Genomic DNA, 193,859 nt, shown 5'->3' with positions numbered 1-193,859 from the left:
AAACCCATACTCTTCAACGTCGTCACAGTCGGCCGAGCCAAACCATGCGACCCATCCCTCTTGTTGTCATACACCCACTCGAGCACCGCGAAATCCCGCCCCGACGACTCGATCAGCCCCAAAATATCGGCCACAAACGCCTGACACGCATCCACAAGCTTCCGCAACGCCCCCGCATCCACATTCAACTTCAACCGGCCGTCCTGCGCACCCTTCAACAACCCAGACCACTCGGTCTGATCGAAACCAGGCCCACCCGACGACATCCCACTCCTACCCGTTCAGCCTCTCCTGGCGGACACCTAACCACGAGGGAGCGGATACGTCCGGCCGTGCGCGATCCGAACCACCGTTCGGACACCTGCGGTTAACCATCGGCTAGACACCCCATCCCTCTGCGACGCAACAAGTCCTGGTTAGTCGCCGAGGAGGAGGCTCTGTCGGCCATGACTCGGCATGATCGGCCGGGGCCTCCGATCGAGCGGACGGTCCTCTCATTCGCCCGCGCCGGCCAGTCGGTGAGTTGGATGTTGAAATCTGCTGGGCCGGCGAAGGTTCGGCCCGGAAGGAACGCGGTCTCGAAGAACCGTTCATCCGCTCGACCATGCCCTTGTATTCCAGATCCTGCGGCGGCGCTAGCTGAATCCTGGGCGCGAAAGTCCCCGCGAATTCCGCGGCGGCCGCAGTCACCTTTCAGTCCCGCGCGGTGGTCTTCCTCGGCCACTTGGCCACCGAGCTGCGCATCCGGCCTTCGAAGCGCCCACCGCCCCTGTGCGACACCTTCGTCAGATCGACAGTCGCGCCACCGCTCAACCGGCGGGTCCAACGAGCCGTGACCGACGTGCTCTACCAAGTGCCACCGAAGTTCCGCGACGACCTCGAGGCATGGGTGACGGCGCTGCGCGCTGGCGGCCCGCAGCCGTCCGGGCAATGTGAGGATGATGCCCGGCCTCGACGGCCGGTCGGTGATGGACCGCCCTTACCTCGAGCGGCGCCACCAGCTCTCCGAGCTCGAGCTGGACGGGCCGCGGCTGCGGACTCCACTGTTCTGGACATCCGACGACGTCGACCCCGAAGCAGCCCGCGAAAGCCGGGCTGAGCTGTTTCAGCAACGCCGCTTCGGGCACCACTCGTTCGATGGGGTTCCGGCGACCGGTGTGAAACCGAGACGGACGTGTGTGAGCGAGGCAAGCCTATGACGACAGACCACGGTGAAGGGAAACGGCACGAGGACCAGCGAGCCGCCACGGCGGATACCCGTGATCACCTCGGGCCGCCGGTCGATGCGACCGATACCGGAGCCCGGCCGGATTTGGACCCCGACGAGCTCGATAGCCCGACCGACCTGTCGAAACCCTCCCTGCTCGCGGTGGTCAAGCGCGCGGGCAAAGAGTTCCAGCGCGACAACCTCACCGATCTGGCCGCCGCCCTCACCTATTACGCGGTGTTGTCGATCGTGCCCGGCCTGATCGTCCTGGTCTCCCTGCTCGGCCTGCTCGGCCCGAACGCCGCCGCCGAACTCGTCGACCAGGCCCAGCAAATCGCGCCCGGTTCGAGCGCGGATTTCGTGCGCACCCTCGTCGACCAAGCGCAGACCGAGAAACACGGCGCAGGCTGGGGCGCGATCCTCGGTCTCGCCGTCGCGCTCTGGTCTGCGTCAGGGTACGTGGCGGCTTTCATGCGCGCCTCCAATGTCGTCTACGGCATCGGCGAGGGCCGGCCGATCTGGAAGACCACACCCATCCGGCTCGGCGTCACGATCGTCTCGATGCTCCTGCTCGTCGCCAGCGCCACCATCGTGGTGGCGAGCGGGCCGGTCGCCCAGCAGATCGGCGACTTCCTCGGCCTGGGTGCCACCACAGTGACCATCTGGAACATCGCCAAATGGCCGGTGCTGTTCGTCCTCGTGTCGGCGCTACTGGCCATCCTGTTTTGGGCCAGCCCGAACGCCCGCCAAGGCGGCATCAAGTGGATCAGCCCCGGCGGGGTGATCGCCGTCCTCATCTGGCTGGTCATCTCGGCACTGTTCTCCGTCTACATCGTCAACTTCTCCTCCTACGACAAGACCTACGGCTCGCTTGCCGGGGTGGTGATCTTCCTGATCTGGCTTTGGCTGACCAATATCGCGCTGCTGCTCGGAGCCGAGATCAACGCCGAACTCGACCACGCCAAAGCCATCGCCCAGGGGCTTCCCGAAGAACTGCAGCCCTTCGCCGTCCCACGCGACACGCGCAAACTCGACGACGCGGACAAGGAAGCGGTCCGAGCCGCCGAATCCGCGCGCACATCGGCTGCTCCTCGGGATCGATGAGTTCAACCAGCGCCCCCAGACGACAGGCCGCAGGTCGGCGGCGACATACGCCCTTTCGCCGAAACGAAAGACAGCCAGCGACGGCGATGAGGCCACCGCTGGTGAGTTCGACCGCCACCTCGAACACCTCGTCTCGCTGGGATTGCGACGCAAAACCAAGCAGCACAAGATCATCCTGCGCGCCATGATGCAGATCGCGGTCCGCCACGGGGTGATCGATACCAACCCGATCGACGGGGTCAGCGGATTCACCCGTCGCCGCGCCACGCCGCGAGGCAAGGTGCAAGACCACAGCGCGCTCCCGGCGTTCCGGGCACAGGTGCGTGCGTGGGCGCGCGGGGAAGCCATCCCCGGCACCCCGCCTACACCAGCGGGCCAGCGCGGGACTGGACGGTGGTGTGGGTGGTCGAAGTGATCACCGGGACCGGAATGCGTCCGCACGAGGTGTTCGCGCTGCTGCTCGACGACATCGATCTCGACGACATCGATCTCGACGCCAGCGATCCCTACCTCGATGTCACCGGCACCCTCGTCGAGGTCAAAGGCGAGGGGTCCGGAAGGTGGGTACGCAAACCAGCTCCCAAGACCACCAACGGTTGGCGGCGCATCCTGCTGCCCGAGCACACCGTCGAGGCGGTCCGGGAGGCGATCAAAGACCTCAAGGTCACCGCACGGCCCAACCCGATGGGTTGTTGTTCCTCGCGCGCAACGGCTCGGTGCGCAACCCGAACAACTTCGGGCGCACTTGGCGGGCGGCGCGGGGGAAGACCACCTTCGCCTGGGTGACTCCGCGAACCTTCCGCAAGGGCGTGGCGACCGCGGTCGATCACGCCTATGACGACCCCGAGCGTGCCGCGCGCCAGCTGGGCAACACCCGGGAGGTGGCCAAGACTCACTACATCGACATCCCCGAGACGGTGCCCGACAACCGGGAGGTCCTCGAACGCTGGGCACGGGGTCGCGAGATGCCGAAAACGTGAGATTCCTGTGAGAAACGCTCGAATCCCAACGTCTGGCCGAGAACGAGAAACCCCTTCCGATGCAGGTCGGAAGGGGTTTTCATTGTCGGGCTGACAGGATTTGAACCTGCGACCACTTGACCCCCAGCTATGCTGGGCTAGCGTTTGCGCACGTCATTCGCCCTGTATATCCGGCAATGAGGCCTCCAAAGTGCTTAACGTGCAAGGCCGCTCATAACGTGTGGCCCCAAATTGGCCCCGATCGCGTGAGGGGCTTTGCTATCGGCAGCAGCGGGCGAGACGTGGGGGTCTATGGGTCTCAGGACCGCTCTAGAACCTGCCTTCGATGCCCCCAGGTAGGGCGACGACGAACCGGTGGAAGCGCGGCGGTTACCGCGCATCAGCCAACATTTAGACGGCACCCGCGCCTTCCTGCTGAGCGTTTATCTCCCATCCCTGACGGAGATCCTCCAACCTGCCGCCGAGGCATTTCCTGATCAGAATATATTCCGGCGCAAATAGCAAGTCTATCTTGGATATGTGGCCCTCTGCAATTGCCTGCACAATGGCACCATTAAGCTCATCGCATCGATTCAGCAATGCATATTTATGAAGGTGAGACGCTCTGTGGTTCCACTGCAGGGCCTCCAGTCCATCCAGCGAGTAATCTATTCCTTCCAGTGCTAAAGATGACCACGTTGCAACATCAACGTCGCGGACAAATTCGTCGCTCAATGGCGGTCGGCATGACCCTATCATGCGGGCAATTCCGTATTGCTTCCGATCAATTAAGTCCCACTGCAAGGTAGCAATCCAGTGCAGTACTTTCGACTCTGTAGTTGATTCGACATGGGAATCAATACTCCATGGTTCCGAGGTGGTTTGATTGACCGATAACCCTATGCACAGACGCGTAGCCGCGTCCAGGCAGGATTCAATGCCTCTACGGATATCCTCCTCGCTTAGCTCAATTAAATCTCCTTCGGATTTTACAGCTGACTTCTGACCGATCTCTGACATACGGTCGACAAGCTTCCGGTCGACTCTGCCACCCGAATGAACTACGCAGTTTCTGATGGCCGAGAGGGCGCATATGTGACGCCACGGATCGTGCCAGTCCCATCGCTTGCGAGGCAGCGAGATACCGCTGTGTCGAGTCAACTTCTCAAGCCAGGCCGTAATCGGCTCCTGCAGCTCACTCTCAGCTTGACGGCTCGCTATCCTCTTTATTATCGATCTGCGATCAGATAGGTTGACTATTTCGTTCAAAGATATCGATGGATTTCCCGAGATCGCCTTCGGCCGTCTGAAGTAGAGAGTTTCTAGAAGTGTGCCCGCGAAGGTCTCAAACGAGGAGTATATGGATACGATGGCAGCCGAAAGCATATAAGCTTGACTCTTCGGTCGCGTAGTCCCAACCGTTACTGTCTGGGTAATCAAAAGAGCGGCCCGCGCTGCATCGCTCTTTGAAAACTGAATCACTCTCGACTTTTTCTTTGAGATTCCACTCTCCGGCTTTTCGGCAACCTCTCGAAGTGCTGACACGATTTCTTCCAAGTAGCCATCCAGTTCATCGTTTTGCTCCGCGTCGAGATATTTCCTGACCTCGGAATGGAATTTGTAATCTTGTCGATCGCTGGCGAATAGTGGTGAGTTCACCCATTCCAGGGATAGCTCAATCGTATAGACAAATCGCATATACGTTTCCCAGATCTCCTGGATGAGTTCTCTATTATCGTGCACGCAGCGATTGTACGAAAACTAGGGCAGTTTCGATACTCATTTTGCCCTGCTAGTGGGTGCTTCCAAAGTGATAACATCTGTGGCCGGATACGGACGAGTCCGCCGCCAGGCGATTCACAAGGTGATCACGAACGGGTGGACCCGTCCGCTCTTGAGGTGTGAGGGCACGGGATCACAATGCAGGCCGCCGCAGTCCAGGCCCAAGCGGCTGAAGGTTGCTCCTACCTGTGAGGTAGGGAGGTTCCGGGCCTATCATCGGTCGAAACGGTCGTAGTTCACCTTAGAGACTGCCACACCGAGTGCGACGGCTGAGCCGACGGCGAGCGCGACGCGGCCAGCCGCCAACCACCTTGTCCGACGGCGGGAACTGGACAGGTCAGGGGCGATGGGTGTCTGCTGTGGAGCGCGGAGGTCAGCCCAGGTGATCGGTGCGGGACCGGACGCCACGGCTCGTTGGTACTCCTCCTCGACGATTCGTTTGAATTCGCGTGTCCGGCGGTTATAGCCCGACTTGTTTTGCCCCCAAAGCGCCGACGTTTTCGCCCAGTAGTCTCGTCCGATCTCGCTACGAAATACAGCATGGAGCAAGTCTGTCCGGAGACTCTGCTCACCGATGACGCCAGACTCATACCCCATTAGGCCGTACCGCATCCACGAAGCGGTGTAATAGAATTGACGTCCCTGATCTCCATGCGGATCAAAGCGTTCGCCGATGCACGGCGCGAAGGTCTTCGGCTCGTCCATCGCGATGCGGGTCAAATCCAGGTGGTAGCGGCGAACCGTCTCGAATCGGCCCGCCTTGAACTGTCGGGCCTGGATGAACAAGGAAGCCGAAACCCCGCATAGCGCGAGTGCTGACACGATCGCTGATGTTGCACCGTAGGTTTGGCTGACTTCGCGTAGCCGTGCCCAGTTCACGCTGTTCTCTGTCGGCAGCAGCAGAAGCAAGAACGGAGACAAGAGGACGGCAGCCATGCTGGCGACGATGACCGCACCCAAGACGACACGTCGAGTGACACGGTGACTGAACCAACCGATAGCCCGGTCCAGCCGGACTTGACGTGAACTGGTGCTCATTCGAATGCCCCCCCTCGAACACCGACGTGCAGTTGCTATGGCATGTCGAATCCTCAGGCTATCGCATGATTCTGACGTGCGCCGACGAACATGCAGCGGGACGGGGTGTCATCGTCGGCTGCTCGAACTTCGAACGGGACCAAGGCCGGTGACCGGGCACACTGCCAGCGCTCCAAGGGATGCACTATTGCGCCCTGCTGGTCAGCGGGGTTGCTGGACTCTGCCGGGATAACGCCGGGATAAGGCCGGGACTGTGCCGGGACCTACTAGGTCCCGGCACAGTCCCGACAACAACGAGCGAAACCCAGCTGCGCTGGGGTGTTTGGCGCTGCCCCTCCCCGCTCGGCTTCCCAACTCTCTCCGGCTTCGCTGATCGAAGAGAGTTGGGAAGCCGAGCGGGGAGGGTCATCACCAAACAAGAGGGGAAGGAAGGATGAGAGGGGATGAGAGAGAGAAGACCACAAGAGGGGACCACAAAGGGGAGGGCTGGCTTGGCAGGGTGCTTGCGCTGAGGAGCGCCCGTTGCGTTCACGACGTACTCGGCATAGTGGTCAAGTCAGGTGGGCGGCTGCGGTCGCGTACGCGACTGATCGGGTGGTTGATCTAGGCAACGCAGCGCGGTCGAGCACGCCGTACGGAGCGTGCCAGTCCGCCGAGGCGGTGCGGTGCCGTCCGCGTTCAGGGACCACAAAGAAGGGTGTCGGCGGTGCGGTGACCGACGACCGCGCGAATACAGGGGGGCATTGCCGCGGTCGTCCAGCGACCAGCTTGGAGAATGCGGGCTGCCTGGTTTCGCCGCGAGAACGGCGGATACCGTAGCCGTATGACCGACGAGCTAGTCGCATGGGCTGAGCGGATCGCACGCGCGAATCTTCGCGACCTGCCGCAGCGGCTACGTCACGTCGAAGGCGTCGTACGCCGCGCTGAGCTTGTCTGCGACGTCGTCGACGACCCTCAAATGTTGCTCGCGGCGGCCTGGCTGCACGATGTCGGCTATTGCCCAGCACTCGCACGGACGGGATTCCACCCGGTTGATGGTGCCGACTATCTCGAGACCCAGGACGCGCCGGCCCGGCTCTGCGCCCTGGTGGCGAATCACTCCTGCGCGCGCGTGGAGGCGCAACGTCGACAACTCACCATCCGGTGGCCGGACGAGCGCACCCTGCTTCGAGATGCACTGTGGTGGGCTGACATGACCACAACGCCGACAGGAGACCCGACGGACATTCGGACCCGAATTGCAGAGGTCCAACAGCGCTATGGGCCTGACCACGTCGTTTCGGCATCGGTGGCCGAGGCGGCGCCTCAGCTGCTCGACGCAGCGGCAAGGACTGAAGCCGCCGCAAACGTACCGCTCAGGTGAAGTATGGATCGGTGCTCGGCTCGAGGCCGCGATCGATGCGCAGCTGGATCGAGGGGTGGACATCGAGGGCCGGTATTGCGTCGGGCTCGACCCATTCGACGCGTTTCGATTCCGAACTGGTGCGGAGCTCGCCGCCGATTGGTTCGGCGCGGAAGCAGATTGAGAACTCCTGGCGGACCTCACCGTCGTCGTAGGCGATGACGTGATCGGGGTTCGAGAATATCCCCACGAGAGTCGTCACCCGAATGTCGATCCCTGTCTCCTCTTTGACCTCACGCACCACGGCGTCGGTCACTGTCTCGCCTGCTTCCAGTCCCCCGCCCGGGATGGAGTACAGGTTATTGTCCGTGCGGTGAATCATCAGGATTCGACCGCGCGCGTCAAGGACGACGGCGCTCACGGCGACTTTGATGCTGTTGGCACTCGGAGCTGTCGGATCGTTCAGATAGTCAGTTCGCCCCATGATCACCACCTTTCGCCGCTGCTTTCGACCATACGTGCTCGAAACTCGTCATATACGTCTCGAAGAGGTCGCCTGCTGGCAGCTGGCGAAGGTGAAGTGCCGGCGCATGCGCGCCGGGCATTCCGTACACGTGTGCGTTGACGATCATCTCGTCGTCGAACCGGAAGATCGAGTTATACAGAGTCGTGTCGTGGTAACGCAGGTCCACGCCGTCGAGGCTCGCGAGCGGCTCTACGAGCGCCAGCGCGTTGTTGATACGCGAGGACACGGTGCCCGCGGCGAGCCGTTCCTCGGCGCTACGTTTGTCGGCTTCCGGCGCCTCCGGACGACCGAACAGCAATCGAACCTTGAGCCCTTCTCGCGTCTTCATGCGTACGGTTCGAGCGAACTCAGGTTCCTCCGCGAGGAATAGACCCGCGAGCACAAGGATGTCGAGTCGCTCGGTGGCGGACGCCAAGAGCCGACGCCACAGCTCTGACGGAATGACGCTTCGGTGCGGATAGACCTTGAGCACCTCTGATTCCGCGACCTCGACCTTGCGGTCCGGGGCAAGGGCATCCGGCCACAGGTAGTTCTCCGTCTCGCGGACCATGGCCGCGAGTGCATGGCGATGGCGCGGATAGGGCGTGCGGCCCTGGGTGATCCACCGCTCGACCGTTTTCGGCTCTACGCCAACGGTTTCGGCTACCTGCGGGATATCGAGACCGTTGCGGAGCAGTGCGTCGCGAAGGCGTTCGTTCGCCATGTCTTCCTCCAGGGACGACTAGGGACGACTTCAAAGTTACAGCAGACGTCTGTCGAAGTCCACCTATGCGGTGCTCGTGCAGCCGGATTTCTCGAAAAGTGGGCAATTGCAAGGAATTTCCCACATTCGAAGGGAGGCGAGACCCATGGAGAAGGCCACAGCGGAGGCGCGGAACCTCATCAGCCTGAAGACCGCGGCTGCGTTGGTCGACGTGGACGCGAAGACGATCCGGAACTGGATCGCCGCAGGCGACATCGCGGCGTACCGCGTGAACGGCAGGCTGCTCCGCGTCGAGCGGGACGAGCTGTTGTCGCTGATCCAGCCGGCGAGTGTTTTTGAAGGCGGTGCGGCGTGAGCATCCCGGTCAAAAGGACGTTGCGGGCACGGACGTCGGACCAGGTCAAAACCCGCGACGCGATGCAGAGCAAGTTCGACCGCTTGGTCGACCCCGACGGGCTGCTGAGCCCGGAGGAGCGCGCATACCGCGCGGCGCATGCGCGTCGAGCGCACAACGCGCGTCGTCTGCGCGGTCGAAACGGGCGCAAGGTCGGTGACCAGTGATGCGGCCCCGGACGTTCTTCCTGGCCGTGGCAGCGGTGGCAGTCGGCTACCTCGTGTTGGCCGCGCCGGAGCTGATCGGGTTCACGGTGATGCTGTTCGGCGCGGTGGCGCTGTGGCGGTCCTCGCGGCGGTGGGGGGTGCGGCGATGAACGCGCCCGAACCGTTCTACGACCCGGCTGAGTTGGCCGACGAGTTGGCCGACATCATCTGTGCCCAGGAGTTGTTGCGGCAGCGGACGATCGCGTTGCAGGCCCGCTACCAGGCGTTGCAGTCGCACGCCGACGAGGGCCGCTACGACAAGCCCGGAAAGCACGAGTACTCGTCGCCGGAGGAGTTCGGCAGCGTCAACGTCAACTCGACAGCGAACCGCCTCGGGTACGTGCACGAGACGTACATGGACGCTCCTTTGTCATTTCTGCGCGCGGCGCGGGAGTCGGCGGTAAAGGTGCGCGAGTACCCGCGCCCGGAGCCCGAGCCGGTTGAGCGGGATCGCCCGGACCGGAGGCGGTCGCGATGATGCGGCGGGAGCAGTTGCCGGAACGTCTTCCGGCGGGGTACGCGGTGACGCGAGGGGACCGCCACGTCGGTCATCACACGCTGGATTCGCTTGCAGGGCCGGAGTTCACGTCGCCGTGGTCGGTGTACGCGCCGTTGAAGGCGTTGCCGTTGACCGCGCAGGCCGCGGTGCTGGGGCTCCTGTTGGCAGTCTCGATGGTGGGGTGCTCGATCGCGTGGGTCGACTACCAGGACTACACGCCGTCGCAGAACGTGTGCCGGTCTGCGGATTCCGGTGTGCCCGCTGAACGTCCGGGTTCGTGCATTCCGCGCGAGCACCTGCCGCAGGAGGTGCGCTGATGGCTGACATGAGCGCCGAGCGGAGGAGCTGGGCGGAGTACAAGCGCCTGGCCACTGTCGAGGACCTGCTGTCGGACATCAACGACTCGGCGTGGGCGTCGATGGAACGCAAGGACTTCGCGGGTGCGTACACCGAGCTGGCGAAACTCGACGCCATCAAGGCCGCGCAGGAGCAGGTGCGTGCGGAAGCCAGCGCCGCTCTCGCGCAGTTTCGTGCCGATCTGGACGAACGGCGGCGGATCGAGCGATCCCGATGAGCAGGTTTCTGGACCCGGAAGGCAAGAAGTTCGGCTTGCCGACGTGGCCGTGGCGGATGGCGCCGCAGCATTTGCGGACCCGTCGTCAGTTGGCGAGTGAGGGTCTGCGGCCAGGCGGTGAGTACGAGGGCCAGGTTCGTGGGCCGGCGCGTCGAGGTCCGTTGCAGGCGTACCTGTACGACGCCGAGACCGCGGTGCCGAAGCGCGAGTCTTCGGCGGCCCAGTTGGAGGCGCTGCGGATCGCGCGCTGGACGCGGTCGGCGGATGCGACCGAGCGCCGCGGGATCGACGCGACCGATATGCGCGAGCTGATCGAGCAGGCCCGCCGCGATCTGGCAGTCCGCCGCGTCGAGCGCGGCCAGCCGAGCGCGGGTCGAGGCCAGGGAAGGGAGCGAAGCAGGTGAACCACAACACGAAGGCCCGCTACGCCGAGCTGGAGTTGCAGCACCGGCCGCAGCTGGTGGACGGGCTGCGCCGTACGGGGATGTCCTACCGGGAGATCGCTCGCACGCTGGAGATCTCGGCGCGCAAGGTCGAAGCCGTTCTCGGTGAGGCCGCCGCGCTGCGCGCCAGCGGGCACAGCCACGCGGAGATCGGCCAGATCGTCGGCCTTCCCCGCACCACCGTGCAGGACATGCTGCGCGAGCCGAAACGGGCGTCGCTGACCGGGCGCAAGACCGCGGCGGTGGCGGCGCTGGTGGAGATGCACGGGATGCAGATCGACGTGCTCGCCCACTTCCTCGACACCGGCCGCAACCACACTTACGTGCTGGTCGCCGAGCTGGAAAGGGCCAAGCTCGTGCGGCCGTTGCAGCAGGTGCAGCCGGGCGCGAAATGGGTTGTGCCGACACGGGATACCGCAGCGCGGTATCTGGGGTGGCGGCCAAAGGATTGGACGCCGCCGCTGATGTACGCCAATCACTACCGGGCGGTCGCGCAGGCGCGGATCATGCTGGTCGGCTCGGACCCGGCCCGCTGGATCTCCGAGCGCCGGTTGCGCCACGACGCCGAGCAGGCAGTCCGGGACGGCGTGGTCAGCACCGGACGCGCACCACTGGCCGGTCGCCCGCACGTGCACGACGGTCGGTTCCTGCGCCACACACGAGACGGCCGCCAGTGGTGGGCCGTCGAGGTCGAACTCACCCGCAAGACCCGCGAGGCCATGGATCTCGCGCTGCGCGGTGCGATCCGCGCGGCGCGCGACGCCGAGCCCGACCCGTGCCTGGGCGTGCTCTACCTCTGCCGATCTGCCGCGGTGATCGACGGCGTCCACGCCGCAGCCGATCGGCTTCCGGCCGAATTCGTCTCGCTGGACATGGATTTGGTGGTCCAGGACTTCGACGACCAATGGACGGAATTCCTGGCCGGACTCAACGCGAAGAAAGCCGCCCAGACCGCACGTCGCGGGCTGCACGTCACCAGGAAAGCATCATGAGCTGCACTCCCATCCTCACCCCAACCGACTGCGGTCCCACCGCCACACCGCAACCCGCGTCGCCCGCGATCACGATCTCGCCGGAACCGCCGCCCGGCTTCCCGGAGCTGCCCGCCCCGCCGCCGGTCACCGAATGGAAGCTGCCGGACGCCTCCGGGCTGGTCGACGCCGCGGGAACGTCCGCGGTGATCGCGGTCGCGACCATCGCGATCCTAATCATGACCGTCGCGGTCGCTGCCGCGTGGCCGCTCGATCCAGGCCGATTGCGGAACTTCGCACTCGCCGCGTTGGCGCTTCCGGCGTGCTCGGTGGCCGCAGGCGGTTCGTGGACCACTCCGCTGTCGCTGCTGTGGTCCGGGGCCGAAACCCTCATTGAGGGCGATTGGTCTGGGCTTGCGCCGATGCTGGCGGTCACCTTGCCCGCGGGCATGCTACTGGCGACCTGCTGGTGGGCGAACTTCCTGATCAAGAACGCCTCAGTGGGTCAGAAGTCGCTCGCCCGCACCGAGCGGGTGAAAGCGGCCATGGCTCAGCGCCGTGCCCGTGCGGCAGCGCGCACCGCGAAGGCCGGCGCCCCTTACGCCGAAGGCGATTCCATCGTTCTCGGTGTGCTCGCCGAGCACGTCTGCGCCGCGCCGCTGGGCATGTGGCGCTCCCTGATCGCCCGGCACATGCAGTGGCTGACGGTTCCGCATTCCGATGTTCGTCGGCACCGCGCGATCGTCGCCACCACCGGCGCGGGCAAGACCACGCTGTTGGAGCGTGACGCGCTGGCGGTGCTGAGCAGCGAGTGGCGGGCCTGGCACCGCTGGCGCGACGTGCCCGGCATGCGCGCCAAGTACCCGCGCCCGCAGCTGGTGCTGATCTCCTGCAAGGGCGGTAAAGACGACCTGGCCCTGGGTGAGACGATCCGCGACGACGCGCTCGCGCTGGGCATCGACCGGGACCGGATCGGCATGGTCGTGCCCGGCGGGGACCGACTCAACGTGTGGGACATGCCCGCCCGCGACCTGCGCGCGGTCCTGACCGACCTGATGGTCGCCGGGGAAGCAAGCACCTCGGAGGGACAGCACTTCGACGAGATGCGCAAACGCATCGTCTCCCTCGTGGTCGACGCCCCGGCCGGGCCGCCTCGCAGCTCGGCGGAGTTCATGGCCCGGCTGACCGAGCAGACTTTGGTCGACGCCTGGGGTGGGGCGCCTGATGTGGTGCGGCAGGTCGCGGCCTTGCAGGCGGAGAAGGTGCCGCAGCTTGACGACGCGCTGATCAAGATGTCGAACCTGTTCGACCAGCTGCGAGACCACGACGGACAGATGGTGTTCGACGGCGGCCGCGACCTCGACGAGCTGGACGTGCTGTTCGTGACCGTGCCCGGCATGGACGCCGACGCCGGGCGTGCGCAGGTCGCCGCGATCATCCGCATGGTCATACAGCGTGCGGGCCGCACCGCCGCCGCGGACCGTCGGTCGGTGTCGCTCTACATCGACGAAGCCTCCGCCGTCGCGACCGCGCGAGGCTCGCTCGGATTGGAGCAGGTCGCCGAACGTGGACGCTCCCAAGGCGTTTCGGTCACCTTCGCCGCCCAATCCCCGGAAGGGCTGGCGCGAGATCAATGGTCGCTGAACCGGTTGCTGAAGGCGTGCGCCGGCGGGGTGATCCTCGGCTACTGCGAGAACGCCGGAGACCTGTGCAAGCACTTCGGGTCCATCCGCAGAGCGCTGCCATCCCGGCACCTGATCAAAGGCCAGCGCCACGGCGACGAAGGCCAGATCAGCTACGGCGAGGAATGGCTGGTCGACCCCGACCGCGTCCGCCAGCTCGCCACCGGCGAAGTCGTCTACGCCAAGGCCGGACACGCCTACTACGGGCGCGTCGTGCCCGTCGACCGCACCCAGCTGCGGCCGCTGCCCGGCACCCGACTTTCCCGCTCCAGCTCCGCCAACGCGCCGGTCACCACCGGTGAAACCGCCGCCGCCTGAACCACTCTCACGAAACGGAGATCTCCGATGCGTATCGCTCGCAACTTCGACAACGACCCCGACGACGACCCCAACGAGAAGGACCAGGTCGAGCAGGCCGTCGAACTGCTCATCGACGAGGCCGAGGACTTCCTCGCCGAACACGCCGCGGCCAGCCCCTACCACCCCGAAAGCGACACCGCCTCGGCCGCCGTGGCGGAGCCGCAGCCGCAGCGTCCGGCGCCGCGGTTGCGGCTGGTCAAGAACCCCGACCCGGCGGTGCCGGTCGAGGACGAGCACCTGCCGCCCGCCCTGCGACCGACCGTCACCGTGACCGCTCCTCCGCGCCGACGGGTGCCGCGCTGGGTGCGGACCACGTTGCCGGGGTCCCTGGTTGTGGTCCTGGCCGCCGCCGCGCTGGCGAACGGGCAGCCGGGCGTGGTGGCCGCACCGCTCGCGGCCTACGCCGCGGGATGGGTGGCGTTCCTGGCGTGGAACGCCGCCTACCGGCCCCCGCTGGCGCAGGTCGCCGCCTCCGCGATCTCGCTGCTCGCCCGCACGATCGCCGCCGTGATCGGCGGCACAGTCCGCACCGCTCGCGCGGTCGTCGGACGGATCGACACCGCCCGCCAGCGCAGCGAAACCACCCGCACCGCCCACTGAGAAAGGAACCGAAACCAACCCCCGAAACCTCCACCAGAAAGGAGCAGCCCCCGTGTCCACCCAAACCGGAATCGACTTGATCAACCGGACATTCCCCATCGACGGCCCGCACAGCGCCGACACCGCCATCGCCGCGGCCGCCGCGATCGCCGAACTGTGGCGCTACCTCGGACACGCCACCATCGACGGCCTCCGCGACCTGCTGGCCGACCCCGCCAACGCCTACACCATCGTCGGTCTGCTCAGCGACGCCGACCGCCGCGCCGACGACGTCCTGCACCGCCTCGCCCACTACGCCATCAGCATGGGCGACGCCTCCACCTACACCGACCACTTCGGCCACGACGACCCCGACGGCAGCCCCGACCAGATCCAGGCCGGAATGCACCAGGCCGCAACGGAACTGCGTACGGCCGCAAACGGCCACGACTGGAGCGCTCTCGGACTCGACCGCGCCGCGGGCTGGCTGTCCCACATCTACCGCAACACCACAACCAGTGACGAGGGCGCCGCCCTCGGAGAGGAGGACTGACTATGTCCGACCGCAGTGTCGAAGACGAGATTGCCGCTGAGGGACGCAAGTTCATGCACGCGATGCAGATCATGCTCGCCCAGCACGCCCACGCGGCGAACTGGCTAGAGCGGCGCCGGGCGCGCAAGCAGATCAAGCAGGCGTGGCGCAAGGAGCTGTATCGCCAGGACGTCGACCGCGCCCACCAGCTGACTTGGACGCAGTCGATGGTCGACCGTTACCGCGCCCACTCGCTGGCGGTCACCGAGCGGGCGAACGACCCGAGCGTCGACCACCTCCGCCGCGCCCGCGATTCCCGCGCGCTGGCCGAGCACGCCGACGAGCTGCGCGGTCGCGTCATCACCAACGGTCGGTTGACCTTGGTCGAGCGAGGTATCGCCCTCGACGGGATCGATGCCGCCACCACCTACCCCGCGTTCGAGCCCGGACGGCTGTTCCACCGCGCTGACCGCATCAAAGGTGTTGACGCGCTGCGGTATCGGGCCCAGGTCGCCCGCACCGCCCGCGAACTCGGCATCGACCGTGGCAGTGTGCGGGCACCGTACACCGATGTGACCCAGCGGCAGGTGGAGACCGGCAACCGCATCGACAAGGGCCGCCCGGACCGAGCCGAGCGTGACCGCCAGCCGCAGACCACCCGGCAGGCCAGCGAGGCGTCGTCGCCGAGTGCGGACCGGCTGGCCGAGTTGGAACGCAAGATCGCGGTGTTGCAGCGCGGCCTGGATGCGGTCACCGCCGACCGGGATGGGTTGCGCGGCAAGCTCGCCGAAGCCGCGGCCCGCGAAGAGCGGTTGAAGAACCGCAACCTCAAGCTCGCCGCCGAGATCGACCAGCGTCCCGCTCGCGGGACGACGCCGACACTGGACGAGCTGTCGAGGGTGGTCGCCGAACGCGACCGCTACAAGCGCCAGCGCGACCAAGCGGTCACCAAGCTGGCCGAACGCACCCCCGAGCAGGACCGCTACGGCAGTCCCGAACGACGGGCAGCCGCCAGCGCCGACGCCACCAAGAACGGCAGGCGGGAACGGGAGCCCCACGTCGGCGACCAGCCGCCTGACACCCCCAGCGCCGACCGGCCGCAGAGATCCGAGGGCGAGCCCACCCAGCCCTGGCCCCGCGAGGCTGTCGACCGCGCTGTCAACGGCACGGCACGAAACGGGCACGGCCGCAACGGAATCGAGAGGAGCCGATAACCCATGGAACGCGAGCACGAAGAGGCCATGCGCGCCGACTACACCGAGCACGACGCGCTCGGTCGGCAGATGTTCGCCGACGGCATCACCGATGCCGACATCGACCGCATCGACGCTCAGCGCGTCGAGATCGAGAAGCGGTGGCGCAACGGTCCGCACGCCGAGCACTGGGCGTATCTGTCCGACGCGCACGAGGACTGGCGGCAGGCGCCGAAGACGATGCAGCGGATGCTGGCCGACGCCGATCACAACGGCCCCGGCTACGGGCTGACCGACATCGAGCGGCGCAGCCAGGAGCAGGCCCGCGCCCTGACCGGTCACGACCGGCCCGCCCGGTCACCGATCGCGCGGGAGCGTTGACATGGACCCGCACACGCACCACCCATCCGGTCGCAGCTGGGAGACGATCATCACCGCGCTCGAGCGCGGCGGGTACGGTCCCGGCAAGGGCAACGGAGTCCCGGAGTCCTGGCAGCGGTACCTCTGCCCGGTGCACGAGGGCGACGGTCGCCCGCACACCCCGAGCCTGGGCGTGCGGTACGACCCGAAGCAGGCCAAGACCATCGTGCGCTGCTTCTCCCGTTGCGACGACGAGCAGGTCCTGACCCGGATCGGGTTGCGGGTGCGGGACATGTTCGACCGCCTGCCCGAACGCGCCAACCAGGGATTCGCCCGCCAGCACAGCGCCGGCGGGCGCCCCGCCCGCCCCGCTGGACGGGTACCTGGCCAGGTCGCCTCACCGGTCGAGCGGGCGATCCTGGGTGCCCGGTTCCCGATCCCCGCCCGTCGTGAACTGGGCGCGCAGACCGGCCGCCCGCAAACGGTGGACTCCTACATCTACCGCTGGCCCAACGGCCGCATCGAGGGCGCCGTCCACCGGGTGCACACCCCGCACGAGAACGGGCACGCCAAAAGCTTCTGGCAGGCCCGCTGGACCGGAACCGATTGGGAGAAGGGCGGTTTCGCCCCGCTGCCGTGGCGCCTGGCCGACATCCGCGAAGCCCTCGACACCGGCCGCGAAATCTATGTGGTCGAGGGGGAAAAGGACGTGCAGCGGGCGAACCAGGCCGGACTGATCGCGACCTGCAACGCCATGGGCGCCGGGAAATGGACCCCCGACCACGCCAAATGGTTGCGCGGCGCAGGCCGGGTGGTCGTGGTCGCCGACCGCGATCAGCCCGGCTACCGGCACGCCGACAAGGTCGCCGCCTCCCTGGCCGGTCGTGTCGGCGAGGTCCGCGTCGTCCAGGCCCGCGGTGGCAAGGACCTCGCCGACCACTTCGACGCCGGATACGACCTGGCCGACCTGGAACCGGTCCCATTCCTGGACCGCCACTACCGCCAGCTCACCCCACACCACCAGCAGGAGCGGTCCTTTCGCCGCCCCGACCGCACCCGAACCCGTTGAACCACAACACGAAGGAGACAGTCCAATGACCAGCACGCTCACCAACCGGTTCCGTCGCGCCGCCCGACCCCCGGCCGCGTTCGGCAAGAACACCCGGCCCGGCACCACCGTCACCGGCCACATCACCGCCATCGCCGAGGAGCCCAAGCTCAAGTTCGGCGGCGCCCCCGACGAGGTCGAGCTCGACGAGAACGGCCAGCCCGTAACCCAACTCGTCATCACCGTCCACACCCCGGCCGGGCCGCGGCTGCTGTTCGTGTCCTGGCGCATGGAACAGGCCATCGGCCAAGCCCTCGAAGCCGCCGGAGACGCCGAGTTCGAGACCGGCGCGACCCTGTCGGTCACTTTCACCGGACCCGACCCGGACTACCCGAAGGCCCGAGTGTTCACCGCCAGCTACACCCCCGCACACCACACCAACCGCGGCCAGTAGCGCCACCACCCACCCGACACGGCCGGGGACACCGCCACCAACAGGTGGTCCCCGGTCTCAGGGACACCCGATTCGACCGGCCCGATTGGAGAGGACCATCCGATGCCCGCGACACCCGCGTCGCCCACGACGACAGCAGGCGACAACTGTGCGACACATCCCGCTCGACCGGCGACACCGGACGACAGCGGGGCGACGGCGGTGTCGCCTCGCCGGTTCGACCCCGCCGAAATCACCGCCCTGCTGATGACGATCGTCATCGGCGCCGGAGCGTTCGCCTGGTCGTTCGCAGCGCTGTCCGATCTATCGGACATGGCCGGAATCACCCCGAAACTCGCCTGGATCGGCCCCGTGTTCGTCGACGGCGCGATCATCCAATCCACCGTCGCGCTGGTCTCGCTGCAACGCCGCCGCAAGACCGGCGTCACCGTCCCCACCACGACCACCGCGTTCTTCTGGACCCAACTGCTGTTCGCCGAACTAGTCTCCATCATCGGAAATGGCCTGCACGCAGCCGAATCCGGCGAGCGCATCCTGCCCGCCACCATCGCCGCCTGCGTCGCCGGCGCCGCGCCCGTCGCCGGACTCGCCGCCACCCACGGCCTGACCGCCCTGCTCGAAGTACCCCGCCACACCGAACCGACGCCGACGAAGCCGACCGAACCAGTCAACACCCTTCCGAAGACGAACGCCGATAGCTCGACGACACAGGGCGACGCCCAGGCGACGGGAAGCGACAGCGACGCGACAGCAGGCGACAGCCAAGCGACAGTCCCCGCCGACACGGCGACAGCAGGCGACAGCGCGGCACCGGTCGACCGCGACACCCGCATCCTCGCCCTCGCCGACGCCGGGCACTCGACCCGCGAAATCGGTGCCGCTGTCGGCCTGCACCACGCCACCGTCGCCAAGATCCTCGCCCGCCACCGCACCAACGACACCGACTCCAACGCTGACGCCGGACTGCGCCTCATCACCGGCAGCCACTGACCAACTTCGAGATAGCGAAGGACTAACCATGCTCACCATGACCGACCTGTTCTGCGGCGCTGGCGGTTCCAGCTCCGGCGCGATCCAGGTTCCCGGCGTTGTGGTCCGCCTCGCGGCCAACCACTGGCCGCTGGCCGTGGAAACCCACAACAGCAACCACCCGAGCACCGACCACGACTGCGCCGACTTGTCCCAGGTCGACCCCCGCCGTTACCCACACACCGATCTGCTGTGGGCCAGTCCGGAATGCACCAACCACTCCGTGGCCCGCGGCCGTCGCCGCAACATCGACGCCACCCCGGACCTGTTCGGCGACGTCCTGCCCAACGAAGCCGCCGAACGCTCCCGGGCGACCATGTGGGACGTCGTCCGTTTCACCGAACACCACCGCTACCGCGCCGTGCTCGTGGAGAACGTCGTCGACGCCGCCCGCTGGGTGCTGTTCCCCGCCTGGCTGACTGCGATGACCGCCCTCGGCTACGCCCACCGCATCGTCTACCTGAATTCGATGCACGCCCACGCCGCCGGCGACCCGGCCCCGCAGTCCCGCGACCGCATGTATGTGGTGTTCTGGCGGCACGGCGACCGCGCCCCCGACCTCGACCGATGGACCCGGCCCACCGCATGGTGCCCTACCTGCGATCGGACGGTGTCCGCGGTGCAGGCGTGGAAGAACCCCACCCTGCGGTGGGGCCGATACCGCGCTCAATACGTGTGGCGGTGCCCGTCGATCCGCTGCCGCAACACTGTGATCGAACCGGACTGGGTACCGGCGTCGGCGATTATCGACTGGAACCTGCGCGGGCAGCGGATCGGCGACCGGTCGAAACCACTGGCCGCCAAGACGATCGCTCGGATCGAGGCCGGGCTGGCGAAGTTCGCTGGCGTCGCGTGCCTTGTCCCGGCGGGCGGAACGTGGCGCACCGCAGGAGTTTCGGTCGACGAGCCTATTCCCACTCGCACCACGCGGGAGACCGATGCCCTCCTGGTGCCGGTCGAAGGCCGCGATGGCAAGACCGCTCAATCGGTCACCGCGCCCGTCCGGACGATGACCACGCGCTCCGAGACCGCCGTACTCGTGCCGTACTACGGCAAAGGCACACCCCGCACCGCCGCCGAGCCGCACGGCACCATGACCACCCGCGACCGATGGGCCATGGTCGTGCCCCTGCGCAACCACAACACCGCGAAATCGACCAGCGAGCCCCTCGACACCATCGCCGCTGCGGGCAATCACCACGGCCTCACCGTTCCCGCACCCCAGATCGAGGACTGCGAGTTCCGCATGCTCGAACCCTACGAGACCAAACAGGCCATGGCTTTCCACCGCGACTACCTCATGCTCGGCAACCGCCGCGAACAAGTCCGCCTCGCCGGAAACGCCGTCACTCCACCCGCCGCCCGCGACCTCGTCGCCGCCGTCGCCGAAGCCCTCGACCGCCAAATTGGCGTCGTCGCCTAACCACAACGAAAGGAGCAGACCCCCGATGCCTCGCTTGATGTCGGTCTCCTTGACCGAAGACCAGGTCCGGGCCAGGACTAAGACCGTCACCCGCCGAACCGGATGGACCATGCTCCGGCCCGGCGACCCTCTCACCCTGTGCCGCAAGGTCATGGGCCGTCGGCCCGGCGACCCTCTCGTCCGCATCGCCGCCGTCGAAGTCGTATCGACCCGCCGCGAACCGCTGTCCGCGATCACTACCGAAGACCTGGCCGCCGAAGGGTTTTCCAAGATGGACGCCGCGGAATTCATCGCATTCTTCTGCGCGACTCATCGCGGATGCCGGCCCGACACCATCGTCACGCGCATCGAATGGCGCTACGTGGATGAGGGCGCAAGCGGAAGAGAGGCGCTGCGATGAGCGACGAGCAGGTTCGTGAGCTGCGCGAAGCCGGGTGGTACACCACTGACGAAGTTGCCGCGGTGCTGCGGGTAGACGCGTCGAGTCTGCGCCGGTGGCGGACGGCGAGCCCGCCGCAGGGGCCGCCGTTCGTGCAGCTGTCCGACCGGGTGACCCGCTACTGCGGTGCCGACGTGATCGCCTACCTCCAGCGTCACCGCATCGATCCGACGGCAGCGTGATGAGCGCACCTATCAATCCCGTGCCGCTCGGTGTGGAAGTTCGCGGCTACGTCGAGCAACGAGGCAAAGCTGGTCGTTACCGGGCGCGAGTCCGGTGGACCGATCCCGCCACCAAGCGGCGAGAGTCGAAGTCCGAGTCGTTCGACTCCGAAGAAGAAGCCCGCGAGTGGCTCGATCGCATCGAGCGTGCCGCTGCCCGCGGCGTCGACCCGAAGACGGCGACGGCGACGCTGAAGGAGTACGGCGAAGCGCACTGGAACACCGCGATGCGTGGTGTCGAGCCCAAGACACTCGATCCGTACCGAGCGGGCTGGCGCCGCCGCATCGTGCCGACGCTGGGGCATCTGCCAGTCACGATGATCACCAACGGTTTGGCCGATCGGGCCGTCACCAGGTGGATCGAGGACGGACATGGCGTTTCCACGATCAAGAACACCTTGGCCGCGCTGGCGCGGGTGCTCGACCAGGCGGTGCGCGATGAGGTCATCTCCCGCAACGTCGTGAAAGTCGTCAAGTGGCAGAGCCAGTTCGACAGGTTCGAGGACGAGCTCGACGACCCGCGGGCGCTTGCTCTGCCGGACTGGGAAACGCTGCAACGCCTCTCGGCCGCATTGGTTGCCGCGTCGGCGGGTGAGTATCAGGGTTGGGGTGATGTGGTGGTGTTTGCCGCGTGCACGGCGACCCGCATCGGTGAGGTATCTGGTTGCCGCGTAGGCGATGTCGACACCGATGGCTGGGTGTGGAGGTTGCGGCGCCAGACAACGCCCGGCCCTGGCGGCTTGAAGGACAAGGGCACCAAAGGAAAGCGGGCGCGGACGATACCGCTCATCGAGGAAATCCGGCCGCTGATCCTGCGGCGATTGAACGCCGCCCGCCTTAGGTTGGACTTTGACCCTGCCCGACGAGATGCCACCGACGAGGAACGGAGGTCGGAGTGGCGGGCCGCGCGGTTGTTCGTCGGACCGCGCGGCGGGCGGATCGCGACCGGCGTGCTGCGGGACGCGACGCACTGGGATGAGGTCGTGACCGAGTTGGGTTACGAGCACCTGCGGCGACACGACCTCCGGCACACCGGACTGACCTGGTTCGCCGACTCCGGGGTGCCGCTGCACCGGTTGCAGCGCATCGCCGGCCACGTCGATCCGCGCATCACCCAGCGCTATCTCCACCCGGACATGGATGCGCTCCGTGAGGACGGCGAGAGGCTCTCCCAGCACCTCAGCGGGGCGGATGGCCCCAAATTGGCCCCAAGTCTCCGGGCGATCCGATAAGCAGAAAACCCCTTCCGACCAGGTCGGAGGGGTTTTCTGTGTGTCGGGCTGACAGGATTTGAACCTGCGACCACTTGACCCCCAGTCAAGTGCGCTACCAAACTGCGCCACAGCCCGTGGTGCGCCCGTTTGGGGCGCTTGAAGAGATTACAACAGTGTGTGTCGTGAGAGCTAATCGCCTGGTCAGATCGGGTGGGCGCCGTGCGGAACCGCGACAGCCGGTTGCCGTACTCGGTCGGCGTCGCCACGTCGGGATGCAGGTTCCGCTGCATGATCCGCGGATCGGTGTACCCCGCGATCCGTGGAGTCGATGCAGCGGGACACCGGCGTCGGCGAAACCACGTCAGCTCGGTATGCCTCACGTCTTGTCGGCACGGGGCGCTCGAATCCCAATTTCGTGACGACCTCGTCTCAACGAGTCGTCTTCCGCAGCACACCGGTCGCGATCCGGCCATCGCGCGGAACGACGAACAGCCGTTCACGCATGAGCGTGGCCCACCGCATCTCTCCTCCCTCCCTCCGCGCAATGCGGGTTCCCTTCGACCCGTGGTCATCGACTGCGGTGACGATCAACTCCTTGCCGTGGAACCGGACCCGAACCCTCATATCGACCAGGGTATGGGTAACCGAATACCGCACTCCCTCAACCGAAACCGTGCATCCCAATGCACTCGCCGTGTCGTTCCGAACGCGACGGTGAACGGATTTTCCGGCAGCGGACGCGATCGGGTCCGTTCCTCGGCCAGCGCTTCGATCGGGCGGCGACGGGGTCTCGCGATGCTCGCGGTCGTTGACCTCGTCGCAGAACGTCCGGCAAGCGGTCTCGAGTTCACCGAAGGTGCGGTAGGCGCCGAGCAGGTTTGTCTCGGTCGGCACCAGATCGGCTTTGGCGACGCGCATGCTCGCTTCTGATCCGCCCTTGCGTTTGTGGGTCCGCGGGCGTGCGGGTGCGGATCGTCATCCCGCAATATCACGCGACTTCGACCATTTCGGGATGCCGGACCGCGATCGTCGCGACATGGTCGACCGAGGCGGTCTTCTCGTTGTCGGTCAACGCATAGGCCGGGACGCCGCCGATGCGGCGCAGCGTGGTATCCAAACAGGCCACCACCGTCGGCGACGTCTTGTCCATCACCGGGATCACGACCTGGGACCGCGACCACGCCAGCCAGGCGCACCACAACTGCGTTTGGCGGCCCCCGACGACCGGGCCGCGTCACCGGTCCCACTGCAACCACGGCCCCGGCTCAGCGATCCAGGGCCGAAAAAACCCTGCGCTGCCCGGCTTCAGCCGCTTCTTCACCTCCGCGACCATCCGGCGAGTGTTGCGTTCCCCGTCTTTGAACCCCATCGTGGTAATCCGCCGGTGCACCGCATCCGCGCGGTTTCGGCCGTTGGAGCGGACCACCAACTCCTGGATCTTCGCCAGACATTCATCGATCGGGCGAGCGCGATGCTCGCGCGCGACCGGACTTTGCGCACCAGAGCTGGCGCCGGATGCCGAGATTCCGCGCCCATAACTCGTAGGCCCGAATCTCGGTGTGCCGTAGTGACTTCGGAGCAAAACCCGGTCCCCCCACAACTGCGGGGGTGGCCCGGTGTGGGGTGATCAGTTCTCGAACAGTGTCGAGCCCCAGTAGTCGGCGGGGCCGAGTCCTGGTGGGACGGCGAAGACGGCGGAACCGACGTGTTTGATGTATTCGTTGAGGGCGTCGTTGCGTGCGAGGTTGTTTTGCATGGGCACGAATTGGGTTTGTGGGTTGCGGCAGTAGGCGATGAAGAACAGTCCCGCGTCGAGGTGGCCGAAGCCGTCGGAGCCGTCGGTGAAGTTGTAACCGCGGCGCAGGATTTGGATGCCACCGAGTTCTTCGGCCGAGGCCAACCGCACATGGGCGTCGGTATCGACCAGCGGACCGGACGGGCCTGCGGACTGCAGATCGAGTTCGTCGAACTCGTCCTTGCCGCCCAACGGGGCGCCGGTGCCTTTGGTACGGCCGATCACTCGTTCCTGCTCGTGCAAGCTGGTGCGGTCCCACGGCTCGATCAGCATTCGAATCCTGCGGGTTACCAGGTACGAGCCGCCCGCCATCCACGCCTGATCGTCGCCTCGATCGACCCAGACGAACTTGTTGACGGTGTCGTGGTCTTCGGCCTTGATGTTGCGGGTTCCGTCTTTGAATCCCAGCAGGTTTCGCGGAGTAGCCTGGCTGGCCGAGGTCGAGGACGTGCGACCGAACCCCAGCTGGGACCAGCGCACCGACACCGCGCCGAAACCGGCGCGCGCCAGGTTGCGGATGGCGTGCACGGCGACCTGCGGGTCGTCCGCGCACGCCTGGATCGCGATATCCCCGCCGCTGCGGGCCGGGTCCAGTGCATCGCCGGTGAATTTCGGGAGATCGACGAGCGCGCCGGGTTTGCGGGACGCGATACCGAACCGGTCGCCGCCGTCGGCGGTGGTGAACAGCGACGGGCCGAATCCGATCGTCAACGTGAGCCGCGCGGGCGCCAGATCCAGCGCTTCACCGGTATCGCTGGGTGGGACGAAGGCGCCCGCGCCGATGGCTCCGTCCGGGGTCGCCTCATGGCCCGCGGTCATCCGTTCGGCCATGACTGTCCAGGTTTTGAGCAGATCGACCAGTTCGGTACGTGAGCGGGTGTGCACGTCGAACGCCGCGAAATGCAGCCGATCCTGGACGGGAGTGACGATGCCCGCCTGGTTGGCGGCGCGGAACGGCACGGTGCCGGATGCGGTAGCCGCCGCGGCCGGGCTCGACATCCGCCCGGCAAGCACACCGGCCCCGGCCGCCGCGACACCGACACCTGCCGCTGACCCGAGCAGCCCACGCCGCGAGATGCCGTCGCGAGTTCGGTTCTTCCTATCGTGCGACAACGCCCTGCACCTGACTCACTACCGCCGACAAGGCGTCGATGTGACGGGCGAGCGCGGCGCGCCCGTCGGCGTTGACGGTGTCGTAGCTGACGTGCCCGTCGCCTTGCCGATATTTGGCCAGTTCGCTGTCCAGTTCAGCGAAGCGCCGGTCGATTTGGGCGCCCAGCTCCGGATTGCGCTCGTCGATGATCGGGCGCAGGCTCGCGATCGCGGCCTGGGAACCGTCGATGTTGGCCTGGAAGTCCCACAGATCGGTATGGGAGAAGGTGTCTTCCTCGCCGGTGATCTTGGTACGCGCGATCTCGTCGAGCAGGGTTTGAGCGCCACCGGCCATCTGGACCGGATCGACCACATAGTCCGCGGCACTGATCCCGGTCACCAACTCGCCCACATCTGCGAGCAACTGGTCGGCGATCTGATCGGTGTCGGGCTGGCGTCCTTGGGCCCAGAGGTCCTTTTCCAGGCGATGGAATCCGGTCCACTTGTCGCCGGCGGCGACATCGGCTTCCCGCAGATCCAGACGCGGATCCAGATCGTTGGGGAAACTCTCGGCCACCGGTTCGATGCGTTCGTAGTAGGTGCGGGTCACCGGATACTGCTTCTTCGCCGTTTCGATATCACCGGCTTTGATCGCTGACACGAACGATTTCGTGGTTTCCTGCAACGCGGTCACCTGACTGATCAGGAAGCGCCTGTAGCCCTCGGTCGCCTCGGCGAGCTTGCCCGAGTCGTCACGTTGCTGGGCTTGGCCCGTAACAGTGAACTCGTGGCGGATCCCGTCACCGACCATGCCGGGTTTACATGCGGTCTGGTACTTGCCAGGGTCGGGCACCGACACGATCAACTGGCGGGTCAGGCCCGGGCCGATGTTCTCGATCTCGCCGATGACGCGCTCACCGGCGCCGTAGACGTAGAACTCGGTGACCTTGGCGCCGTTGTTGGTGATGCGGAAGGTGACCGTGCCGGTCTCGGCCGAATCCTTGGCGACCACACAGGTGGAGTCGTCGGTCGTGACGGCGATATCGTTGCCGGAGGCGTTGTCGGACTTGCTGGTACACGAGGCGAGCAATCCGGGAATCGTCAGTACGGCCGCAACCGAGACGAGAGTGGAACGCACGGAGAATCGGCCTTTCGTTAGTGCGGCGCGGCCGCGGTGTCAGTCGAGAGTTGACGGTCATCGCCGGTCGGCTTCCCTGCTCGCACCGGGCGCACGAACAGTCCGAGCACCACCGCCACGTAGCCCGCCCATGCGGCTACTTGCAGTACGGTCGGATCAGCACGGAAGTTGAAAATGCCTTGGGCGACGGTGCCATACCAGCTCGACATCGAGAACCACGACGAGATGTCGAATGCGCGGTCGGTCAGTCCCGGCAACCAATCCGCCGTCTGCAATGCCCGGATGCCGTAGGCGAGGATTCCGGCGGCGACCACGATCAACAGGGCGCCGGTGTATTTGAAGAAGATCGCGAAGTTGATCCGCACCGCGCCGAAGTACATCGCCACCGTCAGCAGTGCGGCCACCACGATGCCCAGCAGCAGCCCGGTCAGTGGCCACTGGCTACCAGAGGTGTTCTCCGCGTAGCCGACCATCAGCAATGCGGTCTCCACACCCTCACGTCCGACCGCGAGGAACGCCAGAGACGCCACCGCCGTCGGGCCGACCACCAACGCCTGTGACATGCCGGCCTTCAGTTCCCCGGAGATCGAGCGCGACGCGGTCCGCATCCACAGCACCATCCAGGTGACGATCACCACCGCGGCCAGCGACGCGATGCCCGCGATCAGCTCGGCGGCGACACCGGTCACCGTCGAGGTGCCATAGCGGATACCGACGAAGATCGCGGCGACCATCGTGATCGCGGCACCGACACCCGCGGCAACCCATTTCAGCGAGTCGCGGCGCTGGGATTTCACCAGGAATGCCACCAGGATCATCACGACGATGCCGGTTTCGAGGCCCTCACGCACCCCGATCAAGCCGCTACCTAACAATTGGGCGGCCACGGACGGAGCGTCGGAATTGACCAGCGATTCCCTCACAAACACTCCCAAGCCGATACGCCTAGCCTAACCATCATTCGGTAAGGCAAACCTAGTTTGACACAGGGGTGATCATCCTTGGAAGTCGGAGGCCCTAACTGTCCGCCGGCTCACTGCGCGCCGGGCTCTTCAAGCGATCACCGCGTGTCAGATCGTGAGCCGAAGCCGAGGAGACGGTCCACAGTGTCGCGGTAGTGGTGGGCGTCGTCGCTCCCGTGGCGCTGCCGGGCCTCCGCGAAACAATAAGTGACGCGCCTCGTAGGCGGCGAAGGCGACGGCCAACTGATGGCGGCGCGACGGCCCGGCCAAGCGGCGGAAGTCGGTGAGGCCCTCGCGTTCTTCTTCGGCCATGTGATCGTTGTTGGCCGAGTTCGCTACGCCGACGGCGGCGTACCAGTCATCGGTGACAGGCGCGGCGTAGTCGGTGCGTTGGGTGTCGGCACCGACTCCGTGGTGCCCGCCCCACCGCCTGCCTTAGACTCCAGAACCGGTCGCTCGAGGTCGTCGAGGGCACCGCGCAACCCGCGAGCGAACACCTCCACATCCGGGCAGCTGTCCTGGTCAGCGGCGGCAGTGAAGTTGAGCTGGCCGGCGTACGACAGGGCCGCGACGACGAGTGTCAGGTTGCCCATGGGCGGCAGTAGGGGGAACACCTCCAGCAGCGGCGCGCCGGCGAGATGCAGCCGCATCGGCGGACCCGGGAGGTTGCTCACGACCAGGTTCACCGACCGCTGCCGCGGGAACAGCCGGTACCAGATGCGCTGACAGGCAACGAATCTGAAGATCCCGCTGCCCGCTTCGGGGCGAGCCTCGTCCTTCCGTGCCCTTGTCTCTGCGGCGATCGACGTGAGCCGGCGCACCGGGTCCGGCTCACCGACCGGCAGCGGCACCATCATCCACCCGGGCGTGTTGCCTTGCGCTTCCCCTGGCCGGGCTTCGTGGTGGGAAATGGTCACCATCGCGCGCTGAACGAGCCCTCCGACATCCTCGCCGCGGCTTGCCAGCAGCTGGCGCAGGCCGCCGGCGACCGCGGCCAGCACCACGTCGTTGACCGTGGCGTGATGGAGATGGGCGACGTACTTGACGGGGTCGAGGCGGCCGCGGACGATGGTCAGTCGGCGCTCGGACCCTACGGGGTGGTTGAGACTGGTTCGTGGAGCAGGCTTTTCGGTGAGCACCTCCCGCCAGGCCGGCAACGTGCGGCGCGCCAGGCGCAATGTTCTGCTCGGATGGACAAGGCCCGACCACCCGAGCCCTAGTTCCTGTCGGCGACGTCGCAGGTTGTCGCGGAGCAGTTCACCGGTGGACGGGGTGGGTACAGGCGTCCACGGCGGTGCGCCCTCGACGCGCGCGTCGGCGGTCTGGTCGAGCAGCGCCCCGAAGGCGGCCATCGCGGCGGGGCCGTCGGCGAGGACGTGGTGCAGCTTCAAGAACGCGCCGACTCGCCGGTCCGGCAGGCCGGGCAGCAGCCACAGCTCCCACAGCGGCCGGGCGGGATCGAACGGTCGCCCGGCCAGCTGCTGGCATGCCTGCAGCAGCTGGTCCTCGTCGCCGGGCGCGGCAACCGCATGGACGTGGATGTGCTCAGCGAGGTCGAAGGAGGGCGCGTCGATCCACAGCGGCCAGCCCAGCCCGAGGCGAGGCCGGTACAGCAGCTGCCTGAAGCGAGGCACCAACCGCATTCTCGGCTCGAGGTGCCGCCGGACCGCGTCGAGTTGGACGCTGCCGTCCTCGTCGAGCAGGCTTGCGCCATCGAGGATGGCGAGCCCGCCGATGTCGGTGGACCAGCCGTAGTCTTCCCAGAGCAGCAGGAACAGGTCCGAAGCGGTCACCCGTTCCAGGAGACGGGTCGCGGCCATGACCTCACGTCCCTTCCTCGTGGCCTAGACAGCCGCCGCGGTTCCGAGGCCTTGGAGGAACGAGTAAACAGCGATTCCTCCGGCGTGCTTGTCCGCGAGTTCCCTGAGCTCCTGGGAGACCTCGCCGAAGGCCGTCATCCGGTGGTCGTAGGCGTACTTCTCGAAGAGGATCGCCCGCGCGTCCATGATGTGTGAATTGTGCTCGAACAGCCCTTCTCCGCTCCGGTACGTCTCGTGGACCTCGCACTCGGTTCCGTCCTCGCTGATGAACCAGTCGTAGCGAAGAGTCTGCGTGTCCTTCTCCCGGGTCAGCCGCATGAGCTCGGCCGCTTGTGCCTTGAACCCCTCCAGTTGACCTGGACGAACCCTCAGGTGTGCGTGCAGTTCCAGATGTCCCATGGCTCCTCCTTCTCCAAGACCTCGCTGTAGGGCAGCGCGCCCCCTCTCCGTTCTTGCGGCTCGGTCTCGATGTCCGGCTCATAGCCGGACCGCCTCTTTCTTCACATCGTCGTCTTCGAGACCGCCTGAGGGCAGGGCCGAAGGTCCGCCCCGCACCGGCCGACCGGCCTGACCGTCGGGGGCCGAATCGCGCCCCGTCGATCGGTACCGCGCCGAGCATCGACCTCAGGCACCACCACGAGCCGAGCGACCCGGATTCCCAGACGAACCATCAGCAGTGGGCTGCCGCCGCGCCGCCGACCACGACTCGAACGAGGCCCGGCCGCCCGAGTACGACACGGCCGATATCAGCCGAGCCGCCTCGGTGCCCCTGCGCCCTTCGAGGCACCCGCACTCAACGCGTTCACCGTCACCTTCGAAGGCCGAATCACCCGGCTGCTTCGATCGTCCGCTCGAGAAGCGCGCTGGCGTGCCGCGAGGCGACCACCCAGGTTCGCCGGAATCCCTTGGCGCACTGGCCGTTCCGGGCCGTGGGCGACCGGTTCGGGCGCGAGCTACTCGGACCCTCGATCGCGGAGACGACGGTTGGCGGCGTGAAGCGCGGCGTTGGCGTCTTCGAGGTCGAGGATGCGGCCGATCCCGGCGAGGTTGACGCCCTCGGCGACCAACGCGGTGATCCGGTGCAGCCGGGCCAGATCGTCGCCGCTGTAGCGGCGGGTGCCGCCGTCGCTGCGCTGGGGTGTGATCAACCCGTGCCGCTCGTATAGGCGCAGGGTTTGTACGCCGATGCCCGCCAAGTCGGCGGCCACCGAGATCGCATACACCGCGCGCCCTGGATCGGGCTGCGACGCGTGGTGTTGTGGACGAGCCATCCCGCTCCCTGGTACTGCTTCGAACTTCTTAGATTTTCTATGCTAACGCTTGCGGCTCACGGCCGCCGCGTGCTATAAGAAATCTACACCAGATGGCATAGATTCTGGATCCGACTATCGAGAAGACAGTTAGTTGGAGGTGACGATCATGCTCATGCGTACCGATCCGTTCCGCGATCTGGACCGACTGGCGCAGCAGGTGTTCGGCACGGCAGCCCATCCCGCGGCGATGCCCATGGACGCCTGGCGTGAAGGCGACAAGTTCGTCGTCGAGTTCGATCTACCGGGGATGGATCCCGATTCGCTGGACCTGGGTGTGGAGCGCAACGTGGTGACGGTGCGCGCCTCGCGTCCGGAACCTCAGGCGGACCGGGAAATGATCGCCTCGGAACGCGCACGCGGCGTGTTCAGCCGCCAGTTGTTCCTCGGTGAGACCCTCGATACCGATCAGATCAGCGCGGACTACACCGACGGTGTGCTGCGGTTGACGATCCCGGTCGAGGAGAAGGCCAAACCCCGCAGGATCGAGATCGCCCACGGCAACGGGCACAAGGCGATCAACGCCTGAACCGGACGGCCTGGACGCTTCCCACCGGAGGTAGGGCTATGACCGGCATCGATGCCCTCGGCGTCTACGACCGGCTCGACGGTCGGCTGCTGGTGCTCGACCCGGATGTCGAACCACTGTTCGCGGAGGTCGATGACATCCTGTCCGAAGCTCTTGCGCGCGAACCGGTTTCCGGTTGGCCGAAGCTCCGGACGCGAGCACTGCGTCCATCCGCCGACGGAGGCCGCGATCGGCCGACGCCGAGGCTGACAGGGCGAGTGCCGCCGAACGTGCGTGCGACCCAGCGCGGTCCTCCGCACCTCGGGCGGCACCGATCGGCTCCGCAACATCCACGAGATGAAAGCGAGGTGATGACACAGACGAAGACCCCCGGCAGATCCGCGGCGGCGAGGCCTGCGATGTTCCCCGACCGAGCGCAATCGGCCACTGCCCGCGGATCCGTCTTCTCGCAAGTCACGTACTCCTTCCCGGGGCGGGCCCTAGCGACCCTAGGGGCCCGCCCCCTTCATCCGACCCAGTGCACGACGTAGGAGGTGGACCATGACCACGTTCTTCGACCGCGACCAGGCGGATCACGCCGATCAGCGCGCCCTCGTCCACGACGCCGACCGCGACGTCGGACTCGACACCCGCGCGCTGCATCCGGTGGCCGAACGCGTCCGCGCTGCCTTCGACGCCGCCGACATCACCGACCGAATCGAGCAATCCTTCCGCACCCCGCTACCCGATGACGACGAATACCCCCTCGCCTACTGACATTCACCGCCACACCGGCGCCGATCCGATCGGCTGGCGGCACGGCACGGTCGCCTGGTTCAACTCCGAGAAAGGGTTCGGATTCCTCACCCCGGACGACCGCACCGCAGCGGTGTTCGTCGAATACTCGAGCATCGAAACCACCGGGTACAGAACCCTTTCCGCGGGCCAGCCCGTGGTGTTCACCACCGAACACACCCCGCGCGGGCCGGAAGCCGGACGGGTGCGCCCCTACACGCGCCCCCTGCCCGACCCAGGCAACAACCATCGCACCCGTTCGAGGACCACCGAAACCACAAAGCACCTATGGCACTACAGCACCTCCCCCAGCACACCCTCGCCGTGCTCACCGGCCTCGCCCTGCTCGCCGCCCTCGGCGCCCCGCCGATCACGCTGCTCGCGCTGATCATGACACTCGGTTGCGCCATCCTCGCCGCCGTACTGCGAGAACCGTGTCCAGCCAACCCACTGCGGGGACGCAATCAACCGGCCTCGACGCCGCCCACTCGAGGCGCGTCACTCGGCGCCTGATCGTCGGCGGTGCGCTTGCTCGCGGTCAGGGTTCAGGTGTGGCCTCGCCAGCCCTCACCGTGACGAGCGGCCGAAGACATCCCTCGTGTCACAGCCCCGCACGCCAGATCGACCGCCCCGCGTTCGTCCACGAAGAAGTCACGCGGGGCACGATCCTGGCCAACTCACCCGAGACCGCGGGGCGGCGGTTCGAGTTTGCCGTTGAGGCCGTTTCACCTAGTGGTCGTCTCCGGCGGGAGCCCGGATGCTCGACGAGATCCAGTCGCGCCCCTCATGGGTGTCTCGCCGGTGCGTCGCGTGGTCCGGCTCATGCCGAGGAACATCGCACCTAGGCCGAGCAGGACCGCGAGGGCGCCGGTGACGACGTTGTTCCAGATCGTCGATGTCGTGTCCACGTTCCCGCTGACGATCCAGGGGGCAAGTATCGTCCACAAGCCGATCAGTGGAGCAGCCCAGACGATGCCGTGGGTCCGGCCGAACACCGAGGCGAATCCGAGCGCCAGCATCGCGAGGGCGATACCGACGATGAGGTTGTTGCCGGTCAGGGTCGAAAGCCCGTTGAACCCGACCACCCACGGGGAGATCGCGAGATACAGGCCGGTCAGGAACAGCAGCCCGGTGACCGCTTGCGCGTCCGGCGCCTCGGAAGCCCGCTCGTACTTCTCCCGCAACTCCAAGATGTCGGGATGCCGGCTCATCATGGTTTCACTAGTCATGTTTCCCACCACTTTTCGGACATAGTGGCGAATGAAAGCTCTCTCGAGCCGGGGCGGCCTGCTGTCGAACCCGCACGTGACCGTCCTGATCGCCGCTCACTTATATCATATTGTGATAATATCACTCCATGATAGAAGGGTCGATGGATTCGCCTGCCCACCTCACCGACCAGGAATACTCGAGGCTGCTGACCTTGCGGACCGGGCTCCGTCAGCTGTTGCGGTCGAGCGAGCGCCGGGCGGCCGAAGCGGGAGTCACCGACGCTCAGCATCAGCTACTGCTGGCGGTCAGGGGGCATTCCGACCCCGACGGACCCAGCGTCGGGGAAATCGCCGGATATCTGTCCGCCCGGCACCACAGCGTGGTGCAACTGATCGATCGCACCGAGCAACTCGGCCTCGTCGTCCGCAGACGAGGAGAGGGCAAGGACCGCCGTATCGTCCGGCTCATGCTGACCGAGGCAGGCAGGCGAACGCTGGCCCTGCTCGGTGCCGCACATCTGGAAGAACTGCAGCGACTGACCCCGCTGCACAGCGTGCTGGACTCCCCCGCACCGGTGCCGCAGACCGGGTGAGCGTCTCGTTCGTCTGGCACGGCAGGTGACCGTCGACGCCGCAGCAAGGGAACGCGTGTTCGCGACGGTGATGGTGGGGCTACATCCGGCGACTCGATGGTGAGCTAGCGTGCGTTTCCAGAGCCTGCGTTTCGGCTATGGCACGGAGGGATTCGAGTAGATGCGATCGGGTGTCACGAGAACCGCGGTCCCGCGCTTGTCTCGCATCACCTGGTCGTAGGTGTTCCAGTCCTGGGTGACGCCCGCCTTGGCGAAGATTTCGCGGACCAGGAGCCGCTGTTGTTCATCATCGATGTCCGGATGCGGGTCGTCGGGACCGATCAGCTGAGCCGCTCCTTCTGCGGTGGTCCACTGCCAGCCGCCACGGATGGTGAGAGCGACGATCGGGTTAGCGCGTAGATTGCGGAGTTTCGCTGTTGCGCTGGGAGATACGAAGGCGACGGTGTCCGTTCCGGTGACGGGATGCGGTAGGACCCCGGCATTGACGACAGTGGCCTGCGGCGTTCCGTCCGCGCGCAGGGTGACAGCGACACACAGGCCGTAGTCGAGAGGCACCAGGTCGGCGAAGGACTTCAGATCGGTCACGGGCGCTCCTGATCAGGGGTCGGGTCGGTGGGATTCGACAGCCTCGAATGACTTGCCGGGCAAGCGGTCTGCCGCCCCGGCTGGACGGTTCCGCGTAGGTCCACTGCGTGACTCCCATTCCCGCAGGTCATAGCCTGTCGGACGGCCATTCTGCGGCATGACCCCGGCCTTGCCGCAAGCCCCCCGGTCCGCTATACGTTGAAGGGGGCGAACAGTTTTCCCGCCTTCGCCCTATCTCCACCACTCCGGACGGACAGCTTCCTCGCCACTCGGCGCACCCCTCGTTTCGAGACCGGCGGCATGGGTGTGGTCACCGCGCTATTCGGTCGGTTCCGCGTGTGTTGTCGGTGTGTGGATGATGTCGTAGTAGACGGCCTTGTTGGCAGGATCGGGGTAGACGCGGTAGGTGAATCGCTTGTCGTCGAGCGTGACGATGTCGACGACGCGACGGAATTGCTCTTGACCCGCATCGTTTTTCGCGACGATCGTGCGCGTTCTGCCATCCGGGGACACCGACCAGTCGCCGTGCATCTTCGGCGAGTCGTCGAGGTTGAACATGGTGAAGGTGCCGTCGGGACGGAAGTAGGCGAAGCCGACGTAATTCTTGACATTGCCGTCGGCAAGCGCGACCGCCCCACCGCGAGAGTCCTTCGCGGCGGTGGTTTCCCACGGCGTGGAGGCCAGCGTGGCCGACGGCAAGCCTGGTGCCACCGCCGCCGAGGTCTCAGCCGTCGCGGACGAGGTCCCAGCTGACACCGCGGCCGAGTCAGAGCTCGAGTTGTCATTACCGCACGCGGCGAGCACGCCGACCGCGGCGAGCGCCGCGATGACGAGAGCAATCCTGCCGAAGGGACGCCCGCCTTCGACGTTGCGACGGACGGGCGGGTGTTGAGCGAAGTGCATTGCGGTCCTTATGGGTTGGGGGAAGTGATGGTTTCCGGTGTTGCTCGACGGGCAGGCGCCATCGATCGCTGGGCTCGCGCGCCCCGCCGACCAGCCTGCACGACCTGGAGTTATAGCGTCCAATATTTGAATTCGATCGTCATCATTGGTCCTGTCAATAGCAGGCGGCCGCAGCGTTCCCGTATCCAGACGGATCGGCGAGGCTTGTCCTGATCGGAGGCATTTACGGCCGATGGAGAGGGGCGCCGCCGGGCGTGTGCGGCCCAGACTGAGTGGGTAACAGCAGCAGACCGCACCAGAGAGGACTTATCTTGCCCCCATCGACAGTCGTTCTCGTCCACGGCGCCTTCGCCGACTCGTCGAGCTGGCACGGGGTCGCCGAAAGATTGCGTGCCGCAGGCACACCCGTGATCGCGGCCGCCAACCCCTTGCGTGGCCTCGACAGCGACGCGGCCTACATCGGCTCCGTGCTCGACTCGATCGACGGCCCGTGCGTCCTCGTCGGTCATTCCTACGGTGGCAGCGTCATCACCGTGGCCGCCGCGGGCAAACCGAACGTCACCGCCTTGGTCTACATCGCGGCCTTCATCCCCGACATGGGCGAGAGCGCCCTGGAACTCACCGACAAGTTCCCCGGCTCCACCCTCGCACCGACCACCCGCCCCGCCACCTATCCCCTGCCCGACGGCTCGACCGGCACCGAGCTCTACATTCGCCAGGATGCCTTCCACGCCCAGTTCGCCGCCGACACACCCGCCGCGACCGGCGAACTGATGGGCATCACCCAGCGCCCCGTCGCGCTCGCCGCCCTGCAGGAAGGCGCATCGGCCACCGCCTGGCGCGAGCTGCCCACCTACGCGTTGCTCACGACCGAGGACAAGAACATCCCGATCGAGGCGCAGCGGAACATGGCCGAACGGGCGAACGCGACCACGGTCGAGGTCACCGCCTCCCATGCCGTCGCCGTCTCGCGCCCGGCGGACGTGGCCGAACTCGTCCTGCGAGCCACCCGGCACTGAACGCGGCCCGCGGAACGGGCCTGATCGAGGAGTACGGCCGCCACACCGGGCATGCCGATCTGCCCCTGGAGGCGGTGGACGGTCTGGCCGGCGAAGATCCGCCGGCCGGATGGCGCCCCAAAAGCGCTCGGACATAGCAACTTTCCGCCTTGTCCGGGCGAACCCGATGTCCGGCATGGGCGGTTCGCCGCCGAGTGACGCGGAAAGGTTGTGCGGCCGCGCCGCATCTGCCGTGGTAGTCGGAGATCGCGTACGACCTCCGACCATCGCCGGCGTGGATACGCCGGTCGCGAGATGTGGTGTGCATCACTGATTTCGGGTGGGTGTTCACATTTTCGACGCGCGTCCCAATTACGAGAGGGCGCGTCGTGGGGGCGCGCGGTGTGGAGAAGGGATATCCGACGTGCGTTACGAAGATGTGCGCGAGGTTGTGCGGGGCCGGGTGCTGCTGGCCGGGGATGCGGGATTCGAGGCCGCCACCATGCCGTGGAATGTGACGGTCCCGCAGCCGGTCGCCGCGGTGGTCGAGGCCATGGATGCGGCGGATGTAGCGGCGCTGGTCGGCTACGCGAGGCGGGCCGGACTCGCCGTCGCGACCCAACCCACCGGGCATGGCGCCTCCGGCGACGTCGAGGGAGCGATCCTGTTGCGCACCGGGCGCCTCGGCGAGATCGAAATCGACGCCGAACGGCGGGTGGCGCGGGTCGGCGCGGGCGCGAACTGGGCGCAGGTGCAGGCCGCGGCGGGCGCGCACGGACTCACCGGCCTGCCGGGCAGCAGCGCGGTGGTCGGCGTGACGGGATATGTCCTCGGCGGTGGGCTCAGTTGGTTCGGCCGCGCGCACGGCTTGGCCTCGGATGCGGTGCGCGCCTTCGAGATCGTGGATGCGGACGGCAATGCCGCGCGCGTCGACCCCGGCACCGACCCGGAGATGTTCTGGGCGCTGCGTGGCGGCGGCGGCGACTTCGCGATCGTGACCGCGCTGGAGCTCGACCTGTTTGCGGCCCCCGGCCTGTACGGCGGCCGGGTGCTGTGGCCTGGCGACCGGACCCGTGATGTGTTCGATGCCTTCGTCGCTCTCACCGCGGCCGCGCCCGACGCGCTCTCCCTCTGGTTCCAGCGGGTCGAGTTCCCCGACGCGCCGCCCATGGTGGGCATCGACGCCGCCTATCTCGGTGATCCGGCCGAGGGCAAGTCCTTGCTCGCCGCCCTGGACACCCTCGGCGGCGCGATGCTCGACACACGCGGCGTGTTGCCGGTCGCGAGTGTCGGCGATATCTGTGCCGAGCCCACCGACCCCAGCCCGGTGCTGTGTCGCGGCGCCCTGCTCACCGACCTGGGCAGTACGGTCACCGATCTCCTGATCGACGGCCCAATTGCCCCGCTCACAGTCATCCAGATCCGTCACCTGGGCGGTGCTTTCGCCGAACCGGCAGCGGTCACCGGCGCACGTGGCCCGATCGCGGAGCCCTTCGTTCTCAATCTGCTCGGCCTCGGACTTCCACACCTCACCGACGCGGTGCTGGCTCGGCAGCGCGAGATCCTGGGCGCATTGCGCGGCCACATCGGCGCTACCAAGCCACTCACCTTCCTCGCCCCGGGGGAACGGTCGGCCGAGGCGTTCGACGAGACGACTCTGGCCCGCCTCCGTGAGCTCAAGCGAGTTCGCGACCCACACAACGTGTTTCGACCGAACTTCCCGGTCCTCGGTTAGCGCGCGCTGGACGCGGGGTCGGACACCGGTTGGAAGACGTCCCCGGAAGCCTCGATGCCGCCGTCCTTATCCGTACTCGTCAACGGGTCGTCGAATCCCCCTGCATCGACAGGACGATCCGGTCTGGCATGCACGGTGGTCGGCGGTGTCGTTTTCCGCCGAGACGCGGCAGCCGAACCACCGGCACCTATCAGCGCGGATCTGTTTTGAGAGCGCGATCAGTCGACGTTGCGCTCCTGCCCCTCCCAGTAGGGTGCTCGTAGCTTGAACTTCTGTAGCTTGCCGGTTGCGTTGCGAGCCAGCTCCGCTCGGAATTCCACCGAGGTCGGTGATTTGTAGCCTGCCAGCCGCTCCTTGCACCACCCGATCAGCTCGGCCTCGGTGGCCTGTGTGCCAGGCGCGAGAACCACGAGCGCCTTGATGGTCTCGCCCCACTTCTCGCTCGGCACGGCGATCACCGCGACCTCGGCCACGGCGGGGTGGGAGAAGAGGCAGTCCTCGACTTCGATCGAGGAGACGTTCTCGCCGCCGGTGATGATCACGTCCTTCTTGCGGTCGCTGATGGTGAGGTAGCCGTTGTCGTCGATCGTGCCGCCGTCACCGGTGTGGAACCAGCCGCCGTCGAGCGCTTCGGCGGTCTCCTCCGGCTGCTTCCAGTAGCCGTCGAGCACGACGTTGGAACGGGCGAGCACCTCGCCCGTCGCGTCGACATGCAGTTGTACGCCGATCGCCGGGGCGCCGGCCCGGACCAGCTTCGCCGCCCGTTCTTCGGGAGTCAGGTCGTCCCACTCGCTGCGGGAGCGGTTGACGGTGAGCAGCGGCGAGGTCTCGGTGAGTCCGTAGATCTGGATGAACTCCCAGCCCAGTTCCTGCTCCACGCGCACGATGGTCTTGGTCGGCGGAGGCGCGCCTGCCACGACGATCCGTACCCGGTCGCGGCCGGGGATGTCGCCCTCCCAAGTGTTCGCGGCCTCGAGCACGGCGGCCACCACGGCGGGAGCGGCGCACAGGCAGGTGACACGGTACTGTTCGATACGACGCAGGATTTCCGCGCCGTCGATCTTGCGCAGCACGATCTGCGGCACGCCGAGACCGGCCGCGACGAACGGCATGCCCCAGCCGTTGGCGTGGAACATCGGCAGCGTGTGCAGGTAGACGTCGCGGTCGGTGACGCCGAGGTGCAGGCCCATGGTGAGCGCGTTGGTCCAGATGTTGCGGTGGGTGATCTGCACGCCCTTGGGGCGTGCCGTGGTGCCGGAGGTGTAATTGATTGTCGCGGTGGCGTTCTCGTCGGCCTCCCATGGCGCCGGATCGATTCCCTCCGCCGCGTAGACGTCGTCGCCGAGCACGAGCCGGAACTCCGCCTCCACCTCGGCAAGTGCGTCGTCTAGTTCGGGATCGACCAGCAGCATTCTGGCGCCGCTGTGCCGCACGATGTAGGCGACTTCGTCGGGGCGTAGCCGGAAGTTGACGGGCACCAGCACTCGGCCCGACCCGGCGACTCCGAAAAAGCTCACCAGCAGTCGAGCGCTGTTCTGCGAGACGATCGCGACACGGTCTCCGGGTGCGATGCCCAGCTCATCGAGCCTGGCCGCCTGCCTGCGGGCCAGCGCCGCCAGCTCGGCATAGGTGAGCTCCCCCAGCGAGGGTGCCGGTTGGTCCGGCTCGTCGACGACACCGATGCGGCCGCCGTACACCGTCTCGGCGCGGTACAGGAAGTCGGAGACGTTGAATGGCACGAGCAAGGTTCGACTCCTTCACGAACGGGCATGTGCGGCAAACCGGTCGAGCGATCCGGGCGCATCCACCGAGCCGCGGTCGACCGGTCGAGTCGGCCCGGAGCCCCGCGGAAGCCGTTCGATCGGCGCCTCGAGCTTCTTGCCGGTACGAGTGTGCGGGATACCGGGCGCGGCGATGATGAAGTCGGGTCCGTGTCGTGGCGATGCCCCGGCCCGAATCGTAGCCTCGCGGGGACGGGCGGGATCTGTTGTCCCGCAATATCGGCCGCTGATTCACAGGAACGCGCACCGTTCACAGCCGACTCCCAGAGTCGTCGCACCTCGGTCACAGCGCGACCGCCTTCGATGGGGTGTCGTGAGTCAGCGCGACTCACGCTGTGAGAGAAGGGAATTCCGAGTGCATTCCAAGACGAACATGCGCCGAGGAGCCGTCCGGGTCGTCGTAGCGGGCGCACTGGCGGCGATTCCGCTGGCCGCGGTCGCGGCGACGGCGGGCGCGGAAGAGCCTGCGACCGACGCCGTTCAGGTTCAGCAGGCGTCCGATGGCGTCGTGCTCGAGGGCGCCGATGTCAGCCGCCCGCATCCGGGACCCGATGGGTTCCCCGGCCGGCCGGGCCCCGGCGGCCCGCGGGTGGAGTTCCGCGGGCCAGATCACGACTTCCCCGGTCCAGGACCCCGCATCTTCCGGCAGGTGCTGCCGCCCACGGGCTCGTTCGGCAGCAGCTGATCCGGCGACGACGAAGGCCACCTTCCGCGCGGGGACGGTGGCCTTCTTCGTGTCTTCGGCGGTTCAGCCTTGAAAACGGTCGCCGAGCAGTGGTCGCGGGATCTCAGTGGCGGATGAGAGTGCGACTATTCCGAGAGGGTTTCGATGACCTCATGGGCGGCGCGTTCGCCGGACTCGATAGCGCCCTCGATATATCCGGCGTGCTCGCCCGCGGTCTCGGTTCCCGCCCAGTGGAGGTGGCCCACCCGTTCCGAGGACGCGGGGAAGGATCCCTCGTCGTGGCCGATGTCGGGCAGAGCCGTGTAACCGCCACCGACATTCTCGTCCAGGTGCCACGGCTTTTCGTGCCAGCCAGCCGGTTTCAGGACGGCGGGGCCGAGGTGGGCGCTGAGCGGGCCGAGGACCGCCGCGCGCCGTGCGCCGCTGTCGAGCCCGTCGAGGTTGCGCGCTTCGGGGCCCGCGATGAGTACACACAGGTGGCCGGGTCCGCCCGGTGGGGAGGTGTCGAATACCGCCATGCCGGGACTGGTGAGGACCAGCAGTTCGGCGTGTGCGCGTCCGCGCCAGAACGGGCGGTCGTAGACCGCGATCGCTTTGTACACCGAACCCATGTAGGTGTTGTCCTGCAATTGGTTTCGCGCAGTAGGAAGTTCGGGGTGGTGTGCGATTCTCGCCGCCATCGGCGGCGGGACGGCCACGATGACTTCGGCGGCTCGGTAAGTTCCCGATGCCGAGTGAACCGTCACGCCGGTCTCGTCGCGGTGCAACGCCGTGACAACGCTGTCGAACACCACCCTGCCCTCGAGTTCGGCTGCCAGCCTTTCTGTCAGCGTTCCGGCCCCTTCGAGAACCAGGCTTTCCTGAGCGCCGCCCGCGGTGGAGAGCATCGCGGTGAGGCCGCCCTGGTAGCGGATCATCTCTAGGAAAGCGTGCATGGAATAGCGGTCGAGGTCTGCGGTGGTGGACACCGAGACGAGGAGTTCCAGTAAACGTCGCGCTCGGCGTCCCGGCACGTGTCGCAGCCACGACCGCACAGTCTGCGTCTTCCACGCTCGGGGTGCTCCGAGTCGCGCTGCGATCTCCAAGGCCAGAAGTCCAGTGGTGGCGGCCGCTATGGCCAGGCTGGAGTTTCTGATGCGCGAGTCGCCATCGACGATCTCGGGCCGCTTGGGTGTGTGCATCCGGAAGACCGTCGCGCCGAGTTCGGCGGCGAGCGTCTCGAAACGGTGATGCCCGTGGCCGATCCACTGGCCGCCGAGGTCGATTCGTGAACCCAGCGCGGTGGTTTCGGCCAACATCCGCCCGCCGGGCCGCGCTGCGGATTCGAGCACTACGACATCGATGCCCCGCCGATGCAGCTCACGGGCTGCGATCAGCCCGGCCATGCCCGCGCCGATCACGGCAACCGTGATGGCTCGCGGCACGTCCTCGGCGTTGGACATGTCGTTCATCTTCTTCTGGGTCATCGCGTCTCACTCCAGATGGCGAACCGTGGGCCGAACGAGGAGGCGGAACCTGTGGCTCGACCCCGAATGCGTGGGAGCCGGGCGCTTGGTGCAAAGGTCCGTCGTGGCAGACCCGACTCCGTGAGACTTCTCGCTTCGATCCGAGTGAGGAAAAGGCGCATTAAGTCGGACAACCGTACGAATCACGATAAAGCGGATGTGGCCCAAGGCGCAAGAGGCGGCCGAAGCGGGGTTGACGGACGGCTAATGCTCGTCGGTGAGAACTCGGCTCGCGCGGCGCGCCCTGCTCCGCGCGACCGGCTGCGGATCGGCGAACAGGACCAGCATGTCCAGCGCCTGATTCAGGTCTCGCTGGGCGCGGGCAGGATCGGGCTTGGACGCGTACTGCAAGATCAGCCCGTCGATCTGAGCGAGCGCGAGGCGACCGAGCGTGTCGAAACCGACCGCGCATCGCTCCCCCGCGGCCTGGGCGGCCTGCTCGCAGAACTCCGTGACAACCGAGCTGTAGCGTTCGTACTGGAGCTGAGCCAAGCTGCCTTCGGCGTCGCTGCGCAGGGAATACGCCATCAGCTCGTACTGCATGATCTGCAGCCCGACCTGGTTGTCCACCAGCTTCTTCCAGAAGCTCGTTATGCCGTGCCGGAGGGCGTGCTCGACCCCCTTGTCGAGCTCGAGCTCCGCGCGCAGCGCTTCGGAGATGTCGCGGATGAGCGTCGTGATGACCGAACGCAGCAGCTGGTCCTTGGTCGGGAACACGTAGTGCAGCGTGCCGAGCGGGATGCCGGCCTCCCCCGCGACCGCGCGCAGCGTGGTGGCGGGCACGCCGACCACGCTTAGCACCTTGATGGCCGCCGTGACGATCTGCTCCTCACGCTCGGACGCCCTCACGTAAACCACCGGTTCTCCTCGCTCCATCAGCAGACGAACTTCGCCACAACTGTTGCACACGTCAGTGGCGTGACCTATCTTACAGTCGTACAACCGACCGAGTTTTGCGTGAAGGATCCGGATATGACCGATGTCGATGTCGTTGTGGTGGGTGCCGGTCTCGCCGGCTTGACCGCGGCCAGAGCTTTGCAAGCCGCCGGCCGCAGCGTGCGGGTGCTCGAGGCGCGAGACCGGGTCGCCGGCCGCAATCTCGGGGGCACGCTGGCCAACGGGGTTCCCGTCGAGATGGGCGGACAGTGGATCGGGCAGACACAGACCGAGGTATTGAAACTGGTAGGCGAATTCGGCCTGAAGACGTTCCCGACCTACGACGACGGCGAATCGGTGACGCTCTACGACGGCACAGTCACTCGCTACGGCGATGGGACCTTCGGCCTGTCCGACGAGGCGGCCGAAGAAGTCGGTCGCCTCCAGGCCGAACTCGAAGCGATAGCCGAAACCGTTTCGCTGTCTTCGCCGTGGACTTCACCGCGAGCGGCCGAGCTGGATCGCCGAACCGTCGACGAGTGGCTTCGCGCGAACACACAGAACGCGGAAGCGCTCGCGTTCTGGGCCGCGGTGGTACCCGCGCTGTTCTCCGCCGAGTCGTCCGAGATGTCGCTGCTGCACTTCCTCTTCTACATCAGATCCGCAGGCATGCTCGACGTCCTCGTCGGCGTGACCGATGGCGCGCAGGAGTTGCGCGTGGTCGGCGGCACACATCAGATCTCCGAACGGCTGGCCGACGAACTCGGCGACGATGTCGTCTCGCTCGACGTCCCGGTGCATTCGATCGCCTACGACGAAGACGGCGTGAGCGTGTCCTACTCCGGCGGAACGATCACCGCCGGGTATGCGATCGTCGCGATACCGCCGACCCTGGCCGGTCGATTGCGCTACGAGCCGGCCCTTCCCGCCACACGCGACGGACTCACCCAGCAGATCCCGATGGGGTCGGTGATCAAGGTCCAGGTCGCCTATCCAACGCCGTTCTGGCGCGACTCCGGCCTCAATGGGTTCGCCTTCAGCCTCGATGATCCGCTCAGCGTCACGCTCGACAACTCGCCGCCGGACGAATCATGCGGTGTCATCGTCGGATTCTTCGAGGGCGCGCACGCACGGACCGCGGCGCGCTGGAGCGCGGCCGAACGACGGGCTGTCGCCGTGGCGACCCTGACCAAGCTGTTCGGTTCCGAGGCCGCAGAACCGGCCGAGTACCTCGAGCAGAACTGGATGGAAGAGGAATTCACCCGCGGGTGTTACGGCGGCCGACTGGGCGCAGGCGTCTGGACGCAGTACGGAGCGGCGCTGTCCGAACCGGTCGGGCGCATTCACTGGGCGGGCGCGGAAACGTCCGACATCTGGAACGGCTACATGGACGGCGCCGTCAGATCCGGCTACCGCGCGGCAGCCGAAGTCCTCGAACGCTTGGATTCCTGAAATCGAAGGTCATCCCTCACATCGGTGCCCGGTAGCCGAGGGCTCTCAGGCGTCGGGTTGGGCGCGGAGTTCGACGCAGCATTCGCCGGGGGCGGGTGCGAGTTCGGCGTGGATGGTGTCGGCTTCGAGTCCGCGAAGCAAGCCGGTGAGGTAGGTGTGGTTGAGCGCGCACACCAGGTCGGGGGCCTGGGCAGTCAGCGGATGGAAGGGGCAGTTGCGCAGTCGCAGGCACGCCGGTGCGGTTCTGGCTGGTTCGAAGCCTTCTTCGCCGAGCGTGGTGTGCAGGAGCGTGAGGGCGCGTTCGGCGCCGAGTCGTCCCGGCCGCAGCCGTTCACGAAGGTCGCGCCCGGTTCGGGCGCCTCGATCCGCGGCGACGCGAAGGGCGGCATCGCGCGCGGTCTCGCCGGTGGCCTCGGTGAGTACCGCGTTCATCAGGATCTCGGCCAAGACTTCGTGGCGGCGTTCGGGGATGCTGACGCGGATTTCGGTGTCGGCGGGCACGTACACCTTGGGCGTGCGCCCGACCCGCCGGATTCCGCCCGCGTGTTCGTAGCGAGCTTGCAGCAGTCCGGCATCGACGAGTTTGTCGAGGTGGAACGCGGCGAGTTTCCGTGAGATCCCGGCGTGTTCGGCGGCTTCGTCGCGCGTGATGGGACGCCCGGCGCGGCGGATGAACCAGTACATGCTCCGGCGCAGTTCGTCGTCTAGCGCCGCGACGGCGCCGATGGCCGCTTCCTTGGTCACCGGTCCATAATAACGCCGATCATGCTGGACGGAACTGCTCGGGTACGGCGCTGATGTGCGGAGCTTGACGACATCACTCAATTGCACCAAGATTTATTGGTGTAATTAGATGACGGCGGTGCGGAGGTTGTCGTGCTCGATGACATGCGGCAGGCCAAGCGTCCGGTCAGCGTTGCGCTGGCCGGGCCGTACGGTCATCCGTTCCATCCGATCCTGGTCACCGTGCCGATCGGGGCGTGGCTGGCCAGCCTGGTGTTCGACATCGGCTCGCACGTCGTCGGCGAACCCGCGTTCCTCGCACGCGGCGCGCAATGGCTGATCGCCATCGGCGTGCTGGGCGCTCTCGCCGCCGCGACGGTCGGATTCCTGGACCTCTTCGCCATCCCGACCGGGACGCAGGCGTTCCGGATCGGGCTGGTGCACATGGGTCTGAATCTGGCTGTCACCCTGGCGTTCACACTCGATTTCTGGTGGCGTGCGTCCGCAACCGAAGTCGAAGGCGCCGTGCCGACCGGCCCGCTCACGCTGTCGATCATCGCTGTGGCGGTGCTCGCGGTGTCGGGCTATCTGGGCGGCAAGCTCGCCTACCACTACGGCGTGCGGGTCGCCGACGAGACCACACAGGCCGCCGGCTACCGCCGCTGACCCCCTCCCCTTCCGTCCCTTCTCTTTCAGGAGTCATCATGGGCATCGCAGCTCTGATTCTCTGGCTGCTCACCGCGGCCGGCGGGTTCGTTCTGCTGGGCACTTGGATCGCCAAAGGCGGTGCACGCCAACCGAGTTCCAGTCACCTTCCGGTTCCGGTCGTGTTCGGGCACTTCCTGCTCGCCGTGGCCGGGCTGCTGGTATGGATCGTCTACCTCGCCATCGACAACGAAGCGCTGGCCTGGGTCGCGTTCGGACTGCTCGTGCCGGTCGCGCTACTCGGATTCACGATGCTGGCGCGCTGGCTGCCGGTCTACCGGGCCCGCACCGCGAACCGGGTCGCGGCCGAGGCCCCGGCCGAGCGGCATTTCCCGGTCGCGATCGTCGGTGGGCACGGCGTTCTCGCGGTGACCACTGTGGTGCTGGTCCTGCTCACCGCTCTCGGCGTCGGCGGGAACTGAACGAATGTCTCAACCCGCACTGCGCGTCGTCCACAATCCCGGGACCGTCGACCTGGCCGCCGCCGAAGAGGCCGCCCGCACCTTTCTGACCGCACTCGGTGTCGGTCTCGACAACGAACACCTGCAATCCACCCCGGGACGGATGGCCCGCGCCTATGCCGAGTTGTTCACCCCGCGCTCGTTCGACCTGACCACCTTCCCCAACGAGGAGGGCTACGACGAACTCGTGCTGGCGCGCCGCATCCCGCTGCGGTCGGTGTGCGAACACCACCTGCTGCCATTCGTCGGCGTCGCCCACGTCGGCTATCTGCCCGGTGATCGCATTCTCGGCCTGTCCAAACTGGCCCGCATCGTCGAACACTTCTCCCGTCGCCCGCAGGTCCAGGAACGGCTGACCAAGCAGATCGCCGACTGGCTCATCGAACACCTGGACCCCAAGGGGGTCGGAGTGGTCATCGAGGCCGAACACACCTGCATGACCTTGCGCGGAGTCCAAGCGGCCGGAACCACCACCGTCACCTCCACGCTGCTCGGCACCCTGCGGGAAGACGCGCGCTCACGCCAGGAGTTCTTCGCCCTGACCGGCATCGTCCCCTGACGCCGGGGTCCGCGGACGCGCGTCAGCGGTTGATCGCTGACGCGCAGTGCGCCGCTGCGGTGAGTACAACGACCGAGCCGAGGTGAGACATGCCGACACAGACGGGCGTAGACCGCCATTGAGTTCGCGGGCGATGAATTGGTTGAACGTCGACCAGTTCGCGCCGCGCACGGCAGACGGTCACTTGGGATCGGCCGTGGCCAGCGCCTCGGCGATCGGCATACCCGTGCGTTCGGCGAGACTCAGCCGCTCTCGAACCTCGCGCGGCGTGCGGGGCCGGTAGCCGGGACCGGCGCCACAGCAGCCGCCGTAGAAGTTCAGCCCGGAATCGAGCACGGCGTCGAGCGCTCGCCACCCCGCATTGTCGACTTTCCTGGGCACCGCCAAGTGCGGACCGGCGTCGATGAGGTTCCCAGGGCATTGCGGGCAACGGTCCGGCCCACGTCCGATCGAGTGCTTGGAGGAAACCCGGCAGGACAAGCACACCAGATGCGTCCGGCTGGGGTAGATGCACATGTGGGCAGCCTACGTTCGCGGCTCCGTCAGATCGAGCCATTTCGGCTACAGCCGGGCGGTAATCGGGCATGAGGTTTCTGACAGCGAATCATGCTGGGTGGCAATGTGCTTGGGTGCATTCCGGCCGGGCAGGCCACCCTGCCGTCTGGGGTGTGGTCAGTCGGCGCGCCCTCGGGCGAGCGTCCACAGCGGCATATCGTCGACGTCTTCGCCTTCCTCGGCTGCGACCCACCAGCCGGTGTCGTCGAGATAGCGCTCGAACCACTGCGCCAGGCTCGGCGAATCGATGAACCAAGCAGAGTCCGGATCGCCCGGGTTGGGCTCGAACAACAGGACCGTGCCCTCATCGCTGTGGCAGTCGACGCACGCGTACATGCCACAGCCTCGAGTCAGGATGGGCACCACACCTTCCGGCCAAGCCCACTCGGTTCCCGCACCGGCGGCCCGGTTGGTGAGATAGGCCGACACCACGGTTCGGCGTCACCGCTTAGCAGCCGGAGCAACTGGTAGTCGGGGCCGAAACCGCCGTCCGCGACCTGCCGGTATACGCATGCGAGAAGGGGATGGAGGGCGAAGCCTAACCGAGGTTCCGGTCGCGTCTACGCACTCGAAGCCGTGCTGACGTGAAAGTGGTTGCCGAGCAGTCGCTTTGCGCCCTTCCCCGGTTTCGCGCGATGTGCGGAGTCTCTCTGGTTGTGGCAGTCGTCGCCGGACGTGTGACAAGATCGCCCGGTTCGTCGATCCGTGCACAGGGAGGCCCTCGATTGGATCTACGCCTGGGACCCAACAGATCTCACCGGATCCGGCGCGCCGCACTGGCGCTCCTGATCGGAGCCGGTGTGCTCGGCGCCCCCGTGCCCGCGGCGGCGGAGGAAGGCGGCGACCCCTACATCGATCGCCTGGCTCAGGCGGCGGACACCCCAACCATGCAGTGGTCCGACTGCCAGGACGGCTTCCAGTGCGCGTCCGCGAAGGTGCCGCTGGACTACAACCAGCCGCACGGTGACCAGATCGAGTTGGCGGTGATCGAACTGCCCGCCGCCGATCCGAGTCAGCGGATCGGCACACTGTTCGTCAACTTCGGCGGTCCCGGCCCGTCAGGGGTGGATCGCCTGCGCGAACGGGCTCGGTGGCCGTGGCTGTTCTCCGATGAGCTGCGGTCGCGGTTCGACGTGGTCTCCTGGGACACCCGAGCGGTGGCACGCAGTGCGGCGGTGCGCTGTTTTCCGTCCGTGGACGAACAGTTGGCATTTCTCGGCTCGGTGCCCGAGATGCCCACCGCCGCAGGCCAAGAGGCCCCGTACTACGACTGGTCCAAGGAGTTCGCCGACCGCTGCGAGCAGCAGGCCGGTCCGATCCTGAACCACGCCTCGACCGCCAACACCGCGCGGGATCTGGAACTGTTGCGCCGCGCCGTCGGGGATCCGAAGCTCACTTATCACGGTATTTCCTACGGAACCCAGCTCGGCGCGATCTACGCGAACATGTTCCCCAGCCGGGTGCGCGCGATGGTCTTCGATGGCTCGATGGACTTCGAGGGCAACATCAACGGCCACGACGGACAGGGCGCCACGGTTCCGCTGGACACCCGGCAGGGCGTCGCCGACGGCATCGCCGCCACCTTCGAAGCATTTCTGCAACAGTGTTCGGCGGCCGGGCCGCGCTGCGCTTTTTCCTCCGGCGATCCGAGGCTGAAGTGGACGGTGCTCGCGGAGCGGGCTCGGCTGGCACCGATCAAGGTGGATGGTCAGGCGTGGACCTATTCGGCGATCATCAATGCGGCAGCCAGTCTTTCGCAGTCGTCCACCTACCCGGACCTGGCGGTGCTGCTGCAGAAGCTGTTCGACGCGGGCACCACCGTTCCAGGACTGCTGCCGGTCGCGCGCGGCGCGTCCTACCTGGGCAACCGCACCGAGGCGTACCACGCGATTCAGTGCACCGACAGTGTGGTGCCGACCGACACCAGCATCTACAGCCGCGCAGCGGTATCGGAAGATCTGCGGGTGCCGTATTTCGGTCGGGTCGCCGTCTTCGGCACCTCCACCTGCGCGTTCTGGCGAGGCCATGACGCCGACCGGTACACCGGACCGTGGAATCGCCGCACCGCTGCGCCGATCTTGGTGCTCAACAGCAGATTCGACCCCGCGACCCCGTTGCCAGGCGCCTACGCGGGCGCCGCCCAGCTGGCCGACGCCCGGGTGGTGGTGATCGAAGGTGCCGGCCACAGCAGCATGTACGTGCCGAGCAGCTGCGCCGAGCGGACCAAACGGGAGTACCTGTTCACGGGCCTGCTACCACCGGAAGGCACCGGCTGCGCTATTGACAAGTCGCCCTTCGACTGACCAGACGTCTCAGCAATCGGCTGCTTCGCAGACTGCGTAGCCCTGCCGGTGGCGGATGTACCAGAACCACACGGGCGTTGGGTCGTCGGCATCCTGACGGGCTTGCTTGGCATGGCCGTGCCGATCACCTGGGACGCGGAAGTACAGGCAGGTAGTCGAATTCGACTGTCGGAGGTACTGCGCTTCGGCGAGTTGCCACGATCAGTGCCGCAGCGTCGCGGTGGCGATCTCGAGGAAATCGAGCAGTAGCTTCTCGCGCCGGTCCGTGGCGACGGCCAGGCACGTCTCCACCCGTGGCGCGTCGGAGACGGAGAGATGGACGAGGTCGGGGCGGGAGTAGGACCGCGCCACACTCAGCGGGACGAGCGCGATGCCGTGCCCGGAAGCGATGAGCTCGAACTTTTCTTCCAACGAGGACGTCCGCCGAGTCGGCATGTCGAGCATCCGCTCGCTGTCGAGGTCGGCGCGGGTGAGCTGCGTTCGGCACGCCAGCGGGTGAGTCGCGGGCATACAGGCGACCCTGGGCTCGTGGCCGAGGGAGATGGTTTGCAACCCCGAGTCGTCGAACGGCCTTCGTAGATAACCGATCTGGGCTCGGCCGTCGCGCAGCGGCGCGTCCGGATCCCACCAGCGCACCGGGATGATGCCGGTCTCGACATCGGGGTAACGCGAGGCGAAGGCCCGGATCGCTTCCGACACATGCAGTCCCGGCGAAAAGGCGACCACGAGCCGTTGGACGCCTCGGTCGGCGTCCTGCACGCGCCGCACAGCCGCGTCGACGGCCGGGAGGATCCCCTGCGCCTCCTCGTAGAGCCGCTTCCCGGCGGCGGTCAGCTCCACGCTGCGGGTGGTCCGCACGAGCAGAGCGCAGTCCAGCTCCTGTTCGAAAGCCCGGATCTGTCGGCTGAGAACCGGCTGGGCGATGTAGAGCTGTTCCGCCGCCCGGCCGAAGTGCCGGTGCTCGGCCACCGCGACGAAGTAGCGGAGCTTGCGCAGATCCAGATCCATGCCTTCAAGGTATCAATTGGCGCAAAGGGTATTGGACTCGGCAAACAGCCGCGCCGAGACTCGAAGCATGATCGTTATCACCACTCCCACCGGCCAGATCGGCGGCCGACTGCTGGACATCCTGCTCACCGAAATCCACACCGGAGGTGAAGAATTGCGCGTCATCGTGCGCGATCCCGGAAGGCTGCCCGAGGCGGTCCGCGCCCGCGTCGATGTCGTCGCCGGCTCGCACGGCGACGCCGACGTCGTGGAACAGGCCTTCGCCGGCGCGGACGCCGTCTTCTGGCTGGTCCCGCCTGCCGCACGGGCATCGAGCCTGGACGCCGCGTATTCCGAGTTCACTCGCGCCGCCGGGAAGGCGTTGACCACCCACGGAGTCGGGCACGTCGTCGGCGTTTCGGCGCTCGGCCGCGGCACCCCTGTCGCCGACCGCGCCGGGCTGGTGACAGCGTCGCTGGCGATGGACGACCTCCTCGCGAGTACGGGCGTGGCCTACCGGGCACTGGCGAACCCATCCTTCATGGACAACATACTGCGACAGGCTGTTTCGATTCGAGACGACGGTGTGTTCACCGGAACCCTCGGCGCCGACCGCAAAGCGCCGATCGTCGCCACCCGAGACATCGCCGCGGCCGCCGCAGGCCTGCTGCTCGACCGCTCGTGGACAGGCACCGGCGAGGTCGCGGTCCTCGGCCCCGAGGATCTTTCGCCGAACGACATGGCGCACATCATGTCCGAAGTGCTCGGCCGCCCGATCCGCTACCGGCGCCAGTCGCTCGACGAATTCCGAGCCACCCTCGCCGGACTCGGGGACGCGTTCGTGGACGGATTCGTCGACATGATGCGCGCAAAGGACGAGGGTCTCGATGACGGCCGACGCACTCCGGAGACCGCGAGCCCGACGAGCTTCCACGAGTGGTGCGCGCAGGTCCTCGCGCCCGCTGTCCGGGAGTGAGCGCTGGGGCGGCCGAGTTCAGCCGAACGGGCGCAGGGGAATTCGAGCGAGCTCGGTCTGCTCGTCCGGGGTGAGTGGCGCACGTCCGCTCCCTTTGGCCAGCGCGGTCGGCTGATCCCAGCCGAGCCGAGTCGCAGCGGTATCCACGCCGAGGAAGCCGGTGACGAGTGCCGCCGCGGTGGAGGTGGCCCAGATGGGGCGGTCCAGCGCGGCGGCCAGATCCAGTCCGTGCAGGACCAGTTCCACCACGCGGGTGAGCAGGAATTCGTCCAGGGCCATGCCGTCGCCCCAGCGAGTCACGATCAGCCGATCGGGTGGTTGGTGGGCGATGCCGTCCATGCTGCGGCGGCGTTGGTGGTCGAAAGCGGCGACCAAGTCGGCCGGATCCGGCTGGGCCGCCGCGGCGCGCTGGGCCGCGGCCACGCGGTCGGCATTGGCGGTCGAGTCGAAGATGCGCGGATGGTAATAGCCGCTGGCGTCGAGATCCGCGCGCGACGGTGCGGGGGCGGCCAGACCGTCGGGGACGCGGGCGATGGCAGCGGTGACGTGTGCGATCAACTCGGCTACGGTCCACGGCGGGCACGGGGTGGGCCGCGCGAACTCGGGCGGGGTGAGCTCGGCCAGGACCCGCGCACAGGCCAGGCTCTCTTCCTCGAATGCGCGGACCACGTCAGTCATCGGCCCGACCTCCGCGACGCGCGACCAGAACCACGAGCGCGGCTGCGATCGCGAGGGTCGGGTGCACGATGCGGTCCCGCATGTCCACCGGGATGATGCCGAGGATGGCATCGCCGCCCAGCGCTCCCAGTACCGTCTCGGACGCGTAGAGGGCCCCGACCGCCACGACCACCGGGACCGGCCGGGTGCGCAACCCCGCCAGCAACGCCACCGCGACCACCGCTTGCAGCACCGCGCGCCACCCGGACCCGGGCGTGGCGAACACCGGATCACCGAGCAGCGTGGTGACCGAGCGGATCAGCAGGAACAGTCCGACTACGAGGCAATACCACTGCGCCACAGTGGTTCTCGTGGCCGTTGGACGGGAGTGGGTGATCATGCGAACTCCTCGGGCCAGGGCGGCACCAACGCTACGACCTATACTGCCACCGTGGCAATAGCGGAGTCGAAGCGGCGCAGGCGCACGGTCCAGGAGGCGCGGGCCGAGATCCTGGCGGCGGCGAGCGCGCTGCTGCGGGAGCGGCCGTCGGACACGGTGACGGTGAGCGCGATCATGAGCCGGACCACGTTGTCGCGCAAGTCGTTCTACGTCTACTTCCCCGACCGGGTCGCTCTGCTGCGAGAACTCCTCGCCCCGTTGCGCGCCGTGACCGACGCCGCCATCGCGCGCTGGCGCACCGCGACCGATCCTCGACCGGCCGCGCGTGCGGCACTGGAGTCCGCGGCACGGATGTATCAGCGCGACGGCGCGGTACTGCGCACCTTGGCGGAGGCATCACAGCGGGACGCGGAGGCCGCCGGGCTGTGGCGAGAATTCCTCGAGCCGCTCGAACAGGCTGCGGCAGAGACGATCTCCCGCGCCGACGCCCGGCTACCGCACGAATCGATCGCCCGGGCGTTGGTCGCGATGAACGTGCACTACCTGCTCGACGAGGTGGTCGGCGCCGAACCGGAAGTCCTCGACACGGCCGTCGACACGCTCGCCGCGATCTGGGAGCGCACCCTCTACCCACATGACTGAGTGACATTGCGTCAGCGAGAATTCGCTACGGCTCGAGCCTCCCGATTGCCGTAACGCCTCGATCGCGATGAAGACATCCTGCCCGACCGCGGGTAGTTCACAGTTGCGCCTCAGCCGCCCCGGGTGCCTCGGCATCGTTGGCGTTGCCCATTCGGCAACGCCAGACGCCTTGCGACGCAGGTGATCCGAACTTCAGACAGCGCGTACGTGCTTTACCTGTTCTGCGCGGAACGCTGGTGCTCGCGCCACGCCTTCTGCGTGTCGGTCAGTTTCTGGCGCGGCTTCCGGTTCCGGAAGAAGTCCACTACCAGCAGCACCGGCAGGATGAACGCTTGGAAGAAGATCAGGTACGAGCCGCCCTCGAAGATGAAGGCCAGGTAGACGGCATAGCCCAAGTAGATGGGCCCCAAAATACCGTTGATCAGGCGCGAAGCCCTGCTCTGCCCGTTCTCGACCATGGCCATAGCGATCATGACGACGCCACTGATCGCGAGCAGCCCTACATACCAATTGAACACGGGACCCCCCTGTGCAGTTCCAGCCGTACCGAACGGTTCGGCCGCGCCGGAACGATAGCACCAACTACCGCAACCACACACATCGAATATCGGCGCCCTGATTCACCGGCCGCGCTAGCGCCTGAATCCCGAGCCAGTTCGGTTGCGGAGCTCGATCCCAGCGTGCGGTAGCCCGGGTGCACCACTCGCGGTCAGTTCCCTTGCCTTGATCAGTTTGTCCAGCACGGTCGCCAGCTGCTCGTATTCGTCGTCGGTCAACCCGGTGAACATGTCGCGTTCGTGGGCTAGGGCGATGTGGGCGAGCTGCCCGAGGAGCTTGCCGCCCTCGGTGGTCAGGTGCAGTTCGTGGTTGCGGCGCGGTGGGTGTGGCTCACCCCGACCGACACGGACGAGCAGCTGCTCCCCGAGTACCCGCCCTTCAGCGCGGCCGGAATCAGTTGGCGCGCAGTGGATCACGCCGAGACGGCGGCCGCTCTATTGAAGCGGCCGGAGGCGGTGATCGACACACTCTCCGTCACCCGGCCGACGCCGGATCGACGCCTGTTCGAACCGGACGGCGTGCATCTCACCTCGGTCGGTCAGGTGGCGGTGGCGCGGGTCGCGGTAGCCGGGCTGTCCCAGCTGGAGTGACCCGGTGCGGTTTGCGTGACCCGCCTCCTCCGCCGATTGGAACGAGGAGGGGTGGGTCTCGCAGGCCAGATCAAGAAGTATCGGTTCGCGTCGCGGCGACGGCCACGGTGGCGTAGCGCATCACAAAGCTGCCTCCTGCACCGTCGATCGCGGCGCCGACCCCCGCCAGCACTTCCTCGAGCTCGGGCCGCGCGAGCCGCGTGAAGGCGCCCTGGGTCGGTAGCTGATCCAACCACTCGTCGCGCGTGTAGGACCGTTCCCAGTCGAATCGCCACTGCTCGGGGTCGGCGAACGCACCCACCTGCCGTATCCCGTCGGCGGCCTTGGCGCACAGCGCACCGTATCCGTCCACGGCCGACACCGCCTGCTGACGCGCGGCCAGCGAATCGGGTATCACCCGCCGATAGACCTCGGCGAAGGCTTCGGCGACTTCGGGCACGGGTTGCCCGGCGTTCCAGAAGAGGGCCAGTGCACCGCGCGGACGCAGTGCCTGTGCCGCCTTTGCGGCTCCGGCGACCGGGTCCACCCAGTGCCAGGTCTGCCCGGAGACGACGGCGTCGAACCTTCGGCCCGCTGGATCCCAGGCTTCGAACGACGCCACCTCGACGTCGAGTCCACGCTGCCGGGCCAGCTCGGCCATCCGAGGGTCGACGTCGATGCCGAGCACCCGACACCCGGCTGCTTCGAACTGCCGCGCCACGATGCCGGTGCCACACCCGACGTCGAGAACGTCGGGACCGGGGCTGCCCGCCGAGATCAGGTCCACCAGGGCCTGGGGGTAGCGCGGCCGAGCCCGGTCGTAGCGTTCGGCATCGGAGCCGAACGACTCCGCTACCTCTCGATGGTGATGGGACGCGTTTTCGGAGTGTGGATTTCGCTCCGGAGGTAGAGTGGGCACATGCCCACTAATAGTGGGCGTGTGCCCACTCGTCAAGAGAAGCGGGCCTGCCGAGGAAAGAAGGGAGTTGCGGTGCCAACGGGAGTAGCCCTCCGCGACGTGCGTGAGCAACTGTTCGACGCCGCCGAGCGCGTCTTGCTCCGGGACGGACCCAGCTCGCTCACCAGCCGGGCGGTCACCTCGGAGGCGGGCTGCGCCAAAGGCGTTCTGCACCGGCACTTCACCGATTTCGACGCGTTCCTCGCCGAGCTCGTGCTCGACCGCATCGCCCGGATCGACGGCCAGGCGGCCGCGCTACGCGAGTCGGCCGGAACCGGCTTCGTCGCCGACAACCTCACCCGGGCACTGACGACCCTCTTCGAGTCCGTCGCGGTGGCGATCGTCAGCCTCGTCACCTCCCGCGACGAGCTACGCGCCCGGCTGCGCGAGGCGAGACCGACCGGCGTGCCGATCCTGACGGACGCCGCGCTCGCGCTCGCCCCCTACCTGACCGCCGAACGACGACTCGGCCGCATCGCCGCGGACGCCGACGTCGATACGCTCGCTCCCACCCTGATCGGAGCCGTGCACATGCTCTTCGCCGACCGCCAAGGCATCCCACCCGAGACCGCGGACGTCCACAAAGTAGTCACCGCGGTCATCGCCGGGCGTTGAGCACGTCATCAGTCCCCGGTGGCCTTGTCGCCGTTGCTGGTTCGGCGTCGGTGAGCTCGCACCAGTGCGAGATATTCACGGGCCAATCGGTGGCAGTCGCCGGGCCATCGTGCGGAGAGGTAATTGCCGTCGTGCACAGTGAATCCGCGCTGAAGTCGGGTGGGGCTGTCGCGCCACGGCAGGAGAGGGCCTGGCTCGAAGTCGGTGGGTGCGGCCAGGACCGCGGTGACCTCTTGCTGCACGGTTTGCGGGTACGTGCGGTAGTAGTCGCCGAGCCATGCTCGGGTCGCTGTCCACGCCGATAGTTCCAGCAGCGAGGTCAGCGCGGTGGTGCGCCGCCCGTACAGAACCGAGCGCCCGGTTGCCGGGTCGGTGGCGCGCGCGGCGACGAGGACACCGTGACAGACCGCTCCGACCGGCAGGTCTCGCAGCATCGCGCGGGCCATCACCGCATGGGCGTCCGGAGACTCGAGCAGGGTGCGCACTCGGCCGGCGTGTCCGCCGGGGACGAAAAGCCCGTCGAGCTGGTCGACGTCGATGTCTTGGTAGCGCAACGGTTTTGCGAAGTTCGGATCTTGGGTCATGTGCCGGTAGCCGTCGAGGGCACCGGGGCGGGTCATCATCATTGGCGACAGGATCGAAAAGCCGTGTTGGACCAAACGTTCGTCGGCGAATGCCTGCACACCCTCCGGGGTGGCGAAGCGCACCTCGATCCCGGCAGCGGTGAGTTCGCGCCAGGCGAGAGCGGATTCGGTCGGGTCGTAGTCGGCGGCGGGGAGCAGCATCACGATCACGAGGCGGTCCTTTCTGCGCGGGAGCGGGCCGGTTCCGAGCTCGCGGAGATTCCTTTGTCCCGCACCGCCTTCAGGGCGAGGCGAGTGGCGGTAGGCTCCTCAACGATGTTGCGGCGCAGCACAACCGTAGGTTCGAGCAGCCGAGCAGGTCATTGGCGCTGGTGGCCATGCCGTTGACGCGGTAGGCCAGCGTGGTTCACTGGGGCGGTGCACCATCCGGCTCCGCTCACCGTCTCCGCCAGTTACGCGCTTGCGGTGACGCGCGCGGCGGCGAGCGGACTCGTCGAGGACACGGATCTGGCGCTGACGCCGACGCGCGGGCGGGTCGGATTCGAGCAGCTGCGCACCGTGTGGGCACAGATCCTCGCACGCAGCTCGGATCCGTACTTCGGGCTGCACATGGGCGAACATGTGCAGCCGACAGCACTCAATGTGCTCGGCCACGCCCTGCTGACCGCATCCACCCTCGCCGAGGCCGCGGACCTGGCGGTGCGGTACACCCCCTTGGTCAGCCAGGCAGGCGCCTTCACCCTGCAACACGATGGCAGGCGAGCCAACCTGTACTACCGGCCCCGTCCGGTCACGACGCCGATGGACGTGCAGCAAATCGAGGCGGTTCTCGCCACGGTGGTGACCGCGTGCCGGTGGTTGGCCGGGCGGTCGTGGACCCCTGTCCGGGTGTCGTTCGCCCATCCGCAGCGACACGATGTCGACGAATACACAAGGGTGCTGGGATGTCCGGTGACCTTCGACGCCCAGCACTACGCGGTCACCGTGCAATCGACACACCTGAACCGGCCGCTACCGCACGCCGACCGCGACCTGGCCGTGCTGCACCGCGGGCACGCCGACCGCATGATGGCCGAGCTGATGCCGGCCGTCTCGGTGCGCGAACAGGTCGCCGCCTACCTCGCGCACACCACACCGGCGCTGGCCCGACCCGACGATGTAGCGCGCGGCCTGCACATGAGCACTCGGAGTCTGCGGCGCGCGCTGCACGACGACGGCACCACGTGGAGCCAACTCGTCGGTCACGCCAGCCACCAACGCGCTCTCACGCTGCTCCGCACCGACAATCGGCCGCTGGACCAGATCGCCCACGACATCGGGCTCAGCGACGCCGCCAGCCTCGTACGCGCATTCAAACGCTGGCAAGGCACCACGCCCGGCGCCTACCGCGCCGATGCACACACATCCCCTGCCGATACCACCGGACAGTGACCGGAGGTCTACGCCGCCCGGATCCTTCACTCGTCATCGCGACTTGGTCGCCCACAGAATGACGTTCGTGCCGAAGAACTTCTTACTCCACCCGATGTCCTGGAAACCGAGACCATGGAGAACGTCGGCGACATGTTCCGGTGACGCGAAAGCGAGCGTGCTGGATTCGAGGTAGCTGTAGGACGATCGGTCGCGAGCCACCACCTGACCGAGCAGCGGAACGATGATGCGCATCCCCCACTCGACCACCGGCTTCACCCACCCGCTCGGCGGGCAGGTCTCGAGAATCACGATCCGGCCGCCCGGCTTCAGTACCCGGCGCTGTTCGCGAAGCACTCCGTCCAGGTCTTCGACGTTCCTGAGCAGATAGCCTTCGGTGATCCCGTCGAAAGACTCGTCGTCGAAAGGCAAGTGGGCCGCGTCCGCGTGTTGCCACCGCACCGCCTGCGCCCAGGGCTTGGCCCGCGCACGGGTCAGCATTTCCTCCGAGAAGTCGACGCCTGTCACGGTCACGGCGGGGTACCTCCGCGCCGCCTCCAACGCGATCACACCGGTCCCGGTGGCGATGTCCAGCAGCTGCCCGCCCGCGGGCGGTGCGACACGCTCGGCCACTTCCCGGCACCATCGGCCATGACGGCCGAGCGTCATGAGAAAGTTCATCCGGTCGTAGTAGCCTGCGATCTTCTCGAAAATCCCGTGCACTTCGGAGCGTTTGCTCTTGTCGATGGTCACTCGGTCTCCACTTGTGACGGACTCCTGTTTCGACCTTCAAACGTAGTCGAGACCCGACCACCGACCCACACCGCCGCTTGGAATTGCGCTGCCGCGCCTAACTACTCGCCCCGCGCGTGCGGCCGACGGTTCGGCCGGCGCGCGGGGCATGGTGCGGCGGCGGGCGGGTCAGCTGGATCGGGGCGTGAGGCGAATGACCGGGATCTCGCGGTCGGTCTTTTCCTGATATCCGGCGAATCGCGGTGCGGTAGTCGTGATCTGGTGCCACGCGTGGTCGCGATCGGCGCCGTGGAGCTGTTCGGCGGTCACTTCGAGGGTGCGGCCGCCGACGTCGATGCGGACCCTGTCGGGATTCGCGGCGATGTTGTGGTACCAGGCGGGGTTGCTCGCGGCGCCGGCCGCCGAGGCCACGATGAGGTAGGTACCGTCTCCGCCGGGGAACCAGGCCACCGGCGTCGAGCGCTCGGCGCCGGTTTTGCGGCCGAGTGTGGTGAGGACCAGGGCGTCCATGCCCATGAATTTGCCGCCGCCTTTGCGGCGCAGGCGTTTTGCCATCAGCTTGTTCATCCAGACGGCGAACCGGCCGGAGGGCTGGCGGCCGCCGCGGGTGCCCGCAGGGGTGCCGAAGCTCATCGGGTTCTCACTTTCGTTGTGGTCGGCCAGCGGTCAGGCGCTCGCGGTGCCGGTGTGCACCGTGCGTTGTACCTGCACGTCCTCGTAGGTGAAGGGTCGGCCCGCGAGGTTGAAGCTCCACGAAACGGTGGGGGTGATCCGCATATAGGGTCCGAGGCCGAACTGTCCTTGGCGCTGAACGAGTTCAGCGGTTCCGTAGACGCGCAGGTAGCGCGGGATCCAGGGATTCGTCGACACCAGGTCGTCGATGACGATGGCGACCTTCGGATTGCCGCGTTCGACATTGCGGTATTTGCGAGTCCGCACCGGGTCGTGGCCGCCGACGTAGATGTGCGTGCCGTCGAACTCGTAGCCCACCGGGACCACGTCGGGCTGCCCGCCGGGGTCGACGGTGGCAACCCGGGCGAGCCGCTGGCTGCGCAGGTAGTCGATCTCTTCTTCGGTGAATGACATCGCTGGCCTCCTGCCGATCATCGCTCGGTGCCGTGCTGACCTGCACAGTAATCCTTCGACACTCCCGCAGCCACGATGTGGGCGCGCTGATGGGCGCGGCAGCTGGCGTCGCGCCAGCTGCGCCGTCGGGGAGAGCGCCGGGTGGCAGCACAGGAACAGCAGGACGAGCGTGTCGTCGGAATCGGCCGGGCGGCGATCGGCGGGCGGCGCGACCCATTCGCGCGAACGGCGACCAGCGCGCGACGGTTTCCTCCCTGCGCCTGCGGGCCTGCTCGTTGCGCAATATGTCGGTCAGCCTGCGCGAGGCCACCGTGATCAGCCAGGCCCGCGGATCGTCGGGCACGCCGTCGGTCGGCCACTCGGTCGCCGCCGCGAGCATGGCCTCCTGCACGGCGTCCTCCGCGGTGTCGAAGTGACCGTAGCGGCGGATCAGCGCGGCGAGAACCTGCGGCGCCGACCGGCGCAGCAGGTCCACCACTTGGTGATCGGTCATCGGATCAGCCGAAGTCGAACGCGGACTCCATGATCGGCCGCACGTCGGCGTAGGCCGAGGCCAGCACCTGCGGCGGGGCCGGGCAGTTGTTCAGCTGCGCGGCGATCTCGGTCGCCCGGTCGAAACTCTCGCACTCCACGACCCAGTAACCGGCCAGCACCTCCTGAGTTTCCGCGTACGGGCCGTCGGTCACGAACGGCGCGCCGTCCTTCGCCGAGACGCGCCGGGTGTGCACCGGCTCCGCCAGCCCGCGGGTCTCCACGAGTTCTCCTGACTCGTGCCGGTCTGCCGGCGACGAGTTCATCGACGATTCGATTCACCGGTGGCGGGTATGGCGTGTGCATGTCTTGCACCGGACAAAGCCGCACCGCGGCGCTGGTTTCCGTTCGGGAGGGGTGCGGCCGGTGAAGGTTGTCGTCACCGGGGCCAGTGGCAATGTGGGGACCGCGTTGTTGCGGGCGTTGCGCGAGGACGAGTGGGAGGTGGTCGGCGTCGTTCGACGTCCGCCCATGCAGCGAGGGCCGTACGCGCGGGTCCGCTGGGTCCGATGCGATGTCGGCGCGCCGGGAGCCGTGACGGTGTTGCGCGAGGCGTTCGCCGGCGCGGACGCGGTGGTGCATCTGGCGTGGGCGATTCACCCGCGCAGCGCAGAGCCGCTGATGGAGCGGACGAATCTGGCGGGCAGCGCGAACGTGCTGCGCGCGGCGGCGGACTGCGGCGTACCGCACCTGACGTGCGCGTCCTCGGTCGCGGCGTACGCGCCCGCCCCGCGCTGGCGGCGAGTCGCGGAGGACTGGCCGGTGAGCGGAGTCCCCGGCAGCGCCTACAGCCGGGGCAAAGCCGTGCTCGAAGCGCTGATCGACGGTTTTGCCGCGGAGCATCCCGGCGTTCGGGTCGCGTGGATCCGGCCGTGCGGCGTGACGCAGGCCGACACGGCCGCCGAATTCGCGGACTGGGCATTGAGTCCGTGGCTGCCGCGCACACTGATCGGCCGTCGCTGGCTGCCCGTGCCGCTGTGGCGAGATCTGCGGTTGCAACTCGTGCACAGCGACGACGTCGCCGCAGCCATCCGGTTGATCCTGACGCGACGGGCGAGCGGCCCGTTCGATCTGGCCGCCGAACCGGTACTCACCACCACCGAATTGGCCGCGGCCTTCGGCGGTTTCCGCGTTCCTCTCCCCCTGCGCGCGCTGACCGCGGCGGCGTGGGCGAGTTGGCGTCTCGGCGTGCAGCCGCTGCATCCGGGATGGCTCGAACTCGCCGACCGTGCCTGCCTGATCGACACCGGCAGGGCGCGCCGCGAACTCGGCTGGTCACCGCGGCACCCCGCCGACGCGGTAGCCGCCGAACTCGCCACAGGACTTCGCATCCGCCGAACCGGCGACAGCCCGCCGCTCGCCCCCGCCCGCCCGCGGTTCCGGCTCGGGCAGCCCACCCACCAGACCCAGGCGTTCCCCTCCCCCGGTCCCGCTCACGAGCGGAAGACGGCTCGGACGCAGTCGTTCAGTTCGTGAATACAGACCGTTGTCCTCCGGCCCGAGCGTCTATATTTTGCAGGTTTTCCCGCGGTGGCCAGCCAAAATCGCCGCGGACTTCCAATCGATTGTTCAACGATACTGTCGACACGATGAACGCTGCCGACGAGGACATGACAATCGAGCTCAGCATGGCCGAATTACGCGAGGTCACGCGCTATGCCGTGGCTTGCGCGGAGCCTGCGCTGGCGATCTTCGAGCGCGACTGCCCGGATGACCCGCGCCCAAGGGCCGTGCTCGACGAGGCGCGCAGGTTCGCCGCCGGGGGAAAGCGGACGAAGGCGCTTCGTGTGACAGCGCTGGAGGCGCACAGGGCCGCACGGGCCGCCGCCGAGATGCGATACGAGGTCGCAGCCGACGCGGCACGCGCCGCCGGTCACGCGGGAGCAGCCGCGTACCTGCACCCGCTGGCGAAGGCGACCCAGGGCGGACACATCCTCATGTCCGCCGCCCACGCGGCTCGCGCACTCGAACTCGACGCGGGCGACGACCGTAACGTGGGAGACGAATACATCGAGAAGGCAACAGGTTTGGCCAGCACCATCGTCGTGAGCGTCCTGACGCGCTACCCACCAGCCCCCAGCGGCCGTGGCCGCGTGGGAGATCTATGGCGGAAGCTCGACGCGTCGTTGCGACAGCCGGCGACCGATCGTTGACCGCTGCGCGCCTACTTTTCGTCCGAGCGAGGGCCGCCGAGGGCGGCGGCGATCCCGTCGAGCAGCCTGGCCAGGCCGAACTCGAAGACGGTTTCGGTCAAGGGGTCTGCGCCGGACGAATCCGACGAGCCCGCCGCGGTCAGCGACAGCAATGCCGGATATCGTTCCGGCTCACCGTATTCGGTGATCACCGCCGGATCGAGCACCGGACCGACATGACCAGGAGCGCCTCGGCCGAGCGCCGGGTCGAGCTCGAGGCGGGTGGCGCCGCTGACGAAGGCGGTCACCGACAGGACCGTCTCGGCGACCCCCTGTGGTTCGAGCCCCGCGTCGAGCAGCGCGCGCATCGCCGTCTCGGCCCACGCGGCCTCGTTCGGTCCCATGAAGCGGTTGCCCGTCCCGACCGCGAGCAGCCACGGATGGCGACGGTAGAGCTCGCGTGTCTCGCGAGCCCACGCTTCGAGTGCCGCGCGCCAGTCTTCCTCGGGTAGCTCCGGCGGGTTCGCCATGGCCCCGTCGATCATGAGCACGACGAGGTCGTCCTTGCTCGGCACATGGCGGTACAGCGACATCGTGGCCGCGCCGAGCTGCTTGGCGATCCGCTGCATCGACAGGGCCGCGATCCCGTCGGCGTCCGCCACCCGGATCGCCTCCACGACAATGCGTTCCAGAGTCAAGGCCGGTCGCGGACCGCGTCCCGCGGGTGGGTTGCCCGACCAGAGCAGGCGGGCCACAGGGGGAATCTCAGCGGTCATCACACGCCTCCGACGCCACGCATTGCGTATCCGATACGCAATGCGTATCTTATACGCAATACCTCGTCTCTCAGACTCCTGGACGGTCCGTCATGACAGTGTCGACCAGACATTCGAGCTCTTCCACCTCCGCACCGAATCGGAAATCCTGGTGGCAACGGCCTTGGACAGGCCCGTTGCTCGTGCTCACTTTCGCATTCGTCGCATTCTCGATTCCGCCGTACCTCACCCTCGATCCGGCGAAGTCACGGGTGCCGGACCCGGGTTTCGCGCCGCACTACCCGTTGCTGGTCGTCCATGTGCTCTGCGGCTCGGTCGCCATCCTCTCCTGCGGATTCCAGGTCTGGCCGTGGTTCCGGCGGGCGTATCCCGGAGTGCATCGGCGGGTGGGCCGGGCATATGTGTTCGCCGGTGTTCTCCCCGCAGGACTGGCCGGTGTGGTCATCGGCGCGACGAGCCCGTTCGGGCCGGTCGCCCGGGTCAGCAATGTCATGCTGTCGGTGCTGTGGTTGCTCACCACCATCGCCGGTCTGCGCGCGGCACGCGGGCGCCGCTTCGGTGATCACCGCCGCTGGATGATCCGCAGCTTCGCGCTCACCCTGTCCATCATGCTCAATCGCGTAATCGGAGGCGTGCTGTATGTGATTCTCAGCCCGCGGCTGGACTCGACCTTCCACGGCGACGAGAACCTGCTGGTACAGACCATCGCCGGGATCGGCACGTGGCTCGGCTGGACATTGTCACTGTTGATCGCGCAATGGTGGCTCGACCGCCCACAGTCCGGAGGGCGTAATAGTCGGTCCGGACCGGCTCGGGTCGGCCTCCGATCGGAAACAGGTGCGTCGAAAGTTGCTGCGGGAGCATAAGTCCTTCGCCATCCGAAAGATCAAGTCCGTTAACTCACACCGCGGCCGATCCCGCGCCGTGCCCGCGGATCGTGCGCGATTTCCAGACGGTGATCGGCGCGGAGACCAGACAGCAGATCACGCTCGCCGAAGGCCGACTGCCCGATTGCGTTCTCGCCTGCGTGGGCGGCGGCAGCAACGCCATCGGTGGGCGGCCACCGACGCCGCCGCACTGCGCGGGACGCAGGCGCTCAGTCACACCGAAGGCATCCTCGCCGCGCTCGAATCCGCCCATGCCGTGGGCATCTGCTGGAAATGGCCGAGCGCGGAGAGCTTCCCGAGGACTCCGTCGTCGTGCTGTGCCTGTCGGGTTGCGGTGACAAGGATCTCGCCGCCGCCGACCGCCTCGGCCTGGCCTGACCGCTGATATCGTCGGAGGTGTTCATGGCGCCGGGTGAGGGACCGCGCGCTACACCCGCGCACGAGGACGAGCCCTCTTGAAGTATGTACCCCGCCTGGTCCTGTTCCTGGCTATCCCAGCCCTGCTGATCTTCCTGCCGTGGTGGACGCTGGTGGCCGCGCCGACCCAGGGAACCGGTTCGCTGTTCTGGCTCGGTTCGGCGCTGTTCGCGCTGGCGTTCTGCTGCCTGCCCGCATCGATGTATCTCGGCCACGGACCCGCGCAGTCGGATGCCGCCTCGATCGTCGGCGACACGTTGCTCGGCGTGATGTGGGTGATGTTCAGCTGGTCGGTGTTCGGCAATGTCGCGCGCCTCGGGCTCGCGGTCGCCGGTGTCGACGATCCGGCCCGCTCCCGGATCGTCGCGGCGGGCGTACTCGCCGCCGCGGCCGCGCTCGTGGTGTGGGGCGTGATCGAGGCGCGGCGGGTGCCGCGGGTTCGCACTGTCGAAGTACCCATCGCCGGACTCGGTCCGGCACTGGACGGACTGCGCCTGGTGGTGGTCACCGACACCCATTTCGCCGCGCTCGACCGCTTGCGCTGGTCGGAGCGCGTGGTCGACGTGGTCAACGCGCAACGTCCCGATATCGCCTGCCACGCGGGTGATCTCGCGGACGGCTCGGTGGTCAAGCGTCGCGCGCAGGTCGATCCGCTCGGCAAGGTCGAAGCCGAGCTCGGCCGGTTCTACATCACCGGCAACCACGAATACTTCGGCGACGCGCAAGGCTGGATCGACCACATGAGTTCGCTCGGCTGGCAACCGCTGCACAACCAGCACGTGACGGTGCGTCGCGGCGATGACCACCTGGTGATCGCGGGCATCGACGACCCGACGGGCGTCGGCTTGACCGGTCACGGCCCGGACCTACCCGCCGCGCTCGCGGGCGCGGACCCGAGCGCGCCCGTCGTCCTGCTCGCCCACCAACCCAAGCAGATCACCGACGCCGCGGCCGCCGGTGTCGCACTACAGATTTCCGGCCACACGCACGGGGGCCAGATCTGGCCCTTCCACTATCTCGTCCGGCTCGAGCAGCCCGTGGTCGCGGGACTGAGCCGCCACGGCGACACCCAGCTCTACACCAGCCGGGGAACCGGCTTCTGGGGTCCGCAACTGCGAGTCTTCGCGCCGAGCGAAATCACCGTACTGGTCCTGCGCTCCCGGTAGCGGTGAGCCCGTCGGGATGTACGGGCTACTCGATGATTTTCTCCAGGAAGATCGCCGCGCGGTGATCCCACGGCGCGTCCTCGGAGACGTCGACGTAGCACGGTTCGGTGGCCAGGACGCCTGGCTTCGTCAGCACCGGCAGGGCCACGTCGGATCGGTCGAACCGTCCGGTCTTCTCGTCCCAGGTGGCGCAGACGAGCGTGGACGTCGCGCGTAGTTCGGTACTCACTTTCGCAGCGGTTCCGGCCCGCCGCGATCGAGTTGCCCGCCGCGAGGCTCGGCCAACTCGACGGCCAAGCCGCTATCGCCACTGCCATCACGGCGGCCCAGGAGGCTCCCACACCTGCCGAGACCGCCACCTCGGTGACCGACCTACCTCGCGGTGCGGCCGGCGCGCGGCTATTGCGAAGCCGTTGTCGGTGTCGCGGTCGCGGTCGCTTCCGGTGACGACGTGGCCGTGGTCGTGGGAGGTGGCGCGGTAGTGGTCGTGGTCGTGGGCGGAGCCGCGCTGGTGGTGGTGGGGCGAATCGGGTCAGGACAGACGCCGTCTCGGAAGCCGATATTGTTGATCTCGTTGTTGGAGCGGGGATCTCCGGCGTAGTTGATCTTGTCCGTGCACTTGACGTAAACGCCGCAGGGTTCGGGCCCGCAGTAGTCGGTGCCGCCCGGCGCGGGCGGCGGGTAGCTCGGGTCACCGCATAGGGTCGCGCCGCAGGTGTCGGTGCCCCCGGGCTGAGATTCCGGCCCCGCACCACAGAAGATGGTTCCGCAGTTGTCGGTGCCCCCAGGGGCGACAGGCTGACCGGCGCCCGCCTGCCCAGAACCCGCCCCTTCACCGCTGCCCGCCTGCCCGGCACCGGGACTGCCCGGCGCCGCGGTGCTGCTGGCCGGGGTCGTGATCTTCGGAGAGTTGGCTGCGCTCACCGTCGTCGTGCTCGTTCCCGGCTTGGCGGAACCCTGCTCGTCCGCCGAGCACCCGGTCAGGATCAGCACCGGCGCAACCGCGCCGAGTACCAATCCGGTGCCGGCACGCCAACGGCGGCTCTTCCTCAACATCTGCACGATCCGCACAGCCTCTCCTCTGAACATGCCGCCCGTCTCCGAATAGGCCAGGCGCGCAAGGGTTCCGGAAACCGGAATGATCGGTAAAGAAATCCCCCTGCGAGAGTCGTCGGATGGTCTTCGGTCGTTACAGCCCGCTGCGAAAGCCGGGTAGCGCACAACTCACGATCCGCGCGCTTCCGTGCTGAGGACTCGGATCATTCCGCCCCATGCGGTTCGATGCCACCTCACGAACCGTGAGAAAATCATGTGTGCTCGCACTGCGGAAGCCCCGGAGTTGCCGCCCCTACGGGCGTTCCTAGTGCCACCGGCCTGACCGCCAGTCCGGACCTGTGGGCGGGGGTCACCGACGCGGAACCCGAAGAGCTGTCTTCCGAGATGTCGGCTCACCACGGAGTCGGCGAGAGTCCCAGTCGTGCTCCATCATTCAGCCCCCGGAAATCGATGTCCTACCCCGCGGGCGACTCTGGTGAAAGCATCGACGTGGCTGCGCTCCGGACACGTGGCTATGAGCCGATCGCTCAGCGGGCCTCCGCTTCGCGGCGGGGCGCCCAGAGTTGGCTCGCGTCACCGGTGGCGAGCCAGCTTCGATAGACGTCGATCTTGTGGTCGATGAGCTCCAGGTTCTTTTGTGTCTCAGTGAGTTTCGCGGTCACGTCGGCGCGGTGGGCTTCCAGGAGGGCGAGTCGCTCCTGCTCGTTGCCGTCCCCGGCGGAGATGAGTTCGGCGAAGCGGCGGATGGTTCTGATGGGCATGCCGGTGGCCCGGAGTTTGGTGCAGATGGTGATCCAATCCAGGTCCAGCTGCTGGTAGCGCCGACGGCCGGCCGCGGTGCGCCCAACGGCGCTGACCACCAAGCCGGCCCGTTCGTAATAGCGCAGGGTATGCACGCTGACCCCGGTGCGGCGGGCGGCTTCCGCGATGCTCAGGCCCGTCTGGAAGTCGGAGCGATCAGGCTCGGGCGCCGGCCGTGAATTGACTTCGAGCACGCTCTAAATCCTAGCGTTGCGGCATGACAGCGATCCTGATCACCGGAGCGAACAAGGGGCTCGGCTTCGAGACCGCCCGACAGCTCATCGCCGCGGGCCACATCGTGTACATCGGAAGCCGGGACGCCGAACGCGGGCGCCGGGCCGCCGAGCAGCTGGGCGGACGGGCAGTCCAGCTCGACATCACCGACGACGTGTCCGTGCGGGCCGCGGTCGCGGCCATCGAGGCCGACGGGGGACTGGACGTTTTGGTCAACAATGCCGGTATCGCAGTGGAATGGCTCGACACCAACCTCGCGATCGGCGCCGCGGATCTGACGAGCGAGGTGATGCGGCAGACATTCGAGACCAACGTCTTCGGCACGGTGCGTGTTCTCCACGCGTTTCTCCCGCTGTTGCGGCGTTCCACCGCTCCGGCAGTGGTCAACGTCAGCAGCAGCCTGGCCTCGCTCACCAGGGTCGCCACCCCGGGCACATCGGCATACAACTACCCGGGCGTCGCCTACCCGGCGTCGAAGGCGGCGGTCAACATGATCACCGTGCAGTATGCGAAGGCGTTCCCGGACATCCGGATCAACGCGGTGGAGCCCGGCTTCACCAAGACCGACCTGAACGGGAACACCGGCCGCCAGACCGTCGAGCAGGGCGCCGAGATCATCGTGCGCATGGCGAAGGTAGGCCCGGATGGACCCACCGGAGGCTACTTCGACGCCGAAGGCACCCTTCCCTGGTGAGTCGACGGGCGTAATCGCTTACAGCGCAACATGTCTGGTTGGAGATGCGCAGGAAACGCGAAAGGAACAGAACGGCCATTGCGCAGCAACACGGCGGTGATGAGCTTGCACCGTCGCCCGGCCAGGGCGACTCGCACCACCGATGGGGAGGTCACGTCGTGCAGGAGACCAGCTGATGTTCGAATCGTGTTATACGCCAGTGGATATCGCTCATCTACTACGACACAGATACGGTCTGCCGGTCGAGCTGACCGCCGACCGGGCGACCGTCGTGTGCGGGCCGCGCATCGGTGCGCTCGATCTTCCCTCCACACTCGGCCGTCGCGTTCTGGCGCTGCTCGCCGACACCTGCCCGGCCGTCATCAGCGATGAGCGAGATACACGGTGGACCTTTCTCGTCGAGCCGCTGACGCTGTCGAGTCCTGCGAGGTTCACCGACCTCGGAGTCGTCCCACGTCGAGCTGGGCGACGAGTGCTACTTCCCATGTCGGACAAGGGCTTCGGCTGCCGCTGGGCATCGCGGCCCAGCCCCGGTCCGCTGCACCTCCCCGCGGTATCGGATGTCCTCGACGCGATCGAACGCCTGCGCACGGGACCGTCGTGTCACCCGTGCCAGGACGATCGACCTACGACCGAAAGCAAAAGCTCGATGGCGTCCTCGTCGGCTGTCCACGTCCTCGCGTCCGCGTCATGAGGTTTCAACCCTCCCCACGGCAGGCGCGGTGGCCGCACTAGGCGTCACCGAACCCAGCCCGGATCGAATAGTCGTGGGCCGGGCCGGGATTCGGCTGACGATCAGTCGGCGATGCCGTCGAACATGCCGGGCTGGTAGAAACCGCCCTGCATACGCACGATCACGCCGAGCCGGTTGGCCGCGTTGATCATGGCGACCAGGTTGATCCGGACCGCGGGTTCACCGGCGGCCGCGAGCTCCTTGGTGTGCGCATCGCTGCACCACCCGCAGCCGTTGATCTGACTGGCGCGCAGTTCCACCAATTCGACCGTGGTCTTCGGCAGCGTCGACTGCGTGATCGCCAGGCTGGTGTTCGCGAAGCGCTTGCCGATCTTGACGCCGATCGCGTTGTCGTTCAGATCGAAACGGGTTCCATGACATGGTCCTCACTCGTGGTGTCGGGTGCTCGCGCACTGAACGAACACCAGACGTGGGCTGCCCGGGCCGCGTAACAGCGCACCGATGTGATGTGCGCCATGACATTTCGGTGTCACGGATTGCCGGTGCCCGGCGTCTGATGGCTGAATCACCTGAGAGCGAACAGGAGCCATTCATGGTCGGTACATCGCGGAGCATGCCGGGCGAGGGCGGCGGCGACTCGGCGACCGCGGCATTCGTCGCCCATCGCAACCTGCTGTTCACCGTCGCCTACCAGATGCTCGGCTCGGCCGCCGACGCCGAAGACGTCCTGCAGGAGACCTGGCTGCGGTGGGCCGGGGTCGAGGTGGCCGGCGTCCAGGATCAGCGCGCATACCTGGTGCGGATCACCACCCGCCAAGCGCTGGATCGGCTACGCGTCCTCGGCAGGCGCAAGGAGTCCTACGTCGGACCGTGGTTGCCCGAGCCGCTGCTCACCGCGCCCGACGTCGCCGAGGACGTCGAGCTGGCCGACAGCGTCTCGATGGCGATGCTGCTGGTGCTCGAGACGCTCACACCGACGGAGCGGGCGGTGTTCGTGCTGCGTGAAGTGTTCGACGTCGGGTACGAGGAGATCGCCCGAGCCGTCGACAAGAGTCCGGCCGCGGCGCGCCAGATCGCTTATCGGGCACGGGCGCACGTCGCGGAACGCCGGCCCCGCGGGATCGTCTCCGCCGCCGAGACCCGGGACGCGCTCGACGCGTTCCAGCGCGCGATCGACACGGGAGATCTGCAGAACCTGCTCGACATCCTCGCGCCGGATGTCGTGTTCCTCGGCGACGGCGGCGGCATCGCGCAGGCCACGCTCTCGCCGATCGTGGGAGCGGGCAACGTGGCTCGCGTGCTGACCGCAGGGCTGGGCAGGCTCGCGGCGGCGGCGAAGCAACTGGCGCAGGTCAACGGCTATCCGGCGCTGATACTGCGGCGCGACGGCGAGATCGACACCGTCGTCGCGGTGCGCGTCGACGACGGGCTGATCACCGGGCTCTACGCCGTGCGCAATCCCGAAAAACTGTCCCGCGTGCGGCGCGAGACCGCCCTGTCCCGTTGATCACGCGTGCGCGGTCTCGCCATCGCCGATGACCCCTAAGCCGACGGTGCGGCGGCCAGCTGGCGCGTCGACGTGCCGTCCCACACCCCGGCGGCGAGGGCGGTGTCGTACTCGGTGCGCAGGCGCGTCACCAGATCGGCGACCGAGGTGACCTCGTCGAGGGTGCCGACGCCCTGTCCGGAGCCCCAGATGTCACGCCACGCTTTCGCCCCGGTGTTGCCGCCGGAGCCGAAGTTCATCTTCGACGGGTCGGATTCGGGGAGGTCGTCGGGGTCCAGACCGGCGGCGACGATGCTGCCGCGCAGGTAGTTGCCGTGGACGCCGGTGAAGAGGTTGGAGTAGACGATGTCGGCGGCGGTGCTGTCGACGAGCATCTGCTTGTATCCGGTGGCCGCGTTGGCCTCGTGCGTCGCGATGAACGCGGAGCCGACGTAGGCGAGGTCGGCGCCGGCCGCCTGCGCCGCCAGGATCGACGCGCCGTGCGAAAGCGCACCGGAGAGCAGGAGCGGCCCGTCGAACCACTCGCGGATCTCGCGGAGGAGCGGGAACGGCGAGATCGTGCCCGCGTGGCCGCCCGCGCCCGCGGCGACGGCGATGAGTCCGTCCGCGCCCTTCTCGATGGCCTTGTGCGCGTAGGCATTACTGATGACATCGTGCAGCACGATGCCGCCGTAGGAATGAATCGCGTCGTTGACCTCGGGACGTGCGCCGAGCGAGGTGATCACGATCGGGACCTGGAAGTCCACGCACGCCTGCAGATCGGACTCGAGCCGGTCGTTCGACTTGTGGACGATCTGGTTGACGGCGAAGGGGGCGGCGGGCGCGTGCGGGTTGGCGGCGGTGTGCGCGGCCAGCTCCTCGGTGAGCTGGGAGAGCCAGTCGCGCAGGGCCGACGCGGGACGGGCATTGAGCGCGGGGAACGAGCCGATGACGCCGGCTTTGCACTGGGCGCTGACGAGTTCCGGGCCGGACACGATGAACAGCGGCGACGCGACAACCGGGAGCGCGAGCGGAACACGCAGGGCGGGGGGCAAAGTCATGGTCGATTCCTTCGTTCCGAGGCGGCCGCGCGGCAAGGACGGCCGGGCGCGTTGCGCCGACGCATCGGAGTGTGCCGGGCGGGACCGGTGAAGAGTTATCCGAGCGCGACTCTTTTTTATCCGAGTGCGACAATCTCGGGGTGAGTCATATTCGCTCCGCCAGTCTGCGCGGCTTCCGGAGCGTCGTCGCTGAGCTCGGGGGCGACGCGGACTCGCTGGCGCTCGCGGTCGGCCTGTCGCCCAAGTCCCTCGACATGGACGACGACCTGATTCCAGGACGGGTGGCCGCGGCGTTGCTGGAGGTCGCCTCGGAGCGGCTGCGGTGCCCCGACTTCGGTCTCCGGGTCGCCGGACGTCAATCCGTGTCCGTTCTGGGGACGCTCGCCGTCGCGATGACGAACTCGCCGACCATCGGCGACGCTCTCGATTGCCTGTCGCGATACCTCTCCTCGTACGGCCGGTTTCTCACGGTGTCCATGGGCGAGGATCCTCAGCATCGTCCCGGCGTGGTCGGTCTCTACTACGGACCGGCCACCGCGGCGGGTCCGGTGCAGGCCGTCGATCTGGGTATCGCCTTCACCCACCGCGTCCTCACCTACCTCAACGGCGGCTCGTACGGTTTGCTGGGCGTCCATCTCCCGTACGAGTCCCCGGTCTCGCCCCGCGACTACGCGGACTACTTCGGAGCGCCGGTCCGAACTCGGCAGCCCCAGCCCGCCGCCGTACTCCGCCTCCCCGCGGCACTGCCGAAGCTGGAACTCGTGGGCGTCAACGACACGATTCGCCAGCTCGCCGTCGCCTTCCTCGCCGAGCAGACGTCGAATGGCCAGACCGACATCGTGTCCCGCACCCGGGCCGCGATCAGGGAATCGCTCGGCACGGGCACGGTCGAGCTGGCCGGAATCGCGCGGTTGCTGATGATGCACCCTCGCTCGCTCCAGCGGCACCTCGAGCAGGCCGGCGTCACCTTCGGTCAACTGCTCGACGACACTCGTCGCGAAACCGCGCTCCGGCTGCTGCTCGGCACCGACCTGCCGCTCGGCCACATCGCGGGCATCGTCGGTTTCGTCGAGCAGCCGTCGTTCTCGCGGGCCGCCCGGCGCTGGTGGAAGCTCTCCCCCAGCGAGGTCCGGCGCAGCCGGCGCATCTGATCGGGCCGGGCGGGCGTCGGAGTCGTGGCGGCTCAGCATTTCTCGCGCGGCTCGTACCATGGCGAGATGCCATGTGTCGAGCCGGTTCGTGACGCCGCGGCCGTGTGGGACATCGCGGTTCCGGAACGGCCGAGCCGCGTTGCCGGAGTCAGCATGGCCGCGTTTCGCGGCCGGACGAAGAGTCTCGTCGAAATGCAGGTGATCCCGTACCCGGCGCTCACGCTGTTCCTCGACTTCGGTGATGGGCTGCTCGTCGACGACGTCAGCGGCCGGGGGGCGCGCGGCGCTATCGTCGCCGGTCTCTCGCTCGGCGGCGTTCGAGGGTCCGGGCGCGATATCGACTGCTTACAGGTACGGCTGTCGCCGACGGTCGCGCACGCGGTGCTCGGCGCGTCCGCGGAGCTGAGCGGTGCGGTGGTCGACCTCGAGGAGCTCTGGGGGCGCGACGCCGTGCGGATCCGGGAGCGACTGAACGCTACCCGGTCGCGGGCCGACCGGTTCGCGATCGCGGAGGCCGCGCTGGCTCGGCGACATGAGACCGGCCCCGCGGTCGATCCGGAGATCGCCTACTGCTGGGAGCGGATGACGCTGAGCCGTGGGCGAATTCGAGTCGAGCGGCTGGCGGACGAGGTCGGGTGGAGTCGTAAACGACTGTGGACCCGGTTCCGATCCCAGGTCGGTCTCGCCCCCAAGAGCGCCGCGAAGCTGATCCGTTTCGACTACGCGGCGCACCGGCTCGCCGCGGGTCACAGCGTCGCTGCGGTGGCGGCGGATTCCGGCTATGCCGACCAGGCCCACCTTCATCGGGACGTCGTGGCTTTCGCCGGGGTGACGCCGACGGTCGTGGCGGTCGCGCCGTGGCTCGCGGTCGACGATGTCGCGTGGACCGGCGCCGGCCAGGCGCGGCCGAACCGGCGCTCGTGGAGCTGATCGCCGGAAGCGACATTTTTCCAAGACACCCCTGCGGTGCGCTGGCGATGCTGGCAGTCGAATCTGCAAGCGGGACAGCCCCATGGAGGAGAAATGAACGACGGCACCGGCATCGAACGACTGCCGCTGGGTATCCGGCTGCTGCACGCCGTACGAAAGGCGCCGGACTGGTCGACGATGACGGCCGACGAATTGGCCGCCTTCCGCGATGCGGAGAACCGCAAGCGATCGTCCCGTCTCGGGCGGGTGATCACCGGACGCCCGGCACGGGGCGTCGCGATCCGGTGGCGCGAGGTGACGCTGCCCGATCGTGAGGTGCGGGTCCGGGAGTACCGGCCGTCGAACGAGCACGGCGGTGACCTGCCACTGGTGCTGCACGTGCACGGCGGCGGGTTCGTCGGCACGGCGGTCCAATGTGACTGGGCCAACAGCTATTTCGCCGCGTCGCTGCCCGCGGTCGTGGTTTCCGTCGAGCACCGCCTCCTCGCGGAAGGGACTCCCCTGTCGGCGGCCGTCGACGACGGCTGGGACGTGCTGCTGCATGTGGTGCGGCATGCGGCGGAATGGGGAGTCGACCCGGCGCGAGCGGTGGTCGTAGGCGAGAGCACCGGCGGGTTGATCGCCGCGTTGTCCGCGGTCCGAGCCAAAGCGTCCGGCCTGCGGCTGCGCGGGCAGGTGCTGGTCAATCCGGCGACGGACCTGACCGAGACGATGTTCGACGATCCCTCGGTCACCCGGCATGCGGACAGCCCGACCCTGAACATGGCACAGCTGGAGCTGTTTCGGCGTTTGGCCGTGCCGCCGGGAACTGATGCTCGTGCGCTGTCGCCGCTGCTCACCGAGGACCTCGGCGGGCTGGCCCCGGCGCTCGTCGTGCTGCCGACCGTCGACCCGCTGACCGATCAGGGACGTCGTTACGCCGAACGGCTGCTCGCGTCCGGGACGCCCGCGCGGCTCACCGAACACCCCGGTGCGCCGCACGGCTTCCTCAGCATGCCGGGCCTGGTGCCGCAGGCCAAGGCCGCGCGCACCGAGATCGCCGAGTTCCTCCGGGATCGACTCGTCGAATCACGATCGGCCGCAATGAAATCGAAGAAAGCGGCAAGGCGATGACCAGCACCGAGGTAGCCGAGGCTCGTGAGCGGCCGACCCCACCGCCGGAAGCAGGTACCTCGGCGGGCCAGAGCACGGCCTTGCCGCTGCGCCCTTACCTGGGCGCCTTCTCCGCCGTGGTGATCCTCCAGGTCATCGGCGCCGTCGCCGGGCTGGCTCCGCTGCTGGCGGTCGTGGAATTGGGCCGAGTCTTGTTGTCGCCCGGCCCGATCGATCACGGTCATGTCTGGAGCGTGGTGATCGCGGGTGCGGCCGGATTGTCGGTGCGGCTGCTGTTCACGGCCGCGTCGTCGGGCATCGGGCATGTTCTCGACGGCCACGTGCAACTGTCGTTCCGACGGCAGCTGGCCGCGCGACTGGGGCGGGTGCCGATCGGCTGGTTCTCCCGGCGCCGGACCGGTGAGCTGGCGAAGGTGGTTGGCGAGGACGTGAGCGCCGTGCACCCGTTGATCGCCCACACCCCTGGCGAACTCGTCGCGGCATTCGTGGTGCCGTCGGTGTCGCTGGTCTATCTGTTCACCGTCGACTGGCGGCTGACGTTGATCACGCTGATCCCGGTGGCGCTGGCCGTGGCGCTGGTTCCGCTGATGATGACTCCGACCCGGCTGCGCGAGCAGGCGGATTTCGACGCGGCCATGGGACGGATCGCCGGTTCCGTCATCGAGTTCGTGCAGGGGATCGCGGTGGTCAAGGCGTTCGGCGGATCCGGGCGCGCGCACCGCGAATTCCGGACGGCCGCAGACGATTTCGCCGATATCTTTCTCCGGATGGTGCGCGGTCTCGCCGGGATCGCCGCCGGGATGCAGCTGGCGCTCTCGCCGCCGTTCGTGCTGCTGGTCGTGCTCATCGGCGGCGCGGCGCTGATCACGGCCGGTGACATGCCACCGGCCGACCTGCTGCCGTTCCTGTTGCTCGGGCTCGGCCTGACCGCTCCGGTGGCGGCGCTCGGCCACGGCTTCGACGATCTACAGGCCGCCAGGCGCGCGGTCGGCCGGATACGGGAGGTGCTCGCGGTGCCGTCGCTACCCGAGCCCACGCATCCGGTCGCACCGCAGGGTCACCGTGTGGAACTGCGGGACGTGCGATTCGGCTACGACCCCGATCACGAGGTGTTGCGAGGGATCGACCTGGTGCTCGAGCCGGGCACGGTCACGGCGATCGTCGGGCCGTCGGGCAGCGGAAAGTCCACACTGGTTCAGCTGTTGCCGCGGTTCTTCGACCCGACCCGCGGTTCGGTCCTGCTGGGCGGCGTCGATCTGCGCGACGTCGGCAGCGAGCGGCTCTACCGGATGGTCTCCTTCGTCTTCCAGGACGTTCGCCTGCTGCGCGCGTCGGTGGCGGACAACATCGCGCTGGCGGTACCGCATGCCCACCTGGACGACGTGGTTCGTGCCGCTCGGCTGGCGAACATCCACGATCGAATCGTCGAACTGCCGCGGGGATACCAATCGGTGATCGGAGAAGACGCCGTGCTGTCTGGTGGTGAGGCCCAGCGCATCTCGATCGCCCGCGCACTGCTCGCCGACGCGCCCGTCCTGGTACTCGACGAGGCGACCGCCTTCGCCGACCCGCAGACCGAACAGGCAGTACGCCAGGCGCTTTCGACGTTGACAGGTAGCAAGACGATGCTCGTCATCGCGCATCGGCTGGAGACGGTCGCCCACGCCGACACCGTCGTGGTGCTGGAGAACGGGTCGATCGTCGAGCGCGGCAGACCGGCCGAGCTGTTGGCGCGGAACGGAAAGTTCGCCGCGCTCCGGCGATCTCAGCGATCGATCGCCGACGAGATGGAAGGAGAGGGTCCCCGATGATTCGAATGCTGCTGCGCGTGCTCGGACACGAGTACGCCCGGCCGGTGCGTCGCACCGTGGCCCTGATGACGATCACCGCGATCATCGAGGGCTTGTCCTACGCGCTGCTCGTTCCGGTGCTGCGGGCGCTGTTCGGGGACGCTCCCGAGGATGCGGTGCCATGGCTGATCGCGTTCGGAGTCGCGGTCGCGGTCTACGGGGTGCTGCGCTATCTCAGCGACCTGTCGGGTTTTCGCGTCGGAACCACGCTGTTGCGAGGCGTGTATCGCCGTCTCGGCGATCATCTGGCCCGATTGCCCATCGGCTGGTACACCGAAGGCCGCGTCGGCGAGGTGTCGATCCTGGCCAGTCGCGGCGTGCTGCAGGCGATGAGCGTGATCGCGCACATGCTGGCGCCGCTCGTCTCCGCGTCGGTGACTCCCCTGGCGATCGTCGTCGTCATGCTCGGCTTCGACTGGCAGCTGGGGCTGGCCGCGTTGGCCGCCGTGCCGATCGTCGCGGCGACCCAAGTCTGGACGGGGCGCTCGATGGCCGCTGTCGACGCCGAGCGTCACGAACGCGACCGTGAGGCCGCGCGGCGAGTCATCGAATACCTTCGGGCCCAGCCTGTGTTGCGCGCCGGAGGCCGCACCGTGGAACGCTTCCGATCGCTCGACGACGCGCTGCGGGAAGTCGGGCGGGCGTCCCGCAGGCAAGCGCTGACGGCGCTGCCCGGCGTGCTGGGGTCGACGCTGGTAGTGCAGGTGATGTTCACCGTGCTGCTGGTCCTCGGCGCCTACCTCACCCTCGGCGGGACCATCGGCACGGCAGAGGTTTTGACGATTCTGGTGCTCGCCGCCCGCTGCAGCGATCCGCTGCTGTCGTTGGCCGAGATCGGTGGCAAGGTCCGCAGCGCGCGTGCCGAATTGACGAGGCTGGATGCGGTTTTGCGCACCGAGCCGCTGCCGGAGCCCAGCGAACCCATCCGGCCGGAACAGCATGACCTCGAGTTCGACTCCGTCACCTTCCGGCACGGCGACCGCACGGTGATCGACGATGTATCGTTCTCGCTGCCCGAGGGACGGCGGCTTGCCGTCGTCGGCCCGTCGGGTTCGGGTAAGAGCACACTGCTTCAGTTGCTCGCCCGGTTCTACGACGTGGACGCGGGTGCGGTGCGCATCGGCGGGGTGGACGTGCGGGCCGTCGACACCGAGGTCTTGATGTCCCAGTTCGCCATCGTCTTCCAGGATGTGTATCTCTTCGACGGCACGATCGAGGAGAACGTGCGCCTCGCCCGTCCCGACGCCGACGACGCCGAACTGCTGGCGGCAGCGACCGCCGCGCGACTCGACGAGGTGATCGAACGCCTGCCCGACGGATGGGACACGAACGTCGGCGAAGGCGGCGCACTGCTGTCCGGCGGTGAGCGCCAACGGGTCTCGATCGCGCGAGCGCTGCTGAAGAACGCGCCGATCGTGCTGCTGGACGAGGTGACCTCCGCCCTGGACCCGGTGAACGAGGCGGCCGTGCACGCCGGCATCGAGCACCTGATGGCGGGCCGGACCGTGGTGATGGTCGCGCACCGGCTGCGAACGGTCCAGCGCGCCGATCGGATCGTCTTCCTCGACGGCGGCCGGATCGCGGAGCACGGCACCCACGACGAACTGCTGCGCCGGGGTGGGCGCTACGCCGATTTCTGGCAGCTTTCCATCGTCCCGGCAGCACCGTGACGGCGCTTCCCGGCGCACCGAATCGCAGCATCCGTGCACTTTTACTGCCGGTGCGGGTGTCCGAAACGCATCGGGCGCTCCGCTTCGTCGCGACAGGCCGACGTCGCATCGGTTGCGCGGCGCGATCAGGCGTGGGCGGAGTCGCGAACCCCTACGCGGCGACCAAGGCGACGGTCGACATGATGATCGCGGGCGAATGCGGCACCGATCACCCCACTACGGACGGAACGTGTGTCCGCGACTACGTCCACGTCAGCGATCTGGCCGCCGCCCACCTGCTCGCGCTCGAGGCCTTGTCACCGGGGCGGTACGAGGTGTTCAACCTCGGCAACGGCGACGGCTACTCCAATCGCCAGATGCTCGACACCGTCCGCGAGGTCACCGGGCGCGCCTTCCCGGTGTACTACGCGGACCGCCGCCCGGGCGACCCCGCGGTGTGCGTCGCCAACAGCGACAAGGCCGCCGCCGAGCTGGGCTGGAAACCGCAGCGGCCGAACCTCTCCGACATCGTCGCCGACGCCTGGGAGTTCCATCGCACCGTGCACGGGATCGCCGGCTAACAGGTCGGCATCGCGGCGCGCGTAGCGACCGAAGGCGTGCGCCGCTCACGCGGGCAAGGCAACGCGGAGCCGACTGGTCTTTCAACCGCTGCTCGTCGCATGGGCGCTGGCCACCACCAACGGCTTCCGCGTCCTGCGGGAACAACGCGCCCTGCGGAATCGCCGATCGGCCTAGGCGGGCTCGGGTGCAGCGTTCATCGCGTGCGCTGGGCCGTGGGTCAGCGCTGTGGTCCGGTTCGCGCTTTCCCGGCTCGGTAAGCAGATGCTTCCTGGCGGGCCGCGAGTATTTCCGAGCCGAGCACGGAACACTTTGTCCTGGAGCGTAATTCGCTTACGCGGAATCGGTCGAGGTTGTGCGTAACCTTCTCCGCCGGAATGCCCGGCCACGGACCTCCGTGGCCGGATCAACCATTGGCGAGCGCACGGTCGGCGAGCGCGGCGACGACCGGTCCGAGTGTTCGGGCGTAACTCACGGTGAGGTGATTGTCGTCGCGGTACGCCAGGTTGTCGCCGATGATGAGGGGGCAGCGAGCGGCGGTGCAGAACAGCGAGGTCAGGTCGGCGTACTGGCCGCCACCGGCGGTGGTCGCCGCTTGTTCGGCGGCGATACCGGCATCGTCGACGGCGAACGGCCGCGCAGGCGTGCATGCCACGGCATCGTCGAGGTGTTCGGACAGGCACGCGGGCACGGTGGTGTGCGGATCGGGGATCGACCCGAGAACGAGCACCGCCGCTCCGGTCTCTCGCAGCCGGCCGACCAGGCGGTTCAGGCTGTCGACCCAGGCCCGGTCGTACGAGACGAAGCCGAAGTCGGCGCCGTAGCGCCGGGACATGCTCAGCACGATCAGCCGGGGGCGTTCGGCCTGTAGCCGGGTCAGGATCTGGCCGCGCCAATGCTCGCATTCGGTGTACTCCCGGCCCAGATACGGGCTGGTGATCGGCAATTCGAGCAATGGGCAGGTGACCTTGGCCATGGTCTCCAGCCGCCAGTGCCGTTCCGCGGCGATCGGCTCGAACGCCGGATGCCACATCGCCGCATGGGAATCACCGACCAGCGCCACCGTCGTGGCTGCGTCCGGATCGCCGGAGGCGCACTCGGCCTGTCCCAGATCACGCCACGACCGCACACAGCCGTCGAGGAACACGCTGGCCTTGTCGCCTGGCGCGTCGCCGAGTGAGGGAGTGAGATTCGAAGGGACAGCGTGAATTTCGGCGGACGCGGCGACTGCGGCCTGGGTATCGGCCGTCAGCTGCCGGACCGCCGCGTCGCGCGGGTCGACGCCGGGAGCGGCCGGTGCGGCGGGCGTCGCGAGCGTGAGAGCCTGGGCTACCGCGCCACGACCGACCGGGTCGGGAACGAGCACGAGCAGCGTCAGTGCCACACAACCGGCGACCACCGTGATCGCGCCGCCACAGGCGAGGCTGCGTGCGGCCGACCTTCGCAGTGGGGCGGCGAACCGGACCGGATTCTCGACCAGCCACAACGTGAGCATGGCGAGTCCGCCCGCCACCATCACCGCGCCCAGCGAGCCACCCGGTCCGAGCGGGCGCCCGAGCACGCGCGGCGCCAGCAGCAGAACAGGCCAGTGCCACAGGTACCAGGAGTACGACATGCGGCCGATCGCCCGCATGCCACGCAGCGCCAGCCCGCGGCCGACCCCGAATCGTGTTTCCACGCAACCTGATACGATTACCAGGGCGGTGCCGAGAACAGGTAGCAGAGCCGCTGTGCCCGGATACGGTGTCCTCCCGTTCAGCTGGGTACACGCCGCCACGATGAGGACCAGCCCGGTCCATCCGGCAAGGGCCGCGACCGATTTCGGCAACCGGGACCACGCCCAGGCCGACAGCGCGATCATGCCGCCGATGCCCAGCTCCCACGCTCGCGTCGGCAGCGAGAAGTAAGCCCACGGTGGCAGCGTGCGGGTCAGCATCAACGAGACCGCGAAGGAGAGCGCGGCGACGACCGCGAGAACGATCAGGTACGGGAACCGCGCGGCCGATCCGATCCGGCTCCGCCGCGCGAACCACGCCGTGACGGCGATCAGTACGGGCCACAACAGATAGAACTGCTCCTCGACGCCGAGCGACCAGAAGTGTTGAAACGGCGACGGAAGCGTTTCGCCGGCAAGGTAGTCGGTGCCGCGCAACGCGAGCCGATAGTTCCCGGCGTATAAGGCGCTGGCGACGCCATCGCCGAGGACCTGGCGTGCCTGTAGCGGCGGCAGCAGTAGGGCCGCGCCGATCGCGGTGAATACCAGCACGATGCCCGCCGCGGGCAGCAGACGGCGGGCGCGCGCGCCATAGAACCGGATCAGACCGACGGCGCCGGTGGCGGCCGCGTCGCGGAAGAGGATTCCGGTGACGAGAAAGCCGGAAATGACGAAAAAGACATCGACACCGACGAATCCGCCCGCGAGCCCAGGCAGGTTCGCATGAAAAAGGACGACGGCAAGTACGGCGACCGCCCGCAACCCCTCGATGTCGGGTCGAAATCGTTCGTGCGGCGCCGCATCGTGTGCGCGATCATCCTGCCGATCCGTCAATCCGCCGATCGCCGCCACCGTCATGGGCGGCATTGTTCTCGATCTTGCTGGCTATGTCACGGCAACTCACCGCGCATCAAGGTCCCGGCCTCGAACTTCCGGTCCCATAGGAAGATCGGCTGCGGGGGCGGAGTTTCACTATGCGTCGGCAGCGGCTCCGCGAACAATCGGGAACTCCGAATATCTCATCCATGCGAATGAGAAATTCGATGACGATCGCGGCTTGCGATCGCCCGCGCGCTGCCGTGCGTCTCCGCCTCGTCGGTGCTGCCACGTGATAGAGGAAGAGCGTGGGAATTCTCATCGAAGACGCGCACGTGCTGACCATGGACGGCATATCGGGCAGCACCCCGGTCGTGCGCAGCATCCGGATCGAAGGCGATCGCATCGCCGAGATCGGCGCCGGCCTGATCCCGGCCGACGGCGACACCGTCATCGACGGGCGCGACCGGTTGGTCGTTCCCGGGCTCGTCAACGCGCACACCCACTCGTGGGAGACGCTGTTCAAGGGCCGCTACGACAATCTGCCGCTGGAACTCTGGCTCACCATGAGCTATCCGATCCTCGGTGACAGCCGTGTCGCCCCGGAGCTGGTCCGGTTGCGCAGCATCCTGTTCGCGATCGAATCGCTCAAAGCAGGCGTCACCACCATCGTCGACGACGTCATCGAAAACCCCAACCAGGAATGGGCCCAGCTCGCGGCGGTATTCGACGCCTACGACGAAGTGGGTATCCGCGCCAACATCTCCGGGCACATCATCACCCGGCCCTTCGTCGACACCATGCCATTCCTGGCCGATCTGCTCGATCCGGCGATGGTGCGACACCTCAGGTCGCTGCCCGTCGTCACCGACGACGAGTACCTCGGCTTCTGCCGCCGCGCGTTCGGCAGCCTGCACGGCCGCGGTAACGGACGGCTGCGATTCATGCCCGCGCCGTCGGCGCCGCAGCGCTGTAGTCCCGAGCTGATCGCCGGGGCGACCCGGCTGGCGCAGGCCCACGACGCCGAATGCCACATCCACGTACTCGAGACCAAAACCCAGATGATCACCGGACCACGGGACTACGGCGGAACACTGGTCGAGTACCTCCACGAGATCGGCGCGCTCACCGCCAATACGACACTGGCCCACGGCATCTGGTTGACCGAGTCCGACATCGAACTCGTCGCCGATTCACACACCTCCATCGCGCACAACCCCGTCTCCAACCTGAAACTCGGCTCGGGCATCGCGCCGTGGCGGCTGCTGCACGACGCCGGGGTCGACGTCGCGCTCGGCACCGACGGCTGCTCGAGCAGCGATTCCCCCCGCATGCTCGACGTGGTGAAGACCGCTGCACTGCTGCACAAGGTGACCGATCCCGATTTCCATCGCTGGCCGCGGGTCGATGAGGTGCTCACCGCGGCGACAATTGGCGGCGCACGCAGCGCGGTGCTCGACCACGTCATCGGAACGATCGAGGTCGGCAAGCAGGCCGACCTGGCGCTGTTCGATCTCGACGCCATGGCCTTCACCCCGCGCCAGAAGCTCGACCATCAGCTCGTCTACTCCGAAAACGGATCGTCGATCGACACGGTCCTCGTGGCAGGACGTGTCGTCGTCGCGGGCGGCGAGGTGACCACGGTCGACGAACATGCTGCGCGTGCGGAACTCAACCGGCTGCTGCCGGAAATCCTTGCCTGGCAAGACGATCTGGATCGTCGCAATGCCGTGCTCACCGACGCGATCACCGCGACCTATTTCCGGGCCATCGCCACCCCTGGGCCCGTCAACCGCTTCGCAGGCGACGAACGCGCCTGGCTGGCATAGTCCACTCGGGGGCCACCGGTTCCATCCGGCGATTACGGCACGATGCCCGTTCCGCGCGCACTCGATTTGGTAGATTTCGCTACCGAACGAACACCCGACCAGGAGGTTCGCGATGTTCTGGAACGCTTCTCAAATCCCCGATCAACGCGGCCGGACGGCGGTGGTGACCGGGGCGAACGGCGGGCTGGGGCTGGAAACGGCGCGGCAACTGGCGGCGAAGGGCGCCCACGTCGTGATGGCGGTGCGCAATCAGGACAAGGCCGCGGCCGCGATGGAAGACATTCGCACGGCGGCGCCGGGCGCCTCGCTGGAGCTGGTGTCGCTCGATCTCTCCGCGCAGGCCTCCGTCCACGCGGCAGGCGAGAAGATTTTCGGCTCACACAAGCGCATCGACTTGCTGATCAACAACGCCGGGGTCATGGCGACCGGCGAAGCGAAAACCGTCGATGGTTTCGAAATGCAGTTCGGCGTGGACCATTTGGGGCATTGGACACTGACTTCCCTGCTGCTGCCGTCGCTGCTGCGTACCCCGGGAGCCCGCGTCGTGACGGTGACGAGCACGGCGCATCACATGGGTCGCGCCGTCGACCCGGCGAATCCACACCTCGAAGGTCGCTACGGGCCGTGGCGGGCGTACGGCCAGGCCAAGCTCGCCAACTTCCACTTCGGCCTGGGGTTGCAGCGCGAGTTCGAGCGGGCGGGCGTTGGCACGGCGAGCCTGCTCGCGCATCCAGGTTTGTCGAACACCAACCTGCAAGCGGTCAGTGTGCGGGAATCCGGCGGTGGCCTCACCCAGCGGTTCAGCCATTGGGCCGCTGTGCATACCGGCATGTCCGCGCCCGATGGCGCTCTCCCGCAACTGCGTGCGGCGACGGACCCGGCCGCGAACGGTGGCGAGTTCTACGGTCCGATGTTCGTCAACAACGGGCCTCCGGTGCGCAAACCGATCTTCCGCAGAATCGGAATGAACAGTGCCATCGCCAAACTGTGGGAAGTCTCCGAACGGGAGACAGGGGTGCCGATCGACGTGTCCACCGCGGCGAGCAGTTGACGCGGTGCCGCCGAGTAGCTTTCGCGCGGAGAAATCCGTACGACGGCGTAACACACGGCGCTGGTTGGCCACAGCATTTCGTCCATACGGATTCGGCGACACGCAGAACCGATTTTCGTTTCGAATTCGAGCCGCTGCCGGGTTCTTTCATCGTGCGGATCGGCAGCGAGGCCGTCGCCGCGGGTGGTGATCACGACCGTGACCGGCGAACCTTCGTGGCAGAAGTATCCGCTCGGCACCTGTGGAGAACAACCGACATAGGACGGTCACAAGCCAAGCGACGACACAAAGTTCGCGTCAAACGCCCCCTGTTCGCCGATTAACCGATAAGGTCGAAGCGGCCCGAGAACGTGGCGGCGTTCCCGCGGCCTGACGGGGAAGTGGTCCGTCCTCCCGCATCGACCTTCGGGAGGACGGACCCTTATCCAAGACTTCGGATCCGGGGTATCGGCGCTTAGGACGCGGCCTTCTGATACGCGGCCACGACATCCGCGGGCACGCGCCCGCGCCGGGGAACGTCGAAACCGTTCGCCCTGGCCCACTCCCGCACCACACCGGGACGAGGACCGTCCGCTGCCGCGGTCTCGACACTCCTGCTGCGCCGACCCGCTTTACCCACTCGCCTGCCATGAGGAACCCATTGCGCGAACGACTCTCGCAACCGGGCGGCGTTCTCGTGCGACAGGTCGATCTCGTACTCGACACCGTCCACCGCGAACGACACCGTCTCCGCCGCCTGCGAATGACCGTCGAAATCATCGACGACCGTGACGACAACCTTGCGCGCCATACCAGTTACCCCACTCCCAATTCGAAACCCACCGACATCTCCGCGATAACCGGACGCGCAGAGACTCGACACCAATCTACGAACTCGCCGGCCGAGATTCAGCATGTTACGCCCACCCCGCCACCGGCCACACATCGCGCAAGCCCGGCGACCGGGCACGGCATCGACAGCACTTCATCCTCTGCACCGTCGCGCGCCATGGCCGCGGCCGGCAGCCGACCTCGGCCGTCGGACAGCGCCGGGCCAGAGCGCATCGCATCGGCCCGTCGACCACCGACCCGACCTCGTGACGCGGATCGAATCAGTGTTGGAAGCCGGTCGCCTGGGTGGCTTCATCCGCGACCCGGACGCCGTAGTGATAGGCGAGCTGGCCGCCGAGATAGCCGGAGACGCCCAGCGCGGCCAGGGCGACGAGCGACAGCACCAACTGACCCCATGACACGGCGCCTTGTGGCCCGCCGCCGGAATTGCGCCAGAAGAAGCCGACGACGAAGGCGGCGGTCACCGCCAGATTCAGGCTCATGTGCACAAGACCGGTGCGAAACGCCGTGGTGCCGGTCGGTATCGCGAGCAAGTCCAGCAGACCGATCACCGCCGCGACCAGTGCCCCGAGCACGCCGATCGCGACGAGCCACATCGCGCCGCGCGCGAGGAACTGCGGGTCGTCCACTATCCGTGAGCCGATGTCGAACACCACACTCGCCACCCACGCCCCGATCGGCACGGTCACCAGGATCGGGTGGAACGGATGCCCATATGGACCGGACACCATGGAGACCACCGGCTGTTTTGCCTTCTGCATCTCACTGGTCATAGCAACCCCTCGGTGTTGTTTACGAGGAAGGATCGAGACAGTCGTGTAGCCGCCTCGGTCCAACGCATACCCCGAAAAGATCAGAACTACCGACCGGGATCGGGGTGGTCGGGGGCTCGTCCACTTCACCCAGAACAGGTGAGGATTCGCGCGCGCACACGGGGCGACAATCGGCGGATACGGTCCGATAGCGACGAGGAGTCCCACCATGACGAACCCATCGGGTGTCCAGAGTCCCCCGCCCGCGGAACCCTTCCAGCGGCAGAGCGTCGCCACGGGAATCTCGATCACGGCGGCGGTCATGCTCCTCGTGCTCGCCGCCGTCTCCGTGCTCGAAGGCGTATCGGCCATCGCCAAGGACGAGATCTACGTCGCGGGCGTCGACTACGTCTACCGCTTCGACTCGACCACCTGGGGTTGGGTCCATCTGATCCTCGGCATCGTCGGCGTGATCTGCGCCCTCGGCCTGCTGTTCGGCACCACGTGGGGCCGCTACGCCGCGGTGGCCGTCGCCGTGCTGGTGATCATCGCGAACTTCCTGTCGCTGCCCTATTACCCGCTGTGGTCGCTGCTCGTCATCGCGCTGAGCGTGGTCGTCATCTGGGCCGTGACCGCCTGGCAGCCGCAGCTCTGAACGGCCTCCGACGCCGCAGGCCTCGGAGGAGAATCGTGAGCAGTAAATCCCCTCACCGGATGGTGGATCCTTTGCACGCACGCGACGGCTGAGGCCGGCCGATGGCTTGGACAGACGTTCTCGGCCGGTTGCCCGGTATCGCGACCGCCCTGCGGTACCGGCGGGACTGGCTGCGCACGGACATCACCGCCGGACTCGTCCTGACCGCGCTGCTGATCCCCGCCGGCATGGGCTACGCCGAGGCCGCGGGCCTGCCCGCCTACGCCGGTCTCTACGCCACGATCGTCCCGCTGCTGGCCTACGCGGTGGTGGGTCCGTCCCGGATCCTGGTCCTCGGCCCGGATTCCTCGCTGGCCCCGCTCATCGCCGCCGCCGTCCTGCCGCTGGCCGTGGCGGGAGATCAGGACGACGCGCTCGCCTTGGCAGGCGTGCTCGCCGTTCTCGTCGGCCTCATTCTGCTGATCGGTGGATTCCTGCGGCTGGGCTTCGTGACCGAATTGCTGTCCAAACCCATTCGGCTCGGCTATCTCAACGCGATCGCGCTCACCGTCGTCGTCGGTCAGCTGCCCAAACTGCTCGGATTCTCCGTCGACGCGACCGGTGTGCTCGCCGAGCTCACCGAGACCGGCAGGGCGGTGTTCGACGGCAAGATCGACTCGGTGGCGGCGGGTATCGGCGTCGGGGCCATCGCGATCATCGTCGCTTTCCGGATGTGGTTGCCGATCGTCCCCGGCGTGCTGGTGGCCGTCGTGGCGGCCATCGCACTGTGCGCCGCGGCCGATCTCACCGACGACATTCCCATGGTCGGCGCTCTGCCCGAAGGACTGCCGCTGCCCTCGATCGGCGGGGTCGACTGGCACGACGTCACGCGCCTGATCGGGCCCGCCGCCGGAATCGCGCTCATCGCGTTCGCCGACACCGGTGTGCTGTCACGGACCTTCGCCTCCCGCCACGGCGAGGACGTGAACGGAAGCACCGAGATGAAGGCCATCGGCACGGCGAACATCGCGGGCGGTCTGTTCGGCGGTTTCCCGGTATCGGCCAGCGGATCCCGCACCCCGGTGGCGGAACAGAGCGGAGCGCACACCCAGTTGGCCGGTGTCGTCGGCGCGCTGGCGGTCTTGGCATTCGTCCTCGTCGCCCCCGGCCTCACCGCGTATCTGCCCGACGCGGCGCTGGCGGCCGTGGTCATCGTCGCGGCCACCGCGCTCATCGACGTGGGCGGCATGGTCCGGATGTGGCATATGAGCACCGTGGAATTCTGGCTCGCCGTCGCGGCCTTCCTCGGTGTCGTGTTCGCCGGTGTGCTGCAGGGGATTCTGGTCGCGATCGGATTGTCGTTCGTCGCCGTGGTCGCCCGCGTGTGGCAGCCCTACCGCACGGAACTGGTGCGCACGACCGACCGCCCCGGCTATCACGACATCGAACGACACCCCGACGGACACCGGATCCCGGGCTTGGTCCTGGTCCGGTTCGACGCTCCCCTGTTCTTCGCCAACGGCGAGATCTTCGACGAATACGTCCGCGGCGTGGTGGCCAGGGCTCCGACGCCGGTCGAGTGGGTCGTCGTCGCGGCGGAACCGATCACCGGACTCGACACCACCGCCGTGGACGAACTCGTCGACCTGGACAACTATCTGGCGGGCAAAGGGATTCGGCTGGCCTTCGCGGAGATGAAGGGGCCGGTCAAGGATCGGCTGATCCGATTCGGCATGGGCGACCGATTCGACCCGGCCCACTTCTACCCCACCGTCGAGGCCGCGGTCGCGGACTTCTTGGAACACGCGGACCGCACCCGCGACCACCCACAGGAATGAGGCGACCGTGAACGAGAACGAGTACGGCAGTGACGCGTCGCCGAGCCAGGCGCGCATGCGACGGTGGTCCGCGCGAGCCACATTCGTCTTGGTGGGCTGCGCGGTGCTCGTCCCGGTGCTGTTCGCCGGGCTGCTCGCGACCGCGGGACTGGTGATGGTCGGCATCGGCGGCGCGGTGGTGACGGTCGCGGCGCTCTATTGGTTCCTGTCCAGGCGGGGGTTCCTGCGCGCGGCCGCGGCGGTCGTGGCGGTGGCTGCGCCGATCGTCGTGTTCATCCTGTTCGTGCGCGCCCAGCTGCTGTGGGTGGTGCTGCTGTCGTGCGGTCTGGCGGCGCTGGCGCTGGTCTACGCGCGTATCACCCTGCGCGAGGACGACCGCGACACGCGGATGCCCGAATATCCGGCTTCGCGGCCGAGCAGGCCGTTCTTGATCATGAATCCGCATTCCGGCGGCGGCAAGGTCGCCCGATTCGACCTGCGGCGCAGGGCCGAGGAACTCGGCGCGGAGGTGCTGATGCTCGAAGGGCCGGAACTCATCGACGTCGTGGCCGCGGCCCGCGACGCCATCGCACGCGGCGCGGATCTGCTCGGCGTGGCGGGCGGTGACGGAACGCAGGCACTGGTCGCGGGCGTCGCCGCCGAATCCGGCGTGCCGTTCCTGGTGATCAGCGCCGGAACACGCAATCATTTCGCCATGGATCTCGGACTCGACCGAGACGATCCAGGCGCGTCGCTCGACGCGCTCACCGACGGTGTCGAATTACGGGTGGACCTCGGCGTCATCAACGGCCGCCCATTCGTCAACAACGCTTCCTTCGGCGTCTACGCCGAACTGGTGCGCAGCCCCGCCTACCGCGACGACAAGACCGCGACCACGCTCCAGACGCTTCCGGATCTGCTTGCCGGACAGACTGGTTCGCGGCTCGTCGCGCATATCGGGGACACCGTCGTCGACGGGCCGCAGGCCGTGCTGGTCAGCAACAATCCCTACGGCAGCGGGGATCTGGCCGGATTGAGCCGCCGCGCGCGGATCGACCGTGGCGTGCTCGGCGCGGTCGCCCTCTCGGTCGCCAGCACCCGTCAGGCCATCGATCTCCTGCGCGTCGGCCGATTCCGCCAGCTCGTCCAGCAGACCACCCGCGAGGTGGTCGTCGACGCCGACACCCGCACCATTCCCGTCGGAGTCGACGGTGAATCGCTGCTGCTCACCACGCCGGTCCGGTGCACGATCAGGCCGGGCGCGCTGCGGGTGCAGGTTCCGAGAACGCGACCGGGCACGCCGGCGCCCACTCCCGCGGTGGACTGGATCCGCTTGCGGGAGAGGGCCCGTGGTCCCCGGCACTCGGCCGCATCACCCTCCGGCACCGGATGAGCGGGTCGGTGCGCCATCGCGGACCGACCCGCCCGGCCGGACTTCGTTCGAAGTCCGGCCGATGCTGCGAGATTCAGCCGCGGCGGAATGTTCAGGCGCCGAAGAACCAGCGCTTGCGCGGCGGCGGCTGGACCTCACAGGAGCATCGCTGCGCCTTCGGCACGTCGCCGAGCACCTGCTCGACGTGATTTCCGCAGCCGAGGTAGCCGGGCTTGCCGCACTTGCGGCAGACGATTCGTTGGCACACTGTGTTTTCTCCTCAGGTGAAAAGGGGCTTCATCAGCCGGGTGGTCAGGATCGATGCGGCGGTACGCCAGGTCCGGTATCCGCCGTCCAGGTTGACCGCGTCCCGGCCGAGCTGCGTCAGCATCCGCGTGGCGCTGTTGCCTCGCTGCCCGACTTGGCAGAAGACCAGAACCGGACCGGCTGGGATCTCCGACGCGCGGGCGCGCAGTTCGTCCAACGGGATGTTGCGTGCGCCGGGGATGGAACCAGCGGCGAACTCCTCCGGCGATCGTACGTCCACCAGGTGCGTTCCCGTCGCGATCACGTCGGCGAGTTCGTGCCACTGCACCGTCCTGACCGCGCCGGTGCGCAGGTTGTCGGCGATGTAGCCCAGCATGTTCACCGGGTCTTTGGCCGAACCGAACTGGGGTGCGTAGGCGAGCTCGAGGTCCATCAACCGCGAGGCCGGTATCCCGCCTGCCATCGCCGTGGCCAGCACGTCGATGCGCTTGTCGACGCCCTCCCCGCCGACCGCCTGCGCCCCGAGGATCGCGTCCGTCCCGGGATCGACGAGCAGCTTCACCGACATCGCGACAGCGCCCGGGTAGTAACCGGCATGGTCGAGCGGATGCGTGTGGATGGCGCGGAACGGGCGACCGGCGGCACGCAGACGCTTCTCACTCCACCCGGTCATCGCCGCCGTCAGATCGAAGACGCCGACGATCGCGGTGCCCTGCGCGGGCGGGTCGGAGACCGGCAATCCGGCGATCACGTCCGCGACCAGCCGCCCCTGCCTGTTGGCCGCGTTGGCCAGCGGGACCAGCGTCGGCTCGCCGGCTACCGCGTCCTTCTTCTCCACCACGTCGCCGACGGCATAGACGTGCGCGGCCGATGTGCGCAGCCGATCGTCGACCAGGATGCCGCCGCTCGGACCGATCGCCAATCCGGCCGCGCGGGCCAGAGCGCTCTCCGGCCGCACCCCGATCGCCATGACCACCAGGTCGGCGGGGACGACGCTGCCATCGGAGAGCGTCACGGTATTGCCGTCGACGCGCGTCAGCTCCGCACCCAGCGCCAATCGGATGCCGTGATCGCGCATCTCGTCGGCGACCGGCGCGGCCATCTCCACGTCGAGCGGCGCGAGCACCTGCGCTCCGCGCTCCACCACGGTGGTCGAAATGCCCTTGCGCACAAGGTTTTCGGCCATCTCCACGCCGATGAATCCGGCGCCGACCACCACGGCGGACCGCGCATCGGCCGCCGCTTCGACCAGGCGATCCACGTCGGCGACATCGCGCAGCACCAAGGCGCGCTCGGCGCCCGGTAGCGGCGGCACGACCGCCGAGGCGCCGGTGCTCAGCACCAGCTCGTCGAAAGGCTCCGTGTATTCGCGGCCCGAGTCCAGTTCACGCACCGTCACCGTCCGGCGCTCCGTGTCCAGCGCGACGACCTCGTGGCGCACCCGCACGTCCAGGCGAAACCGCGCCGCGAGCGACTCCGGTGTCTGCAACAGCAGTGATTCCCTTTTCGGGATCACACCGCCGACGTAGTAGGGCAGGCCACAGTTCGCGAACGACACGTGATCGCCTCGCTCGAGCACGACGATGTCGGCCGACTCCCGCAGCCGCCGCAGCCGGGTGGCGGCCGACATCCCACCGGCCACTCCTCCGATGATCACAATCTTCATCTCGCTCCTTCCGGCGGGCGGTGGCACCTTCCGTGCCGGATCTCACCCTTGACTCGGATACCCCTAGGGGTATTGTCGCCTCCGAACCAAATATACCCCAGGGGGTATGAAAGGAGATTGTGATGACCGACTCGCTGACGGTCTCCGGGGCGCGCGACACCGCACCGCCGAGCGGCTCCGCCGGGATGCTGGGCAGGCTCGGCGACGCGATGGCCGGTCGGGCTCGCCTCGTTTTCGGCATCTGGCTCGCAATTCTGGTCGGCCTTGGCGCCGCCGCGCCGAGCGTGTTCGATTCCCTCGCGGGGGCGGGCTGGCAGGCCAACGGCTCGGAGTCGGTGCGCGTGCGCGAACTCGCACAGCAGCACTTCGGCGGGAACTCTTCGGCCGCGGTGCAGGTGGTGGTGCATTCCGACACCGCGACGGTCGACAGCCCACAGGTGCAGGAAGTGGTCGGTGGGATCACCGGCGTCTTCTCGAGCGATGCGCGCTTCGGCGCAGTAGTCCCGCCGCAGCCGGGAATGTCGATCAGCCCGGACGGGCACACCGGCATTCTCATCGCGGGAGCGAACGCTTCCACCGACGACATGGTCAAGGCGGTCGACGAGCACAAGGCGGCCCTGACGGACTTGTCCGGCGACGGAGTCGAGGTCTACCCCACGGGCGCCTCGGCCCTGTGGAGCGACTTCAACAAGGCCAACCACGACGCCATGCTCGAGGCCGAAATGTTCTCCTGGCCGGTCACGTTGGCGATCATGGTGCTGGCATTCGGGTCACTGGTCGCGGCCGGACTGCCGCTGCTGTTGACTTTGGCCGGACTGGTGGCCTCGGCCGGTGGACTGGTGCTGCTCAACCAGATCACGCCGATCTCGGTGTGGGCCATGAACTTCGCGATGATGTTCGCCCTCGCGCTCGGCATCGACTACGCGCTGTTCCTCGTGGCCCGCTTCCGCGACGCGCTCACCAGCGCACCGAACGCCCGGGCCGCCGTGGCCGAAACCATGGACACCGCAGGCAAAGCCGTCGCGCTGTCCGGGCTGACCGTTCTGGTGAGCCTGTCGGCGGTGCTGATCGTGCCCGCGCCCGCGGTGCGGACCATGGCGGTCGGCATCATGTTCGCGGTCGCCTTCGTCCTCCTGGCCACGCTGACTCTGCTGCCCGCGACGCTGGGAGCGCTGGGCGCCAAGATCAATGCGGCCGCCCTGCCGCACGCCAAACGCCAGCAGCACCGGTCGCCACGATTCGCCGCATGGGGTCGACTGCTGCACGACAAGCCGTGGCCGTTCGCCATCGGTGCGTTGATCGTGCTGATCGGACTGTCCATGCCGGTGTTCGGGCTGAAGGTGGCCATGCCCTCGATCCAGGTCGTTCCGGCCGACGCGCCCGTGCGCCAAGGCTATGAGCTGGTCCAAGCCCAGATGGGCAAGGGCGCACCGGGCATGCTGCAAATCATCGCCCCGGCAGCGGACGCCGACCAGGCCGCGCGGACCGCCATGACGGTCGACGGAATCGGCATGGTCACCCCGGCCCAGCCTGCCGGCGACGACAGCGGCCTGCGGATGATGCAGGCGCTGCCCGATGTCGATCCGTCGGACGCGCGCATGGGCGAAATCCTCGATGATCTGCGCGACACCCTTCCCTCCGAAGCACTGGTCGGCGGCGCACCCGCGGAAAACCTGGATCTACAGCAGGCACTCGACCATTACCTGCCGATCATCGTCGGCATCATCCTGGTTCTGGGATTCGCACTGCTGCTGGTCGCCCTGCAAGCGCCGTTGATCGCCGCCTTGGGCACCGTGGTCAGCCTGCTGTCCACCGCCGCGGCCTTCGGCGTCGCGAAGCTGATCTTCCAGGACGGCCACGGCGCGAGCCTGCTCGGCTTCACCCCGCAAGGCTTCCTAGACGGCTGGGGGCCGGTGTTCTTCTTCGCCATGATCTTCGCCATCGCCATGGACTACACGGTGTTCCTGCTGGCCACCGCCAAGGAACACTACGAACACACCGGCGACCCCGAGCGCGCCCAGGTCGACGGCATGGCGCATTCGGGACGGGTGATCTTCGCGGCCGCGGCGGTGATGGTCGCGGTGTTCTTCACCTTCGCACTCGCCGACCCGCTGCCACCCAAGGAGATGGGCATCATCCTCGGCGTCGCCGTGTTGCTCGACGCGTTCGCGGTGCGCCTGGTGCTGCTGCCGGCGCTGCTGCGACTGACCGGGCACGCCGCGTGGCGATCCCCCGCGTGGCTGCGCAAAGCCCTCCCCTCGATCAGCTTCGCCCACCACTGACCACGCGTCGCAGGGCTCGGCTCGCACCGGGCCCTGCGATACCCCTGGGGGTATCATTGATCGAAGGAGTCGAAGAAAGGAACACACCATGGTCGGCAACGAAGAGACTATCGCCCAGGTGCTCAACCGGCTGCGCCGCGCGCACGGCCAGCTCGCGGGCGTCATCTCCATGATCGAACAGGGCCGCGACTGCAAGGACGTGGTCACCCAGCTCGCCGCCGTCTCCCGGGCGCTCGATCGCGCGGGTTTCAAGATCGTCGCGACCGGCCTGCGCGAATGCCTCACCGGAGACACCGCCGACGGCTCCGAGCCACTGACCGAAGCCGAACTCGAGAAACTCTTCCTCGCTCTCGCTTGAACGCGAAGGCGTACAACATGATCGGACCGACTCCCCATGAAAAATCCGCTCCGCCATGACGGCTGGCACATCGAGCGCGTCGTACCACTGCTCGCCGGTCTCTTCGTTCTCGTCAGCGCCCTGCTCGCCGCGACGGTCTCGCCCTTATGGCTCGTCCTGACCGCCTTGGTCGGCGCGAACCTCCTGCTCTACAGCGCCGTCGGCTGGTGCCCGGCCACCCTGCTGCTGCGACGCCTCGGCGTCCCCGCCACCGCACGTTGCACCGTAGCCCGAACCTGAAAGCGATGGCTCTGCAGGTTGTTCCGGCGGATCCGAGCGACTCCGGCGTGACCGATCTCCTCTTCACCGCCATCGGCGGCGATCGTTCCCGGCTGGCAGCCGCCGTGCGCCGCTATCGCGACGACAGCGCCGCCCACCTCGTCGCCGCAATCGTCGACGACGAACTGGCCGGTGTAGCGGGCTACGTTGCGTCCCAGGACCATGCCGTGCTGCTGCATATCGCTACACGAGAATCCCATCGCCGCGACGGCATCGGACGGAGCCTGCTCGCCGAGATTCGGTCACGGATACCGGGGCGAAGCGTGATAGCCGAAACCGACCGAGACGCCCTGGCCTTCTACCTCGGAACCGGATTCGAGGCGGTCTCGCTGGGCGAGAAGTACCCGGGCGTCGAACGATTCGAGGTGCGCTGGGCGCCCGCGAGTGACTAGAAAGACCCGGGTCCAAACCTCCCCCACGCCACGAAAACCGCCAGGACGAGATAGAACAGATTGGCCGCGACGGGTACGAGCTCGCCCTGACGGACGTGGGTGACGATCGCGCCGATCATCAGCACGACCCAGCAGACGGCGGTCACCGGCACCATCACCGGTGCGATGTCGAGCGCGGCGGGCAGGATCAGACCGGCCGCGGCCAAGATCTCGAGCACACCGAGGGTCTTGACGAAGCCCGCGCCCGCGGCGCCGACCCATGCCCCGCCGGGGGACGCGGCCAGTTTCGCGGTCGGCACGAACGTCTTGACGATGCCGCCGAACAGGGCGACAGCGGCCAGCAATCCGGCGCAGATCCACAGGGCGAGGTTCATGACACTTCTCCTTTTCAGCGATTCGCCCAAAGGACACCGCCGCCGCGATCGGCGTGACAGCGCTGGCTTATGACGCGCACCACACGCGGCGACCGGCGGCCCGCAGCGTTTCGATCGGCCCGCCCACATACCACTCGCGAGTACTCGATGTGCGGAATTGCATTTCGAGTAAGTCCCTGCGAGTGATTCGACGCGAGTGCTACGGTCGTGATCATGCTGGAACCGATCGGAGGATTGCCGGACGGCGTCATCGGGTTCGAAGCAACGGGACGGCTCGAGGCATCCGACTACGAACGAGTATTGATGCCCGCCGTCCGCGAAGTCTGGGGTCGCGGTGACGAGATCCGAATCGTCTTGGTGTTCGAACGATTCGAAGGCATGTCGCCCGAAGCGGCATGGGAAGACCTGAAGCTGGGAATCGAGCACCTCACGCGCTGGAAGCGGATCGCACTGGTCACCGACCTCGACTGGATGATCACCGTCACCTCACTGTTCGGCTGGATGACACCGGGCGAATTCAAGCGCTTCCCCGTCGCGAACCGACACGAAGCGATCGCGTGGGCGGCAGCGTCCGACCATTGAGGCGCGGACACCGGATATGCGAACTCGCGTTCAACCGGGCCGCCGAGATCAGCGGCGCCGCCGGAGAATTCTTCGTTGTCCGATCCACCGAAGTGGATTTCCAGTAGAAGCAGCGAAATCGACACTGCAGCAGTAATTTACGAGATGCGTTCCGAACAGCATCCACACAATGTCGCTGACGGACGAACCACGATCTGGCGAGCGCGGTGGTCGAGACGTGCAAGGAGCGCGGCACCACGCCGGTGCACGCCGACTACCTCGAGGTCGACGAGTTGCTGTCCAAGATCGAGTCCGAGGTCAGGGCGGAGTACGAGCCCGCGCCGCGAAGCTGACCCCAAGGACGCCGAGGCGCTGAAGCGCACTCTGACCAGCTTCAGCATCGCCCGTGCCAGGGACGCCGCGCGGGCCACCACGCAGATGCTGTGGCAGCAGCGCAACAACCGGGTGCCGCTCCGGATGACCGAGCGAACCCTCGAGGAAACCGTCGGCACCACCGGCCGGATGCTCGTCACGCCGGTCGTCCCGCCGCCGAAGTGACGATGGACCGACTCGGCCGAACCGCCGCGCGGCGGTTCGGCCGAGTCGTGCGACGACTAGGACGCCTCCACCGGAGGCCGGTAGGTGACCTCCCGCGCGGCGGCTTCATCGATTTGCTCGGGGGTCAGCAGCGTCACGGTGTGTGAGATCGCCGCACCGGAGGCCGCGGTCCGGATGGCGAGCGCCGCGGCCGAAACCTCGTCCGGGACATCGCCGATCACGAACAGATCGTCGTCACCGAAAGCGAAGTAGCAGACGTCGACGTGACCGCCGACGCTTTCGACCATTTCCGTGATAGCCGCCCGGCGGGCGCTGCCGCCCTGCGCCAGCAGACCGCGAGCCCCCTCCTCGGAGTAGCCGACTCGCCACAGATACTTGGGCATTTCCTAACTCCTCCTTCTCGCAGAACACTCTTGGCAGGACCGACCTTACGGTCTCGGCGACCAGGGGGCGGCGCCGCCGAAGCGCCGTCGCGGCAATGATGCGGCACCGTGATCAGCCGGGATACCGCCACGTCATCGATGGTGCGAGCGGCCCGGCCGAGTCCACCGGTCCGCACGGCAGTGAAATAAGCGGGTTTCGCTGTGGCCGAGTGTTTGCTACTGTGCTGACACGAAGCCGGGTGGGATGCCCGGCGCCGGGCGGCGCGGCATCCTACGATTGTTCGATCTCAACCAGACGTCCCTGGCAGACGGGCATCGACACGCATCGAAGCGGGTCGGCGAAAGCGGTGACGTCGTTCTACCACGATCCCTGCCGGATGCGGTTGCTGAGAGTGGCCGCATCCGCGATGACCGCCGGATATCATCGGTGAACGGATGTGCGCGTAGGCGATGCGAGGCGGGCCGATACCAACGGTGGATCGTCCGCCCTCGGCGCAGACGGGCGCCGCCTGGCCGGTCAAGGAAGCGGGGGTAGCACACTCGGAGGAGGGTTCACCATGTTGGATTCGTTCTGGGACCTCTTGTGGTACACGATCATCGTGTTCGCCTTCGTGGCGTACTTGATCGTCCTGTTCCAGATCTTGCTCGATCTGTTCCGCGACCACACCGTCTCGGGTCTCGGCAAGACCCTGTGGGTCATCGTGCTGATACTGCTGCCTTATCTGAGCGCGTTCGTCTACCTGATCGTCCGGGGGCGCGGCATGGCCGAGCGGGCGCGGCAGATGCAACTCGAGGCCAAGCAGAGCACCGACGAATACATACGGCAGGTGGCGGGCAAGTCGCCCACCGAGCAGATCACCGAAGCGAAGTCGTTGCTGGACGCGGGTGTGATCACCGCGGCCGAATTCGAACAGCTCAAGGGCCGTGCACTGGGACAGACACCGTCCGCGTGAAGCGGTGACGGCTCGACGTTCCGCGTGACGCCGCCCCTGGGAGCCGTATCCGGTGCGATTCGGCTCCCGGGCGGTCACGGCCCGGATCAGCGCCGAGTCGAGTGCGCTCATCTTACCGACCGGACCTGCCGCGTCCGGCTGGACGACGCAGGCGGCCCTGGCATGGCGCATCCGCCATTCGTCCCTGGACGCCAGCGGATTTCGAACGAGCAGGACGTAATCTCTCCCGGGGGCCGACTCGACCGCCGGGAGAACTCTCGCCACGAGCAAATCACAATGCGCCGGACTTGCGCGCGAAAATTCTATTTCACCAATGAGTTCGGGCCTCACGGTTTCGCCGGTCACTATCTCTCTGTCGTTCAACGCATTTCACCCTGACCGGCGACCGATGTGAGGTAATCGACACTTCGCCGTCGCCACGAAATTGTGCGCAACACCGAGCAGGGCGGCACCGACCGGGCCGCTCCGGAGCGGCCGGAAACGTCCGGTCCGGCCGTCTCGCAGAGCCTCGCCCCGGCTTCGCGCAACCCGACTACCAGCAACCATCGTGGGATGCGGCAGCCATCCGAAGCCCGGCGGCCGGGCAGGAATTCCCGGCGAGCGATTTTCCGGTGCACTCGTCGAGTTCATCGGCCGCCGATATCTGAAAACCCCCGGCGCGGGACCGGGGTTACCGCTTTGGGACTGATCCACCGTCTCGGTCCACTCCCGTTTCGCGTCACCGGAGGGCACACTGAAAGAAAGTGCTTCCGGATGAGTCGATGCGTGACCCTCGGGTCCGTGCGGTACGCATCTCGTTTCTGCTATGGCCAATTGCATGGGAGTGAAGGAGCGCTCGTGAACAAGTACCCACCGATCGCCGAACACGGCATCGTCGGCGACCTGCAAACCGCGGCCCTGGTGTCGTCGGCGGGCACGATCGACTGGTGGTGCACGCCGAGGTTCGATTCGCCGAGCATCTTCGCTTCCCTGTTGGACAGCGAGCGCGGCGGCTTCTGCCGGCTGGCCGTGGATTCCAGCGACGACGAAGTGTCGATCCGCCAGCTGTACATGCCGGACACGGCCATTCTCGTCACCCGATTCCTGGGACCGGACGGAGTCGGCGAGGTCGGGGACTTCATGGATCCGATCCGGGGCACCACGCCCACCGACCGGCATCGGCTGGTTCGGGTGGCTCGGGTGGTCCGAGGGAGTCTGTCTTTCACGCTCACCTGCAAACCGCGATTCGACTACGGTCGCGCCGAGCACCGCCTGGAGCAGATCGACGAGCACGCGGTGGTCTTCCACGGCCCCGGCACGAACCTGCACCTGCGGACCACCGAGCCGGTGACGCTGCGGTCCGAAAACGGTGATGTCACGACACATTTCACGCTCTCCGAAGGCGAGACCGCCGTCGTCGTGCTGACCAGCGCGGCGAGCGAGGACCCGGCGCCCGAGCATCCGAGTCGCGACGACATCCTCGCCGACTTCGAACGGTGCCGGAATTTCTGGCAGTCCTGGCTGCGCTCGTCCACCTACCAGGGCCGCTGGCGCGACATGGTCAACCGTTCCGCGATCACGTTGAAGCTGCTCACGTACGCACCGACCGGAGCGCCGATCGCCGCGGCCACCATGGGACTGCCGGAGCAGGTGGGCGGCGAGCGCAACTGGGACTACCGCTACACCTGGATACGCGACGCCTCCCTGTCGGTGCGGGCGCTGATCGATCTCGGCTTCACCGAGGAGGCCTACGCGTTCCGGCGTTGGCTGCGTGACCGTCTCGACGCGGGCGGCACCGCCTCGGGTGAGCCACTGCAGATCATGTACCGGATCGACGGCGACCCGCGGCTGGAGGAGGAGGTGCTCACCCACCTGGAGGGCTACCGCGGATCCGCGCCGGTCCGAGTCGGCAACGGGGCGGCGGACCAGATCCAGCTCGATATCTACGGCGAGGCCGCCGACGCGCTGTCGCAAGCTCCCGATATCGGCGGCATCGAGGGCTGGCGCGCGTTCGCCGAGCTGACCGACTGGCTGGCCGACAATTGGAACCGGCCCGACGAGGGCATCTGGGAAACTCGCGGCGGCAGGCAGGAGTTCACCTACAGCAGGCTCATGACCTGGGTGGCGTTCGACCGTGGTATTCGCTTGGCCACCAAGTACTCGCGGCCCGCGGACGTCGCGCGGTGGACGCGCGCGCGGGACGAGGTGTTCAGCCAGATCGTCGAGCGCGGCTGGAGCGCGAAGCGGCAGGCGTTCGTGCAGCATTACGCCACCGACGTGCTGGACGCGTCGCTGCTGCTGATGCCGCGGATGGGCTTTCTGTCGCCACTGGACCCGGCGTGGCTGAGCACGCTGGACGCCATGGATCAGGAGCTGGTCAGCGACAGCCTGGTCTACCGGTACGACCCCGAGGCATCGCCGGACGGACTGCGCGGAGTCGAGGGCACCTTCAACCTGTGCAGCTTCTTGTACGTGGAAGCGCTGGCCCGCGCGGGACGTCTCACGCAGGCCCGCTACGCCTTCGACAAGATGCTCACCTACGCCAATCACGTGGGACTGTTCGCCGAGGAGATCGGCCCCTCCGGTGAGCAGTTGGGCAACTTCCCGCAGGCGTTCACCCACCTGGCCCTCGTCGCGGCCGCCATGGCCCTCGACGAGCAACTCGACCGCGCCGAGGCGCGGCCGGAATCCTCCGGATAGATCGACGAACGGATGACCGGCACAGGCGTCTCCAGCCCACCGCGCGCGGTGCTCGTTCCGCTGGCGCTGGCGCAGTTCATCTGTAGCTTCGCCGGTTCGAACATGAACGTGATGATCAACGACATCAGCCGCGACCTGGACACCACTGTGCAGGGGGTGCAGATAGTCATCACGACATTCCTGTTGGTCATGGCGGCGCTGATGATTCCCGGCGGGAAGCTGACCGACCGATACGGGCGCAAACGCTGTTTCATCGTCGGCCTGGTCGTGTACGGCATCGGCGCCGTGCTGAGCGCGCTCGCGCCCGGACTCGGTGTGCTGATCCTGGGCAACTCGATTCTGGAGGGCGTCGGCACGGCGATGCTTATCCCGCCGGTCTACATCCTGACCACCCTGTTCTTCACCGAAACGACTTCCCGCGCAAGGGCATTCGGCGTGATCATGGCCCTCGGCGGGATCGGCGCCGCCGCCGGACCCTTGCTCGGCGGACTCATCACCTCGGGCCTCGGCTGGCGCGCGGCCTTCGGGTTCCAGGCGCTGGTGGTCGCGGTGATCGTGCTGCTCAGCCTGCGTGTCGTCGACCCGCTTCCCGCCGATCCGACGAAGTCGTTCGACATTCCGGGCTCGGTCCTCTCGGCGATCGGGCTGGTTCTGCTCGTGATGGGAATCCTGGCCGCCGACGACGATGTTCGGCTCATGCTCGTTCTGCTCGCGGCGGGCGCGGCGGTGCTGGTGTGGTTCTTCCTGTGGATTCGCGCGCGAGAGCGGGCCGGCGAGGAGCCGCTGATCTCGACCAGCCTGTTCCGCAACCGCACCTCGAACCTCGGCCTGGTCACCCAGAACCTCCAGTGGCTGCTGCTGATGGGAACGTCGTTCGTGGTCGCGGCGTATCTCCAGGTCGTGCGGGGCTACAACGCGATCGAGACCGGCGTGATCTTCACCGCGGCCACCTTGGGATTGTTGGTGTCGTCGCTGGCCGCCGCGCGGCTGGCTCGCAGGCGCGCCCAGCGCACGCTGATCATGACCGGTTTCCTCATCACCGTCGTCGGCATCGTCGTGCTGATCGCCATGACCGGAAGTTCGGAGAACCTGTGGGCTTTCGTTCCGGGATTGCTGCTGATCGGCATCGGCCTCGGCGTGATGCTCACGCCGGCGGTGAATATCGTTCAGTCCGCCTTCGGCGAGGAGCAGCAGGGCGAGATCTCCGGCTTGTCGCGCAGCGTGTCGAACCTCGGCTCCTCGCTTGGCACCGCTATCGCGGGCACCATCCTGGCCGCCGGACTGACCGGTCACGCCTACGCCGCCGCGATGATCGCGCTGGCGGCCCTCGGTGTCGTTGGGCTGATCGCCGCGACGTTCCTGCCCAGGCAATCCGGCCGCATCCAGGTCACCTGATCCGATGGGCGTCGACACACACGCGCTGTTGCACGGTCCGCTGTTCTCCCGCAGCAGACCGTTGGACCGCGACAATGCGGCGAGCCGCATCAGCGCCTACATCTACGGCAATGTGCTGGTGCTGGCCGCGCTCGTGCCGTTCGTCGCGGCGGAGAAGCACCTCGGCGTTCTGGTCGTCCTCGGGACGGCTCTGTCGACGTTCGTCGCCCACGCCTTCGCCGAAGCCGTCGGACACACTGTGCGGGAACGAAGTCCGCTGACGTGGGCGGAACAGGTACGCGAATTGCGCAATTCGATCCCCATTCTCACCTCCGCGGTGCTGCCGTGCGCGATTCTCGCCACCGGGTGGCTGGGCTGGCTGGAGCCGAGGACCGCGCAGATACTCGCCGAACTCGCCGTGCTGGTCCGCATCGGCGGCATCGTGTTCGTCATCGCGCGGCTGAAAGGCGAGCGCCCGACGCGCGACTCCATGTACGGCGCGGTCCTGCTGACCGCGGTCGCGGCGACCGTGGTGATCGTCAAGGTAGTGCTCACCCACTGAGGCGAGTGGCAGGCGGCCGCGGGTATGCGAGTTTCCTTCCGAGTCTTCCACCGGTCTGCTTCAATCGATATATGTGCAGGTGGATGGCTTACTCGGGGAGCCCGATCCTGGCCGAAGAACTGCTCTTCCGGCCGGTGCATTCGCTGATCGACCAGAGCATGCACTCGCGGCTCGGCGCGACCACCACGAACGGTGACGGCTTCGGGATCGGCTGGTACGGAGAGGGTCCGCGACCGGCGTTGTTCAAGGACATCGAACCCGCGTGGAACGACCAGAACCTGCGCGAGATCGCGGGCGCCGTGCGGACGCCGCTGTTCTTCGCGCACGTGCGCTCGTCGACCGGAACGGCCGTCCAGCGCAGCAACTGTCACCCCTTCCGGCACGACGGGTGGCTATGGATGCACAACGGAGCGCTCAACGGTTTCCGCGCGATGAAACGGGATCTGCTCACCGCCGTGGATCCGGCTCTGTTCACCGAGATCGAAGGGTCGACCGACTCCGAACTTCTGTTCTTCCTCGCGCTCACCTTCGGCCTCACCGACGATCCGTTCGGCGCGGTCGCCCGTGCCGTCGGTCTCGTCGAAGACGTCGGCCGCGCGCACGACGTGACCCACCCGGTGCAGATGACCGTCGCCACCACCGACGGCGAGTCGGTGTGGTGCTTCCGGTACTCCAGCGAACAGCACACGCGCACATTGTTCTACTCGACCGAGATCGCACAGCTGCGCGCGCTGCACCCGGAGGTCGAGTCGCTCGGTCTGCTCAGCGAAGAGGCGCGGTTCGTGGTCTCCGAGCCGCTGCGCGATCTCTCGGGGGCGTGGAACGAAGTCCCGGAATCCTCGGCGGGCGTCGTCCAGCCCGGCCACGACGAAATTCGGCCCTTCCAACCGATCTCGCCGTAACACGGAAGTTCGTCGGTGACGCACCGCGCGGTGGGACCACCGGTCGGCACTTCCCCCTGACCGGGCAGGTCACCGGGAGGTTGCGACGGGCTTGTGCGGTCGCGATTCGACTACGGCGACAGTGTCGCTGGAGATATGCTGGCGAAGTGAGGCGAGTGCCGTCATCGGTGCCAGCGGCCGCGGTGCGGGCGTCACGCCTCGCTGAACATCCGGCGTCGAAGCCGAGTTCGGGCCGGGCGACGCAGCCCACCCACCCTTGGCGTCAATCTCTGTTTTCCTGCGCCGATCCACCGCCTTTCCCGGCAGACAACGCCGTCCAGCCGTTCTCGTCCCGCCTCGTCCTGTTCCAGTGTCGAGGCGATCGGTCGATCGAAACCGTCACGAATGATTAGAGGTGACTCGCGATGTCAGCAACCAATGAGCACTCCGTCAAGCAGGCGGTGGCGGCGGGGACGTCGATCGGCGCCGCGATCCTGTTGATGGCCGTCGGCATTCTCTCGATCTTCGAGGGAATCTCGGCCATCGCCAAGGACGACATTCTGGTGACCGGGCCCAACTACGCCTATGAGCTCAGCGCGACCAGCTGGGGCTGGATCCATCTGATCATCGGGATTCTGCTGGTGATCGCGGCGGCCGCGCTGATGGCCGGAGCCTTGTGGGCGCGCGTGGTCGCGGTGTTCCTCGCGGCGCTGTCCATCCTGGCGAACTTCCTGTGGCTGCCCTACTACCCGTGGTGGTCGATCGTGATCATCAGCTTGAATGTCGTCGTGATCTGGGCTGTGACGACGTGGCAGCCCGATCGCATCTGATCCGGGCCCGCGCATCATGGGAAAGAAAGCCGGACACGGCAAAACCAAAGGCAAGAAAGGTGGCGCCGGTAAGCGCGCGCCGAGAGATCGGCTCGCCGTCTCGGCCGAGGTTGCCTCGGGTGAGTTGATCGAGCCCTCCGCTCCGGCACGGCAGCCACCGATGACGAAGAAGGAGTACTACCGGCATCTCGCGCCGCTGCACGCCGAACTCGTCGCGTTGCAGTCGTGGGTGAGGTCGTCGGGGGCGAAGATCTGTGTCCTGTTCGAGGGTCGCGACACCGCGGGGAAAGGCGGTGTCATCAAGGCGATCACCGAGCGGGTCAGCCCGCGGGTGTTCCGGGTGGTCGCACTGCCCGCGCCGACGGAACGCGAGAAGTCTCAGATGTACGTGCAGCGCTACCTGCCCCATCTTCCCGCGGGCGGTGAAGTCGTCATCTTCGACCGCAGCTGGTACAACCGCGCCGGTGTCGAACGCGTGATGGGATTCTGCACCGAGGAGGAGGCCCAGCGCTTCCTCGAAACCATCCCGACGGTCGAGAAGTCGATCGTCGAATCCGGCGTCATCCTGCTGAAGTACTGGCTGGAGGTGAGCGAGGAAGAACAGACTTCGCGGCTGCAGAGCAGGATCGACGACCCGCGCAAATTCTGGAAGCTGTCCGACCTCGACCTGAAGTCCTACAGCCGCTGGTACGACTACTCGCGAGCGCGCGACGAGATGTTCCGCCACACCGACACCGGCTGGGCGCCATGGTATGTCGCGTACAACGACGACAAGCGGCGCGGGCGGCTCAACATCATCAGTCACATGCTGAGCCGGATTCCCTACGAGCACCCGGACCATCCGAAGATCACGTTGCCGGAACGACAGAGCCCGGCGGGCTACCAGCCAACGACGCAGCCCCTGCACTGGATTCCGACCCCCTTCTGAGAGTCCCGGCCAGGAAAGGACGAGCGCCATGGCAACGATGGAATCGGCGCCGAGCCCGGCGCATCCGGCCGGCGGCGGGGACCCTCCGGTGTGGTACGCGCTCGACGCGTCCGTCGCGCTGTCCGCCTTCGGTTCGGATGAGCGGTTCGGTCTCACGGCGAGGGAGATCGCGCGGCGTCGCGAACGGTACGGGCGCAACGAGATCGCCTCCGAGCCCGCGCCGTCGGTCTGGGCGATCGCGCTGTCGCAGCTGAAGGATCCGATGAACCTCATGCTGGTCGCGGTGGCCGTGGTCAGCGTGATCATCGGCGAAATACCGACGGCGATCGTCGTCGGCGTGCTGGTCGGGCTCAATATCGTGCTCGGCACTCAGCAGGAGGTCAAGGCGCGCGCCAGCGTCGACGCGCTGGCCAAGATGCAGACGCCGCAGGCGCGCGTGGTTCGCGACGGGGCGCTGTCCCAGCTCGACGCCACCGAACTCGTGCCGGGCGACATCGTCGAACTCGAGGCGGGCGACATCGTCCCCGCGGACGGACGGCTGCTGAAATCCGCGACTCTCGAAACCCAGGAAGCGGCGCTGACGGGAGAAAGCGCACCCGTCGCCAAGGATGCGCAGACGCTCGCGACCACCGATGTCTCCCTCGGCGATCGCAGCAACATGGTCTTCCAGAACACCTCGGTCACCCGCGGGACCGCGAGCATGGTGGTCACCGAGACGGGACAGAACACCGAGATGGGCCGGATCGCCTCGATGCTCTCGGCCGTCGCGCCGAGCAAGTCGCCGCTGCAACGGGAACTGAACGCGCTGACCAAAGTGCTCGGCGTGATCGCCTGGACCGCGGTGGCGATCATCGTGATCATCGGCGCGATCCGCGGGCAGAGCGTCACGACCGTGCTGCTGCTGGGCATCTCGATGGGTGTGTCCGCGATTCCGACCGGCCTGCCCACCTTCGTCCAGGCGATGCTGGCCTACGGCGCGCGCCAGCTGGCCGACGCCAAGGCCGTCGTCAAGAACCTCACCGATGTCGAGACGCTCGGCGCGACCAGCGCCATCAACTCGGACAAGACCGGCACATTGACCATGAACCAGATGACGGTGCGGTCGTTGTACTTCCACGGCAGGCAGTACCTCGTCGAGGGCCAGGGCTACGACAAGTCGGGCAAGATCACTCAGATCGCGGGCGAGGCCGTCCCCGACTTCACGCTGCTGGCCTACGGGCTGTGCCTCGACAGCGACGCCACCGTCTCCGACACCGGCGAGGTCGTCGGCGATCCGACCGAGGCCGCGCTAGTGGTACTGGCCGCCAAGATCGGCGTCGACGCCCCGCTCACGCGCCGGACGTATCCCCGTGTCGCCGAAGTGCCGTTCGATTCGGCGTACAAGTTCATGGCCACCTTCCACCACCTCGAAGTCGACGAGCTCACCCGGTTCGTCGAGTTGGTCAAGGGCGGCCCCGACGTCGTTCTCGACCGATGCGCGACCGCGTACCGGCCGGGACGCCGGGCGGTGCCGATCGACGACATGCGCGACGAGATCGTGGCCGCGAATCGCGCGATGTCCGAAAAGGGTTTGCGTGTGCTGGCATTCGCGGCGCGCGTGCTCGACGGGCACGAGGAGGCCGTCGCGGACGATCCGATGGCGTTCGTCGATGACCTCACCTTCGTCGGAATGGTCGGCATCATCGACCCGCTGCGCCCCGAGGCGATCGACGCGGTGCGCACGGCTCACGACGCGGGCATCGACGTCCGGATGATCACCGGCGACCACGCGATCACCGCCTCCGCTATCGGCGCCGAACTCGGGCTCGGACCCGGCGCGATCGGCGGCGCCGAACTCCAGGCGATGACCGACGACGAGCTGGCGGCCGCCCTGCCGAATCTGCACGTGTTCGGGCGCGTCACACCGCAGGACAAGCTGCGCCTCGCCGACATCATGCAGCGCGGCGGCGCGGTGGTGGCGATGACCGGCGACGCCGTCAACGACGCGGCCGCGCTGAAGAAGGCCGATATCGGCGTGGCGATGGGGTCGGGCAGCGAGGTCACCAAACAGGCGGGCAAGATGGTGCTCACCGACGACAACTTCGGCACCCTGATCACCGCGATCCGCCTGGGCCGCAGCATCTACGACAAAATCGTCTCCTACATCCGCTATCAGATGTCCAAGCTGTTCTCGCTAGTGCTGCTCTTCCTGGTCGCGAGCATCTTCGACATCAACGACGGCGTCGCGCTGACTCCGCTGATGGTGCTCTTCCAGCACTTCTTCATCACGCTGTTCCCGGTCGCGGTGATCATGCTCGATCCACCGCCGCCGAACCTGATGAACAAGCCGCCCCGCGACCCCGCCAAGCCGATCGCCAACCGGAATGCGTTCGTGCAGTGGCTCGCCTACGGTGTCTTGCAGTTCGCTGTCACCCTCGCCGCGATGCTCCTCGCACCCGGTGAGATGAGCACCACCGAGGCGAACGTCCCGATGACCACGGCGTTCGTCGTGCTGTCGTTCGGTTCCATCCTGAGCGGGCTGGTGATGCGCCGTGACCCCGAATCCGGCCTGACGGCGCCTGTTCTCGGCGCGCTCAAGATTCTGTCGATCCCGGTGGTCGTCACGGTGTTCGCCGTGGAGATCGGGTTCCTGCAAGACCTGCTCATGACCACATCGCTGACGGGCGGCCAGTGGCTCGCCTGCATCGGCTGGTCGTTGATCATCCCGATCGTCATCGAGGCGGAGAGCGCGATCCGCCGTGCGCGGCTGCGCGGCGCGACGCCCGCCGCGCGCATCCCGGTCGGTGCCGCGGTCGGCCCGGAGCGGGCCCGGACCTCGATGGTCGGCAGCGGGCGCTGATCCGCGGTCAGCCGACCTGTTCGAGCTTCGGCATCTGCCAGGCGCCGTCGACCGCTTCGTGTTTCGGGGCGTACAGGCGCAAGGTGAGGGAGAACGCTCCGGTGGCGGGGATGGGCAGCCAGTTGCCCCGCGGTACGCCCGCGCCGGGATCGGCGTGTTGCACGACCAGCTCGACAGAGCCGTCCGCGCCCGGAACGACCGTGGGGTGATGGCCGATGGAGTAGATGCCGGCGGGGTTGTCGACGAAGTGGCTTTCCGCGTCATAGGCCGTCAGGGACCAGAACGCGTCGACCGGCGGTAATTGGCCCGGGGCGAAACGGATTCGGAAGCGACGCGGCACTCCGTCGTCGTCGGCGACGGCATCGACGGTCGGGTAGATGGCGTCTTTGGCGAGGTTGGCCCCGAGCCCTTTCATGGCCACGATCGCGCGGACGTCGTAGTGGGTGCCGTAGGCGCCGAGGCTCGGATCGAAGGTCCAGCCATTGACGTCCTCGGCATAAGGGTTGCGGTAGGTCGGGATCCGCTTCTTCGCGTCGTCGACCGCCGCGTTCAGCACGTCGGACGGAACTCCTTCCGGCCTGCCGCTGGGTGTGATGCCGATGGTGGCGAATCGCCGCATGGCATCGGCATCCGCGGGGGCGGGGGGGTTGACCGCCATGACTCGACCCATCCGGGCGAAGAAGGTGGGCCCGTCCATTTCGGCGACGATCGCGGCGGGGTCGGCCGTGCGTGCGGGGTGCGCGCCGGGGTCGCCGTGGGCCGCGTTCGGGTTCTCCACCCATTTGCTCAGCGGCACCAGCTCCAGCCGCCGTTGCAGCTCGCGGACCCGGTCGACGTCGGCGGCGCCGTCGAACTGGAGACGGCCGATCAGCCAGGCGGTGCCGGTGGGCACGGCGAGCCGGGTCACGCCCTCCGGCAGGTCCCCCGACCAGCCGGGTCCGGTGACCGCGTAGGTGAACGGGGCCGTGCCCGGCTTCACCTGCGGATCGACACTGCTCGGGTCGTGCACGGTGTTGGTCCACGCGTCCATGATCTGCATGAGCCAGTACCGGCTCGGCTCCATCTCGGGCACCCGAAGGATCATCGGTTCGGCGCGCACGTCGAGCCACGCCTGCGAGTAGAGCGTGTCGAGATTGAGGCGCACCACCTGTTTGTCCTCCGGGGTCGGTGGGTCGCCGTGCTGGAAGCGGTTGGGCGGAGCGCCGTTCTCGCGGGTGACGTCCATGAGGACCAGGGGATAGCCGAAGACGTAGGCATCGGTGGCGATGGCCTGCGCGTCCTCGGGAGCCGCGCTAGCGGAGGTCGCCGTCGCGCAGCCGGCGTTCGGGTCACCGCCCACGGCCATTCCGAGGATGGGGACGGCGGCCAGCCTCAGGCCGAGGGCGGACCTACGCGATATTGCGGCAAACTCGCGATGTTCGCGACTCTTCCCGAACTTCATGGAAAACGCCCCTTCTTCGATGTAAGCGACGCCCGAAGGCGACGCCGACTGCCTGGCCGTTCTCGAGATTCGAGGAGAGACTATCGGGAAAATACCTCTGCGCGGCTGCATTCCGTGCAACGAACTGGCATCGACGGAAGTTGCGAGCAAATCGTTAGCAACACGACCGGGTGGGTTCAGCCCCGCCGCCACCACGGCCCGGCCGCACCCCGGCCGATACTGTAACGTGTTGCACTTTGGTGAGTTTGGAGCAATCGTCGGAAGGGAACGGCAGCGATGGTCAGTTTCTTCGGCATGCAGGCGGGTCAGTTGGTGGCGCGCGAGCTCGCAGTCAGCCCGTGGTCCCCGACCCAGCTGAGCGGCACCGGCGTCTGCGGCCTGTTGGCTCGTGAACTCGAGACGCACTGCCCGGCGGGGTTCGTCCCGGCCCGGCTGACCGTGGACTTGTTTCGGCCGGTGGTCAACGCCCCGTTCCGATTGCGCGGCGAGGTAGTTCGTCATGGCACACGCATCACGGTCGCCGACGCCTTCCTCGTGCAGGAGGAACAGGTCCGCGCTCGGGCTTCGGCGGTGTTCCTGACCACCGGATCCGAACCGCCGGGCCGGGTGTGGCACTCGGCGTCGGACCTGCCGATGCCGCCGGAAGGGTGTGTCTCATCAGACGGGGCGCCACCGCTGTTCAAAAGCGGCGATCGCGACTGGACCTCCGATTTCGCGGCGAACCAGAACGCCGACCGCAAGATCTCTTGGCACAGCCTTCCCCCGCTCGTCGAAGGCGAACCGATCTCGCCGTTCCAACGCGCCGCAGTGCTCGGCGACGCCACCAACCATGTGTGCCACTGGGGCTCAGAAGGTGCGGGCTATATCAACGTCGATGTGACCTCGACGCTGTCGAGACTTCCCGTCGGCCACGAACTCGGACTGCGCGCCGACAACACCATCGCCGCGGAGGGCATCTCTATCGGCTCCGCCACGCTCTACGACCGCACCGGCCCGGTCGGCACCTGTGTGGTGACCGCACTGTCCAATGCGCGGCGACAGATCGACTTCGCGGCGGCGGGACTCGCCGAGCGCGTTTCCCGCTGAGCTCACTGATTTCCCTTGACGCCAATGATTCTCAGCGTGCCGGGCGATACGCAGGCCGCTTCCTGGTCAAGCGCCCGCCCGGGCGGGAGTGCCGGCGCCGTTCTTCGGCTCGGGCGGGACAGTTTCCTCTTCCCTGCCGCGCGCGGGACGAATCAGGATTTCCAGCGCGACCAACGCCAGCAGCGCGCCGAGCACGATCCACACCACCACCAGTCCGGTGGGGTAACGCCAGAAGATCAGCAGGAGCGCGCCGACACCGACGATCGCCCATCGCAGCGCCACGCGCAGGCGGAACGCCCACACCTCCACCGGGTTCGGCGGCCGCGAACGCCGGAGCTGCTGCACCGCGTCCAAGCCCTGCCCGAAGCCGCGGCGCACGGCGACGGCCGAGCCAGCGCCTCCGGTGAGGAAGGCGGCGACCGCGATCACGATGCCGAGCACGGCGACCCCGCGCAACGCGGTGCGCAGCGGCACGAGCACCGTGTCGACGATCACGGTGGCCGCGTCCGGCGCAAGCACGTCGGGCGGCATCCGGTCCAGATACAGCGCCCGGGCGATGATCAGTCCGATCGCCAGGATCAGCATGCCGACCACCAGCCCGAGCCCGACGAAGACAAGAGCGCGGCGCCTGCGGCCCGGCGGCGCCGCGGCGACCGCGGACACCGCGGCCGCGATCGTCAACCAGGGCAGCACATTCGCGGCCTTGTCGAGCGCGTCGACGGCCCGCTGCGCCCGGACGAGTTCGGGGGAACGGAACAGGACGAACTGCTTGTCGACCGGCGGGATCTTCTCCACGAAGGTGAAGCCGCGTTCGGCCAGCCGCGCCTTCACGTTGTCGAGCACCGTGCCGAGGGAGAGGGTGACCGTTCCGTTCTCGTCGACGGTCACCGAAGACGGTCCGACGTTGCCGGTCACCACCGCGACCAGCGCCGTATGGGCCGTGCGGTTGGCCTGCAACCACAGGTCCTCGAACTTCTCGCTGCGCACGAACGTCAGCACCGTCTCGTTGACGAAGTTGCGCGCCTGCACGGCGATCACCGGCGCCAGCCCCTCGACCGCGCGATCCAGCCGCGGCCGGTTCTCGGTCGCCGGGACCGCGTCGGTCAGTGCGGCCAGCGCGTCCGCGGTGAGCCCTTCGATGTCGACGCGCGCGAAGATCTCGTCGGTGATCGAGTTCGCGATCTCGTTCTGCAGGACCGGGTCCGATCCCAGCGGGGCCACCGTGGTCAGGTATCGATCGGTGTCGAGAATCTGGCTCCGCACGTACCGCGACATCACCGTCGCGATCGACAGCACGGCGACCAGCACGACCAGCACCGCCACCGCGGTCCATCGCCACGTACGCCGCGGCGGTCGAGCGGCCGCGACCGGCGGCGCGGCGCGACCCTCCGCACGCAGCGCAGCGACCTCGGCGCGAAGCCTCTCGAGCTCGACGCGTTCGTCCGCGCTCAGCGATTCGGCGGGTAGATCCTCGGACGGTCCGGAATTCATGGAATCCCTCACTCCAGGAACGAATTCAGGCGGTGCGACGGCAATTCGCCGACTTCGGCGGTCCCTTTCCGTGCGGGACCGTGCACGGTACGTCGAACTACGGGCCCGGCCACACGGGCCTGCCCCGGATCACAGTTTCACAGGCGCCGCCGATGAGGGCATACGCTATGATCGACATTAACATCGGCGACGTCGGCAGAGCGTAGATTTCTTTCTCGGAACCACCGCCACCCGTCGCATAAAAAGCCATGCTTGGACAGCTCGTTCAGTAAGTATGTCAGGGCGATATGTCTCTTTCTCGCCACAGAAAGAGGGGACACAGTGACCGATTCCGACATCGACATGATCGGCCCCATCGACTATCTCGTGATCGAATTTCCTCCCGACCGGCAGCCGGACGGTTCGGCATTGCCCCTCTTGCGCGACCTCGTCGAGCGCGGCATCGTCCGGGTGCTCGACCTGGCCTTCATCCGAAAAGATCTCGACGGTTCGCTGACCGGAATAGATATAGCCGACGTGGGATTCGGCGGGGAGATCGATATAACCCTGTTCGCGGAGGCAGGATCGGGCCTGCTCGACGACGCCGACCGCGCGGAAGCCGGCGCGGCGCTCGAACCGGGACGTTCGGCCGCGATCCTGGTTTACGAGAACACCTGGGCGGCGCCTTTCGCGTCCGCCTTGCGTCGTAACGGCGCCGAACTCGTGGCGTCCGGACGCATTCCGGTGCAGAGCATATTGGCGTCGCTCGACGCCCTCGAAGCGGAAAGTCGCTGAGGAGAATTGTCATGCCAGGACTGCTGCGCGGCGTCGCCCGCACCGCGATCATCTCCGGAACCGCGACCGCTGTCTCCAATCGCGTTTCCCGGCGCCAGGGAGAGCGCTGGGCGGCGGAGGAACAGCGGTACGCCCCGCCCCCGAGCTATGCGCCGCCGCCCGCCGCACCGCAGCCGGCACCGGGCGGCGGCGCGGGCGCGGAACGGATCAACGCGTTGAAAGAGCTCGCCGAGCTCCGCGCGCAGGGCGTGCTGACCGACGCCGAGTTCGAAGCCGAGAAAGCCAGGATCCTCGCATCCTGAGCTTTTCGGCAACTGCTGATCGGGCGGCCGGTCACCCGCGCGGAGCGCGAACGCTACCTCGCGGCCGTCATCGATTCCGCTCGTCGCATCGCGAAGTTCTCACCGCTCCACGCTGACATTCGGGGCGTCGAGCGCTTCGGCGTAGACCGAGAGGATCGCTTCGATGTGCCGGGATTGGCGCGGTTCGTCGGCATGCTCCGCGAGCGCCGCGCGCATGGATCGCAGGCGGCTTCGGTTGCGCGCCAACTCTTTCAGCTCCGTGGCGAACGATTCCACCGACCGGTCGTGAGCGCGAACGCCACCATCGGCGGGCACGGTTTCGGACAGTTCGGGATCGCAATACAGGACCGGCAGACCCATCGCCATCGCCTCGAGCAGCACCATGCCCTGGGTATCGCAGTCGGAGGTCAGCAGCAGCACGTCGTGTCCGCGCATGGCGCGCAGGCAGTCGTCCTGCCCGACCTCGCCGTGCAGGCGCACGCGTCCGCCGAGATCCGCCTCGGCGACCGCCGAGCGGACCCGGTCGGCCAGTGGGCCGCCGCCGTAGACCTCCAGTGCGCAGTCCTCGACCAGGCGCGCGACCTCGATCGCCTCGAGCGGACGCTTCTCCGCCGACAGGCGGCCGCACCACAGGGCACGCAGCGGTCCGTCCGGGTTCGTCGCCTCGTCCTCCCCGCCGCGGACCCGATCGAGCAGTTCGTCATCGATTCCGTTGGACACCACGTGAATCGGCCGGTCCACGCCGTGCGCGGCGACGCGGCGGGCGAAGTGCCGGGTCGGCACGATCACCCGATCGGCCGCCTGCGCCTGCGCGATCAGCGGACGCCAGGCGAGCCGGGCGATGCGGTCGTCGCCGTCGGACGGCGGTCGTCCGCGCAGCGGCACGAACCAGCTGTGCACCAGACGCATGGTCAACGCGGACAGATACGGCGCGGGCGAATACTGCGCGATGACCGTGTCGTCGCGGCTCTGCATAGTCTGGACGATCGGAATGCCGTGTCTGCGTGCGGCGCGTACGCCGGAGATACCGCAGCCGTAGGTCGTCAGCGCGTGCACGATGTCGATCGGGCCGCGCTCGGCGAAGGCGGCATCGATCCTGCGCCGAGTGGCCCGGGTCGGCAGGACGACCGGCAGCCCGTTCGACATCGCGACCGGCAGCGCGCCGAGCACCACGGTCTCGGCGTCGGACGGCACGGATCCCGGTGCGGGAGGACAGAATACGGTCACCCGATGGCCGAGCCGCCGCAGGCCGTCACGCAGCGATCGCATCGCGGTCTGGACGCCGCCGAGGGTGGCCGGGTGGAAGTCGGTGAAGATCGCGACGTGCATGGAATCACCCACGACTCAGGCCGATGCCGAGACGACCAGGCGTTCCACCGCGTCCGCCGTGGCGCGGACCCCGTTCTCGGCGGACACGGTGCGGCCGAGTTCCGCTGCTCGCCTGCCCGCCTCGGGCGTCAACGTCCGGACGAGCGCGTCGTGCAGCCGGTCCTCGGTCAGCGACGGATACGGGAAGTCGGCCCCGATGCCGAGCTCCGAAATGCGCCAACCATAGAAGAACTGGTCGCTGTGCACGCCGATCACCACCGCGGGCAGGCCCGCGCGCAACACATCGTGAGTGTTGCCGCTGCCGCCGTGGTGCACGACCGCGCGGCACCGCGGCAGGACGCGGTCGTAGTCGAAGGAATCCAGGACGAACAGCTTCCGGTCGTAACCGATGCCGCGCGGAAAACCCTCCCCGCGCACGGTCACCAGGGCGCGCGCCCCCAGCCTGCGGCAGACGGCGGCGATCAGCTCACAGCATCCGGCGGGATCGAGGATCGGCATGCCGGTCATGCAGAAGTAGATCGGCGGCTCGCCCTCGTCGAGCCACTCGGACAGCGCCGGATCGACCACCGCCTCACCCCAGGCCGCACGCAGCCGGGCGGGCAGAATCGGCGCGCCGACCACGGTCGAACGGTCCGGCCAGTCGGCGGGTTTCGGCAACAACACCGGACTCACCATGTGCACCAGCGGAATACCGTCCTCGCGCATCCGCCGGAACGGATTCCGTGGTTTGCCAGGCAACTCCATCATCGCGCGCACTCGCCGATCCACCCGGCGATATGCCAGCCCATACGCCATTTCGAAGGCCGAGTAGCTGGCCAACCGCAGTCGCCGCGACGAGATCATGTGCTTGACCATGAACGACGACGGGAACTCCCCGGTGCGCTCGAGCGGATACGGCAGACAACCCACCACGGTCTGTCCGTACTTCTCCCCGCGCTCCATCGCCCACGGCATGGTCGAGGCGCACGAGACGATCACATCCGCCGATTCGCACGCGCCGCTGAGCGCCTCGTGCATCCGCTCCCCGCGCTCGCCCGCCATGATCTTGACCGTGTCCAGCATGATTCGGACGAACGGCAACGTCTTACCCGAGGACAACGCGCGTTTGGCGGCGGGCGATTCCAGCAGTTCCGCCGAGTTGAACGGGATGACGTGCGGCTCGAAGCCCGAGCGCCGCACCACCTCGGCGTAATTCTCGGTGGCCGTCATCTCGACATCGTGCCCGCGCGAACGGAATTCGTCCGCCAATGCCAGATACGGCTGATGATCGCCCCGGGTCCCCGCCGTCAACAACGCGATACGCATACTCTCGACTTTCGTTCGTGATCTGCTGTTCGTCCGCATTCGGAATTCGCCCGGCCGTCGCGGCGCGGTGCCGATGTTAGTGTCTGCTGGTGACCGACCACCTGCGCTCCGGCCTCCGCATCGGCATCCTCGGCGCGGCCCGCATCGCGCCCGCATCCCTGATCGCACCCGCGGCGCGCAGCTCGGAGGTGGTCGTCGCCGCGGTGGCCGCGCGGGATCGGTCGAGCGCGGAGCGGTTCGCGCGAAAGCACGGCATCCCCCAGGTCTACGACAGCTATCAGGCGCTGATCGAGGCGCCCGATCTCGACGCGGTCTACATTCCGCTGCCGAACGGCCTGCACGGCCGCTGGACTCGGGCCGCCGTGCAGGCGGGAAAGCATGTGCTGTGCGAGAAGCCGTTCACCGCCAACGCCGCAGAGGCGCGTGAGATCGCCGCGCTGGCAAGCGCTTCCGATCGCGTCGTGATGGAGGCTTTCCACTACCGCTACCACCCGCTGATATCGGCCGCCGAAGCGATCATCGCCTCCGGCGAACTGGGGACGCTGCGGCGGGTGGAGGCCGCGCTGTGCTTTCCGCTGCCCAAGTTCTCCGACATCCGCTACGACTACGACCTGGCGGGTGGCGCCCTGATGGACGCGGGCTGCTACGCCGTGCACATGGCCCGCGTGCTCGGCGGTGAGGACCCGGAGGTGGTCGCGGCGCGGGCGAAGCTGCGCGAGTCGCGGATCGACCGGGCGATGACCGCCGACCTGCGCTTCCCTTCCGGGCACACCGGCCATATCCGGTGCTCGATATGGTCGGCCGACGTGCTGCGCGTCGGCGCCACGGTCGTTGGGGATCGCGGCCGGATGCGGCTGGTCAATCCGGTGCTGCCGCATCTGGGTCATCTGCTCTCGGTCCGCTCGGAGCGCGGCAGGCGGGTGCGTCGTTTCGCGCATCGGACCTCCTACGACTATCAACTCGACGCCTTCGCCGCCGCGGCGCTACGCGGCGAGCCGGTGGCCACCGAACCGAGCGACGCCATCGCCACCATGACCGTCATCGATGCCATCTACCGGACCGCGGGCCTGCCACTACGCCAACCGAGCTGAGGTCTCGTCGAGAAAATCGACGATGTGCCCGAACACGTCCAGCGCCGCGCCGCAGCCGATGAACGTGTCGAGGTGACCGTAGGAGGGAATCTCGGTGTAGCGGACATCGATTGCCGGATTGCGCGCCGAAAGCACCTCGTAGCACAGCTTGTTGGAATCGATCCAGGCCTCGTTGCGGCTGCCCGCCAGCAGCAGGACAGGACAGTCGATGCGGTCGGCGTGGTCGAGCGCGTTCTCCGGCAGCGCCGCGTACCTGTCGTCGTCGACATTCCAGCGGACCACCGCGTGCGCCAGCTCCATCTGACGCAGGTGCGGCAGCACGGAAAGCGGTATCGCGCCGAACAATTCGGCCAGCCGGTCGTGAGTGCGCGAATCGAGATGGTCGTGCTCGAACAGCTTGGCGCCCATCCCCCAGCCGTGCTGCACCATCCGGCAGGTCGGGTCTGGGCAGTCGCCTTTGCGGGACAGCGCGGCGTACAGCAAGGTGCGCCGGGACCAGAGCCCCACCTTGCGGAAGTCGGATTCGATGTGGCCGACGCGCGAGCCGAGCAGTTCGCTGCCGAGCAGCACCCGCACCCGCGCGGACGTGCTGACCTTGGGCGTCAGGAAGACACCCTGCGCGACCACGCCCGCGAGTCCGGGCAGCAATCCGGCCGTCATGCTCAGCGAGAGGGCCAGCGCACCGATGCAGTGCGCTACGACGAACAGCGGACGATCCCCGATTCGCGCCCTGATCTGCGCGAGCGCCGCGGGCAGGTCGTAGAGCGCGACATCGTCGAAGGTGTAGTGCGGGCCGGATTCGTTGTACGGCAGGCGGCAGCTGCCGCGCCAGTCGAGCAGCCAAGACTGATAGCCCGCGTCGGCCAGGACGTCGGTGACGTTGCGGATCTCGGGGAGCGAGAACATCTCCGACGACACCCCGTGCCCGTGCACCAGCAGCACCGCGGGACCGTCCGCCGGCCCGACGCGGCGCAGGGCGAGGTCGACGCCGTCCGCCGTGCGGAACGAGATCACCTCCGCCGCATCGGATTCCGTCGCGAGGGATCGCAGGTCGGTCATCGGCGGTGCTCCTTACGCGCGGCCCGGCGCAGGTCAAGCAGGTCGATCCCGACCCGGAGTATCGGTTCCATCAGTCCTTTGCCGAGCTGGCCGCCGAACCAGCTGAGCCACAGCAGTTTCGCCAGCCGCTGCTGGCGTTCGGGCAGTCGCGGATCGATCCGGATGCCGTCGATCTGGTCGGGCAAGTAGGTGTGCATGGGAACGGCGACTTCGCCGCGATACGACGCGGGCTCCCCGGCGCGTCCGATCTCGATCACCTGGGTGCCGAGCTGCCGGACGAAGCGCCTGCGCGCCGCGGCGAACTTGTATCCCTCCAGCCACCACTCGCCGCCGGACGAATCACGCAGCGCCAGGCGGTAGTGCATGAGCGGATGCCGTACTTCGTGACGCAGCGGAATCCCGTCGTGCGGCCGGACGGTCGCCGTCCCTTCGACCGTGAGCGGCTCGTCGTGCAACCGAGCGCAGGTGAGCTCGCCGGTGACGTCGAGCGTGCGCGCGCTGAACACCTGCGCGCCGCTCGCGACGGACAGGGTCAGCCGCAGATCGCACGGTATGTCGGCGTCGAATCCGACCGGACCTACTGTGCCGGTGAGGGTTTCGTCGAATCGCAGATAAGGTTCGTCGCCCGGCTGCGGGCCGAAGCTCGCCATGGCCGCGAGCATCCGGCCGCGCGCCGCGCCTGATGCGGCGGGCGCGGGCAGGCCTTTAGCGGTGACGAACGCCTCGGTGCGAGAGGCCGACGCGGGCGGCGCGGTGACCATCGCCGCGAGCTGTCGCCGGGCGACGGGGCTTTGCAGCACCTGCGCCAGCGATTCCAGTTCCGGTACCGGTTCTTCGCGAATCGCGCGGACCACGTCGTCGCACCACTGTTCCCAGTGCCGCACGCGAATACCCATGCCGCCCAGACGCGTTTCGGCGACGACCTGATCGAGCGACGTGGGTGCGCCCGTCAGGTGATAGGTGTGCCCCCAGGCGCTCGGCGTGCCGACGATCTCCGCCGCCACCCGGCTGACCCAGTCCACCGGCGCGGCGTTGAGGTATCGGAAGCCCGGCGCGGTGCGAAAGCGCAGCAGCGCCGCGGTGATTCCGGCGTTGAGGTCACGCGGATTGTGTGCGCCGGTCTCCGGGTGGCTGCCGATGCCGCCGGGGCGAAGGATGGTCACCACGAGCCCGTGTTCACCCGCCCTGCGCAGCACGGCCTCGGCGGCCCATTTGGATCGGTCGTAACCGATGGGCAGCGAGGCGACGTGGGCGGTCGGGTCGTCCTCGTTCAACGTGGCGGCGTCCGTTCCGTTGAACACCGCCAGCGACGAGATGTGGTGCAGTGGTTTCGGCCGGTCGGTGCAGGCCAGTTCGGCGAGGGTCAGCGGGCCGAGCACGTTGGTCCGGCGCAGTGACGGATAGCCGCGCAGGAAGTCCACCGCGGCGCCCGCGTTCACAATGGAATCGACCTCCGCCGCAAGCGTTTTCCATCGATCCTCGGAGAGGCCGAGCCGGGGTAGGCGCAGGTCGCCCGCCAGCGGGGTCACGCGTCGCAGTATCTCCCGCGACCAGGGCAGCGCGAAGCGCCGGACGGCGTCCTCCAGGCGTCGAGCGGCGTCCTGGTCGGCGTCGGCGCGGATCAGGCACACCACGTGGGCTTGGCTGTGGCGCAACAGATCGAGCAGCAAGTGACTGCCGAGGAAGCCGGTCGCCCCGGTCAGCAGGATGCGGCGCGGCGCGAGCCGCTCCGGCGCCGCGACGAGCGGCAACCGGTCGGTGCCCGCTAGATCGGTGAAGAGCTGGGCGAGATCGTCGGTGTCGGGCTCGGTTTCCGGCTTCTGTTGCGCCAATGCGGCTTCCGGATTATCGGCCAGCCACCGCTGCGCCAGCCTGCGGGGGCGCGCGTCGAAGAACACCGTGTCGAGATCCAGGTGGATGTCCAGCTCGCGGGCCAGTGCCGCGACGAGTTCCACCGCCGCGAGGGAGGTGCCGCCCGCGTCGAAGAAATCGGCGTCGGGGTCGAGTGGCGTCGCGGTGAATCGGTTCGCCACGGCGGTGACGGCCGCGGCCAACGCGTCGGCGTCCCTCGGCGGTGCGGCGGGTCCGGTCTCGTCCAGCCGTGCTGCGCCGTTGCCGCCGGCGTCCATGGACCGCGCACCGCCCTGGGATTCGCGCACCGGCGCAGCGACGTCGCCGCCGGTGCGCGCCAGCAGAGCGGCGACGTCCAGCCCGGCGGCGCCTCCTTCGAGGGCTTCGCCGCGCACGCGACGGTCGACGGCCGGATTGCGCACCGTCGTCCGCTCGTCAGCACCGGTCACCGGTTCATCTCCTCTTCTCCTCGCGCCGCTGCGGTTGCCCAGGACTTGAACTCCCGCAGGTGATCCGGCGCCGCGGATACTTCCAGCCGCGCATCCTCTTCGATGCCGCCCAGCTGCGCGGCCAATCGGCGAGCGGGTTCGTTGCGGCCGGTGTGCTCGACCGACATCCGCACCATCGAGCAGCCGAGGGCGTCGGCTCGGTCGGCCACCCAATGCAACAGCCGCTCCTCGACGCCGCGGCCGAGTGCGCGGCAGCTGAGCTGCCAGCCGCGAATCCGGAGGGTCTCCGCCTCCGCGCGCAGGGCGAGTACCGCGATCAGCCCGTAGTCGCCGAAGCGGTCGCGCGCCGTCGCCGTCCACACCTCACCCTCGTCTCGCCACGTGGCGAGATCGTCGTGGGTGACCGCGGCGAGGGTGAACTGATTCGTCCGCCGCACGAGCTGTTCGGCGCGCAGCGCGGTGGCGTCGGAGATCGGCTCGATGGCGACCTCGAGGTTCAGCCCCGCCAGAAACTCGGCGAATTCCGCGGTGGCCCTGGCCTTGTCGCGCTCGCCGTCCTGGCGGTAGAAGTCGGCTCGCGCGCGGTCCTCCGCCGTCGCCGCGATCGGAACCATCGGCCACAGCCGCGCGAGGAACGACTCCAGTTCCGCGCCGGGAGGGCACGTCACCGACAGCACCTCGGGCAGCCGCGCGCGCATGCGCGCCACTTCGACCGGGTTGTCGTCGAGGTAGCAGAAGCTGTCGAGGCCGAGCCGCAGGGCGTGTGCGACCTCCTCCAGCCGCTCCGGCTTGCCGTCCCACCCCGCCGAGACGGCCGCGAAATGCTCGCGACCCAGCGGGCTGTCGGGCCGGCCGAGGATCGCGTCGACGATGTCGGCGTCGTTGTTGGTGAGCAGCACCAGCAGTGTTCCGGCGTCGCGCCAGTGCAGCAGCCTGCGGGCCAACGCCAGTCGCGGCTCATCGAAAGCGACAGCGGCGGAACCGATCTCGCCCGCCGTTCCGCTCCACAGGGTGTCGTCGCCGTCCACGGTGATCACCTTCGGCGCCGGCTCCGTCACCGAGGCAGCGGTCGCGACCAGGGTCAGCGCCACCGCCGCCTGGAATTCGGCGGTGAAGGGCAGATGCGCCAGGATTTCGGTCCGGTCGTCGAACGGCTGATCCACCGGATGGCGGCGCGTCCATTCCACCGCTTCCAGCATCGCCACGCCGGGCCGGTCGACCAGGCGTTCGGCGACCAGCCGCTCCCACTTCAGCAACCGTTCCTCCGCGCGTGCCGAGGGCAGGATGCCGACGATGACCGGCCGGTGCGTCCGTTCGACCACTTCGAGCACGGCCGCCGGGATAGCGGCCGCCAGTTCGGCGAGCTGGTCGTCGGAGAGCGCGCCGAAGCGTTCCAGATCCGCCGCGCGCAGCAGCACGATGCCCAGATCCGTCGACGGCTGCGCGAACACACCCGACGGGTCGCGCAGGCAGGACAGCACATGGTGGTAGGGCGCTTCCGCGACGGTGATCGGCGTGGCATCGGACGCCGCCGCCGTCATCAGCTCGGGCAGCCTGCCGAGCGCGAAGGTCGCCCCCACCGCCGCGCGGAGGACGGAAACTTGCTGCTGTCCAGCGCTTTCCGGCCGGGCGGCGGCTCCGGGGTCGGCGACGACCGCGGCGACCGTCGCGAGGTATTCCGTGCCGAACTCGGCGCAGGTGTGCGCGTCGATGATGTCGCTGTTGTAGGTGAACCACAGCTGGCCGGTGTCGGGCAGCACCGCGACCATGAGATCGAGATCGGAGTAGCCCGTGCTCACCGGAACGAGCGCGGCTGGTGCGACGGCGGAATTGGCGCGCAGATAGTTGAAGTACACCTCGATCATCGGCGCGTTGTCGCGGTAGAGGCCCTCGGCGGCCAGCGCGGCGAGCACATCGGCGAAGCCCGCGCCGGGCGCGAGCAGATTCCGCAGTCGCTCGCCGGTGCGCCGCAGCACGTCGGCGACGAGGTCGCCGGCCGAAGCGGCCGCCGGGAACGGCACGGGCACACCGAAATACCCGACGGCGGCGGTCGCGTCGGCGTGCATGCGGGTGTCCACCGGAACCGCGAGCGCGAACCGGTCGACCTGCTGACGCCGGGCCAGCAGAATGGTCAGCGCGCCGAGGAACACGGCGGCGGGGGTGATGCCGAGGTCTCGGGCGCGGTCGGCGACCCGGTCGTGCAATCCGGCGGGCAGGTCGAGCGCGATCGACCCCGCGCCGTAGCTACGGCTGGCTGGACGCGGATGGGCCAGGGTCAGGTCGAGCCTGCACGATCCGGAGAACGCCTCGCGCCACCGGGTTTTCGCCGTCTCGGCAGCGTCGTCGCGACCGCCGGACTGCGCGGCGAGCAGCTGATGCATATCGCGGTTGGTGACGGTGTCGTCGAGCTCAGCGCCGGACAGTTCCGCGGCCAGCTCGCCGGCGACCAACAGCATCGACTGCACATCACTCATGCTGTGGTGCGCGCCGAAGAGCAAAGCCTGCTCACCGGATTCAGCGTTGAGCAGCTCGAACCGCCACAGCGGGCCGGTCGCCAGGTCGAACGGACGTGCCATCAGCTCCGCGAACCGCTGCTGCACCACGGTGTCGTCCAGCAGGTCGAGGTCGCGCCATCCGGCCAGCGCGCCGGGCTCGCGTCGGATCTCCAACTGCCTGCCGTGCTCGTCGCTCGACCGGATGGTGGTGCGCAACGCCGCATGCCTGCGGGCCAGCCGCGCCAGCACTTCCTCCAGCCGCGGCCGGGTGACTCGCCCGGTCAGCCGCACGGCGACGCCGCCGGTCTGCGCGGCGCTCGGGATGCCGAGTTGCTCGGTGCGCAACAGGCGCATCATGTCCCGGGTGACCGGCAGCACCTCCACCTCGGGCACCTCGACGGCCATCGCGGCGGAGCCATCGGCATCGGCCTGCCGCACCACCTCGCCGACGAGGTGATCGGCGAGGTCGGCGAGACTCTGCTCGGTGAGGATCGTACCGAGCGGCACCGAGATTCCGGTGTGCTCGCGCACCTTGTTGCGCAGTTCCACCGCCATCAGCGAGTCGAGACCGAGGCTCTGGAAAGTCTGCTCGGCCGCGACCGTTTCACCGCCCGCGTGGCCGAGGACCTCCCCGGTCCACTCGGCCAGCGCGGCGAGGGCCAGCGCGGTGGCCTCAGGGCGCGGGACCGCGCGGAGACGTTCGGCGAAGCGCGAACCCGCCGCCGCGTCGACGGTCGCGCGGTCGGCAACGGCCCGCCGGGGCGCACGACGCACGAGCCCGCGCAGCAGCGGTGGGACCGCGGACGCGCGGCGCAGCACATCGGTGTCGAGCAGCAAGGGCACCAGCAGTGGGTCGCCGACCCGCAGGGCCGCGTCGAAACAGGCCATGCCATCCGGCACCGAGAACGGGCGGACGCCCGCGCGCGCGATCCGCCGGATGTCGGCCTGCGCCATATGGTCGTGCATATCGACCTCCCACGCGCCCCAGGCCAGCGACTGAGCGGGGAGTCCGACCGCGCGGCGACGCAGCGCCAGCGCGTCGAGATACGCGTTGGCCGCCGCGTAATTAGCTTGGCCCGGCGTGCCGAACAGGCCGCCCGCGGCGGAGAACAGCACGAACATCGACAGTTCCCGGTCGGCCGTCAGCTCGTGGAGGTGCTGTGCCGCGTCGACTTTCGGACGCAGCGCGGCGTCGAGCTGTTCGGCGGTCAACGCGCCGAAGGTGCTGTCGTCGAGGACGCACGCCGCGTGCACCACACCGGCCAGCGGCAGGCCGTCGAGCAGCCGCGCCAGCGCCGGCCGGTCGGCGATATCGCAGCGCGCGAATCGCACGCGCACGCCCCGGCTTTCCAGCTCGTCCCGCAGCTCGGCGCCGCCGGGTCCGTCGATGCCGCGACGGCTGACCAGCACCAGGTCTCTGGCGCCGTAGGCGTCGGCCAGATGCCGCGCCAGCGCGGAACCGAGCCGTCCGGGCGCGCCGGTGATCAGCACGGCCCCCGCACCGAGCGACACCCGGCCCTCCGGCGCGCGCCCTGCCGCTTCCGGCAGCCGGGTCAGGCGCGGTGCGAAGGCCGCGCCTGACCGGACGGCCAGCTGCGGTTCTTCCGCTGCGAGGAGCGCGACGACGTCCACCTCGCCGTCGGCCGCGTCGATCAGCGTGATCCGGCCGGGATTCTCCGACTGCGCAGAACGCACCAATCCCCACACGACCGCGCCCGCCGGGTCCGGGCTGTCGACACCGAGCAGCGCCACCGCCCGGCGCGTGCGCACGACCAGACGCGCACGCTCGAATCGACTGTCGGACAACAGCGTTTGCAGCGCGGCGAGGACGCGTTGGGCGGTGTCGTGCACCTGGCTCGGCGAATCGCCTTCGGGCACCCGCAGCACGATCACGTCGCGGACCACCGGATCGGCGGGATTCCACTCACCCAGCGTGAGCGTCCGGTCCGGCGCGGGCAGGGGAAGCTCCGACCACTCCATCCGGAACAGCCGACGGTACGCGGGCGCGAGCGCGGCAGCGTCCCACTGCGCCGCGGCGACCGGACGCGACAGCACCGAACCCACCGACACCACCGGCTGCCCGGCGCGGTCGGTCGCGAACACGCTGACGGCGTCGGGTCCCGACCGAGTGAGCCGGACGCGCAGCGCGGTCGAGGCGGAGGCCCACAGCGTGACATCGGTCCACACGAAAGGCAGCAGGGCATTCGCGCCGTCGGCAGCGAACAGGGCGGTGGCGTGCAACGCGGCGTCCAGCAGTGCCGGATGGATGCCGAATTTCGCGGCATCGGCGTGGGCGGCTTCGGCGAGTTCGACCTCGACGAAGATGTCGTCGTCGCGGCGCCATGCCGCCCGCGTCGCGCGGAACAGCGGACCGTAGTGGTGCCCGCGGGCGAACAGCTTCGCGTACAGGTCGTCGACGTCGACGCTGACCGCGTCAGCGGGCGGCCACGCAGACGAATCTATCTGCGCGGGAGCGGGTTCGGATTCCGCGGCCAGCGTGCCGTCGGCATGGAGCGTCCATCGGGCGTCCGGGTCCTGCTCGGCGCGGGCGTAGACACGCACGGTGCGGCGGTCATCGGCTTCGACACCGCCGACGACGGTCTGGATCTGCAAGGCCCCGCGCTCGGGGACCAGCATCGGCGCGCGCAACACCAGCTCCCGCAGCACCGGGCTGCCCACCTCGTCACCGGCGCGAACGGCCAGTTCGACCAGCGCGGCGCCGGGCGCGAGCACCGCGTTCGGCCCCGCGTGGTCGACCACCCACGGCTGCTGCCTGCGCGAGAGCCGCCCGGTCAGCGTGAGTCCGTCCGAATCCGGCTGCGGCACACCGGCGCCGAGAATGGGATGAGCGACGTCCTGGAGTCCGAGAGACCCGGAGTCGCGGTGCACGGGGTCGGTCCAGAATCGCCGTTCGTCGAAGGCGTAGGTGGGCAGGTCGACCCGCCCGTGGTCGGGAACCAGCCGGGTCCAGTCGAGTTCGTGGCCCGCGACGTACAGTTCGGCCTGTGCCCTGGCCAGGCAGGTGGGTCCGGCCTGGTCCCGCGCCAGCGAACCAACGGCCACCACCTCGCGCCCGAGCTTCTCCGACACCGTCTGCACGGCCGCGGTCAGCGAGGGGTGCACGCCGAGTTCGACGAAGTACCGGAAACCGTCGGCGATCATCCGCTCGATGGTGGTCGCGAACCGCACGGTCTCGCGCGCGTTCCAGTACCAGTAGCCGGGTCCGATCGGTTCGGCCGTCATCGGCTCGCCGGTCACCGTCGAATACCACGGCGTGGCAGGGGAATCCGCGGTGAGGTCGGCCAGTGCGGCGGTCAGCGGCTCGCGGATGGCCTCGATCAACCCGCAGTGTCCCGCGAAGCCGGGACCGGAGGCGCCGAGCCGGGTGTAGATTCCCGCGCGGTCCATTTCGGCGAGCAGTTCCTCCACCGCCGCCTGTTCCCCCGCCACGATCGTGGAGCGAGGCACGTTGACCGCCGCGATGGATATCCGGCCGTCGAAATCCGCCAGCCGATCGCGCATCTCGGCCTCGGGCAGGCCGATCATCGCCATCGCGCCCGGTGCGGTGACGGCCTGCATGAGGCGGCTGCGCGTCACCACGATCCGTGCGGCATCGCTCAATTCGATGACACCCGCGCAGTAGGCGGCGGCGATCTCGCCCTGACTGTGGCCGACCACCGCGTCAGGGGTGACGCCGGCGGCCCGCCAGGTGGCCGCGAGCGAGACCATGGTCGCGAACAGCAGCGGCTGCACGACGGGGAAGTCGACGAGGTCGGCGGCGGTCATGGTGTTCAGCCTGTCGACCAGCGACCAGCCGGTGTATGCGCCGAAAGTCTTGTCGCACTGCGTGAATTCGGCGCGGAACTCCGCGGAGCAGATGAGCATGTCACGCGCCATCCCCACCCACTGGGTGCCCTGCCCGGGGAAGACGAACGCGGTCTTGGCGTTGGTGAGCACCGGGCCGGAGCCGACGACGGCGTCCGCCGACGATCGGCCGTCCACCAGATCGCGCAGCGCACCGACCATCTCGTCCCGGTCGCCCGCCACGACGACCGCACGCCGCTCGAACTGGGTGCGCTGCAACGCCAATGCGCGAGCGACCGGACCGGGCTGCAAGCGAGGATCGGCGAGCACGAGGTCGAGCAGCCGTTCGGCCTGACCGTGCAGCGATGCCTCACTGCGGGCCGATATCGGCAGCAGTGCGACCAGCCCGTCCTCGCTCGCCGGGTCCGGCGCGATCACGGGCTCGGGTGGCGCCTCCTCGAGAATCAGGTGCGCGTTCGTTCCGCTGAGCCCGAAGGCGCTCACTCCGGCGCGGCGCGGCCGCTCGCCGCGCCGCCACGGCATCGGCTCGGCACGCACCGCCAGACCGCTTCTCACCCAATCGATTTGCGGTGAAGGCACGCCCACGTTCAAGGTGGCGGGGATGCGCTCGTGGTGCAGTGCCAGTACGAGTTTGACGATGCTGCCCACGCCCGCGGCGGCCTGGGTGTGGCCCACATTGGATTTCAGCGATCCGATGCCGAGCGGCCGCAGCGGATCACGGCCAGGCCCGAACACCCGCGCCAGTGCGCGCGCCTCGATCGGGTCGCCGAGCGCCGTCCCCGTGCCGTGCGCTTCGACATAGTCGATATCGTGCGGCGCCAGGCCCGCGACTCGCAGCGCCGAGCGCAGCACCTGTTCCTGCGCCGCGCCGTTCGGCGCGCTCAGCCCCTGGCTGCGACCGTCCTGGTTGACGGCGGAACCGCGAATGACCGCGAGAACCGGGTCCCCGTCGCGGCGGGCGTCGCCGAGACGCTTCAGCAGCAGCAGACCGGCGCCCTCGGCCCAGACCGTCCCGTCTGCGTCGGCGGAGAACGGCGCGCAACGGCCCGTCGGCGACAGCACGCCGAGCCTGCTCAGTTCGATGTGGGCGGTCGGTGACATCAGCAGCGTGGCGCCACCCGCCAAGGCCAGATCGCACTCTCCCGCGCGCAGCGCCTGCATGGCCAGATGCACCGCGACGATGGACGAGGAGCAGGCCGTGTCCAGGGTGACCGCCGGGCCGTGCAAGCCGAGCGTGTAGGCGATCCGCCCGGACGCGACGCTCGGCGAAAGCCCCGTTCCGACTTGGCCGTTCAGCTGTTCCGGCGCGACGTCGGCCAGATAGCCGGTGCTGTAGACGCCGAGATATACGCCGGTTTCGCTGCCGTGCAGGGTGCGCGGATCGCGACCCGACCGCTCGATCGCCTCCCAGGCCAGTTGCAACATCACGCGCTGCTGCGGATCCATCACCGCCGCTTCGCGCGGGCCGATGCCGAAGAAAGCGGCGTCGAAACGGTCGATGCCATCGACGTATCCGCCGCGGAAGGTATACGCCTTGCCGGGCGCGGAGGTGTCCGGGTCGTACAGCCCGTCGATGTCCCAGCGACCCGCCGGCATCTCGGTGAGCGCGTCACCGTCGCCGTCCAACAGCCGCCACAGCGCCTCGGGCGAGTCGGCCGCGCCGGGGAACCGGCAGGACATCGAGAGGATGGCGATCGCGTCGTCGTCGTCGGTGGGAGCGGCCTCGGGCTCCGCGGTCTCGGCCGCACCCGGCCCGTCCAGCACGGCGGGGGCGAGCGCCGCGGCCACCCCGTCGATCGTGGGATGGTCGAACAGCAGGTTGGTGTCGAGAAAGCGCCCGACGAAATCCGACAGGTCGACCACCATCTCGACCAGATCGGCAGAGCCCAAACCGAATTCGACCATCGGCCGGTGCACGTCGATGCGTTCCGGATCCAGCGCCGCCTGCCGCGCGATCGCCGTCACCAGCCAGGATCGGATCGCCTCCGCGGACGGCTGCGCGGCGGACTCGGCGGTCTCCGGCTGCACGGTCTGCGGTTCCGCGTCGTAGTCGTCGAGCTCGTCTTCCGGCGACCGTACCGGGCCCGCGAGCAAGGCGAGCAATTCTCCGGACAGATAGGCCGCACGGCACGCCGAACGCTGAATCTTCCCGCTGCTGGTCTTGAAGATGGTTCCCGGCCGAATCAGCAGCACCGCCGCGAGGCCGATCCCGTGCTCGGCCGCCACCGCGGCGCGAACGGCGCCCTCGATCGCGGCGAGCTCGCCGGGATCCTCGCCGCGCACCTCGGCGACGACCACCGGCTGTTCCCCGTCCGGCCCGACGTCCAGGGAGAACGCCGCGACGCATCCGGCACGGACGGCATCGTGCGCCGCTTCGACGGTCTCCTCGATGTCCTGCGGATAGTGGTTGCGGCCGTCGACGATCAACAGATCTTTGCGCCGACCGGTGACGAAAAGTTCTCCGCTGGAGAGGAATCCGAGATCCCCGGTACGCAGGAAGTGGCGCTCGTCGCCGGGCAGCCGCGTACCGAACACCTCGGCGGTGGCTTGTTCGTCGCGGAAGTATCCGGCGGCGACGCTGCCGCCGGCAACCCAGATCTCGCCTTCCTCCCCGGCGGCACGCTCGGCGCCGCTCTCCGGATCGACGACCGCGATCGATATCCCCTCCGACGCCTGTCCGACGCCGACCAATTCCGTTGCGCGAGCGTGGTTTCCGTCGGCGGCACCGCGCGCGACATCGAGGAAGACCGGCGGCACCGCCGTGGCGGGTGCGGTCACGATCAAGGTGGCCTCGGCCAATCCGTAGACCGGCTGGTGCGCTTCGGCGCGGAACCCTGCCCTGCCGAAGGTTTCGGTGAAGCGCCGCAACGTCGCGGCTCGCACCGGTTCGGAACCGTTGAACGCCACCCGCCACCGGCTCAGGTCGAGCCGATCGATCTGCTCCGGCGCGATCCGGCGCACGCACAGTTCGTAGGCGAAATTGGGGCCGCCGCTGGTGTGGGCGCGGTAGGCCGAGATCGCTTGCAGCCACCGTTCGGGGCGCTGCAAGAAGTGCAGCGGTGACATCAGCACCGAGTTCCCGCCGAGGTAGACGGTGTGCAGCAGCGGCGCGATGAGTCCCATGTCGTGGTACATCGGCAGCCAGCTGGCGAACAGCGCACCGTCCCACGACTCGGCCAGCTCACGGTCGTGACCGAGTCCCGCGGCGATCGCCGCCTGGTTGTGCAGCAGATTCCCGTGCGTGAGCAACACGCCGCGCGGCGCGCTGGTCGAGCCGGAGGTGTACTGGATGAACGCGACCGAATCCGGCCCGAGATCCGGCTCCCGCCACCGCGTTGCCACGTCGTTCTCGATCTCGTCGGTCGCCAGCCATCGCACGCCCGCCAGCTCGGGAATCTCCGCGCAGAGCGCGGCCGCGTCGGCGACGACCCGCCGCGGCGCCAGCACCACATCGACCTCGGCGTGCGCCACCATCCGCCGCAGCCTGCGCAGCGACCGGTTCTCCCATTCGGGCAGCGGCGCCGGGACGGCGACCACGCCCGCCGCGAGGCACCCGAAGAACGCCTCGGCGAACTCGGGGCCCGCCGGATAGAGCAACAACGCGCGCCGCGGCATCGAATCCTGGAGTGCCGCGCCGATCGCCCGCGCGCGGAGACCCAATTCGGCGTACGACATTTCGCGGACGACACCGTCGACATCACCGCTGTCCATGAACCGATACACCAGATCGCCCGGCCGGTTCTCGACCCGAGCGAAAAGCGTATCGACGAAAGTGTTTAGCACGAACTACTTCCTCTAGCGGTGATGTGACCCGAGACCCGACCGATCCCGCCGCCCCGAATGGAGGAGGAGCGGCGGGCGGCGCGTTATGCGACCGGCAGCGGCAACAATATAGCCGTCGTGATACCTCGAGCCGAGGCTATCAAGATCGAATCCAGCGCGCCGGGCCCCGAAAAATGGGGGCACCCGCTGCTCGACTCTCTTTGCGCCCGCGACTATTTCATGTTTGCGTCTCGCCCGGACAGCGATCAGGATGGCTGCGTGTCGCACACTCCCCTATCGCTGCGTGAACTCCCCTTGCTACGCACCCGCCACCTCGGGCAGATCGGTGGACTGATGCGGCCGGGCACCCACCATTCCCCCTTGCTGGAACTCGGGGAACGGTTCGTCGTCTCGCCACCGGGATTCCCGGACATGCTGGTCACCCACGACATGGACGACGTGCGAGAGCTTTTCGCCAACCACGACGATTTCTCCGTCGGGCAGGTGCTGAGCCGGTTCTCCAGCCACGACGCGATGTTCGGCAAGCAGACGTTGATCTTCCTCGACGGCGACGAGCACCGCCGCGAACGCAGGCTGTTCGCTCCGCCGTTCCAGAGCAAGGCGCTTCGATCCTACGAAGAGCTCATGGTGGAGGTGGTCGAGCGCGAGCTGCCCACCTGGCCGGTCGGTGAGCCGTTCGAGTTCCTGAAGGCGGGCTACGACCTGGCCATCGGCGTACTGCTCGCGGTCGTGTTCGGCGATGTGGCGCCTGCCCGCCGAGATCGGCTGAAGCAGGCCGTGAGCCAGTGGTTCGGGGAGATCGAAAGTCGCGGTTTCCTCGCCGTCACTTTGCTCACGCCGCTGATCGGCGGCTACACGCTGCCCTACCCGCCGCTGCGTCGCCGCCAAGCGGAGGTCGACGCCGTGATCATCGAGGAGATCGCCGCGCGCCGAGCCGAACCCGGCGATCGGAGCGGCCGGAAAGACGTGCTGTCCCGGTACGTCGGCACCGAACTCGATCAGCACGACGACGCCGCGCTGGCCCGCAACATGCGCGGCATTCTGCTCGGCGCCTACGAGACCACCGCCATCACGCTCGGCTGGATCGCCGCGATGCTGGCTGGCCACCCGGAGGCCATGGCCGAACTGGACGCGGCGGCCGACGCGGGCGACGGGAAGCGGCTCGACGCGTACCTGGACGCCGTAGTCGCCGAGACGATGCGGTTGCGCCCGGTCTCCCCGTTCACCGGGCGCCGCGCCCTGCGCGACACCGTGCTCAACGGAATCCGTATTCCCAAGGGCGCCATCGTCATCGTCCCGATCCTGCTCATTCACGAATCACCCCGGCATTACACCGATCCGATGGTCTTCCGCCCCGAGCGTTTTCTCGAGGAGCGACCGAACGGCCAGACCTGGCTGACCTTCGGCGCGGGCGCGCATCGTTGCCTGGGCGCTCAGTTCGCCCTCGTGGAAGCCAGGATCCTGTTCCGGACCGTGCTCGAGCAGCGCCGCATCCAGGCCGCGCCCGGTCCCATCGAACCGCCACGCCGCTACCACACCGGCCTCAGCCCGGCCGACAACGCTCGCATCACCCTGCTGCCGCGCTGAGCCGGAAGGCCGCCTACACTCGCCGTACTGGAACCTGTTCTACAAGGTGGTGGTGCGGTGCCGGAAGAACTGATCTTCGCGCTCTGGGGCGTCGGCGACCTGCGGGACGCGGGTCTGACGCGGCAGCTGGTCGCTGCGGGCGCCGAATCCGTGCGGCTGAACATCTCCGACGCCGACGTGGCCGAGGCGATGCTCCGGTTGACGACCTTCGACGCGCCGATCGACGCGGTGCTCGCCCTTTCGTCCTCGACCGGCTGCGACCGCGCGGCCGTGCTCGCGGCGCTCGGCGACGTCGCCGAGCGTTGCGAGGGGTGGCGGGTCGAGGTCAGGACGCCCCTTCCGCCGCCTCCGGTCGCGATCGGCGAGCGCGCGCCGGGGCTGGCCAACGTGGCGTTTCTGCGCAGGCCGCCGGAGCTGCCGTACGACGAGTGGCTCGATCATTGGCGCAACCGCCACACCGAGGTCGCGATCGCAACCCAGGCCACCTTCGGCTACGTGCAGAATCGCGTACTCGAGGCCGTCACCGACACCGCACCGGACATCGCCGCGGTGGTCGAGGAGCTGTTCCCGCTCGAGGCGCTGCGTGACCCGCACGCCTTCTACGGCAGCGGCGGCGACCCCGCCGAGCTGAACCGGCGGATCGAGCGCATGATGACCAGTGTGGTCGCGTTCGGCGCCGACCGCGATATCGACGTCGTCCCCACCAGCCGGTACGTATTGCACTGAGCCGCAGAGTATTCGGGGCCCATCACCGCACGGTTCGCGGCGGCGACCCGCGAGCCCTTGCGGTACGGACCCCGGGATCGCGCGCTGGCCCCGGAAGGTCTTGTAGCCCAAGCCCTTCGAGCACCTGCCGACAACATCGGCCCGGCACACGACGCCCCGCCGGTCATCGCGGCAGCTCGACAGCGACGGCGGTGTAGGGCGTGGCCGGCTCGGGCGGGGTGTCGAAGCGAGCGTTCGGCAGGTACAGCCGCCCCGCGTACGCGGCGACGGTGCTCGGTACATCGAAGCGTGGGTCGGTGATTCGCCGCACGAGCGTGCCCTTCGTGCCCTCGGTGTCGAGGGAGATCACGGCGATCGCGTTGCGCCGGTTCTGTACGACATACAGTGTGCTGCCATCCAGCAGCAGCCCGTCGCCGTCGGGCAGTTCCTCGCCACCGAGGTCGACGAGGCGCGTCGTGCCCGTCGCCGGGTCGACGCGGAAGAGGCGGCCGGTCTCCGATTGCACGACGATAAGACCGGCGCCGTCGGGCGTGCGCGCGATACCGTTGGCGTTGAAGGCATTCGGCACGTAGACGAGGTCACCGGTCAACGGGATTCGGGCCACCTGCTCGGGCGCGGGCAACCTACCGTCCGGCCCGATCGGCAAGTGGTACAGCACGGGCGCGCGCGAGTCGGTGAACCACGCGCCCGACGGGGTGAACACGACGTCGTTGACGAAAGTGTCCGGCGGAGTCGCCAATTGGTAGGTCGCCAGGACCACGCCCGTCCGGGTATCGAGGACGCGGACGTCGCCGCCGGTGCCGCCCGCGACGAACAATCGTCCGCGGTCATCGATCCGGAGGCCGAGCGCCTGCGTGCCCGGGCCGCGGCTCAGCAGGTCACCGCGCCCGGTCACCAGGTCGACACGGTAGATGGAACCGTCTGCCATGGAACCGAAATAGGCCACCGGCAGCGTATCGATAGCGACACCCTCCGGACGGAACCCGTCGGGCAGAGCGATCGTGGTGGGGAATATTGGGATGTCCGCCGCCGCCGGATTCGCGGGTGCCAATGCCGTCCCGCCGAGGCAGGCCAGCGCGGTCAAAGTACCGAGTACACGCTTCATCTCATCGCCCTCTCTGCACTGCTGGACTTTTCATACTCACGATCTCATCGGAGATCTATTGATGAATCCAACACATGTTTGTCACTCCATCGATCGTGATTCACGATGGATCGATGGAGCTTCAGCAGTTGCGCTACGTCGTCGCCGTCGCCGAGACGAACAGCTTCACCCGCGCCGCGGAACGATGCCACGTCGTCCAATCCGCCCTCAGTCACCAGATCGCCCGGCTGGAAAGGGAACTCGGGGCGCGACTGTTCGAGCGCACCAGCCGCCGGGTGCGGCTGACTCCGGCCGGAGCGGCGTTCCTCCCTGCCGCCCGCCAGTGCCTCGACACCGCCGAGCGCGCGGCCGCCGAGGTCGCCGCGGCCGTCGGCGAGGTGCGCGGGCGGCTCGCGGTCGGCCTGATCCCGACCGTCTCCGCGGTCGACGTCCCCACCGCGCTGCGTGAATTCCGCAGGCGGCACCCGCACGTGCGTATCGGCCTTCGGGTGGGCGCGAGCGAGGACCTCGCCGCGCAGGTCGAGCAGGGAACGATCGACGTGGCGTTCCTCGGGCTGCCGACCACCGTGCGACCCCGCGGTGTCGCCGTCCAGGAACTCGCCCGTGACCGGCTCGTCGCCGTCGTCGCGCCGGACCATCCGCTTGCGGGCGAATCCGCGGTCGACCTGCGCAGGCTGTCGTCCGAGGTGTTCGTCGACCTACCGGCCGGGACCGCGGGGCGCGCCCAATCCGATCAGGCCTTCGCGGCCGCGGGCCTCGACCGCGACGTCGCCTTCGAAGTGACCACCGCGGACTACATCACCCGGCTCGTCGGGCAGGACCTGTGCGTGGCCATGCTTCCCGCCGCTTACGCGCCGCAGCTCAGCGGCGTGGTCACCCTCGCCATCGATGACGCGCCCACCCGCGTCGAGTATGTCGTCTGGAACCGCTTCAGCCCCACGCCCGCCGCGACCGCCTTCCTCTCGATCGTCGACATCCCGGTTCCGCACCAGCCCGCTGGCTACCCGGCGGGCGACGCGGCTCACTGACGCGCGAGCACTTCCACGGAACCGTCGGGCTTGCAGTTCGTCACGTAGACATGGTGGGTCGCCGGATCCACCGCGATGCCCCACGTGCAGTTTCCCGTTTTGCCGGTGCGGCGCACGGCGGTGACCTTGCCGAGGATCGTGTCGATCATCGCGACTCCGCCGAACGCACCGGTGGTGACGTAGGCGGTGTGCTCTGTGGGATCGACCGCCACACCGAGCGATGCCTCCCGCCCCAGCGAGACGGAGCCCGCCGGGGTGCGGCTTTCGGTGTCGACGAGCGTAACCGAGTTTCCTTCCAGATCGGTCACATACGCCGTATGCGTCCCCGGGACGATGGCGATGCCCTGCGGTTCGTTCCCCACCGGAATGGTGTCGCGCACGAGGCGGGCATCGGGGTCGACGACGGAGACGTTGTTGCCCTGGACGACCCAGAGTTGGTGATTGCCCGGGTCGACCGCCAGCGCGTTGGGCTGGGCGCCGACCGGAATCGTCGCGACGACAGCGTGCGTGCCGATATCGATGGCCGTCACGGTCTTGTGGTAGCGGTTGGCGACGTAGACGGTGTGGCGCTCGGCGTCGATGGCCACCGCGCTGGGATCCCCGCCCGCCGGAAGCTTCGCGGTGACGGTCCTGGTATTCGGATCGATGACCAGCAGCTCGCCGTCCGAGCCATTGGCGATCAGATAGACCAGGTGCGTCACCGGGTCGACCACCATCGGCTGGATTTCGCTCGAATACACGCCGACCGGAATGTTCGCGGTGACCGAGCGGGCGCCGGTATCGATGACGTAGACGGTCTGATCCTCGCTGCTCACGACATATGCCTTCCGCGCCTCGGAGTCGATGACGAGACCGCGGGGATCCTTACCGGCGTTCAGCGTCGCGAGGACGCGATACGGGCCGGGACCGACCTCGGCGAGCCAGTCGGTGCCCGGGTCGCGGGTAGTGGTCGCGGTGGTGGTCGACGGCGAAGGGAATGTCACCGGCCGAGGCGAGGCACAGCCGCTGACGGAAACCGCGACCGCGACGGCAAGGCCGATTCCCCCGATGAGCCTCGTTCTGGCACGCATTCGCTGAAATCTAGCAGCCCCGAGATCATTTCGGTCGTCCCGCGCGACCTGGGCGGCCTACACGACCTGGACGGTCGAGGCGATCGGGGCGGTCGTCGAGGGCGGGAACCGAGATCACGCGGTCCAGCGCGCGCAGGTCGGCGTCGAGTTTCCGGAAAAGCCAATACACGGCGACGAAGGCGAGGCCGCCGCCCGCGCACAACCCCAGCACCGAATCGCGGACGAGCGCAAGCTCATCCGATTCGAGGGCGCTGAATCCCGCCAGCACGCCGATCACCGGCACCGATGCGGTGATCGCGAGATAGACCGTGGTTCTTCGACGCAGCCAGTGCAGATCGGCAGAGTCCTGCTCCGTCGTGCGGCCGTGGCTCAGATAGATGGGATAGACGCACCGGACGATATAGAACGTGGAGAGGAAGAACGTGTAGGCGACGGAGATGGTGCCCGCCACCAGCACGGTCATCGCCGCGTGGATCTGTATCCGCAGCGAGAGGTCGGTGAACCAGCGCAGCAACATCACGCCGGTCACGGTCGCGATCACCGCCGCGAGAAGGGTGTTCAGCGCACACAGGTCGCCCCACAGCAGCGTTCGCGACCGCACCCGCGCGAGCGTCGCCTCGTCGTAGCGCCTACCATCGCGCAAGCCGCGCGACACCGCGAGCAGATCACGCGATATGTACACGTAGATGACGATGGCCAACGGCAAGACGCCGAGGATGCAAGCGATCACTCCCCGGTCCATCTGCGAGTTGACGGCGTCGGGCACTCGTTCTCTGATCAGTTTCTGGGCGTGTGTGGCCAGATAGGCCGTTGCCAGGCCGATGCCGGTCAGCGAAGACAACCAGAGGATCGGGGTCGGCCACCGCGAAAGACGCGCCCGCCAACTGTTCGGCGGCGGATAGACGAGGTCTCGGGCCCTCGCCTCGAGGCACAGATCGAGCTGCTGGGCCAATTCCGAACCGCACGAGTAGCGATCCGAGCGGTCGGGCGACAAACACTTCAACAGCACCCGGCGGAGGGCGGGCGGGCAGTCCGGCGGTAGATCGGACAGGAACTTCGGGTCGATGGGCCTGCGCCGCAGTTCGAGCATGCGGGCCAGCGACGTCTGCGACTCGCCCGCGGATGTTTCGTCCGCGAAGGGACGATGTCCGGTCAGCAGTTCCCACAGCATGACGGCCAGCGCGAAGATGTCGCTTCGCGTGTCGAGGTCGGCGGCGCTCGTGGACAGCTCGGGATGACAGGCCTCGAGCTGTTCGGGCGACATGTACGCCAGCGATCCGCCGAAATACGCGAGCGGACTCGCGCCCTTGACGCGTTTGCTGAAGCTGACGTTGAAATCGGCCAGCTTCGGGATGCCCTCGGCGCTGAGCAGAACATTCGCGGGTTTGATGTCGCGATGCAGCACCCCGCGTTCGGACGCGTGCTGCAACGCGTCAGCGAGTCGGCGGCCCAGCCAGGCGACGGTCTCCGGCCAGGTCAGCGCGGCGGTCCGTTCACGAACAGCCGACTCCGCGGGCCGCACCTCGCCCTTTTCGGCAAGCACCGCGTCGACCGCGTCGAGCAGCAGTTGCCCGCCGAGGCGCTCCCGCGGCGTCGAGCGCCGCAAGCGCAGCACGTCGAGCAGCGTTCCGCCCGGGAGGTACTGCATGTAGAGCAGCTTCAGCTCGCCGTCGCCGATGAGTCGCTGGTCGAAGATCCGCACGATGTATTCGTGATCGAGCTGGGCGAGGGTCTGCGGCTCGATGCCGTGATTGTGTGAGATCTTGACCGCGACCAGTCGCTGCATGGATTGCTGCCTGGCGAGATACACCTGGGCGAAGGCGCCGGCGCCGATCCGCATCAGCAGGTCGAAATCGTCGACCCGGTCGCCGACGTCGATGGAGTCGAGCAGAACCTGGGCGCCAGGACGGGCGATCATCGTGCTGCGGTAGTCCTCGATCTGCGCGAGCTCGGAGTCCGCCGCCGCGCCCGCGGCGGTGGCCGCGGCCGCCGTCTCGGCCACCTTGCCACCGCGACGCCGAGCGTGGAATTCCTCGTAGACGAGCTCGGCCGGGAGCGGCCCGTCACGCAGCTCGGCGAATTCGGCCCGGTATTCGGCCAGTCGCTTGGGGAAGTCGTGGCGCAGCCAGCGGTATTCGAGATCGACCTTGATCAGTTCGATCATCACCGTTCGCCGCGCGGCCGGTTCGCGCGGTAGATACGCCGACAGGTCGGGCGGGGACCCGGACGCCCATGCCTCGGAGAACCGTGCCACGGCGGTGGCGAGCGCGCTGCGGGTCCGTTCGGCTGAATCGACCAGGTCGATCGGCTCGTACATCGGTAGCTCGGGATCAGCGCGCGGCGATCACGCGGCGGGCTACGTGCGGTGCGGCCTTTCCTTCTAGTTGCCCCACATTTGCTCCTTTCCGCAGACCTCAAGGGTATCGCTCCCCCGTCGGCGATCGGACGGCAAATCAGGGCCCTACCGGTACCGCCGCCATCTCGGCCAAGACCTCGTCGATCGGAGTCGGTGTGACCTGCAATGTCGTCACGGTCGACGACGCATCGAGGAGGTTGGGCCGGTCGTACAGGTACAGCATCTCGGAAAATTCCGCCATGATCGAGTCCGTCTTGCCGATTTCCTCGAGTTCGGCTTTCGTCATCCGGTTCAGGCGCGGCTCCGGCGCGCCTGCCGCGGCGGCAAGGGATGCTGCCAGTTCGCGCGCCGACTCCTCCGAACTGGACGGCACGTGCCACGCGCGGCCCCAGGACTGCTCCTGCCGCGCCGCGGCGACGAGTGTGCGCGCCGCATCGCCGATGTAGGTCCAACTGTGCGGGGCGTCGAGATCGCCGGGGTAAGAAGCGGGTGATCCGGCGAGCACCTGCGCACCGATCATCAGCGTGAAAGGCGAAATCGCTTGTGCGCCAAGGAAGTCGTTGGCCCTGACCTCGGTCGCTCGCACCCGGCCCGCCTCGTGCGCGGCTCGCGCGTCGTGCCACATTCGAGCCCGCACCTGGCCTTTCACGCTGGTCGGCGCGAGGGGAAGGTCCGCGGTCACGGGGCCGTCCACCGGGCCGTAGCCGTAGGTGTTGCCGAGCATGACGTAGTCGGCGCCGGTGCGCTCGGCGGCCGCCAGCAGGGCGGCGGCGAGCGGAGGAAAGCCGGTCGGCCAGCGATCGTAGGGCGGCATGGCGCAGTTGAAGAGGGTGGCCGCGCCGCGCGTCAGCTCGGTGAGCCGCGCGGTGTCGGTGGCATCGGCGGCAACTCGCTCGATTCGCTCGTGGACTGGCCCGCTGCCGCTACGGGTGACGAGCCGAACCCGCTCGCCGGACTCGGCCAGCAGACGGGCGGTGGCGGAGCCGGTGGCTCCGGCTCCGATGACGACGTGCAAGGACATCCCTGGTTCTCCTGGTTCTGTGTGTGTGTTCGCCCGGCGCGATAGCCACGCCGACGCGCCAATCAGCCTCCGCCACAGGGGATCCGTACGATAGTGACCCACATGCCAAACATCCGGAGGTTCGGGCCATGCATCGAGTGGCTGTTGTCGCCGTCCCACCGGCCACGACGTTCGACCTGTCCATCCCCGAGCTGGTGCTCGGCGAGACGTCGATCGACGGCGCCCCCGGTTATCGGGTGCGCATCTGCACCGCGGACCCCGGGCCGGTCGCCACCAACGGCAGCCTGGAGATCACCGTTCCGCACGGCCTGGAAGCCGTCGCCGACGCCGACACGGTCATCGTCACGGGCACCGGCGCTCGCGACGACATCGACCCGCGCATCCTCGCGGTGCTGCGCCGCTCCGTAGCCGCGGGCAAGCGGATAGCCTCGATTTGCACCGGAGCGTTCGTCCTCGCCGAGGCCGGACTGCTCGACGGGCGCCGCGCCACCACGTATTGGGCCAAGTCCGAGGAGTTCTCCCGCCGCTTCCCCGCGGTGGAACTGCGTCCCGACGTGCTGTACGTCGAGGACGGCAACATCCTGACCTCCGCCGGACTGTCCGCGGGCATCGATCTGTGCCTGCATCTGGTTCGCACCGACTACGGCGCCGCGATAGCGAACTCGGCGGCCCGGCTCATGGTGGCGGCGCCCGTCCGACCGGGCGGGCAAGCCCAGTTCATTCGAACGCCGCTACCGCCCGAGACCGGTACTTCGCTGGCGGCGACCCGTAGCTGGGCGCTCGGCCGCCTGCACGAGCCGCTCACTCGCGCCACCCTCGCGAACCACGCCCGCACCAGTATTCGCACCTTGACCCGCAAGTTCCACGCGGAAACCGGCCTCAGCCCGCTCCAATGGCTGCTCCATCAGCGCGTCATCCGCGCCCAGGAACTGCTGGAGACGACCGACCTGCCGATGGACCAGGTCGCCCGCCTCAGCGGCCTTGCCACGACCGACTCTCTGCGCCAACATCTTTCGCGACGGACCGGATTGACCCCCAGCGCGTATCGCGCCGCGTTCACCCAGCACCCGGACCGGACGTCCTATCGCACGGGTGACGCCTCGGATTCGAGGTGAGGTGCCATTCGGTGCTCGAGTTCGGCGCCTTCGATGTCGAGATCGGGGACGTACCGGGCGAACCAGCGCGGGTGGTACCACATGCGATTGCCGACCAGGGCCATGACGGCGGGCACCAGGGTGAGCCGGACGACGAAGGCGTCGAGCAGCACGCCCACTGCGAGGGTGAACGCCAACGGTTTGACGATGGGGTTGTCGACGGTGGCGAAGGCCACGAACACCGCGAACATGATCAGCGCGGCGGCGGTGACGACGCGGGCGGAGTGCGCGACGCCGTTCTGCACCGAGGTGACCGCGTCGGCGGTGCGGGTGTGTTCCTCCTTGATCCGGGAGACGACGAAGATCTGATAGTCGCTGGACAGGCCGAAGATGATGGCGAGGGTGATGATCGGGAGAAAGCTCAGCGTCTGCGCCTTGGTGACATTGAAAAGTTCTGCGCCCCAACCCCATTGGAACACGGCGACCTGCGCGCCGAGAGCGGCGAAGACCGAGAGGATGAAGCCTGCGATCGAGGACAACGGGACCAGAATCGTGCGGAACGCGATCGTCAGCAACACCAGCGCCAGGCCGACCACTACGGCCAGGAAGATCGGCAGCGCCTCGGCGAGCCGGTTGGAGGTGTCGATATTGGCGGCCGTCGTGCCGCCGACCAGATACGTTGCCCCGGTACCGCTTTCGATTGCGGCGCGGTCGTCGCGCAGCCGAGTGACCAGATCGGCGGTGGCCGGGTCGTCGGGTCCGGTCTCGGGGATGACCTGGATCGACATCAGATCGTCCCCGGCGCCCGCCGGCTGCACCAGGGCCACGCCGGGTTCCTGTCGCAGCCTGCCCATGAGCGTTTGCGCCGCGTCAGGGCCGGTGGCTCGCGATAGGTCGGTCACCACCAGCAGCGGTCCGTTGAAACCGGGGCCGAACGACCCCTCGACCAGGTCGTAGGCCTTGTGCGCGGTGCTCGAGTCCGGTTGCGTCGCGCCGCTGGGCAATCCGAGTTCCATGCGGGAGACCGGGATGGCCAGGACGACGAGCAGCGCGACGCCGAGAATCAAAAGCGGGATCCGGAATCTCGTGACGAAGCGCCCCCAGGAGTGCCCGAACGTGCGCTCGGGCTCGTAGGCCGCGATGCGCGCGATCTCCTCCGGCCGTCCCGGGTGCAACGGCGGCGAGATGAACTTGGCGACGGTGTCACCGGCGAACATGAGCAGTGCCGGCAGCAGCGTCAGCGCGACGAGCATGGCCACCAGCACCGCACCCGCCGCGGTCAGGCCCATGACGGTGAGGAACGGGATGTTCGCCACCGTCAGTCCACACAGCGCGATGATCACGGTGACCGCCGCGAACACCACCGAACTGCCCGCGGTGCCGACGGCGAGTGGAATCGATTCCGCCGCGGCCATTCCAAGCACGATGTGATGGCGGTGCCTGGACAGGACGAACAGCGCGTAATCGATGCCGCAGGACAGACCGAGCATCAGGGCCAGTGACGTCGCCGCCGAGGGCACATCGACGAAAGCGGCGACCCCGAGAATCCCGGTGAGCCCGATGCCGACGCCGATCAACGCGGTGACGATAGGCAGCCCGGCCGCGACCGCGGCGCCGAAGGTGACCAGCAGGATGATCAACGCCGCGACGACACCGAGAACCTCGGGCGTGTGCGGGATTTCGGCGGTGAAGCCGGGGTAGACCGCGCCGGAGAATTCCACGTCGAGTCCCGCTTCCCGCGCTGGATCCGCGACGCGGTTCACCCCTTCGAGCGTGTCCTGACTCACCTCGCCGGCGGGTACCGAGAATTGCACGCTGCCGAGCGCGACACGTTGATCCGGCGACACCGCCTTGGCCTGGAACGGGTCGACGATCGCCGCGACCTGCGGCAGGCCGCGCAACCCGGTCATCACCTGCTCGATCTGACCGGCGACCTGCTGGTCGGTCACCTTGGCCAGACCGGGCATAGCGAAGACCACCTGCATATGCGCGCCGCTGAAGGCGGGCATCCGCTGGTGCAGCAACGACACGGCATCTTGCGATTCGGTACCGGGGACGGTGAAGTTGTCGTTCGTCTTGCCGCCGGTTCCGAGGGCGAAGACGACCGCGCCGACCAGCAGCACGATCCATATCACCAGCACCCACCAGCGGCGAAGGGCTACAACCCGCCCGAGCGCGAACAGATACCGAGACATGCGGATCCTCTCGACAAGTCACCCTGCGACGAAGCAACGAGCGCACTACCGGCACGATAACACGAAAAGTGATGATTTCCTCAACAACGTAGCAATGGTCAGCAACCGTCCCGCTGCGGACCGAGGGCATCGCCGGGCGCGAACCGCGGCGCCGCCGCGCACAGGGCGGACGCGTTCGCTCCCCAGCTGTGCACGGCACCGTCCGGCCGGACAAGGGCCGCGGCCGCGCGGCCGCGCCGAAGCCAGCGGTGCAGAGCCGTCCCCGGCGCCGCGCGAAGCACAACGCCGCCGCGCTGTTCGATCCGCTGCCCGTCGGCCCGCGGCAGGTCGACCGTCGTGATGATCGCGAACCGCCCCGCGATGAGGTCGTCGACCCGTCGCCCGTCCGGGAGGCGATCGTTCGGGGGCAGCCGACCGGCCGTGCCGCGGCGCAGCGGCGGAGCGACCACCAGGTCGGAGCGGCGCAGCGGCGGGGATTCGCCGCTGGTGATCATGTGGGTGAGGCCGGGCACGCGAGGCAGCCTCGGTGCGATCAGACCGCGCAGGCGGTTGCCGAGCGCGCCGCCCTCGGTCATGGTCATGCCGACGAGCTTCGCCAATCGGATCATCGCTCGCGCGTGGGGTTTTCGCTCGGTCTCGTAGGTGTCGAGCACGCTGTCCGGAAGCTCACCGCGCAGCACCCCGGCCAGTTTCCAGGTGAGATTCGCGGCATCGCGCAGACCGGCGCCCATGCCTTGGCCGATGAACGGCGGCGTCAGGTGGGCGGCGTCGCCGAGCAGGAACATCCGGCCCGCGCGCCAGCGATCGGCGAGCTGGGCACGGAAGGTGTATTCGGCGATCCGCACCAGCTCGAGGCGCTCCGGCGGGACGGAGCCGACCCACGGCGCGATCAGCGGTCGCAGCCGGGACAGATCGCGGAAATCGGCGGCGGCCTCGCCGGGGCGGAGCCGGAATTCCCACCGGTAGCGTGCCTTTCCGATGCGCATGTAGGTGGCGGCGCGGGTCGGGTCGCAGACCTGGTGGACGCCTTCCCAGTGGCCGAGGTCCGCCGTCGTGGCGATATCCACTACCAGCCAGCGCTGCTCGAATCGCAGATCTCGCATCCGCGCGCCGATCGCGCCGCGGACGAGACTGTTGGCCCCGTCGCAGCCCAATAGGTAGCGGCCGCACACCGATTCGGTCCGCCCCGTCACGCGATCAGTGAAATCGACTCGTACGCAATCGCTTTCCTCGACCACAGCGACGACCTGCGCATCACTTCGCAAGGTCACTTCCGGGTAGCGGCGCAGGTTGGCGCGCAGGATCGCTTCGAGTTCCGGCTGGTCGAACAGGTTCGCCTCCGGATGCCCGTTGCGATCACCGGCCGGATCGCGATCGAATTGCGCCAGCACTCGCCGATCGGGATCGAGCAACCGCAAGCCCAGCGCGGGCCGCGAGATCGCGTCGAATTCGGCGCCGATGCCGAGCCGGTCGACGATCCGGCGGATCTCGCCGTCGAGGTGGACCGCGCGCGGCTGCGGATACACCCCCTCCCACCGTTCCAGAATCAGCGACTCGATCCCGTACTGCGCCAGCAAGGTGGCCGCGGTGAGCCCGGCCGGACCCGCTCCGACGAGCACGACCGGAATCGTGCGCGCTGTCACGAGGAAATCCCGGCCAGGGCGACCACGTATCCGACGGCGGCCACAGCGGTCACGGCAGCGGGCGCCATGTCGGATATGCCGTCGCCATTGCGCAGATGGGCGACGATGGCGCCCGCCATCAGCAGCGTCAGCCCCGTGCCTGCCGCGAGGCCGGTCCACGGCAGGACGAAACCGATCAGCACGCCACCGGCCGCGGCGATTTCGAGTGCGCCGATTCCCCGGTAAGCGGTCGTCGTGAAGCCGAGATGCTCGGCGCGTTCGCGCATCGGGGCGAGCGCGAGCAGCTTGGCCGCTCCGAAGAACAGGAACTCCGCCGCAAGCAGGCCCGCGAGGACCGTGGAGACGATTGTCATTGCGCCACCACGACTTTCCAGGTGATCGCGTAGCGGCCGAGGACGGTCTCGACTTCCTGCTCGTCGGCGGACCGATCGAGTTCGACCGTCGCGACGATCGCGCCGTCCGCGACCTCGGCCGTGATGTCGCGCACTCCGGCGGTCTCGGCGAGGGCCTCGAGCAGTTCGCGGCGGGTGGCGTCGGCGCGCAGGCCGAGCTTGTAGGGCTTGCCGACATCGGTGACCGGCAGCGCGTCGAGGACAGTGACCGTCTTGGGTGCGGCGGCGCGCTCGGGCACCCGCTCGGCGGCCCATTCCGCCAACTCCGATTCGGTGACGTCCGCGCCCGCCGAGAGCACGACGTAGGCGACGGGAACCTCACCGGCGTGCACGTCCGGGCGGCCGACCGCACCGGCGGCGGCGACCCGCGGATGAGCCAGCAGGGCGTCCTCGATGGTCGCGGGGTCGATGTTGTGGCCGCCGCGGATGATCAGGTCCTTGGCGCGACCGTGCAGGTGGATGAAGCCGTCCTCGTCGAGGTGGGCCAGATCGCCGGTGTCCAGCCAGCCGTCGACCAGGGTGCCGAGCCCGTCGGTGAGGTGGCCGTGCTCGTCTCGACCGATCACGTACCCGGCGAAAATCGTTGGGCCGCTGATGACCAGCACACCGGTCTCGCCCGCGGGCAGCTTCACCCACGACCCGTCCCCGGTGATACGGACGATCTCGACGCGTTGGTAAGGCATGCGCTGTCCCACCGCGCCCGGTCGCGGCGCGTCCGGGAAGCTGCGTGCCGACGCGCACGTCGCTTCGGTGAGACCGTAACCTTCCAGCAGGGTCACGCCGGTGTGCGCCTGGAAGTTCTCGCGCACCGCGAGCGGCAGCGGTGACGCGCCGACCATCGCGTAACGCAGGCTGGATATGTCCGCGCCGATCGGGCACTGCGCGAGCACGGCGTACACGGTCGGCACCGCGCTCATGGCCGCGATCCCGTAGTGCGCAACGATGTTCCAGAACTCCGCGTAGAGGGTGAAGTCCCGGTAGCCCAGCGGGCCCGCCCACACCACCGACTGCCCGCGGAACATCGGTGCGAGCAGGGTGACGACGAGGGCGTTGACGTGGAACAGCGGCAGCGCGGCGAAGACGACCGCGTCCTCGTCGAGCAGTGAGTTGGCGGCGATCATCCAGGCGTTGGCGACCTCGCCGGAGTGCCGGTGCGCGGCCAGCTTCGGCACGCCGGTGGTGCCGCCGGTGTGGAACAGGGCCGCGAGATCCGAGGCCGCGGGCGGGTCGCCGACGAATCGGGACGAATCCTGTTCCGCGGCGAACTCGTCGAGGTAGCCGATTCGGACACCGGCGATCGCGGGCAGCTCGGGCGCCTGGCCCGCCGCGGCGGTAGGACGTAGCACCAGCAGGGCGTCCACGAGTCCTCGCGCGGCCAGCTCATGCGCCGAGGCCCAATTGTCGGCGGCGAGCTCGGGCCCGGCGACGATCAGGACCCGCGCCCCGGAACGGCCGAGCAACTTGGCGATGTGATCACGCGAGAGACCGCCGTTGATCGGCGCGGCGATGCCCGCCAGCTGCGCGGCGAGGGTGGCGGGGATCAGCTCGGCGCAATTGGGCGCGATGATCGCGACGGCGTCGCCGCGACGGACGCCGAGTTCGTGCAGCAGGTTCGCGTACCGGTGCACCTCGCCGAGCAGTTCGGCGTAGCTGCGCCGCAACGGTTCCCGCCAGCGCGCCGCCTCGGGCAGCACCGTGAGAGCGTCACGCTCCGGCCACCGCGTGGCCGCGCGGGCGAGCAGGGCGTAGGTCGATTCGGGCAGACCGCGCGCCTCCAGTGGCACGGATTCGATGGCGGCCAAGTCCTCTGGACCGGCGTAGCGGGGCCAGAGCAGGTCTTCGGCCGCGGCCTCGAGCGTCGTCTCGGTCACCGGGCATACCTCACGACGGTGCGCTGGCGGCCCAGGTCGATGGCGCCGTCGTCGGTGCCGATCGCGGCCTCGACCACGTCGCCGTCCTTCAGGTATTTCGGATTCTTGGCCTGGCCTTGGAAGAACATCTTCCACTTGACCGAGGGCGGCAGGAGATTGGCGATGAATTGCACCGCCTTGGGCGGGGCGCTGATAGCCGTGCCGATCGGCGTTCCGGTGAGCAGCAGATCGCCCGCGTCCATCCGCTGGAAGCGCGTCAGCTCGCGCAGCGTCTGCACTGGCCGGTAGATCATGTCGGCGACCGTCATGTCTTGGCGCACTTCGCCGTTGACCCACAACCGCAACCGAAGATCGGTGAACCGCTTCAACTCGTCGGCGTCCAGCAGCACGAGCGCCGGTCCGACCGGGGTGAACGTCGGATACGACTTCGCCTCGTAAAACTGCGTTTTCGGCAACTGCACATCACGAGCGGAGATGTCGTTGGTGACCACAAGACCCGCGATGTAGTCGGTGAGGCTCTCCGCACCGATCACGGAGCCGACCGGCATCTCGCGGCCGAAGACGAGGCCGATCTCCACTTCGTAATCGAGCAGCCGCACGTGGGCGGGCCGGACGACGTCGTCGTCAGGGCCGCTGATCGAGCCGGAGGTCTTGCGGAAGAAGGTCAGCGGCACAGTCTCGGGATCCATGCCCGAGTCCTTCACGTGCGAGGCGAAGTTGGTCATCTGCGCCACCACCCGGCACGGCGCGGTCACCGGCGAGACCAGCGAAAGGCTCTCCACCGCAACGATATCCGTGCTCTCCGCCGCAGCGGCGATCGCGGCGCGGTCGGCGAGTAGTTCTCGCGTGGTCGTCGCGGCGGTATCGATGCGTGCCGCACCGGCGGGCGTTCGAACCCACCAGGCGTCGACGGTGCGGAGAACGGAAAAGGTCATGACTTGGCTACTTTCAACAGGCCGCGCAGGCGGCGGAGATCGAATTCGTTGTCCTCGCGCAGCGCACCGGCGATCGCGCGCAGTTCCCGCAGCGATTCCGCGCCGGGAGTCAGACCGAGGAAGTCCTTGGTCGCGGGCGGACCCCACTGCGCCAGACCCGAGGCGCTCATCGGCGCCCACCCCGGCTCGAGTGTGCAGTCGAACATGTCGCCGTCGCTGAAATGCTCGACCATGAAGCCGTCCGGATCACGCCAGTAGTCGAAGATCTGGCTGCCCTGGATATGGCGGCCGATCCCCCACGACCGGCGGTAACCCCGCTCGCGCAGGTATTCGCCGCCCGCGGCGAGCGCATCGAGATCGGCGACCTGGTACGCCGAGTGCACATACCGGTTGGACGGTCCCAGCGTCAGCGCCAGCGTGTGGTGATCGGCCGGAGTCGCGCCCCGATCGCAGCGGATGAAGCTCATCACCGGCCCGCGCTGCCGCTGACCCGGGTAGTAGAGGAAGTCGCTGACGATCATGCCGAGGTTGCGCAGGTACCAGTCCAGCGTTTCCCGGTACTTGGTCGTCTGCACGACCACATGCCCGAGCCGCTGCACCCGCGCGGGCACCCGCGGCGGCCGCTGCGTGCCGTTGACTCGCACCACCTCGCGCCCGATGTTGAACACGTGCGGCTGCTGTGGCGGTAGCGCCGGTAATGCGTGCGCGTCGGCGACGACCCGGACGCGCAGCCCGCTCGGGTCGGCCAGGTCGACCACGAGCCCGCCAAGCGACTCCGGCAGCGGAGTCACTCGCGAGTCCGTGGCCTCCGCGAGCCGCGACAGGTCGGCGGAGTCGGCGGCCAGGAAAGCCGGACCGAGGAAACGCGAGCGAGGGCCGCGGCGGACGATCACACAGGGCGAGCCGGGATCGCTGCCACGCAACCGCACCTCGTCCGCCGTGCGGTGCGCCGTCGTGAAACCGAATGCGTGCGCGAAGGCTTCGGCGCGCTCGAGGTCGGGCTTCACGAACTCCAGCCACGCCAGATCGAGCACCTTCACCACCGGGTTGCCCGCGCGGCCGGGATGCTCGCCCGCCAACGCGCCGCGCTCGCTGTGCAAACCACTGTGCACATCGTGATGGCCGCTCATCGACCACTCCCTTCCAGTTACTGACGATATCGTCACTCACGAACGAGTAGTCAGTCAAGAAGTTCTGACAAATTCGTCAATACTGACCGAGGAGATACGATGGCTGCGAAGACGTCCGGGAGGAACAGCGATGAGCGCACAGAACGGCTCCGAACCCAACCGCCTCGAGCGCCGCAAGGCGCGGACCCGCGCGGCGCTCGTGAGCGCGGCGCAGTCACTGCTGGCGGAGGGGAAGCTCAACGTGCCGATCCTGGAGATCACCCAGGCGGCCGACGTCGGCATGGGATCGTTCTACAACCACTTCAACAGCAGGGAGGAGCTGTACCAGGCCGCCGTCGAGGAGGCGCTCGACCGGCACGGCGCACTGCTCGACGTGCTGTGCGAGGACGTGGACGACCCGGCGCAGGTATTCGCGCAGAGTTTCCGGCTCACCGGCCGGCTGCACCGCCGCAATCCCACCCTGAGCAAGGTCCTGCTCAACGATGGACTCAACCTGGCCGGCTCGAGCAGAGGACTCGCGCCGCGCGCCCGTCGCGACATCGACGCGGCGGTTCGTGCGGGCCGCTTCCAGGTCAACGATCCGGAACTGGCCATGACCATTGTCGCCGGCGCCGCCCTGTGCCTCGGCCAGCTGCTGCACGACCGCCCCGAACGCGACGACGCCGAGGCCGCCGACCAGGTGACCGAGGACCTGCTCCGGATGTTCGGCCTGCCCGGCGACGAAGCGCGTGAGATCTGCGCGCGACCGCTACCCTCGCTCGACGCGCCGCCGCGGGGCGACTCCGCCGCGTGAGGCGAGGTTGCCGCTCAGCCCCGTCTCAGCCCTCGGTGGCACACTGTGAGGTGGATACGGCAGCTTCGAATCAGCGGGATGCGGATGTGATGGATTCACCGAACATTGTGCGTGACGACGACCTGGCTCACTTTCGCACCGAGTTCTCCCGCTTCATGATGTCGTACCAATTCGTCATCTCCGAGTTGATGACCAAGATCAACATCTTGAAGGACGAATTCACCTACATCCACAACTACAGCCCGATCGAGCACGTCCGGTCGCGGCTGAAATCTCCGGAGAGCATCCTGCACAAGCTGCAGCGCAAGAACATCCCGGTGACGCTGACCGACATCAGGAAGAACATCGTCGACATCGCCGGTGTGCGCATCACCTGCAGCTTCATCCAGGACACCTACCGGCTCGCCGACATGCTTACCAGCCAGTCCGACGTCACCGTCACCGAGGTGCGCGACTACATCGCCAACCCCAAGCCCAACGGCTACAAGAGCCTGCACATCCTGCTCGAACTGCCGGTGTTCATGAGCGACCGCGTCGAGCACGTGCCCGCCGAACTCCAGATCCGCACCATCGCCATGGATTTCTGGGCAAGCCTCGAACACAAGATCTACTACAAATACGGCGGCGATATCCCGGAGGAATTGCTCGCCGAACTCACCGACGCCGCGGACGCCGCGAACCGGCTCGACATGCGAATGGAACACCTCCACGAGCGCGTCGCCGCCGCCCGCCTCAACGCCCCCGCCGAGGAGGGCGCGATACCGCTGCCCGCTCCACTCGAACTGATCGAGTCCCTCGCGCGGCAACACAACCTGAGCAGCTGACACCACCCCTTCTGGCTTCGGGTGCCTGTGATCGAGAGCGTCGAACCCCTGCTACCGTCGCTGACCTGAAGATCTCGCCGACGTACCGACAGCGAGGCGACGGCACGCAGCGGAGAAGCACCATGAGCCACGCATACTTTCGAACACAGCGGAATTCGCGTGCGGACGGCGAGGAGCTGGTTCCCCTGCCCTGGTCGGGCAGCGGCTGGGGCGAGGGGCACATGCGTGGCCTCGCGGTCAGCGGCGCACTGGCCCGTGCGGCCGAGCACGCGATCGCGGCTCTCGGCAGACCCGAACTGCTGCCGACGCGGTGGACGCTGGATATGTTCCGGCCCGCCCGCATGCGGCCGTGCGTCGCCTCGGTCACGGTGGTCAGGGAGAGCAAGCGGCTGTGCCTGGCCGATGCCGTCCTGAGTCAGGACGACCATCCGGTCGCCCGGGCGTCCGCCTTGTTCCTGAGCCCGAGCGAAAGCCCGTCGGGCGCCGTCTGGTCGGGTGGCGCGCAGCCGGAACCGCCGCCGTCCGATACACCGATGGCCGCCGACCAGGACCGTCTGTACTACAGCGAAGGCATCGGGTGGGGCGACCCGGCACGGGCGCAGCACAGCGGGCGCAAACAGGTCTGGCATCGCGCGGTGCCCGTGGTCGAGGGTGAGCAGATCACGCCGTTCCAGTTCGCGGCCGGTGTCGCCGACGTGATGAACGTCGTGTCCAACCTCGGCGCCAACGGCTTGGAGTTCATCAATCCGGACGTCACCCTGGCCCTGGTGCGCCTGCCGCGGTCCATGGAATTGGGATTCGCCGCGACCGACCGGGCCGAGCGGGACGGCATCTCCGTCGGCAGCGCCGTGGTCTTCGATCGCGAGGGCGTCTTCGGCACAGCGACCGTCTGCGGGCTGGCCAACGCCCAGCGCGCGGTCGACCTGCAAGCGTTCTGGACCAACGGCAACCAGCCACGGGCATCGCGCTGACGCCGAAACGCGGGCCCGCACACGGGTCGGCGTAGACGGCAGAGTCGAGCGCCCGTCGAAGAAGCCCGAGGACTCGACCGGATACAGCCTGCGGGAGCTGATCGCCTGACCCAGCTGGTGGCGGGGTCCGGGAACATTGACGAGAAAAGTCACGCCAGGTCCTGGCGCTATGGGCATTCCGCGCATCGGCGACTCGGGAAACTATCTGCGGTAGCGGATTCGGGAGGTGTGATGGGGCGAGTGCGGATGCTGCCGCGGCCGGTCACCGGTGTGCGGTTGGCCGATGCGGTGCGGATCTTCCTGGACACGATCACGGTTGCGAATACGCGCGACCTACGCGATGGCGCTGGCGCCGATTTCGCAGCCGATACCGATGTGGCGCTGCTGGATTCGGAACCGGACCCCCTACACGCTGCACCAGCTGCGCCGTTCCCGGCTGACCCATGCAGCGGAGGAAGGCGCGTCGACACCGGTGCTGATGAAGCTGTCCGGGCACACCTCCGTGCGCGGCCTGCGGCAACCCGCCCTGGGGGACCACCGGTCACCGTGCAGATCATCGGCGCCGGTACCGGCCGGATCGGCTCGCTGTGTGGGCCTTTCAGCGGTTTCACACCTTCGCGCGGACCAACCGGCACAGGTCGACGGGGCACAGGCCGTCTGTGCGCTGCCACATGGCCGGTGGGACGGCCTCACGCTGGGAGCGGTGCTCGAGGATTGCGAATCCGTGCGTATCGAGCATTGCCGACAGTTGCTCCGGCGCGAAGAAACTGTGCCAGGGTTCGCTGAGGTCGGTGGTGGCGGCAAGAGCGTGTTCGGCGTATGCGGCACCGCGTTCGTCGCGGAGGTGGGCGGGCAGCGCATATTCCATGATGAGTTCGGTGCCGGGCGCACAGCGGCCCAGGACGGCCAGGGTGGCGGAGAGGGCCGGTGCGGTGAGGTACATGCTCACGCCGAGCCAGCTCACCAGCGCCGGACGGGCCGGGTCGAAGCCGTGCGTCGCCAATTGTTCATCCAGGGCATCGTTTTCGAAGTCCACGCCGACGAATTCGACACCGGTCGTCGCGATTCCCGCGTCCGCGAGCAGGACGCGTTTCCACCGCTGTGTACTCGGGTGGTCGACCTCGAAGACGGCAATGTCGTCGCCTGCACGGTAGGCGAAGGTGTCCAGACCGGCACCCAGGATGACGTACTGGGTGTGCCCGGAGGCGGCGAGCCGGGCCTCGGTGTAGTGGCTGCGCACAGTGACGGCGTCAGCGGTGTGCCAGGTCGCGGGCCCGCCACATCCGCACCGCGAACACGAAAACCCGCCCCCGACAGCCAACTACGACGGTCTCCTCGACAGCTCGGACGGGGCCGCGATCGGGTCGGGCAGGAACATTCCCAGGTAGCGGACCGTGACCGCCTGGACCGCGAACCCGAGGCGGTTGTAGTCGCGGCGTCGGTCCGCGATCAATCGCCGGTCCTCATCATCGAGGTAGCAGAACCGTTCGAGCTCCACACGGGACAACGCACCGAAACGCCCGTATCCGGGCAACACCCGATCACTCACGCCGACATGAAATCACCAGCACAGCAACATGATTCACCTTTTCGGCCTAGCGTGACCTTCCTCCCGGATGTTCCTCGACCCCTGTGGCCGTGAGCGAGGCGGCGATCGACCGCGGTGACGTGGAGGAGGACTGTGGGCCGAGAAAGCGGTCGCGGACCGACCCGTCAGTCGCAGACCGCGCCGCCCGACGCCGAGCCCACCAGCTTCGTGTACTTCGCCAGGACGCCGCGGGTGTAGCGGGGCGGCAACGGTTTCCAGCCCTCGCGGCGGCGGGCGAGTTCGCTGTCGTCGACCAGCACGTCGAGGGTGCCCGCGCCGACGTCGAGGCGGATGCGGTCGCCGTCGCGCACGAACGCGATGGGGCCGCCGTCGACGGCTTCCGGGGCGACGTGCCCGACGCACAGCCCCGTGGTGCCGCCCGAGAATCGCCCGTCGGTCAGCAGCAGCACGTCCTTGCCGAGGCCCGCGCCCTTGATGGCGGCGGTGATGGCCAGCATCTCGCGCATCCCGGGACCGCCCTTAGGGCCCTCGTACCGGATGACGACCACGTCGCCCGCCGTGATCGTGCCGTCCTCGAGCGCGTCCATCGCGGACCGTTCGCGGTCGAAGACCCTTGCCGTTCCAGTGAACACGTCGGATTCGAAGCCCGCCGACTTGACCACGGCCCCCTCGGGCGCGAGAGTCCCCCTGAGGATGGTGATGCCGCCGGTGGGATGGATCGGCGCGGCCATCGCGCGGATCACCTTGCCGTCGGGATCCGGCGGGGTGATCTCGGCAAGGTTCTCCGCGACCGTCCGGCCCGTCACGGTCAGACAGTCGCCGTGCAGCAACCCGGCGTCGAGCAGCGCCTTCATCATCACCGGCACGCCGCCGATCCGGTCAACGTCGGTCATCACGTGCCTGCCGAAGGGTTTCACGTCCGCCAGGTGCGGCACCCGGCGGCCGACGCGGGCGAAATCGTCCAGCGTCAGATCGACGTTCGCCTCGTGCGCGATGGCGAGCAGGTGCAATACGGCATTGGTGGAGCCGCCGAAGGCCATGACGACCGCGATGGCGTTCTCGAAGGCCGGTTTGGTGAGGATGTCGGCGGGAGTGATGCCCTGCCGGATCAGCTCCACCACCGCCTCGCCGCTGCGCCGCGCGTAACCGTCGCGGCGGCGGTCGGTCGCGGGCGGGGCCGCGCTGCCCGGTAGCGACATGCCGAGCGCCTCGGCAGCACTGGCCATGGTGTTGGCCGTGTACATGCCGCCGCACGCGCCCTCGCCGGGACAGATCGCGCGCTCGATGGCGTCCACGTCCGCGCGGCTCATCAACCCGCGAGCGCACGCGCCGACCGCTTCGAACGCGTCGATGATCGTCACTTCGCGCTCGCTGCCGTCGGACAGTTTCGCGATCCCCGGCAGGATCGACCCCGCGTACAGGAACACGCTCGCCAGGTTCAGCCTGGCCGCCGCCATCAGCATGCCGGGCAGCGACTTGTCGCAGCCGGCCAGCAGCACCGAGCCGTCGAGCCGCTCGGCCTGCATCACCGTCTCGACGCTGTCGGCGATCACCTCTCGCGACACCAAGGAGAAATGCATCCCCTCGTGTCCCATGGAGATGCCGTCGGACACCGAGATGGTGCCGAATTGCATCGGGTAGCCGCCACCGGAGAACACGCCGTCCTTGCATCCCCTGGCGAGCCGCTCCAGCGACAGATTGCACGGGGTGATCTCGTTCCACGAGGACGCCACCCCCACCTGCGGCTTCTCCCAGTCCGCATCCCCCATGCCGACCGCCCGCAACATCCCGCGCGCGGCGGCCCTCTCCAGGCCGTCGGTGACGTCACGGCTACGCGGCTTCAGATCGGAAACCTTCGGATTCTCGGACATGATTCCCCATCATCCCCGCTCTGCGCCGATTCCGTCGGCGACCACGCCGAACCGCCGTCGATCGCGGGCGAATGCGGCGGCGGCCATGGCGAGGTCGTTGTATGGCTTTCCGGTTATGTCCGCGACGACTTCGTGGGACGCGAGAATCTCAGCGGTCGTAGGAGGCGACGCCGACCGGACCCACGCCGATGCACATCCCGAGACCTGTTGTGTAGGAACCGATTCGGAGTATCGATCCGCCGCCGACGACGCGCACGAACACGGTGTGCAGCCCGGCTTCGACCGGGACGACCACCGGTCGGCCGTGCTCGAGGCCGACCGTGATGCGACCGTCCCGATCGGCGAGATAGTTCAGCTGCGCCGTCCAGTTGTTGTCGAGCATCGGACCGTCGAGCGGGAGTTCCACCGACGTCGAACCCGCGATCCGGTAATCGCACGCGGGATCGGGGCCGGGACGGATGTGCCGGTTCCACCAGACGACCGCGTCCACGATCTCGCCGGTGTCGGTGATCATGCGCAACCGGGGAGTCGAGTCGGCGAACGCGCCGGGCGCCGCGACGGGAGCGAGCACCCGATCTGCGAGATTCCGCGGATAGGCGTAGGGCGCCAAGACTTCCCATGGCACCTCCTGCTCCAGCAACGGCGCGTCCTGTGCGCCGAGCGCGGCGGTGACATTGGTGAGGTAGGTCCGGGTCGGGCTCACCGCCCACGATCGCGCGAAGGTCCACGACGACCACAGGCTGCTCACGACGAACGCCACCGTGAGGCCCGCAAGCGCGGGCGCGGCGAAGCGTCGCGAGCCAGGCCGAAGCATCGAGAAATACGGAGTGGATTCGCGAGAACGCGCGCGGATCATCAGCGCCCCGGCCAGGGCCATCACCACCGCGACATCAGCCAGATACCGCAGGGATTGCATGATCTCGGTGGCAGTGTGCGGACCGCTGCGGATCACCGCCAGCGGCAGCTGCGCCACCACCACGTAGACCGCGACCGCCACCAAGACCGCCGCCAGCCGCCTGCGCGCGGCCAGCGCGATCATCACCAGCGCGCCGAGGACGACCCACGCCGCGGCCACCGCCCAGCCCGGCGGCGCCGCCCATGGAGTGGCGGGCAGCCATCGCTCCCACACCCACGGCCCGCCCGACAGCGCCGGCACGACACCGAGCGACGTGGCGCTGCGCAACAGCTCCCTCACATCGTGTCCGCTGCCGTGGACGGCCGCGACGTCGACGACGCTGAGATAGACGGCGAGCCAGGCCGCGAGCACCACACCGCAACCGATCCACAGCGCCGCACCGCGCCGGGCGACCGTGCCGACGACACCGCGGTGACCGTCCACGTGCCGCGTCAGCGCGGCGGCCGCGAACGCGACGAACGGAACCACCACCGACTTCTCGAAGAACAGCAGCGCGACGACCAGCACGACGATCCCGGACACCGCGTACCGGCGACGCCCGGTCCGCACCAGCAGCACCGCGTCACCGGCCACCCAGGCGAGGGCGAACTGCAAGGGCAGCGCGTTCAGCGCCGCGGCCCACCACGCGAACGCCGGCAATGTCAACGGGCACACCAGATAGAGCGCCAGTGGCGCGAGGATCGCGCGACGCTTGCCCGCCACGACGATCAGCATCCGCAACACCGCGAGCGAGGCCGCGAGTTGCAAGACGATCAGCGAGATCACCGGACCCGCCCACACCAGCGGCGCCGCTCTGGTCACCAGCCACGCCGTCACGAATGCCAACGGCATGAAATGTCCGTCGTGGTCGTAGAGCAGCAGGTCCGCGGACAGCAGCTCGTAGCGGCCCGCGCGCCCGACCAGGACGAGGTCGTCCCAGTAGAAGTAGCCGCGACCGGCGATCCAGCCGCGCAGCGCCAGCTGGGCGACGACGAGGCAGCAAGCCACGAAGATCACGGCACGCGGGCCTGCGGTCGACGCCGCACGCAACCGGCGCGCCCACTCGTCGATCCTTAGCGGCGGAAATCTCCGTTGCCGCACCGACTCGACCGGCCGCACCCGCTCGAGCGTGCGAACGCCGTCGGTCATCGCCTGCGCTCCTGTTCGCGATCGTGCTTCCCGTGCCCGGTCCGGAAATCGCCCATCGGATTCCCTGGCTCAGTCTGCCCGAAACCCCACCGCCCGCGCTGTGCCCGTCGTGCGGCCGCCGCGTGGCCGAGGCGAGCGCACGGCGGGCCCGCTGAGCGTCCGTCCTACCTGGGCGTTTCGGGCGCTCTGTTCGACACGGTGCGGCAATCGTCGAGCATCGCCGTGCACAACCGGAATTTTCCGCCACAATATTGTCTGTCCGCCCCGGACGTTTTCCGACGAATTCGTGCCTACCTGAAAGACAAGACACCCGGCGCTCGCACCGAGCGCCATCGTCCTCGCCCGCAGCGAACACACGGAGTACGCCATGTTTCCTCGATGGACGAACACTGCAGCCTGCGCGGCGGCGACCGTCGCCGCCGTCCTGACCTCCGGCGCCGCCGCCACCACCGCGCAGGCGACGCCACCGAAATGCCCTGCCGTCCATGTCGTCGCGATTCCGGGCACCTGGGAGACCTCGAAAGCCGAACCGGGCAAGGGGATGTTGGCCGCCGTCGCCGACGATCTGCCCGGCGACGTCTGGACCGATTACGTCGCCTACACCGCGACCGCGTTCCCCTGGGAAGGCGAGGTGTACGGCCGGTCCAAGCGTGAAGCCGTCGATGGAGCCCGCTCGCTCATCGCGGAGACGGCCCAGCGCTGCGCGTCGACGCGATTCGCGCTGCTCGGCTACAGCCAAGGCGCCGACGCCGCGGGCGATCTCGCCGCGGAGATCGGCACCGGACTCGGCGTGGTATCGCCCGACCGGGTCGACCTCGTCGGGCTGATCGCCGACCCACGACGCTCCCCCACCGACACCCTCATCGGTCCCCCGGTGCCCGGCGCCGGAGCGGGCGGTCCGCGCCTGGGCGGGTTCGGCTGGCTGACCCCGCACACCTACACCTTCTGCGCCCCCGGCGACCTGTACTGCGCGACTCCAGACGGTGATTTCGCCGCTCGCATCGCCGGATTCTTCGCCCAGATCTCCAATCCGGACCCCTCCCTGTTCGGCAACTATCAGGAGCAGGCGGGTCAGCTCATCGATGACGCCCTCGCCGCGGGCGGCCTCGGACTCCTGCACGACCAGCTCAACAACTCGGCCTACGAGGAACGCAAGCGGCAGATCGACGACTTCCTCGCGTCCGGCGCTCACCAGAGCTATCCGTCCTACCGGATCGCCCCCGGAGGCGCGACTCCGCTCACCTGGTTGCGCCAGCGTCTGGTCGGACTGGCCCTGCGCTAGGCCATTCATCGAACGCCGGGCGGAGCAGCGGCTCTGCCCGGCGTTCCGCGTTCCCGGCGCCATTCCATCGGCAACGGTCGTACGAATCCGGCACGATCCGGCCGCGTCCGCGCGCTAGGCTCGACTCGTCACGGGCAAGATCATTCGATGCGACCGGCGCAGGGATGAGGCCAGCATGTGTCGACTTTTCGGAATGACCGCCGCACCGCAGCGGGTCAAGGCGACCTTCTGGCTTCTCGACGCCTCCGACAGCCTGGATCGTCAGAGCGAGACGAATCCGGACGGCACCGGGCTCGGCACCTTCGACACCGCGGGACGGCCGCTGGTCGAGAAACAGCCGCTGGCCGCCTACGAGGACCGGCAGTTCGCGGTGGAAGCCAAACTCCGCGAGTCGGCGACCTTCCTGGCGCACGTGCGGCACGCGTCCACCGGCGCCCGCACCCCGAACAACACCCACCCGTTCACCGAGCACGGGCGAATCTTCGCCCACAACGGCGTCATCGAGGAGCTCTCCGAGCTCGACGAGGAACTCGGCCGGTATCGCGACCTGGTCAACGGCGAAACCGATTCGGAACGCTTCTTCGCGCTGATCACCAAACACATCGACGCGCACGGCGGCGACGTCACCGCCGGAATCACCGACGCCGCGCGCTGGATCGCCGACCAACTCCCGATCTTCGCGATCAACCTGCTGCTGACCACCGCCACCGAACTGTGGGCGCTGCGCTACCCCGGTACACACGACCTCTACGTGCTGGAACGCGAACCCGGCGAGCACTTGGCGCACAGAGGCAGCAAGGGAACCGTCCGGGTCCATTCGACCGATCCGGCGCATACCCCGATCGTGGTGGTGGCCAGCGAGCCGATGGACGACGATGCCGACTGGAAACTCGTGCCGTCCGGCGAACTCCTCCACGTCGACCGGGAACTGCGCGTCCACCGCACCACGATTCTCGACGGTCCCCCTGCCCATCCGCTCTCACTGTCCGACCTCAGCGCCGAGGCCGCCGAATCGCAGATGCATCGCTGACGCCCGGCGACCGGAGAACTCAGCAGATCCCGGACTCGTAGCCGATCTCACGGGTCGTGAGCGTGATCAGTGCGCCGGTCGCGACCTTCGTGCCCGCCGCGGGCTCCTGTTCGGCGACAACGCACTGGCCGCCGCGCGGTCCGCGGCCGGTGCCGCCCATGATCTTCGCCGTCAGACCGGCGTTCGTCAGCAGATTCTCCGCCGCGGCGGGCCGCTCACCGCGCACATCGGGCACCGTGACCGACGCCCCCTGCCGTTGTGCGCCATCGAGGGTGAGCGCGCTCGATTCGCGCGAGACCCGGAATCCCTTGCCGTTCAGGTTTTCCTGGCAACTCACGCCGCTCTGGGCGGAATGGCAGGTGTAGCCGTTGGCGGTCAGCGACGAGTCGTAGGGCAGCACCGTGCTGGTGGTCGTGAACAGCGGTGAACCCACGTTGCAGAAGAAGGTGGTCCCCGACGGACCCACTCCCAGTCCCGGGACCGGAGCTTGCAGCCCTTCGGATTTCGCGCAGCCCTGCGCTCCGGCGGGCGTGGCGGCACGGCCCTGACAGGCCGCTCCGACAGGGGTGCCGTAGGCGCTCACCGACGCATCGAAGATGGCGCAGGAGAACGCGCCACTGGGCGAGGTGAAGAAGTAGCCTGCTCGTCCGAATCCGTCGTCATCTTGGCGATATTCGGCGGTATCGGCTGGCTTCGCGCTTTTGCCAGGGGTCGCCGCGGCAGCGGGTGCGGCGGGCACCTGTGTGGTCGTCGCCGTGGGAGCTGTTGCCGTATCGGAGCTTCCGGTGGAGCAGCCGGTCAACAGCACGGTGAGGGTCGCCGCGAACGCAGCGGCAGCACGCGTCACGCTCTTCCGATCGAAGCGCTGCCGCCCGGCTCCCGCTCCCCGTGCCCGGTCCTGCTCGATGCTCACGTCTATTCCTCCCGGTGGGGTGCCCAGCCATCCTGCCGACTCGGCATGAACCGCCGAGAGCGTAATGGATTCTCGCCCAGAGCCTTTCTGCGACCGCCTTCGGGTTCCGTGCCGACGACGCGGACGCGGAGCCGGTCGGCCGCGGCGGACCTCCGCTCCGTAACCGCGCCGCCGGGCAACTTTCGCCGCCGACGCGTCCGCCGCCAAGAAAACGGTCACGGAAGCGCCGAATTACTCTGCGGCCCAGGTGGACCCGATATCGGCGTTGCGCCCGGTCGCGGCGACTATTCCTGCCGTCGGGCGCTCACGGACCGCGAGACGACGGTGGTCCGCGGCCTGTGTTCGCCGGGCTCTGCGGTGGGGCCGATTCCCTATCCAAGCACCGGGTAGTTCGCCCGGATGACGCCCTGCGGGTCGCGCGCCCGCTTGATCTCCCCCAACCGCGCCAGCGTGGCCGCGTCGAACGCGCTTGCCGCGGTCTCTTCCGGGGTGAGGAAGGTGTAGGGCTTGCGTCCGCTGATGCTGCCGCCGAGCGCGTCGACGATCTCGCGGCGGCGGCCCTCGACCGCGTCGACCAGATGCGGAAGGCCGAGGCCGAGCAGATACAGCAGGTAAGGCTCCGCGACGGGACCGCAGGCGCCGCCGTCGGGACGGGTTACGGCCAAAGCGCCACCCAGGTGGCGGATCTGGATGTCCACCAGCGGGGCCACCGGCCCTTCCAGCACGGTCTTGACCACGGCGTCGTCGAGGGCGGTGAGCAGTTCGGCGCGCGACAGCGAGGGGCTCGGGTCGGTGGGTTCGGCCGTGATGGCGCCGAGGTCGGCCGCCGCAAGCGCGCCGCGCGTGTCGGTGATCGCGCCGCCGATCGCGTCCAGCGCGGCCAGCGACTCCCGGCCCGCCTCCAGGTCGCCCAGGTAGGCGGCGTCCAACGCGACCATCGGCGGTGCGTCCAGGAACTGGAAACGGTGGAACCACACCGACAATTCCGCGGGCGCGTCCGAGGTGAGCCGCTGGAACAGCTCGAACACTTCCGCGGTGCGGGTGCCCGGCCACATCACCCGGCCCCCGAAGAGTCCGGGCGCCGGGAAGAGGTCGAACTCCATGCCGGTCACCACGGCGAAGTCTCCGCCGCCGCCGCGCAGCGCCCAGAACAGCTCCGGATCGTCCTCCGCCGTCACCCGCGCCGCAGCGCCGGTCGCGTCGACGATGTCGAAGGCGCGCACCGCGTCCGAGGCCCAGCCGTACTTGCGCCCGAACCAGCTCAGACCGCCGCCGAGCGTGTAGCCGGTCACCCCGACCACCGGATTGCTGCCCGCGAGTGCGGTGAGCCCGTGCGCACCGGCCGCGGCCTGCACCGCACCCCATTGCGCGCCCGCGCCGACCTTCGCGATCCGCTGTCCGGCGTCGATCTCGATGCCGTCGAGCCGCCCGGTGCGCAGCAGGATCGCCTCCGAAATGCCCCCGGCCGCACCGTGTCCGGTCGGCTGTGCCACCGCCGGCACGCCCGCCCGCGCCGCGTGGGTGACCACGGCGGCGACATCGGCGGCGTCGGTGGCCTCCACCACCGCGGCCACCGGCTGGGTGACCGTCACGTTCCACGGCCGTGCGGCGCCGTCGAATGCCTCGTCACCCGGCAGTAGCACCCGGCCACGCACCGCATCGCGTAGAACTTCGAAAGACATTGGCGTTTCCTAACTTTCAGTCGTACCGAGAAATCGGTTGGCGCGGTCGCCGCGCCAACCGGAATTAGGCGCGCCGGAAACTGCAGCGCGCCCGGTACCGATATGACGAGGCAGGGCGGAAGACTGTGACAGAGGGGGAAATCGCGGCCCCAAGTCTCGACGGCTTGGGTTGATTGACGGGCGGTTGACCGAAGGAGCGGAGGTCAATCGCGGCGCCTGGTCCACTGGCTGACATGTGGTCCGCCTGGAGAGAGGACGGGGCGTCATGTCCACCGACGTCGGGAAAGCAGCTGTAGCGACTCGAAGCGGCGGTGCCGTGGCACTGGCACTCGCGGCGCTGTCGGCGAGTGGGTTTCTCGCGGGCGCGATCTGGGTGTCGAGCCGCGTCGAGGTGAGTCCCGAGCTGCATCGCCTCGCGCTGTTCGTGCACTTGGCGGCGCTGGTCGTCGGACTCGGCGCGGTGCTGGTCGGCGACTATTCGGCCCTGCTGTGGCTGGCCGGGCGGGTGAGCACGGCGCAGATGCTGCGCGACATCGGCCGGCTGCACCTGCCCATCTGGGTCGGATTGGCGGGATTGGTCGGCAGCGGGATGCTGCTCGAACCCCGATTCGAGGTCGTCGCGACGCGGGTCAAACTGGCTGTGGTCGCGATGCTGCTCGTCAACGGGGTACAGGCGATGGCGCTCGAACGGCGCATGGTCGCCGCGGGCCCTCGATTGAGCGGCGGGCTCGTCCTGCGTGGTGTGGTGACCGCCTTTGTCTCCCAGGCCTGTTGGTGGTGCGCGATGTGGATCGGCTTCACCGCGACACAGTCCTGAACATTTGACCGGTTTTGATTGTCCTGCCGCACAGCATATTACGGTCAACGCACGGCGCTGCTGCACTGAATCCGGGCGCAATCGGCGATAGGCAATCGATCGCGCGCCCGGCATCACGCAGGAAAGGCAGTACCCGATGCGGAAATCTCTACTCGTGCTCAGCGTTGCCACCGCCTGTCTCACGGCTCTCGGCGCGGTGGGTTGCGGCGCGGACACGAACTCCCACGACCGGGACACCGGTCTCCTCACTCTCAACACGACCGAGCCGGAGAACCCGCTGGTTCCCGGCGACACCACCGACGCCGGTGGATCGAAGATCCTTCGTACGATGTTCAAGGGCTTGGTCGACTACGACCCGCGCACCGCCGCTCCGCGCAATGCCGTGGCCGAATCCATCCAAACCGACGACTCCCGCGTGTTCACCGTCCGGCTGAAGCACGGCTGGACCTTCCACGACGGAACACCGGTCACCGCCCAGAGCTTCGTCGATGCCTGGAACTACACCGCGTACGCGCCCAACGAGCAGCAGGGCGCCGCGTTCCTCTCCGTGATCGAGGGTTTCGACGCGGTCAACGCGCCGGACCCGGGCGCCGCACCCGCCGCGCACTCGGCCAACCCCGCGACGCGCACGATGAGCGGTCTGCGCGTCGTCGACGATCACCAGTTCACCATCACGCTCGCCGCGCCGTTGCCGAGCTTCGTCAATCGCCTCGGCTACCTCGCCTTCGCGCCGCTGCCGCGGAAGTTCTTCACCGACCGCGCCGGGTACCTGGCCCATCCGATCGGCAACGGTCCCTTCGAATTCGTCAGCCGCACAACGGGTTCGAGCCTGACGATCCGGCGCGACGCCGACTACTCCGGACCGAACAAGCCGTCCATCGAGCGCGCGGAATTCCGCTTCAACGCGAGACTGGAAGGGGCCTACGCGGACGTGGTGAACAACCGGCTCGATTTCCTCGAGGTGCTGCCTGGCGACGCGCTGGTCGGCGCGCGCTACAAGCAGGATCTGCCCGGCCGCCACTTCACCCGCACCGGAACGGGATTGCAAACGATCACCTTCCCGCTGTACGACCCGCGTTTCTCCGATCCGCGTGTACGCCAGGCGATTTCGATGTCGATCGACCGGCAACATGTCATCGACACGGTGTTCACCGGCGATCGCATCCCCGCCGAGGGTCTCGTGCCGTCCACCGTGCGCGGCGGCACCACCGGCCAATGCGGAGCACTGTGCCAGTACCGGCCGCAGCAGGCGCGGGAGTTGTTCGACAGCACGGGATTTCAGGGGCCGATCGAGATCGCGTCCAATGTCGATTCGGCCAACGAGAAGTGGCTCACCGCGGTGTGTTCGTCGATCACCGCCGCCCTCGGCCGTGAGTGCCGGTTCCAGCCGGTGCCGACGCTCGGCGAGTTCCGGCGGCAGATCAACGCGCATCAGATGCGGACGATCTACCGCACCGGCTGGGTCGCCGACTATCCATCGATCGAGAACTTCCTGAACCCCTTGTACCGGACCGGCGGCTCGTCCAATACCGGCCGCTACAGCAACCCGCAGGTCGACACGCTGCTCGCCCGCGCGGACGCGACGGCGAACGAGCAGGACTCCTGGGCTCTCTACCAGGAGGCCGAACGCCTCGTCCTCCAAGACATGCCCGCCGTTCCGCTGGTGATCCCAGGCGTGCAGACCGGCTGGTCGGAGCGCCTGCGCAACGTGACCGTCACACCCTTCCGTGACCTCGACCTGGAAACGGTGACGATCGCCGAGCAGTAAGACGCCGACGTCGCGCCTCGACGGCGACCCCGTCGAGGCACGACAACGCGGCGCGACTTGACCCTCACGTTGCGTCAGGCTCCACGATGGCGTCATGACCGACACATTCCACGCCTTCGACATCAGCCCCGTCCCGATCCCCGCCTTGGACGCCACACCCCCGGAACTGTTCCGCGGCATCTACGGAATGCCCATGTTCGTCACGGTGCCGACGCCGGATCTGGCCGCCTCGGCCGACTTCTGGACCCGAGGGCTCGGATTCTTCGATCTGTTCTCGGTTCCCGGCCATGTCACCCACCTGCGGCGGTGGGCGTTCCAAGACGTCCTGCTCGTGCCGAGCACGGACACTCCGGTGGATTCGACTCTGACCGTGAGCTTCTCGTGTGTGCTGAGTCAACTCGACGAGATCGAGGCGACCTGTACGGCATTGCTGCCCGGCTGCACGACCGGACCGCGATCGATGCCGTGGAACTCGGTGGAGCTGGAGATCCGCACCCCGGAGCGCACCAGGGTGATCATGACGGCCGCTCGACCCTACGACCCGGACAGCCCGGAGGCCGAGCACCTGCGGTCCATCGGAATCGAAGGACCACGAGGGTGACCGGGCGATGGTCGTCACGGACGCGCACCGCGATGCTGCGAGACTGGTCCGTATGACGCACCGCCCCGCCGACGACGCCGACCTGGCCGACGGGCTCACCGTCGGCGCCGTCGCCGCGCTGGCGGGCGTAACGGTCCGTGCCCTGCACCACTGGGATTCGATCGGTCTCGTCCGGCCGTCCGAGCGCACCGACGCCGGTTACCGGCGCTACACCGCGGCGGACCTCGGCCGGATTCACCGGGTGCTCGTCTACCGCGAGCTCGGTGTGCCGCTGACCGACATCGCCGAGCTGCTGGACGCGCCGGGGGCCGACGCGATGGCCTCGCTGCGCAGGCAGCGCGATCAACTGCGCGAGCGCGTCGCCGAGCTGCAACGGATGGGCGACGGGCTGGATCGCATGATCGAAGCAAGGACGTCCGGCATTCTGCTGTCGGACGAGGAACAGATGGCGATCTTCGGGGGGAACTGGCAGCCGTCATGGCCAGGACAGGCGCGCGATAGGTGGGGTGACACCGCGCAGTGGGCGCAGTACGCCGAACGGGCCGCCGGCCGGACCGCCGAGCAGTGGCAGCGGATCTCCGATGCCGTCGCCGCACTCGACGCGGAGCTGGTCGCGGCACACCGCGCCGGGGTGATGCCGGGAAGCGACCGCGCCAACGCGCTCGCCGAGCGGCACCGGGCATCGATCGGCGTCTACTTCGACTGCACCCACGCGATGCACGTCTGCCTGGGCCGCACGTTCACCACCGATCCCGGGTTCGCCGCCCACTACGACGGCATGGCGACCGGCCTGAGCGCCTGGCTGCGCGACATCATCGACGCCAATGCGCGCGCCAACGGGATCGACCCGGCGTCGGCGCGGTGGACCTGACGCGGCGTGCTCGCGTCGCGACCGGAATGTGTCGGTGGGCGGCGCTACGGTGACGGCGTGAACCGGACGGATCGGTTGTACGCGATAGTCGAGGAACTGCGGGCGATCTCGCCGCGTCTGCGCAGCGCGCGCGAGCTGGCCGAGCGCTACGAGGTGAGCGTCCGGACGATCGAACGCGACATCTGCGCGCTACAGCAGGCCGGTATCCCCATCTACGCCGATGTCGGCAGGCGCGGCGGGTACGCGCTGGACAAGAGCATGTCCTTGCCGCCCTTGAACTTCACGCCCGCGGAGACCGTCGCGCTGGCCGTCGCGCTCGCTCGCCATCGCGGTGGCCCGTTCGAGCAAGCCGGTCACAGCGCGTTGCGCAAGATCGTCGCCGTGCTGCCGGAACGCAACGCGGTCGCCGCCCGAGATCTCGCCACTCGTATACGATTCCTGGATTCCGTTGAGGCACAACAGCATCACCAGGTTCCCGCGGTGATCGAGCGGGCCATCGAGGTCGGCAGGGTGGTGCGGATCTGCTATCTCGACCGGTTCGGCGCGCGCACCGAACGCGACATCGAACCGTTCGCCTTGGTGAGCGGGACCAACGGCTGGTATCTGGCGGCCTGGTGCCGGATGCGTGACAGTCCGCGCTGTTTCCGGCTGGACCGGATCGCCTCGGCGGCGGCGACCGAACTGCCCGCGCCGCACCGGCCGTTCGATGGTGCGGCCTGGGATATTCCGGACGACGGGCTTCGGGCCGTCGCGCTCTGAGACCGCTTCGAAAACACCGACAGGGGGTTGTCGCCGCGGCGGGAGATCGTGATCGGGCAAGGCAATGACCCCGAGATTCGGAGACGATTGATGACAACTCCCCCGTTCAACACGGTGACCTGGTTTCAGGTCGGCAGCGACAAGCCCGAGCAGATCAAGAAGTTCTACGGCGAGCTGTTCGGTTGGTCCTTCGGGCCCTACGGGAGCGACGACGGCTACGAACTGATCCACTACCCCGGCAGCGAGGCGCCGAGCGGCGGTATCGCGCACACCACGGACAGCGCGGCCAATCACGCCACCTTCCTGGTCATGGTCGAGGACGTCGCGGCCACCGTGGCCGCGGCCGAGGCACTGGGCGCCAAGGTCCTGAACCCGCCGGAGACCACCTCGGACGGTCTGGTGTCGGCCGATCTGCTGGACACCTCCGGCAACCATTTCGGCGTCTTCAGCCCCGCGCCGTCCGCGTGACCCAACGGTGAGCTCGCCTCCGGCGCATCGACGACGATGCGCCGGAGGCAAGACGAACCAGTGTGCGATCGAGGCCGCTCCGGGCACGGAGCAAAGCCGGGGCGTCTAGCCGAGTTCGGCCAGTTGCGGCACCGCAGGCGCGAAACCATCGATCCACGCGGCCGGTGATCCGGTGGTCGGGATGACCATGACGGCCTGCACGCCGAGCTTGGCGTAATCGGCCATCGCGCGGACGAATTCGTCGCGAGTGTCCAGGGCCGGCCGCGGGCTGTTCGCCATGATCGTCTTGCGGATCTCGTCGTAGTCACGACCGACCTCGTCGCAGTGCCTGCGCAAGACGTCGAGCTTGTGTTCGACCTCCTGGGGCGTACCGAACAAGTTGCACGCGTCGGCGTACTGCGCGACCAGTCGCAGCGTCTTGCGCTCGCCGCCACCACCGATCATGACTTTGGGGCGGTTGATCGGCTGCGGCGAACAGATCGTCTCGGCCAGCTGGTAGTGCTTGCCATCGAACGGTCCGTTGTTCGCCGGATCCCACATCTGCCCGCAGATGCGCAGCGTCTCCTCGAGTCGTTCGAACCGCTCGGCGACCGGAGGGAACGGCACGCCGAGCCCGCGGTGCTCGCGCTCGAACCACGCGGCGCCGAGCCCGAGCGCCGCACGTCCGCCCGACAGCACGTCGAGCGTGGTGACGATCTTGGCGAGCAGACCCGGGTGCCGGTACGTCACGCCCGTGACGAGCAGGCCGATGTCGATCGTCGAGGTGTGCGCGGCGAGGAAGCCGAGCGTGGTGTAGCCCTCCAGCATGTTCGCTTCGGCGGGAAGGCCGGTCGGCTCGATCTGGAAGTAGTGATCCATGAAGGACAGCCAGGTCGCGCCCGAAGCTTCGGCTGCGGCGCCCACCCTGGCCAGTTCACCGGCGATGGCGGTGGTCCCACCGTCGATGTCGAAGATCGGTATGTGAAAGCCGAGCTCCATCTTGTGATCTCCTCGTGTGTCGGCAAGCTTCGGCAAGCCTGCGCCCCCACGCTACGACTTGGAGTGCACTCCAAGGCAAGTCGATCGCAATGCCGCGCGAACCTCGTCGGCGGCGCGTTCACCGGAGAGGCCCGCGCCTTCCAGGTAACCGCTCCACCGCGACGCGGTTTCGCTGCCCGCCCAATGGATCGGGTCGGTCGGCAGCGCCGCGTCGGCGAGCGCGCCGGGGCGCGACGGGGCGCGGAACCGCGGTGTAGCCGACGCCGACATGGGGACCGTGTGGCCACGACTTCTCGTGCCAGCTCAGCGGATTCATCGTCGCGCACCCGAGCTGACCCGCCACCGTGTCGCGCCGCTCGGCGGCGGTGAGCCGGTCGAGCGCTGAGGCGGCCCGGCCGGGGATCAGCACGCACAGATGGCCGGGGCCGCTGGGCGGCGAGATGTCGAAGGCCGCAGGCACCGGCCCGTCGAGGGCGACGAGGGCGCCGCTGAGCCCGCGGGATTCGCGGCGGTGACCATCGCTCGGTGGCCGAACGCGTCGGCGCGTCCACCTCGGTGGTGACGCACTACATCGGTGGCCGGGACGAGATGCTGCGCGTCGCGGTGCGGCGCGAGATCGAAGCGCGTCGCGAGCAGGCCGAGAACGCCATGGCGGGCCACCGCGGCGCGACGGCCGTGCGCGCCCCCATCGATTGGGCGGTGCTCACCGCAGATGACGCCGAACCGGTGAAAAGGATTGCACACAAAGGTATTTCAGATTTCGCGAGCGACACGAAAGCGGTAACGAACGCCTCGTCGCCGACGACGTGCTGGTACAGGCTCCGTCGCTGGGAAAAGGGGTATGGCGATGCCGGATCCGCGTTACGAACATGCGAAGACGTTGCGGCGGGATGGGCGCGCCGCGGAAGCGAGTTCGGTGCTGACCGCGCTGCTAGCGGAACGCCCCGGCGATATCGGCGCGCTGTATGCCCTAGCGGTGTGTCAGATCGACATGGGCGAGCGGGGCCACGCGCGCGAGAATCTCCGGCGCATCGCCGGAGCGCACCCCGATCACTATGGCGCGCACTATCAATTGGGCCGCCTGTCGCAAGACGAAGGCGACCTGCGCGCCGCGGCAGTGCACTACCGGCAGGTGCTCGCGGTGAGCGAGTACGCGGACGCGGCAGCGCGACTTGCGCAGTGCGAGCGTGCGACGGCGGTGCCACCGGTGCGGAAGATGATCGAGCAGTCCTACGTCGCCGACCGCGGCAATCTCGTGCACAGCCTGCGGCTCAAAGCGCGCCACATCCTTCCGCTCGGTTCGATCGCGGGCGTGCTGCTCGCGTTCCTCGCGGTTCCGCTCCTCGATACCACGGGCGTCGGCCTCGAAGTGGCGTATCCGCTGGTGCTGATCGTGCTGGCGTTGCTGCTGAACCTGGCGCTGTCCCCGATCACGATCTATATCCGCACCCGCATGTACACCGCCCAGTTGTACGACTACGGCATGGACGTGAGTGCGGGCGTGTTCCGGCGATCCAAGCAGTTCGTGTGGTACTACCAGATCACCGAACCGCCGACTTATGTGCGCCGACCGGCGAATTACCTGACCCACACCGCGTCGCTGATCGTCAGCTACAACGACACCGCGGCGACCACGGTGCGAGTTCAGTTGCGCGGCTTCGGTTCTCCTCGGCAGGTAGACCAAATCCGGTCCTATTTGCAGTCGCGCATTCCGTCCGAGCGTCTGCCGATCCGCGGCCCTTGGACCTGACGCTCGTCACACACCGAGCATCGGGCCGAGTTCGGGCGGGCCGCCGGCGTCCGCCCATCCGGCCACCCCGCCCTCGTGGTGTTCCGCGGACGCTACGACTCCGGGGTGGTGGGGTCCCGCGCCGGTCGCCAGCGGGCTCCCGAAGTCCATCCCCAGCGGTTGGCCTTGTCCGGCAACGGGATTCGGATAGGCACCGGCATGCTGGTCCGGCGCGGACGCTCCGTGTGGCGTGGACTGATCACGGTGGTCCGCGCCATCGGTTTCCCGGAGCGTTTCCTTGAAGTTGAACGTCTTGACCGGATTGCCTTGGGTGTCGACCGGCTGTGAACCCGTGTGCTCGCCGCCCGGAAACGGGCTCTGATTCGAACCGTGCCCCGTCGTCTGTCCAGCGCCCGCGTCATGACCTCGTGTCGAGGTCACGCCCGCGTCGGTGACCGCCTGCCAGTGCGGCGAATGGGCCTGGAAGTCGGCGGCGGTGACCGGCGCGGTCGCGTCGGCCTGATAGACGGCGGTGTGCCCGGACTGTGCAGGCACCGCGGATCCAGCATCCGGTGTGTAGTGCGGCACCGGTTGCGGAGCAGCCGTCGAGTGCGGGGCAGGCGTCGGTGCCGCCTGCGGAACTGTGCCGTGGTGGCCGGGATGATCCGCCTTGTCGAACTTCCAGAGACTCAGGGGCCCCTGGTCCGGCATCGGGAAGTCGTGCGGCAACTCCGTGACCGGATGCTTCAGCGCGTCATGATGGTCGGCGCCGAAATCCATGCCGGGCGGAGCCCCCGCGGGCGCCTCGTGAAAGTCCATCCCGGGCGGGGCCTGTGCGGGTTGCGACGGCGTCTGCGAGTGGGGATGCACCGGAACTCCTTCGATCGCATCGTGCGGTGTGCTGCCGTGCCCACCGGGATGGGCCGGAATGGACGGCGCGGTCGCGTGATCATCGGCCGCGCCATGGGGAAGCCCGTTCGCGTAGTGATGCAGCGGACGCGGATCGTCCCGCAGGGCGGTCCACTGATCGTGCGTCACCGCGAAGACCCGCTCCGGAGCGCGAATGGAATGCACTGGCGGCGCGGAGAAGTCGTGTCCTGCACCGTCATTGATCCGATCCAGCGCCGTGACGGACTGCCAGCGCACATGGGCGACGACCTCCGTTCCCCCGGGTCGCACTCCGACGACGTAGGTGTCGAAATGCTGAATGAAGTCCGCCGATGCCGGGGCGCCGCAGCGGGATATCTCGGCCCGATTCGCCGGATGCGACAACTGTTCGCGGAGCATGGAATCGACAGACGTGGGCACACGAAATCCGGGCCGGTCTGCCATCGCCAGCGTCGCGCCGTCGGCCGAATGATTTGCGCCCGCGTCGTACCACGGCCGTATGACCGCCGCGTCGCTTCCGGTTCCCTGGGGCGGCAAAGTGTCGACACGCCAGGACAACCGGCCTGAATCGCCCGAGAGAACCGGGTCCCCGTGGCCGGAGAAATCGCCGTTCGGACCGTGCATGCGTAATTCATGCGCGGCGAATTGCAGGAAATGCACCTGAAAATCAGGCGGCAGAGCCGCGTTCGACTCGAACTCGAAAACGATCGCGTCGTCGAACGCTTCCCCCGGCGCGTCGGTCGAGCGCACCTCCGCTCCGTCGCGAACGGTCAACCGACCGTATCCGGGGACCTCGAGACTCTGCCACACGCCCATGGGAATCCTCTGTCCAGCAGGGGGTTTCACCATAGATCGGCAGAGCCGCGAGCGCTGTTACGGCGCAGCCGCCATAGGCATGCCGCGAGGACCCCCCGGCCAGAGGGGTCCTCGCGGGTATCGATCGCGACGTTCGCGGCGCGCAGCGGGCGCTCCGTCGACGCCGGGTCTACTCAGAGCGGCGCGCGCGCGGCGGTCAGGAATTCTTCCCTGCTGATCCGGCCGTCGCCGTCGATGTCGACCTCGTCGAACCGGGACATCAGGATGTCGATGTCCCGAACCTGGTCGCCGTAGTGCTGAATGAACTCCTCGCGGTCGATGTAACCATCGCCGTCGATGTCCATCGCGTCGAACTTCCGGTGAATGTCCTGAATATCCATGCGGTTCTCTCCCTAGCTTCTGGGGGGCGGCGTCTGCCACCCCGAGAGGACAGGTATCGAGCCGTGTTGGAGAAACTAACCTGTCAAGGATAGTCGGGCACGCTGAGGCGTGTACAGAAATCGCGCGACGCGAAAATCTATCCGCCGACCTCCCTGCCTGCCGACCCCGCGATCGCCGACACCCGCCACAATTCGACGGCGAGCCGGAATGCTCGCACGCGCCCCTCCGTCTCGTCGAGCACGACTCCGTCGGGCCAGGACACCCGGCAGTGGTACCAGCAGCACCGCGCGCGGTCGCACCGCCGCGGCTCCGGCGAGAGGAGATCTCGGCAGACACGCCTGGCGAGTTCGGCCAGCGCCGCCGACGCCTGAGCCGGTGTGCCGACGTTGCCGACCCGCCACCACAGCTCCTGCGTCCGGCCGGGGCGGGAGATCTCTACGAGGTAGATCAGTTCGGTGTCCTGATCGCTCATACCCATGCACTTTGCCAGAAACCGACCGGTCTTCCGCCAACTCGATGTGCGCGTGTTCTTGCCCGGCGAAAACCCGGCCGTGTTGATTACCAGTTCGACGGGAGAATGCGGTTACTTTTCTGGACGGCGCCGGACACAGAGGTTCGACGCGAGCGACTGGAGCCTGAACGGAACGCGATGAGCGAACGAAGTGAGCGAATCATGTGCCAGCGCGCCGCGCGCATGCCGCAGCCGAGCGCCAGCGAGGCGAAGGCATGAGCACACCTGTTGTCCCCGGTACTGCCGGTTCACCGCCCGGGTACCTCTGGCGGTGGGTCTGGCCCGAATCACGAGCCTTCGCATGGCTGTTGGCGTCGTCGGCAGCGCTGGTCGGCGCGGCGACGTTCTCGGTCGTCGGCATGCTGACCGGCAACGACTTCGTCGTGCGCGCAGGCGGGCTTCTGCTGCTGCTGGCCGCCACGACCGGGGTGATCTATCTCGTGACCGGAATCGAGGATCGACCCTCGGTACTCCAAGGTGACGACGCGTCCACCTTCGTGCTGCGGTACCTGCCGACGCGGGTGGCGCCGGTGCTCGCCGCGCTCACCGCGCTCGCGGTCGCGGCGCTGTCGATCGGCGCCATCGAACGAGCGCTCGAACCGATGTTCTTGGGGCTCGCGCTGCTCGTCGCGGTCCTCGTCCTCGCCTGCCTCGGCATCCGATACCGGCGCACCGCGCGGCTGTGCCTGTCCCCGCACACCATTCGCATCACGACCCGCAACTTCGATTGGGAGTTTCCTTGGGATGCGGTCGATTTCGAGGCCGGGTTCGATGCGAAGGGCACCGAGACCATCGCGATCCGCTGCCCGCGCGCCGTGGTGACCACCCGGCCGACACCGGGGAAGACCCCGACCCACCTGCGGCCCCCGAAGGACAGCCCGGACGGCCCGTGGAAGCTCGCGCCGATCATGTGGGGCGTCAGCCCGAACTCGCTGTTCTCCACTCTCGACCACCTGCGGACCGACCCCGATCTCCGGGCCGAACTGACCAACGCCCAACTCACCGCCATGCTCACCCCTCCACCGTGGCAAACCCGCCGCCCACTCGACATCGACTCGCTGTGAGCAGGCCGCGCCGACCGTGCTCGCTCGCGCCTCATGGGCGACCCCGGCGCGCGAGCCGACCGGGCGGACGGATCGGCGCTGACATCATGGACGGATGTCGTCGCAACGGGAATCGTTTTCTTCGGATGATCGAGCCGCGTCGGGCCTGAGCACCGAGTGGTCGCGGGCGATGGGCTTGCGGGTGCCGGTGGTCAACGCGCCGATGGGCGGGGTGGCGGGCGGGCGGTTGGCCGCTGCGGTCACCTCGGCGGGCGGACTGGGGATGATCGGCATGGGAAGCGCCGGTTCGGCGGCGGCGCTGCGCGAGGAACTCCGGCACACGGCGGCGCTCGACGGGCGATTCGGCATCGGCCTCGTGGAGTGGGTCGTCGCCGCCGATCCCGAATTGCTGGACGTGGCTATCGCGGCGGCTCCCGCCCTGGTCTCGGTGAGTTTCGGGACCGATCCGTCCTGGATCGCTCGCGTGCGCGACAGCGGAATCCGTACGGCCACCCAGGTTTACAACGCGACCGATGCGCGCAGGGCGGAGGACGCCGGGATCGACGTGCTGGTCGCGCGTGGCGCCGAGGGCGGCGGGCACGGCGCGGTGGAGATGGCGACGCTGCCACTGCTCGACGCGGTGCTCGACACCGTCTCGACGCCCGTCCTGGCCGCGGGCGGCATCGGGTCGCCCGCGAGTTTCGCCGCCGTGCTCGCCGCGGGCGCCAGCGGCGTGTGGCTGGGCACGCGCCTCGCCGCCTGCGCGGAGTCGTCGCTGTCGGAGGCGGGCCGCAGCGCGATGATCGCGGCGGACGGCACGGACACGGTCATCACGACCGCGTTCGATGTGGCGATGCGCCTGCCATGGCCCGCCCGGTTCCCGGCGCGCGTGTTGCGCAACGACTTCACCACCGAGTGGGCGGGCCGCGAAGAAGTACTGCGCACCGACGAGCAGGCGCGAGCTGAGCTGGCGGCGGCGGTCGCCGCGGACGATCCGCGGACCGCACCGATCGACGCGGGTCAAGGAGTCGGCGCGATCACCGCGGTCGTCCCCGCGGCCCAGGTGATCGACGAGTTGTGCTCAGGCGCGGCGGAACTGCTGGCCCGGCCTTGAGCGGCCGCTGCTCAAGCACTTGATTCAATCACGTGATTGAGGCAGACTCCAGCCGTGAAAGGAGCTGCCGATGTCCGCTGATGTCGACGGGGGCCTGCGCGCCCCCTATGAGATCGAGTTCCCGTTCGAGCGAACCGTGGGCCCGGTCGTCGGAACGTTCCTGGCAGGTCTGCGCGAGCGCCGTCTTTTCGGCGCACGGACCGAGCGCGGCAGCGTGATTTGCCCACCGCCCGAATTCGATCCGGTGACCGGCAATGAGCTTGTCGAACTCGTCGAGCTGGCCCCGGTCGGCGCCGTCGAGTCGTGGACCTGGGTGCGCAGCCGCCCCGGCGATCCGGTCGACGGCGAATTCGCCTGGGCGCTGATCGCCATCGACGGCGCGGAGGGCACGTTCTTCCACGCCCTCGACGCCTGCGGCGATCCGGCGCGGATCCGGCGTGGCCTGCGGGTGCGCGCGCGGTGGGCGGACGAACGCCACGGCACGCTGTCCGACCTGCGCTGTTTCGAGCCGGAGGACGACGATGAATAGCCCCCTGCCGGAACCGGTTTCGCTGATGCCGACCCCGCTGCGCATGGAGTACACGTTCGTCGCGGGCGTCGGGCGATCCCGGTTCCTGCGCGGCCTTGCCGAACGCAAGCTGCTGGCGGCCACCTGCCCTTCGTGCCATCACGTGTACCTGCCCGCGCCGGAATTCTGCGCGCGCTGCCTCGTCGAGCTCGGCGAACCCACCGAACTCGACGGACGCGGAATCGTCTCCACTTTTTGCGTCGTCAGTTTCCCGTTCCCCGGGCAGGAGATCGATCCGCCCTACGTGGTGGCCTACATCCAGCCGCACGGCGCAGACACCCGGCTGATGCACCTGATTCGCGAGGTCGAGATCGCCGAGGTCCACATCGGCATGGAGGTGGAACCGGTCTGGCGCGAGGGCGCCGATCTCGAGCCGTCCTGGATGAGCATTCGCCACTACCGCCCCGTCTCCCCCGGCCAGGAGGTTCCGCATGCGTGAGGTCGCCGTCGTGGGCTCCGCACAGTCCGCGTGCCTCGCCGCCAACCGGCGCGACGACATGGCGGGCATCTTGCTCCCGGTGATCCGCGAGGCGCTCGCCGGCGTCCAACTCGACCGCGACCGGGTCGATTTCGTGTGCTCCGGCAGTCACGACTTCCACGAGGGACGCACTTTCGCCTACATCGACTCGCTCGACGCCGTCGGCGCGTGGCCGCCGATCGTGGAGTCCCACGTGGAGATGGACGCGGCGTGGGCGTTCTACGAGGCGTGGTCGTGGCTTCAGCTCGGGCACGGCGATATCGCCCTGGTGTACGGGATCGGCCGCGGTTCCCTGCCGCGTGATCTCGATCAGGTCGTGCCCACCCAGCTGGACCCGTACTACCTGACGCCGCTGCGTCCGCACCGCGACGCGATCGCGGGCATCCAGGCCCGCGCGCTGCTCCTGGCCGAGTTGACGACCGAACGCGAGATGGCGCGGATCGTCGCGCGCAGCCTGGCCGATGCCACCGAGAACCCGCACGCCCAGCTCTCGGGCGAGTACGAGATCGACGACCTGCTCGCCGAACCCTATGTCGCGGCGCCGCTGCGCGGCCACGACGTGTCACCGGTCGGCGACGCGGCGGCCGTGGTCGTGCTCGCCGCCGGCGACGTGGCCAGGTCGCTGTGCGAACGGCCGGCATGGGTGCGCGGCATCGACCACCGGATGGACGGGCACTATCCGGGGTCGCGGGATCTGACCAGGGCCCCCTCGGCCGGACTCGCCGCCGTCCGCGCGGCGGCGGCAGCGGGCTTCGACGCGAGCCGGGTCGATATCGCCGAGCTGCACGTCGAATACTCCGCGCAGGAACCCCTGCTGATCCGCGAGCTCGGCCTCGACGCGGCGACGGCGATCAATCCGTCGGGCGGGCCGTTGGCGGGCAGGCCGACCACCGCGACAGGGCTGATCCGAATCGCCGAGGCGGCCAAGGGTATTCGCTCGGGACGTGCGCGGCGCGCTCTCGCGCACGCCACGAACGGCCAAGCGCTGCAACAGAATATGGTCTGCCTGCTGGAAGGAGACCTGGCATGAGTGAACCCGTCGCCGTGATCGGCATCGGTCAGGGCAAGCAGGCCAAGCGCCGCGAGGTGACCATCGGCGCGCTGGTGCGCGAAGCGGTCGCGGCCGCGATGGCCGACGCCGAGCTGGAACTCGGCGATGTCGACGCCGTCGTGCTGTCCAAGACACCGGACCTGTTCGACGGGGTGATGAACCCGGAGCTCTATCTCGCCGACGCGCTCGGCGCCCGCGGGCTCCCGGTGACCCGAGTCTTCACCGGCGGCAGCGTCGGCGGGCACGCGGCCATCTACGGCGCGCACCTGATCGAGGCGGGGTTGGCCAAGCGCGTGCTGGTCGCGGCGTATTCCAAAGAGTCCGAAGGCAATTTCACCTGGGCGCTGTCGCGCGGACTGCCGTTCAGCGCCAAACTCGGCGCGGGCGCCGGCGGTCATTTCGCGCCCGTCATCCGCGAGTACATCCGCCGGTCCGGGGCGCCGGAGCACATCGGCTGGCAGGTGGCGGTCAATCACCGGCTCAACGCGATCCGCAACCCGTACGCGCATGTGCACATGCCCGACATCACCGTGCAGAAGGTCAAGGAGTCCCGCATGTTGTGGGATCCGATCCGCTACCTCGAGTCGTGCCCCTCCTCCGATGGCGCCGCCGCGATCGTGCTGTCCGCGGGATCGGAGATCGGGAAGCCGGCCCGCCCGCCCGCGTGGATCCACGGCATGGCGTTCCGCACCGAGACCGGGCACTTCGCCGGACGCGACGAGGTCAACCCGCGCGCGGGCGCCGAGTGCGCCGCCGACGCCTATCGGCAGGCCGGAATCGCCGACCCCGCGAGCGAAGTCGACGTCGCGGAGCTGTACATCCCGTACAGCTGGTACGAACCGATGTGGCTGGAGAACATCGGCCTCGCCCCGCTGCACCAGGGCTGGAAGCTCGTCGACGACGGCACCACCCGGTTCGGCGGTTCGCTGCCGATCAACCCGTCCGGCGGCGTGCTGTCCGGCAACCCCACCGGGGCGACCGGCCTGATCCGCTTCCTGGAAGCCGCCCTCCAGGTCCGCGGCTTGGCCGGCGAGCACCAGGTCCCCGAAGCCCGGCTGGCCATCGGCCACGCCATGGGCGGCGCCTCCCAGTTCCACGCTCTATGGGTCGTCGGCGCCGAACGGCCGACCACGTGAACCGAGACAGGAGTACGAAGATGCGACGGGTGTTCGTCGTCGGCGTCGGCATGACGCCGTTCGTCAAGATCGGGTCCAAGGAATGGACCTATCCGGAAATGGTCGGTGCGGCGGTGCGCGACGCGCTCGGCGATGCGGGCCTAGGTTACGACCGGGTGCAGCGTGCCGCCGTCGGGTATGTGTTCCAGCCCTCCGCGGCGGGGCAGCGCGCACTGTACGACGTCGGGCTGACCGGCATTCCGGTGGTCAACGTCAACAACAACTGCGCCACCGGATCCACCGCGCTGATGCTGGCGCGCGAATGGATCGGCGCGGGTCTCGCGGACGTGGCGCTGGCCGTCGGGTTCGAGCAGATGACCAAGGAGGCGATGGCCGGGCCCGCGACGCCGCCGAAGACCACTACCGTAGACGCGCACCTGCGAGTCATGGCCGCGCAGTACGACTTCGGCCGCGCGCCGATGACCACGCAGTTCTTCGGCAACGCGGCGGTGGAGCACAGCAAGCGCTACGGCACGACGCCAGAGCAACTGGCCGCCGTCGCGGTGAAGAATCACGCGCACTCGACGCGAAATCCTTTGGCGCAGTTCCAGAATGCCTACACGCTAGAGCAGGTTCTCGGCGACGTGCCCGTGCACGGTCCGCTGACCCGCTCGCAGTGCTCGCCCATGTCGGACGGTGCGGCGGCGGCCGTGCTGGTGAGCGAGGACGTGGTGCGCGAACTCGGGCTCGCGGGGCAGGCCGTGGAGATCCTCGCGCAGGAACTGGTCACCGATGGCGAGACCGCGTTCTCCACCGCGTCGATGATCGATGTCGTCGGAGCCCCGATGACCCGCACCGCGTCCCGGCGCGCCCTCGATGCCGCGGGGATCACCATCGACGACGTCGACGTGATCGAACTGCACGACTGCTTCTCGATCAACGAACTCATCACCTACGAGGCGCTCGGCCTGTGCGGGGAGGGCGAATCGGGCCCGCTGGTCGAATCCGGCGCCACCACCTACGGCGGCCAATGGGTGGTCAACCCGTCCGGCGGACTGATCTCCAAGGGACACCCACTCGGCGCCACCGGGCTGGCGCAAACGGCCGAACTCTCCTGGCACTTGCGCGGACTCGCGGACGAGCGGCAAGTACCGGACGCGCGGATCGCCTTGGCGCACAACCTCGGTCTCGGTGGCGCCTGCGTCGTCACCCTCTACGCCGGTCCGGCCTGAACCGCGCAGGACATCTGGTCAACGACGAGCCCTCGGAGCTGAAACACCAATGACGACAATCGATCCCGACACTCACCTGCGACTGCCGGTGCACAACGGCCACAGCCTGGTGGCCGGGCTCCGCAGGCACCGGCACGATCCGGTGCTGACCCTCGGCGAGACCGTCCTCACCGGCGCCGACGTGCTCGATGCGATCAGCCGCTACGCGGCCGCGTTCGCGGCCAACGGCGTCGACACCGGCACGCCCGTCGGCGTGCTGGCTCTCAATCGGCCCGAGGTGCTGTTCACCATCGCCGCGGGGCAGGTCCGCGGCTATCGGCGCACCGCGCTGCATCCGATGGGCGGGCTCGACGACCACGCCTACGTGCTGGACGACGCGGGCATCACCACCCTGGTGCTCGATCCGGTGCCCGCTTTCGTGCAGCGCGCCCGCGAACTGATCGACAAGGTGCCGCGACTGAACCGCGTCCTCGTGCTCGGCGCGGTGCCGCCGGAGCTCGCCGACGTCGGCATCGATCTGACGGCGGCCGCCGCGGCGGTCGATCCGGAGCCGATCGAGGCCACCGACCTGCCGCCGGACGCGGTGATCTCGATCAGCTACACCGGCGGCACGACCGGAAAGCCCAAGGGCGTCATCGGATCCGCGCTCACCATGGCGACGATGACCCAGATCCAGCTGTCGGAATGGGAATGGCCGCAACGACCGAAGTTCCTGATCTGCACGCCGCTTTCGCACGCGGGCGCCGCCTTCTTCCTCCCCGTGGTCCTGCTCGGCGGGCAGTGCGTCGTGGTCCCCCGCTTCGAACCGGGCGAGGTGCTGCGCGCCATCGAGGAGCACCGGATCACCGCGACCATGCTGGTTCCGTCGATGCTCTACGCGCTGCTCGACCACCCGGATCTCGCGACCCGCGACCTGTCGTCGCTGGAGACGGTGTACTACGGCGCCTCGGCCATCGACCCGACCCGGTTGACGCAGGCGATCGAGCGCTTCGGGCCGATCTTCGCGCAGTACTTCGGGCAGTCCGAAGCGCCGATGGCGATCAGCTATCTCGGTAAACGCGAACACGATTCGCAACGCCTCACCTCCTGCGGACGCCCATCGGCGGCGCTGCGCGTCGCGCTGCTCGACGGCGACGACAAGGCGGTCGCGCCCGGCGAGGTCGGCGAAATCTGCGTCTCCGGACCGCTGGTCGCCGCCGGTTACCTGAACAAGCCGGAGGCGACCGCGGAGACCTTCCGCGACGGCTGGCTGCGCACCGGTGATCTCGCCCGCGCGGACGAGGACGGCTTCCTGCACATCGTCGGGCGCAGCAAGGACATGGTGGTCACCGGCGGTTTCAACGTCTTTCCGCGCGAAGTCGAAGACGTTGTCGCTGAACACCCCTCGGTCTCGCAGGTCGCGGTCGTCGGCGTGCCCGACCCGCGCTGGGGGGAGGCGGTGACCGCCGTCGTCGTGCTCGATCCTGCCGCGCAGGGCGATTCGACCGCCGTCGAGACGGTGACCGCCGAGATCCAGGAGAGCGTCCGGCAGCGCAAGGGCTCGGTCCAGGTGCCCAAGCACGTCCTCGTCATCGACGAGCTGCCGCTCACCGGCCTCGGCAAACCCGACAAGAAGGCCGTGCGCGAACTGGCGGCCGACCGACTCGGACTTTGACGGATATGTAACGGAACCGGCTGAGGCTCAGCCGGTTTCGCGCATTTGCCCACAGTTGCCGCGACTGCGGCACCAACGGCGTCTCCTTCGCCGCGTCCCCGGTTCCCCGATGGGTGAGCCACGGCCGTACGACTCGATTTCGCGGTCAGCGTATGCGGAAGCGGCGCAGCAGCGACAGCGTCGTGAGGGTTCGGTCGAGGTACGCATCGTACGGCTGTCCCGGCTTCGGTCCGAGCACCTGGCGCTTCAGCGTGGCCACGTTGGTCGCCTCGGTGAACTTCAACAGTCCCTGGTCTCCGTTGCGCACACCCATCCCCGACGCCTTGAAACCTCCGGAGGGCGCGCTCTTTCCGGCGTAGGCGAGCGCCGCGCAGTCGTTGACGTTCACGTGTCCGGCGGCGAGGCGCGCACCGACCGCGCGCGCCGCGGGCAAGTCGCGGCCCCACACGCTCGCACTCAGCCCGTAGCGCGTATCGTTCGCGAGCTGGACTACCTCGTCGACGGTAGTGAACGGATACAGCGCGACGACGGGGCCGAAGGTCTCCGCGCCGAAGACGTCCATCTCCGCGGTGACGGCCTCCAGCACTGTCGGCGCGTAGAAGGTCGGCCCCAGTTCCGGCAGTGCCCGGCCGCCGGTGAGCACCCGAGCTCCAGCGGACTCGGCTTGCTCGACCTGCGCCGCGACGCGAGCGCACTGATCGGCCGAGATCACGGCGCCCATGTCGGCATCGAAGTCGTAGCCGGGCCCGACCCGCAGCGCCGCGACCCGCGCGGTGAACTCGTCCCGGAACGCGGGATACACCGATTCGTGCACATAGATGCGCTCGATGTGCAGGCACAGCTGACCGGTGTTCGCGAAGACCCCGTCGATCGCGCTGTGCGCCGCCGCCGGCACGTCCGCGTCGGCCAGCACGATCATCGGATTCTTGCCGCCCAGTTCCAGACACGATTCGACGAGGCGCTCCCCCGCCTGTTTCGCCACCAGCCGCCCGGTCGCCTCGGAGCCGGTGAACATCACGAAATCGGCGCCGTCCACCACGGCGGGACCCACCGCAGGACCCTCGCCGCAGACCAGCTGAACCAGCCCCTCTGGCAGCCCGGCCTCGAGCAGCAGCCGCAGCCCGAACGCCGGGCTGAGCGGGGTGCGATTGTCGGGTTTGAGCACGATTCCGTTCCCGGCCATCAGCGCCGGGATGGCGTCGCAGTAGCCGATGGCGAACGGGAAGTTCCACGGCGCGATCACGCCGACGACCCCGCGTGGCTTGCGAATCTCGGTCGACGAGCTGACCAGCGGGATGGCGCCGGGATGCCGCACCGGTCGCAGCAGCCGCGGCGCGCGCTTCAGGTAGTGGCTGATGACCATCGGGATATCGCACAGCTCCTCGAAGGCCATCCGGCGCGCCTTGCCCGTCTCGATCTGGATCAAGTCGGTGATCGTCCGATGGTTCTCCAGGACCAGGCGGTGGAAGCGTTCGAACACCGCGAGGCGACGCCGCACCGGAAGGCGCGCCCATTCGGCCTGGGCGGCGCGGGCACGGGCGAATGCCGCGGCGACGTCGCCGGGCGAGGACTGCGGCAGGTCCGCCACAACCGTTCCGGTGAAGACCTCGGCCACCGGAACGGTGTCGGACGGATCGCCCGTCACCAGGCTGGTCAGTGCCGCGAGGTCGTGGGCTGCAACGGTCGGCGTGGTCACGACTCGCACTCTATCAAGTGATTGCATCAGTTGATAGAGATTGCGCTTACGCTGGGCGAACGGTGATTACAATGCAGCAGGTGACCAGCGCAGCGGACCGTGCCGAGCTTCGGATCAGCGAAGAAGAACTAGCCATGCCGACCGACCGGCGCCTGGTGCTGGCCGCCGAGCGACTGTTCGCCGAACGCGGCATCGACGCGGTGTCGCTGCGCGCGGTGATGTCCGCCGCCGGCGCGAATGTCGCTGCGGTGCATTATCATTTCGGCTCCAAGGAAGCCCTGATCGAGGCGTTGATCCGGCAGCGGAGCGATGCGGTCGCGGCCCGGCGCGCCGCCCTGCTCGACGACGTCGAGCACTCGGGCGCTGTCACCGCTCGCGGCTTGGCCGAGGCGTTCGTGCTGCCCGTGTGGGAGATGGCGACCGGCGAGGGCGGATCGTGGGTCAAGTTCATCGCGGGCATTCTCGGCAGCGGCCATCCGGCGCTGTCGACTGTCGCCGAGGGATTTTCCGATCAGGCCGTCCGCTTCATGACCCTGCTCGGCCGCGCCTTCCCCGACCTGCCCCGCCCCACCCTCCGGTTCCGCCTAGCGCAGGCCATGACATTGACCTTCCAGGTCCTCGGCGACGTGCATCAAACCCAAGACCTGCTGGCCATCTCGGGCATCCAGCTCAGCCCCGAACAGGTGATGACCGAGCTCGTGGACGTGGTCACGGCGATACTCGCGGGACCGCCGTCGGACTGAGACGGAAAGTTCAGTGAACCTGATTTACTAAATGGTGTTCACAAATTGAGTGTGGTGTGGTTCACTCCTGTGGAACGTGTTCCAAAGGAGGTACCGTGTCCGCGCCGTCCATCTCGCACGATTTCGACTTCACCGATCCCGATCTGCTCGCCACCCGGCTTCCCGTCGAGGAGTGGGCCGAGCTCCGCCGGACCGCCCCCGTCTGGTGGGTCGACCAGCCAACGGGCGTCAGCGGATTCGACGACGGCGGCTACTGGGTGGTGAGCAAGCTCGACCACATCAAGGAGATCTCCAAGAACTCCGAGGTCTTCTCCACCAACGCCAACACCGCGGTGATCCGCTTCAACGGCGACATCACCCGCGACGAGATCGATATCCAGCGCGCCATGCTGGTCAACACCGATCCGCCCATCCACGACAAGCTGCGCCGGATCATCTCGCGCGGCTTCACGCCGCGCGCCGTGCAGAGCCTGCGCGACGCGCTGCACGAGCGCGCCGAGCGAATCGTCCACGAGGCCAAGAAGACCGGCGGCGGCGACTTCGTTCAGCAGGTCGCCTGCGAGCTGCCGTTGCAGGCCATCGCCGAGCTGCTCGGCGTGCCGCAGTCCGACCGCGGCAAGCTGTTCGACTGGTCCAACCAGATGATGGGCTACGACGATCCCGATTTCGACGGCAACCACAAGCTGGCCACCGCCGAGATCATGGGCTACTCCTGGAATCTCGCCGAGGAGCGCCGCAAGTGCCCGGCCGACGACATCGTCAGCCAGCTGGTCACCGCCGACCTCGACGGCGAGGCGCTCGGATCGGACGAATTCGCCTGGTTCGTCATCCTTTTGGCCGTCGCGGGCAACGAGACGACCCGCAACGCCACCACGCACGGCATGAAGGCGTTCATCGACTTCCCCGAGCAGTGGGAGCTGTACAAGGCGGAGCGGCCGCGCACCGCGCCCGACGAGATCGTCCGGTGGGCGACGCCGGTGATCGCCTTCCAGCGCACGGCGTTGCAGGACACCGAGGTCGGCGGCCAGGCCGTGCGGAAAGGTCAGCGCGTCGGCCTCTTCTACGCCTCGGCCAACTTCGACGAGGAGCGCTTCGTCGAGCCGTTCGAATTCGACATCACCCGAAACCCCAACCCGCATGTGGGCTTCGGCGGCACCGGCACGCACTTCTGCGTCGGCGCGAACCTGGCGCGGCTGCAACTCGACCTGATCTTCAACGCCATCGCCGACGTGATGCCGAACCTGCGCGAGGTTTCCGCGCCGGTGCGGCTACGCTCGGGCTGGTTGAACGGCATCAAGAGCTGGCAGGTCGCATACGAATGACACAACCCGCACGACGGGGCCGGATGCCCGCCGTGAACGACGCGGACATCCGGCGAGTGGCCAGGACGGTGCTGGCCGAGCACGGTCCCGAGGCGCTGACCCTGCGCGCCATCGCGCGCGATCTCGGCATCACCGCGCCCGCGCTGTATCGCTACTACGCATCGCGCGAAGACCTGGTCGGGGCGCTGCGCCGGGACATCTGCGTCGACCTGGCCGACGATCTCGCCGGGCAGGTGGCCGAACTCCCGGATGACGGCGTGGTGCAACTGTTCGCCATCTGCAAGGGCTTCCGGCGCTGGGCCCTCACCCACCCGCACGAGTTCACCCTTGTTTTCGCTTCGCCGAACGGCGAAAATCCCGGCGGGATGCGGCAATTCGACGAACCGTTCGGCCGCGTCTTCCTCGGTGCGGCAGGCAGGCTGCTCACCACCTACGACCTGGTGACCCCGTCGACCGACACCATCCCCGGCGCGCTGCGCGAGGATCTGATCGACTTCCAAACCGAACTGCTCGCCATGCTCGCCGAATCGGGTCAGAAGTTCCCCGCCGAGAAACTCGACCTGGGCGTGGCCTATCTGATGATGACGCTGTGGGCGCGCTTGTACGGCCACGTCACCCTCGAGGTCTTCGGCAACTATCCGATGCCCGTCACCGACCCGGACGCACTCTTCGACGCCACCCTCGCCGACCTCGCCGCCAGCATCGGACTGACCGGACCCCAACTGCCCTAGGGTAGGTCCTCGAAGCTATCGCCGCCTGAGGCCGGCCGCTACACGAGACCTCCAGCCGGGCTCGAGCAGACGCTCGGCCGGGCATGCCCCGAACGCGATCCCCGAGGCAACTTCCACTACGTCGCGTGGCCCGCACCCGCCGACAATCGCAGCTGAGATCCGAACTGCCGCAACGATAGAGGACAAATACAGTCTCGGTAAGCTGGTCGCCAGCGCAAGGGGGAATGATGGCGATCGTCGACCACCACTGGTTTCCGTACTTCGAGTTCGCGCGCGCGGCCGACAACGCGTCCTTCGTCATCCGACAGAAGCTCGAAGAGGTCGCCCACCTCGTCGAACTGTATGCCGCCGGCATGGCGGGAAATGACGAGGTCGGTCAAGAGTGGGGCAAGGCGTGGGACACCGCGGCCAACGAGTTCTTCCCGAACGCCTCTCGACTCGCCGACGCCTACGGCGCCATCGCCAATCGCGCTTATCTCGCCGGAGTCAACGTCCTCAATGTTCGGCTGACGGACGACGCTCTGCCGTTCCGCGACGGTAGCGGCGCGCTCGCAGGCCGCCTTGCCAGACTGGATGGCCCACTGCCGGTGCGCTTTTCGTGTCACGGCACGGCGCTCGTCGTCATGTACCCGCTCGCCTCGCCGGCCGCGCATGACGACGCGGCCGAGGCCGAGGCAAGCTCTTCCGGGACATCGCGAGCCCGGCACGAAGGCTCGACGTGCTGGGCGGCCGGTTCGTGGCCGTGGTCAGCCTGCCGCCAGCCGGCTGAGCTGCTCCCATTCCCGGTACAGCTCGCCGCGCGCCCGGTCGAGATCCTGGACCATGTCGTAGGACTTGCCGCCGACGATGAGACGCCGGGGCGGGTCGGGCAGGGCGGCCAGCTCCATGATCACGGGTGCCGCGGCGCTCGGATCGGGACCGGCCTCGTCGCCCCACATCTCGGCGAGCTCGGCCCGTAGTTCCTCGTACTGCGGGAGGGGTTCGGTCGCGGTGATGCCCGCGGTGAACAGTTCGGTGGCGTAGCCGCCCATCTGCAGGATGGTCACCTTGATGCCGAATCGCTCGACCTCCCTCGCGAGCGCCTCGCTCACCGAATCCAGCGCCGCCTTGCCCGCGCCGTAGAGGCCGACCGACGCCATGCCTCCACTGGTGCCCATCGAAGTGACCTGGAGGATGCGGCCGGATCCCTGCGCACGCAGGTGTGGGAGCACGGCCTGCGCCACCCAGACGGCGCCGAAGAAATTCACGTCCAAGTGTGCACGGATCTGCTCTTCGGTGGCCTCCTCCACCATGCCGTAGAGCAGTCCGCCCGCGTTGTTGACCACGATGTCGAGCCTGCCGAAGACCGCCATCGCGCGCTCGACCCCGGCGAACACGGCATCGCGATCGGAAACGTCCAGCGACAACGGAAACAGCTCGTCCGTATATTCGGCGGCCAGTGCGGCGAGCGGCTCGATATTGCGCGCGGCAGCCACAACGCGGTCCCCCGCGGCGAGCGCCGCCTCGGTGAAAGCCCTGCCAAGGCCACGCGAAGCGCCGGTGATGAACCATACTCGTGCGGTCGTCATGGAAACCACCTTTCTGTTAGCGAGACGATACGTCTCGGTTCGCTAAAGATTGCGCGCTCGACGGCCACTTGTCAATACGAACCGTTGCGTCTCGTCACTCTGTTAGGCTCGGGTCATGTCCAGCGCGGAGAAGCCGGATCGTTCCCGGCGCAGCGAACGTTCCCGGCAGGCGATCCTCGCGGCCACCCGCGCGCTGATCTCCGAGGTCGGGTACGCGAAGGTGTCGATCGAGGCCATCGCGGCGCGCGCCGGCGTCGGCAAACAGACGATCTACCGCTGGTGGCCGTCGAAGGGCGCCGTCATCTTCGACTCGTTCCTCGCACTCGGCGAGGACGCCGACGGGCAAGGCCTCGCCCTACCCGACACCGGCGATATCGAGGCGGATCTCAAGCTCGTGCTGCGCGCGACGGTGGCCGAGTTCGCCGACCCGGATTTCGAACGGCCGATCCGGGCGCTCCAGACCGAGATCGTCAACGACCCGGATCTCGCCGCCCAGTACCGCGAGAGACTGGCAGGTCCCATGGACGACGCCAAGAAGGCCCGTCTGCGCAGCGCGCAGCGGGCGGGTCAGCTCGCCGCGGACGCCGATCTCGACCTGGTGCTGGAAGTGCTGTACGGCCCGCTCTTGCAACGGTGGCTGCACCGCACGGGCCCGCTCACCCCCGAGTACGCCGACTCCCTCGTCGACCTCACACTCAGAGCCTTCCGGCCCTGACCGTCACCCTCAGATCCGCGGCAGCGCGGGCAGCTCGGTCGAGGTGAGTTTCTGCGCCGCGCGCTTGTTCATGCCGAACATGCGCAGCACGTGAAAGGTCATCTCGTCGGAGAGCGCGTCGGCGTCGACGTCAGGCCGGGCGTCCAGTAGTTGCAGCAGACCGAGCAGCGACCCACCCGCCGCCATGACGGCAAGGTCTGGGTCCATCGGCTCGAAACGACCCGCCTCTTGGGCGGCGACGATGTCGCGGCGGGCGCGCGGCGCGAGCCCCTCGTCCCGCAGCATGATCGGCATGCCGGAATTCAGCACGACCCGGACGATCTCGGGAACCTGTCGCTGCAACCGTCCGGTCATCCGGAAGCTGACGGCGAACACCTCGGCCGGATCGTCGTAGAGCGACACGATCACATCGCGCATCTCGCTGTAGACCTGGAGCGCCGAGCGCACCGCCTCGTCGAACAACTGCTCCTTGGACTCGAAATGGTTGTAGAAGGAGCCGAACCCGACGTCGGCGGCGTCGGTGATCTCCTGGATGCTGACCGCGGAGCGTCCCTCCGAGAGGAACTTGCGCGCCGCGCCGAGCAGTGCGTTGCGGGTGCGCTCACGGCGCCGGTCGATGCGGTTGCGCGCTACGGGTTCGGCGGTCATCGGCCCTTCTCCCACTCGGAAACGACCTGAGCATCGTATCTGACGAAACGATCAGAGACGATTCCGCACCGCACCGATGCCGCGCCACACCGAGCCCCGTGACCATATTGAGGCTGCCATCTTTCCTGATGCTCTCATCAGTTTCTCTTGACAAAGCATTTCCTCGTAACTGATGATTTCATCATCTTAACTGTGGAGGTAGCTGTGACACGCATCGAGAAGGGGGGCGGCGCCGAGCGGACGGTTCGGGTCGGCGGCCGCGACATCTTCTTCGCCGAGTTCGGGGCAGGCCCGGCCGTCGTGCTGCTGCACGGCGGCGGACCCGGCGCTTCCGGACTCTCGAACTACTCGCGCAACATCGAGGCGCTGGCCCGTCGTTTCCGGGTCATCGTCCCCGACATGCCCGGATACGGGCGGTCCAGCAAGCGGGTCGACCAGTCCGATCCGTTCGGCGATCTCGCGTCCGCGCTCGGCGGACTGCTCGACGCGCTCGACCTGCCGAGCGCGCACCTGGTCGGCAACTCCTACGGCGGCGCCGCCGCGCTGCGACTGGCGATGGACCGGCCGGAGCAGGTCGGCAGGCTGATCCTGATGGGCCCCGGCGGCGTCGGCACCACGCGTGCGCTGCCGACGAAGGGCTTGCAATCGCTGCTTTCCTACTACGGCGGCGACGGCCCGAGCCGGGAGAAGCTGGCCACCTTCGTGCGTGAGCATTTGGTCTACGACGCCAGCGCGATCACCGAGGAGCTGATCGACGAACGTTACCGGGACAGCTTGGATCCCGAGGTCGTCGCGAACCCGCCGCTGCGCAGGCCGTCGGGCCCCACGGCGCTGCGGACGCTGTGGCGGATGGATTTCACCCGGGACGCCAGGCTCGGCGCCGTGACCCACCCGACGCTGGTGATCTGGGGCGCGGAGGACCAGGTCAACCGGCCAGAGGGCGGGCGCATGCTGGCCGATCGCATGCCCAACTGCGATCTGTTCATGGCCGCGCGGACCGGCCACTGGGTGCAGTGGGAGCGCGCCGACCTGTTCAACGGGCTGGCGACCGCGTTTCTGGAGGCGACGCCGTGACCGGCTTCCTGCGGCCGAACACCGACGGCTCGGTCTTCGGCGGGGTGCACCTGGGCTACGTGGTGGTCGAGTCGAAACGGCTCACCGACTGGGATCGATTCGGCGCCTTGGCGATCGGCATGCACGTCGACCGGTTCGACGCCGACGCCCTGCGCTTGCGCCTCGACGACCGGGCCTGTCGCTTCCTGATCGAGCGCGGCCCGGCCGAGGACGTGACGGCGCTGGGCTGGCAGGTCGATGATCACGAGACGTTCGACCGGATCGTCGCCCGGATCGCCGACCGCGGCGTCCCGATCGAGGAGGGTACGCCCGAGCAGGCGGCCCGGCGCGGGGTCGAGCGGCTCTGGCGCTTCCCAGGGCCGAAAGGCATTGTCACCGAAATCTTCACGACCGCAGTGACCACGCCGGAGCCGCTGCGCATGCTGAGTTCCGGTTGGGTCACCGGCGAGGCGGGCATGGGGCACGTCGCGATCGTGTCCAGGGAGCCGGAGGCGATGCGCGGCTACTACCACACCGTATTCGATTCGCGCCTGAGCGATTACATCGACGAGAACGTCTCGGGGCTGCGGATGAGGATCCGCTTCCTGCGGGTCGACGAGCGCCACCATTCGATCGCGATCGCCAATATCCGCGGCGTGAAGATCGATCCGATCCGAACGCGAGTGCAACACATCAACATTCAGTCAGCGACCTTGGACGACATGCTCGCCTCCTTCCAGCGCGTCACCGATCTCGGGTTCCGCATGGCATGGTCGGTGGGCCAGCACACCAACGATCGGGAGCTGTCCTACTACTGCGTGACACCGTCCGGCTTCGAGCTCGAGGTGGGCTGGAATCCGGTCGTCATCACGCCGGAGCGCGAGTCGACCTGGGAACCGAGCACCTATCAGGGCATCAGCATCTGGGGCCACAGCACCGTCGGGCAGACGGTGCTGGACAAGTTCGCCCAGTTCCGTCGCGCGGTCGAGACCGCGCGCACGCCTGAGATCACCGTGCCGCAACTCTCTGGAGGACTGTCGCGATGAACACGTTCGACTACGACGTCGTGGTCGTCGGTCTGGGTCCGACCGGACTGACCCTGGCCAACCTGCTCGGCCGCCGCGGCGTGAGCGTGCTGGCGCTGGAGCGGGAACCGGAGTACTACGGCCTCGCCCGCGCGGTCTACACCGACGACGAGGGCATGCGGATCTTCCAAACCGCCGGTGCGGCAGATGAATTGGCCGCCGACATGAATATCGATTCCACCGTTCAGTGGGTGCGCTCCGACGGGAAGCTGCTCGCGCAATTCAATCAGGTCGAGCGACCCCTCGGCTGGCCGGTGGTGAACTTCCTCTACCAGCCGTACCTGGAGAACACCTTGGAACGCGCACTGGAGCGCTTCCCGCACGTCACCGTGCGGCGCGGCCGCGAGGTCGTCGACTTCGACCAGGACGCGACGGGGGTCGGCGTCGAGCACGCCGCCTCCGCTGGCACGGGCTACGGCAAACTCCAGACCGAGCCCGACCGCAGGACCTCCGAGCGGGTGCGCGCGCGGTACCTCGTCGGCTGCGACGGCGGCCGCAGCGTGGTGCGCACTCGATTGGGCATCGACATGACCGGCACCAGCTTCCCTGAGCGCTGGCTGGTGGTGGATCTGAAGGCCAAGGACGGTGTGGACGCGTTCCGGCACCTGCCGTATTTCGACTTCGTCTGCGAGCCGGAGCTGCCGATCGTGTCCTGCCCGCAGCCGGGCGGGCACCACCGCTTCGAGTTCATGCTCCGCGAGACCCAGACCAAGGACGAGATGGAGGACCCCGACAACGTCCGGGCGCACATCTCGCGGTTCGTGAACCCCGACGAGGTCGAGGTGCTGCGCAAGCTCGTGTACACGTTCAACGCGGTCGTCGCGAACGACTGGCGCGACGGGCGCATCCTGCTGGCGGGCGACGCCGCGCACATGACGCCTCAGTTCATCGGGCAGGGCATGAATTCCGGTGTGCGCGACGCGGACAACCTGTCCTGGAAGTTGGCCGCGATCCTGCGCTACGGCGCCGACCCGGCGATCCTGGACAGCTACGAAACCGAGCGCCGCCCGCACGCCGAGGCGATGATCACCATGTCGGTGTGGATGAAAAACCTGGTCTCCGTCAGCAATCCGGTGGCGGCCCGGGTCCGTGACATCGCGCTCACCACCGCGTTGCGCGTGCCAGGGCTCGGCGGCTGGATTCGCGGGGCGAAAATGAAACCTGAACCTCGGTTCCGCCGTGACGCCTACCTGGGTCTGCCACGGCGCGGGCTGCGCGGGGTCGAGGGCACGCTCGCGCCGCAACCGGAGGTGCGCACCTACGACGGCAGACATCGCCGCCTCGACGACGTCCTCGGCCTCGGGTTCGCCGTGCTCGGCTACGGCGTCGACCCCCGAGCGGCATGCACCGCCGACGAGCTGGCGGTGCTGGATCGTCTCGACTGCCACTTCGTCACGGTTTATCCGCTCGGCGGCCGTCCCCAGGGCAAGCCCGGCGACGGGCGGGGAGACGACGACCAGGTGGCCGACGTCGAAGACCACACAGGCGAATTGGCGTGCTGGTTCGCCAAGGGCGGTGTCCGCCAAGGCGACGTGCTGGTCCTGCGGCCCGACCGCTTCGTCTTCGGAATCGCCCGGCACGGCGACACCGCAACGCTGGTACCGGAATTGGGTCGCAGGCTGCGTCTGCGCACCGGAGCGCCTGCCGACATCGCCCTCGAACCCACCAGGAAGCAGTGATCGTGACCGAACCATCCCTCTCCCGTCGGCGCGTCCTCGGTGGCGCGGGCGCGCTCGGTGTCGCCGCGCTCGCCGCGCCGGGCTTCTCGAACGCACGCGCCGCGGCGGCACCCGCTCGCAGGCAGCCAGCGCCCGGCGGCGCCTATCGCATCGACCTGCACGCGCATTTCCTGCCACCGGACTATCGCGCGGCGCTGCTCGAGCACGGCCACTTCACCATCGGCGGCTACCCGACGCCGACGTGGTCGCCGGACGAGGCCATCGCTTTCATGGACTACTACGGCATTCAGGCGCAGGCGCTGTCGGTCTCCGACCCCGGCGTCTCGTTCCTGCGCGGCCGGGAGGCCAACGATCTCGCCCGCTACTGCAACGACTACGCCGCGCAGCTGCTCGGGACGCACCGCTCGCGCTTCGGCGCCTTCGCCGTACTGCCGATGCCGGACATCGCCGCGTCCATCGACGAGGCGATCTACGCACTGGACACGCTTCGCCTCGACGGCGTGGTGCTGCTTTCCGCCTACGACGGCGTCTACCTCGGCGATCCGCGCTTCGAACCGCTGATGATCGCGCTGAATCAGCGCCGCGCCTTCGTCTTCGTGCACCCGGCCGCCATCCCCGCCGACGCGAAACCCGGACTCCCCCTTCCGGATTTCCTCGAGGAGTTCACCTTCGACACCACCCGCGCCGCGACCATGATGATGGTCACCGGCATGACCCAGCGCTACCAGGACATCCGGTTCCAGCTCTCCCACGCGGGCGGGACCGTGCCGTTCCTTTCACATCGCATCGCCGTCGCCTCGCAGACGGTGCTCGGCGAGCTGTGGCCGCAGGATATGCCCAAACCCGCCGTTCTCGAGATGAAGCACCAGATCTCGCGCTTCTACTACGACACAGCGCTGAGCGGCTCCCCCGCGGCGATGGCGAGTGTGCTCGCCGTGACGAGCCGCGACCACATCGTGTTCGGCTCCGACTGGCCGTTCAGCGCCGCCACCCTCCCGCAGACCGGCGACCATGATCCCGCCCCCGGGCTCAGCGAGATCTTCGACGCCGACCAGCGCATGGAGGTGGAACGGCACAACCCGCTGCGGCAGCTGCCGCGTCTGGCCGAAGCTGTGAATGCCTGACGCTGAAGGGTTCACAGCAGAGCTCGCCGCCTCGCGCGGCCGATCGAGATATCTCGGGCGGCGGTCGGCGCGTGTACCTGCACTCATGCGGAGAAGATGCGACTGCGGCGGGACGGGTCGGACAGCACGTCTCGGATCAGCAGGCCGAGGTCGAGATCGGGCGCCACCGCGCGGTAACGCACGTCGCACACCGTGTCGCCGCCGACCGTCAGCACGAAACGTGTTGTGCGCTCATCGATTCGATGCCATTCGACGCCTACGTTCGTGGCATCGAGGTCGACGGTCCGCCCGGCCGCGCGCAGTGTGAGCTGCGCGCCGTCACGGTAGAACACGACCGGGGTCTCGCCGAGGGAGCCGTAGACGCCGCCGACCGGGCCGAGGCCGCTGTTCACCGTGCGTAGATCACCTGTGCCCAAATCCATTTCGGCGAACTCGCCGAATCCGGTGTGCGACCGGACGACGATCGCGTTCCGCCGCGGTTGCGCGCTCTCCCAGCCGCGCCCGTTGCCGAACATCGACGCGCGCGGAAGCGACCGGGAGGGACGCGCGGGCGCATTCGAACCGGCAGGGCCGGGCACGCCCGGCGTGCCCATCGCGGCCTGCGAACCGTTCGGCGGTGGGTCGTACTGCGGCGTCGGCGCATCCGGTCGCATCGACGCGTTGGGATACCCGTCCTCGAACTGGCGCGGCGAACCGAATCCATTGCCGCCGTGGTCGTTGCGAGTCCCGCCTTCCGGCGGCGATGGCCGGTCGAAGCCCGAATCCTGAAGCGGCGAGCCTCCGGGAGACCCGAATCCGTTACCCGGTCCCGGCTGCCCCGGCGTCGGCCATTCCGGCCGCACGGGAGCTTCCGGCAGTGGCACCTGCGGGATCTCCGTCATCCGAGGCACTGACGGAGTCTGCCACTGCTGCGGCGCAGGCGGAACCTGATGCCCCTGCGGCGCCGACGGCGAGCCTGTCTCCGGCCACGACGGAGCCTCCGGGAACCACGAAGTCGGCGGCACCGGCGAGACCGGCCTCCCGGACGGGAACGGCTCCTGCGAAGGCGGTTCCGGCACGTGCGGAACCGGATACGCCGGAGGCTCCGGCCACGACGGTGCCTGAACATGCGGCGGCACAGGCATTTCCGGAGCCTGCGGCGGCACAGGCAGTCCAGGAGGCACCGGCGTATTCGGCGGGATCGGGACGTCCGGCAACGGCGGTCTCGGCGGCAACTCCGGCGCAGGCGGCACCGGCCAGGGCGGCACCGGCGCTCCGGGCGGAACCGGCCGGCCCGGCGGGAACGGCTCCGGCGCAGGCGGCACCGGCCAGGGCGGCACCACCGGCGTCCCAGGCGGAACCGCCCGACCAGGCGGGAACGGCTCCGGCACAGGCAGTTCCGGAACAGGCGGAACCGGATGCGCCGGTGGCGCTGGCCACGGCGGCACGGGAACCTGCGGAGGCACAGGTGGATTCGGAGGAACCGGTTGCTGCGGCGGCACCGGAGGTACAGGAGGCACCGGGGG

The 193,859-nt window shown here is 68.1% G+C and carries 186 protein-coding genes, 1 tRNA gene and 6 pseudogenes; 112 read left to right on the top strand and 81 right to left on the bottom strand.

Annotated features, from left to right (window positions below; all coding sequences use genetic code 11):
* Positions 1-266: hypothetical protein (locus NX1_RS37415; RefSeq protein ID WP_218024118.1), on the bottom strand; the 266-nt coding region annotated here is incomplete at its 3' end.
* Positions 267-469: 203 nt separating this feature from the next.
* Positions 470-693 (bottom strand): annotated as a pseudogene (locus NX1_RS37960) (IS21 family transposase); the annotation flags it as partial.
* Positions 694-1,195: 502 nt separating this feature from the next.
* On the opposite strand from NX1_RS37960, the gene NX1_RS13345 reads away from it, so the two are divergent.
* The 4 genes from NX1_RS13345 (at position 1,196) to NX1_RS13330 (ending at position 3,291) form a co-directional block, all read left to right on the top strand.
* Entirely contained in the window at positions 1,196-2,311 is a 1,116-nt protein-coding gene (locus tag NX1_RS13345) for a YihY/virulence factor BrkB family protein (protein WP_084501384.1), read from the top strand.
* Between the two features lie 142 nt (positions 2,312-2,453).
* Complete coding sequence (locus NX1_RS13340) at positions 2,454-2,726, top strand: hypothetical protein (protein WP_068058185.1); 273 nt, start codon at positions 2,454-2,456, stop codon at positions 2,724-2,726.
* Positions 2,714-3,097 carry a site-specific integrase gene (locus NX1_RS13335; RefSeq protein ID WP_157119716.1) on the top strand — a complete coding sequence of 128 codons (384 nt, stop codon included), beginning with the start codon at positions 2,714-2,716 and terminating at the stop codon, positions 3,095-3,097. The genes NX1_RS13340 and NX1_RS13335 overlap by 13 nt, the downstream gene beginning before the upstream one ends.
* A complete protein-coding gene (locus tag NX1_RS13330) occupies positions 3,094-3,291 on the top strand; it encodes a hypothetical protein (protein ID WP_068058181.1) in 198 nt (65 codons plus the stop codon). The genes NX1_RS13335 and NX1_RS13330 overlap by 4 nt, the downstream gene beginning before the upstream one ends.
* Before the next feature lie 390 nt (positions 3,292-3,681).
* Here the strand turns inward: NX1_RS13330 and NX1_RS36210 are convergent, their stop codons facing one another.
* Together NX1_RS36210 and NX1_RS13325 are read right to left on the bottom strand one after the other, a co-directional pair.
* Positions 3,682-5,013, bottom strand: coding sequence for a hypothetical protein (locus tag NX1_RS36210; RefSeq protein ID WP_157119715.1), 1,332 nt, complete (start codon positions 5,011-5,013; stop codon positions 3,682-3,684).
* Between the two features lie 252 nt (positions 5,014-5,265).
* The gene (locus NX1_RS13325) at positions 5,266-5,988 is read right to left on the bottom strand and encodes a DUF6082 family protein (protein ID WP_157119714.1); all 723 of its coding nucleotides are present in this window, start codon (positions 5,986-5,988) and stop codon (positions 5,266-5,268) included.
* 925 nt (positions 5,989-6,913) lie between these two features.
* Between NX1_RS13325 and NX1_RS35350 the strand changes: the two genes are divergently transcribed.
* Positions 6,914-7,453, top strand: coding sequence for an HD domain-containing protein (locus NX1_RS35350; protein WP_084501383.1), 540 nt, complete (start codon positions 6,914-6,916; stop codon positions 7,451-7,453).
* On the opposite strand, the gene NX1_RS13315 is transcribed toward NX1_RS35350, so the two are convergent.
* Both NX1_RS13315 and NX1_RS13310 read right to left on the bottom strand, forming a co-directional pair.
* Positions 7,446-7,916, bottom strand: a complete 471-nt coding sequence (locus NX1_RS13315) for an NUDIX hydrolase (protein ID WP_068058177.1) — start codon at positions 7,914-7,916, stop codon at positions 7,446-7,448. The two genes, NX1_RS35350 and NX1_RS13315, sit on opposite strands and share 8 nt — an antisense overlap.
* A complete protein-coding gene (locus NX1_RS13310; RefSeq protein WP_068058174.1) occupies positions 7,903-8,661 on the bottom strand; it encodes an XRE family transcriptional regulator in 759 nt (252 codons plus the stop codon). Before NX1_RS13310 ends, NX1_RS13315 begins: the two co-directional genes overlap by 14 nt.
* 145 nt (positions 8,662-8,806) lie before the next feature.
* Between NX1_RS13310 and NX1_RS13305 the strand changes: the two genes are divergently transcribed.
* The 20 genes from NX1_RS13305 to NX1_RS13215 all read left to right on the top strand — a co-directional run bounded on the left by NX1_RS13305 (position 8,807) and on the right by NX1_RS13215 (position 22,300).
* Positions 8,807-9,016: a helix-turn-helix domain-containing protein gene (locus NX1_RS13305; protein WP_068058172.1), complete on the top strand. Its 210-nt coding sequence runs from the start codon at positions 8,807-8,809 to the stop codon at positions 9,014-9,016.
* Positions 9,013-9,222, top strand: a complete 210-nt coding sequence (locus NX1_RS13300) for a hypothetical protein (protein WP_068058170.1) — start codon at positions 9,013-9,015, stop codon at positions 9,220-9,222. The genes NX1_RS13305 and NX1_RS13300 overlap by 4 nt, the downstream gene beginning before the upstream one ends.
* The gene (locus tag NX1_RS36205; protein WP_157119713.1) at positions 9,222-9,371 is read left to right on the top strand and encodes a hypothetical protein; all 150 of its coding nucleotides are present in this window, start codon (positions 9,222-9,224) and stop codon (positions 9,369-9,371) included. Before NX1_RS13300 ends, NX1_RS36205 begins: the two co-directional genes overlap by 1 nt.
* The gene (locus NX1_RS13295; protein ID WP_157119712.1) at positions 9,368-9,739 is read left to right on the top strand and encodes a hypothetical protein; all 372 of its coding nucleotides are present in this window, start codon (positions 9,368-9,370) and stop codon (positions 9,737-9,739) included. Before NX1_RS36205 ends, NX1_RS13295 begins: the two co-directional genes overlap by 4 nt.
* A complete protein-coding gene (locus NX1_RS13290) occupies positions 9,739-10,077 on the top strand; it encodes a hypothetical protein (protein ID WP_068058167.1) in 339 nt (112 codons plus the stop codon). The genes NX1_RS13295 and NX1_RS13290 overlap by 1 nt, the downstream gene beginning before the upstream one ends.
* Positions 10,077-10,334 (top strand): hypothetical protein, encoded by a 258-nt coding sequence (locus NX1_RS13285; protein WP_068058165.1) that lies wholly within the window; start codon positions 10,077-10,079, stop codon positions 10,332-10,334. Before NX1_RS13290 ends, NX1_RS13285 begins: the two co-directional genes overlap by 1 nt.
* On the top strand, positions 10,331-10,738 hold the full coding sequence (locus NX1_RS13280) for a hypothetical protein (RefSeq protein WP_068058164.1): 408 nt from the start codon (positions 10,331-10,333) through the stop codon (positions 10,736-10,738). The genes NX1_RS13285 and NX1_RS13280 overlap by 4 nt, the downstream gene beginning before the upstream one ends.
* Positions 10,735-11,769, top strand: a complete 1,035-nt coding sequence (locus tag NX1_RS13275; protein WP_068058162.1) for a hypothetical protein — start codon at positions 10,735-10,737, stop codon at positions 11,767-11,769. The genes NX1_RS13280 and NX1_RS13275 overlap by 4 nt, the downstream gene beginning before the upstream one ends.
* Positions 11,766-13,748: a type IV secretory system conjugative DNA transfer family protein gene (locus NX1_RS13270; RefSeq protein ID WP_068058160.1), complete on the top strand. Its 1,983-nt coding sequence runs from the start codon at positions 11,766-11,768 to the stop codon at positions 13,746-13,748. The genes NX1_RS13275 and NX1_RS13270 overlap by 4 nt, the downstream gene beginning before the upstream one ends.
* 27 nt (positions 13,749-13,775) lie before the next feature.
* Positions 13,776-14,390, top strand: a complete 615-nt coding sequence (locus NX1_RS13265) for a hypothetical protein (protein WP_068058158.1) — start codon at positions 13,776-13,778, stop codon at positions 14,388-14,390.
* Positions 14,391-14,442: 52 nt separating this feature from the next.
* A complete protein-coding gene (locus tag NX1_RS13260; protein ID WP_068058156.1) occupies positions 14,443-14,922 on the top strand; it encodes a hypothetical protein in 480 nt (159 codons plus the stop codon).
* A 2-nt stretch (positions 14,923-14,924) separates the two neighbouring features.
* A complete protein-coding gene (locus tag NX1_RS13255) occupies positions 14,925-16,115 on the top strand; it encodes a hypothetical protein (protein ID WP_068058154.1) in 1,191 nt (396 codons plus the stop codon).
* A gap of 3 nt (positions 16,116-16,118) precedes the next feature.
* Positions 16,119-16,475 carry a hypothetical protein gene (locus NX1_RS13250; RefSeq protein WP_068058152.1) on the top strand — a complete coding sequence of 119 codons (357 nt, stop codon included), beginning with the start codon at positions 16,119-16,121 and terminating at the stop codon, positions 16,473-16,475.
* A gap of 1 nt (position 16,476) precedes the next feature.
* A complete protein-coding gene (locus tag NX1_RS13245) occupies positions 16,477-17,523 on the top strand; it encodes a toprim domain-containing protein (protein WP_068058150.1) in 1,047 nt (348 codons plus the stop codon).
* A gap of 25 nt (positions 17,524-17,548) precedes the next feature.
* The gene (locus NX1_RS13240; RefSeq protein ID WP_068058148.1) at positions 17,549-17,956 is read left to right on the top strand and encodes a hypothetical protein; all 408 of its coding nucleotides are present in this window, start codon (positions 17,549-17,551) and stop codon (positions 17,954-17,956) included.
* A 102-nt stretch (positions 17,957-18,058) separates the two neighbouring features.
* Positions 18,059-18,946, top strand: coding sequence for a DUF2637 domain-containing protein (locus tag NX1_RS13235; protein WP_084501382.1), 888 nt, complete (start codon positions 18,059-18,061; stop codon positions 18,944-18,946).
* 28 nt (positions 18,947-18,974) lie between these two features.
* Positions 18,975-20,408 (top strand): DNA cytosine methyltransferase, encoded by a 1,434-nt coding sequence (locus NX1_RS13230; RefSeq protein WP_068058144.1) that lies wholly within the window; start codon positions 18,975-18,977, stop codon positions 20,406-20,408.
* A 49-nt stretch (positions 20,409-20,457) separates the two neighbouring features.
* Positions 20,458-20,808: an ASCH domain-containing protein gene (locus NX1_RS13225; RefSeq protein ID WP_245668478.1), complete on the top strand. Its 351-nt coding sequence runs from the start codon at positions 20,458-20,460 to the stop codon at positions 20,806-20,808.
* Entirely contained in the window at positions 20,805-21,029 is a 225-nt protein-coding gene (locus NX1_RS13220; RefSeq protein WP_068058140.1) for a helix-turn-helix transcriptional regulator, read from the top strand. Before NX1_RS13225 ends, NX1_RS13220 begins: the two co-directional genes overlap by 4 nt.
* The gene (locus tag NX1_RS13215; RefSeq protein WP_068058138.1) at positions 21,029-22,300 is read left to right on the top strand and encodes a site-specific integrase; all 1,272 of its coding nucleotides are present in this window, start codon (positions 21,029-21,031) and stop codon (positions 22,298-22,300) included. Before NX1_RS13220 ends, NX1_RS13215 begins: the two co-directional genes overlap by 1 nt.
* A 43-nt stretch (positions 22,301-22,343) precedes the next feature.
* Here NX1_RS13215 and NX1_RS13210 read toward each other — a convergent pair.
* The 8 genes and pseudogenes from NX1_RS13210 to NX1_RS13175 all read right to left on the bottom strand — a co-directional run bounded on the left by NX1_RS13210 (position 22,344) and on the right by NX1_RS13175 (position 30,360).
* A tRNA-Pro gene (locus NX1_RS13210) sits at positions 22,344-22,417 on the bottom strand.
* A gap of 387 nt (positions 22,418-22,804) precedes the next feature.
* Positions 22,805-23,786 (bottom strand): annotated as a pseudogene (locus NX1_RS37955) (Mu transposase domain-containing protein); the annotation flags it as partial.
* A gap of 123 nt (positions 23,787-23,909) precedes the next feature.
* The gene (efeB, locus tag NX1_RS13200; protein WP_068058136.1) at positions 23,910-25,190 is read right to left on the bottom strand and encodes an iron uptake transporter deferrochelatase/peroxidase subunit; all 1,281 of its coding nucleotides are present in this window, start codon (positions 25,188-25,190) and stop codon (positions 23,910-23,912) included.
* Positions 25,177-26,307: an iron uptake system protein EfeO gene (efeO, locus tag NX1_RS13195; RefSeq protein ID WP_068058134.1), complete on the bottom strand. Its 1,131-nt coding sequence runs from the start codon at positions 26,305-26,307 to the stop codon at positions 25,177-25,179. Before efeO ends, efeB begins: the two co-directional genes overlap by 14 nt.
* 17 nt (positions 26,308-26,324) lie before the next feature.
* On the bottom strand, positions 26,325-27,230 hold the full coding sequence (efeU, locus tag NX1_RS13190) for an iron uptake transporter permease EfeU (protein ID WP_084501394.1): 906 nt from the start codon (positions 27,228-27,230) through the stop codon (positions 26,325-26,327).
* A 374-nt stretch (positions 27,231-27,604) separates the two neighbouring features.
* Positions 27,605-29,089, bottom strand: coding sequence for a wax ester/triacylglycerol synthase family O-acyltransferase (locus NX1_RS13185; protein WP_068058132.1), 1,485 nt, complete (start codon positions 29,087-29,089; stop codon positions 27,605-27,607).
* A gap of 24 nt (positions 29,090-29,113) precedes the next feature.
* The gene (locus tag NX1_RS13180; RefSeq protein ID WP_068058131.1) at positions 29,114-29,488 is read right to left on the bottom strand and encodes a putative quinol monooxygenase; all 375 of its coding nucleotides are present in this window, start codon (positions 29,486-29,488) and stop codon (positions 29,114-29,116) included.
* Positions 29,489-30,042: 554 nt separating this feature from the next.
* On the bottom strand, positions 30,043-30,360 hold the full coding sequence (locus NX1_RS13175) for a MerR family transcriptional regulator (RefSeq protein WP_068058129.1): 318 nt from the start codon (positions 30,358-30,360) through the stop codon (positions 30,043-30,045).
* A 148-nt stretch (positions 30,361-30,508) separates the two neighbouring features.
* Here NX1_RS13175 and NX1_RS13170 point away from each other — a divergent pair, with 148 nt between their 5' ends.
* The 4 genes from NX1_RS13170 (at position 30,509) to NX1_RS36920 (ending at position 32,215) form a co-directional block, all read left to right on the top strand.
* A complete protein-coding gene (locus NX1_RS13170; protein ID WP_068058238.1) occupies positions 30,509-30,928 on the top strand; it encodes an Hsp20/alpha crystallin family protein in 420 nt (139 codons plus the stop codon).
* Between the two features lie 540 nt (positions 30,929-31,468).
* Positions 31,469-31,684, top strand: a complete 216-nt coding sequence (locus NX1_RS13165; RefSeq protein ID WP_068058127.1) for an Rv3202a family protein — start codon at positions 31,469-31,471, stop codon at positions 31,682-31,684.
* Positions 31,656-32,090: a cold-shock protein gene (locus NX1_RS38700; RefSeq protein WP_084501381.1), complete on the top strand. Its 435-nt coding sequence runs from the start codon at positions 31,656-31,658 to the stop codon at positions 32,088-32,090. Before NX1_RS13165 ends, NX1_RS38700 begins: the two co-directional genes overlap by 29 nt.
* Positions 31,991-32,215: a hypothetical protein gene (locus NX1_RS36920; RefSeq protein WP_068058123.1), complete on the top strand. Its 225-nt coding sequence runs from the start codon at positions 31,991-31,993 to the stop codon at positions 32,213-32,215. Before NX1_RS38700 ends, NX1_RS36920 begins: the two co-directional genes overlap by 100 nt.
* 212 nt (positions 32,216-32,427) lie before the next feature.
* Here NX1_RS36920 and NX1_RS13150 read toward each other — a convergent pair whose 3' ends face one another.
* Complete coding sequence (locus NX1_RS13150; RefSeq protein ID WP_068058121.1) at positions 32,428-32,931, bottom strand: SPW repeat protein; 504 nt, start codon at positions 32,929-32,931, stop codon at positions 32,428-32,430.
* 128 nt (positions 32,932-33,059) lie between these two features.
* On the opposite strand from NX1_RS13150, the gene NX1_RS13145 reads away from it, so the two are divergent.
* Entirely contained in the window at positions 33,060-33,506 is a 447-nt protein-coding gene (locus NX1_RS13145; RefSeq protein ID WP_245668476.1) for a MarR family winged helix-turn-helix transcriptional regulator, read from the top strand.
* 135 nt (positions 33,507-33,641) lie between these two features.
* Here NX1_RS13145 and NX1_RS13140 read toward each other — a convergent pair whose 3' ends face one another.
* Complete coding sequence (locus NX1_RS13140) at positions 33,642-34,091, bottom strand: TIGR03618 family F420-dependent PPOX class oxidoreductase (RefSeq protein WP_068058117.1); 450 nt, start codon at positions 34,089-34,091, stop codon at positions 33,642-33,644.
* A gap of 318 nt (positions 34,092-34,409) precedes the next feature.
* Positions 34,410-34,994, bottom strand: coding sequence for a DUF4822 domain-containing protein (locus NX1_RS13135; RefSeq protein WP_084501380.1), 585 nt, complete (start codon positions 34,992-34,994; stop codon positions 34,410-34,412).
* 311 nt (positions 34,995-35,305) lie between these two features.
* On the opposite strand from NX1_RS13135, the gene NX1_RS13130 reads away from it, so the two are divergent.
* Both NX1_RS13130 and NX1_RS13125 read left to right on the top strand, forming a co-directional pair.
* Positions 35,306-36,013 carry an alpha/beta fold hydrolase gene (locus tag NX1_RS13130; protein WP_068058115.1) on the top strand — a complete coding sequence of 236 codons (708 nt, stop codon included), beginning with the start codon at positions 35,306-35,308 and terminating at the stop codon, positions 36,011-36,013.
* Between the two features lie 403 nt (positions 36,014-36,416).
* Positions 36,417-37,727: an FAD-binding oxidoreductase gene (locus NX1_RS13125; RefSeq protein WP_068058113.1), complete on the top strand. Its 1,311-nt coding sequence runs from the start codon at positions 36,417-36,419 to the stop codon at positions 37,725-37,727.
* A gap of 218 nt (positions 37,728-37,945) precedes the next feature.
* Here NX1_RS13125 and NX1_RS13120 read toward each other — a convergent pair whose 3' ends face one another.
* Positions 37,946-39,472 (bottom strand): AMP-binding protein, encoded by a 1,527-nt coding sequence (locus tag NX1_RS13120; protein WP_068058111.1) that lies wholly within the window; start codon positions 39,470-39,472, stop codon positions 37,946-37,948.
* Between the two features lie 391 nt (positions 39,473-39,863).
* Here NX1_RS13120 and NX1_RS13115 point away from each other — a divergent pair, with 391 nt between their 5' ends.
* Positions 39,864-40,193 carry a hypothetical protein gene (locus tag NX1_RS13115; protein ID WP_157119710.1) on the top strand — a complete coding sequence of 110 codons (330 nt, stop codon included), beginning with the start codon at positions 39,864-39,866 and terminating at the stop codon, positions 40,191-40,193.
* 125 nt (positions 40,194-40,318) lie between these two features.
* Here NX1_RS13115 and NX1_RS13110 read toward each other — a convergent pair whose 3' ends face one another.
* Together NX1_RS13110 and NX1_RS13105 are read right to left on the bottom strand one after the other, a co-directional pair.
* The gene (locus NX1_RS13110; RefSeq protein WP_068058108.1) at positions 40,319-41,659 is read right to left on the bottom strand and encodes a flavin monoamine oxidase family protein; all 1,341 of its coding nucleotides are present in this window, start codon (positions 41,657-41,659) and stop codon (positions 40,319-40,321) included.
* Between the two features lie 243 nt (positions 41,660-41,902).
* Positions 41,903-42,556, bottom strand: coding sequence for a TetR/AcrR family transcriptional regulator (locus NX1_RS13105; protein WP_068058235.1), 654 nt, complete (start codon positions 42,554-42,556; stop codon positions 41,903-41,905).
* Between the two features lie 114 nt (positions 42,557-42,670).
* Between NX1_RS13105 and NX1_RS13100 the strand changes: the two genes are divergently transcribed.
* Complete coding sequence (locus NX1_RS13100; RefSeq protein WP_068058234.1) at positions 42,671-44,026, top strand: flavin monoamine oxidase family protein; 1,356 nt, start codon at positions 42,671-42,673, stop codon at positions 44,024-44,026.
* Between the two features lie 45 nt (positions 44,027-44,071).
* On the opposite strand, the gene NX1_RS13095 is transcribed toward NX1_RS13100, so the two are convergent.
* Complete coding sequence (locus tag NX1_RS13095) at positions 44,072-44,770, bottom strand: helix-turn-helix transcriptional regulator (protein ID WP_068058106.1); 699 nt, start codon at positions 44,768-44,770, stop codon at positions 44,072-44,074.
* A 132-nt stretch (positions 44,771-44,902) separates the two neighbouring features.
* Between NX1_RS13095 and NX1_RS13090 the strand changes: the two genes are divergently transcribed.
* The 3 genes from NX1_RS13090 to folE are packed head-to-tail and all read left to right on the top strand — an operon-like array spanning position 44,903 to position 46,474.
* Entirely contained in the window at positions 44,903-45,415 is a 513-nt protein-coding gene (locus tag NX1_RS13090) for a DUF2231 domain-containing protein (RefSeq protein WP_245668475.1), read from the top strand.
* A gap of 38 nt (positions 45,416-45,453) precedes the next feature.
* Positions 45,454-45,876 (top strand): hypothetical protein, encoded by a 423-nt coding sequence (locus tag NX1_RS13085; protein ID WP_068058102.1) that lies wholly within the window; start codon positions 45,454-45,456, stop codon positions 45,874-45,876.
* A 4-nt stretch (positions 45,877-45,880) separates the two neighbouring features.
* Positions 45,881-46,474: a GTP cyclohydrolase I FolE gene (folE, locus tag NX1_RS13080; protein WP_068058100.1), complete on the top strand. Its 594-nt coding sequence runs from the start codon at positions 45,881-45,883 to the stop codon at positions 46,472-46,474.
* 180 nt (positions 46,475-46,654) lie between these two features.
* Here folE and NX1_RS13075 read toward each other — a convergent pair whose 3' ends face one another.
* Together NX1_RS13075 and NX1_RS13070 are read right to left on the bottom strand one after the other, a co-directional pair.
* On the bottom strand, positions 46,655-46,990 hold the full coding sequence (locus NX1_RS13075; protein WP_068058098.1) for a hypothetical protein: 336 nt from the start codon (positions 46,988-46,990) through the stop codon (positions 46,655-46,657).
* A gap of 156 nt (positions 46,991-47,146) precedes the next feature.
* On the bottom strand, positions 47,147-47,461 hold the full coding sequence (locus tag NX1_RS13070; protein WP_068058096.1) for an SMI1/KNR4 family protein: 315 nt from the start codon (positions 47,459-47,461) through the stop codon (positions 47,147-47,149).
* A gap of 293 nt (positions 47,462-47,754) precedes the next feature.
* On the opposite strand from NX1_RS13070, the gene NX1_RS13065 reads away from it, so the two are divergent.
* A complete protein-coding gene (locus NX1_RS13065; RefSeq protein ID WP_068058094.1) occupies positions 47,755-49,332 on the top strand; it encodes an alpha/beta hydrolase in 1,578 nt (525 codons plus the stop codon).
* 201 nt (positions 49,333-49,533) lie between these two features.
* Here the strand turns inward: NX1_RS13065 and NX1_RS13060 are convergent, their stop codons facing one another.
* Entirely contained in the window at positions 49,534-50,340 is an 807-nt protein-coding gene (locus NX1_RS13060; RefSeq protein WP_068058092.1) for a LysR family transcriptional regulator, read from the bottom strand.
* 67 nt (positions 50,341-50,407) lie between these two features.
* On the opposite strand from NX1_RS13060, the gene NX1_RS13055 reads away from it, so the two are divergent.
* Positions 50,408-51,295 (top strand): NAD(P)H-binding protein, encoded by an 888-nt coding sequence (locus NX1_RS13055; RefSeq protein ID WP_068058090.1) that lies wholly within the window; start codon positions 50,408-50,410, stop codon positions 51,293-51,295.
* Positions 51,296-51,313: 18 nt separating this feature from the next.
* Here the strand turns inward: NX1_RS13055 and NX1_RS13050 are convergent, their stop codons facing one another.
* Both NX1_RS13050 and NX1_RS38380 read right to left on the bottom strand, forming a co-directional pair.
* Positions 51,314-51,973 (bottom strand): maleylpyruvate isomerase N-terminal domain-containing protein, encoded by a 660-nt coding sequence (locus tag NX1_RS13050; RefSeq protein WP_068058088.1) that lies wholly within the window; start codon positions 51,971-51,973, stop codon positions 51,314-51,316.
* The gene (locus tag NX1_RS38380; protein ID WP_169812228.1) at positions 51,966-52,352 is read right to left on the bottom strand and encodes a hypothetical protein; all 387 of its coding nucleotides are present in this window, start codon (positions 52,350-52,352) and stop codon (positions 51,966-51,968) included. Before NX1_RS38380 ends, NX1_RS13050 begins: the two co-directional genes overlap by 8 nt.
* 51 nt (positions 52,353-52,403) lie before the next feature.
* On the opposite strand from NX1_RS38380, the gene NX1_RS35330 reads away from it, so the two are divergent.
* The gene (locus tag NX1_RS35330; RefSeq protein WP_068058084.1) at positions 52,404-52,994 is read left to right on the top strand and encodes a TetR/AcrR family transcriptional regulator; all 591 of its coding nucleotides are present in this window, start codon (positions 52,404-52,406) and stop codon (positions 52,992-52,994) included.
* Positions 52,995-53,206: 212 nt separating this feature from the next.
* Here NX1_RS35330 and NX1_RS13035 read toward each other — a convergent pair whose 3' ends face one another.
* Positions 53,207-53,512, bottom strand: a complete 306-nt coding sequence (locus NX1_RS13035) for a hypothetical protein (protein ID WP_068058082.1) — start codon at positions 53,510-53,512, stop codon at positions 53,207-53,209.
* Positions 53,513-53,626: 114 nt separating this feature from the next.
* Positions 53,627-53,782 (bottom strand): hypothetical protein, encoded by a 156-nt coding sequence (locus NX1_RS36195; RefSeq protein WP_157119707.1) that lies wholly within the window; start codon positions 53,780-53,782, stop codon positions 53,627-53,629.
* 24 nt (positions 53,783-53,806) lie between these two features.
* Here NX1_RS36195 and NX1_RS13030 point away from each other — a divergent pair, with 24 nt between their 5' ends.
* Positions 53,807-54,142: a hypothetical protein gene (locus NX1_RS13030; RefSeq protein ID WP_068058080.1), complete on the top strand. Its 336-nt coding sequence runs from the start codon at positions 53,807-53,809 to the stop codon at positions 54,140-54,142.
* A 70-nt stretch (positions 54,143-54,212) separates the two neighbouring features.
* Here NX1_RS13030 and NX1_RS13025 read toward each other — a convergent pair whose 3' ends face one another.
* Positions 54,213-55,040: a class I SAM-dependent methyltransferase gene (locus NX1_RS13025; protein WP_068058078.1), complete on the bottom strand. Its 828-nt coding sequence runs from the start codon at positions 55,038-55,040 to the stop codon at positions 54,213-54,215.
* Between the two features lie 72 nt (positions 55,041-55,112).
* Between NX1_RS13025 and NX1_RS13020 the strand changes: the two genes are divergently transcribed.
* Entirely contained in the window at positions 55,113-55,694 is a 582-nt protein-coding gene (locus tag NX1_RS13020) for a TetR/AcrR family transcriptional regulator (protein ID WP_068058076.1), read from the top strand.
* An 8-nt stretch (positions 55,695-55,702) separates the two neighbouring features.
* Here NX1_RS13020 and NX1_RS13015 read toward each other — a convergent pair whose 3' ends face one another.
* Entirely contained in the window at positions 55,703-56,479 is a 777-nt protein-coding gene (locus NX1_RS13015; RefSeq protein ID WP_218024120.1) for a type 1 glutamine amidotransferase domain-containing protein, read from the bottom strand.
* Between the two features lie 216 nt (positions 56,480-56,695).
* Between NX1_RS13015 and NX1_RS13010 the strand changes: the two genes are divergently transcribed.
* Positions 56,696-57,709: an AraC family transcriptional regulator gene (locus NX1_RS13010; protein ID WP_068058072.1), complete on the top strand. Its 1,014-nt coding sequence runs from the start codon at positions 56,696-56,698 to the stop codon at positions 57,707-57,709.
* Positions 57,710-57,742: 33 nt separating this feature from the next.
* On the opposite strand, the gene NX1_RS13005 is transcribed toward NX1_RS13010, so the two are convergent.
* The 5 genes and pseudogenes from NX1_RS13005 to NX1_RS12990 all read right to left on the bottom strand — a co-directional run bounded on the left by NX1_RS13005 (position 57,743) and on the right by NX1_RS12990 (position 60,282).
* On the bottom strand, positions 57,743-58,441 hold the full coding sequence (locus NX1_RS13005) for a ubiquinone/menaquinone biosynthesis methyltransferase (RefSeq protein WP_068058070.1): 699 nt from the start codon (positions 58,439-58,441) through the stop codon (positions 57,743-57,745).
* 168 nt (positions 58,442-58,609) lie between these two features.
* On the bottom strand, positions 58,610-59,074 hold the full coding sequence (locus NX1_RS13000; protein WP_068058068.1) for a nitroreductase/quinone reductase family protein: 465 nt from the start codon (positions 59,072-59,074) through the stop codon (positions 58,610-58,612).
* A 33-nt stretch (positions 59,075-59,107) separates the two neighbouring features.
* Entirely contained in the window at positions 59,108-59,527 is a 420-nt protein-coding gene (locus NX1_RS12995) for a PPOX class F420-dependent oxidoreductase (RefSeq protein ID WP_068058066.1), read from the bottom strand.
* Positions 59,528-59,855: 328 nt separating this feature from the next.
* A pseudogene (locus NX1_RS38530) lies at positions 59,856-60,020 on the bottom strand (RNA polymerase sigma factor); the annotation flags it as partial.
* Positions 60,021-60,024: 4 nt separating this feature from the next.
* On the bottom strand, positions 60,025-60,282 hold the full coding sequence (locus NX1_RS12990; RefSeq protein ID WP_245668474.1) for a YciI family protein: 258 nt from the start codon (positions 60,280-60,282) through the stop codon (positions 60,025-60,027).
* A gap of 142 nt (positions 60,283-60,424) precedes the next feature.
* On the opposite strand from NX1_RS12990, the gene NX1_RS12985 reads away from it, so the two are divergent.
* Positions 60,425-61,534, top strand: coding sequence for an NAD-dependent epimerase/dehydratase family protein (locus NX1_RS12985; protein WP_084501391.1), 1,110 nt, complete (start codon positions 60,425-60,427; stop codon positions 61,532-61,534).
* 113 nt (positions 61,535-61,647) lie between these two features.
* Positions 61,648-62,211, top strand: coding sequence for a putative immunity protein (locus NX1_RS12980; protein WP_068058062.1), 564 nt, complete (start codon positions 61,648-61,650; stop codon positions 62,209-62,211).
* Between the two features lie 11 nt (positions 62,212-62,222).
* Here NX1_RS12980 and NX1_RS12975 read toward each other — a convergent pair whose 3' ends face one another.
* A complete protein-coding gene (locus NX1_RS12975) occupies positions 62,223-62,966 on the bottom strand; it encodes a TetR/AcrR family transcriptional regulator (RefSeq protein WP_068058060.1) in 744 nt (247 codons plus the stop codon).
* 182 nt (positions 62,967-63,148) lie between these two features.
* Here NX1_RS12975 and NX1_RS12970 point away from each other — a divergent pair, with 182 nt between their 5' ends.
* From NX1_RS12970 to NX1_RS12960, 3 genes and pseudogenes are all read left to right on the top strand, one after another.
* Complete coding sequence (locus NX1_RS12970) at positions 63,149-63,832, top strand: DUF2306 domain-containing protein (protein ID WP_245668473.1); 684 nt, start codon at positions 63,149-63,151, stop codon at positions 63,830-63,832.
* 38 nt (positions 63,833-63,870) lie between these two features.
* Positions 63,871-64,020, top strand: a pseudogene (locus NX1_RS37925) (tryptophan synthase subunit beta); the annotation flags it as partial.
* Between the two features lie 288 nt (positions 64,021-64,308).
* Positions 64,309-65,436: a metallophosphoesterase gene (locus tag NX1_RS12960; RefSeq protein ID WP_068058054.1), complete on the top strand. Its 1,128-nt coding sequence runs from the start codon at positions 64,309-64,311 to the stop codon at positions 65,434-65,436.
* Between the two features lie 25 nt (positions 65,437-65,461).
* Here NX1_RS12960 and NX1_RS12955 read toward each other — a convergent pair whose 3' ends face one another.
* The 3 genes from NX1_RS12955 to NX1_RS12940 form a co-directional block, all read right to left on the bottom strand.
* Positions 65,462-65,665: a hypothetical protein gene (locus NX1_RS12955; RefSeq protein WP_068058052.1), complete on the bottom strand. Its 204-nt coding sequence runs from the start codon at positions 65,663-65,665 to the stop codon at positions 65,462-65,464.
* Positions 65,666-65,835: 170 nt separating this feature from the next.
* The gene (locus tag NX1_RS36190; protein WP_157119706.1) at positions 65,836-66,507 is read right to left on the bottom strand and encodes a hypothetical protein; all 672 of its coding nucleotides are present in this window, start codon (positions 66,505-66,507) and stop codon (positions 65,836-65,838) included.
* Positions 66,508-67,019: 512 nt separating this feature from the next.
* Positions 67,020-67,487 (bottom strand): MerR family transcriptional regulator, encoded by a 468-nt coding sequence (locus NX1_RS12940; RefSeq protein ID WP_068058046.1) that lies wholly within the window; start codon positions 67,485-67,487, stop codon positions 67,020-67,022.
* 23 nt (positions 67,488-67,510) lie between these two features.
* On the opposite strand from NX1_RS12940, the gene NX1_RS12935 reads away from it, so the two are divergent.
* Positions 67,511-68,221, top strand: a complete 711-nt coding sequence (locus tag NX1_RS12935) for an SDR family oxidoreductase (protein WP_068058044.1) — start codon at positions 67,511-67,513, stop codon at positions 68,219-68,221.
* Positions 68,222-69,016: 795 nt separating this feature from the next.
* On the opposite strand, the gene NX1_RS12925 is transcribed toward NX1_RS12935, so the two are convergent.
* Positions 69,017-69,286: a carboxymuconolactone decarboxylase family protein gene (locus tag NX1_RS12925; RefSeq protein WP_373864879.1), complete on the bottom strand. Its 270-nt coding sequence runs from the start codon at positions 69,284-69,286 to the stop codon at positions 69,017-69,019.
* A 221-nt stretch (positions 69,287-69,507) separates the two neighbouring features.
* Between NX1_RS12925 and NX1_RS12920 the strand changes: the two genes are divergently transcribed.
* Complete coding sequence (locus tag NX1_RS12920) at positions 69,508-70,422, top strand: RNA polymerase sigma-70 factor (RefSeq protein ID WP_068058037.1); 915 nt, start codon at positions 69,508-69,510, stop codon at positions 70,420-70,422.
* Positions 70,423-70,457: 35 nt separating this feature from the next.
* On the opposite strand, the gene NX1_RS12915 is transcribed toward NX1_RS12920, so the two are convergent.
* Complete coding sequence (locus tag NX1_RS12915) at positions 70,458-71,462, bottom strand: NAD(P)H-dependent flavin oxidoreductase (protein WP_068058232.1); 1,005 nt, start codon at positions 71,460-71,462, stop codon at positions 70,458-70,460.
* A gap of 140 nt (positions 71,463-71,602) precedes the next feature.
* Here NX1_RS12915 and NX1_RS12910 point away from each other — a divergent pair, with 140 nt between their 5' ends.
* From NX1_RS12910 to NX1_RS12885, 6 genes are all read left to right on the top strand, one after another.
* A complete protein-coding gene (locus tag NX1_RS12910) occupies positions 71,603-72,613 on the top strand; it encodes an AraC family transcriptional regulator (protein WP_068058035.1) in 1,011 nt (336 codons plus the stop codon).
* 66 nt (positions 72,614-72,679) lie between these two features.
* Positions 72,680-73,543 (top strand): helix-turn-helix domain-containing protein, encoded by an 864-nt coding sequence (locus tag NX1_RS12905; protein ID WP_068058230.1) that lies wholly within the window; start codon positions 72,680-72,682, stop codon positions 73,541-73,543.
* A gap of 93 nt (positions 73,544-73,636) precedes the next feature.
* Entirely contained in the window at positions 73,637-74,656 is a 1,020-nt protein-coding gene (locus NX1_RS12900) for an alpha/beta hydrolase (RefSeq protein WP_068058033.1), read from the top strand.
* Positions 74,653-76,467 carry an ABC transporter ATP-binding protein gene (locus NX1_RS12895; protein WP_068058031.1) on the top strand — a complete coding sequence of 605 codons (1,815 nt, stop codon included), beginning with the start codon at positions 74,653-74,655 and terminating at the stop codon, positions 76,465-76,467. Before NX1_RS12900 ends, NX1_RS12895 begins: the two co-directional genes overlap by 4 nt.
* A complete protein-coding gene (locus tag NX1_RS12890; RefSeq protein ID WP_068058029.1) occupies positions 76,464-78,176 on the top strand; it encodes an ABC transporter ATP-binding protein in 1,713 nt (570 codons plus the stop codon). The genes NX1_RS12895 and NX1_RS12890 overlap by 4 nt, the downstream gene beginning before the upstream one ends.
* A gap of 131 nt (positions 78,177-78,307) precedes the next feature.
* Entirely contained in the window at positions 78,308-78,736 is a 429-nt protein-coding gene (locus tag NX1_RS12885; RefSeq protein ID WP_068058027.1) for an NAD-dependent epimerase/dehydratase family protein, read from the top strand.
* Between the two features lie 404 nt (positions 78,737-79,140).
* On the opposite strand, the gene NX1_RS12880 is transcribed toward NX1_RS12885, so the two are convergent.
* Positions 79,141-81,315, bottom strand: coding sequence for an acyltransferase family protein (locus tag NX1_RS12880; RefSeq protein ID WP_084501375.1), 2,175 nt, complete (start codon positions 81,313-81,315; stop codon positions 79,141-79,143).
* Positions 81,316-81,572: 257 nt separating this feature from the next.
* Between NX1_RS12880 and NX1_RS12875 the strand changes: the two genes are divergently transcribed.
* Together NX1_RS12875 and NX1_RS12870 are read left to right on the top strand one after the other, a co-directional pair.
* Positions 81,573-83,093: an amidohydrolase family protein gene (locus tag NX1_RS12875; RefSeq protein WP_218024115.1), complete on the top strand. Its 1,521-nt coding sequence runs from the start codon at positions 81,573-81,575 to the stop codon at positions 83,091-83,093.
* A 112-nt stretch (positions 83,094-83,205) separates the two neighbouring features.
* Positions 83,206-84,144: an oxidoreductase gene (locus tag NX1_RS12870; RefSeq protein WP_068058025.1), complete on the top strand. Its 939-nt coding sequence runs from the start codon at positions 83,206-83,208 to the stop codon at positions 84,142-84,144.
* Positions 84,145-84,598: 454 nt separating this feature from the next.
* Here NX1_RS12870 and NX1_RS12865 read toward each other — a convergent pair whose 3' ends face one another.
* Positions 84,599-84,934: a histone-like nucleoid-structuring protein Lsr2 gene (locus NX1_RS12865; RefSeq protein WP_068058024.1), complete on the bottom strand. Its 336-nt coding sequence runs from the start codon at positions 84,932-84,934 to the stop codon at positions 84,599-84,601.
* 301 nt (positions 84,935-85,235) lie between these two features.
* Positions 85,236-85,748 carry a DUF2231 domain-containing protein gene (locus NX1_RS12860; protein ID WP_174555480.1) on the bottom strand — a complete coding sequence of 171 codons (513 nt, stop codon included), beginning with the start codon at positions 85,746-85,748 and terminating at the stop codon, positions 85,236-85,238.
* Between the two features lie 208 nt (positions 85,749-85,956).
* Here NX1_RS12860 and NX1_RS12855 point away from each other — a divergent pair, with 208 nt between their 5' ends.
* The 3 genes from NX1_RS12855 to NX1_RS12845 all read left to right on the top strand — a co-directional run bounded on the left by NX1_RS12855 (position 85,957) and on the right by NX1_RS12845 (position 89,571).
* Positions 85,957-86,382: a DUF7144 family membrane protein gene (locus NX1_RS12855; RefSeq protein WP_068058022.1), complete on the top strand. Its 426-nt coding sequence runs from the start codon at positions 85,957-85,959 to the stop codon at positions 86,380-86,382.
* A gap of 101 nt (positions 86,383-86,483) precedes the next feature.
* Entirely contained in the window at positions 86,484-88,199 is a 1,716-nt protein-coding gene (locus NX1_RS12850; RefSeq protein ID WP_068058020.1) for a SulP family inorganic anion transporter, read from the top strand.
* Between the two features lie 55 nt (positions 88,200-88,254).
* Positions 88,255-89,571 carry a diacylglycerol/lipid kinase family protein gene (locus NX1_RS12845; RefSeq protein ID WP_068058222.1) on the top strand — a complete coding sequence of 439 codons (1,317 nt, stop codon included), beginning with the start codon at positions 88,255-88,257 and terminating at the stop codon, positions 89,569-89,571.
* A gap of 91 nt (positions 89,572-89,662) precedes the next feature.
* On the opposite strand, the gene NX1_RS36910 is transcribed toward NX1_RS12845, so the two are convergent.
* Complete coding sequence (locus tag NX1_RS36910) at positions 89,663-89,818, bottom strand: DUF8730 family Cys-rich protein (protein WP_169812227.1); 156 nt, start codon at positions 89,816-89,818, stop codon at positions 89,663-89,665.
* 12 nt (positions 89,819-89,830) lie between these two features.
* On the bottom strand, positions 89,831-91,483 hold the full coding sequence (locus tag NX1_RS12840; protein ID WP_068058018.1) for an FAD-dependent oxidoreductase: 1,653 nt from the start codon (positions 91,481-91,483) through the stop codon (positions 89,831-89,833).
* A 122-nt stretch (positions 91,484-91,605) separates the two neighbouring features.
* On the opposite strand from NX1_RS12840, the gene NX1_RS12835 reads away from it, so the two are divergent.
* The 4 genes from NX1_RS12835 to NX1_RS12820 all read left to right on the top strand — a co-directional run bounded on the left by NX1_RS12835 (position 91,606) and on the right by NX1_RS12820 (position 94,833).
* Entirely contained in the window at positions 91,606-93,765 is a 2,160-nt protein-coding gene (locus tag NX1_RS12835) for an MMPL family transporter (protein WP_084501390.1), read from the top strand.
* A gap of 88 nt (positions 93,766-93,853) precedes the next feature.
* On the top strand, positions 93,854-94,123 hold the full coding sequence (locus NX1_RS12830) for a metal-sensitive transcriptional regulator (protein WP_068058015.1): 270 nt from the start codon (positions 93,854-93,856) through the stop codon (positions 94,121-94,123).
* Between the two features lie 36 nt (positions 94,124-94,159).
* Positions 94,160-94,402 (top strand): YgaP family membrane protein, encoded by a 243-nt coding sequence (locus NX1_RS12825; protein WP_068058012.1) that lies wholly within the window; start codon positions 94,160-94,162, stop codon positions 94,400-94,402.
* Between the two features lie 5 nt (positions 94,403-94,407).
* On the top strand, positions 94,408-94,833 hold the full coding sequence (locus NX1_RS12820) for a GNAT family N-acetyltransferase (protein WP_068058010.1): 426 nt from the start codon (positions 94,408-94,410) through the stop codon (positions 94,831-94,833).
* Here NX1_RS12820 and NX1_RS12815 read toward each other — a convergent pair.
* Positions 94,830-95,207 (bottom strand): DoxX family protein, encoded by a 378-nt coding sequence (locus NX1_RS12815; protein ID WP_068058008.1) that lies wholly within the window; start codon positions 95,205-95,207, stop codon positions 94,830-94,832. The genes NX1_RS12820 and NX1_RS12815 overlap by 4 nt on opposite strands.
* 213 nt (positions 95,208-95,420) lie before the next feature.
* On the opposite strand from NX1_RS12815, the gene NX1_RS12810 reads away from it, so the two are divergent.
* The 3 genes and pseudogenes from NX1_RS12810 to NX1_RS38370 all read left to right on the top strand — a co-directional run.
* Complete coding sequence (locus NX1_RS12810; protein WP_068058220.1) at positions 95,421-95,789, top strand: SpoIIAA family protein; 369 nt, start codon at positions 95,421-95,423, stop codon at positions 95,787-95,789.
* A gap of 194 nt (positions 95,790-95,983) precedes the next feature.
* Positions 95,984-96,121 carry a hypothetical protein gene (locus NX1_RS38375; protein ID WP_281216378.1) on the top strand — a complete coding sequence of 46 codons (138 nt, stop codon included), beginning with the start codon at positions 95,984-95,986 and terminating at the stop codon, positions 96,119-96,121.
* 16 nt (positions 96,122-96,137) lie between these two features.
* A pseudogene (locus NX1_RS38370) lies at positions 96,138-96,326 on the top strand (DUF5995 family protein); the annotation flags it as partial.
* A 56-nt stretch (positions 96,327-96,382) separates the two neighbouring features.
* Here NX1_RS38370 and NX1_RS12805 read toward each other — a convergent pair.
* Positions 96,383-96,709 (bottom strand): GYD domain-containing protein, encoded by a 327-nt coding sequence (locus NX1_RS12805; protein ID WP_068058006.1) that lies wholly within the window; start codon positions 96,707-96,709, stop codon positions 96,383-96,385.
* Positions 96,710-97,269: 560 nt separating this feature from the next.
* On the opposite strand from NX1_RS12805, the gene NX1_RS12800 reads away from it, so the two are divergent.
* The 8 genes from NX1_RS12800 to NX1_RS12765 all read left to right on the top strand — a co-directional run bounded on the left by NX1_RS12800 (position 97,270) and on the right by NX1_RS12765 (position 107,755).
* Positions 97,270-97,662, top strand: coding sequence for an SHOCT domain-containing protein (locus NX1_RS12800; RefSeq protein ID WP_084501389.1), 393 nt, complete (start codon positions 97,270-97,272; stop codon positions 97,660-97,662).
* An 837-nt stretch (positions 97,663-98,499) separates the two neighbouring features.
* On the top strand, positions 98,500-100,341 hold the full coding sequence (locus tag NX1_RS12795; protein WP_068058002.1) for a glycoside hydrolase family 15 protein: 1,842 nt from the start codon (positions 98,500-98,502) through the stop codon (positions 100,339-100,341).
* A gap of 12 nt (positions 100,342-100,353) precedes the next feature.
* Positions 100,354-101,736 carry an MFS transporter gene (locus NX1_RS12790; RefSeq protein ID WP_068058000.1) on the top strand — a complete coding sequence of 461 codons (1,383 nt, stop codon included), beginning with the start codon at positions 100,354-100,356 and terminating at the stop codon, positions 101,734-101,736.
* Positions 101,737-101,740: 4 nt separating this feature from the next.
* A complete protein-coding gene (locus tag NX1_RS12785) occupies positions 101,741-102,277 on the top strand; it encodes a hypothetical protein (protein WP_068057998.1) in 537 nt (178 codons plus the stop codon).
* Positions 102,278-102,360: 83 nt separating this feature from the next.
* On the top strand, positions 102,361-103,179 hold the full coding sequence (locus tag NX1_RS12780; protein WP_068057996.1) for a class II glutamine amidotransferase: 819 nt from the start codon (positions 102,361-102,363) through the stop codon (positions 103,177-103,179).
* Positions 103,180-103,583: 404 nt separating this feature from the next.
* Positions 103,584-103,988, top strand: a complete 405-nt coding sequence (locus tag NX1_RS12775) for a DUF7144 family membrane protein (protein ID WP_068057994.1) — start codon at positions 103,584-103,586, stop codon at positions 103,986-103,988.
* A gap of 16 nt (positions 103,989-104,004) precedes the next feature.
* Positions 104,005-104,916: a polyphosphate kinase 2 gene (ppk2, locus tag NX1_RS12770; protein WP_068057992.1), complete on the top strand. Its 912-nt coding sequence runs from the start codon at positions 104,005-104,007 to the stop codon at positions 104,914-104,916.
* Between the two features lie 28 nt (positions 104,917-104,944).
* The gene (locus NX1_RS12765) at positions 104,945-107,755 is read left to right on the top strand and encodes a cation-translocating P-type ATPase (protein WP_084501373.1); all 2,811 of its coding nucleotides are present in this window, start codon (positions 104,945-104,947) and stop codon (positions 107,753-107,755) included.
* A gap of 7 nt (positions 107,756-107,762) precedes the next feature.
* On the opposite strand, the gene NX1_RS12760 is transcribed toward NX1_RS12765, so the two are convergent.
* Positions 107,763-109,100, bottom strand: a complete 1,338-nt coding sequence (locus NX1_RS12760; protein ID WP_084501388.1) for a DUF1254 domain-containing protein — start codon at positions 109,098-109,100, stop codon at positions 107,763-107,765.
* A gap of 372 nt (positions 109,101-109,472) precedes the next feature.
* Between NX1_RS12760 and NX1_RS12755 the strand changes: the two genes are divergently transcribed.
* Positions 109,473-110,282, top strand: coding sequence for a thioesterase family protein (locus NX1_RS12755; protein WP_068057986.1), 810 nt, complete (start codon positions 109,473-109,475; stop codon positions 110,280-110,282).
* A 66-nt stretch (positions 110,283-110,348) separates the two neighbouring features.
* Here NX1_RS12755 and NX1_RS12750 read toward each other — a convergent pair whose 3' ends face one another.
* Entirely contained in the window at positions 110,349-111,773 is a 1,425-nt protein-coding gene (locus tag NX1_RS12750) for a hypothetical protein (RefSeq protein WP_068057983.1), read from the bottom strand.
* Positions 111,774-112,094: 321 nt separating this feature from the next.
* On the opposite strand from NX1_RS12750, the gene NX1_RS12745 reads away from it, so the two are divergent.
* Both NX1_RS12745 and NX1_RS12740 read left to right on the top strand, forming a co-directional pair.
* Positions 112,095-112,547, top strand: coding sequence for a DUF6325 family protein (locus NX1_RS12745; RefSeq protein WP_068057981.1), 453 nt, complete (start codon positions 112,095-112,097; stop codon positions 112,545-112,547).
* Positions 112,548-112,558: 11 nt separating this feature from the next.
* Positions 112,559-112,849: an SHOCT domain-containing protein gene (locus NX1_RS12740; protein WP_068057979.1), complete on the top strand. Its 291-nt coding sequence runs from the start codon at positions 112,559-112,561 to the stop codon at positions 112,847-112,849.
* 99 nt (positions 112,850-112,948) lie between these two features.
* Here the strand turns inward: NX1_RS12740 and NX1_RS12735 are convergent, their stop codons facing one another.
* Positions 112,949-114,178: a glycosyltransferase gene (locus tag NX1_RS12735; RefSeq protein ID WP_068057977.1), complete on the bottom strand. Its 1,230-nt coding sequence runs from the start codon at positions 114,176-114,178 to the stop codon at positions 112,949-112,951.
* Between the two features lie 15 nt (positions 114,179-114,193).
* On the bottom strand, positions 114,194-115,483 hold the full coding sequence (locus NX1_RS12730; protein WP_068057975.1) for a glycosyltransferase: 1,290 nt from the start codon (positions 115,481-115,483) through the stop codon (positions 114,194-114,196).
* Positions 115,484-115,572: 89 nt separating this feature from the next.
* Between NX1_RS12730 and NX1_RS12725 the strand changes: the two genes are divergently transcribed.
* Positions 115,573-116,574 (top strand): Gfo/Idh/MocA family protein, encoded by a 1,002-nt coding sequence (locus tag NX1_RS12725; RefSeq protein ID WP_068057973.1) that lies wholly within the window; start codon positions 115,573-115,575, stop codon positions 116,572-116,574.
* Here NX1_RS12725 and NX1_RS12720 read toward each other — a convergent pair.
* The 3 genes from NX1_RS12720 to NX1_RS12710 are packed head-to-tail and all read right to left on the bottom strand — an operon-like array spanning position 116,557 to position 130,036.
* Positions 116,557-117,633 (bottom strand): alpha/beta hydrolase, encoded by a 1,077-nt coding sequence (locus NX1_RS12720; RefSeq protein WP_068057971.1) that lies wholly within the window; start codon positions 117,631-117,633, stop codon positions 116,557-116,559. The two genes, NX1_RS12725 and NX1_RS12720, sit on opposite strands and share 18 nt — an antisense overlap.
* Positions 117,630-119,933 (bottom strand): thioester reductase domain-containing protein, encoded by a 2,304-nt coding sequence (locus NX1_RS12715; RefSeq protein ID WP_245668472.1) that lies wholly within the window; start codon positions 119,931-119,933, stop codon positions 117,630-117,632. The genes NX1_RS12720 and NX1_RS12715 overlap by 4 nt, the downstream gene beginning before the upstream one ends.
* Positions 119,930-130,036 carry a type I polyketide synthase gene (locus NX1_RS12710; RefSeq protein ID WP_068057969.1) on the bottom strand — a complete coding sequence of 3,369 codons (10,107 nt, stop codon included), beginning with the start codon at positions 130,034-130,036 and terminating at the stop codon, positions 119,930-119,932. Before NX1_RS12710 ends, NX1_RS12715 begins: the two co-directional genes overlap by 4 nt.
* A gap of 258 nt (positions 130,037-130,294) precedes the next feature.
* On the opposite strand from NX1_RS12710, the gene NX1_RS12705 reads away from it, so the two are divergent.
* Together NX1_RS12705 and NX1_RS12700 are read left to right on the top strand one after the other, a co-directional pair.
* A complete protein-coding gene (locus NX1_RS12705) occupies positions 130,295-131,623 on the top strand; it encodes a cytochrome P450 (protein WP_068058215.1) in 1,329 nt (442 codons plus the stop codon).
* 57 nt (positions 131,624-131,680) lie between these two features.
* Positions 131,681-132,349, top strand: a complete 669-nt coding sequence (locus tag NX1_RS12700; protein ID WP_157119704.1) for an EthD domain-containing protein — start codon at positions 131,681-131,683, stop codon at positions 132,347-132,349.
* Between the two features lie 163 nt (positions 132,350-132,512).
* On the opposite strand, the gene NX1_RS12695 is transcribed toward NX1_RS12700, so the two are convergent.
* Positions 132,513-133,454, bottom strand: a complete 942-nt coding sequence (locus NX1_RS12695; protein WP_068057968.1) for an SMP-30/gluconolactonase/LRE family protein — start codon at positions 133,452-133,454, stop codon at positions 132,513-132,515.
* A 113-nt stretch (positions 133,455-133,567) separates the two neighbouring features.
* Between NX1_RS12695 and NX1_RS12690 the strand changes: the two genes are divergently transcribed.
* Positions 133,568-134,482, top strand: coding sequence for a LysR family transcriptional regulator (locus NX1_RS12690; RefSeq protein WP_068057966.1), 915 nt, complete (start codon positions 133,568-133,570; stop codon positions 134,480-134,482).
* Here the strand turns inward: NX1_RS12690 and NX1_RS12685 are convergent.
* The 3 genes from NX1_RS12685 to NX1_RS12675 all read right to left on the bottom strand — a co-directional run bounded on the left by NX1_RS12685 (position 134,476) and on the right by NX1_RS12675 (position 138,929).
* Positions 134,476-135,465, bottom strand: coding sequence for a beta-propeller fold lactonase family protein (locus NX1_RS12685; RefSeq protein WP_169812226.1), 990 nt, complete (start codon positions 135,463-135,465; stop codon positions 134,476-134,478). The genes NX1_RS12690 and NX1_RS12685 overlap by 7 nt on opposite strands.
* Positions 135,466-135,577: 112 nt before the next feature.
* The gene (locus NX1_RS12680; RefSeq protein WP_084501372.1) at positions 135,578-137,869 is read right to left on the bottom strand and encodes a serine/threonine-protein kinase; all 2,292 of its coding nucleotides are present in this window, start codon (positions 137,867-137,869) and stop codon (positions 135,578-135,580) included.
* Between the two features lie 136 nt (positions 137,870-138,005).
* A complete protein-coding gene (locus NX1_RS12675; RefSeq protein ID WP_068057961.1) occupies positions 138,006-138,929 on the bottom strand; it encodes an NAD-dependent epimerase/dehydratase family protein in 924 nt (307 codons plus the stop codon).
* A gap of 128 nt (positions 138,930-139,057) precedes the next feature.
* Here NX1_RS12675 and NX1_RS12670 point away from each other — a divergent pair, with 128 nt between their 5' ends.
* Positions 139,058-140,044, top strand: coding sequence for a GlxA family transcriptional regulator (locus NX1_RS12670; protein WP_068057959.1), 987 nt, complete (start codon positions 139,058-139,060; stop codon positions 140,042-140,044).
* Here NX1_RS12670 and NX1_RS12665 read toward each other — a convergent pair.
* The 6 genes from NX1_RS12665 to NX1_RS12640 all read right to left on the bottom strand — a co-directional run bounded on the left by NX1_RS12665 (position 140,011) and on the right by NX1_RS12640 (position 148,189).
* On the bottom strand, positions 140,011-142,218 hold the full coding sequence (locus tag NX1_RS12665) for an MMPL family transporter (RefSeq protein WP_068057958.1): 2,208 nt from the start codon (positions 142,216-142,218) through the stop codon (positions 140,011-140,013). The genes NX1_RS12670 and NX1_RS12665 overlap by 34 nt on opposite strands.
* A 98-nt stretch (positions 142,219-142,316) precedes the next feature.
* Entirely contained in the window at positions 142,317-143,861 is a 1,545-nt protein-coding gene (mhpA, locus tag NX1_RS12660) for a bifunctional 3-(3-hydroxy-phenyl)propionate/3-hydroxycinnamic acid hydroxylase MhpA (RefSeq protein WP_068057956.1), read from the bottom strand.
* Entirely contained in the window at positions 143,858-144,214 is a 357-nt protein-coding gene (locus NX1_RS12655) for a DoxX family protein (protein ID WP_068057954.1), read from the bottom strand. Before NX1_RS12655 ends, mhpA (NX1_RS12660) begins: the two co-directional genes overlap by 4 nt.
* Entirely contained in the window at positions 144,211-146,124 is a 1,914-nt protein-coding gene (locus tag NX1_RS12650) for an acyl-CoA synthetase (RefSeq protein WP_068057951.1), read from the bottom strand. The genes NX1_RS12655 and NX1_RS12650 overlap by 4 nt, the downstream gene beginning before the upstream one ends.
* Entirely contained in the window at positions 146,121-147,059 is a 939-nt protein-coding gene (locus tag NX1_RS12645) for a fumarylacetoacetate hydrolase family protein (protein WP_068057949.1), read from the bottom strand. Before NX1_RS12645 ends, NX1_RS12650 begins: the two co-directional genes overlap by 4 nt.
* Positions 147,056-148,189 (bottom strand): VOC family protein, encoded by a 1,134-nt coding sequence (locus tag NX1_RS12640; RefSeq protein WP_068057947.1) that lies wholly within the window; start codon positions 148,187-148,189, stop codon positions 147,056-147,058. The genes NX1_RS12645 and NX1_RS12640 overlap by 4 nt, the downstream gene beginning before the upstream one ends.
* Before the next feature lie 130 nt (positions 148,190-148,319).
* Here NX1_RS12640 and NX1_RS12635 point away from each other — a divergent pair, with 130 nt between their 5' ends.
* The 3 genes from NX1_RS12635 to NX1_RS12625 all read left to right on the top strand — a co-directional run bounded on the left by NX1_RS12635 (position 148,320) and on the right by NX1_RS12625 (position 150,777).
* Positions 148,320-148,982: a TetR/AcrR family transcriptional regulator gene (locus tag NX1_RS12635; RefSeq protein WP_068057945.1), complete on the top strand. Its 663-nt coding sequence runs from the start codon at positions 148,320-148,322 to the stop codon at positions 148,980-148,982.
* Positions 148,983-149,071: 89 nt separating this feature from the next.
* Positions 149,072-149,806 (top strand): GTP pyrophosphokinase, encoded by a 735-nt coding sequence (locus tag NX1_RS12630; RefSeq protein WP_068057943.1) that lies wholly within the window; start codon positions 149,072-149,074, stop codon positions 149,804-149,806.
* 122 nt (positions 149,807-149,928) lie between these two features.
* Positions 149,929-150,777: an acyl-CoA thioesterase domain-containing protein gene (locus tag NX1_RS12625; RefSeq protein ID WP_068057940.1), complete on the top strand. Its 849-nt coding sequence runs from the start codon at positions 149,929-149,931 to the stop codon at positions 150,775-150,777.
* 607 nt (positions 150,778-151,384) lie between these two features.
* Here the strand turns inward: NX1_RS12625 and NX1_RS12620 are convergent.
* The 4 genes and pseudogenes from NX1_RS12620 to NX1_RS12610 all read right to left on the bottom strand — a co-directional run bounded on the left by NX1_RS12620 (position 151,385) and on the right by NX1_RS12610 (position 156,241).
* On the bottom strand, positions 151,385-152,098 hold the full coding sequence (locus tag NX1_RS12620; RefSeq protein WP_084501371.1) for a class I SAM-dependent methyltransferase: 714 nt from the start codon (positions 152,096-152,098) through the stop codon (positions 151,385-151,387).
* A 27-nt stretch (positions 152,099-152,125) separates the two neighbouring features.
* Positions 152,126-152,326, bottom strand: a pseudogene (locus NX1_RS35310) (DUF4158 domain-containing protein); the annotation flags it as partial.
* Positions 152,327-152,490: 164 nt separating this feature from the next.
* Entirely contained in the window at positions 152,491-154,197 is a 1,707-nt protein-coding gene (ilvD, locus tag NX1_RS12615) for a dihydroxy-acid dehydratase (protein WP_068057936.1), read from the bottom strand.
* Positions 154,198-154,345: 148 nt separating this feature from the next.
* On the bottom strand, positions 154,346-156,241 hold the full coding sequence (locus NX1_RS12610) for a hypothetical protein (RefSeq protein ID WP_245668471.1): 1,896 nt from the start codon (positions 156,239-156,241) through the stop codon (positions 154,346-154,348).
* 367 nt (positions 156,242-156,608) lie between these two features.
* On the opposite strand from NX1_RS12610, the gene NX1_RS12605 reads away from it, so the two are divergent.
* Positions 156,609-157,523, top strand: a complete 915-nt coding sequence (locus NX1_RS12605) for a cutinase family protein (RefSeq protein ID WP_084501370.1) — start codon at positions 156,609-156,611, stop codon at positions 157,521-157,523.
* Between the two features lie 175 nt (positions 157,524-157,698).
* Entirely contained in the window at positions 157,699-158,553 is an 855-nt protein-coding gene (locus NX1_RS12600; RefSeq protein ID WP_068057934.1) for a class II glutamine amidotransferase, read from the top strand.
* Between the two features lie 19 nt (positions 158,554-158,572).
* Here the strand turns inward: NX1_RS12600 and NX1_RS12595 are convergent, their stop codons facing one another.
* Positions 158,573-159,466, bottom strand: coding sequence for a PASTA domain-containing protein (locus NX1_RS12595; protein WP_169812225.1), 894 nt, complete (start codon positions 159,464-159,466; stop codon positions 158,573-158,575).
* Positions 159,467-159,837: 371 nt separating this feature from the next.
* Positions 159,838-161,148, bottom strand: coding sequence for an FAD-binding oxidoreductase (locus tag NX1_RS12590; protein WP_068057930.1), 1,311 nt, complete (start codon positions 161,146-161,148; stop codon positions 159,838-159,840).
* A 316-nt stretch (positions 161,149-161,464) separates the two neighbouring features.
* Here NX1_RS12590 and NX1_RS12585 point away from each other — a divergent pair, with 316 nt between their 5' ends.
* The 6 genes from NX1_RS12585 to NX1_RS12560 all read left to right on the top strand — a co-directional run bounded on the left by NX1_RS12585 (position 161,465) and on the right by NX1_RS12560 (position 166,432).
* A complete protein-coding gene (locus tag NX1_RS12585; protein ID WP_245668470.1) occupies positions 161,465-161,965 on the top strand; it encodes a hypothetical protein in 501 nt (166 codons plus the stop codon).
* Positions 161,966-162,101: 136 nt separating this feature from the next.
* Entirely contained in the window at positions 162,102-163,733 is a 1,632-nt protein-coding gene (locus NX1_RS12580; protein ID WP_084501368.1) for a peptide ABC transporter substrate-binding protein, read from the top strand.
* Between the two features lie 94 nt (positions 163,734-163,827).
* The gene (locus NX1_RS12575) at positions 163,828-164,334 is read left to right on the top strand and encodes a VOC family protein (protein ID WP_068057928.1); all 507 of its coding nucleotides are present in this window, start codon (positions 163,828-163,830) and stop codon (positions 164,332-164,334) included.
* A 52-nt stretch (positions 164,335-164,386) separates the two neighbouring features.
* Positions 164,387-165,205 carry a MerR family transcriptional regulator gene (locus tag NX1_RS12570; RefSeq protein WP_068058200.1) on the top strand — a complete coding sequence of 273 codons (819 nt, stop codon included), beginning with the start codon at positions 164,387-164,389 and terminating at the stop codon, positions 165,203-165,205.
* A 57-nt stretch (positions 165,206-165,262) separates the two neighbouring features.
* A complete protein-coding gene (locus NX1_RS12565; protein WP_068058198.1) occupies positions 165,263-165,964 on the top strand; it encodes a helix-turn-helix transcriptional regulator in 702 nt (233 codons plus the stop codon).
* Between the two features lie 90 nt (positions 165,965-166,054).
* On the top strand, positions 166,055-166,432 hold the full coding sequence (locus tag NX1_RS12560) for a VOC family protein (RefSeq protein WP_068058196.1): 378 nt from the start codon (positions 166,055-166,057) through the stop codon (positions 166,430-166,432).
* A gap of 105 nt (positions 166,433-166,537) precedes the next feature.
* Here NX1_RS12560 and NX1_RS12555 read toward each other — a convergent pair whose 3' ends face one another.
* Positions 166,538-167,410, bottom strand: a complete 873-nt coding sequence (locus tag NX1_RS12555; protein WP_068057926.1) for an LLM class F420-dependent oxidoreductase — start codon at positions 167,408-167,410, stop codon at positions 166,538-166,540.
* Positions 167,411-167,461: 51 nt separating this feature from the next.
* Positions 167,462-167,680, bottom strand: a complete 219-nt coding sequence (locus NX1_RS12550; protein ID WP_068057924.1) for an FAD-dependent oxidoreductase — start codon at positions 167,678-167,680, stop codon at positions 167,462-167,464.
* 577 nt (positions 167,681-168,257) lie between these two features.
* Between NX1_RS12550 and NX1_RS12545 the strand changes: the two genes are divergently transcribed.
* Complete coding sequence (locus NX1_RS12545; RefSeq protein ID WP_169812224.1) at positions 168,258-169,160, top strand: tetratricopeptide repeat protein; 903 nt, start codon at positions 168,258-168,260, stop codon at positions 169,158-169,160.
* Between the two features lie 6 nt (positions 169,161-169,166).
* Here the strand turns inward: NX1_RS12545 and NX1_RS12540 are convergent, their stop codons facing one another.
* The 3 genes from NX1_RS12540 to NX1_RS12530 form a co-directional block, all read right to left on the bottom strand.
* Positions 169,167-170,843, bottom strand: coding sequence for a hypothetical protein (locus NX1_RS12540; RefSeq protein ID WP_068057921.1), 1,677 nt, complete (start codon positions 170,841-170,843; stop codon positions 169,167-169,169).
* Between the two features lie 173 nt (positions 170,844-171,016).
* A complete protein-coding gene (locus tag NX1_RS12535; RefSeq protein WP_068057919.1) occupies positions 171,017-171,223 on the bottom strand; it encodes an EF-hand domain-containing protein in 207 nt (68 codons plus the stop codon).
* Between the two features lie 137 nt (positions 171,224-171,360).
* Positions 171,361-171,696, bottom strand: a complete 336-nt coding sequence (locus NX1_RS12530) for a hypothetical protein (RefSeq protein ID WP_068057917.1) — start codon at positions 171,694-171,696, stop codon at positions 171,361-171,363.
* A 254-nt stretch (positions 171,697-171,950) separates the two neighbouring features.
* Here NX1_RS12530 and NX1_RS12525 point away from each other — a divergent pair, with 254 nt between their 5' ends.
* From NX1_RS12525 to fadD8, 8 genes are all read left to right on the top strand, one after another.
* Complete coding sequence (locus tag NX1_RS12525) at positions 171,951-172,799, top strand: hypothetical protein (protein ID WP_157119703.1); 849 nt, start codon at positions 171,951-171,953, stop codon at positions 172,797-172,799.
* A gap of 94 nt (positions 172,800-172,893) precedes the next feature.
* Entirely contained in the window at positions 172,894-173,892 is a 999-nt protein-coding gene (locus NX1_RS12520; protein WP_068057913.1) for an NAD(P)H-dependent flavin oxidoreductase, read from the top strand.
* A 70-nt stretch (positions 173,893-173,962) separates the two neighbouring features.
* Entirely contained in the window at positions 173,963-174,421 is a 459-nt protein-coding gene (locus NX1_RS12515) for a Zn-ribbon domain-containing OB-fold protein (RefSeq protein ID WP_068057911.1), read from the top strand.
* Positions 174,414-174,899: a Zn-ribbon domain-containing OB-fold protein gene (locus NX1_RS12510; protein WP_068057909.1), complete on the top strand. Its 486-nt coding sequence runs from the start codon at positions 174,414-174,416 to the stop codon at positions 174,897-174,899. The genes NX1_RS12515 and NX1_RS12510 overlap by 8 nt, the downstream gene beginning before the upstream one ends.
* Positions 174,892-175,968: a thiolase family protein gene (locus NX1_RS12505; protein WP_068057907.1), complete on the top strand. Its 1,077-nt coding sequence runs from the start codon at positions 174,892-174,894 to the stop codon at positions 175,966-175,968. The genes NX1_RS12510 and NX1_RS12505 overlap by 8 nt, the downstream gene beginning before the upstream one ends.
* Positions 175,965-177,125, top strand: a complete 1,161-nt coding sequence (locus tag NX1_RS12500) for a thiolase family protein (protein ID WP_068057904.1) — start codon at positions 175,965-175,967, stop codon at positions 177,123-177,125. The genes NX1_RS12505 and NX1_RS12500 overlap by 4 nt, the downstream gene beginning before the upstream one ends.
* Positions 177,126-177,145: 20 nt before the next feature.
* Complete coding sequence (locus tag NX1_RS12495; protein WP_068057902.1) at positions 177,146-178,336, top strand: thiolase C-terminal domain-containing protein; 1,191 nt, start codon at positions 177,146-177,148, stop codon at positions 178,334-178,336.
* A 49-nt stretch (positions 178,337-178,385) separates the two neighbouring features.
* A complete protein-coding gene (gene fadD8, locus NX1_RS12490; protein ID WP_068057899.1) occupies positions 178,386-179,990 on the top strand; it encodes a fatty-acid--CoA ligase FadD8 in 1,605 nt (534 codons plus the stop codon).
* Between the two features lie 145 nt (positions 179,991-180,135).
* Here fadD8 and NX1_RS12485 read toward each other — a convergent pair whose 3' ends face one another.
* Positions 180,136-181,686, bottom strand: a complete 1,551-nt coding sequence (locus NX1_RS12485; RefSeq protein ID WP_218024114.1) for a succinic semialdehyde dehydrogenase — start codon at positions 181,684-181,686, stop codon at positions 180,136-180,138.
* Positions 181,687-181,766: 80 nt separating this feature from the next.
* Between NX1_RS12485 and NX1_RS12480 the strand changes: the two genes are divergently transcribed.
* The 3 genes from NX1_RS12480 to NX1_RS12470 all read left to right on the top strand — a co-directional run bounded on the left by NX1_RS12480 (position 181,767) and on the right by NX1_RS12470 (position 184,482).
* Positions 181,767-182,429 (top strand): TetR/AcrR family transcriptional regulator, encoded by a 663-nt coding sequence (locus NX1_RS12480; RefSeq protein ID WP_444980707.1) that lies wholly within the window; start codon positions 181,767-181,769, stop codon positions 182,427-182,429.
* A gap of 95 nt (positions 182,430-182,524) precedes the next feature.
* On the top strand, positions 182,525-183,751 hold the full coding sequence (locus NX1_RS12475; RefSeq protein WP_068057895.1) for a cytochrome P450: 1,227 nt from the start codon (positions 182,525-182,527) through the stop codon (positions 183,749-183,751).
* Positions 183,752-183,774: 23 nt separating this feature from the next.
* Positions 183,775-184,482, top strand: a complete 708-nt coding sequence (locus NX1_RS12470) for a TetR/AcrR family transcriptional regulator (protein ID WP_245668469.1) — start codon at positions 183,775-183,777, stop codon at positions 184,480-184,482.
* Positions 184,483-184,598: 116 nt separating this feature from the next.
* On the opposite strand, the gene NX1_RS36185 is transcribed toward NX1_RS12470, so the two are convergent.
* Both NX1_RS36185 and NX1_RS12465 read right to left on the bottom strand, forming a co-directional pair.
* Entirely contained in the window at positions 184,599-185,087 is a 489-nt protein-coding gene (locus NX1_RS36185; RefSeq protein ID WP_157119702.1) for a hypothetical protein, read from the bottom strand.
* Between the two features lie 141 nt (positions 185,088-185,228).
* The gene (locus NX1_RS12465) at positions 185,229-186,050 is read right to left on the bottom strand and encodes an SDR family NAD(P)-dependent oxidoreductase (protein WP_068057891.1); all 822 of its coding nucleotides are present in this window, start codon (positions 186,048-186,050) and stop codon (positions 185,229-185,231) included.
* A gap of 115 nt (positions 186,051-186,165) precedes the next feature.
* Between NX1_RS12465 and NX1_RS12460 the strand changes: the two genes are divergently transcribed.
* Positions 186,166-186,765 (top strand): TetR/AcrR family transcriptional regulator, encoded by a 600-nt coding sequence (locus tag NX1_RS12460; RefSeq protein ID WP_068057889.1) that lies wholly within the window; start codon positions 186,166-186,168, stop codon positions 186,763-186,765.
* A gap of 9 nt (positions 186,766-186,774) precedes the next feature.
* Here the strand turns inward: NX1_RS12460 and NX1_RS12455 are convergent, their stop codons facing one another.
* The gene (locus NX1_RS12455) at positions 186,775-187,413 is read right to left on the bottom strand and encodes a TetR/AcrR family transcriptional regulator (protein WP_068057887.1); all 639 of its coding nucleotides are present in this window, start codon (positions 187,411-187,413) and stop codon (positions 186,775-186,777) included.
* A gap of 204 nt (positions 187,414-187,617) precedes the next feature.
* Here NX1_RS12455 and NX1_RS12450 point away from each other — a divergent pair, with 204 nt between their 5' ends.
* The 4 genes from NX1_RS12450 to NX1_RS12435 are packed head-to-tail and all read left to right on the top strand — an operon-like array spanning position 187,618 to position 192,354.
* Positions 187,618-188,487, top strand: coding sequence for an alpha/beta fold hydrolase (locus NX1_RS12450; protein WP_245668468.1), 870 nt, complete (start codon positions 187,618-187,620; stop codon positions 188,485-188,487).
* Positions 188,484-189,512 carry a VOC family protein gene (locus NX1_RS12445; protein WP_245668467.1) on the top strand — a complete coding sequence of 343 codons (1,029 nt, stop codon included), beginning with the start codon at positions 188,484-188,486 and terminating at the stop codon, positions 189,510-189,512. Before NX1_RS12450 ends, NX1_RS12445 begins: the two co-directional genes overlap by 4 nt.
* Positions 189,509-191,230 (top strand): bifunctional 3-(3-hydroxy-phenyl)propionate/3-hydroxycinnamic acid hydroxylase MhpA, encoded by a 1,722-nt coding sequence (gene mhpA / locus NX1_RS12440; protein WP_068057885.1) that lies wholly within the window; start codon positions 189,509-189,511, stop codon positions 191,228-191,230. The genes NX1_RS12445 and mhpA (NX1_RS12440) overlap by 4 nt, the downstream gene beginning before the upstream one ends.
* 2 nt (positions 191,231-191,232) lie before the next feature.
* A complete protein-coding gene (locus NX1_RS12435; RefSeq protein WP_068058193.1) occupies positions 191,233-192,354 on the top strand; it encodes an amidohydrolase family protein in 1,122 nt (373 codons plus the stop codon).
* 83 nt (positions 192,355-192,437) lie between these two features.
* Here NX1_RS12435 and NX1_RS12430 read toward each other — a convergent pair whose 3' ends face one another.
* On the bottom strand, positions 192,438-193,244 hold the full coding sequence (locus NX1_RS12430) for a hypothetical protein (protein WP_157119701.1): 807 nt from the start codon (positions 193,242-193,244) through the stop codon (positions 192,438-192,440).
* Between the last annotated feature and the right edge of the window lie 615 nt (positions 193,245-193,859).

It is taken from the genome of Nocardia xishanensis NBRC 101358 (assembly GCF_001613365.1).
Taxonomy (GTDB): Bacteria; Actinomycetota; Actinomycetes; order Mycobacteriales; family Mycobacteriaceae; genus Nocardia; species Nocardia xishanensis.
The sequence above is the reverse complement of the archived record's forward strand: the minus strand, read 5'-3'. Positions and strand labels throughout refer to the sequence as shown.

Bases quoted from the DNA above. Each gene is read 5' to 3' on its own strand.
- NX1_RS12500 (WP_068057904.1), top strand. From the start codon at position 175,965: ATGAGTGAACCCGTCGCCGTGATCGGCATCGGTCAGGGCAAGCAGGCC.
- NX1_RS13110 (WP_068058108.1), bottom strand. From the start codon at position 41,659: ATGACCCAGAAGAAGATGAACGACATGTCCAACGCCGAGGACGTGCCG.
- NX1_RS12790 (WP_068058000.1), top strand. From the start codon at position 100,354: ATGACCGGCACAGGCGTCTCCAGCCCACCGCGCGCGGTGCTCGTTCCG.
- NX1_RS13305 (WP_068058172.1), top strand. From the start codon at position 8,807: ATGGAGAAGGCCACAGCGGAGGCGCGGAACCTCATCAGCCTGAAGACC.
- NX1_RS13270 (WP_068058160.1), top strand. From the start codon at position 11,766: ATGAGCTGCACTCCCATCCTCACCCCAACCGACTGCGGTCCCACCGCC.
- NX1_RS12695 (WP_068057968.1), bottom strand. From the start codon at position 133,454: ATGAAGCGTGTACTCGGTACTTTGACCGCGCTGGCCTGCCTCGGCGGG.
- NX1_RS12675 (WP_068057961.1), bottom strand. From the start codon at position 138,929: ATGTCCTTGCACGTCGTCATCGGAGCCGGAGCCACCGGCTCCGCCACC.
- NX1_RS12555 (WP_068057926.1), bottom strand. From the start codon at position 167,410: ATGGAGCTCGGCTTTCACATACCGATCTTCGACATCGACGGTGGGACC.
- NX1_RS13180 (WP_068058131.1), bottom strand. From the start codon at position 29,488: ATGGGACATCTGGAACTGCACGCACACCTGAGGGTTCGTCCAGGTCAA.
- NX1_RS12690 (WP_068057966.1), top strand. From the start codon at position 133,568: ATGGAGCTTCAGCAGTTGCGCTACGTCGTCGCCGTCGCCGAGACGAAC.
- NX1_RS13150 (WP_068058121.1), bottom strand. From the start codon at position 32,931: ATGACTAGTGAAACCATGATGAGCCGGCATCCCGACATCTTGGAGTTG.
- NX1_RS36195 (WP_157119707.1), bottom strand. From the start codon at position 53,782: ATGTTCACCGGGTTGACCGACGACGAATACGAGCAGCTGGCGACCGTG.
- NX1_RS38700 (WP_084501381.1), top strand. From the start codon at position 31,656: ATGACGACGAATACCCCCTCGCCTACTGACATTCACCGCCACACCGGC.
- NX1_RS12900 (WP_068058033.1), top strand. From the start codon at position 73,637: ATGAACGACGGCACCGGCATCGAACGACTGCCGCTGGGTATCCGGCTG.
- NX1_RS36205 (WP_157119713.1), top strand. From the start codon at position 9,222: ATGCGGCCCCGGACGTTCTTCCTGGCCGTGGCAGCGGTGGCAGTCGGC.
- NX1_RS13230 (WP_068058144.1), top strand. From the start codon at position 18,975: ATGCTCACCATGACCGACCTGTTCTGCGGCGCTGGCGGTTCCAGCTCC.
- NX1_RS13135 (WP_084501380.1), bottom strand. From the start codon at position 34,994: ATGCACTTCGCTCAACACCCGCCCGTCCGTCGCAACGTCGAAGGCGGG.
- NX1_RS12610 (WP_245668471.1), bottom strand. From the start codon at position 156,241: ATGACCGACGGCGTTCGCACGCTCGAGCGGGTGCGGCCGGTCGAGTCG.
- NX1_RS13310 (WP_068058174.1), bottom strand. From the start codon at position 8,661: ATGGCGAACGAACGCCTTCGCGACGCACTGCTCCGCAACGGTCTCGAT.
- NX1_RS12750 (WP_068057983.1), bottom strand. From the start codon at position 111,773: ATGAATTCCGGACCGTCCGAGGATCTACCCGCCGAATCGCTGAGCGCG.
- NX1_RS12805 (WP_068058006.1), bottom strand. From the start codon at position 96,709: ATGCCCAAGTATCTGTGGCGAGTCGGCTACTCCGAGGAGGGGGCTCGC.
- NX1_RS12530 (WP_068057917.1), bottom strand. From the start codon at position 171,696: ATGAGCGATCAGGACACCGAACTGATCTACCTCGTAGAGATCTCCCGC.
- NX1_RS12605 (WP_084501370.1), top strand. From the start codon at position 156,609: ATGTTTCCTCGATGGACGAACACTGCAGCCTGCGCGGCGGCGACCGTC.
- NX1_RS12630 (WP_068057943.1), top strand. From the start codon at position 149,072: ATGGATTCACCGAACATTGTGCGTGACGACGACCTGGCTCACTTTCGC.
- ppk2 (WP_068057992.1), top strand. From the start codon at position 104,005: ATGGGAAAGAAAGCCGGACACGGCAAAACCAAAGGCAAGAAAGGTGGC.
- NX1_RS12505 (WP_068057907.1), top strand. From the start codon at position 174,892: ATGCGTGAGGTCGCCGTCGTGGGCTCCGCACAGTCCGCGTGCCTCGCC.
- NX1_RS13345 (WP_084501384.1), top strand. From the start codon at position 1,196: ATGACGACAGACCACGGTGAAGGGAAACGGCACGAGGACCAGCGAGCC.
- NX1_RS13315 (WP_068058177.1), bottom strand. From the start codon at position 7,916: ATGGGGCGAACTGACTATCTGAACGATCCGACAGCTCCGAGTGCCAAC.
- NX1_RS12905 (WP_068058230.1), top strand. From the start codon at position 72,680: ATGCCATGTGTCGAGCCGGTTCGTGACGCCGCGGCCGTGTGGGACATC.
- NX1_RS12590 (WP_068057930.1), bottom strand. From the start codon at position 161,148: ATGTCTTTCGAAGTTCTACGCGATGCGGTGCGTGGCCGGGTGCTACTG.
- NX1_RS12765 (WP_084501373.1), top strand. From the start codon at position 104,945: ATGGCAACGATGGAATCGGCGCCGAGCCCGGCGCATCCGGCCGGCGGC.
- NX1_RS12575 (WP_068057928.1), top strand. From the start codon at position 163,828: ATGACCGACACATTCCACGCCTTCGACATCAGCCCCGTCCCGATCCCC.
- NX1_RS12865 (WP_068058024.1), bottom strand. From the start codon at position 84,934: ATGGCGCGCAAGGTTGTCGTCACGGTCGTCGATGATTTCGACGGTCAT.
- NX1_RS12890 (WP_068058029.1), top strand. From the start codon at position 76,464: ATGATTCGAATGCTGCTGCGCGTGCTCGGACACGAGTACGCCCGGCCG.
- mhpA (WP_068057885.1), top strand. From the start codon at position 189,509: ATGAACACGTTCGACTACGACGTCGTGGTCGTCGGTCTGGGTCCGACC.
- NX1_RS12465 (WP_068057891.1), bottom strand. From the start codon at position 186,050: ATGACGACCGCACGAGTATGGTTCATCACCGGCGCTTCGCGTGGCCTT.
- NX1_RS12920 (WP_068058037.1), top strand. From the start codon at position 69,508: ATGGTCGGTACATCGCGGAGCATGCCGGGCGAGGGCGGCGGCGACTCG.
- NX1_RS13170 (WP_068058238.1), top strand. From the start codon at position 30,509: ATGCTCATGCGTACCGATCCGTTCCGCGATCTGGACCGACTGGCGCAG.
- NX1_RS12740 (WP_068057979.1), top strand. From the start codon at position 112,559: ATGCCAGGACTGCTGCGCGGCGTCGCCCGCACCGCGATCATCTCCGGA.
- NX1_RS12670 (WP_068057959.1), top strand. From the start codon at position 139,058: ATGCATCGAGTGGCTGTTGTCGCCGTCCCACCGGCCACGACGTTCGAC.
- NX1_RS13055 (WP_068058090.1), top strand. From the start codon at position 50,408: ATGATCGTTATCACCACTCCCACCGGCCAGATCGGCGGCCGACTGCTG.
- NX1_RS12580 (WP_084501368.1), top strand. From the start codon at position 162,102: ATGCGGAAATCTCTACTCGTGCTCAGCGTTGCCACCGCCTGTCTCACG.
- NX1_RS12520 (WP_068057913.1), top strand. From the start codon at position 172,894: ATGTCGTCGCAACGGGAATCGTTTTCTTCGGATGATCGAGCCGCGTCG.
- NX1_RS13240 (WP_068058148.1), top strand. From the start codon at position 17,549: ATGACCAGCACGCTCACCAACCGGTTCCGTCGCGCCGCCCGACCCCCG.
- NX1_RS12775 (WP_068057994.1), top strand. From the start codon at position 103,584: ATGTCAGCAACCAATGAGCACTCCGTCAAGCAGGCGGTGGCGGCGGGG.
- NX1_RS12980 (WP_068058062.1), top strand. From the start codon at position 61,648: ATGAACGCTGCCGACGAGGACATGACAATCGAGCTCAGCATGGCCGAA.
- NX1_RS13235 (WP_084501382.1), top strand. From the start codon at position 18,059: ATGCCCGCGACACCCGCGTCGCCCACGACGACAGCAGGCGACAACTGT.
- NX1_RS12830 (WP_068058015.1), top strand. From the start codon at position 93,854: ATGGTCGGCAACGAAGAGACTATCGCCCAGGTGCTCAACCGGCTGCGC.
- NX1_RS13145 (WP_245668476.1), top strand. From the start codon at position 33,060: ATGATAGAAGGGTCGATGGATTCGCCTGCCCACCTCACCGACCAGGAA.
- NX1_RS12880 (WP_084501375.1), bottom strand. From the start codon at position 81,315: ATGCCGCCCATGACGGTGGCGGCGATCGGCGGATTGACGGATCGGCAG.
- ilvD (WP_068057936.1), bottom strand. From the start codon at position 154,197: ATGTCCGAGAATCCGAAGGTTTCCGATCTGAAGCCGCGTAGCCGTGAC.
- NX1_RS12455 (WP_068057887.1), bottom strand. From the start codon at position 187,413: ATGACCGCCGAACCCGTAGCGCGCAACCGCATCGACCGGCGCCGTGAG.
- NX1_RS13085 (WP_068058102.1), top strand. From the start codon at position 45,454: ATGGGCATCGCAGCTCTGATTCTCTGGCTGCTCACCGCGGCCGGCGGG.
- NX1_RS35350 (WP_084501383.1), top strand. From the start codon at position 6,914: ATGACCGACGAGCTAGTCGCATGGGCTGAGCGGATCGCACGCGCGAAT.
- NX1_RS12460 (WP_068057889.1), top strand. From the start codon at position 186,166: ATGTCCAGCGCGGAGAAGCCGGATCGTTCCCGGCGCAGCGAACGTTCC.
- NX1_RS12625 (WP_068057940.1), top strand. From the start codon at position 149,929: ATGAGCCACGCATACTTTCGAACACAGCGGAATTCGCGTGCGGACGGC.
- NX1_RS13250 (WP_068058152.1), top strand. From the start codon at position 16,119: ATGGAACGCGAGCACGAAGAGGCCATGCGCGCCGACTACACCGAGCAC.
- NX1_RS36920 (WP_068058123.1), top strand. From the start codon at position 31,991: ATGGCACTACAGCACCTCCCCCAGCACACCCTCGCCGTGCTCACCGGC.
- NX1_RS12510 (WP_068057909.1), top strand. From the start codon at position 174,414: ATGAATAGCCCCCTGCCGGAACCGGTTTCGCTGATGCCGACCCCGCTG.
- NX1_RS13015 (WP_218024120.1), bottom strand. From the start codon at position 56,479: ATGCTGCTCCCCGCCGCCGACTACGACCCGACCGAATCCGCTCTCGCC.
- NX1_RS12855 (WP_068058022.1), top strand. From the start codon at position 85,957: ATGACGAACCCATCGGGTGTCCAGAGTCCCCCGCCCGCGGAACCCTTC.
- NX1_RS12820 (WP_068058010.1), top strand. From the start codon at position 94,408: ATGGCTCTGCAGGTTGTTCCGGCGGATCCGAGCGACTCCGGCGTGACC.
- NX1_RS13175 (WP_068058129.1), bottom strand. From the start codon at position 30,360: ATGGCTCGTCCACAACACCACGCGTCGCAGCCCGATCCAGGGCGCGCG.
- NX1_RS13060 (WP_068058092.1), bottom strand. From the start codon at position 50,340: ATGGATCTGGATCTGCGCAAGCTCCGCTACTTCGTCGCGGTGGCCGAG.
- NX1_RS12780 (WP_068057996.1), top strand. From the start codon at position 102,361: ATGGCTTACTCGGGGAGCCCGATCCTGGCCGAAGAACTGCTCTTCCGG.
- NX1_RS12720 (WP_068057971.1), bottom strand. From the start codon at position 117,633: ATGACCGACCTGCGATCCCTCGCGACGGAATCCGATGCGGCGGAGGTG.
- NX1_RS12870 (WP_068058025.1), top strand. From the start codon at position 83,206: ATGTTCTGGAACGCTTCTCAAATCCCCGATCAACGCGGCCGGACGGCG.
- NX1_RS12730 (WP_068057975.1), bottom strand. From the start codon at position 115,483: ATGCGTATCGCGTTGTTGACGGCGGGGACCCGGGGCGATCATCAGCCG.
- NX1_RS12860 (WP_174555480.1), bottom strand. From the start codon at position 85,748: ATGACCAGTGAGATGCAGAAGGCAAAACAGCCGGTGGTCTCCATGGTG.
- NX1_RS12600 (WP_068057934.1), top strand. From the start codon at position 157,699: ATGTGTCGACTTTTCGGAATGACCGCCGCACCGCAGCGGGTCAAGGCG.
- fadD8 (WP_068057899.1), top strand. From the start codon at position 178,386: ATGACGACAATCGATCCCGACACTCACCTGCGACTGCCGGTGCACAAC.
- NX1_RS12560 (WP_068058196.1), top strand. From the start codon at position 166,055: ATGACAACTCCCCCGTTCAACACGGTGACCTGGTTTCAGGTCGGCAGC.
- NX1_RS13265 (WP_068058158.1), top strand. From the start codon at position 13,776: ATGCGTATCGCTCGCAACTTCGACAACGACCCCGACGACGACCCCAAC.
- NX1_RS13285 (WP_068058165.1), top strand. From the start codon at position 10,077: ATGGCTGACATGAGCGCCGAGCGGAGGAGCTGGGCGGAGTACAAGCGC.
- NX1_RS13280 (WP_068058164.1), top strand. From the start codon at position 10,331: ATGAGCAGGTTTCTGGACCCGGAAGGCAAGAAGTTCGGCTTGCCGACG.
- NX1_RS13000 (WP_068058068.1), bottom strand. From the start codon at position 59,074: ATGAGCTTCGGCACCCCTGCGGGCACCCGCGGCGGCCGCCAGCCCTCC.
- NX1_RS12995 (WP_068058066.1), bottom strand. From the start codon at position 59,527: ATGTCATTCACCGAAGAAGAGATCGACTACCTGCGCAGCCAGCGGCTC.
- NX1_RS13295 (WP_157119712.1), top strand. From the start codon at position 9,368: ATGAACGCGCCCGAACCGTTCTACGACCCGGCTGAGTTGGCCGACGAG.
- NX1_RS13220 (WP_068058140.1), top strand. From the start codon at position 20,805: ATGAGCGACGAGCAGGTTCGTGAGCTGCGCGAAGCCGGGTGGTACACC.
- NX1_RS12760 (WP_084501388.1), bottom strand. From the start codon at position 109,100: ATGGCCGTGGGCGGTGACCCGAACGCCGGCTGCGCGACGGCGACCTCC.
- NX1_RS12840 (WP_068058018.1), bottom strand. From the start codon at position 91,483: ATGAAGATTGTGATCATCGGAGGAGTGGCCGGTGGGATGTCGGCCGCC.
- NX1_RS13165 (WP_068058127.1), top strand. From the start codon at position 31,469: ATGACCACGTTCTTCGACCGCGACCAGGCGGATCACGCCGATCAGCGC.
- NX1_RS12640 (WP_068057947.1), bottom strand. From the start codon at position 148,189: ATGAGCGGCCATCACGATGTGCACAGTGGTTTGCACAGCGAGCGCGGC.
- NX1_RS13215 (WP_068058138.1), top strand. From the start codon at position 21,029: ATGAGCGCACCTATCAATCCCGTGCCGCTCGGTGTGGAAGTTCGCGGC.
- NX1_RS12825 (WP_068058012.1), top strand. From the start codon at position 94,160: ATGAAAAATCCGCTCCGCCATGACGGCTGGCACATCGAGCGCGTCGTA.
- NX1_RS12895 (WP_068058031.1), top strand. From the start codon at position 74,653: ATGACCAGCACCGAGGTAGCCGAGGCTCGTGAGCGGCCGACCCCACCG.
- NX1_RS12845 (WP_068058222.1), top strand. From the start codon at position 88,255: ATGCGACGGTGGTCCGCGCGAGCCACATTCGTCTTGGTGGGCTGCGCG.
- NX1_RS12525 (WP_157119703.1), top strand. From the start codon at position 171,951: ATGAGCACACCTGTTGTCCCCGGTACTGCCGGTTCACCGCCCGGGTAC.
- NX1_RS13185 (WP_068058132.1), bottom strand. From the start codon at position 29,089: ATGGCCGCGACCCGTCTCCTGGAACGGGTGACCGCTTCGGACCTGTTC.
- NX1_RS13255 (WP_068058154.1), top strand. From the start codon at position 14,925: ATGTCCGACCGCAGTGTCGAAGACGAGATTGCCGCTGAGGGACGCAAG.
- NX1_RS12545 (WP_169812224.1), top strand. From the start codon at position 168,258: ATGCCGGATCCGCGTTACGAACATGCGAAGACGTTGCGGCGGGATGGG.
- NX1_RS12570 (WP_068058200.1), top strand. From the start codon at position 164,387: ATGACGCACCGCCCCGCCGACGACGCCGACCTGGCCGACGGGCTCACC.
- NX1_RS12975 (WP_068058060.1), bottom strand. From the start codon at position 62,966: ATGACCGCTGAGATTCCCCCTGTGGCCCGCCTGCTCTGGTCGGGCAAC.
- NX1_RS12665 (WP_068057958.1), bottom strand. From the start codon at position 142,218: ATGTCTCGGTATCTGTTCGCGCTCGGGCGGGTTGTAGCCCTTCGCCGC.
- NX1_RS12850 (WP_068058020.1), top strand. From the start codon at position 86,484: ATGGCTTGGACAGACGTTCTCGGCCGGTTGCCCGGTATCGCGACCGCC.
- folE (WP_068058100.1), top strand. From the start codon at position 45,881: ATGTCTCAACCCGCACTGCGCGTCGTCCACAATCCCGGGACCGTCGAC.
- NX1_RS12645 (WP_068057949.1), bottom strand. From the start codon at position 147,059: ATGACCTTTTCCGTTCTCCGCACCGTCGACGCCTGGTGGGTTCGAACG.
- NX1_RS12785 (WP_068057998.1), top strand. From the start codon at position 101,741: ATGGGCGTCGACACACACGCGCTGTTGCACGGTCCGCTGTTCTCCCGC.
- NX1_RS12635 (WP_068057945.1), top strand. From the start codon at position 148,320: ATGAGCGCACAGAACGGCTCCGAACCCAACCGCCTCGAGCGCCGCAAG.
- NX1_RS38380 (WP_169812228.1), bottom strand. From the start codon at position 52,352: ATGATCACCCACTCCCGTCCAACGGCCACGAGAACCACTGTGGCGCAG.
- NX1_RS12835 (WP_084501390.1), top strand. From the start codon at position 91,606: ATGACCGACTCGCTGACGGTCTCCGGGGCGCGCGACACCGCACCGCCG.
- NX1_RS13290 (WP_068058167.1), top strand. From the start codon at position 9,739: ATGCGGCGGGAGCAGTTGCCGGAACGTCTTCCGGCGGGGTACGCGGTG.
- NX1_RS12735 (WP_068057977.1), bottom strand. From the start codon at position 114,178: ATGCACGTCGCGATCTTCACCGACTTCCACCCGGCCACCCTCGGCGGC.
- NX1_RS12935 (WP_068058044.1), top strand. From the start codon at position 67,511: ATGACAGCGATCCTGATCACCGGAGCGAACAAGGGGCTCGGCTTCGAG.
- NX1_RS12915 (WP_068058232.1), bottom strand. From the start codon at position 71,462: ATGACTTTGCCCCCCGCCCTGCGTGTTCCGCTCGCGCTCCCGGTTGTC.
- NX1_RS12755 (WP_068057986.1), top strand. From the start codon at position 109,473: ATGGTCAGTTTCTTCGGCATGCAGGCGGGTCAGTTGGTGGCGCGCGAG.
- NX1_RS12495 (WP_068057902.1), top strand. From the start codon at position 177,146: ATGCGACGGGTGTTCGTCGTCGGCGTCGGCATGACGCCGTTCGTCAAG.
- NX1_RS12540 (WP_068057921.1), bottom strand. From the start codon at position 170,843: ATGGGCGTGTGGCAGAGTCTCGAGGTCCCCGGATACGGTCGGTTGACC.
- NX1_RS12655 (WP_068057954.1), bottom strand. From the start codon at position 144,214: ATGACAATCGTCTCCACGGTCCTCGCGGGCCTGCTTGCGGCGGAGTTC.
- NX1_RS12815 (WP_068058008.1), bottom strand. From the start codon at position 95,207: ATGAACCTCGCCCTGTGGATCTGCGCCGGATTGCTGGCCGCTGTCGCC.
- NX1_RS13075 (WP_068058098.1), bottom strand. From the start codon at position 46,990: ATGTGCATCTACCCCAGCCGGACGCATCTGGTGTGCTTGTCCTGCCGG.
- NX1_RS13325 (WP_157119714.1), bottom strand. From the start codon at position 5,988: ATGGCTGCCGTCCTCTTGTCTCCGTTCTTGCTTCTGCTGCTGCCGACA.
- NX1_RS12680 (WP_084501372.1), bottom strand. From the start codon at position 137,869: ATGTACGAGCCGATCGACCTGGTCGATTCAGCCGAACGGACCCGCAGC.
- NX1_RS13100 (WP_068058234.1), top strand. From the start codon at position 42,671: ATGACCGATGTCGATGTCGTTGTGGTGGGTGCCGGTCTCGCCGGCTTG.
- NX1_RS12550 (WP_068057924.1), bottom strand. From the start codon at position 167,680: ATGTCGGCGTCGGCTACACCGCGGTTCCGCGCCCCGTCGCGCCCCGGC.
- NX1_RS12515 (WP_068057911.1), top strand. From the start codon at position 173,963: ATGTCCGCTGATGTCGACGGGGGCCTGCGCGCCCCCTATGAGATCGAG.
- NX1_RS13050 (WP_068058088.1), bottom strand. From the start codon at position 51,973: ATGACTGACGTGGTCCGCGCATTCGAGGAAGAGAGCCTGGCCTGTGCG.
- NX1_RS12810 (WP_068058220.1), top strand. From the start codon at position 95,421: ATGCTGGAACCGATCGGAGGATTGCCGGACGGCGTCATCGGGTTCGAA.
- NX1_RS13245 (WP_068058150.1), top strand. From the start codon at position 16,477: ATGGACCCGCACACGCACCACCCATCCGGTCGCAGCTGGGAGACGATC.
- NX1_RS12470 (WP_245668469.1), top strand. From the start codon at position 183,775: ATGCCCGCCGTGAACGACGCGGACATCCGGCGAGTGGCCAGGACGGTG.
- NX1_RS12535 (WP_068057919.1), bottom strand. From the start codon at position 171,223: ATGGATATTCAGGACATTCACCGGAAGTTCGACGCGATGGACATCGAC.